Origin of the sequence: Acinetobacter sp. YH16056_T (genome assembly GCF_024605895.1) — a bacterium.
Taxonomy (GTDB): domain Bacteria; phylum Pseudomonadota; class Gammaproteobacteria; order Pseudomonadales; family Moraxellaceae; genus Acinetobacter; species Acinetobacter amyesii.
Map to the genome: position 1 here is coordinate 230686 of NZ_CP094545.1, position 230686 is coordinate 461371.

Consider the following 230686-nt stretch of genomic DNA (forward strand, 5'->3'; position numbering starts at 1 on the left):
TTTGGCAAAACTTGAAGAAATGGAAATGCGCCGTGAACAAGAAGAACTGGAAGCCAAAGCTGCCATTATTCGTGAACAATTGGCGAATCCTGAATCATTAAAAGCCTTGATCATTAATGAACTGAAAGAAGATGCGAAGAAATTTGGTGATGACCGCCGTTCTCCAATTGTGAAACGTGCAGAAGCCCATGCGATTAATGAACAAGATATGCTTCCTGCAGATCCTGTGACTGTGGTGTTGTCTGAAGCGGGTTGGATTCGCTCGGCGAAAGGTCATGAAGTCGACGCTGAGAACTTAAATTTCCGTGCAGGTGACCAATATCTCAGCCATGCACAAGGTAAATCAAATCAACGTGTTTATGTCTTAGATGATGCCGGTCGTAGCTATGCTTTGGGCATCAATACTTTACCATCCGCGCGTGGTTTAGGTGAGCCTCTGAGTTCTAAACTTGCACCTGCAAGTGGTGTTGGCTTTAAACAAGTATTTATTGCTGAAGATGAAACAGAAGTCTTGGCCATGAGTAGTAAAGGCTATGGCTTTAAAACCCAAGCGAAAAATCTAGATACCAATGCCAAAGCGGGTAAAGCCTTCCTTAGCTTGTCCGAAGGGGCGGCAGTTATGAATTTAACGGCGATTGAGAATGCAACACATCTTGCACTCCTCAGTTCTGCGGGGCGTTTGCTGTTGGTTGAACTTGATGAATTACCAGTCCTAAATAAGGGGAAAGGTAATAAATTGATACAACTTGAGGCAAAAGATCAAATTGTATCCATGACAACTTTGAATTTAGATGAAATAATTCAAGTGCTTGCAGGTAATCAACAATTAAAGCTTAAAGGCGACGATCTGCAAAAATATGTGGGCAAACGTGCATCGAAAGGCGTGTTGTTACCACGTGGATATCAAAAAGCAAATAAACTGTTCATTCAAAGATAATACTAGCATCCATGGAACGAAATACGTTATATATGCTGTTATTCGTGAAATGGATGCAATATTAAGCACAAACAAGTTAAATAATGACCGCTTAATATTGAAAAAAAACAGTTGGATTATTAAGGATTACGACAGGAGAATTGGGCGTTATGGAAAAGATTTGGTTCGCTGAATACCAAAAGACAGGGATTCCAGAAACTGTAGAATTACCCGCAGAAAATACCTCATTGGTCGATATTTTTGAGCGTAATTTCCAGAAGTTTGGCTCAAGAGATGCCTTTATCTTTATGGATAAAGTCTTAACTTTTAAAGAACTTGATGAAGCTAGTCGTAAATTTGCAACTTATTTGCAAAGTTTAGGTTTGGCCAAAGGTTCACGCGTTGCAGTCATGATGCCGAACGTTCTTCAATATCCTGTTGTCGCATTGGGTGTATTCCGTGCTGGCCTGGTATTGGTCAACGTGAATCCACTGTATACCTCTCGTGAACTTGAGCATCAATTGAATGACTCTGGAACAGAAGCTCTTGTCATCATTGAAAACTTTGCATCTGTTTACCAAGCGATTATTGGTAAAACCCCAGTAAAACATGTGATCGTGGCATCTGTGGGTGACATGCTTGGTACGCTGAAAGGCACATTGGTTAACTTTGTATTACGTTCAGTACGTAAACAAATTCCAGCTTGGAACATTCCAGGTCATATTCGCTTTAATGCAGCAATGTCTAAAGTGAGTGCAAACAATTACAAACGTCCAAACTTAACTCTAAGTGATACTGCAGTACTTCAATATACTGGTGGTACAACTGGCGTATCTAAAGGCGCAGAATTGACCCATCGTAACCTTGTGTCAAACATGTTGCAGTGTGATGGTATTTTCCAAAGTAAATTTGGTCAGCAAGATGGTCAGCCAGATGATCGTATCTTCTGTGCATTACCGCTGTATCACATCTTTGCATTTATGGTGTGTGCACTTTACGGTATGTACAAAGGTCAGGCGAACGTATTGATTCCTAACCCGCGTGATCTACCTGCGGTAATGAAAGAATTGCGTAAATACCAACCTTCATTCTTCCCAGCAGTGAACACATTGTTCAATGCTTTGGTGAACAATGAAGAGTTCAAGCAACTTGACCACAGCAAGCTAAAAATGGCGATGGGTGGTGGTATGGCAGTGCTTCCTTCGACTGCAGAAGCGTGGAAGAAAGTTACCGGTACCAATATCATCGAAGGTTATGGTTTATCAGAAACTTCACCTGTTGCAACCGCAAACCCTCCAGCATCAATGGAATTCAGCGGTACGATTGGTATTCCATTGCCACTGACTGAAGTTGCTATTTTAGATGATGATGGCAATGAAGTTGCTCAAGGTGAGCAAGGTGAAATTTCGATTCGTGGTCCTCAAGTCATGAAAGGCTATTGGAACCGTCCAGATGAAACTGCCAAAGTAATGACGGCGGACGGCTTCTTCCGTACAGGTGACATTGGTGTCATGGATCCACGCGGTTATGTGAAGATTGTAGACCGTAAAAAAGACATGATTTTGGTGTCTGGCTTCAACGTTTATCCTTCTGAAATTGAAGAAGTTGTTGCAAAACATCCAAAAGTACTAGAAGTTGCTGCGATTGGTGTTCCTGATGAAAAATCAGGTGAAGTACCTAAATTATTCGTTGTGAAAAAAGATCCATCTTTAACGACTGAAGAAGTTTTGGCATTCGCAAAAGAAAACTTAACTGGCTATAAACGCCCACGTTATGTTGAATTTATGGATGAATTACCAAAATCGAATGTTGGTAAGATTCTACGTAAAGATTTGCGTAAAACCGCATAATACGATGCATAAAAAAAGCGCCTTCGGGCGCTTTTTTTATCGCTTTAAATTTAGATCATTAAATTTTACCTTTATTCATCGACCAGCGATCAAAGTAGCGACGTCCTACACCAAAAACACCCAAGAAAATAAACATCGCGCCGAACTGACGACTAAAGCCGGATTGGTTATAGCTGCCATAGGTTAAAATATTGTCGACTAAGCAATATAGGGCAATGACAATGACCCAATGCCAAAGGGGAAGTTGCTTGATGGAAACTGCATAGAATGCAATCCACATGATGACAAAGCTGAAAACAGTCGACCAGACATTTAAGTTGGCGCAGATCACAGCAAGTAAAAATGCAGTCACTGGAATGACGATTTTTAAGACACGATCGACGCGAAGCTGATGGCGTTTTTGCTCTTCAAGAACTTCAAATAATTGATCTTGATCAGAAGTGCTCATAGAGGATCCTTTCATCTGCCGATTATAAAAACACTATATTTAACAAAAATTATTCACGAAATGCCATGGTATTATAGCAGCCATAAAATCTTCCTGAGAAAAAACACATGCACAGCATCAGTGGGATCATCTATCTCATTTTGGCCGCTTGTTTATTGCCATATGTATTTACATTTATTGCGAAGCGAGCTGCAGGTTTTAAGTCGAGTGATAATCAAAATCCACGTGAGGTTTTAGCGCGCTCTACAGGATTGGCGAGCCGCGCACATGCAGTGCAGCAAAATAGTTTTGAAAGTTTACCTTTATTTATTGCGGCTATTCTAATGGCTGAATACATGGTGATTCATCAACAATACATCATGACCTTTGGGATTGCCTATCTCGTTTTACGCGTTATTTATGGGCTATGTTATTTAGCCAATTGGGCAACTTTACGTTCAATTATTTGGACCTTGTCGATGTTATGCCCAATTTGTCTGATGTTATTGGTCATTAAATTAAGCTAAATGTTCTGCTTGATGATTAAATTATCAGCATGATCGCTAAAATCACAAAAAAAGCGATAAAACCGTTATAATTGTGCCGGATTAAAAGATTTAACTTTGTTTAAAGAGTGATGCTATGAGCTACAGCAATATCCCAGCGGGTAAAGATGCACCAAACGACATCTATGTCATTATTGAAATTCCTGCAAATGCAGCACCAATCAAATACGAAATCGATAAAGATTCTGATGCGTTATTTGTAGACCGTTTCATGGGTACTGCAATGTTCTACCCAGCGAACTATGGTTATGTTCCAAATACATTATCTTTGGATGGTGACCCACTAGACGTACTTGTGGTAACTCCACATCCAGTAGAGCCAGGTTCTGTAATTCGTTGCCGTCCTGTTGGTAAATTGAACATGGAAGATGACGGTGGTGTTGACGCAAAACTCGTTGCGGTTCCACACGACAAATTGACTCCGCTTTATAAAGATGTTCAAGAATATACAGATCTTCCTGCATTATTGATCAATCAAATTGAACATTTCTTCCAACACTACAAAGACTTAGAACCTGGTAAATGGGTTAAGTTAAGTGGTTGGGAAGGTGCTGATGTTGCGAAACAAGAAGTACTTAGCTCAATTGAAGCTTACAAAGCTGCGAACAAATAATATTTATTGTTTTAAGCTGAGCATCGTTTTTAGATGAAAACGATGCTCATAAAAAAACCTGCACAGTGTGCAGGTTTTTTTTCGCTATCTTAGAGTAGCTGTGAAATTAAAATAATTTCACAGGTATGTCTAACCAAATACGCCATTCATTGGTATCACCAATATAGTTGTTTTGGTAGTTATTACTAGCGCGGTAGTAAGAATGACGAAGGCGTAAGCTTGCATCTTTGGCAAAACCAGATTGAACGGTATATTTCACTTGGTTAAAGAATTCGCGTTCTTCTTCATTGTCGCTAATCATTGTGCCAGCATTATTAGTGGCTTTAATATCCCAACCGTAAACAAATGCTGAAGTCCAAGATAGGCCTGGAACATTTAATGCGCCAAAGTCATAGGTATATTGAAGTTGTACAGACTTTTCATCATTACCAATAAAGTCAGATAGATACGAGTTTGGCATGTAAATAGATTGTTTACCATCACCAACGTTTGTACCTAAGCCATAGTCGTAACCGGTATTACCAAAGTTTTGTTGGTAAGCAACCATGACATTGTGTGGACCACGATTATATGTTGTAGAAAGGGCAGCGATTGAGTTATCGAATGAGTCGTTGCTTTCACCAATTTGAGAATATAAGTATTGATTAGCATCTTTATCCCATTTTGTGTGATAAGCGCTTAAATCATAAGTCAATGAGCTTTTATCAGCTAAACCTTGAGTAAAATTGGCATTGATATAATGACGATCTAAACGATCTTTAATATCTGTACCATAGTAAGCAAGATTTAATTGATCATTTGCTTTATATTTTGCACCCCAAACAATTGCGCGGTCTAACTTAGCACCATCAGAATTAATTTGATTTGATAATTGATTTTCAGTGAATTTACCAGCGATCAGGTTAAGATTATTAATCTCATTACTTTCAACCAAAACACCTGTGTAGTATTCAGGTACTAGTCGTGCAGTATTACTTGCTAAAACAGGGATGTCGAGAAGTTGTGTACCGTAAGTTGCAGTCGTATTTGAAATACGTGCTTTTACATATGCACCGCCACGCGCCCAGTGATCATAAGCATCAACTTTACCATTCGCATCTTTGCTACCATGCGTTGGAATCATATCGTTACCGGTATGAGCATTTTCACCAAGTTTGATTGATGCATCGCCTATGATACCCGCTGCAAAACCAACAGTGCCTTTGGTAAAACCTGAATCAAGATTTACGATAGCAGTTTGCGCAAAAGAGCTAGTATCATCTACGCCATTTTTTTTATCACGATGTAAATAACCTGTACGGAACAATACAGAGCCTTCGGCATCTTCCACAAAGCCTTTAGATTCGCTTTGTTCGCTAGCAAAAGCAGTAGAAATAAGAGCAGCGTTTACTAATACTGCAAGTGTTAGTTGTTGAGCTTTAAGCATTGGGAGAGAGCCTCATGCAAATTTGGTTAATATGTAGTGCGATTGTATATTTTTTCTTAAAAAAATCACTATTTTTAATGCGCTTATTACACTAAAGTTAGAAAACATTCAGATCATCGGTCAATCTGTAATAAGCAAATGTTTCGTATGTTATTGTTGTTTAACAAATAGTTTATTTAAATTGAATATATATTAAGCTAAAGAGAAGTTTCTTCATTGCTTATCATAAAAAAATATAAAAAACGGTAAAAACTTTCATTTAACTTGCTGATTTATCATTACTCTTCGCGACAATTTGTGCTGAATTTAAATTGGTATTTTGATCAAAAAGTATAAAAACTGCTGAGGTGCATGGCATCAATGTTCAGGCTAAGTAAGTACTGTTGGCGTGTTTTTTTGTAAATAGAGAATGACTTTTAGCGAAGTCGTCAGAAATGTTTTCCTTAAAATCTAGCTCAATAAAAGATGATAATAATCGTGATAAATACATATAAATTAAAACATTAAATCATTGTTAAAGACTGGAACACGATAAAAGATATTTTATGAATCAAAAGCTTATTTTTTACTATTTTATATAATCTTACCTTTGTTTTTAAATGATTTAATTGATCAAAATAAGAAAAAAGGGGCTATACAGTGCCGTAAAATCGATTAAAATCGGCGCTAAATTTTACTCAACCCAATCCACGATCGATCCGATGTGGGGACTAAACATGATTCAATTTTATAAAAAAGCAATTTTAAGTATTTTAGTGACCCTAGGTACAGTCCCTGCATTTGCAGAACAAACTGAACAAGCCACAACTGCACAAGGGAATTGGTCTGGAAGTTTGGGCGTGGTAAACAAATATGTGTACCGTGCGAGTGAAGAAAATGATCAAGCGGCATTACAAGCCGGACTTGAATATGCACACAACAGTGGGCTGTTCGCGGGCTATTGGGGTTCTACACTCAACTATGACCCTACGAACGACAGTCAGTCACATGGTTTTGAACATGATTTCTATGTTGGATATGGACGTGAACTGAATGAAGATTGGAGCTATAAGTCACAAGTGATGGCCTATGTCTATCAAGGTGGCGGTTCAGTGTATAACGACGACCGATCTGAAAAGCGTCGCACAACGGGCGTCGAATTTATTCAGGACATAAGTTATAAAGATTTAACTGCAAGCATGGCTGTATTGTTGTCTGATGTTAATTATGGCAACGCAGGAGATGTATATCTGAATGCTACTTATAGCTATGCATTACCTTATGATGTTTCATTAAATTCATCGCTTGGTGTTTCTGTTTTTAATGACAGTCGTGATGACAGCCTATTAACAACCACAGAAGATGTGGTGTTCACTGAAGCACGTTTAGGCTTGAGTAAACCGATTGTAGATACTGGGTTTGAAATTGCTGCTGACTATGTATGGGGCGGTAAAGATCGTGAAGGTGAGCAATTAGACGATAACGTTGTGGTTGGATTAACCTATTCTTTCTAACATTAACGAGTTGACCTTATTCGGTCATATTCTTGAAAGTGCATAATGGTGATTGTGCACTTTTTTTATGCATTTTTGAGATCGGTGTTGAAAAAATATACTCAAAAAAGCGCATTTTAAAAATCCTGTTACATCTATCAACCTGAAGATTTAAATAATCTAAATAGATGAAAATCTGCATTCTAAAAAAAATCGTAGAGAAAAATAGTTAAATAGGATAATTAAAAAATAATTAATAAAAACAGTATCATATATGTTTTATGAAAGCCAAAATCGTGACCTTTATAAAAAAAATATGTGTATATTTTTAAACATGGCACAGCGCTTGCTAATACCTCATTGAGTTCAACGAAATAACCAAAAAATACGTCGTCGCACGATGTGGGGGAACAAACCATGAAATTTGCACTTAAAGCTTTATCAATCGCTGTACTTGGAGCAGCATCGACGTTTACATTTGCTGAAGCACCTGCTTCAGAGCATTCTGTATCTGGAAATATCGGCGTACTGTCTAGCTATAATTTACGTGGTATTACCAATGTGCCTGAAAATAAAGATGCGACAATCCAAGGTGGTTTGGATTATAGCCATGCATCAGGCTTCTATGCAGGTTGGTGGGGTTCAACATTAAACTATGGTGATGACCTACCGAATGGTTTTGAAAATGATTTTTATGCGGGCTATAACGGTTCAATTAATGATGATCTTGGTTACACAGCAGGCCTAACTTACTACTATTACTATGATATTGATACAAGTGATGCAAACGGTTTAGAAACAATGCTTGGGCTAAGCTATAAAGATTTTGGCTTAACAGCGCAAACTTTGCTTGAAGATGTTTCATGGGGTAATGCAGGTGATACTTATATCAAAGCATCATATAGCTATGCACTTCCTAAAGACTTCAGTCTAGATACCGCGCTTGGTTTATATGCATATCAAGATTCAGGTGATTTTGAAGATAATTTAGGAACAACAGAAAGCTTTGGTTTCCGTCACTTTGATATTGGTCTAAGCAAGCCTTTAGCAGATACAGGTGTTACCGCAAGCATGAATTACACAGTTGGTGGTTATGACCGTGCGGATGAAAAACAAAAGAATAAAGTCGTATTTGGTTTGAAATACGAATTCTAATGTTAAAAAGCATTAAAAATGGCGACCTAGGGTCGCCATTTTTTTAAGTATTGAGCTGGCTTCGATAGGACAGTGCTTCAGAAACGTGCTGAGCTTGAATGTGTTCACTTTGAGCCAAGTCGGCAATGGTTCTGGCAACACGTAACACCCGATGATAGGCACGCGCAGATAAATTCATTCTCTGCTGGGCTAACTGTAAAATATTCTGTGCAGTAGCATCCAAAACTGCTTGTTGCTCCAATTGCGTCGGCGTCAGTGCCATATTGGATTTTTGCTGGCGATCTATTTGTAACTCATAGGCACGAATGACACGATGCCTAACCGTACTTGAGCTTTCAACCTCTTGCGAACTTTGTAATTCATGCGCTGCCAGTGGCGGGACATCTATATGTAAGTCAATACGATCTAATAATGGACCTGAAATACGGTTTTGATAGCGTTTAATACTTTCAGCACTACATTGACAGCGGCTGTCTTGGTTGAAGGCATAGCCACATGGGCAAGGATTCATCGCCGCAATCAGTTGAAAATTTGCAGGGAAAGTGATTTGACGAGAAGCCCTTGAAATCACAATTTCTTTGGATTCGAGTGGTTGCCGTAATACCTCCAACACCTTTCGATCAAATTCAGGCAGCTCATCTAAAAATAAAACCCCTAAATGTGCCAAGGTGATTTCACCCGGTTTAGGATTTGATCCTCCACCGACGAGGGCAATCGCAGATGCCGTATGGTGTGGCGCACGAAATGGACGTTGCCCAAAATGATGATTTGCACCTGCAATGGAATAAATACTCGCGACTTGCAAATTTTCTTGCATATCTAAGGGGGGCAGAATACTAGCCAAACGCGAGGCGAGTAGAGTTTTGCCTGTGCCCGGAGGGCCACGAAATAGTAGGGAGTGACCGCCTGCAGCCGCAATTTCTAAAGCACGACGTGGTCTGAGTTGACCTTTCACATCAGATAAATCAAAGGGATAACTGTGTTGATTGGCTGACGATGTCGAGGGATGGCTACTGATTAAGGCTGAACGACTTAAATGTTCACACACATCCTTAAGATGCTGTGCAGGAAAGACTTGGAACTCCGGCAGTTGTGCCGCTTCATCGGCATTGAGTGCCGGTAGAATCAGATGATGCCCGATATGCTGACAGGCAATGGCTATACTTAAGATGCCACTGACAGGTCGTAAATAACCATCAAGTGCCAATTCTCCAATAAATTCAAAACCATCTGCTGCATTTTCAGGAAGTTGTCCCGACGCGATCAGAATCCCTAAAGCAATGGCGAGATCTAAACGTGAACCATCTTTGGGTAAATCTGCGGGTGCTAGATTAATGGTCAGACGTTTGGTCGGAAACTGAAAGCCGCTATTAATAATCGCAGAGCGGACACGGTCTTTACTTTCACGGACGGCGGCCTCAGGTAGGCCCACAATGGTCAATGACGGTAGGCCTTGGCTGACATGAACTTCAACTTCAATTTGGGGTGCATTTAAGCCGAGCAAACCCCGAGTATAGATTTTGGCAAAAGACATATTATTGTTCCGTTATGGTGCATTATTTTTAATCGTTATGCGTCTTTTGTTGCACTAAAAAGGTGCTTATTTTTTGTTCTGAATTTTTTGTTCGAGTTCTTCGACGTGTTTCAACAATTCATTTAAACGTAAATTGGCATTATTCAGTGCAGTACGTTGGCGTTCGATTTCTTCTTTAGATACGAGATCCATTTTGCTCACAGCTTCATTGAGTAAGCTGCGAAGATTATGTTCGACGTCTTTTTTCGGCTGATCGATTTGTTCTAATATCGCTTGTAATAAGGTTTCAATCATTGTTTTGACCATCCTCAGTGAATTGGTGGCAGCAGTTTAACATCGCCACATTCATGACCATAGTGCTTTTATTTAAATATGCGTTTAATCGATCAGTAAAATCGTAATTCTTCTAGTAAAAACGTCTATTTTTATAAGCATACGCAAGATTATCCGTATAAAATAGGTTATAAAGAAATCTCATGCTGGGCTGACTATTTTCCCCCGACTGTAGTCATATTGGCATGAAAATTGAACATAAAACCTTACAGGTGAAATAAGCCGAAGGAAAACAAAACATGAAGCTCGTAACTGCAATTGTAAAACCTTTTAAATTAGATGACGTGCGTGAAGCACTCTCTGAAAATGGTGTTCAAGGGATCACTGTCACTGAAGTTAAAGGCTTCGGTCGCCAGAAAGGTCATACTGAACTTTATCGTGGTGCTGAATACGTGGTTGATTTCTTACCAAAAGTAAAAATCGAAATCGCAATCAGTGATGAAATGGTCGATACCGTAATTGAATCAATTACTCGTGTTGCAAGCACAGGAAAAATTGGCGACGGTAAAATTTTTGTAAGCAATCTGGAACAAGTCATCCGTATCCGTACTGGTGAAACAGGTGCAGATGCCGTTTAAAAAATTGGCATGAAGTTTGCTGAGTAGCTAATAACTCAGAAAATCAGGTCGGGGGATACGAATGAAAAAAATGCTAATTGCACTCGGCTTGTCCAGTGCACTTTTAGGTGGTTCTGTTGCGTGGGCTGAAGAAAGCGCAACAGCACCTACAGAAGAAGTCACAGTAGTTGATACTGCAAATACAACAACGCTAAATACAACAGAAGCTGCAGTTCCAGTTGAAGCAGCGCCAGCACCTGCAGAACCAGCACCTACAGAAGAAGAACCTAAGCTCGATACAGGTGATACAGCATGGATTTTAGTATCCACTGCACTTGTGTTACTCATGACAATTCCCGGTTTAGCATTATTTTACGGCGGTATGGTCCGTAAGAAAAATGTACTCAGCACGATGGCACACAGTTTTGTTGCGGCAGGTGTCGTGAGCTTAACGTGGGTGATTGTGGGTTATACCTTAGCATTTGGTGAAGGTAATGCCTTTATCGGTAGCTTAGACAAATTTATGTTGTCGGGCATCACCACAGAAGCCTTGTCCGGTACGATTCCAGAGATTCTTTTTGTTATTTTCCAAATGACATTTGCCATCATTACCGTTGCCATTATTAGCGGTTCGATTGCAGAACGTATGAAATTCGGTGCTTTCGTTGCGTTCATCGCAATTTGGAGTGTCGTGGTTTATGCACCAATTACCCACTGGGTATGGGGCGGTGGTTGGTTAGGTAACGACGGTGCGCTTGATTTTGCGGGTGGTACGGTTGTTCACATCAACTCAGGTGTTGCGGGTCTCGTTGCAGCGTACATGCTTGGTAAACGTATGGGGCTTGGCCGTGAATCTATGGCGCCACATAACCTAACTTTAACCGTCATCGGTGCAAGCCTTGTATGGGTAGGTTGGTTTGGTTTCAACGGTGGTTCTGCACTGGGTGCAAATGGTTCCGCTGGTTATGCATTGGTGGTAACACAAGTTGCAGCAGCGGCAGCAGCAGTGGCATGGTTAATTACTGAAAAAGTGGTTCGTGGTAAAGCGTCTGTTTTGGGTGGTGCTTCTGGTGCAGTAGCAGGTCTTGTGGTGATTACACCTGCGGCAGGTTTCGTAACAGTTGGTGGTGCTTTAGCGATGGGTCTGATCGGTGGTGTGGTTTGCTTCTGGGGGATTACTGCGCTGAAACGTGCGTTGAAAGCGGATGACTCTTTGGATGCGTTTGGTCTACATGGTGTCGGTGGTATCGTGGGTGCGATCCTTACAGCATTCTTTGCCAGCGAATTCATCATGGGTGATAAAGCACCGAGCGACTTAATGCATCAATTATGGGTTCAAGTCGAAGGCGTACTAGCGACTATTGCTTACTCAGCAGTGATGACATTCATTATCTTGAAAGTGATTGATCTAGTGATTGGCATCCGTGTTGAAGCTGATGACGAACGTATGGGTCTAGACTTAAGTCAACATGGTGAACGTGTAGAATAATAAGATCACAGTAAATCAATATATTGTGTAAAACAGCCCGAAAGGGCTGTTTTTTTTCCATATCTAGCGTAAAGCTCTACAAATTTCAAAATTTTTGCTACACTCTAAATCCATTCGGATTTGTTCAATTTAACCGCTATGCATTGTCCATTTTGCAACGCTGAAGACAGTAAAGTGATTGACTCACGTCTTGCTGCTGAAGGCTGTCAGATACGCCGCCGCCGTGAATGTATTAGTTGCGGTGAACGTTTTACAACTTTTGAAAGCTATGAAGTGGTGATGCCGCGTGTCATCAAGTCTGACTCAAAGAGCGAACCTTTTGATGAAGCCAAGCTCCGCCGCTCGCTCATGCATGCCTTGCAAAAGCGTCCAGTAACGCAAGAGCAAATTGAAACGGTACTCAGTGATATTCAATTGCAAATTCGCCGTTTGGGTGAACGTGACGTGAAATCACGCACCATTGGTGAAATTGTCATGCAGTCTTTGTTTGCTTTAGATCATGTGGCTTATGTACGTTTTGCTTCTGTGTATCAAGACTTCCAAGATGTAGAAGCTTTTCGTCGTCAAATTGAACAAATGCAGCAGCGTGAGCACTAATGCACATCTGCTTCCATTTTTATCATGAGTGATTACATGTCTGAGTTAGATCAAGTGCCTTTGCAGCAGCATCAACAGTGGATGCGGCGTGCAATTGCATTGGCACAGCAGGGGCAATACAGCACTCGTCCCAATCCCAATGTGGGCTGTGTAATTGTCAAAGACGGTCAATTGGTTGGTGAAGGCTTTCATCCCAAAGCGGGTCAGCCGCATGCCGAAGTCTTTGCAATGCGTGATGCAGGTGAGGCCGCACGTGGCGCAACCGCTTATGTGACTTTAGAGCCTTGCGCACACTATGGACGTACGCCACCTTGTGCCAAAGGTTTGGTAGAAGCAGGTGTTGCTCAAGTCGTTGTAGCATGTCCCGATCCGAATCCATTGGTTGCGGGTAAAGGTGTACAAATCCTACGTGATGCTGGCATTGAAGTGATCACAGGTATTTGTGAAGCAGAAGCGCATCAATTGAACTTGGGCTTTTTAAAAGCCATGGCGACGGGCATGCCTTATGTCCGGCTCAAAGTCGCATCGAGCCTGGATGGGCGTACTGCCATGGCCTCGGGTGAGTCTAAATGGATTACCGGTGCAATGGCGCGACAAGATGTACAGCATTGGCGTGCGATATCAGGTGCTGTGATTACTGGGATGGAAACAGTATTAGCAGATGATTGCTTACTCAACGTACGTCAACTCGATGATGCTGTTGATATGCGAAGCGTGGTTCAGCCGAAACGTATCGTGCTAGATCGCCAAGGCCGCTTGCCATTAAGCGCAAAAATATTGCAGCAACCTGAAACCGTGATGGTCATGGGGCCATATCGTCAGGAACTTGCTGACTTGGGCGTGGTACAATTTGAAATTCAGCCTTTGGCCGATCTGTTAGCAGCATGCGTTCAACAGTTCCAAATTTATGATGTCCTTGTGGAAGCCGGTGCGACACTTTCGACCGCTTTCTTACAAGAACATTTGATCGATGAAATGATCAGTTATGTTGCACCGACCTTGTTGGGTCAGTCAGCACGTGCGATGTTTAATGCGGAATTTGACCGCATGGCAGAGCAGTTTCGATTTAAGCTGAAAGATGTCACTCAATTGGGTGATGACATTCGCTTAAGGTTAATCCCTTCTCAAGAGACGCTATGAATTCAGAGTCTACGGTTTATCACAAACGTCGTCATGCGGCTCGTACCACAGACGAATATCTTTTCCATCAGTTGGTTCCTTATTTGGGAAACAAACGCCGCCTATTACATCTGATTTTAGAAGCACTTGAGCAAACGGGAACCTTAAAACGCGAAGATGGTCGTGCGCCGATATTTGCAGACTTTTTTGCAGGTTCGGGTGTGGTATCACGGTTGGCTCGTCAAAACGGCTATCGTGTTATTGCCAATGACTGGGAACCCTACAGCCATGCCTTGAACAGCGCGATTCTCTCTTGCGTTGAAGCACCTGCTTTTAAAGAGTTGGGTGGCTATCAGAAAGCGATTGATTATCTGAACCGTTTGCCAGAAGTTAAAGGTTGGGTGACCCATAACTTGTGTCCACGTAATGATGAAATCTACGATCCGGCACGTGACCGTTTATTCTTTAAACGTCGTAATGGTATGCGTATCGATGCGATTCGTCAGCAAATTGCAACTTGGCAGGCTCAAGGCGCGATTGATGATGTGGAAATGAGTGCTTTGTTGGCACCGTTATTGTATTCAGCAAGTTTTGTCAGCAATACCAGCGGTGTATTTAAAAGCTTTCATCATGGTTGGGGTGGTAAAACCCAAGCAGCCTTAGATCGTATCGGTTCATTGTTATGGCTGACCCCAAGTCGTTTTTGTGAAATTGGTGATCCGAAAAAACCCGCCGCGGAAATGTGGTGTGTCGACGCACAGCATTTGGCCAATCAAATGAGCGGCTTTGAAGTAGATGTGGCTTATCTCGATCCACCATATAACCAACATGCTTATAGCAGTAACTACCATGTGTTGAATGCCTTAACGTTATGGGATCAGGTGGATTTACCAACGCCAGATACCAAAGGCTTTAAGAGCGGAATCGACCGTGCATGGCGTAAAGAACGTCCAAGTCCATATAATTCTTCGAAGCATGCGAAAGAAGCTTATGAAAAATTATTAGAAACCATCAATGCACGTTACATCCTGACGAGCTATTCAACCGATGGTAATATCAGCGCCACAGATTTGTTACAAGCCAATTTAAAACGTGGCAGAGTAAGCTTATTGACGCAAGATGTACCACGTTACCGCGTGAGTAAGCAGCGTCAGTCTGAACGTGCACGCGTACTAGAGTTTATTGTCATCACGGATACGCATGCCAAATCAGGTCCACCAATCCGTCAGTTGTTGAGTCAATTGCACCATTTTGCAGAATTAGGTGGTGTCGATACCTCTGGCGTGAGCACGCAACTTGATTTGTGGTAAAAATCATCGCCCCATATTTTTTAGGGATTGAACATGTTTACAGGCATTATTGAAAGTCTAGGTAAAGTTGAAAGCATTCAAAACGTGGGTGGCGATGTCCGCTTGCGTATCCAGACAGATTTAGACATGTCGGATGTGCATTTGGGAGATTCTATTGCCACCAATGGCATTTGCTTAACCGTGATTGACTTTGGTAGCAATTGGTATGCAGCTGATGTATCACGTGAAAGTTTAAATCGGACCACTTTGGAACACTGGAAAGCAGGGCAGGCAGTAAATGTGGAAAAAGCCATGTTGCCGACCACGCGTTTTGGTGGACATATTGTCAGTGGTCATGTCGATGCAGTGGGTGAAATCACTCAAGTTCGTTCAGATGCACGTTCAATTTATTTTGAAGTGACCGCACCGAAAGAAATTGCACGCTATTTAGCAGAAAAAGGCTCTGTGACCGTGGATGGTATTAGCCTGACGATTAACCATTTACGTGGCAATGTGCTGAGCTTAAATTTAATTCCGCACACGGCTGAACGAACCAATATCGGTACGTGGAAAGCTGGGGCTAAAGTGAACTTGGAAGTGGATGTTTTAGCACGTTATATTGAGCGTTTATTGCTCGGAGATAAAGCCGCTGAGACCACAGCGCAATCTAAAATTAGCTTAGATTTTCTCGCTGAAAATGGCTTCTTGAAATAAGTTGATACCGAAGAAAACCAAACAGTCTGATTGAAAAATTAGACTGTTTTTTTATTTTTGGTGATAATGCGTCGCGGAATGACATATATGATGAATAATCAGACAGGTGATAATGATTGATTTCTTACTGAATCTGGAACAGTGGTTACCCATGTTATTGGAAAATTATGGTGTGTGGATTTATGCCATTTTATTTCTGGTGATATTTTCAGAAACGGGTTCAGTATTTATGTTCTTCCTGCCGGGAGACAGCCTGTTGCTTGCCATCGGCGCATTATGTTCAACGACGGAAGTGGTGCATTTACACACCATGGGGCTGATGTTATTTGTCGCATCGGTCTTGGGCTACTGCGTCAATTACTATACGGGCAGCGTGCTAGGCATTAAGTACTTTAATAAGCACACACGTTACTTTAAGCCCGAATATATGGTCAAAACCAATAAATATTTTATGAAGCATGGCGGTAAAACGATTTTAGTCGCACGCTTTGTACCTTTTGTACGTTCTTTTGCGCCTTTTGCCGCTGGGTCTGCGCGCATGAGCCTCGGTACATTTATGTTTTATAATGTGCTAGGTGGTTTCATCTGGATTGGATTACTACTCGGTATCGGTTATTTCCTAGGACATACTGTTTCTGCAGTTGCAGATTTGGTCTAAGCTAAACTTAGACATAAAAAAAGCCCACAGTTGTGGGCTTTTTTTATGGAGTCGATGACAACTTAGTGTTTTGTAACGGTCACCACATCAAGGGTTTGAAAAATCGAGCTGTGGGGCGGTTGCTGAATGCTAAAACCACCTTTTTCTGATTCTCGGCTGAGATACACCGAAATACTGTGAAAGTCTGAATGACTCAGCCAAAGATCTTTGGCACGAATGTCCCATTGTTCTCCAGCAGATAGAGAGGATATTTTCTGGGTAATCTGGTGAATGATGTCCATATTGAATTCCCATCTGGATGCATGATTATATTTTTAGGATGCCTGAAGCATTGTATTTTGAGGGACAATGCTTCAGCCATATGAACATCATGTTGCAAATACATGTCAGTTTAATGACAGTGACCAGATTTCGATCGACAGCTTACGATGCTTGGGATGATGTAGATTCTGTCGAAAAATTGGAGTTTTCTAAGATATAGTCAATTTCTTCTTGTGCTGCAGCTTTCAATTTTGCACGGAAATCACTGACTGCCATTTCGATTTGCGTTTCTGCCTCAAGTTCCAAACGCACGCGTACACTTTCAAGTTCTGACAACATTTGTCCTTCGCTGACCGATAAGCTTTGGCTTAATCCTGCTAAACCCGTTTCAGGATTTTTATGATAGCGAGCGGCATAGTGTTGTACTTCACGATCAAGATTATGTTGCATCATGGTGAGCGCTTGCGTTTGTGCAGCAAAGCGTAACTCTTCGTCACGTTTCAGTTGTTCTGCATAGGCTTGTTCAGCTTCACGTTTTTCTTCTAAGGCTTTTTCTAAAGCCAATTGTTTACGAATGCGAGCATCTTCAATCAGCTGTGCTTTCAAATCTGCATAGGCAGACTCAATTTTGTCAAAAGACATTTGCTGTTGCTGTTGGTCATTGACTAGCCATTGTTGAATGTCTGTACTGGGATTGAGTACATCGCAAACGCGACCAAGGTCATCAATAAAGGTCTGACGAATAGCTTCAGGTACTTTTAACCAGCGCTGTTTAAAGTCTGGACCGACATTCAATGCCATGGTGCATCTCCTTGCAAATAGGGTAAAACCAATATCACGTTAAAGTTTATGGGTCTGTGGTTGAACGCCCAAACGTCGATATTGTTTATATTTTTCACGCCCGATAATTTTAGCGGGTTCGTTATTTTCAATAATTTCGATAATGTGACTAAAACTTGCGAACTGTTCAAGTGCTTGATCGTTAAAATTAAACACAATCCAGTCGGCTTGCTCAGGCAATTGGGCAGAAATACAGACCGTTGCCTCGGCTTGATCGATACCATGGGGAATGAAACCTGTGTGATCGAAACTCCACAGGCGTTCATCAAGTTGTTGCTGTAAGTCTGGGTCAGCACAATGTAGCCAAATACGTACAGGCTGACGCAGAATCTTACGGCATAAACGACAAGTGCTTTCGACTTGTCGTTCAGGACTTTTTTCAAATAAATAAAAGCTAACTTTAGCCATTCGCTTGAGCACGATTCGCTAAGAATTGCATTAATAATGGCACAGGACGACCTGTTGCGCCTTTATTTGCACCTGAGTTCCATGCAGTCCCAGCAATATCTAAATGCGCCCAACGATATTCACGCGTAAAGCGTTGAAGGAAACATGCAGCTGTTACAGAACCTGCTTTTGGACCACCAATGTTGGCAATATCTGCAAATGGAGAATCAAGTTGTTCTTGATAATCTTCAATCACGGGCATGCGCCATACGCGGTCAAAGCTATGTTGACCCGCAGCAGTCAATTCAGCCGCCAGTTCATCATCCGGAGTGAACATACCAGTAAGGACTGAACCCAGTGCTACGACACATGCACCTGTGAGGGTTGCAATATCAATTACCAGTGCAGGGTTAAAGCGTTTTACATAGGTCAAGGTATCGCACAGCACCAAACGACCTTCGGCATCGGTATTTAGAATTTCAACGGTTTGACCGCTCATGGTCGTCACGATATCACCTGGGCGAGTGGCATGACCAGACGGCATGTTTTCTGCAGCAGCAATTGCACCGACTACATGAATCGGTAATTTCGCTTCACACAGCGCACGGATGGTACCCAAAACTGATGCTGAACCACACATGTCGAATTTCATTTCGTCCATGCCTGCACCCGGTTTAAGTGAGATACCGCCAGTATCAAAAGTCACGCCTTTACCAACAAGCACCACTGGCGCTTCTTCACGATTTGAAAGGTATTCGATGGTAATAATACGGCCTGGACGGTCAGAACCTTTACTCACAGCAAGGAAAGCACCCATACCGAGATCAGCCATTTGCTGTTCATCGAGTACAGTCACTTTGAGTTGATCTGGGAATTCAGCTGCAAGTGCTTGAGCTTGTTCGGCTAAATATTCAGGAAAACAGATATTGCCCGGACGGTTACCTAAGTCACGAGTAAAACTTTGACCTGATTGCACTGCAGAAATTAATTCAAGCTGTGCAGTGGTTAATGGACTTTCAGTAGCGATTAAATGGATCTGCTCCAAAACAAATTCATTTTTCTTAGACTTGTATTCATCAAATGCATAAGCCGCTTGCGTCAGGCTAAGTGCAAATAAATAATGTTGTTCTTGTGGTAGGGCAGAGATATCGACACTGATCTGTTTGAATTTTTTTTGTGACGCTTTAATAATGGTTTGTGCAATTTTTGCAAATTTATTGACCTGTAATTCAGCAACTTTGCCGAGGCCTAAAAGTGTGCTGTTACGACAAGCGGCAATGTTCGCCACCAAAGGCAGGCTTTCATTGAGTGCTGCTTTAAATTGAGTCGCGTCAATTAAATTATCTAAATCATTGATTTGATATGAAGTAGCTGCATTTGTAACGTGCTCAGAATCTACTAATATCAACAAATATTGGCTGGACGCATTCGCTTGGAATGACGTATTAATAGAAAGTTTCATGTGCGGTATTTATGCCTTTTTAAATTTATAAACCATTAAACCATTGAAACATTTATATGAATAGAGTTTCAATGAGCAACAAGGGTATAGGTTTTATATTTTCTACATTCGGGTAAACTAACGCTAGTTTTTATTGGCCCTATTTTTGGAAGAATTAATTTGATTATTCGGCGTTATCTGGTCAAGCAAGTGGTGTCGACATCACTGGTTGTGATTGCCTTATTGACCTTGATCATGATGGGTGGTCGTTTGATCAAGTACTTTGGTGTGGCGGCGCAGGGTCGTTTAGATGCAAGTATTTTATTTAGCATCATTGGCTACCGTTTGCCTGAATTTTTAACCTTAATTCTTCCGCTCGGTTTCTTTATTGGTCTGATGTTGGTCTTTGGTCGTCTGTATGTCGATCATGAAATGGCTGTGCTCAATGGTAGCGGTGTCAGTCGTAATCAATTGTCACGTTTATTGGTGCCGATGACCGTGGTCTTTATGGCTGTTCAAGCATTTTTGATGCTGTGGGCGTCGCCTTGGGGCATCCGTCAGTTTGAAGCATTAACGACTTCGCAAGCGGTACGAACAGGCTTTGACTTGGTTCGACCGAAAGAGTTTATTTCCTCTGGGCCCTATACCATTTATGCAGGGGACTTGTCAGAAGACCGTAAAAACTTAAAAGATATTTTCTTCTATCAGCGTGCAGAAAAAGAGGGCAAGCCTGATGTCATTATTTTGGCAAAAGAAGCGACCCGCGTCGAAGTGCCCGATGACAATGCCAATGTGGTTGATTTAGTTGAAGGCCGCCGTTACGAAATCTATCCGGGGCAACCGCGTTATTCTCAAGCTGAATTCCAAAGTTATCGTTTACGTTTAGAAAATGATAAAGAAGCAAAATTTGAAAGTACCGAAGTAGAAGCTTTACCAACCTCGAAGTTATGGGATAACCGTCATGATCCTGTGGTTGCCAGTGAACTTGGTTGGCGAATCTTTGTGCCGTTCGCTATTTTGGTGGCGTTATTGCTTGCCACTGCTTTGTCTGAGGTCAGTCCTCGTCAAGGGCGTTACCTAAAACTGTTCCCAGCCTTACTTATTTTTGCCAGTTTAATCGTGGCTTTAATGGCGATCAAAACGCGGATCAGTAAAGAAGAAATGGGCATCTGGGCTTATCCACTTGTTTTGGTAATTTACGGCATTGCAGCGGCATTGTTCTCGCGTAAACAAAAATTAGCGCCCAAAATTAAGAAACAAATTCAGCGAGTGAGGTCTTAAAATGTTGGCACGTCGTATAGTTGCAAAACATGTGACCAAAACTACTGCTTTAGCCATGCTTGGTGCGACCGCGGTATTGGCTGGCTTACAAGTGCTTTTTACTTATTTAGGTGAATTGGGCTCGCTGAAAGAAGGCTATAACGCATGGAATGCTTTGCAGTATGTGTTATGGAGTTCACCGAATTATTTATATGAAATTTTGCCGATTTCAGCCTTGATTGGTGCAGTACTGGGTTTAGGGACTCTAGCTTCAAATAGTGAATTAATTGTGATGCGTTCGGTCGGCATCAGCCTTTGGCGGATTGTGGGCTGGGTGATTCGTTCGGCACTCATTTTGGTGGTTTTATCCTTTGCATTAAGCGAATGGGTCATTCCCTATACCAATGAACAAGCCAAAAGCGTCAAAAGTCACCGCACTGCGGCTGAACTGGGCGAAGTCAAAGGCTATTGGTCACGTGAAGGCCAGCGCTTTATTTATATTGACTATGCCAATTCACAAGGTCAAATTAAAGATGTTCAGGTTGTTGATTTTGATGAAAAATATCGTTTGCGAGGCACTTTAGATGCGGAGCAAGGGAATTTTGTCAAAAATGGGGCTTGGACACTGCAAAATTCAACCCAAGTCGACCTATTAGCGACGGGTGATGCTGTGGCTAAGCAAAATGCTGAACAGCCGCTTTCATTGGCCTTGCAACCTAAATATGTGCATATGGTTACCATTGACCCTGAAGACCTATCACCCAGTCAATTGGTGAGCTTTATGAGTTATATGCATGAATATAGCCAAGTCCCGAAAACTTACCAATTGGCGTTTTGGCAAAAGTTTGGTTCGCCCTTTGCTTTAATTGCCTTAGTGGTGATTGCGTGTTCATTTATTTTTGGACCTTTACGTCAACAGTCGATGGGTTTCCGCTTGGTGATTGCCTTATTTGCTGGACTGGGCTTTTACTACTTACAAGATTTCTTGGGTTATGCAAGTTTGGTGTACGCTCCATCGCCTGCATGGTTCGTCTTTATACCAATTATTTTGATGTTTGTAGCGGGTGGCTATCTGCTGCACCGCGCACGTTAAGTGCATGCAAGATTGAGTAAAACAATGTTGATGACCTAGATAAACCATGGTTGTCACATAGAGTCTTCACCGAAAATTCGGTAAGATAGTATGATTAATTTATAAACGAAAGAGTGTTCATTATGACGGATGCAACTGCTGGCAAAATCCCACACGTATTGGTAATTATGGATGGTGTGGGTCATCGCGAAGCGGTCGAGGACAATGCCTTTTTAGCAGCAAAACGACCTAACTTGACTGCAATGCAGGAAAAGCATCCGCATGGATTGATTTCAGGCTCTGGCGAAGACGTTGGTTTACCTGATGGTCAAATGGGTAACTCTGAAGTGGGTCACATGAACCTTGGTGCAGGACGTGTGCTGTATCAAGACTTTACTCGTATTACCAAAGATATTCGTACCGGTGCCTTCTTTGAACATGACGTATTAGTCGATGCGGTTGAAAAAGCCAAAGCTGCAAACCGTGCTGTACATATCATGGGCTTGTTGTCTGAAGGTGGTGTGCATTCACATGAAGATCACATTGTGGCGATGGCTGAATTGGCATTAAAACGTGGTGCAAAAGTTTATCTTCATGCATTCCTTGATGGTCGTGATACGCCACCAAAAAGCGCACAACCTTCGCTTGAAAAATTAGATGCGCTGTTTGCTCAGTATCCGGGTCAAGGTCGTATTGCTACCATGATTGGTCGTTACTTTGCGATGGACCGTGACAACCGTTGGGATCGTGTTGAGCAAGCCTATCGCCTATTAACTGAAGGTGAAGCAGTGCGCACTGCAGCGACTGCTGTTGAAGGTCTAGAGCAGGCTTATGCTGCTGAAGAATCAGATGAATTTGTGAAAGCGACGCGTATTGGTGATTTAGCACCGATTCAAGATGGTGATAGCGTTGTCTTTATGAACTTCCGTGCTGACCGTGCGCGTGAAATTACCAAAGCATTTGTGGAAAAAGATTTTGCAGGTTTTGAACGTAAAGTGGTTCCTGCTTTATCAAAATTTGTCATGTTGACACGTTACCAAGCAACAATTGATGCACCTGTGGCTTATATGCCAGAAGCGTTGCATAACTCGATTGGTGAATACCTGTCTAATTTGGGTAAAACACAACTGCGTATTGCTGAAACTGAAAAATATGCACACGTGACTTTCTTCTTCAGTGGTGGTCGTGAAGACGAATATCCGGGTGAAAAACGTATTTTGATTCCATCACCAAACGTTGCGACCTATGATTTAAAACCAGAAATGAGCGCTTATGAAGTCACTGATGAGTTGGTTGCCGCAATTAATTCAGGTGAGTACGACTTACTGGTTGTGAACTATGCCAATGGTGATATGGTCGGACATACTGGTGTATTTGATGCAGCAGTGAAAGCAGTTGAAGCTGTAGACACGTGCTTAGGTCGTGTGTATGAAGCTGTGATGGCAAATAAAGGTCACATGCTAGTGACTGCCGATCATGGTAACGTAGAGCAAATGCAGGATTACCAAAGTGGTCAGGTGCATACTCAACATACCACTGAACTTGTGCCATTTATCTATGTTGGTCCGACCAATGCAACAATTGCAGAAGGTGGTGTTTTGGCTGACGTAGCGCCGACACTGTTAACTCTTATGCACATTCCTGTACCAACAGAAATGCAAGGTCGTAACTTGATTACTCTTGAATCTTAAAATGTAAGGAAGCATGAATGACTAAAGCACACTGGACGTCAGTTGTAAGCCTTACAGCCTTGCTGCTGTGTTCTAGTCATTCGACATGGGGAGCCGACAAAGCAAAGTCGGCTTTCGATGAGTTTGATGGCAGCTATGAACAAAGTTATGCCGAAGTACCTGTCGAATCGATCCAACAATTTGTTCAAATCTATGGCATTGTCAAAGAAAATTATGTAGTTGAAAAAAATGACGATGCATTATTCCAACAAGCCATCAAAGGCATGGTCAGTGGTTTAGACCGTTATTCACGATATCTTTCACCTGAAGACTATAAGCAGCTTTTGCAATACACCGAAGGGGATATTGCGAGTGTCGATTTCAATTTGCGCTTTGATGTAGGTTTACAGCAATGGGTCATCACCAATTTAAAGCCTGATGCCGATTCAGCAAAGCTAGGTCTGAAAAATGGCACGGCGGTGTTTAAAATTGATGATCAAGAACTCAAAAAACTCAATCAAGATCAAGTGCGACACTTACTCACCGGCAGTATCGGCTCGACGCTGAATCTACAGCTGATAACTGCAAGTCAACCGATCAATTTGGTCAGAAACACTAAAGTTGAAACAGATATAGAATCTAAATTATTAAATAATCAGGTTTTAGTATTACACGTTAAAGTTTTTCAACAAGATACTGCCAATGAAATAAAGCGTTTAATTGAAAGTCACGGTTCACGTGTCAAAGCCGTATTGTTTGATTTAAGAAATAACCCCGGTGGGTTATTGTCCGCAGCTGTCGAGTCTGCCGATTTATTTTTGAATCAGGGCATTATTGTGTCGACACGAAGTCGATCTGAGGGTGACCAACAATTTCAGGCTTTACCAAGTTTTGAATTTCAAAATATGAAAGTCGGCATCTTAATCAACAATCGTTCTGCTTCTGCCGCAGAGGTCTTTACCGCAGCCTTAAAAGAGCATAAACGTGCATGGGTAGCGGGTGAGAAAAGTTATGGTAAAGGTGTGGTTCAAAAACTATTTCCATTGAGTAATGGTGCGGCTTTACAAATGACTGTGTCGCAATATCTGACACCGAATGGCAAAATGATTGAAGGAATTGGGGTGCAGCCAGACTATAACTATCCGCTGCAACATGATGCACGTGAAGATCACTATGTCGATCATGTTGCAGAGTTATTGCTGAATCAAAAATAAACAGCAATACGCTGGAAAGCTTTTACTCTTCGTCTTCGGTATCTAAGCCGAATTTTTTCAAACGATAGCGCAATGAGCGGAATGACATGCCTAATTTTTTTGCGGCAAGGGTTCGGTTCCAATGGGTAAGGTTTAACGCATTCATGAGCACTTCTTTTTCGATATTTTCTAAAAAGAGCTCTAAACCTTCTTCAGGTAGTTTGCGAGGGACCACACTCTGTTCGTTGCTGTTTGCACTCAGCTGAGCAGATTCATTCGTTGCTGTAGCGGAATTGAACTGAGCACTTGGTTGTCTTAATGGCGCACTTTGCAGATGTTGAAGATCAATCTGATCATCATCGCAGAGGGTCATAGCACGTTCGATAATATTGCGGAGTTCACGAACATTACCCGGATAATATTGGTTGAGTAGGAAATTTTTCGCTCGTTCAGTCAGAGGCTTAGTGGCAATTTCCCATTCATGGCTAATTTTTTGAATAAAATGTTGCGCCAATAAGAGGATATCGTCGCCACGTTCACGTAAGGCAGGCAACACTAAATCCATCACATGGATACGGAAAAATAAATCTTGGCGGAAGCGACCTTGTTGGACGAGAGCTTCTAAGTCCTGATGACTGGCACTGATCACACGGAAATCGACATCAATTTCACAGTCTGAACCCACAGGACGTATACGTTTTTCCTGTACTGCGCGTAGCAATTTAACTTGCATGGCTAAAGGTAATTCGGCAATTTCGTCCAAAAATAAGCTACCGCCATGTGCAGATTGAATCAGACCTTGTTTGTCTTGGGTGGCACCACTAAAGCTGCCTTTTTTATGACCAAAAAGTTCACTTTCCATTAACTCTGTGGGAATTGCCCCGCAGTTAATGGCAATAAAGGGTCCTTCATTACGGTTGCTTAAACGGTGAACCAAATTGGCCACGACCTCTTTACCTGTACCAGATTCACCCGTAATAAAAACAGGTGCTTGTGAACGTGCAATTTTCTTTAAGGTTCGACGCAATTGCTGGATTGGGAGCGATTCACCAATTAACATTTTATGCTCTAAAGCATCTTGCGAAGTAATGTCTTCGGCCAAAGGCTTATTCAGGGCTTTTTGTAGCAGTTGTTCAAGATGTTTGGGATTGATCGGTTTGCTGACAAAATCGAATGCTCCCGCCTTTAATGCGGCAATGGCAATGTCCATGTTGCCATAGGCAGTAAGCACAGCAACGGGTAGGGAAGGACAGTGTTCATTCATCCAATCTAAGAGCTGTAGACCATTACCATCCGGTAAGTTGAGATCGGTTAGGCAGGCATCGTAGCTATAGGTAGACAAGGCTTTTTTAGCTTCGTCGAGGCGATGCGCAACATGTGTTTTAACCCCCATCCTTGATAAAGACATCTGCATCAGCATACATAAGTCTTCTTCGTCATCAACTAACAATACCAGTGGTTGTGAATCCACAGTTTTCCCCTAAAAACAATTAAATAACAGCTTGTAAGCACTCAATCCTAAAGCAAGCTCCCTGTTTTTGTTCTACATAGGAAAGCTGTGCTTGATTCGCTTCACAGAAGCTATGAGCAAGATATAATCCTAAACCAGTTCCAGTAATTTCGGTACTAAAAAATGGTTGAAATAACTGTGCGCGATTTTGTAAAGCAACCCCATGACCGAAATCTCGGACATCGATCTGGACTTTTTTTTGATCTGTACGCGCCACCACTTCGATATACGACATGTCCGGATTGTTATGGCGAATCGCATTACGAATTAGGTTGATTAAAATTTGTCTGAACTGTGCCTCATCAAAATCGATCAAGGTTTTGGCTTGTACATTGAGTCGAATGTTCTGTTGAATGTCTGCCAGATCTTCTTGTAGGAACAACGGTAAAAATTGTTCTAGATTCAGACGAGTCGGATGGGTTTCCTTATTGCGCACCATATTTAGGGTGTCTTGAATAATTCGGTCAATCCGCACCGCTTGACGTGAAATCATATGATTCAACATGTGCTGTTGTTCGGTATCACTTTGCGGATATAAATCATTGGCATGCACAATCGCCGCTAAAGGATTACGAATTTCGTGAGCAATACTGGCGGAGAGTTGCCCTAAAGCGGCTAATTTTAGTTGTTGCACTTGCTGATTGAGTTTTTGTGCATCTTGTAAAATCAGCAAGGTCAGCATTTGATGCGGCACAACGAGTTTTTGTACGAGTACCTGAATGTGGTATTGGCTTTGTTGCGATTCAAATTGAAATTTTTCCCCGCTTTTTAAATCTTCAAACTTGAGTAATTCAAATAAGTCGGGCTGCGTGGTATACAGTGGATATTGATCATGATGATAAGAATTTGGCATGCCGAGTAAATGGCAAGCAGCAGGATTACTCAGCACCACATGACAGTTTTCATCCAAAACCAAATAGCCCGTATCAATCTGTTCTAAAATATAGCGGTTAATGTTTTGTAGTCGATGTAGCTCTAAAGATTGCGAAAAATTCAGATTTTCCAATAACTGAAAACGTTTCACGGCAATTTGCGCACTGCCATACACTACACAAAATAAAAAAGCCAAAATCGCACTGTTGGTTAAATTTTTAAGTGAGGTAAATTCAAGAATTGAACCTAAAAACAGTTGATATACCACACAGATCACAGCGATGAGGGTGATGACCAAGGCTTTTTGGGCATCTAATAACAGGGATGCTGCAAAAATCGTAATCACAAACAGCAAACTCAAATGTAAATTGGGTCCATCGATGGCTAAGGTCAGTAAGCTCAGCGAAATCACATCTACGATGAATAACAGCAGTAGCTGGTTTGGAATACGGACTTTGAAGCGTCCAAGCGACATGAATTGAATGCTGGTAAACAGCAAATAAATCGTCAATACATATAGGTATAAACGTGGGTATTCATAATCTGAACTGAATTGAGTGTAGGTCAGTAAAAAGACCAGTAACAGACAGGCACTGATGATAAAGCGATAAGCACTGTACCAAAGGCCCAAATGATACTGGTTCAATTCACTATGGATTGAACGCTGTGTCATAAGTAACAGGATGTACGTTGTGTTAAGGTTTGATTAACCCGTAGCGAATCGCCAAGTGAGTTAGTTTGACATCACTATCAATATTCAGTTTTTCAAAAATGCGGTAACGGTAGGTGTTCACTGTTTTAACGCTAACGAATAATTTATCGGAAATTTCTTGTGCGCTAATACAATTGACCACCATCATGGCAACTTGCATTTCACGCTCAGACAGGGCATCGAAAGGTGATTGTTGGGTATCAGACAAATATGAACTGGCCAGTTGTTCCGCAATGTCTGCACTGAAATATTTGCCACCTTGCATCACTTTATTAATCGCACGGACCATTTCAGTGACTGGTGCACCTTTGGTGATATAGCCTTTGGCACCTGCTTTTAACAATAAAGACGGGTAGGGTTCTTCAGCAAGTCCACTGACTGCGAGGACTTTTGTATCTGGCGCTGTTTGGAGTAGGCGACGTGTGGTTTCTACCCCCCCGATCCCCGGCATATTGACATCTAATAGAACGACATTCGGATGGTGCTGGCGAACAAGTGTAATCGCATCTTCACCAGATTCGGCTTGTCCAATGACTTGGACATCGGCATGGTCTTCGAGCATACGGCAAATACCAGTACGGACTAATTCATGGTCATCTACCACCAAAACTGTGATCACCTACACTCTCCCTCAAGTCAAAATCTGTTTTTTTTGTTACATAAAGCAAAATAAGCTTGCAATGAAACGACAAAATTAGCAATCCTATTCTTATATGAAATGAAAAACTTCATACACAATGTGTGAGCAAAAAATGTTCGTAGTTGTGACCAATGTACGGCATATTGCTGGTCTTGCGCAAATGTTTAGTATCCTGAGTTGAGTGAGCAATGGTGAAAAAATTAAATAAATCCTTCATGCACGTTTTGGGCATGTCAATTTTATTCAGTATGAGCAGTTTCAGTTCTGCTGAAATTGTGATGAATAGTGCTGCAAATCAGCAGTCAAATATTAGCTGGTCATCTGAAGATGCAAACCAGTTACTCAACGGTGACGTGTCTTATAGCGCTGAAGAGCCATCTCCTCAAGGGTCAACTAAAGTGACTACTTCTGTACGTAGTACAGGCGGTGTGGTACAGACAGCACCATCGAAAACGGTCCGTATCATTGATACCAATCAATACGCAGGTCAGCCTTCTGTAAATGCACGTGCGGCATTGGTTATGGATGGGCAAACCGGTGAGGTGCTGTATAGCAAAAATAGCAATACCGCTTTACCGATTGCATCGATTACCAAACTCATGACAGCAGTAGTGATTTCAGATGCCCGATTAAACATGTCTGAAAAGATTACCTTACAACAGTCTGATTTCTCATGTTCAGGCTGTAAAAGCTCAAGTTCAACACTTCGTGCTGGCGACAGTATGAACCGCGCAGAAGCATTGCTGTTTGCTTTAATGAAGTCTGAAAATCCAGCGGCTTCGGCATTAGCACGTACTTATCCAGGTGGTCGTTCTGCATTTATTTCAGCGATGAATGCGAAAGCACGCTCATTAGGAATGAACTCGACTCATTATATGGAATCGACTGGCTTGCACCCAGGCAATGTTGCTTCGGCACGTGACTTAGGTATTTTGGTGAATACCGCTTCGCAGTATGGTTTGATCCGCCAATTTTCAACCACACCAAGTTATGACTTTAATTTGGGCTACCGCGTGTTGAAATCAAACAATACCAATGCTTTAGTACGTAATGGTGGTTGGAATATTAATATTTCAAAAACTGGATTTATTAATGAAGCAGGGCGCTGTGTTGTGATGCATACCACACTGAATAACCGTCCAGCGGTGGTGGTGTTATTGGGTGCGGATTCTTCAGTTGCACGAACCAATGATGCGACACGTCTAATGAATTGGGCGAGCCAGTTACCAAAACGTATTTAATAAGATTTCAGATTTTTCATTCTTTCAGTATTTGGATTTACTCAACGTTTAAATGCTGAAGTGAATGCAAGATATAAAAAGCCCTGCAAGAGCAGGGCTTTTTTATTTAGTCAGCATATGAATTACATATTTGACAGAATTGAATCGCGAACTTGATCCATAGTTGCATCAATCGACAACATTACTGCATCTTGGCATTGCTTGATGGCAGTGTCAGGATCTTTTAAACCGTTACCTGTCACAGTACATACGATCACAGAACCTTCAGCAATTTTACCTGCTTTGATGTCACGAATCGCGCCACCGATAGACGCTGCAGAAGCAGGTTCTACGAATACACCTTCGTACATAGACAGTAGACGCTGTGCTTCTAAGATTTCAGCATCTTGAAGTTCATCGAACCAGCCTTCTGAATCGCGGACTACTGCTTTAGCATGGTTCCAGCTTTGTGGGTTACCGATACGGATTGCAGTTGCTACTGTTTCAGGGTTTTCTACAGGTGCGCCGCGAAGGAATGGTGCCGCGCCAGCAGCTTGGTAACCCACCATTGTTGGTAGACCCGCAGGTTTTGGACCTGTGAATTGATCAGTTTCAGGATCATAAACGACTTGTACAAATTCTTCTTTAGGCTGATTCGCCACAGCTTCGGTATAACCCATCCAGTGTGCTGTGATGTTACCTGCATTACCTACAGGTAGGCAGTGGTAGTCTGGTGCACGACCTAATTCGTCAACGATTTCGTAAGCAATGGTTTTTTGACCTTGCAGACGGTATGGGTTGATTGAGTTTACAATCGTAACTGGTGCTTGATCTGCAACTTCTTTTACAAGACGCATACCGTCATCGAAGTTACCGTGAATTTGCATTGTTACCGCGCCATACATCATCGCTTGTGCCATTTTACCCATGGCAATTTTGCCTTCTGGGATGAGCACAAATGCTTTAATGCCTGCACGTGCAGCATAAGCAGCCGCTGCAGCAGATGTATTACCTGTAGATGCACAGATAATTGCTTTAGAGCCTTCTTCAACTGCTTTTGTTACAGCCATGGTCATACCACGGTCTTTAAATGAACCAGTCGGGTTTAAGCCCTCGTACTTCACATAAATTTCAACATTTTTGCCAATAATGCGTGGAATGTTCTCAAGCTTAATCAGTGGCGTATTACCTTCGCCCAAAGAAATTGCGCGAGTAGTTGCAGATACGGGTAAACGGTCGCGATAGCGGTCAACTAAACCAGTATAACGATTGGCATTAGACATGATGATGTTCCAATTGTGTGTAGAGCTTGGCGAGAGGAACTGAAATATTCCCCTCGACCCGATTAATTATCAAGCGATTCTAAACGAATTCGTACAATTTCGCCATGAATGACAGGCAATGCTTGAATTTGTTGAAGGGCTTCATCCATTTTAGATTCTTTAACTGGATCAGTCAGAATCACGATAGGAATAAGGTCTTTTAAGCGCGGTTGTTGCATGATCGCATCGATGCTGATTCCCGCACGGCTTAAAATTGTAGTGACATCAGCAAGAACGCCAGTTTGATCTTCGGCATTAATACGGATGTAGTATCCTGTGGTCATTTCTTCACGCGGAAGAATCGGTAAATCGGTCAGTGCTTCAAAAGCAAGCTGTGGAATTGTACCTGCGCCATCTTCGGTATATGAGATGTCACGGACAATATCGACAACGTCAGCAACCACCGCTGATGCTGTCGGGCCTGCACCTGCGCCTGCGCCATAGTAAAGCGTTGGACCAACAGCATTGGCTTGAACCAATACAGCATTTTTAACGCCATTTACATTGGCAATCAGTTGGTCTTCAGGGATCAGCGTTGGATGAACACGAAGCTCAATACCCGTTGCAGCACGACGTGCAATACCTAAATGTTTAATACGGAAACCAAGGTCTTCTGCATATTTGACATCTTGCGCAGTGACTTTGCTGATGCCTTCAGTGAAGACTTTGTTAAACTGGAGTGGGATACCAAAAGCAATAGAAGCCAGCAATGTTAACTTGTGCGCTGCATCGATTCCTTCGACGTCGAAAGTTGGATCTGCTTCGGCATAACCGAGTTCTTGCGCTTCTTTGAGAACGTCTGCAAAGGCACGACCTTTTTCACGCATTTCAGTCAGGATAAAGTTACCTGTACCGTTAATAATACCTGCAAGCCAGTCAATTTTATTGGCTGCCAAACCTTCACGGAGGACTTTAATAATTGGGATACCGCCTGCGACAGCTGCTTCATAAGCAATCTGAACGTGATGATCATCGGCCAATTTAAATAATTCATTGCCGTGTTCAGCTAATAAAGCTTTGTTGGCTGTAACCACTTGTTTGCCATGAACGATTGCTTCACGAATTACTTCATACGCAGGGTGAATGCCGCCCATAACTTCAACCACAACGTCTACATCGGGTTGACGGACGATATCTAATAAATCAGCACTTTGCTTCACTGAAGCAGGTAGTTCTAAATCAGGACGAGGGCGACGCGTACCCACATGGGTAATTTCAATTTCACGACCGGTGCGACGTTTAATCTCAGCAGCATTTTCTTTTAGTAGTTTAAGGGCACCACCACCCACAGTACCAAGACCGAGGATTGCCAGACGAACTGGTTTCACGTCACACTCCATTTATTTCATCATTGCTTTAAGTGAGTTTAGATCATAGCTAAAAAAACGTTCGGACTCTAGGGTAGAAATCACTTTATTCCCACCCATAAAAAACATTCATTTAGCCTATAAAAATTAGTTATTTAAGCGCACTTTCAAGTTCGGAAGCCGACATGTAAGCACCGATGTGTTTGCCTTCTGCGTTATAGATCGCTGGCGTACCATTCACACCAATATTTAGACCCATTTCATACATGCTGCGCACTGGGTTTTTACATGATGCTGGCTCGATTTGCTCACCGGCAATGGCTTTATCAAATGCGGCACGACGGTCTTTGCTACACCAGATAGTTTCCATCATTGGCATGTGTTGTTCACCACGTGGCCAAGCGATGTAACGGACTTCAATGCCACGGGCATTAATATCATCCATTTGTTCATGTAACTTATGGCAATAAGGACAGCTGACATCGGTAAACACATAAACCACGTGTTTGGTTTTACCTTTGGCTTTATAGATTAGTAAGTCTTCGGTTTTTAATTGATCAAATAGTTTTTTGTTGGCGTCTGCTTGTAGCGTATCGCCTACATTAAAGAGTTGTTTTTCACCCAAACGAACCACGTCGCCTTGGAAAATGTATTTACCATCAGCTGTAGCATAGACTGCAGGCATGCCTTCAAAACTCACCCAAAACAAATTAGGAACTTCAGTCGCTTTCACCCCAGTGACTTTGGCATTGATATTGGCTTTTTGCAAATTGGATTGCAAAGTATCAATTAAACGCTGCTGAGCATTACGTTCAGATAAATTCGAAGCTTCACCAGTTGCAGGTGTACTTGCCGTTAATGTCGCGTCTTTCTTTTCGTCATTATTTGAATTAGAACAAGCCACTAACGCCATACTGGCAACAAGTGTCGATGCGAGAAAAATTTTTGAACGGGTAAATAACATAAACAACCCTTTTCTTTTAGCTTTATCAAACAGGTGAGTAAGCATAGCAAAAAATATCGGGCACGATAGAACTTCTTGGTCTGATATTTCCTGCCGTTAAGCTCTTGGATGATAGTCTGCATGTAATTTTTGCATACGAACTTGCGCGACATGGGTATAAATTTGCGTGGTAGACAAGTCACTGTGGCCGAGCAGCATCTGCACGACACGTAAGTCGGCACCGTGGTTGAGCAAATGCGTGGCAAAGGCATGACGCAAGGTATGTGGTGATAATTCGGCTTGAATACCTGCAATGAGCGCATAGCGTTTAATCGCGTACCAAAAGTTTTGGCGACTCATCATTCCACCGAGTTGAGTGAGAAATAAAGCATCGGTTGCGCTTTTGTATAAGACGGGACGTGCTTCAGCTAAATATTTCTCGATCCATTCCACCGCCATTTGACCTAAAGGAACTAAGCGCTCTTTATTGCCTTTACCGGTAATCCGTAAATAGCCTTGTTTCAGATTGATCAGTTCTAATCTTAAATTTAATAACTCAGAGACACGTAAACCACAGGCATACAGCACTTCGAGCATGGCACGATCACGTAGACCCAATGCGGTGTTGAGGTCTGGGGCATTAATCAGGGCTTCAACATCTGCTTCAGATAAATCCTTTGGTAGGGCACGACCCAATTTGGGTGTTTTGTGGATTGCAACTGGATTGTCGCTGCGTATTTTTTGTTCGCGTAAGAACTTGAAAAATGAACGCAGTGCAGAAAGTGAGCGGGCGATCGAGCGTGGACTTTTTCCTTGTTTCGTCAGGCTGAGCAAGACATCTGAAATGTCGTCACTGCTCCAATCAGTCATGACATGCGTATGACACTCACTGCATTGAATTAAATCAGATAAATATGCATTTCGAGTGTGTGGACTGACGGTTTGAGCTATTAAATCATCACGATATCCGTGTAAAAAACTGAGTGTTTCTGGAATTTGGACTGGGGTCGGGATTCGTGGTTTTTTATTTAACATGTGCCGCTCATTTTTGAAATTAAACCAAGAAATCACAATGGTTTAATGCAATGTAATTTAAAAAAATAGTCGTGTCGATGCTAGATTGTTAAATGAGAATTGAAATCGAATCCGATTTGTTAATTATTCTCATTTGTTTGTATAATATTCAAAATTTTTTAGGGTTAGTTGCGTGCGATTATCTGATTTGAAAGTGAAACAAAGCGCAGTCATTCATAAGGTACATCGTAACCAGAATGGCAACAATGCTCCGGCTGATTTAGTCGCTAGCCGTTTAGAGACTTTGGGTTTTGTTCCCGGAACAAAAGTACAGGTGATTACCAAAGGTATTTTTGGTGGTGACCCGATTTTAATTCAAGTTGGGTTTACTCGTTTCGCACTGCGAAAAATAGAAGCTGAAAAAGTGGAAATAGCAATGGAAGGGGCATCAGCATGAGTGATGCGTTACGTATTGCCCTCGTTGGTAATCCAAACTGTGGTAAAACTTCATTATTCAATCATTTAACTGGTACACGTCAGAAAGTTGCGAACTATGCTGGGGTAACGGTTGAGCGTAAAGTTGGTCAATTTACGTTGCCATCGGGTAAATCTGTTCGAGTTTTGGATTTGCCGGGGACGTATAGCCTAGAAGCGACGAGTCCTGATGAAGCCATTACGCGTGATGTCGTGCAAGGTAAAATTGCAGAAGAAGGGCATCAAGATGTCTTTTTATGTGTAGTTGATGCGACAAACTTAAAATTGCACCTCGGTTTGGTCATGGAAATGATCGATTTGGGTCGTCCAATTTTACTTGTCCTCAACATGATGGATGAAGCACGTCGTCGTGGCATGCAAATCAATACCCAAAAGCTGTCTCAGCGTTTGGGTGTGCCTGTCGTAGAAACCGTTGCTGTACGTAATGCGGGTATTGAAAACTTAATGGGTGCTTTGGATGCTGAAGGTTTCAGAAAACCAGATGCATCATTAAGTGATACCAATCTTTCTGGGACTAACCACGAAAAAATTGAACAAATTTTAAAAGACGTAGTGGTGTTTGTTGATCATGAAGATAAACGCTCAGACTTCCTCGATAAAATTTTTTTACATCCAGTCTTTGGTTTAATTACCTTAGCGGTGATGATGTTTATTATCTTCCAAGCGGTGTTTGCGTGGGCTGCGCCGTTTATGGAAGGTATTGAATGGGTGCAGGATTGGGTTGGTGAAGCCGCAGGTGGCATGATTTCCAATCCATTACTACAGAGCTTGGTTGTTAAAGGGATTATTGAAGGTGCGGGTGGCGTAATTGTCTTCCTCCCACAAATTATTATCTTATTCTTCTTTATTTTGGTTTTAGAAGAATCAGGCTATTTACCACGTGCAGCATTCTTGCTAGATAAGCTGATGTTTAAAGCGGGTTTGAGTGGACGTGCTTTTATTCCTTTGCTGTCGAGCTTTGCCTGTGCTGTACCGGGCATCATGGCAACCCGGAGTATTCAAGACCCCCGAGATCGTCTGGTAACGATTTTAGTTGCTCCATTGATGACCTGTTCGGCACGTTTACCGGTTTATGCTTTGTTGATCTCGGCATTTATTCCACAGCAAATGGTCTGGGGCGTCTTTAACTTACAAGGCTTGGTGCTATTTGCATTATATGCAGCAGGGATTGTGAGTGCCTTAATTGTGGCAACAGTGCTGAAATTCTTCCAAAAAGATAAATCACAGCATGCCTTATTGATGGAACTTCCAAGCTACCGTTTCCCAGATATTAAGAGTGTTTGGATTGGTTTACTGGACCGTGCCAAGATTTTCTTGAAACGTGTCGGTGGCATCATTTTCGCTTTATCGATTTTGTTATGGTTCTTGTGTACTTTCCCGCAACCGCCAGAAGGCGCAACCTTGCCGGATATTGATTATTCATTGGCAGGTATGCTTGGGCATGTATTACAACCGATTTTTGCACCATTAGGTTTTAACTGGCAGATCTGTATTGCCTTAATTCCAGCGATGGCTGCACGTGAAGTCGTTGTGGCGGCATTGGGTACGGTGTATGCCTTGTCTGCAACAGATGACGATGCTATGTCTCAAGGTCTGGCAAATTTAATTAGTAGCGATGGGTCATTGGGTTGGTCATTGGCAACCGGTCTATCATTATTGGTGTGGTTTATTTATGCGCCACATTGCTTGGCGACACTGGCGACAGTTAAACGTGAAACTGGCTCCTTGAAGACGGTGAGTTTCATGACTATCTATTTATTTGGTTTGGCTTATCTAATGGCATTCATCACGTATCAAATTGCAACACGCTATTTTGGATCGTGAATCTTGAATGGCAAAAGCTGAACAAAGGAGAGAGACATGCTTGAATCAATAATTATTGCGGTATTGGTGATTTGGAGTGCTGTCGTGGTGTTTAAGAAGGTATTTCCAAAAACATCGAACTCAGTCTTCACAACTTTATCTGAGCACTGTGCAAACCGTGGTTGGAACAGTCTAGCCAAATGGTTAAAGCCCAAAATGGTCGCAGGCTGTGCAGGCGGTTGTGGATGTTCAGCTTCGGATAATTCGTCTGCAAAAAAAGCTGAAGTACAAGCGGTGAAATGGAAATAAGCTCACCTTCAATTGCTTGAAGAAACCGCCCGAGATGGGCGGTTTTTTACGAGCGGACACAAAAAAACTGCGAGAAAGTGAAAACATAAAAAGCATTCAAAACAGCAAAGTGCTAACATTTTGTCAGATTTAAAAACCGACCAAAAAATGGGGCGAAAATGTTAATACAGCGTGGTGGATTGAAGGTTGTTGCCGGATTAGGGATTTCTGGTGTTTCCGCAGTGAATTTCTTACATAGCCATGGCTACCGCGTTGCAGTCACCGATTCACGAGCAGTCCCACCGGGTCATGATCAAATTCCAAGTGATGTACAAACCAGTTTTGGTCAGTTGGATCAAGATTTATTACTCCAAGCAGAAGAAATTATTATCAGCCCGGGGCTAGATCCAAAATTACCGCAAATTCAGGCGGCCATTGCAGCCAATATTCCTGTGGTTTCTGAAATTCAAATTTTACGTCGTGCGACAGATAAGCCAATTGTCGCGATTACAGGTTCGAATGCGAAAAGTACCGTAACAACTTTATTTGGTCTTATGGCAGCAGATGCAGGCAAAAAAGTGGCAGTGGGTGGTAACCTGGGTCGACCGGCTTTGGATCTCACCAAAGATGATCCTGAGCTTTATGTTTTAGAGCTTTCAAGTTTTCAATTAGAAACCACGTCGAACTTGGCAGCAGAGGTTGCTGTTGTGTTGAACATGAGCGAAGACCATTTGGACCGTCATGGCGATATGATGGGCTATCACACTGCGAAGCATCGTATTTTCCAAGCGGTGAAAAAAGTGGTGTATAACCGTGATGACTCATTAACACGTCCATTGGTTCCAGATGTCACCCCAATGCAAAGCTTTGGCTTAAATGCACCAGATATGAATCAGTTCGGTATTCTGCGCGATACTGATGGCACAATTTGGTTGGCGCGTGGTCGTGAGCGTTTACTGAAAAGTGCGGACATGTATATCCAAGGGACTCATAATGTGGCAAACGCCTTGGCATGTTTGGCTTTGGGTGAAGCGATTGGTTTGCCACTAGAAGGCATGTTGGAAACCTTGAAAACCTTTAAAGGCTTAGAACACCGTTGTGAATTTGTCAAAGAAGTGCATGGTGTTCGTTATTATAATGACTCTAAAGGCACCAATATTGGTGCGACTTTAGCTGCAATTGATGGTCTTGGTGCTGCGATTGAAGCCAAAGGCGGTAAAGTGGCGATTATTTTAGGTGGTCAAGGCAAAGGGCAGGACTTTACTGCGCTGCGTGATTCACTTTCAAAATATGCCAAAGTTGCGGTATTGATTGGTGAAGATCGTCCAATTATTGAAAAAGCGATTGAAGGGACAACCACGCTGATTCATGCTGAAAGTTTGAAACAAGCGGTTGAGCTGTGCCAACAAAATGCGGTAGCCAATGATGTGGTGTTATTGTCTCCAGCGTGCGCAAGTTTTGATATGTTTAAAGGTTACAGTGAGCGTGGACACCAATTTGTTGATTGTGTGAATGCACTCGTTTAAAAGAACGATAAGGAAAGTTGTATGGCTGGGTTAGCTCAGACGACCATAAATAGAATAAATGAAGTTGTAGAGCGTTGGATTCCTCGGTTACCTGCCGAGGTCAACGTGCGCAATGTTTTAATGTTCTGTGTTTTGGCATTGTTGTGTATTGGGTCGATCATGGTGGCATCTGCTTCGATGCCTTATGCAGAGCGCATGCATGAAAATGCCTTCCATTACATTTCACGACACGGGATTTCGATTGCCGCTGCCGCCATGGCTGCGTATATCGCCTATAAAGTGCCGTTAAATGTGTGGTTTAACAACACCTTCTTTTTATGGATTGTGACCATTGTCCTGTTAGCTGCCGTTTTGGCGGTAGGTACTGAAGTCAATGGTTCTAAGCGTTGGATTCGGATCGCAGGTTTTACCTTACAGGCTTCGGAAGTCGCCAAAGTCATGATGGCGATATTTACCGCAGACTATGTGGTACGGCGTGCCGAAGAAGTCCGCAATAACATCAAGGGCTTGGTACGTTTGGCAGTGATTATGGCTGCAACTGTCGGTTTGGTCATGGCTGAGCCCGATTTAGGGGCGACGGTGGTGATTGCCTTAACCATGCTAGGGGTATTCTTCCTCGCAGGTGCACCGTTGATTCAGTTCGCAATTGCCTTTGGTGCGATCATCATGGCCTTTGTGTTCTTGATTTTATTTGAACCTTATCGTTTAGAACGTTTGATGTCCTTCTCAAATCCATGGAATGATCCATTAGGCGCAGGCTACCAGTTGTCGAATGCATTAATGGCTTTTGGTCGCGGTGAATGGTTTGGTGTCGGCTTGGGTCATAGTATTCAAAAAATGTCGTATTTACCTGAGGCACATACCGACTTCATGTTGGCGGTTTTGGGCGAAGAATTTGGCTTCTTTGGGATTTTGACCGTATTGACGCTGTCATTTGTGATGTTGGTCTGCTGTATTCGCATTGGTCATCGTGCTTTACGTCATCAATACTTACGTGCAGGCTACTTGGCTTATGGCATTAGTATTATCTTCTTGCTGCAAATTTTGGTGAATGCCGGCATGAACATGGGCATGCTTCCTACCAAGGGTTTGACCTTACCGTTTATTAGTTATGGGGGGTCTTCTCTGATTATCTGTGCGGTTATGGTGAGTCTGATCTTAAAGATCGATGCGACGACCAAAGAAGTAAACCCAAGTAAAGAAGAATCAAGCTTCTAAATTGGTATCTCGTTGCGGATCGGGAGATGCATGGTGGAGGACACTGGCTGGCATCTCCGTTCCACAATGGAGACATTTGACCAAGCTCGCCTTGGCTTTAGAAAGGGGAATCAATGGGATAAAAAATAAAGAAAAATAATTACGTTGCTGTTTTAACTCATACTGAGTTCTGCTGCGGCAGACAGGGCAAGTAAATTGGCTCTTTTCAATGACTTTGGTTTTCGGACCAACTCCAAAAATAAAAAACATTAGGCTCTCCAATGGTCGATTGATCACTTTATTAAAGCATAATTCAATTGAAAATCGAGTGATTGGCTTAGATCAATATTTGGGTTTATTGATAGATTTGAGGCAATGCTGTGCCATGGGGAATATGTTGAATATCCCACTGCGCAATCGCCTGTTGCAGCATAATACGCGGCGTGTCTAAGTCGACTGGCGGTTGGTGTAGGGCCTGCAATGCTTGTTGTAATAACGGTGCCGCTTGGCTTAAATCAAGAGCTTGAGCCATATTCTGTTTTGACAGCTTTTGTCCCTGATTATTCATTGCCAATGGCAAGTGCATGTATTCAAGGCGCGGATAACCCAAAACCTGTCCGAGCCAAATTTGACGTTCGGTATTGTCCAAAAGATCAGCCCCACGTACAACATGGGTCATACCTTGTAGGTAGTCATCAACCACGACAGCAAGTTGATAATTGATAATGCCATCACGGCGTTTTAAGACAAAGTCACCCAAATCCTGTTGCAGATTCGAGCAATGCGTCCCTTGTAAGCGGTCGGTAAAACAAATCTTCTGTGCATCGACTTTGATTCGAATAGCCTGATCCTGAAGGGGAAGGCCAAGATTACGACATGTGCCTTGATAGATATGATTTGAACCGAGCATTTTTCGGGTGCATTGACAAGCATAGACCAAGTCTTGGGCATGCAAATGCGCAATGACTTGCTCATAGATTTCAAGGCGGTCTTTTTGGAAAATGATCTCGGTATCTGGTTCGAATTGAAATGCATCAATACAACGTAAGATATGTTCTTCGCTGCCGGGAAATATACGTGGAATGTCGGTATCTTCGATACGAACGACCCATTGCCCTTGATGGGCACGGGCATCGCAGTAGCTTGCGACTGCTGTAATTAAAGAGCCAAAATGCAAAGGGCCGGTTGGCGATGGCGCAAACCGACCCACGTAATGCTCTGCAGCTTTCCCTCCCTTATCTAAAGGGAGGGCTAGAGAGGAATTACTCAACACAGAATTAACCGTTATTTTGCTTCTCTTTGATCTCTGCAAGTGTTTTGCAGTCGATACATAAAGTTGCTGTTGGACGTGCTTCTAGGCGACGTAAACCAATTTCGATACCACACGTTTCACAGAAACCGTAGTCATCATTTTTAATCGCTTCAATTGATTGTTCAATTTTACGGATCAGTTTACGTTCACGGTCACGTGTACGAAGTTCAATCGCAAATTCTTCTTCTTGCGTTGCACGGTCGTTCACATCTGGAAGCGCAGTATTTTCGTCTTGCATGGTATTCAAAGTACGGTCTACTTCAGACATTAACTCAGCTTTCCACGCCAATAAGATGTGACGGAAATGCTCAAGTTGCCCTTCAGACATGTATTCTTCATTCTTTTTAGGCTGATAAGGTTCAATACCAAATAAGCTTGCAGTAGAACCACTTTCAGTCGCCTTTGGCTTTGATTTGCGCACGCGTTTGGTAGACTTTTCGTCTACTACATCAGTTTGTTCGTCTAAGACTTGATTTTGGTTGTCATTCGCCATGTAGGGCATTCCTCATCATATGCATATATCTATACGCAAAAAATATGGTGATATGCAAGTTTTTTATCCACCCAACACAGAGTTTCCTTCTGTGGGGGTCGTCATCATATAGACTTTTTCTGCTTATTGATAGTCTTTGATGTTTGGATTCTAACTATCACTTTTCCTTTAGAAGCCATAAAGTAAAGCAAAAAAATCAAATTGAAAAGTTAATAACCTGAAATTTCAACATTAATTTGAGGTTGTTTCAATTTGACCCGAACAACTTCAGTTTTAAATTCACCATTATCATTCAGATAGAGTGCACGATACCCTGGTAAAGCCTCATCTAAGGCAAAATTTTCACTATGTGGTTTGAACTGAACACTGGTCGAAGGCGTCGATAAAAACTGAATATTGCGCCATTGATTAGACGAGTCTTGATGTACGTGTCCGCATAGTACAATTTTGACATTGTCATGGCGTGAAAGCACATCTATGAGATGTTCAGCGTTCTTTAGTTTATGCTGATCTATCCAATGCGATTGCATGGCAAAAGGGTGGTGGTGGCATGCCACAATGATGTGTTGCTGTGGGTGTGCTGTGAGTAACTGATCTAATTGTTCCAACTGCTGTTGTGATACCCAACCATCCACTTTTCCTTTAACCGCACTGTTCAGTAAAATCAGACACCAATTGCCTAATGCGATGCAGTGAGCACGATCTTCCTGTTGATGAAATGGGAAGCAAGACGCTTCGTCATGGTTCCCCGGAATCTGATAAAACGGAAACGGCTGCTGTTGCATATATTCGAGATAACGCGCATAGGTACGCTCTACCGGCACTTGTGCAAGATCGCCAGTATGGACAAGCGTATCGATGTGATGATGGTTCAACTGAATTTGTTGAATCACATCGTGAAAACTCTGCTCTGGATTCATGCGGACAAATTCAAGATCTTCCTGATCCATTAAATGTGTGTCCGAGATCTGGATCAGTGTCCAGTCGTATTGTGGTGTATCCCTTAAAGTCATGTCCTTCCCCTTAGACATTCCTTGTAGTATGTATTTGTTGTTGTAACCATTGCAAGGCCATAATGACAGGTGCGTTTTTTAGCCGACCATTGGTTAATAATTCAGGAATATCAGCATAGTTTAAGATATGCAATTGAATATTTTCTCCTTCATCAGGCATGCCAAAGACTCCGCCATGTTCAGGAAGTTCAGCTTCAGCACTATAAAGGTGGAATAATTCCGCGCAGGCACCCGCAGAGGGATAAAAACTAAATAAATGTTGTAGTGCATCTAATTCACAGCCTGATTCTTCCAAACTTTCACGGCGGATGCAGCTTTCAGCAGATTCATCACCATCGAGCACGCCGGCAATAATCTCTAGTTGCCATGGCGAAGTTTCATCATCAATCGCCCCAATGCGGAATTGTTCAATTAAGGCAAATTTTTGTTGTTGATGACTATAGATCAGCACACCTGCTGCTTCAGGACGATGAATCAATTCACGCTGAATGGTTGGAATCATGCTGTCTTGATGGAATAAGCGGTGTCGAAGCTGAACTTTTTCAACTTGAATAAAGCCTTTATAAAGATGTTCACGCCCTTCAATGCTGTAATCTTTTTTGTTATATGTGGCCTGTTTAATAATATTCATAAGCGCTAATTAGGATGAAATCTTCCATTTCATCCTAACCGAGATTTTGTTGAATACAAAAGATTTTTTTTAAGCTTTACACTTTGTGGTACAACTTTTGACCATGTTCATGATAGGCCGCTTTCATGCTCTGTAAACCTGTTTCAATTTCAGGATTAGATTCTGAAGAAAGCTGCATATCTTGCTGATTTTTTGCATAATCTCTCACATTTTGTGTGATTTTCATCGAGCAAAATTTAGGTCCACACATCGAACAAAAATGGGCTGATTTATGTGCTTCTTTCGGCATAGTTTCATCATGCATGCTACGCGCTGTATCAGGGTCTAAGCTCAGATTAAATTGGTCTTCCCAGCGGAATTCAAAGCGTGCTTTCGACAATGCATTATCACGAGCCTGCGCACCAGGATGACCTTTGGCAAGGTCTGCGGCATGGGCTGCAATTTTGTAGGTGATAATGCCATCTTTGACGTCTTTTTTATCTGGTAGACCAAGGTGCTCTTTCGGGGTCACATAACACAGCATCGCGGTGCCGTACCAACCAATCATTGCCGCACCAATCGCAGAGGTAATGTGGTCATAGCCCGGGGCAATATCGGTGGTGAGCGGCCCAAGCGTATAGAAAGGCGCTTCTTTGCAAACCTCGAGTTGTAGATCCATATTTTCTTTGATCATGTGCATTGGGACATGGCCTGGGCCTTCAATCATGACTTGTACATCATGTTCCCATGCCCGGTGAGTCAATTCACCTAAGGTGCGTAATTCACTAAATTGAGCTTCATCGTTAGCATCTTGAATACACCCCGGACGTAAACCATCACCTAAACTGAATGACACATCATAGGCTTTCATGATTTCGCAGATTTCATCAAAATGCGTATACAGGAAGTTTTCTTCATGATGCGCTAAGCACCACTGCGCCATGATGGATCCGCCACGTGACACAATACCAGTTAAACGGTTGGCGGTGAGTGGAACATAACGAAGCAGCACGCCTGCGTGAATCGTAAAGTAATCGACACCTTGCTCGGCTTGTTCAATCAGTGTGTCTTTGAAAATTTCCCAGGTTAAGTCCTCTGCGACACCATCAACTTTTTCTAAAGCTTGGTAAATCGGTACGGTGCCAATGGGTACAGGTGAGTTGCGAATAATCCATTCTCGGGTTTCATGGATATTTTTACCTGTCGATAAATCCATAATGGTGTCAGCGCCCCAACGAGTTGCCCACGTCATTTTTGCCACTTCTTCATCGATGCTTGAACCAAGTGCTGAGTTACCAATGTTGGCATTGATTTTCACCAAGAAGTTACGACCAATAATCATCGGTTCACATTCAGGATGGTTAATGTTGGCAGGGATAATGGCACGACCTTCAGCCACTTCTTGACGTACAAATTCAGGTGTGATTTCAGTTAAATTACGGGCGCCAAAATTTTGACCGGCATGTTGGCGCATATCAACACCTTCACGCTGACGTTGATTTTCACGAATCGCAATGTATTCCATTTCAGGGGTGATGATGCCTTGTTTGGCATAGTGCATTTGAGAGACATTGTGTCCACGACGAGCACGACGCGGTTTTGAAATATGCGCAAAACGAATCTCTGCAGTACGAATATCTCGAAGACGTTCTTGCCCAAATTTTGAAGTTAAGGTATCGAGTATTTCCGTATCATTTCGAGACTCAATCCAAGATTCACGGACATTGGGTAGACCTTGATTCAGGTCAATTTGAATATTGGGGTCGGTATAAGCACCAGAGGTGTCATAGACCATAATGGGCAGATTTTTTTCTCCACCCAGACCTGTAGGCGTATCTGTAAGGCTAATCTCACGCATTGGTACGCGAATATCAGGACGTGAGCCTTGGATATAGACTTTCTTTGATGCAGGGAGAATACGAGTGAGATCTTTAGCATCTTGTTCATGTTGAGCAGCGCGATCTGAAGCGGTGAGATTCGTTAATTGGTTCATTGCAATGATCCTTATGAATGACATCAACGAATCAAGCACGACCAAAAACGTGGCGGTTTATCTGATGGATTCACCTGAAAATAAAGGCGTAACACCAAGAGATAAGAGGGGCTTAAGTTTTTAGATGGCTTGATTCCTACGCAGGTATTAACCTGATCAGGTTCAACGGTACTCATCCTTAAATTTAGCGAACTAAATTTAGATGATCTCAGCAGGAAATTACCTGCGCTCCGTCAAGCTTTGTGCGGATATTAGCATGAAGGCTGTTTTAAAACAGTGTTATTTTTCATCGATTTTGCAGTGCAGAATTTTGGCTAGGCCCGTGTGCAATTGAACTTGCATTGGCTAAGTAGAGGACTGATTTACACAGATGGCGTCACTAAAACAGTCTTTCTTATAATGCGGATCAGGATTGCGGACACCAATGAAATTCAACAGCTGCGCTTCAGATCGCTGAGTAGACGCGGCAGTATTTTGATCTAATAATTTTAAAAATAAACGCGCCTGATCTGCCAATCTGGAGTTTTTTAATTGGGCCAATCGTTCAATTTCTTCTAAAGAACTGGCTTGAATACTGAGGCGGTCTGAAAAATCATTAGAAACTGGGCTATGCGCTGAACCAATAAATAACAACTGGCTATATTGATATAGTAATTGTTGTGCATCTTTTTTGTAGGGGCTATCTGGATATTGTTTCAGATAGTCTTCCCAAAAAATGGCACGTGTCGCAATCTCTTGTGGCTCAATGGCTAAACTTTGTTGCAGCAAGGCAGGTTGTGCATTTTGTTCAGCCAGTTTTTCAATAAAGACTTGCTCAGATTCTTGCATATAAGGCGCAAAAATTTTGGCTAAATATTCAGGACTACGGCGATAGCGTAACTGTCCTTCACCTGCATCGAACAATTCCACATAGGCTTGGCCTTTATGTTTCAGTAAATACTGATCTCGGGCGGTGAGCTGCTCATAATGATTTTGTTGAATGGTGGGATGCTGAGCCATATCAAAGGCAAATTGTTCGAACGCCATTTGCTGTTGAGCCGTACGTTCAACATGTAAAAAGTTGCGATACATTTGATTGGACAAGCGCAGTAATTTTTTTTGTTCGTCCGCTTTTAACAGCGGTAAGCAGACTTTGAGATCTTGGTTGATTTGTTCTAAAGCGAAAGTTGTGCGTTGATCATCAATTTCCAGCATGTTTTTTTCCAGTTTTTTGCACAGCAAAGACAAATCGACTGCTTCTTTTTGAACAGTCTTATTGTTGGGAAACTCTGGTGCAGGTTGTGGTTCAGGCTGTTGTTGGCATCCATTCAACATACTGAAACATAAAAACATTGCACTAAACTTTGCAGGCAGCTGAAAAAATTTTGACACAGGAACTCGATGCGCTATAGAAGTGGTATTGTCCGATGGAATGTCGACTATTCTATAGATGAAACACGTGCAATATGTGTACTATTGTACAGTTCTTTGTTATAGCGTTGTGAGTAATGTCCGAAAACGACTGAAATTATCTGATTTTGTCGCATTTGATATAAAAAATTAATAAAAATCATACGGAAATTTGCAAGGATATGATTAGTATCTGCTTAGTTTTAGGCTTGAATATTCAATCTCGGGTATTTGAATATTAGGAATTTACAAAAAAAATGAACAAAAAAGTTGTGGTGAGTCTTTGTTTGCTTTTCACGAGTCAATGGGCGTGTGCGCTAGATCTTGTGCAAGCTTATGAACGCGCAAAACAAGAAGACCCCAATTGGCAAGCCAATAAACTACAATATGAAGCGGATAAATTGAATTTGGGGATTGCCAATGGGAACTTACTCCCGACGGTAACAATCTCCGGAAATGTGACCCGAAAAAATCAAAATTCCAACCAAAGCGGCGCTCAAGCCGGGCTGATCATGCCAGACAGCACCACAACAAGACAAATTGCGCTCACTGCCCGTCAGCCCATTTTTCGTTGGGATGCATGGGAAGGGCTGAAGCAAGTCAAGACCTCGATTAACTTAAGTGAAATTAATCTGCGGATTCAAAAACAAGATCATATTTTAAATGTTTCTGAAGCTTATTTTAATGTCCTACGTCAACAAGCTTTGACGGTTGCCAACCTACAAGAAGAACAGGCGCTATCTGAACAGTTGCGTATGATGAATGGCAAATTAAAAGAAGGCCTAGTGGCAAAAAGTGATGTCAGTGAAGCCAATGCACAATATCAAAATGCACGGGCAAACCGCATGGCAACCAATGTTCAATTGGTTTTGGCGCAGGAACAATTACAGCAATTGATTGGGCCATATCGAGAAAATCTGGCGGTGTTACGTGAAGATTTTCAGTTTGAAAAACCGATTCCAAACAATGTGCAAGCGTGGGAAGAACTGGCTCAGGGGCAGAATCTAGGTATTTTACAAGCGCGTATGCAACAACGTTATGCGGAAGATGGTAAACGCGTCGAAAAAGCTGCCTTATATCCTCAGATTGAAGCGGTAGGGACCTATGGGTATAACAAGCAAAGTCCACAATCCATCATGTCGCAAGATGGTCAATTTGATCAGGTGGGGATTGAAATGAACTGGAATGTGTTTAATGGTGGACGGACACAGAAATCCATTAAGCAAGCGGCGATCAATGTTGAAAAAAGCCAAGCACTGGTGGATGCAGCGATTCGAAAAGCACAAACCGATGTAAAAAAATCATATATGCAAGTCGAAACGGATCAAAGTAAATTACAGGCACGTAAAGCTGCAATGGATTCTTCCGCGCAAGTGTCTTTGGCCTCACAAGCCCAGTACCAAGAAGGTCTGAAAACTATGGTTGATGTGCTACTGGCACAGCGTAATGCCTTTTCAGCCCGTCAAGATTATTTAAATTCCAAGTACGATTATTTAATACATGTACTGCAACTCAAAGCCTCCGTTGGGAAATTAACGGAAGCTGATTTAGTGGAAATGAATGCGTGGTTGGTCGATCAGAAAAATCAGCCATCGATCCTACTAAAGAAATAATCCATGGTCATAAAAGTTTCACAATCAATATGCTTTAATATGGCACTAAAATCTGCCGATTCACGTTGTAGTGGAGACTCGCTTTGCCTAATAATCCTGTTTTAAACCATCATATTTCTTCGCAATTCAATGAAGAGTTGCAGGATGTGCATACCAAATTTATGACCATGGGTGGTTTGGTGGAGCAGCAGGTTGCAAATGCCATTCATGCCTTATTGGATACGGATGCAACAATGGCGATTGATGTTCAATTTCAAGACAATACGGTGAACCGTATGGAAACTGAAATTGATGAAGCGCTTACCCTAATTTTGGCGCGTCGTCATCCTGCTGCAATTGATCTACGCATGGTGATTGCGATGTCGAAAGCCAACACCGATTTAGAACGGATTGGTGATGAAGCGGCAAAAATTGCCCGTATTGCACAAAGCTTGTGTGAAGAGGGGGGTTCACCGCGTGGCTATATGGAAACACGTCATATTGGCAACCAAGTCCGCGTGATGATTCATGATGCGCTCGATGCCTTTGCACGTTTGGATGTAGATCAGGCTTTACGTGTCCTTTTGGCCGATGCTGATATTGACCGCGAGTATCAATCGGCAACCCGTACCCTCATGACGTATATGATAGAAGATCCACGCCACATTACTCGGGTGATGAATGTACTTTGGGTGCTGCGTTCACTTGAACGTATTGGTGACCATGCTCGAAATATCTCTGAACAAGTGATTTATATGGTGAAAGGTCTAGATGTCCGTCACACCAGTGTTGAAGAAATTGAGCAAAAAGTTCAGCGTTAATTGATTAACATCAAGATGAACGAAGCCCATCAAATGATGGGCTTTTTTCGGTCTAAATTAACTATGTGTTTCTTCGTCTTCTTCAAAAGTACGGGCAATTTTGTCAATATTTAAACTTTTCGCCATCGCATCGAAGATTTGCTTATAGGCACCTTCTTGATGGTACAAATCATGATGCTCCCCGTGTTCTACGATTTGTCCATCTTTCATGACGTAGGTGTAATCGGCATCGATAATTTGCGACAAACTATGCGAAATCATGATGACGGTACGACCTTGCTTAATTTGATCCAAACTATTTTTAATTTGTTCAGCAGCGATCGCATCTAAACTTGCAGTCGGTTCATCCAAGAAAATAATCGGCGGATTTTTTAGGAACATACGTGCCAAGGCAATGCGCTGTTGCTGTCCACCTGAGAGCAGTAAAGCATCGGCTTCATAGGCATGCGGAAGTTTTAAGATCTGATCATGGATCGAGGCTTTCCGTGCTGCATCGAAGACTTCTTGCTCTGTAGCTGTACTTTTGCCATAGCGAATATTTTCAAAAATTGAACCTGGGAAAATATGATTTTTTTGCAATACCAAACCAATATTTTCACGTAAATACTGTGTATCAATCTGTTCTAAATCGATGCCATCGAGTTTGATATTGCCCGCTTGAGGATGATAAAACTTATCCAGTAAGCTAATTAATGTCGATTTACCAGCGCCAGATAAACCAACCAAGGCGGTAATTTTATTTGGTTGGATGGTCATATTGATACGGTGTAATGCCTGAAAACCATTGGGATAACTAAATTCGACATTGCTCAATTCAAATTGACCTTGAATCGGAGGTTGGGCAGTACCACTGGTTTCAATTTCATGATCCGCTTCTAAGATGTTAAAGAAGCTTTCTGAATAAATCATCGCAGAGTTAATTTCATCATAGATACGATGCAGCGAGCGAATCGGGGCAGAGACATTATTAAATAACAACACGTGATACATAATCATCCCGATACTCATTTGCCCATCCAAAACAAAATAGGCCGTCAGAATGATGATCAGCACCACGCCGACTTGTTCGATAAAAGTTTTGAGACCGTCAAAGATATAACTGGTTTGCCGTGTCTGCATTTGGTTTTCAGTCAGCGACTTTTGCAGATTTAATTGCTTTTTCGATTCGACGGCTTCTTTGTTAAAGGATTTAATGACCGTTATCGAGTTGATAATACTTAGAATACCCTGATTTTTCTTTTCAAAATTATCGCGGAGGGCACGGCGTTTGCCTGCCAGTTTTTGTGATTGTTTGAAGGTCAACCAAAAATAAATCGGCACAATAATTGTGGCCACCACGCCAACCCAAACATTGGCATAATACATTAAGCCCAGTGCAATAATGGCACTGGTAAATAACGGTAAAATATCAATAAAAAAGATTTGAACCAGTCGTGTGAGCGAGCTGACACCCCGATCAATTCGAGTTTGGAGTTTGCCTGCTTGGTTGTCTTGTTGATCGAAGAATGCCAATCGATAGGTGATAAATTTTTCAATAATGCCTTGGGACAAATCCTGAGAAATTAAAATACGTAATTTTTCACCAAACGATTTTTGTCCAAATTGCACGATGGCATTGATGACTTCTTTTCCCAGTAAAACTACGGTGATGGTGATTAATATATGCCAACCATTGGCTAGACCGAGGCCTTGTTGTAAAAGCTGATTGATGCTGTCTACGGCATATTTGAGTGTCAGGGCATTCACCTGTGCCGTGAGTGAGCCAATTAAGGTCAAGATCAGCGTCACGACCACCAGCCAGCGGTATGGCTGTACAAATGGACGTAATTTTTGGAAAAGCTGCCAAAGGTTCATAAGCAATTATTTTTATTGTGAATATGAGCTTTAGTCTAAGACTGAAAATTCTATGCGACAAGTAATGACAATGTTTTGATTTGTGACGAGAGTTTTTCGGCTAAGATATTTTTTAAATGTGCTCACGACATCAGCATCACGCTGCTGTGCCAAACAGTGTTGAGTTGAACCGATGAATTTTGAATTATTTACGCCTGAACCGCATGCAAATCTGTTGCCCTATGATGGTGAAGTTGAAGATTATGGATTGATCTTCAACGCCGAAGAGAGTGAAAAATATTTACGCTATTTCCTCACGCAGTTGGCTTGGCAGCATGATGAAGTCATTTTGCATGGACAGTATTTTCAAACGGAACGAAAAGTGGTTTGGTATGGAGATGCTCATTATGAGTATCACTATTCAGGCATGCAAAAGCAGGCATTGATCTGGAATCCAGCTTTACTGCGCTTAAAGCAACATATTGAGCAACGGGTGGGTCAGACGTTTAATTCCTGTTTGGCCAATTTATACGAAAATGGTACGCAAGCGGTGGGGTGGCATAGTGATGATGAGCCATCTTTGCTTTCACCCACACAGCAGGTGGTGATCGCATCTTTGAGTTTTGGCGCAAGCCGAAAGTTTTGCTTTAAACATAAAAGCACTCAAGAGAAAGTACAGCTTTTACTGCAAAGTGGACAGTTGATTGTGATGCGTGGGCAAACCCAACGGTATTGGAAACATGCCCTAATGAAGTCGATGAAAGTGACCGAGCCGAGGGTGAATTTAACCTTTCGTTATTTCTATGATCAACAGCCGTAAAAAAAGCCCATATCTAGATGAGCTTTTTTCTTTCTCTGAGGAAGAGTATAGTGACAATCAACTGAAATCATGGAACACATGGTTGAGATGAATGCTAAAGAACAATAATCATATTATGATAATCTATCTGGAATTTATAATTAATAAATTCAATTAATAATATAAATTTATCAGATTAATTAAATATCATCTTTACAACATCGCATCAGTTGTGCGCAAACTGATCAGATTTAAATGGCGTCCGATTCTTCCATCATACTGCTGTATTTTTTCTCAATACGCGCTGTACAGTCTTGCATCATTTCTACGACTTTTTGAAAATTCATAAATTCAAAACGATTTTTAGACGCCAATAGGGTCAAAGCAAGTGGGGGTTCTTTACTGGAAAATTTAATCGGAATCGATAGGCTCGACATATTCGGGTCAACTTCACCATTGGAAAAATAATAACCCTGCTTTTTAATCTTTTTCATTTGCAGCATAAATTCTTCTTCATTATGCGCAAAACCAACTTGTGATAACTCGTCCGCAAAACGGTGGTAATAATCTAAAATCCGTTGCTTAGGTAACTGCGACAAAATCACTTTAGACGATGAGCCTTTGTACATCGGACGCGGGCTACCTCGACCATAAGCCAAAGCGGCATAGTCTTTATAAAGTTCATGATGTACATCAATACATGAGTCGATATTCAGATGCGTCAATAAGCAACAAGACTCTGTGCGTTCCACAATTTCTTTCATGAAGGGAATGCTAATTTGCACCAATGGATCAGTGGTGCGAGAAATAAAATCAAGCACAGCAATTTTTGAACCCAGTGTGTAATCGCCAGAAGTCCCACTGAGGCGCTGCAATAATTCAGCAGAAACCAGTTCTTTTAAATAGCGATAGCTCGTTGGTTTAGATAAGCCTAATTCTTCACTAATAATGTCGACATTGATGATGGGACGAGCAACTGAAAATAAGTCGAGTACGGTGAGAATTTTACCAAAACTGGAAAGCGCCATAAGAACCTGCTTGGTCACAATAAAAATGAATCGTTAAGTTACTTTATAACAAATTGCTCGGCCTGATGTTGCGCTTTTCTACATTGGAAATGAAACAAATCTGAAATATCACAGGGTTTCTTGGGTTATTCTGATAAAAGCATAATAAAAAATTGAAATATGCATTTAAAATATAGACTAATTATCAAAATAAGATATTAATATTGACTTTAATTTGTTTTTTAAGCAAAATTGTTGTGAAAATATCCTATATTGAATAAATATCGCTCATTCTTTCGATGCGCAGGCAATGTTGCACATTACTTTTTGTATTCAAATGGTTTGAAACACGATTTGAATCGCTTCTTTACTTATTGAAATTTCTAGTCATTCCTGTGCCGTGATACAGGTTGTGCTGTCGAATGTTTAAGCATTCGATACGAGGCCGTTTTCACTAAAAAGAAGCAAACTGACGAGATCAATCATGCTGCTGACGAAACAAATACTCGCTTTTCGGCCCAATAAAATGGACTGGATTTTTGCGACCAAAACGTTCATCGCGGGCATGTTGGCATTGTATGTAGCCTTTGTACTGAATTTGGCTTATCCGATTTGGGCAATTGGCACCGTTTTCGTGATCGCGAATCCATATTCAGGCATGACGTCTTCAAAAAGTTTGTATCGTGTATTAGGGACGTTCTTAGGGGCGGCTGTGTCAGTGGTGGCACTGCCACATCTCATCCACATGCCTGTACTGTTTACGGTGTTTTTAGCGGTTTGGGTTGGGTTTTGCTTGTATTTGTCACTGCTAGACCGTACGCCTCGTAGTTATGTTTCCATGTTGGCGGGTTATACCACGGTCATTATCTGTTTTAACGTGGTGTATTTTATTGATACCGCTTCGATCTTCGATATGGCCTTGGGGCGTTTTCTCGAAATTACGGTGGGTGTGGTATGTAGTGCCATCGTGACCACGACATTATTTCCAATGCATATTGGCCCTGCCGTCGAAACACGGGTGAGTAAAACCTTTGCCGATACCAAAGAAATTTTTGATCAGATTTTATTAGAGCCCGCCGAACTAGAAAATTATTCAAAAAACCTCGGCAATATTGCACGAGATATCGCGGATATACATGTCATGGCGGTGCATTTGTCTTATGAAAAATCTACCTTAAAAGGCATGACACGTCCATTGCAGGAAATCTTGCATCAGTTGAGTTTGTTGGTCAGTAACTTGGTGGCCATGTCTGAACGGATGAAACAATTAGATGGTCTGGACACACATTATCGGACGGCACTCAAGCAAGCCCATGAACATATTGCCGCGTTTTTATTAGATCAACATCAGATTGAGGAAAGTGAACTTAATCAATTGCCTGAACAGTTTGAGCAAGATTTTCAACACATTCATGCACAGGCATTGCCATCACAACAGGTGATTTTGGGCAGTCTAAAAATGGATATTCGCCATTTTATTCAGAATATTCGTGCGATTCGCTTGCTTTGGCAGCGGGTACAGCAAGGCGACTCCACTTTACCAGCTACACTGACCGCCTTGGGCAATAGTCATTATCCGACTTTGCACCGAGATGCGGGGGTTGCCATTCGTGGCGGGGTGTCTGCATGTTTGATTATTTTAATTTCTACGGGTTTTTGGATCGTTAGTGGTTGGAAAGCTGGATATATGATGGCCGAAATGGCTGCGATCAGTGCTTGTATTTTAACTGCAATGGATAACCCTGTTCCTGCATTGAAAAGGTTTATTCGCGCCAATATGTATGCGGCGTTCATGGTGTTCATCTACGCCTATGGCATTTTCCCGCATGTGACCGCCTTTTGGCAGTTGATCGTGGTGTTAGCACCGTTTGTGATGTTCTGTCTGATGCTATTTTTACATCCGCCTTTGATTGGGATCAGCTTGCCGCTTTTGATGGGCACCATCATGGGGCTGAATTTTCAAAACCGCTTTAGCCTCGATCAGGTGTTTTTCTTCGATGCATCGATTGGGACGGTTTTGGGACCCATTATCTCGGTATTTATTATTCATTTAGTACGTGCAATGTCACCAGATATGACGGCCCAACGCATACTTTCACAGCACTACAAAGCACTGCGTCAGGCTTTATATCTGCCGTACGGCTTACCGTTTCGGGTGCATTTACGCAGTATGTTGGACCGAATTGGCATCCTAAACAGCAAAATGGTGCAATCAGGGAATTTGAAACAACAGATCGAGTGGGCTTTGGTGGAAGCCAGTGCCGTGATTGATTTGACCCGCTTGCAAGAACTCATGAATAAACTCGATCCGAATGATGCACTGGTCAGTGAACTTGAAGAGTTACAACAAGATTTAGATGACTATTTCCGTGCCATGGAACAAGGGCAAAAGAATGTGTATATGAGTTTGAAACAGCAAATTGTAGAGCGAATTCAACGATTGAATCAGGCCGTTCAGGGTCTTGAAAACGACGATGTTATGCATCGAATTCAGTATTCACTGAACAATATTCAAAGCAGTTTGTGTCATGTCCTAACACAGCAGACTCCAAATAATTTACAGGTCGAGGCACAACATGGGTGAGCTAAATGTGTATGGCGTCTATGTGCCCATTCTATTGATTCAAGCGGTATTGGCCTATCTGTTATTGCGGGTCATCATGAGTTTGCTTGACCGATGGATGGCGCCAGATTGGGTGCCGATGCCCAATATTTTTTATTTGGGTGTATTTGTGATGTTGCTTTGGCTGGTGCATGAAATCTTTATTTTCTGCCAGTTCTAAGCCCCTAAAAAATGAAATGATTGAGGTAATCGTATGACCAATTTGAATGTCCGAAAATATGTTCGGCCTGTATTGTTGATAATCGTGCTATGTGGCGCATTACTTGCGCTGAAACATATTTGGGACTACTACAATTCGGAACCATGGACGCGTGATGGACGGGTACGTGGTGACGTGATTCAAGTGTCATCGGATGTTTCAGGTTTGGTCACAGACGTTTTAGTTCAAGACAACCAACAAGTGAAAAAAGGCCAAGTGCTGTTTCGTATAGATGTGGCACGTCAAGCTTTGGATGTTGAGCAAGCCAAATCTGACCTGGCGAAAGCCAACGCAGGACTGGCAGGGGCTGAAGCGCAGCTTGCTGAAGCCAAAGCCAATCTAGTGAAGTCACAAGCCAATATTAATCTTGCAGATAAAAATGCAAATCGTTATGCAAGTTTGATGGACGGTGCGATTTCAAAGCAAGAACAAGATCAAATGTTTGCAGTACGTGATCAATCCCATGCAGAGCATGAGCAAACTCAGGCAGCGATTGAGCAAGCCAAAGCCAGTGTGGTGCAGCAAAAAGCCCTGATTGAAGCGGCGAATAGCAGTTTGCATTTGGCTGAATTGAATTTAAACCGTTCGGAAGTGGTTGCACCGACTGATGGAACATTGTCTAACTTTGAACTCAAAGCAGGGAATTACGTCAAAGTAGGACAAGCCGTAGCGGCCTTAATTGACCGTCAACAATTGTATGTTGTGGGATATTTTGAAGAAACCAAACTGGATAAAATCTATGTTGGCGCACCTGCAACAGTCCAACTGATGGGAAGTTCTGAAGTTTATAAAGGCCATGTACAAGGCGTTGCAACAGGGATTGAAGACCGTGAACGTACATCGACTGATAGTTTACTGGCCAATGTCAATCCAACGTTTAGTTGGGTTCGTTTGGCACAGCGTGTACCAGTGAAAATTGTACTGGATGAAGTGCCGCATGATCAGTTGGCTTTTGTCGCGGGTCGAACCACCACGATTCATATTGTGGATAAAAACTAAGTTATCCCCAATCATTTCATTTGCGCAGCATTGAGTGATCAATCTTGCGCATAAAAAAGCATCCTCTTTTGGATGCTTTTTTATTTGCCTGTTTGTTGAAAGCGCTTAAGGTTTTAGCCCGACTGGATTTCGATACCAACTTTCAATAAACAATGCTGCAGCAAGGCTGTCGGCAGAAAGATTCTTCGCACGGCCTTGGGCTTGATAATGATCTAATTCATCACGCGCTTCACGTGTCGTTAAGCGTTCATCGACCATCAAGGTTTCAATATTGGTTTGGTGGCGAAGGCGTCGTGCAAATTTACGCGCACGTGTGGAGAGTTCAGACTCGCTATCATCCATATTGAGCGGTAGACCCACGATGAACAAATCCGGCTGATACTGTTTCACAATCTTGAGTAGATTATCCCAATTGGGAATGCCATCTTTCATGGGAAAGAGTGGCAGGGGATTTGCACTTTCAATCAAGGCTTGTCCCACAGCTATTCCTGTTTTTTGTGTGCCAAAGTCAAAGGCCATAATCATTTGATATTGTGGTAAATCAGGCATGTCCAATCTCAGATGATAACCACGCGCGGTCTACGCCCATTTTTTTATAGGCAGCGTCCCAGCGGTCGTCATAAGGTAAGTTAAATATTAAATCCATGTCTGAGTCACAAATGAGCCAATCACCCCGAGCAATTTCTTCTTCTAATTGGCTTTTACCCCAACTGGCATAGCCTAGAGCCACCTGATAACGACCCACACCTTCATTGTGTGCAATCGCATCTAAAATATCTTTAGACGTGGTAATACAGACATTTTCACCTACAGCAATAGACGAATGCCATGTTGGTTGACCGGTATGAAGAACAAAACCTGCCTCTGGGCGCAAAGGTCCACCTTGCAACACTTCATGAGGATGCACATTATCTGCCTCAATTTCCAAATCATTCAAGAGTTCTTTGATCTGTAAACCTGATGGACGATTAATAATGATGCCTTGAGCGCCATCTTCATCATGTCGCGCTAAATAAATCACCGTATTGGCAAAGAATTCATCGTTCATTTCGGGTGGAGCAATCAGGCAGCGGTGTGTGAGGTATTGTTTAGTCACCTAATGGCTTCTCCTTATTGGGGTAAGTTTCATTCTTGGGGGGAATTGCATTCGAATAACGTTGTATTTATCAACATACTAGACTCATAAGTTTTCAACAATGAGTTTTTCTGCAAATTTAATATTTGTCATGCTCGACCAGTGAGGGACATGCTAAAAATCTTCATCGTGCAGGCGGGTCTGCAATGTGGTGAATTGTGAAGCGATGATTGGTGATTTGAACAACAGCAGTACAAAAGTGAGGAGAAGATATACGTGATGGATGACTGAGATTGCTTAAAATAGCAGGATAAACTGAGGGTAAAACAATGACACATTATTCAAAAATAATAGGGATGGCACTCTGTGCAAGCCTACCTATTTCAGGCTTTGCAGGAAGCGCTGACTTACAAAAACATGAATCTCAGGTGATTAAAAAATATAAAAACTTAAATTTTTATGAGGTCAATGAAGCGATAGAACGTGAAATTGTGGATGTCATTGCGGCAGATCCGAGCGGTTTTCACTACGGATTTACGCAACTCGAAAAGCAAGGTTTTGTTCATGTGCAATATTCACCAGATAAAAAACTTAAATTTTATAGTTTTGATGTGTCTGGTGGAGGCACCATGGGGGAGTGGAGCAGCTATGTGCAATATGCAACGGGAAAAACGCAACATTTAGATCAATTTGACTCAGGCTATATCAATCAAATTTTGCCGGTCAACATCCAAAATAAAACCGTATATTTGGTGAAGAGTTATTATAAAGGTGATAATTGCAGTGGACTACATCATCTAAGAGCTGTTGAAGTTGGACCAAAACAGTTACTTAAATCTTATGTATTTCAAACTAAGCAAAAGAAACTAGATCAAATCTCGGTAGATTATGACTGCCATTATGAAACCGATCGTCGTAGCGGTAATGAATATCTCAAAATCAGTCCGAAACACGTGGATGTTATGTTACTCAATCAACAACATCAGCCGCAGTATAAATATTTACGCTATAGCTTAGGCTCGAAAGCCTTTGTGTATCAGGGGATTGTCAAATAGTGTATTTAAGAAAAAAGCCTGTGTACTTTGAATACACAGGCTTTTTTGAAAGCATCAAAAATTAACTATGTTGAAATTTTAATTGTCGCAACTGTTTTGCGTGTTGTAAGGTCGTTTGACTAATCTCCACACCACCAGTCATTCGAGCCAGCTCTTGGATCCGATCATCTTCTTCTAATTCGATAATGGTACTGCTTGCAGGATCCGTTTGACGTTTTTTCACCAGGAGATGTTGGTCAGATTGAGCAGCGACTTGGGCTTGGTGAGTAATACATAAAATTTGAACATGCTGTGCCAAATCAGCCAACAAACGTCCGACAATTTCTGCTGTTCCGCCACTGATCCCGACATCAATTTCATCAAAGACTAACACTTCGGATTCGGTTTTTTCAGCATTCATCACTTGCATGACTAATGCAATACGTGACAATTCACCCCCCGATGCCACGCGTGCTAAAGGCTGAGCAGGAATCCCTTTGTTTGCGGTGAACAGAAGTTGAATAAAGCTTAAACCTTCACTTGAAGCTTGTTCTAGAGGCTCAAATTTAAATTCAAAATGAGCCTCTGGGAGCGCGAGCTGCTTCACTTGTTCAGTCAACTGCTTCGCCAATGGGGTAGACGCTTCACGACGAATATCATCCAAATGCTGTGCTTTGACTAAAAAGTCTTGATGAGACACTTCTACTTGTTCAGCTAAGGTTTCAGGATCTTCAAGTTGATGTAATTGTTCTAGCTCAAGTTGCCACGCATCATAATCATTTTTTAAGTCTTCAGGCTGAGTACGATATTTACGCGCTAAGCGATGAAAAACTTCGAGTTTAGTGTTTAATTCGTCCATACGTTCAGGATCGAAACTTTGACGATCAATAAACTGACGTAAATTTGCTGTCGCATCTTCAATTTCACTTTGAGCGTTCAGCAGCGATGTATAAATTTCAGAAAGTTGTTCACTACGTCCTGCATGCGATTCAATCCGACGAATGATCGCGCCCATTTCTTGATTGATATTTTGCTCGGCGTCATCGAGGGCATTTAGACCATAGCTACAATCCTGCATGATATGTTCATGATGACTGAGACGGTCAAATTCTTGCTCAATTTCCTTGTAGTCCGTTTGCACAACGTCTTCAAGTTCTTCTAGTTGAAGTTCAAGCGTTTCTATCCGTTGCTTACGTGTGGCTTGCGCATCAAGTGCCGCTTGGTGCTGACGAATGTCCTTTTGCCATTTGCTATAGGCATCACGCACGGCTTGAGCAGGCTGATAAAAATTGTAATATCGATCTAGCCAATGTTTTGGGTAGGGCGGTTCTAAGAGCTGTTGTTGGCTGTGTTGACTATAGAGTTGTACCAATAAGCGGCCAATTTCTTTTAATTCGGATAAGCTGCTCGGACGTCCATTAATCCATGCTTTGCTGCGACCTGTTGCAAAAATCACGCGACGTAAATGGATTTCGCCTGACTCATCATCTAGTTCGTGTTCTTTGAGCCAAAGCGCTTCAGGGCTGTGCTCTTGATAGCTAAAGGTCGCTGTCACATCGGCTTTGTCTGATCCATAGCGCACATAGTTGGTGTCTGTACGTTCACCTAAGCAAGCTGATAATGCGTCTAGAAGTAAAGATTTACCTGCACCCGTTTCACCCGTCAGGACATTAAAGCCTTGTTCAATGTCGATGGCTAAATGGTCGGCTAATGCAAAATTGATCAGAGTTAAATGTGTCAGCATAAACGCATCCGAGCTGCGAAAAGTTCTAGTTAAAGATAATTAAGTTTTGTTTTAGTCACAAGACAAGTTTTATTTTAAGATGACGAAAAACCTCATAATTCTATCTTAAATTCAGTTTAACAAGAAATTAGTTTCTTATCCGCTGTATCCATGCAGTGTTGTGATGCAAAGAGTAGATGATCTTGCATAACGTGAGCTGAAACCATCCAACATCCTGCCAAGTCCTCACAAAACACGTTTGTGTATGTATTCTTGTATTTAATCTAGCGTGTTATTGCCATAAAACGTCATGATTTGGTCATTCAAATCCACCAATATGATTCATCACGCTGCTATTTTTTTGAAATGAGTTTGCAGCGTTTCGATCAACCCTAACTAGGACTTTAGTGGATGAAACAAAAAAGTATTTTGTACAACAGCACAGCTTGTTTTAGACTCTAAATGTTGAGGTGGTGGGATGAAATTGGGGCACATCCGGTACTCAGATTTTTGTAATTATCTATCGCACAGTTTTCAACACAGATTGATTAGTTTTTGCAGCACAATTAAACTACATCGATCAAAATATTATAAATATGCTTTATCTGGAGAAAACGCATGTCAGCACAGTTTGATCATGTATCGGTAATCAAAAAATCAAATGTTTATTTTGGCGGTCTATGCATCAGCCATACTGTGCAATTTGAAGATGGAACAAAGAAAACACTGGGTGTGTTGCTTCCAACTGAACAAGCGCTGACTTTTGAAACCCATGTACCTGAACGTATGGAAATTATTTCAGGTGAATGTCGTGTTCAAATTGCAGATAGCGAAGAAAGCGAATTATTCCGTGCGGGTCAATCATTCTACGTGCCAGGTAATAGCCGATTTAAAATTGAAACAGACGAAGTGTTGGATTATGTGTGCCACTTAGAAGGCTAACGATTCAATCAATTTAGGCACAGTTTTTTAACCTCAAATCGGTTAAACTATGTGTCATAGCATAAATCCTGTAAAGCTTGCTTTGCAGGATTTTTCTTTTTGGCAGCCTATGCTGTGCTCTAGGGGTGTCATACCCTGTTCAAAAGTTTATCGAAGTTTGCAATTTAGAGGTCGTTCATGGCGAAACCGGAATATTATTATGGCGTTCATTCAGTGGAGTCATTACTGGAACTTGAGCCAGAACGCGTTTTAACTTTATTTGCGTTAAAAGGACGTGATGATCAGCGTTTAAAACGTATTTTTGAGCTTGCAGAACCGTTTGGTGTCAGCATTCAAAAAGCTAGCCGTGATAGTTTGGAAAAACTTGCGGGACAACCGTTTCATCAAGGTGTGGTTGCTGCTGTACGTCCACATCCAGTTTTGAACGAAAAAGATTTAGAGGCTTTATTACAAGCCAATCCAAATGCGTTGCTATTGGCATTAGATCATATTACAGATCCACATAACCTTGGTGCATGCATTCGTACAGCGGCAGCCATGGGTGTTGAAGCTGTGATTGCACCGCGTGATCGTTCAGCGACGCTTACCCCAACAGCCCGTAAAGTTGCTGCAGGTGGTGCTGAAAAAGTGAAGTTTATTCAGGTGACGAACTTGGCACGTACCTTGGCTCAAATCAAAGAAGACTTTAATGTACGTGTGGTCGGCACTATGCTAGATGAAAAAGCATTGCCGATTCAAAATTTTGACTTCACAGGTACGGGTGTATGTGTGGTGATGGGCGCTGAAGATACAGGTTTACGTCCTATTACGCAGGCGCAATGTGATCAAACTGTTTACATTCCAATGGCTGGTAATTTGCAAAGCTTAAATGTCAGTGTCGCGACAGGTATGGCATTGTATGAAGCATGTCGTCAACGTAATAATAAATTGAAATAGCAGTGATGATGTCTCCTCAAAAGCAAGGTTATTTATATGTGTTCATTACCATGTGTATTTGGGGTGGATTTACCTTAACGGCGCGTTTAAGCGCCAATTGGGGAATCAGTGCTTGGGATATCACGGCGCTCAGGTTTGCTTTGGCATTTTGCATCTTAATGCCAATTTTGATTTATAAAAAAGATACGGCTTTTTTATGGAAAAAAGAGCCTTTTATCCTTGCTATGCTCGGTGGGGTGACCTATTGTTTAACGGCCTATAGCGCATTTCATTATGCTCCTGCGGCCCATGCTGCAATTTTCCTCAATGGTTGTATTCCTTTATGTACAGCCATAGCCGCGTTTTTGATCTTCAAGCAGCCGCTCGATAAGCATACCTGGATCAGTGTGGTCATTATGGTTTCGGCCATTAGCTTAATGAGCTATTTGATGTATGTGGAAACCGGTGTAGCATTTGGTCTCGGTGATTTGCTATTTTTTATCAGTGCCATTTGGTGGGGGATATTTACGGTATTGCTTAAGCAATGGAAGCTCTCTGCTTGGCATGCCATGGCGGGGGTTGCGATTTGGTCTGCTGTGATATTTGTGCCAATTTACTTACTATTTTTCCCAAAGCATTGGTCCGATCCTGAGCCGCTGCAGCTCGTTGGGCAAGTCTTCTTTCACGGTGTTTTTGTGGTGATTATTGCGACTTTAACGTATGTAGAGGCGATCAAGCGCTTAGGTGCATTTAAAGCCGGAAGCATCGTAACTTTGGCACCTTTTATTGCTGCGATTTTAGCGGTGCCGTTGCTAAATGAACCTTTAAGTTTTGCAATCGTGTGCGGATTAGTCGGGATGGGGATTGGAGCGATTCAACCGTGGAAATGGTTGGGGCGAAAGGACAGTCTAGAGCAGCAACTCGAACAACAAAAAAAGCAGTCTGAGTAAGACTGCTTTTTTATTTAGCTTTTTTCAGCGTGCGCTAAGTACTTGAGATGCAAGGGTCGAAGCTGCGCATATAGATGATCTAAATGACCATCATTCAGCACGATATCATCGGCGATTTTTTGCTTTTCCTGACGTGACATTTGAACTTGAATAATTTTTTGGATTTGCTCGATATTTTGACCATCGCGCTGTGATGCACGCTGAATTTGCAATTGTTCTGTGGCATCAATCAGCAAGGTGTGATTGGTCAATTCATGTTGATTGGTTTCAAATAATAGTGGTGAAACCAAGATGACATAGGGGCTAGTGACTTCGTTTAATTGTTGGATAATGGACTGGCGTATTGCAGGATGGGTAATGGCTTCAAGTGCTTGACGTGCTGTAGGATCTTTAAAGATATGCTTGCGTAATGCACGCCGATTTAACTCACCATTTGCAAGTAAAACCCAATCACCAAATTGTTGCTGAATTTGATTCAGTGCGGGTTGCCCCGGTTCGACAACTTCCCGTGCAACGATATCAGCATCGACGACTTGAATGCCTTGGAGTTCAAACCAATTGCTTGCAGCTGATTTACCGCTACCAATACCACCTGTTAAACCCAAGACAAATGTCATACAACGACCTTATTGACCCAAATAAATTTTCATAATTTGATCACCCCATAAAAAGGCGATCCATCCGGCGATGGCAATATAGGGACCAAATGCAAAAGGTTGGTTATCTTTACGAACTTTGAGCAAAATAATGCCAATGATTGCACCCACTAGTGAAGAGAGTAATACAATCAGTGGAAGCAGGAAAGGGCCCATCCATGCACCCAAGGCAGCTAAAAGCTTAAAGTCACCATAGCCCATGCCTTCTTTGCCAGTGATAATTTTAAATAAATAGTAAACGATCCATAGGCATAAGAAGCCGATGATATATCCCCAAATGGCTGAGGTTGCAGAGGTATAAATGGCAGTGCTATTCACGCCAAGTCCGAGTGCAGCCAAAGGAAGGGTATAACGGTCAGGTAAAAGTTGGGTGTCAAAGTCAATAAATGTTAAGGCAATCAAGACATAAGTCAGCACCAAACCAAACAGCATCTGGATGGTTGGACCAAAAACTGCAACAACAATCAGCGCACAGACCATGGTGAGTAGCTCGATCAGTGGATAACGGCTACTGATCGGGTTTTGGCAACTTCCACATTTTCCACGTAACACAATCCAACTGATGACAGGAATGTTTTGATACCAACGAATGGGCGTTTTACATTTTGGACAGGTTGAAGCAGGGGTACTCAGGGTAATCTTGGTTTCATCAATAATCGGTTGGTCTGGATGCAAAAATAGTTGGCAATCTGTGCGCCATTCTTGTTCCATCATCTTCGGCGTGCGGTAAATCACCACATTCAAAAAACTACCGATGCAAAGACTAAAAATCCCAACTGCGATATACATCGCAGTTGGGTTGTTGATTAAGTAGCTAAAATAATCAGTAAACAAAATATTTCCTTTTCTTGGTTTTAACCAACCACTGAACCCATTTGGAAGATTGGAAGGTACATTGCAATCACAAGACCACCAACGAGGACACCCAGTACCGCCATAATTAAGGGTTCCATCATCGAGGTTAAGCCATCTACGGCATTATCTACTTCATTCTCATAATGTGTCGCCACTTTATCTAGCATGGCATCTAAAGCACCAGACTCTTCACCAATAGCGACCATTTGGACTGCCATAGGTGGAAATTTATCGGTGACACGCATGGCGAATTGCAATTGCTGGCCGGTCGCCACATCTTCACGAATTTTTAACACAGCTGTTTCATATACCACGTTGTTGGTTGCACCTGCAGTTGATTCAAGCGCATCAATTAAGGGTACACCGGCTGCAAATGTGGTTGCCAAGGTACGGCTGTAGCGGGCAATAATTGCTTTATAAACCAAATCACCAAAAATCGGTGCTTTCAGTGCAGCTTTGTCCAAGAAGTCACGGAAAGCCTTGCTACGTTTTTTCGCTTCCATGAAACCAGCAATCACAGCTCCAATTCCAATGATGAGGAAGAACCAATATTTTTGCATCCATTCCGACATGTTGACCACCATTTTGGTAAAGGCAGGTAAGTCTGCACCAAATGATGAAAACAAGTCTTGGAATACGGGAACCACTTTTACCATCAAAATAATCGTCACAATAACAGCGACAACGATGACCGCTGCTGGGTATTTCATGGCTTTTTTGATTTTTTGCTTAAGCAATTCACTTTTTTCTTTGTAAATGGCAACACGGTCTAGCATGGTTTCCAATGCACCCGACTGTTCACCTGATTCAACCAAGGAGCAAAATAGGTTATCGAAATACTGCGGATATTTGCGCAGCGCACCAGCAAAGGTATTACCGCCTTCAACTTCACCTTTGATCCCCAAGACCACTTCACGCATGGCTGGGTTTTCTAGGCCTTCCGCCACGATTTCAAAACCCTGAACGAGCGGTACACCGGCTTTCATCATGGTTGCAAGTTGGCGCGTGAATACCGTGATATCCAAAGTGGATACTTTCTTTTTCATCAAGCCTTCGAGAATATTTTTGCGTTTTTCTCGAATGGTTTTAATGGTGATGCCTTGCTTACGTAAAGTGACTTTGGCTAAAGCCATATTACGCGAAGGCATTTCCCCTTTGATTTTCGCCCCTTTGCGATCCACGCCTTCATAACTGAAGGTTGGCATCATCTGCGCTTTTTTTACAGCCATGAATTTATCCTTATTTTTAAATACTAATTCACTTACTCACTGGTCACACGATTGACTTCTTGAAGTGAAGTCACCCCCTGCATGACCTTAATTAAGCCTGAACGGCGTAAATTGTTAAAACCTGCTTGATTTGAAGCTTCGGCAATTTGTAAGGCATTGCCATCTTCCATAATAATTCTTGAAATTTCAGGTGTCACTTTCATGACTTCATATATACCGACACGACCTTTATAGCCTTCGCGGCATTCGGAACAACCGACAGGTTGGTATATTTGAAATTCTGGTGTATTTAAATCGTCTTCAGTAAAACCAAGTTCCAGTAGACTTTGTTTTGGTACCTCTACTGTTTCTTTACATTGTGAACATAGGCGACGCGCAAGTCGCTGCGCAATGACAAGGTTCACGGATGTCGCAATGTTAAATGAGGGCACGCCCATATTGCGTAAGCGTGTCAATGTTTCAGGTGCACTATTGGTATGTAGTGTAGACATCACCATATGACCCGTTTGAGCTGCTTTAATGGCAATTTCAGCCGTTTCTAAATCTCGAATCTCACCGACCATCACAATATCAGGGTCTTGACGTAAGAATGACTTCAATGCTGCAGAGAAGGTGAGGCCGACTTTATTATTTACGTTGACCTGATTGATCCCTTCTAAGTTAATTTCCACAGGATCTTCGGCCGTTGAAATGTTGGTATCTTCACGGTTGAGAATGTTTAGACCTGTATATAAAGATACGGTTTTACCGGAACCCGTTGGACCGGTAATGAGCAACATGCCTTGCGGTTTTTCTAAAGCCTGCATGAACAGTTCTTTTTGATCCGGTTCATAACCCAACGCATCAATCCCTAACATCGCACTAGAAGGGTCAAGGATACGTAGAACAAGTTTTTCACCAAACAAGGTCGGTAAGGAGTTCACACGGAAGTCGATGGCTTTGTTCTTTGACAGCTTTAACTTAATACGACCGTCTTGAGGTATACGTTTTTCAGAGATGTCCATTTGTGACATGACTTTTAAACGCGAAGCAAGTCGAGTAGCGAGCTGCAAGGGCGGATTGGTAATTGTTCTTAATACGCCATCGACACGGTAGCGGACGCGGTAAGACTTTTCATAGGGTTCGAAATGTAAGTCGGATGCACCCATGCGAATGGCGTCGACTAGTAGTTTATTGATGTACTTAACAATCGGTGCTTCATCACCCGTTGCTTCATCTTCATCTTCTTGAGATGGATCGGGTGTTTCACTATCTAAATCAAGATCAAAGTCATCATCAAAGTCAAAAGTACTTTCTTCAGCGAAGTTCTGTTCAATTAACTTTTCAAGTTTGTCATGTTCAACAATAATGGTTTCGGTATTCAGCTTACTACCAAATCGGATAGCATCTACAGCTTCAATATTGGTGGGATTACTGATCGCAACGAATAACAAATTGCCATGTTTAAAAATGGGCAAAATACGATGCTTGGTAATTAACTTATCTTCAAACTCATCACGAATGATTAAAGACGTGTCATAAGTTGAAATATCAAAAACCGGTTCACCGAACTCTATCGAGATGGTTTCTGCAATCAGGCGTGCTGAAAGTTGATATTCCTGAATCAAATGCGGCACGATATCTTGATGAGCCTTTTTTGAATTTTGCAGCGCTGTTTGCATTTTTTCGGCAGACAGATGCCCTTCGTCAACTAAGCGACGAATAAACCCCGTAAATCTTGAAGAACCTTGAACTGCTGTCATGCTTTTACTTGCCTATGCTTCAGTCTGTTTATAATTGGTATAGCAAAATTATACTTTTGTTGCACAAAAATACCATATCTTAAAGTGTTGTCACTAGCTAAGAATTGGTAAAAAGCATGAACCAGTCCTTAAATCTGCTTAATTTTTTTACAGAAAAGTGAAGATCTTGGAATGACTAGAGTCATTCGAACACGCAAATGTGTTGAAATTTATCTTCAAAATTATGAATTACGTGTAGAATGTGCCCGATTTCATCTTTGTCATGTGGGATAAATATGTCGGGTTCGACGATTACGCCTTGGGTAGTGGGTAACTGGAAAATGAACCCATTGCAAGCCGATGCTGGCGCACTTCTTAAGAATTTTAAGCAATTATTAGATGAACAAAATATTGCTGAAGCGGCATGCCATATTGGGGTTGCACCAACAGCTATTGCTCTGACCACGGTGCAAAATGAATTAGCACAGGCTAGCCGTCATATTATGACTGTTGCACAAGATGTTTCTCGCGTCGCAGGTACAGGTGCATATACGGGTGAGCTCAGTGCTGAGCTATTAAAAGATTATGGTGTTGAATTTGTACTGATTGGTCATTCAGAACGCCGTGAAATTTTTGCTGATCAACCGCATATCATTAATGAAAAAGTAAAAAATGCATTAAACGCGGGTTTAACTGTGATTTATTGCGTGGGTGAAAGCTTAGAACAACGTGAAAGCGGCCAAGCAGAACAAGTTGTGTTACAACAAATATGTGATATTGCTGCTGTCGTACAAGCAGAGCAGTGGAAACAAATTGTGGTGGCTTATGAGCCAATTTGGGCCATTGGCACAGGGAAAACAGCGTCACCTGAAGATGCACAAGCGATGCATGCTAAAATTCGTGAAGGTTTAAGCCAAATCACCCCAATGGGACTTCATACTGCAATTCTTTATGGTGGTAGTGTAAAACCTGAAAATGCAGTAGAGTTGGCAGCCTGTCCAGATATCAATGGTGCGCTCGTCGGTGGTGCATCATTAAATGCAGAGTCGTTTTATAAAATTGCTCAAGCATTTGCAAATACAAAATAATTAGGAGTTCAGCATGCATACGTTTGTGCTGGTGGTACATATTATCTTAGCGATTTTAATGATCGTGCTGATTTTAGTTCAGCATGGTAAAGGCGCAGATGCGGGTGCATCTTTTGGTGGCGGCGGTGCTGCAACTGTATTTGGTGCATCTGGTTCGGGTAACTTTATGACCCGTTTGACTGCAATTTTAACGGCTTTGTTCTTTGTTACGAGCTTGACACTTGCTGTGTTTGCAAAGAAACAAACGACAGATGCTTATAGTCTGAATGCGATTTCTTCAGTACCGACTGCGCCAGCAAAATCGGCTGAAACTTCGCCAACTGCACCAAAAAGCGCTGAATAATTTATTTAGCGCTTTCTTTTTTGACGTGTTGCGACTAGAATGCGTCACAGCTGCGGTGGTGGTGGAATTGGTAGACACGCTACCTTGAGGTGGTAGTGCTTTCGGGCGTGGGGGTTCAAGTCCCCCCTTCCGCACCAACTTATAATCCAGAACATAAGTTGGTGTATGCAGCAAAACTCTGTTGATGCGGGATGGAGCAGTCTGGTAGCTCGTCGGGCTCATAACCCGAAGGTCGTTGGTTCAAATCCAGCTCCCGCTACCAATCAATTCTATTTTTAAGATGCAAACTTTTAAATGGACAGCTTTTAAAGCTGAGAGAACTATTTGCATATTGATGCGGGGTGGAGCAGTCTGGTAGCTCGTCGGGCTCATAACCCGAAGGTCGTTGGTTCAAATCCAGCCCCCGCTACCAATCTTATATAGCGCACAATCTATATAAGCAGTTTGTCTGAAAGTCATTGTGATGTTGATGCGGGATGGAGCAGTCTGGTAGCTCGTCGGGCTCATAACCCGAAGGTCGTTGGTTCAAATCCAGCTCCCGCTACCAATCCTCTGAGATGCAACTCAGTAGGGCAATTCTTCAGGTTGTTTTAGATTGAAAATGGCCAAGAAATTGTATATAATTTTTGCATGTTGATGCGGGATGGAGCAGTCTGGTAGCTCGTCGGGCTCATAACCCGAAGGTCGTTGGTTCAAATCCAGCTCCCGCTACCAAGTTTCTAAAAGAGGCTCACAACTAGGTGGGCCTTTTTGCACAGTGGACTATGGTTTTCTGTGTAATAATGGGGCGATTTACGCCCTTTTTTATTGGCTATCGTGTAGTGTCGACAGTATTTTGGTCAAACCGTCATGTTTCACTACTACTATAGTTTTGCATTGGTCTGTAGTGGTCATTTCGACCATCGAATCGCACAAATTTGACGAGAGTAAATGAAGCTATCAAATAAAACTCAAGCACTTCAGGACTTAATTGCCCCAGCGGTGCAAGCATGTGATGTAGAACTTTGGGGGATTGATTTCCAACCTCAAGGTAAGCGTTCACTGTTACGTATTTATATCGACCGTGAAGTTGATGAAAATGCAGAACCTGTCATCAATGAAGATGGCGAAGTTGAGCAAGGCCGTGGTATCGGCGTGCAGGACTGTGTTCGTGTCACTCAGCAAGTGGGTGCGATGTTGGATGTACATGATCCAATTTCAGGCGAATATGCATTGGAAGTGTCATCTCCAGGTTGGGATCGTCAGTTCTTTAAATTGGAACAAATGACGGCATACATTGGTCAGCAAGTCGCTTTGCGTTTGATCAGTGCTGTGGATAATCGTCGTAAATTCCAAGCCAAACTTGTAAGCGTAGACCTTGAAAGTGAAATGATTCAGGTTGAAGTTGAAAAGCAACAAGTATTGGATATTGACAGCCACAATATTGATAAAGCAAATCTGGTTTTCCAAGATTAATTTAATAAATAAGAATCTGAACGAATAGGTGACTTATGGCTCGTGAAATTCTTACCGTAGTAGAAACGGTTAGTAACGAAAAAGGTGTAAGTCGTGATGCAATTTTTGAAGCGCTTGAACAAGCTTTAGTTGCAGCGACTAAGAAGAAATTCTACGAGGGAACTCACTCGGAAGAAGCTCGTCTACGTGTAGAAATCGACCGTCGTACTGGTGATTACCGTACTTTCCGTCAATGGGAAGTGGTTGCCGACGAAGATCACGAAATGCCAGCATGCCAAGATGCGATCTCTGATGTAGATCCTGCAAAATGGGCAATTGGGGATATCCGTGAACTTGAAGTTGAATCGATTGATTTCGGTCGTATTGCGGCACAAATTGCGAAACAAGTGATTGTTCAAAAAATTCGTGAAGCAGAGCGAGCGCTAATTGCAGATGCTTACGAATCTAAAGTTGGTGAACTCATCTACGGTGAAGTGAAAAAACAAACCAAAGATGGCTTTATCATTGATTTAGGTGACAATGCAGAAGCATATCTTGCGCGTGAAGAAATGATCGCTAAAGAAATTCTACGTCCTAAACAACGTGTAAACGCGATTTTGTTTAACGTAAACCGTGAAGGCCGTGGTGCTCAGTTATTACTTTCTCGTTCTAAACCAGAAATGCTTATTGCATTGATGAAGAAAGAAATTCCTGAAATTGCTGAAGAAATCATTGAGATTAAGGCTGCTGCACGCCAACCTGGCGTTCGTGCTAAAATCGCTGTGAAAACAAACGATCACCGTATTGATCCTGTAGGTGCATGTATTGGTATGCGTGGTACACGTATCCAAGCAGTTCAATCAGAGTTAAATGGTGAGCGTATTGATGTAGTCGTTTGGTCTGATGACGCTGCACAATACATTGCAAGTGCTCTAGAGCCTGCTGATGTATCAGGTATCGTGATTGATGAAGAAGAACGTACTGCAGATATTATTTTTGCAACGAGTGATCAGTTAGCACGTGCAATTGGCTCTCAAGGTCAAAACGTACGCTTAGCATCTGAATTGACTGGTTACAAGCTCAATATGATGCTTGAAGAAGAATATCACGCACGCCAACAAAACGAAGCGCAACAATATTTAGATATGTTTGTTACACGTCTAGATATTGATGAAGACTTAGCGATGGCGTTAGTTGAAATGGGTTTCACATCATTAGAAGAAATCGCGTATGTTCCTGCGGAAACATTCGATGAGATCGAACTTGATGCTGAAACTGTTGAAATGCTACAAGGTCGTGCAAAAGAAATTGCATTGGCTGATGCATTGAAGCAACAAGAAAACATCCAAGAGCCAAGCGAAGAGCTTGCTGCAATGGAAGGCGTGACTAAAGAAATCGCATATGCGCTTGCCGCTCGCGGTGTGGTAACTGTAGATGATCTTGCAGATCAAGCCACTGACGATATCTCTGATATCGAAGGTTTAGGTGCTGAAAAAGCAGGTCAACTTATTATGAAAGCGCGCGAATCATGGTTTAACTAGGAGGTAATATATGACGGACAAGTCGATTAAGGAGTTAGCTCTCAGCGTGGGTCGTCCAGTTGAGAAGCTGCTGGAACAGGTTCGTGATGCGGGTTTACCACAAACTAAACCTGACGATATTATCTCCACTGAACAACAAAATGCCCTCGTTAACCATTTGAAAAAAGTTCATGGTCAGGATGCGGGCAATGCAGGACAAATCACGTTGAAACGTAAAACTACCAGTACTGCTAAAGTGGCGAGTACATCGGGCAAGGCAAAAACGATTAATGTAGAAGTTCGTAAGAAACATACATTTGTTAAACCGGATCCTGAGCAAATTAAAGCTGAAGCATTAGCGAAAGCACAAGCTGACCAACAAGCACGTAAACAGGAACCTAAGGTTGAAGCGAAAGCTGAAGAACCGAAGCAACAACCAGTATCTAAAGCGAAACAAGCTTTAGAAGCAATGCGTGCTGCTGCGAAGCAAGAACATGCGAAGCAAGAAACACCGAAAGCTGCGGTTGTTGTAAAACGTAAGTCAAACAACAAGCCAATTACAAAACCTGTTGAAACTCTAGAACAGAAAAAAGCACGTGAAGCTCAAGCAGCACAATTGAAAGCTGTAGAAGAAGCGGCGCGTCGTAAAGCCGCTGAAGAAGCGCAACAACGTACGCTTGAGCAAATGCGTCAAATGGCGTCTAAGTATTCTAACGAAGACACTACTGCGACCATTCGTGTTGTAGATGATTCTCCGCTTGCTGCCGGCCTTGTAGGTCAGGCATATGAAGATTCATTTGCGAAAGAAGACCGTGAAATTAAACGTGGTACCAATACCAACAATTCACGTTCACCTAAAAAAGGTGGTCGTCGTGGCGAAGAGCAATCTTTCCGTGATAACTCACATAAACGTGGTTTAAAAACAAGTCAAGCGAACAAGCATGGCTTTGAAAAACCAGTTAAAAAACAAGTTTATGATGTTGAAATTGGTGAAACAATTGTTGTTGCTGACTTGGCTGCGAAAATGGCGGTTAAAGTTCGCGAAGTTATCAAATCACTCATGAAAATGGGCGAATTGGTTACTCAAAACCAAGCGATTGATCAAGAAATTGCAGCACTTGTTGTTGAAGAAATGGGTCACAATCCAGTACTTGTTTCGGATACACAAGCAGAAGACAACTTACTTGAAGCAGCTGAAGAAGCGCGTGGTGTCCAAACCACTCGTCCGCCAGTTGTGACAATTATGGGTCACGTTGACCATGGTAAAACATCACTTCTTGACCGTATTCGTCGCTCTAAAGTGGCTGCAGGTGAAGCAGGTGGTATCACACAGCATATTGGTGCTTACCATGTGAAAACTGAAAAAGGTATTATTACTTTCTTAGATACACCGGGACACGCAGCATTTACTGCAATGCGTTCACGTGGTGCGAAATCTACAGATATCGTAGTGTTGGTTGTTGCAGCAGATGATGGTGTTATGCCACAAACTGCGGAAGCGATTGACCATGCACGTGCAGCAGGTACGCCAATTATTGTTGCTATCAACAAAATGGATAAAGAGTCTGCTGATCCAGATCGCGTATTGAATGAGTTGACGACGAAAGAAATCGTACCTGAGCAATGGGGCGGTGACGTTCCAGTGGCAATGGTTTCTGCGCACAGCGGTGCAGGTATCGACGAACTTCTTGACTTGATCTCAATTCAAGCCGAACTTCTTGAGCTTAAAGCATCTGAAGAGGGTGCGGCACAAGGTGTTGTAATTGAAGCACGTGTAGACAAAGGGCGTGGTGCGGTAACATCGATTCTTGTTCAAAACGGTACATTGAAAGTGGGTGATCTTGTTCTTGCAGGTTCGTCATACGGTCGTGTACGTGCAATGACAGATGAAAATGGTCAACGTATTAAATCTGCTGGTCCTTCGATTCCTGTGGAAATCTTGGGTCTTCCTGAAGCGCCAATGGCGGGTGACGAAGTTCTTGTTGTAAATGACGAGAAGAAAGCACGTGAAGTTGCTGATGCACGTATGGATCGTGAACGTCAAAAACGTCTTGAGCGTCAATCTGCGATGCGTCTTGAAAATATCATGGCGTCTATGGGCAAGAAAGATGTGCCTATTGTCAACGTGGTATTGAAAACAGACGTACGTGGTACTTTGGAAGCATTACACGTTGCACTTGCTGAACTTGCAACTGATGAAGTGAAAGTACGTATTATTGGTTCAGGTGTTGGTGCGATCACTGAGTCTGACGTAACACTTGCTGAATCATCAGAAGCGGTTCTTCTCGGCTTTAACGTACGTGCTGATAATACTGCACGTCAAAAAGCTGATGCTGATGGTATCGACATTCGTTACTACTCGATCATCTATCAATTAATTGATGATGTGAAAGATGCGATGAGCGGTAAATTGGCGCCTGAACACCGTGAAACAATTCTGGGTGTTGCTGAAGTACGTGAAGTGTTCCACTCAAGTAAATTCGGTGCTGCTGCAGGTTGTATGGTACTTGAAGGTACATTACACCGTAATAAACCGATTCGCGTATTACGTGATGACGTGGTGGTATTCCAAGGCGAGCTTGAATCTCTTCGTCGCTACAAAGATGTGGTTGAAGAAGTTCGTGCCGGTATGGAATGTGGTCTTGCGGTGAAAGGCTATAAAGACATCAAAGCACAAGATAAGATCGAAGTGTACGATGTTCAATTAATTAAACGGAGTCTTTAATGGCGGGTAGTCAACGTCTGAAGCGTATGGCGGATACAGTACAACGTGAGTTGTCAGAACTGATCCGTCAGGAGCTGAAAGATCCACGCTTAGGTGGTCTTGTGACCATCTCTGCCGTGAAGGTGAGCCCAGACTTAGGATATGCCGAAGTTTATGTGACTGTAATGGGGCGTGAGCTAGGCGATGAGCAAAGTGAAGCCGCAAATAAAGAGACTTTAGATGTCTTGAATAAAGCATCTGGTTTCTTGCGTCATGAACTAAGCCGTCGTATCAAAACACGTATTACGCCACGTTTGCGTTTCCATTACGACAAAACAAATGCTTATGGCAACTATATGTTTGGTCTAATTGCGGAAGCGGTCAAGGACTTACCTCCTACTGACGAAGCAAAAAAAGATGATGAATAATTCAGTTCGCTGAATGAAAAAAGCCACCTTCGGGTGGCTTTTTTATGTTTGAATAGCAGTAACTTAAAAACTCAATCACTTTAAAATTATAATGTGCTAATGAAAGACAGGTCGAACATGATATTCAATCCGCCTATCTGTAAAAACAATGAAATGAAAAAAAATCATGCTATTGAGCAGCATATTACTCATCACTATGCCAAGTTGGGCATGTTTAAATACCTATGTAGAAGATTTTTATACATCTGATTCATAAAAAGAAAATCAACTTGAAGAAGATCATGATGAGAAATTGAATAACTTTGTATCAAGGCATCCTAGCCCAATAGACTATCAAGCAGAAATTGATTTTGCCGTACATCAGATCCACGCAGGTCGTCACGATTTAGCCATTAAGGTTTTAAGTGAAATTGAAAAAGAGCATCCAGGTTTACCGAAGATGGCAGTGAATTTAGGCACAGCTTATGAGTTGATCGGCAATATTAAACTAGCCAAAAATTGGATTGCAGAAGGTATGAAGCATGATCCATCGATACATCTTAGCAGTGAATGGATTCATCTGAATATTTTAACAGCCAAAGAAAAAGTGTGACAGCAAAATATTTTCATGAATATCTATTGTTGAATGTATATTATGGAACAGGTTATGTACCCGATGCACACTGGAAGAATCAGCGAAAACTCACAACAGCAGAATATGATGCTATACGAGAGCAGGCTAGTTTACAGATTAATGAGCAGAAAAATTTTGTTTCAAGACAGGATGCCGTGATGGTACAGCTGTTTTATGAATTGGCGAATCTTGAGATGAGTCAATATCAGCCTAAATGGTCTGATCATTTTCAAAGTAGTTATGAAACAAATATGCTGATTGATTTAGCTGAAAAATATGGTTTGAAAACGACGCCATATAATCAAAAGCGTTTGCAATATATGGCTCAAAGTAGCGTATTTGAAAAAATGTGGATGCGAATCAAAGATTTTTTTAGCTCGAAGACATAAACAAAACTGGATCTGGAATTAATCCAGATCTTCCGGTTTTGAATGGACTTTAGAGTGAAAGGCACGGCGGCGAGTTCGTTGCCAAGGAAGAGGGCGATTGAGAGCTTCTGGTGCATCACCACTCATCGAGCGAAGTCGTAAATGTAATGCCGCTTGCGCCATAAGGTTTGCAGAAACCGGTGCTGTAATAAAGGCAAAGAGCGTGATCAAGATCTCTGCAAAACCAAAACGGCCTTGAAATGCCGCATAAATAATTGCAGCTATTAGAAAACTTCCTAAGCCTAAGGTGCTCGATTTGGTCGGTGCGTGCAGACGCATAAATAAGTCGGGTAGGCGAACCATGCCAATACCGCCGACCAACATGAAAAAAGCGCCAATAACCAAAAAAATCGAGACCAAAATTTCCATGACTAATTGCATATTAATGTACTCCTAGTCGATGACGTGGCCAGTGGTGAAATATCGTGCTAAAGCGGCTGTAGACACAAACCCCAGCATGGCAACCAATAAAGCCCCTTCAAACATCGATGTACTTGCCCAATAAATACCTAAAATGACAATTAAACAGGTAGCATTTAAAAATAAGGTATCTAAAGCAAGTAGCCGGTCTACGATTGAGGGTCCCATCACCAAGCGAATGAGACACAGTAACATCGAGATCGTCACAGCAACTAAACAGATGCCAAGCGCATACGGTAAAATTGTCATGCGGATTCTCCTGTATCAGCGCCAAAAATGAGGATGAGAGGGCGTTCATAGCGCTCTTTAATGGTTTGAATTTCCGCTTCAGGGTCATCCGTGCTCAGTGCATGGACCAAAATATCACCACGGTCTTGGTCAATCCCAGCAGACACCGTACCGGGTGTGGTGGTGATGATCATCGCAAGTAAAGAATTGACTTCCTCATGCTGTGTATCGAGAGGAACACGGAACCATTTCGGATGAAGTTTATGTGTTGGCCCAAGGACTAATTTTGCAACATGGATATTACTGACAATAATATCCCACAGCACCACAAAGAATAATTTACATGCCGCCAGCCAGTTGATATTCGGCGTTCGGTCAATAAAAGGGCGAACCAATCGCGGAATAACAATGGCTAAAACCAAGGCCATACAGAGTGTGGCCGCATCTAGACTGTGCGCCAACATAACCCAGCTCAGACCAACCATGACTGATACCAATGGATGCGGAAACCAGCGATTTAATACAGATGTTTTCGCCATGTTAAGGTGCCTCCATCGGTTTTAGTTGGGTATCTTCAGGTAGTTTTTCTTCTTGTTGCTGTCCCTGAATTTGGCGTTGCTTGTACTCAGAAATATGCTCGCCATGTAGAGTTTCAGGTGCGATCAATGCAGGAATGAGGTGTGCATTTGGATCGGCTGATTCACCACCATATTTGGTTTCAGGTAAATTTTCAGGATCATAAGGTTGAACACTGATGATTTGGCCTTCTTCATCCTTTTTCAGTAGCAACGATTCATATAATGGATTGTCTTGAATTTGCTGTGCAGTTTTGTAGGTATAGTCATAGATCGGCGCAGCAAAAACCATATATCCCACAAGCGCTGTTAACAGCAGATAAATGGTTTTGTCATTACGAAGCGGTGCCTTATTCGGCAAAGCCTGATAACGCTGATATTCTTCAGTATCAATATCATCTTCTGGGCGAGATGAACGCCAGAAAAGCACAAAACCAACTCGGGTGAATGCGATAATACTGAGTAAACTCACCAACAATACGATCAAAATAATCATGATTTGGTAAGGTGAGTTTGCCGTTGCTTGTAAGAGAAATACTTTACCTAAAAAGCCGCTAAAGGGCGGTAGACCAGCCATCATCAACGCAATGATGAAATAGCAGACAGCAACGGTATTATGCTGTTTCATATGGGGCGCAATTTTAAAATGATCTTTAAATTCGCCACGTTGTGAGGTAATCCAACCCGAGAGAATATAAAAAGCTGCACCAATGATGGTACTGTGAATCAGGTAGTAAAGCCCCGCAGCCCATGCATCCGTATTAAAGAGTGAAATCGCAACCAATATTGTCCCCATAGAAGACAAAATCATAAAACCGACAAAACGACGTAAACGATCGGTTCCGATAGCACCATAAGCACCATAGAGCGAGGTTACTAAGCCAATCGGTAACAGCCACTGTTGTAAGATTTCACGGCTAATCCCATCGTCAAACACAGTACCATTGACACGGAGAATGGCATAGATGCCGACCTTAGTCATGATGGTGAATAAGGCTGCGACAGGCGTGGTTGCCACAGCATAGGTCTTTGGTAACCAGAACCCTACAGGCAGCATTGCAGCTTTGATGCCAAAGACGGTAAACAGTAACAATGCACCAGCCACTGCGATACGATGTTGATCCGCTTCAAGCAAAGGCATAAGTCGTGCAACATCAGCCATATTTAAGCTACCTACACTGCCGTAAATCATCCCGAGTCCAATCAGGAAAAGGGCAGAGGCAAATAGGTTAATGGTGACGTAATGAATACCAAGCTGAAAACGTGCTTTGCCTTGACCATGTAAGAGCAAAACATATGATGCCATCAACAGGATTTCAAAGAACACAAACAGGTTAAATAAATCGCCTGTCAGGAACGCACCACACAAACCCATCAGTAAGAAATGGCACATGGCATGGAAATAACGACCACGTTCGTCCCATTCTTTGCTAGCAAACCACATCACTGGCACAGCAAGTCCATAGGTTAGCACCAACATGAAAGCAGAGAGTCGATCTAAGACTAAAACGATGCCGAATGGTGCGGTCCATTCACTCAAGTTATAAACCAAAACTTGACCAGAGCTGGCAATCATCAAATAACTGATGGATGTGATCAGTCCGAGGATACCAGAGACATAACTGATTCCGCGACGCCAAGGTTGTCGCCAGTCATGCGCCAACGAGCCAGAACCGGGGTTGCCCAGCAGGACTAAAATAAATGCAGTAATTGCAGGAATTAAAATACTGAAAATCGGGCTATGCGTAGTCCAAAATTGGATGAAGTCATGCATTATGGCTCATCCTCCCGCGGGTCAATTTGCGGTATTTCTTCTTTGGAGTCCACATGATCTGTTCCAGTTTCATAGCGGCTACGCAGAGCCAATTGTACGATAAAGGCAGTGGTCGCAAAGCCAATCACAATGGCTGTCAGGACCAAGGCTTGTGGTAAAGGATCGGTCGCTTTGGTGGTTTCAGTTAACACGGCAGGTGCGTTGACATGAATACGCCCCATGACAAATAAAAATAAGTTCACGGCATAGCCAATCATGGCTAAACCCAGTACGACAGGAAAGGTACGTGCCCGCAAAATCAGGTAGACCCCTGTTGCAGTCAGTAAGCCAATGGCTGAAGCGAGTAAAAATTCTAAACTAATCATCTTATTCGCCTCTTGGAACTGGACCAGACATACTCGAGTGACGCGAGTCGCCTAAGACGGAAATCATTAACATCGTCGCGCCCACAACGGTGATGTAGACACCTGTGTCGAAGAGGGCAGCGGAGGCAAGGTGCATTTCACCTAAAATGGGTGGCGATACATAGATATGAGCACTGGTCAGGAATGGACGCCCCCATAGCCAAGCCGCGATCCCTGTCAGCCCCGCAATGGTTAAACCAATACCAATCCAAACTTCATATAAGCGACCTGATTTTGCACCAATCAATTGTTCGGCACGGTCTTGACCGAGCGCGATATATTGAATCACTAAGGCTAAAGAGGTAATTAAGCCTGCAATAAAGCCACCGCCTGGTAAATTATGACCCCGTAGGAAAATATATAAGCTGATGACGAGTGCTAAAGGCAAAATCCATGATGATGTAATACGGAACATCAGTGGTGACGGATTAAAACGATAGGTCAGACCTTGCGTAATGGTGGTACCATGAGCACGCATACCATCCATCATGCACAGCGTACCAATTGCGGCAATTCCCAGTACGGTAATTTCACCAAAGGTATCGAAGCCACGGAAGTCGACCAAGATCACGTTGACCACATTGGTACCACCACCAAGTGGGATGGATTGCTGCATAAAGAACCATGAGATGGAATTATGATCGCGGGTCATGATCAGCCATGAAATCCATGCGATCCCTAGACCTACAATAATCGCAATTATTGCATCTCGCCAACGACGAGACACACTCGACTCATAAGGTGTGAGCTGTGGTAATAATGATAAGCTCATGAGTAAGAGCACGGTGGTCACCACGTCAACAGTAATCTGCGTGAGCGCCAAATCTGGAGCGGAGAAACAGATAAACACCATAGTCACAACCAGACCGACTGCACCACTGATGAGGACGGCTTTAATCCGTTCATGGTGGAACCAAAGCATCATCCAACATGCAGAGAATAATAATAGCCACAGAACGATTGCGATGATTGGTGCATGTATCAGTTCACGGCTGCCTGTGCCGATACCTTGCAGCCAAAATGGAACGATGACGATGGCCACACTAAAGATCAAAATCCATAATAAATAGCTTTGTAATTTGCCATTTTCAGTAAAGCGACGGAACTTTCTTGAGCTGAGTAATAGATGCTTTAAAAATAAGTCGAACAGCACTTTACCTTGTAATCGACCCAAAAGTGGATCTAAGTCGATCCGGCGTAATTTGCCGCCCTTCGCCAATGCGAAATAGAAAACTAAACCACCCAAGAGTGCAATCACGCTCATCAAAAGGGGGGCATTTAAGCCATGCCAAATCGCTAAATGTGTACCTTCAAACGCAGTATTTTGAATACTCGCACGCGCGGTACTATTGACAATATGCTCAACCAATAATGCAGGGAAGAGTCCAACTAAAATACATAAAGCAGCCAGTAAGGTTGCCGGTGCGCGCATGCCAAACGGTGGTTCATGTGCTTCTTTATTAGGAACATCTTTCCCTAATGGACCATCAAAAAACACCCCATGAACCAAACGCACCGAATACGCGACAGCAAAGATACCGGCAAAGGTGGCAATGATCGCTGACACGATCATCACTGGCCCAGTCAGGTTGGCTAAAAGTTCAGTAAAGAACATCTCTTTAGAAAGGAAACCATTGGTTAATGGGACACCTGCCATAGAGGCTGCAGTGATCATGGTCAGCGTTGCGGTAAACGGAAGTAATTGCCATAAACCAGAGAGTTTTCGTAAATCACGTGTACCTGATTCGTGGTCAATAATCCCCGCGATCATAAATAGGGCTGCTTTGAAGGTTGCATGGTTAATGATATGGAAAATGGCAGCTGCAACTGCGAGGGGAGAGCCGATCCCAAGTAAACAAACGATCAGACCTAAATGGCTGATGGTGGAATAGGCCAAAAGTCCTTTTAAATCTTCTTTGAAAATGGCAAAGAAGGCCGCCATACATAAGGTAAATAAGCCAATAAAGGTGACCAAGTTGTGATACAACGCAGCGCCTGCAAAGATCGGCAATAAGCGCGCAAGCAGGAAAATTCCGGCTTTCACCATCGTGGCAGAGTGTAGATAAGCCGAGACGGGGGTCGGTGCCGCCATGGCATTTGGCAACCAAAAATGGAAAGGGAACTGCGCACTTTTGGTAAATGCCCCCATTAAAATTAATAGCAGTGTGGGCACAAAAAGCGGATGCTGCTGAATTTGGCTACTCATCGTCAAGATTTGGTCAATTTGATAGGTGCCCGTGATTTGCGCCAACAGAACAAAACCACCCAACATACATAGACCACCCATGCCTGTAATGGTCAAAGCCATTCGAGAGCCACGCTGAGCTGCGTCGTAATTGCTCCAATAACCGACCAAAAGGAATGATGAAATACTGGTGAGTTCCCAGAAAATGAGTAATAAAATTAAATTATTAGACAATGAAATGCCGAGCATGGCAGCCATGAACAGCATCAATAAAACATACAGTTTACTGAGCGAGTTCTTTGGACTTAAATAATAGTAGGCATAGATATAAATTAAGGTGCCGATCCCGGTAATGAGCAGGGAAAACAATAAGCCCAGTGCATCGAGACGGAAACTGAAATCTATGCCAACTTGAGTGAGCCACGGCCAAGTTTGAATGATGGTTTTGCCATTAAAGACATCTTGAGCCTGACTCAATAATAAAACTAAACTGCTGAGGCTGACGCCAATCGCCCCTAAAGCTGTTACCCCGCGAGAGAATTGCTTCAACCACGAGACAAGTGTTGTGCCTAGTATTAACGGTAACAATATAATAATCGGTAGCACACTCGTATCCATTGTCATGATTAGGCGGTGAAACCTAGGTGTATTTCATCTTTCAAGGATTACAGGACAGCAAAGAGCAGTCCAAAAATTCAATCTTGAAAGCCATGTGTGTCAAAAAAATTAAAAACAAGCTGTGTTGCGCAACTCGTAAAGCGATAGCAATTTCCGATGTTACTATGAAAATTGCAAATAAAACCGATCATATTACATGCGTAAAACAACATCAATCTTTTTTATGAACCACTTACACATTATACGCCTGACGAAACTGTCTAGACATCTATTGCGGCCTTGTTGCTGAATATTTAAACATCGAGGCTATGGATTACGCTCACTTAATCAGCCTCAGTTTTTTTAACTTAGCGGTTGGATCGTAACGTCCTGATCACCCCGCTGTGATAAAGCCCTAACCAATTCTTGTTGCTGTTGCTCGGTCAGTTGCGTCTGGATTAATTGCAACATGTGCTGGATCGTATCTGGGCTGTTCAGTGGCTCATTTAATTCAGTCTCTTCAGTTTTGGCTGGAAGCGATACCTTTGATCCGAGTTGCAACTGCTGATAAATCTGATCATAAGTTTCTTGTAGTTTTTCAGGCTGAATCTCACTGAGCTTTTTATTCTGTAGTTGTAAGCACTGAAAACGAGAAGCCTGTTCCAGCAGTTCAGGACGGTTGCCGCTGGCAATGATTTGGAGTCGTGGAAACGCTTGATTTAAACGGGTCAAAATCACTTGAGTCATGTTTTGATCGAGTTGGTGGTCTATGGCGTCGATCAATAAAATACCGTCACCTTCTTGGCACGGATATAAGCTATGAGGATTGAGTAGGCAGAGGCGACGCACAATATCACCAATTAAGGCCACAAGGTTGCGCACACTATTCGACAACTGTTGAAACAACATGTCTTTGCCTTGATAGCAGACCATTAACTGTAATTTGGGGTGATATTGCAGATAAATATTGGTCACATCGGGCAACACGGTCTCTAAAGCTTGTTTTAATGATCTGAGTGACGGCGCGTGTAGATCGGCCTGAGCTTGCGCCAGTTTTTGTCCAAAAAGTGGCGTGTCAGATGTGTTGGATGCGTCAGTTGGGTTTTTTGGATGTAATAAATTTTGAATTAATTCGGCACTTTGTGCATTTTCGATGTCGGATATTTCACGAAACCACTCAAAAAAACGAATAAACGTGGTAAAGGGAATGGCCGAGATTTCATAGGCATGTGAAGGCTGAAAAATAGCAGGATTGTTTTTATTGAGAATATTTACGTCGTTGACGAAGCGTTCAGCAGGGTAATAGGCAATGAGTGGCAACCCTTGTAACGGATCAGCTTTGAGGGCTTTTTGATATAGTGCAACCATGGATTCTAATTGCTGTGTTTCGGCCTTACTGAGGCCGACACCTTGACTGTTTAAAGTTTTATACAATTGCCATGAACAACATTGCGGGTCTTGGTCTTGTTGATCACTTGAGAGCTGAAATGCGCCAATGTCTTCGGGAAAACTGACCTGAATATCAAGTTTCGACTGTAAGCGATTTAACATGATGTCTTGATCGAGCATCACCACGCCTGCAGTACGCAAATCTTTATAGCGTGCAGCAAACCAAGTGAGGGCCTGATAACTAAAGCGCAGTAGGGAGGTTTTTCCGGAGCTTTGATCACCCAAAATTAAGGTAATCGGTAGATCGTGATAATTAAAATTGAGGGTGATATCAGTAAAATGAAGGGTGTGCTTGAGTTGAATCGATTGTATTTTCATGGTGCACCTTTTACTGATTTATTGTTTATTCACCTTTGTCATCATACTAGCTGACCGCCTGTGCCAAAGATTTGGGCATTTGACGCTTTAAATGCTGCATCAAGTCATAAATATGATGGATATTTAAACTTACTTTAGCACGTGTGCAAGCCACGTAAAGTAACCGTAACTCTTCGTCACTAATTTTATAATCTTTATCGTTGAGTTTAAATTGGTAGTCATCTTCTATATGTACCCGATCCCATTCTAAACCTTTGGCTTTATGGGCTGTCGAGATGATGTAGTCGGCTTGATCAATCGGGGTGATTTTCGCCAGCGCCTTTTTCAGCGGGTCAGTGCCGTGATCATCGACCAACTTCACCAGCGGTTTAATATCGCTGCCGTCATTGGTTTCACAATATTCATGTACATCATGCCATGAGTTAAACCATGCAAGCTCTGGGACATCGACCACGCGTTTGCCTTGTTTGAGCATGGCTGCAGCATCGACAAAACGATTGAGTCGCGCATGATCTGCTTGCAGGCTAACTTTTTCACCTTTGACCAAACCCGCCAATAACAGTTCCATCGCGCGTGCATTGGTACGACATAAAATGGCATCCCGCATCTTGGTATGAGGCTTATTAACCACTTTAGAGTTGAGTTGTGGATTACCCAATAACGGTACGGTTTCATTCAATGCGCCCAGCAGAGCATTGGCGTTCAAGGCAATTTCTTCACCAAAACGGAACGACGTGGTTAAACGTGATTCAGGTAATGGGAGTTGCTGCATGGCATTGACTGCGCCACGCCATGCATAAATTTGTTGATGCGCATCGCCAACATAGATGACTTGGGTATTCCGCTGTTTCAGTAAAATCCCCAGCATTAGTGGGTCAGCATCTTGAGCTTCATCGAACAGCACATAATCCGCAGGAATATTTGGTTCAGACAAAGCCCAAAGTTTTAAATAAATATCGTGCCCAATCCCTGCTGCATGGTTCGGATCAATCGACTCTAACCAACGACGTTCAATCGCAGGATATAAATGCTTTTGTAAGCTTTCGATATCGTCAGGATGCAACCAACTCGGCGCTTGTAGATGTCGTGGGGCAGGGTACTGTGAACTGGTCGAACAGAAATAACTGACAGCGTTTGCTACCAGACTCGCCAAGCGCGAAGGCATGAGTACATATTTTTCATAACGACCGCCCATCATACGGCGTAGGGTGATCGGTTCTAGTCGATATTCTTTGGCAATAAAACTCGGACTTAAACGTGGTAGACGCAGTTTGTCAGTCACTCCACGTGGAACACTACGATAGGCCAATGAGTGAAAGGTTCGACAGTCGACATTTTGATGAAAACGATTCTGTGCTTCGGTGGCAATGGCTTTGTTAAATGCCAAGTACATGCCACGCCGCTGAGGCATGGCATCACTGATCATTTGGAGTGTAGTGGTTTTACCTGTGCCAGCATAGGCAATCACTTTAAATGATTTGCCAAGACGTGCGTTATCTATGGCAGTGGCCTGCTCATAGGTCGCGGTCGGTTTTTTAAGATCTGGCACGGTTGAGACTTTTAGTGCTGACGGTTGGCTTTTTCAACCAAACCCGAAAGGCCTTGACGACGAGCGAGTTCGTTGAGTACCAATTGAGGATCAATATCGAAATAACCTAGCATTACAATGGTATGGAACCAAAGATCTGCCACTTCGTAAATCAAATCGTTTTTGTTGTCTTCATTGGCTTCGATTTTAAAATCTTTAGCGGCAATGATGGTTTCAACGCTTTCTTCACCGATTTTTTCTAAAATTTTGTTCAGGCCTTTATGGTAAAGCTTCGCCACATAAGAGGACTCAGGATCAGCTTGTTTGCGTTCAGCCATCATTTTACCTAAGTAGTCGAGTACTTCGACTTGCTCAGATTGCGCATTGGATGCATTCATCGCAAGGGTATGCGGATTTGCTGATTTTACACCATAAATTGCAGCAGGATCTTTCAATTGCGCATCGACAATTTCCCAGCCATTGGCAGTAAGCTTGCGGTAGAAGCATGACTCACGGCCGGTATGGCAGGCAATGCCGCCATGTTGTTCAATTTGTAGCACAATCACGTCAGCATCACAGTCCAAACGGATTTCATGTACGGTTTGGAAATGGCCAGATTCTTCACCTTTATGCCATAGCTTATTGCGTGAACGTGAAAAGTACACCGCTTGATTTTTTTCTGCAGTTTGCGCCAACGCTTCACGGTTCATCCATGCCACCATCAATACGCGCCCGCTTTGATGATGCTGTGCAATAGCAGGCACTAAGCCTTGTTCGTTAAATTTTACTTCATCGAGCCATTGCAGGTTGTTCATGAGGATTTCACCAATTCAAAAATCAAAAAATAAATGCCGCAGCATTTGAGCAGCACTATAGTGTAAGCCATCAAGAGAATGATGGGGAGTTAATTCTTAATCAAATTTTAAATTGCGCAGTTCAGCCGCAGAATCATCTGCAGGTTTTCGGGCAATGTCGGCATAATTCATTTGTCCAAATGCACCTGTTTTTAAGCCAGAAATCGTGATGGCCATTTCTTTGCGGAAAAACGGCAGCTGATACATGGCACGAAATGAAATATCACGCAGCGGTGCTGTCCAGCGATGATGTGATTGATAAAACGGTGTCAGTAGGCGGCTAAAAAATTGGTAAAACCGCACGGACGGCAACCGCAGTTGATGATACTGCTGCCAGAGGTTTTGCAGTGAGGAATCCTGTTGATATTGGAGCAGGGCATGACTGATGGCCCATGCATCGAGCAGCGCCATATTGGCACCTTGTCCAAGTTGTGGACTCATGGCATGAGCCGCATCTCCTAAGATACCGATACGACCTTCACCGAGTTTGCTCAGCACCACATCACGATAGTTGGCAGACAGCCATTGCTGCGGATCATCTGGATGTGGAATCACATGTGCTAACCATTCTGCAACACTCGGCCAGCGTTTCGAAACTTCAAGCAACCATTGCTGCTGTGCGCTTTTGGTTTTTAAGAATCCTTCTAAATCTTCTGTAGGTAGACTCCAGAAAATGCTCGAAAGGCGCTGTTCAGGCTGCGTTGGAATTGCTCCCGTAGGCATTACACCCATCATGATGTTGGAGCAGTCATAGAACTGATGCAAGATCTGTGGATTCAGCACTTCGCATTCAGGCACGATGATCCACTTTGCCCCCCAAGGATAGGCTTGGTTGAGCTTTTCCCATGCTTTAGGGCGTAAATGGCTGCGTGCGCCATTGGCGATCAGCACGAGATCAAACTGACGTTGAAAGGATTGATCTGCGGACTGCCCAATCACGTTGATACCGTCACAGGATTCTTGAAGTTCATGTACCTCATGCGCCATGCACCACTCAACGTGTTGAGGATACTCACGGACTTTGGATGCGAGGACATGACAGAGCGTGGCACGGTGAATGCCGAGTCCATATGAACGTTCATCGGCTTGTCGATAATGACTGTTTATCAGCAAGTCGCCGCCAGCCAGTTGACCTTCAAGACCGGTTACCACAGCACCTAGGCTTAAGGCATGTTCCAAAATGCCTAAATGTTCGAAAACTGCCAGTCCGGCAGGTTGTAATAATAATCCTGCACCCACAGGTTCAAGTTGTAAGACTTTTTCATATAAGCAGATTTGATGGCCTTGAGCAGCAAGCATTGCAGCAGCAGCTAATCCTGCCGTACCTGCACCGATGATGGCAATGTTTTGAGTTTTCATTGTTTTGACATCCTCACCCCCTTAAAAGAGGGTGATTCCTACAGCTAGACGCTTATGCCCAAGCGCAAGAATGTTTAGAGCTGAGTTTATATCTCGATCATGAGCTGTACCACAGCTCATGCACTCCCATTCTCTTATTCCAAGATCTGTCTTACCTTTTGGACTACTTGAGGTGATCTCACCGCAGCACGAACAAATTTGGGTGGTATAGACTTCTTGGACTTCTTCAAACAATACGCCTGCGTTCTCGCATTTATACTTGAGCATTGTTTTTAGTGCAGAAAATCCTGTATCCAAAACAGATTTTGCCATTTTGGTTTTTACTAATTTTTTAGCACTCAAGTCACCTACAATAATCAATGCATTTTCATTCACAAGCTTGGTGCTTGCTTTATGCAAATGATCTTTTCGACTATTTGCAATCTTGGCGTGTAATGCACGAACACGCTTCTTATTCCTGGCTCTCTGAGCAATACCTAATTTCTGCTCATATTTTCGATAGAATTTTGGATTTGAAATTACTGTGCCATCAGAACAGGTGGCAATATCTTTTAAGCCTAGATCAATACCAATCGCTTTGGTTGCTGTCGATTTATCTTGCTTAGGCGATTCAACAACAAGACATACATACCAACGCCCACGGCTATCCTCTACAAATGAACCTGTTTTTAACGTGTATTTGCTTAAACCGTAGCTATCCCAAAGCTTAAATTGGTGTTTTCCATACTGGACATATCCATTGGCATATTTGATAGCCACCTTTTTAAAGGGAACCCATCCCAAAGAGCGCCTTGCTGATTTTTTATTGCTGACACGCCATTTCAGCTTTGCCTTTTTAAATTGCTTTCTTCGGGTGACTAATTCTTCAGTTACAGCCTGAATGGTTTGACTATGTAAATTACATTCTTTGGACGTGCCTTTCGTATATTTGGCAATATCAAAAGCAGAGAGAAATTCACCTTTCCGCTTCAAATGCCTAAACCCTAAATCATTGACATAATTCCAGACGAAGTTCACTTCTGATGCTAGTTGGTCTAACACCTTGCAATGTTTGTCTTTTATACGTAATTTAAGGGTTTTCATGTACTTATATTAACAATCAAAACTCAAGGAAAATAGTCCTTAGTTAAATCAAACGACACTTCATGTCGTGTTGCTTATATCTCTGACCTGAAGGACAGAGTTTTACGCTCCATTTGATAAAAGTTGATTTTATCTCAGCCCAATGTAGCAAAGTTGCTGCATAAAACCCAATAAAAAAGCCCTCAAAAGGGCTTTTTTAGGGGTGAGTCAAGTCTTACCAGTGTTCACCTGGGAATAGGCGAGCATATGCCTTTTGTACCCAATTGAGTTTTTCTTGCTTACCAATAGACGCTGAAGAGCTTGGGAACAAGTTATAACCAATCGACATGAGTTTGTTATTAATGTCAGGTGCAATGGAGTAGGTGATTGAAGCCAGACGGCCCAAATTGGTCGCCACTTTCTTCGGACGTTTCACGATGGCATAGGCAATCAAGTCAGTTGCTTGTTCTGGAGAAAGGGTTGGAACGTATTTATATATTTTGGTTGGGGCGATCATTGGCGTGCGCACCAATGGCATGTAGACCGACGTGATGGCAATATTATGCGAGTGAACTTCAGCGCTCAGGCAACGGCTAAAAGCATCTAATGCGGCTTTAGACGCAACATATGCAGAGAAGCGCGTTGCATTGGCCAATACACCAATCGAACTGATGTTGATGATATGACCTTCACGACGAATCATCATTTTAGGCAACAGGTTCATCACCAAACGTACCGCGCCAAAATAGTTCAACTGCATAGTACGTTCAAAATCATGGAAACGATCGGTTGATTCATGTACGGCACGACGAATAGAACGGCCAGCGTTATTAATTAAGATATCGATATGATCGACGGAAGCGAGGATTTGTTGTGCCACAGCATCAATGGAGTCCATATCATTGAGGTCACATGGGAAAACATCGGCTTTACCGCCAGTGGCTTCAATTTCAGCTTTTACGGCATCAAGAGTTTCTTTGGTACGTGCAACCAGTAGAACATGTGCGCCTGCGTTGGCAAGGCGATGCGCTGTGGTTAAACCGATACCACTTGATGCACCGGTGATTAAAATGGTCTTACCGTTGACACGGTCAACGAAACGTTTCTCAAGTCTTGAATTCACGATGAGGTTCCCTGTTAAATCAGTTTTATTGTATTCATTTATCGGCCCGACAATGCTATGTGCAGGGCTGTTTTAAGTCAGCGGTATGATAGCGTTTTATTAAAAAAAAGCCATATATAAGTAATTGATAATAAAATAATATTTAGAGTTTTTACTCTAAATTAAAATCCCTATTTACTCATTTTTTAACACATAAATATGTGAAAGAGAAGTGCTTTTATCCACATCGTTGCAACCTAAAAAAGTCGATTTTCAAGATAAATAAAATTGTAAATAAATATAGAAGCAGGGCCATAGATGCGCAAAATTGAAAGGCGGATAATGTGGGGGTGGTTATTTAAATGAAATGGAAATAAAAACAGGCCTTAAAAATAAGACCTGTGGATTGTGCACTTGTGGTTTAAACAGCAGCTAAGGCTTGCTCTAAGTCGGCAATCAAGTCATCTGCATGCTCGATCCCAATCGATAAACGAACCATATCAATGCTGACACCGGCTGCTTTGAGTTCATCTTCATTGAGCTGACGATGTGTCGTGGTCGCAGGATGGCAAGCTAAACTTTTGGCATCACCAATATTCACAAGGCGAGTAAATAACTGCAACGAATCGATGAAACGCGTGCCGCCTGCAAGGCCATCTTGAACCCCAAAGGAAAGAATCGCAGATGGTTTGCCTTTGACATATTTTTGCGCCAAAGCATGCTGAGGATGGTCTTTTAGGCCAGCGTAGTTGACCCATTTTACTTTTGGATGCGCTTGTAAATATTCCGCCACTTTTTGCGCATTTTCAGTATGACGCTCCATGCGTAGGCTTAAGGTTTCCAAACCTTGTAAGATCAAAAACACATTGTGCGGGCTGATCGCAGCGCCTGTATTACGCAGCGGGACCACGCGCGCACGGGCAATGTAGGCTGCGTCACCTAAGGCTTCGACATAATTGACCCCGTGGTAGCTTGGATCAGGGATGTTGAGTGATTTAAAGCGTTCAGGGTATTTGCCCCAAGGAAATTTGCCGCTATCGACGATGATGCCACCGATCGAATTACCATGACCGCCAATATATTTTGTGAGTGAGTGCACCACGATGTCGGCACCAAATTCAAATGATTTTTGCAGAACAGGTGTGGCAACAGTATTGTCTACGACTACAGGTATGCCAAATTCATGCGCAATTTTCGAAATTGCTTCGAGGTCAATAATATTGCCCAATGGGTTACCAATAGATTCGACAAAGACCAACTTGGTTTTGTCATCGATGAGGCTACGCAGCGCTTCAGGGTTTTGATAATCAAAGAAGCGAACTTCAATGCCTTGTTTCGGCAGGGTGTGGGCAAACAGGTTATATGTGCCGCCGTACAGGGTCGAAACTGAAGCGATATTGTCGCCTGCTTCAGCAATGGTTTGAATCGCATATGTAATGGCCGCCATACCAGAGGCTAAGGCCAAAGCGCCAATACCGCCTTCGAGCGCTGCAACACGCTGTTCAAGTACCGCCGTGGTTGGATTCATAATGCGGGTATAAATATTACCCTGAACTTTTAAGTCAAATAAATCAGCACCATGCTGCGTGTTATCAAAGGAATATGAGGTGGTTTGATAAATCGGCACCGCAACCGCTTTGGTGGTTGGCTCCGGTGTATACCCCGCGTGAATTGCTAAAGTTTCGTCTTTATAGGTCATGATTACTTCATCTAAGAGAGCTAGTTTTTAAACAGTCTATCACTTATATATATGAATAAAAGTGCTTTATTTATAAAATGAATATCATAATTATTCATATTATTGAAAAATTTTCAGCTAAAGATGAGCGAAATCATGCCTAAAACCGCATGTTTAAATTTTGTTCGCCATTAAACTTGTAACAATGCATTGAAGCCGTGTGCGAAACCTTATTTTTTCACGACTTTATGCGTATAATAGCCGATTATTTTTTCGCTCAATTGAGCAGGGGCAACTTTGTGTTGTTCCGTATATGTTTTGACTATTGAGGAGTCCTAAGTGGCCCAATATATTTACACGATGAACCGTGTGTCGAAGATGGTTCCGCCTAAGCGCGAAATCCTGAAAGACATCTCTTTATCATTTTTCCCAGGCGCAAAAATTGGTGTGCTTGGTCTAAACGGTGCAGGTAAATCTACCTTGCTTCGTATTATGGCGGGCGTAGATAAAGATTTCTCAGGTGAAGCACGTGCTCAACCGGGTATCAAAATTGGTTACCTTGAACAAGAGCCGCCATTGGATGAAAGCAAAGACGTTCGTGGTAACGTTGAAGACGGTTTACGTGAACCGTTGGATGCTTTGGCGCGTCTTGATGAAGTATTTGCAGAATATGCAGCAGAAGATGCTGACTTTGATGCACTTGCAAAAGAACAAGAGAAGTTAGAAGCAATTATCCATTCATGGGATGCACATAACATTGTCAACCAAATGGATCAGGCTGCTGCTGCGTTGAACCTTCCAGCTTGGGATGCAGATGTATCTAAGTTGTCTGGTGGTGAGCGCCGTCGTGTTGCACTTTGCCGTTTGTTATTGTCTAAACCAGACATGCTGCTTCTAGACGAACCGACGAACCATTTGGATGCTTCATCAGTCTCTTGGTTAGAACGTTTCTTGAAAGACTTCCCAGGCACCATCGTTGCGATTACCCATGACCGTTACTTCTTGGATAACGTGGCAGAGTGGATTCTTGAGCTTGACCGCGGCATGGGTATTCCATACCAAGGCAACTATTCTTCTTGGTTAGAGCAGAAAAATGCTCGTTTAGAGCAAGAACAGAAGCAAGAAGAATCTTTTGCTAAAGCATTGAAAAAAGAGCTTGAATGGGTTCGTTCAAATGCTAAAGGTCAGCAAAAGAAAAACAAAGCGCGTATGGAGCGTTTTGAAGAGCTTAACTCACGCGAATTCCAACAGCGTAATGAAACGTCTGAAATCTATATTCCACCTGGTCCACGTCTAGGTAATAAAGTTGTAGAAGTTGAAGGTATTAGTAAATCCTTTGGTGATCGTACGCTTTATAAAGACTTATCATTCGTTGTACCACCTTGTGCCATTGTGGGTATCGTGGGTGAGAACGGTGCGGGTAAAACCACATTGTTCCGTATGATGACAGGCGAGCAACAACCAGATACAGGTACTGTGGTACTGGGTGAATCGGTTAAAGTGGCTTATGTCGGCCAGATTCGTGACACCTTAGATGACAACAAAACTGTTTGGGAAGAAGTTTCTGGCGGTTTAGACATCTTGAAGATTGGTGAATACGAAATCGCATCTCGTGCGTATATCGGTCGCTTTAACTTCAAAGGTCAAGATCAGCAAAAACGTGTAGGTCAATTGTCAGGTGGTGAGCGTAACCGTTTACAACTTGCGAAAATCCTGCAAATGGGTGCCAACGTTATCCTGCTAGATGAACCATCAAACGACTTGGATATCGAAACTTTACGTGCGCTTGAAGATGCCATTCTGGTATTCCCAGGTACTGTAATGGTGATCTCGCATGACCGTTGGTTCCTCGACCGTATTGCTACGCACATCTTGTCATTTGAAGGTGAAACCCCTGAATTTTTCACGGGTAACTACCATGAATTTGAAGAATACCGTCGTAAACGTGATGGTGATGACCTTGTTGCAAAGCGTCAAAAATACCGCAAAATTGGCAACTAAGTTCCAGTTTTAAAATAAAAAAACCAGCCTGCGGGCTGGTTTTTTATTACTTAGGATGCAATGACTATACGATAATGTCTTCATAGGCATGATGTAAGACGTAGTCTGCTTGTTCATGGCCTTGTGCAGCCGCTTTACTGAGCCAAAGCTCTGCAAGTTCATAATTGCGGTCTAAGCCGAGTTCTCCACGTAAATAACCGAGACCTAAGCGATATTGGGCATCTTTATGACCTTTTAATGCGGCACTTAAAAAATTCCACATGGCATTGCGATAGTCGGTAGGGGATTGGTCTGCTGAATCCATAGTATGGTGACTGAGAAAGTCTTGATGGTGTTGAGCTGCAAGAATTTCAAAATAAGTCCCTTGGGCGTAATCACCTTCGGCTTCTGGAATCGAAAGGTGCATTCCTTGCAACTTTGGATTCATCTGTTGTGACAACAGTGCATAGATTTTTTTCAGAGCTTGTATCATCATTGTTAAACTCCTTGTTTCTAAATATAACTACTTGATTAATAAAAATATTAATTGCAGTCATTCGTGCGCTGCGATGAATGATTTAATTGTTTTAAACAGATCACACTTAAGATGAAAATTAGCATGCTTGTCATGATATGTGAATAGGTATTGAAAAATATTTATAAGTAATTTCAGTCATCTAGATCGCGAAAAATTATTTTTAATAAATTGAAAGTAGATGCTGAAAAAAGTAGTTTTAAAGTTTGAAGGTAAAACGTAGTACTGAAGGTTGAATCATGTAATTTTATTACGTTTACTGCACCTGTTAAGCTTCAAGACTGAAGAACATATAATTTATAAAGGTCAGAAAATAATGAGTGAGCATCATGGGCATGACCACAGCCATGCCGTTGTGACGGAAGGGAATGTCAAAAAATTAAGTTTTGCCTTAGCACTGACCACGATGTTTTTGATTATTGAAGTCATTGCTGGATTTGTGACACAAAGTTTGGCGCTATTGTCAGATGCGGCACATATGTTCACTGATGCCGCAGCCCTTGCTATAGCATTAGTCGCGATTAAAATTGGCAAGCTTCCTGCTGACAACAAACGCACCTTTGGCTATCAGCGTTTTGAGATTTTGGCTGCCTTGTTTAATGCCTTGATGTTATTTGTAGTTGCAATATATATTTTGTATGAGGCCTATCAGCGCTTTTCAACGCCGCCGGAAATTCAAAGTATGGGCATGATGATTGTCGCCGTTATTGGTTTGATCATTAACTTAATCTCGATGCGTATTTTATTTTCCAGTTCACAAGAAAGCTTGAATGTGAAGGGGGCGTATCTAGAAGTGTTGAGTGATGCCCTAGGTTCGGTTGGTGTAATTATTGGTGCAGCGATTATTTATTTTACGGGCTGGATGTGGGTCGATACACTAATTGCGGTGCTCATTGGCTTTTGGGTTTTACCAAGGACTTGGATTTTACTCAAACAAAGTATCAATATTTTATTAGAAGGCGTGCCTGAAGAAATTGACATAGAAAAGTTACGCAATGATTTATTGGCACTCAATGGGGTAGAGAGTATTCACCAGTTAAAGGTCTGGGCAATAACATCAAAGAATGTGCATTTGACAGTTCATCTCTTTGCACCTGAAGCCGATCGTAATGCCTTGTATTTTGAGGCGATTGAAATGTTGCAACATGAACATGGAATCACGGAGATGACATTACAAATCGAAGAAGATGAATGTGTGGTACACCAACATACCCAAAAGTCTGATCATGCACATGGGCATCATCAAGATGATCACGCGCATTCTCATGATGAATCACATCAGCACTAATGCTGATGTGATTTAAATGGCTTGCTTAGATTTCCCACTCATGATTACATTCGCGGCATTTCCATTTTTTCTGTGATTGCATAAAACCTTGCATTGAAATTTTGAAATCTGGCAGGTCGCGATAGAACATGAAGCCAGCAATCAAGCAGGCAATAAATACAACAACAGTCGCAGTTTGTAATGTAGTACCTGCACCGTCACCAAAAATCCACATTGCGATGCTGATAATCACCAACAGTAAAAGAATAAATACCGCAGGGATGAGGATAATCAGGCTTTTAGGCACGACAGGACGAGCAACAGGCTGGCCTGCTTGCGCAAGAGGCATAATTTTAGGGCTTTGACATTTAGGGCAACGGTATTGCATTGCAACTCCATAATTTTAATCTATGGTTTATTTTAATCAGAATGACGCAGAAAGCAAAAATACCTTAAATTTAAATCAGATAAAATTTAGGCAATAAAAAACCCAAGTCATAATGCTTGGGTTTTTTATAAGATGATTTGCATCACCTTGAATATGGCGTCCCTACGGGGATTCGAACCCCGGTTACCGCCGTGAAAGGGCGATGTCCTAGGCCTCTAGACGATAGGGACAATTTGAGGCAACTTAGAGTTGGTTGACACCATCTCTCGGTATGGGCGCTATATTAGGGGGATAACGCCCATCCGTCAACTAAAAAATCAATTAAGCTTCATCAACTGCATCATTTTTCGGCAGTTTTAGGCTTTCATTGAGTTTTTCCCATGCTTTTGTTTCTTTTTTACTCGGACCGCCCACAATTTCAAGCGCATGACGTAAGCGAGCAAAGGTTAAATCAGGACCAATGGTTACCATCGATTGCATAACCGGTGTCGAAGATGTCGAACCAGCAATAGCAATAAAGAAGGTTGGCATGAAGTCACGAAGTTTAATGTCCATTTGGTTCGCCAAATCCATAAGCGTTTGGCTGACAGTGTCATTGTTCCAAGTGAACATGCTTTCTAGACGCCAAATGGCAAATTGAAGGCTTTGACGAACTTGTTCTTCAGTCAATTTTTTGCTTTCAAACTGTTCTTTGCTGAGTGTTGGGAATTGGTTGAAATAAAAACCTGCCCAATTCACTGCTTCAGACAATAAATTAATACGTGGTTGAATCGCAGCAGCAATTTCTTCCAAGGTATTACGATCTGATTTCCAAGCCAGTAGGGTATCGAGCAATTGACCCGGTGTTAAACCTTTAATCCATTGACCATTTAACCAGTTTAGCTTTTCAACATCAAAGATTGGACCGCCTAGTGATACACGTTGAATGTCAAAGTGTTCAATCATTTCAGCCAAAGTGAATTTTTCACTTTCATCCGGCATTGACCAGCCCATGCGGCCTAAGTAGTTCAACAAGGCTTCTGGTAAAACGCCGATGTCTTTGTAGTAGTTAATTGATGTTGGGTTTTTACGTTTAGACAGTTTTGATTTATCTGGGTTACGTAACAGCGGCATGTGGCAAAGCACCGGCATGTCCCAACCAAAATATTTGTACAATAATTGGTGTTTAGGCGCAGAGGGAATCCATTCTTCACCACGAATCACGTGAGTGATTTCCATTAAATGGTCATCAACTACGTTTGCTAAGTGATACGTCGGTAAACCATCGGTTTTCAGTAGAATTTGCATGTCGACTTGCGCCCAAGGAATTTCGACTTCGCCACGCAGTAAATCGTTAAATTTACAAATCCCTTCTTCAGGCACTTTCATACGAATGACATGCGGTTCACCAGCAGCCAAACGCTGCGCCACTTCTTCCGCAGTGTGTTTTAAGCCACGTCCGTCGTAACGCGGTGATTCACCACGCGCTTGTTGTTCCGCACGCATTTGATCGAGTTCTTCTGCTGTTGCGAAGCAGTAGAATGCATGACCTTTTTCAACCAGTTCCAACGCATATTGTTTATAAATGTCCATACGTTCAGATTGGCGATATGGCGCATGAGGGCCACCCACATCTGGACCTTCTGACCAGTTCAAACCTAACCAACGCAATGAATCTAAAATCATTTTTTCAGATTCTGGGGTAGAGCGCAGTTGGTCTGTATCTTCAATACGAAGAATAAATTCACCGCCATGTTGCTTCGCAAAACATAAGTTAAACAATGCAATATAAGCAGTCCCAACATGCGGGAAACCAGTAGGAGAAGGTGCGATACGAGTACGAACAGTCATAATCAGCTTTTAATCAGAATGTAAATTGGGATCTATTATAACGAAAAAGCCTGATCACTTAATGCTTAATTCAACATTGAATGATCAGGCGTTTTTAGTGTTTTTTAGACGACAGTGGGGGAACTGGTCTAAAACAATAGCTTGGGCAGCATCAATATGCTGATGTCGTTATGAGTTGCTACCAGAGAAAATGGCTTGAACAAAACGAGAAAAACTTTGGTTTTGTGATGCAAAGAAACTTTGAGTCGGTGCAGCTTTAATAGACGTAAGTACTTTTAAATTATCGTCTGTACGGCCTTTGCCTTCAGATTTTTGCTGATTAATCGCTTTTTCGATCAATGATGTACGTTCAGCAGGCATCGTAAGTTTGTTATTCGATGCGGTGCTGGTTGCAGCACAAAAACCAGTCTGTGCAGTCACGATTAAACTTAAGCCTAGGCATAGTGCGTATGAAAATTTCATGTCCAAATCTCCCCCTAGTTTTGGTGATGGAACTTTTTATTTGCAAAATAGTTTTAATATTTAGACTACGATTTAACCATCTTTCGTAATTAAAAAGTAGAACTACGTCACAATTTTTACAAAAAAACTAAAAAAGTCTGTACTAGGATTACCTAAATAGACTGTTTTCTCCAGATTTTCGGATGTTTTAGCAAACAACTATGAAGATAGCATGGAGATCGCTTCTGATTGTTGCTGTATTAGCAGAATTAAAGCTTTAAATACGTTATTTTTAGATATCTTTAAAACAGAAATAGATTTGAATTTATATTATAGATAGCTGATTGTTAAAGTTATTTTTGATTTATATAGTGCTCTCAAGATCAATTTGAGTTTGAGCAGATGAAAAAAATAATAGCATCGGGTATTTTCGCTTTATTGGGTGGGGTAGCAGTACAGGTATATGCCGCAAAAGATTTCTTAAATGTCTCATATGATCCAACACGTGAGTTTTATCAGGAATATAACCAAGAATTTGGACAATATTGGAAAAAACGTACAGGACAAGAGATTAATTTTAAACAATCTCACGGTGGCTCTGGCAAACAAGCTCGTGCAGTAGCAACGGGTTTACAAGCGGATGTAGTCACTTTGGCATTGGCAAATGATATTGATGAAATTGTGGCGACCGGACAAATCAATAAGAACTGGCAAAAGCAATTTCCACATAATTCTGCACCGTATACATCAACCATCGTATTTTTGGTGCGCAAAGGTAACCCGAAAAAAATTAAAGATTGGAATGACCTGACCAAACCGGGTGTTGAAATTATTACACCAAATCCAAAAACAGGTGGGGCACCGCGTTGGATCTATTTATCAGCTTGGGGATATGCTTTAAAACAACCGGGTGGCAATGATGCCAAAGCCAAAGAATTGGTGAAAAAACTCTATAGCAATGTCAAAGTTTTGGATTCAGGCGCACGTGGTTCACTCACGACCTTTGCTGAGCGCGGCATTGGAGATGTGTTGCTGTCTTGGGAAAATGAGGCATTGTTGGCGACTCAGGGCTTAGGCAAAGATAAATATGACATTGTTTATCCGTCTATTTCGATTTTAGCTGAACCTTCGGTGGCTGTAGTAGATAAAACCGTCGACAAAAATGGTAATCGAAATTTGGCGAAGGGTTATTTAAACTATCTATATTCACCTAAGGGCCAAGAGCTGGCAGGTAAATATTTCTTCCGCCCTCGCGATGCAAAAGCCACAGCAAAATACGCTGTTCAATTCCCGAAAGTTCAAACCTTTACCATTGATAAAGTGTTTGGAGGTTGGGCAAAAGCGCAAAAGACACATTTTGTGAATGGTGCGATTTTCGATCAAATCTATAGTGAAAAGAATAAAGAGTAAGTCTGCAAATAAAGTTGATTGGTGTAAAAACGGATAATTGGGTTTATCCGTTTTTTTGCATATGTAATGCATAAAAATCTATATATAGGGAATAAGTAGATTGTTTTTGTGTATTTTAATATGAAAAACAAACAATTAAATTCGTAGCGTTAGCTGTATTCAGCAAAGGGTCTAAACACGCTGCAATTGCGATTTATGACTTTATTTCATATATTTAGCAGTATTGAATATAACTTTATGCTGGCTGTTATGAAAACTCAATTTAAGGCGTGGCTCAGTGCTGCGTTGCTTGCCACTGGTGTTGCTTTCTCAGCGTCTGCTCAGGCCGCTGATCGTGAATTTTTAAACGTTTCTTATGATGCAACGCGTGAATTTTATGACGAATTTAATAAGTCATTTGGTGCATATTGGAAAGAGCGTACCGGTAAAATGGTCGCATTTAAACAATCACATGGTGGTTCCGGCAAACAAGCCCGTTCTGTAGTAGACGGTTTAAAAGGTGATGTCGTGACTTTGGCCTTGGCCAATGACATCGAAGAAATTGTAAAGTCTGGTCAGATTCAGCCGGGTTGGCAAAAAGAGTTTCCACATAACTCAGCGCCATATACTTCAACGATTGTCTTCATGGTGCGTAAGGGCAACCCGAAACATATTAAAGATTGGTCTGATTTAACCAAACCGGGCGTACAAATTATTACCCCGAACCCGAAAACTGGCGGTCTACCACGTTGGGTTTACTTGTCAGCTTGGGGTTATGCTTTGAAACAGCCAGGTGGTAATGAAGCGAAAGCCAAAGATTTCGTGGGTAAAATGTACCATAACGTAAAAGTGATGGACTCTGCGGCACGTGCATCGATGACTACATTTGCAGAACGTGGTATTGGTGATGTGTTATTGACTTGGGAAAACGAAGCTTTAGTTACTCAAAAAACTTTGGGTAAAAATAAATTTGATATCGTATATCCATCGATGTCGATTTTGACTGAGCCTTCAGTGGCGATCGTGGACAAAACTGTCGAAAAAAATGGTAATAAATGGTTAGCTCAAGGCTATATCAATTATCTTTATTCTCCATTAGGTCAAGAGATGGCGGCTCGTCATTTCTATCGTCCACGTAATGCAGCAGTTTTAGCAAAATATAAAACTCAGTTCCCACCTTTAAAAACTTTTACTATTGATGAAGTCTTTGGTGGCTGGGCAAAAGCACAACAAACACATTTTGTGAATGGTGCGATCTTCGATCAGATCTACAATAACAAGCGCTAATACATCGAAATCTATGATTTGAGATGTACAAAGACCTCCTTCGGGAGGTTTTTTAATGGATGGCAAAAAATAAAAACGGTTTTCTCTATGGAAAGTAATATTTCTGTACAAAAAGACGTTTGGAGCTTTGCTAAAACAAGGTAATAATGTGCAGTTACATTTTTAGCTGTGTTGAACGAACCCTTATGTCGCATATTTCTGTATTACTTCATGAAACTGTTGATGCTTTACTGGCAGATCGCAATACAGGAATTTTCGTAGATGGCACATTTGGGCGTGGTGGTCATACGCGTTTATTACTGTCTAAATTAGATGAAAACGCACGTGTTTATGCCTTTGATAAAGACCCGCAAGCGTTGGCTGTTGCAGCAGAATTAGAACAAGAAGATGCGCGTTTTAAAATCATTCACGCTAGTTTTGCCGATTTAAAAGAGGAACTGCGTAGTCGTGGTATCGATTTGGTCGACGGTATTATGGCGGATTTAGGGGTGTCATCTCCGCAGCTAGACCAAGCAGAGCGTGGCTTTAGCTTTATGAAAGATGGCCCACTCGATATGCGTATGGACAATTCACAAGGTCCAACAGCCGCAGAGTGGTTGGTTGATATTGAAGAAGAAGATTTGGCCAATATTATTTTTAAATATGGTGAAGAGCGTTATAGCCGCCGTATTGCTAAAGCGATTAAAGCGGCAGGGTATATTGAAACCACAGCTCAATTGGCTGAAATCGTGAAAGTTGCCCACCCGAAATGGGAAAAAAATAAACATGCAGCGACACGAACTTTCCAAGCAATTCGTATTGCTATTAACAAAGAACTCGACGATATTGATATCTTCTTACCTCAAGCGGTGGAGATGCTGAAACCTGAAGGCACTCTGGCAGTGATCAGTTTCCACTCTTTAGAGGATCGTTTAATTAAACAATTTATTCAAAAAGAATCTACACTTGCAGAAGACACAGGCTGGGGTTTACCACAAAAACGCGAAGATACCCGCCGCTTAAAAAAAGTGTCACGAATTAAAGCAAGTGAAGAAGAAGTTAAAGCCAATCCACGATCTCGTAGTGCTTGGCTTCGTGTGGCAGAGCGTTTAGCTTAAAAGGCAAAGAATGAAAACCGAAGCAATCGAAAAAAACTCTGATCAATCGCAGTCAAAGAAAATCATTACATACGGCATTTTATTGCTCTTGGTTTTTGTGAGTGCGATTATGGTGGTGTTTCAAGTCTTTGAATATCGCCAAGATTATCGTCAATTGAGTACCTATATGCGTGAAAGGGATGACCTCAACGCAGAATGGGGACGTTTGCTGATCGAACAACAAACTTTTGGTGCAACAGCCCAAATTGGGACACGTGCAGTTACCCAATTACGGATGTATTCGCCTCCTATTGCACAAACCGTTGTTATTTCATTGCCACAAACTCCAGAACAGAAAAAATAGGCTGCCGGTCACATGGTTGAAAAGAGAAACAAACAAACTCCGCGTAAAAAACAGCAGTCTGTTACTGGTCGTACAGCCATTTCGGTGGAGATGTGGCGCTATCACTTGATGTGGGCGGTGGTTTTACTGTGCTTTATTGCATTGGTCGGGCGGGCTTTTTATGTACAAATCATCAATAAAGACTTTTTACAAAATAAAGCCAATGCCAAAATTTTAAGAACTGAAACCTTAAAAGCCATGCGCGGTGTAATCTATGACCGTCACGGCGTTCCTTTAGCCATTAGTACTCCGATCATGAAAATCGTGATCGATCCACGTGATTATTTTGACAATAAAAAACTCTTTGAAGAAATTACGGTGGAATTGGCTAAAGATCCAAACAACCGTAAGTTAAAACGTCAATTACCAGATAAAAATCTGAATTTAGATGAACTCGCTGATGCTGTAGGGATGGATCGTGCTGAACTGAGACGCAAAATGAATGAGCGTCCACGTTCACGTTATTTAGTTTTAAAGAAAGAAGTGCCACCACAACAAGCTGAATTGATCATGAAACGTGACTTTCAGGGGGTATATACCGAGAAAAACTATAAGCGCTACTATCCACAGCCTCAGCCAAACTCACAAATTATTGGTTTAACCAATAGTGAGGGTATGGGCATCGAAGGTTTAGAGATGCAATTGAATGAACGTCTTGCAGGCGTAGATGGTGCGCAGCAAATTGTCCGAGATAAAAAAGGCAACCGCGTTAAAGACCCTGAGATCGTGAAAGAGGTTGAGTCGGGTGAAAATATCACGCTGAGTATTGATTCACGTTTGCAATACATTATGTATCGTGAGTTGACTGCAGCCGGCGTAGCCAATAACGCACGTTCTGCCACAGCGATTGCCGTGGATGTCAAAACAGGTGAAATTTTAGCGATGACCTCTTGGCCGTCGTACAACCCGAATGATAAAAAAGGTGTCTTAAATAAAGATGCCATGCGTAACCGTGGTGCGATTGACTCTTTTGAGCCAGGTTCAACCATGAAGCCAATGACCGTGGCAATGGCATTGGAAAGCGGTAAATACACGGCAAATACGGTGGTAAATACTACACCGGGTTCTATGCGTGTAGGGAATCATACTATCCGAGATACGCATAACTATGGCCCTCTGACTTTGGGCGGCATTATTCAAAAATCGTCTAACGTCGGTGTGGCAAAAATCGCTTTATCTCTCCCTTATGAAACATTACCAACGTTCTATCAACGTCTTGGCTTTGGTCAACGTTCAGCGGTGAAATTCCCCGGTGAAAGTGCTGGTCTGATTTTGCCGAAGAGTAAATGGAATGTGTCTGAAGTAGCGACCATGGCTTATGGTTATGGTTTGAACGCTACAGTACTCCAACTGGCTGATGCTTATGCCATGATTGCCAATAAGGGCGTCAAAATGCCACTGAGCTTGTACAAGCTTGAGGAAAAGCCGAAAGGTGAGCAGATGGTTGACCCTAAAATTGCTGATCAAGTACTTTTAATGATGGAAGCAGTGACCTTGCCGGGTGGTACGGCACGTCAAGCCAATATTCCGGGTTATCGCGTGGCGGGTAAAACTGGTACAGCACATAAATTACGTGCAGACCGTAAAGGCTATTCGACTTCAGAATATCGAGCACTCTTTGCCGGTGTTGCACCAGTGAGTGATCCACGTTTGGCCATGATTGTTGTAGTGGAAAACCCGACAGGTCAGTATTACGGTGGTCTGGTGGCTGCACCAGTTTTCGCTCGTGTAATGCAAGAGTCTTTACGTTTAATGAACGTACCATTAGATAAACCTTTAGACACTCCTAAGATCCAGTAATAGGTGATGAATGAAAATTACGTTTCAAGATCTATACACCGTTGAACAGCCCGCTGAATGGATGTCGCAATCCTTTCAGGGCTTCAATCTGGATAGTCGCAAAGTTACAGCAGGGCAAATATTTATTGCCCTGACTTCGTTTTCGCAACCTGAAAAAACAGCACAATTTGCACGTACAGCGTTAGAGAATGGCGCGTTGGCTGTCATTTCAGAAACTGATTTGGGCTTGGATCAAAGTGTTGTGATTGCGGATGTGCGTCAATTGATGGGGCAGTGGCAAAAGCAATATTTACAGACGACTCAACCGGTTCAAGCTGCACGAATTTTGGCAGTGACGGGTACCAATGGTAAAACCACGATCTCTCGTTTAATCGCTGAATTACTCATGTTGCAAGGCAAAAAATGTGCAGTGATGGGAACCACTGGTAACGGAATTTTACCGAATTTAGAAGCCTCTTCTCACACCACTTTAGATGCGTTACATATGCAAAATGCATTGCATGCCTATGCGCTTGAGGGTGCAGAGTTTGCTGCCATTGAGGCAAGTTCGCATGGCTTAGAACAAGGTCGATTAAATGGCTGTGCAATTGAAATTGCCGCTTATAGCAATTTAAGTCGTGACCATTTGGATTATCATAAAACCCTTGAAGCCTATGCTGAAGCGAAATCACGTTTGTTTCAGTTTCCATCGCTCAAAGTTGCAGTCATCAATCTCGATGATGAACATGCAGAAGTGATGCTGAATGCCGCACGCCAAAACCCGGCTCAGCCTAAAATTTTGACTTATTCAACGCGTCAGGCTGCGGATTATCAAGTGACGGATATTCAATACAGCTTAACGGGCGCACAATTTAAATTGCGTACTGCTCAAGCTGAATTTGTGGTGCAAAGTCCATTATTGGGACACTTCAATATTGAAAATATTGTGGCGAGCTTAATTTCAGCGGAGCAAGCGGGTTTTGACTTATCTGCCTTGATCGCAACTGCGCCCAAGTTAAAAGGTGCACCGGGTCGTATGCAAGTGATCCGTGATGATGAGCGCCTGTTTGTGGTGGATTATGCACATACACCAGATGCTTTAGTTCAAGTGTTACAGACTTTAAAACGTCATGTATCGCAACAGCTATGGGCGGTGTTTGGCTGTGGTGGTGATCGTGACCGTGGTAAGCGTCCATTGATGACACAAGCGGCATTAAACCATGCAGATATTGCGTTGATTACCTCGGATAATCCACGTACTGAAAACCCAGAACAAATTTTTGCAGATATGAAGGCTGGTATTGATTTTACTGGAAAAACTGTCCATGAAATCCATGACCGCCGTGAAGCGATTAAATTCGCAGTCAACCATGCGCAAGCGGGTGATATTGTGGTGATTGCTGGTAAAGGCCATGAAAACTATCAAGAAATTGATGGTGTTCGACATTGGTTTGATGATGTGGTGGAAGTGAAATCAGCGATTGATTCCCAGCATCACAACACTGACTCGGCTTATCCAGCGCAATAGGAAACAGATATGCATACTTCAACGACCAGTACGGTTCCGTTAGAACCATGGACTGCCGAACAGTTGGTTCAAGCGACACAAGGTCACTGGCATAACAATCAAGCGCCGACAGGTTCTGTAAAACGAATTTTGACCGACTCACGTCATGCAGAGCAAGGTGACGCTTTTCTTGCCCTGAAAGGTGAACGCTTTGATGCGCATGACTTCCTTGCTCAAGTGGCTGAAAAGGGTTGTGAAATTGCCATTGTGAGTCATCCGGTCGATGTGGATATTTGTCAGTTGGTGGTTGCAGATACACGTTTGGCGCTTGGACATTTGGGTGCATTTCGTCGTGCCCAAAACCCAGCTTTAAAAGTGATTGCCTTGACAGGAAGCAGTGGTAAAACTACGACCAAAGAGATGCTCGGGAGTATCCTTTCTCGTCTTGCACCAACATTAATTACGCGCGGTAATTTAAATAATGACCTTGGCGTACCGATGATGTTACTTGAGTTGCGTCCAGAACATCAGTATGCCGTGATGGAGCTTGGTGCCAGTCATAAGGGTGAAATTGATTACACCTCAAATTTGGTACAGCCTCAGGTTGCCGGTATTTTAAATATTGGTACTGCTCATATGGGTGAATTTGGTGGGCGTGATGGCATTTGTCGTGCCAAGTCTGAAATTTATGCACATATAGCGAAAACAGGAACTTCGATTGTGCCTGCGGCAGATGATTTTACAGATGCCATTCGTCAAGCTGTGCAAACTGAGCAAGTAATGAGTTTTGGTCAGGGTGGGGATGTCTTTGCGACTGAGACGGAGCTTCAGGCTCAATCTTCACGTTTTATCTTAAATACGCCACAAGGTGCACGTCCTGTTCAACTGCCATTTGCTGGTGAACATAATGTGCAAAATGCCACTGCAGCCGCAGCTTTCGCGTTGTCGATTGGTGTGAGTTTAGATGATATCGTTGTGGGGCTTGAACATGCGACAGGTGCCAAAGGCCGTCTAAACTTTATTCAACATAAAGATTATTTGTTTATTGATGATACTTACAATGCAAATCCAACCTCAATGCGTGCTGCTGCTGATGTACTTGCGCAGCAAGATGGCATAAAAGTCATGGTCATTGGGGATATTGGTGAGTTAGGTTCATCTGCTGCACAGCAGCACTACATGTTGGGACGTGATCTTGTATCACACTCTGGTCTTCAATTTGTCGTTGCTGTCGGTGAGTTTTCACCTGCTGTGCAAGAAGGCGCGCGCAGTACACAATATGGTAAAAAATTACAGGCCTTTCTTACTCAAGAACAGGCTTTACCGTTATTAATTAGTCTAGTCAAAACACATCAGCCTCAGTCCATGAGTTTCCTGTTTAAAGGTTCTCGTTATACCCACATGGAAACTTTGATGGCTGAATTGATGGAGAAACTTTAATGCTGTTATGGTTATTTGAGCAGCTTGCGGGTTATCACAGCTCGTTTCAGGTTGTTCGTTATTTAACGCTTCGTTCGCTACTCAGTGTCTTAACGGCATTGGCCATTGGTCTGTTGCTTGGACCTGTGATGATCCGCAAATTGCAAGCTCTCAAATATGGTCAGGCAGTCAGTTCATTTGCACCTGAAAATCATGCAAAAAAAATGGGCACACCGACTATGGGCGGTGTGTTGATTTTACTGTCTATTGGGATTTCAACCTTACTTTGGGCCGATCTTTCAAACCCTTATGTATGGATTGTACTTGGCGTGATGGTGATCTTTGGTGCTGTTGGCTGGGCCGATGACTGGATTAAAATCCGTTATAAAGACAATGCCGGTCTACCTGCGAAGAAGAAATTCTTTTGGACTTCTGTGGCATCGTTAGGCGCCGGTATTGCACTTTATGTGATTGCGACACAGCAAGCAAACCCAGTACATACCTCAAATATGTTGGATCTGCTGATTCCATTCTTTAAAGAAATTAGCATTCCATTGTCTATTATTCCACTCGGTATTGGCTTTATTGTCTTTACTTATTTGGTGATTAACGGCGCATCTAATGCTGTGAACTTAACCGATGGTTTGGATGGTTTGGCGATTATGCCAATCGTTCTGGTTGCCGCAGGTTTAGGCGTATTTGCTTATCTGGCTGGTGATGTTCGTTTTGCCGATTATTTACATATTCCTTATGTGAAATACGCATCTGAACTTGTCGTGATCTGTGCAGCAATGATCGGTGCTGGCTTAGCATTCTTATGGTTTAATGCGCATCCTGCTCAAGTCTTTATGGGTGATGTTGGTGCTTTATCTCTAGGTGCGATGCTCGGTACGATCGCAGTCATGGTTCGTCAAGAAATCGTTTTTGCCATTATGGGCGGTGTCTTTGTGGTTGAAGCTATTTCTGTTTTCTTGCAAATTGGCTCACTGCGTATGCGGAACAAGCGTGTATTCTTAATGGCACCGCTGCACCATCACTATGAGAAAAAGGGATGGCGTGAAACTCAGGTGGTGATTCGTTTTTGGATTATCACAATTATGCTGGTAGTTTTGGGTCTAATGACTTTAAAATTACGTTAAGCAAATAAATAAACGAAACCGGCATTTGCTCCCACAGATGCCGGTTTTTTTATTTCAAAAATATAGTGGAGTAAATGATGAACCTGTTGATGTGTCCTGTATGCCGTGAAGCATTGAAACTCACAGAGCGGACATGGCGCTGTGAAAATAATCATAGCTATGATGTTGCAAAACAAGGCTATGTCAATTTACATGTGGTTCAACATAAACACAGTAAAAACCCGGGTGATACGCCTGAATCTGTACAGGCGCGTCGAGCATTTTTAAGTGCAGGTCACTATGCACCTTTGCAACAGGCAGTAGTGGCTTTGATTCAAAAGTTACGTGTTGAAAACTTGTTGGATATTGGCTGTGGTGAAGGCTATTACACCAATGCGATGCAAGCTGAAGTATTACAGTGTGTGGGTGTCGATATCGCTAAAAATGCAGTACAAGTGGCCGCTAAACTGAATAAAGAGGTGACTTGGGTGGTTGGGACAGGGGCAACCTTACCTGTATTAGATCATTCGATTGACTTGTGTACGAGTTTATTTAGTCCTATTCCTCAAGAAGAAATCCTTCGTGTGTTAAAGCCTGAGGGGCACTTGATGGTGGTTACACCTGCGCCAGAGCATCTTTATGCAATGCGTGAAGCCCTGTTTGAAGAAGTAAAACTACATGAACCGCATAAATTTGTGGAACAACTGGCGAATGATTTTGAATTGGAAAGTGAGCAAGTGGTACAAGCGAAAATGTCACTTTCTCAGCAGGATCTCAAAAACTTAATTGCAATGACGCCTTATGCCTATAAAGTGAAAGCTGAGCGTCGAGAAGCTCTAGAAAAAAATGAACAATTTGAGTTGCAAGCGCAGTATCAAATTTATCTCTTTAAAAAGAAATAATGCATTGGAAGTGATAAAAAAAGCCCTCGTTTGAGGGCTTTTTTTATGCAGCTTATTTACTGAACTTGATCGATGAGATGATCAAGTGCGTCAGTTTTATGCTCTGTACCTTGTGGTTTAGGCTGCATTGGTGGTGGCGCAGTTCGAGTCGGTGCAAGATTGGTTTCAGCAGCCCCTGGAAGATCTTCAAAATCATTTTGCGTAGCCTGTGGTTTTGGTACAACAGGAGCAGGACGATACAGCGGCTGAGCCATCGGCGGCGTTGCTGCACGATCTTGTTCAGGTTGACCTTGAGTCGCTTTAGCTGAATTGCGATTGATTGGATTTTTGGCATGAGTGTCTAAACGCACCCAAGCTTCAGGTGTGCCTTTGAGTGATTTCGCCATAAAATCTGACCAAATCGGCAGAGCTGCAACACCACCATATTCACGACGACCTAAGGTAGAGGGTTGGTCAAAACCGACCCAAGCCACAGTGACTAATTTTCCATTAAATCCAGCAAACCACGCGTCTTTTGCATCATTGGTTGTACCGGTTTTACCACCTAAATCACCGCGACCAATTTTTAATGCCGCACGACCTGTACCGTGTTGGATCACGTCACGCAAGATGTTCGCCATATCAAAGGCCGAACTTGACTTCAAAATTCGCTGAGCTTGTTTATAGTTTGCTGCTTCAGTATCTGAAATTTTCGATTCAACAGGTTTATTATCCTGATTAGTGACTTCAATCACTTCATCATCCGGCGTGGTCGGATCTGCTGATTCAACTTCGTCTTTTTGATTGATACATTGAATACATGCATATTCAGGATTGGCTTGATAAATCACTTTGCCATAAGCATCTTCAATACGGCTAATAAAGTGCGGTTGAATACGATATCCACCGTTGGCAAATGTCGCATAACCTGTCGCCATTTGAATCGGCAACACCTGTGGGGTACCTAAAGCAATGGTGTAGTTACGTGGAATTTGGTTTTCTTGTAAGCCAAAATCCATAAATAATTGGCGAGTACGTTCAATTCCGACGACTTGTAATAAGCGAACTGAAACTGTGTTACGTGATAAATAGAGGGCACGGCGTAGAGGTATCATCCCTAAATAGCGACCGTCAGAGTTTTTAGGCGTCCACTTGCCAATCGTAATTGGATTGTCATTGACCATGGAATACGGAGTCATGCCACGTTCAAGTGCTAAAGCATAAACAAAGGGTTTAATGGTTGAACCCGGCTGACGCCAGCCTTGTAAGGCACGGTTAAATTTAGATTGATAAAAATTATAACCACCGACAATGGCTTCAATACCACCATTGTTGGGATTAAGGGCAATCAATTGACCTTGTGCTTTTGGAATTTGTACCAAAGCCCATGAGCTTTTATCAGCATTTGGACGTAGGCGAATTATATCTTTTACTTTTACAATTTGTGAGGCTTTGCTTGGCGCATTGCCTACACTATTGGCATTGCGATAGGGGCGTGCCCAAGACAGACCTGACCATGGAACTGTCACACTACTGCCGTCTTGCATCAACACTTCGATACTGGTGTTGTTAACTTTAGTGACTTCGGCAGGGTATGTGTTGGCATATGGAATAAAGTTTTTTAATGGCTCATCATGTGCTTCTGCACCACGCCAACCATGTCGTCTATCGTAAGCTTCAAGACCATCTTGCACAGCTTGCTCAGCATAGGCTTGGCGTTGGCTGTTGATGGTGGTATAGACTTTATAGCCAGAATCTGTCGCTTGTTCGCCAAACTTTTCTACGAGCTCAGAGCGAACCATTTCCCCGACATAGGGGAATTTGTTGCTAACTCCGCGGTCAGGCATATCGAGATTAATTGGCTCAGCAATTGCTTTTTGATATTCCGATTGATTGATATAACCCAATTGCAACATACGTCCTAAAATCCAATTACGACGCTCTAAAGCACGTTTTGGATTGGCTACAGGATTATATTTTGATGGTGCTTTGGGTAGGCCTGAAATCATTGCCATTTGAGCCAAGCTCAAATCTTGCAAGCTCTTGTTATAATAAATTTTTGCAGCTGCTGCGATCCCGTATGCATTTTTGCCCAAAAAGATTTTGTTAACATACAGCGTTAAAATTTCTTCTTTACTTAGATTTTGTTCAATTTTTCGAGCAAGAAAAACTTCGGTTAGTTTACGTTTTAAAGTACGCTCTGGAGTGAGATAATAGTTTTTTGCAACCTGCATTGTAATGGTTGAACCACCCGTTTGCACATCTGAGCCCGTAATACTTTCACTGACGGCACGCCCCAATCCTTTGAAACTAATTCCGCTGTGTTCAAAGAACGAAGAATCTTCCGCAGCTAAAAAGCCATGAATGAAATGAGACGGGATTTGGTCGTACTCTACAGGAACCGAAAGTTTGCCACCATATTCTGCAATCAGCTCATTATCAGCACTATAAACTTGCAATGGTTTTAATAATGGAGCCTTTTTTAAGATGGACATTTCAGGCAAAGACGGGGCAATATAGAGATACATGCCATAGAAACCCATTGGAATTGCGACCAAAACAATAATAATGGCCAAAAAAAATGGATGAACAAGGCCTGAACAAGATAGCTTTTTCATAACAAGTAAGTTTTAATAAGAGCTAATGGCAAACTAATTGGTGGTCAGTATATCCTTTCGATATACGGATTGTTAGATGAGTTATTGTATCTGTATAAAATTATAGACCAATGCTAATTAGTGGGTTAATTTTTTTGGGGATAAAAAAATAATAGGAATTATATTGTGCTCAGGTTATATCGTAAGCCAAATAAGGGGTTAATAGGAGTAGATATTAGTTCGACTTCTGTTAAGGTTTTGGAACTTTCTGTAAAGAGTGGGCGGTATTGGGTAGAAAGCTATGCTTTGGTGCCATTACCAGAAGGAAGTGTTGTTGAAAAGAACATATTGAATCCGGAAGCTGTCGGTGACTGTTTAGAGCGCGCAATTAATTTGGCCAATACGCAGACCACTAATGCAGCTTTGGCGGTTCCAACGTCGATGGTGATTACAAAAATCATCGAAATGGACGCAGATATGAACGATGATGAACGTGAAATTCAGATTCGTGATGATGCTGAGCAATATATTCCGTTCCCACTTGATGAAGCGAGCCTTGATTTTGAGGTCTTGCCAGATCGTCTGTCCAACCCAAATCGTGTCAATGTTTTGCTTGTCGCTACGCGTATTGAAAATGTTGAAGCGCGTGCGGAAGTCATTCAGCTTGCTGGTCTTACACCAAAAATTGGTGATGTAGAAAGCTTTGCAATTGAAAATGCATTTAAAGTTTTCTCAGATACTTTGCCAATGGGTGTGAATACCGTGGGTATTTTAGATATTGGTCATAGTATGACGACCTTATCTGTCATGCAGAATAACAAAGTGATTTATACCCGTGAGCAAGTGTTTGGTGGCAAACAATTGACACAGGAAATTCAAAATCGCTATGCATTGTCTTTCGAAGAAGCAGGTCGAGCGAAAAAAACACGTGCCTTGCCAGATGATTATGATATCGAAGTCTTAGAACCCTTCTTAGAAGCTGTCGTTCAACAAGCAGCACGTTCTTTACAGTTCTTTTTCTCATCTTCACAGTTCAACGAAATTGACCATATTTTATTGGCAGGGGGGAATGCCAATATTCCGGGGCTTGCAAAATTACTTCAACAAAAATTGGGTTACCGCGTCACGATTGCCAATCCATTCTTACAAATGGGTTTTTCACCTCAAATTGATATTAAAAAAATTGAAAATGATGCCTCATCACTCATGGTGGCATGCGGTCTAGCATTGAGGAGTTTTGATTAATGGCAAAAATTAACTTGCTCCCTTGGCGTGATGAGCTAAGAGAGAAACGAAAAAAAGAATTTATTGCACTTTGTATTGGGGCTTTCTTAATTGGGGTAATTGGGGTGGGTTTAACATGGTTGTACTTTGATCACAAATTAAAAGATCAAGAACAAGCGAACCAATTGATTATCAGTCATAACCAAAACTTAGATGTTCAATTAAAGTCTTTGGATGGTTTACAGGAACAGCGTAATGCCATTATTGAACGAATGAAGTTGATTCAAGGCTTACAAGGTCAACGTCCAATCGCTGTACATCTTGTAGATGAATTGGTTCGTGTGACACCTGCCAATATGTACATCACAAAATTTGAACGTAATGGCGACAAATTTATGATCGAAGGGCGTGCGGAAAGTCCAAACACTGTTGCAGATCTACTGCGTAATTTGGAAGCATCACCTTGGTATCGTAATGCCTTCATGAGCTCATTCCTTGTGGCGGAAGAGAAAAAAGACAAAGCGCCGACGTCAGTGGTTCCTCGCGTAGAAGAATCTTATGGTGCATTTACTGTGACTGCTGATTTGGAGCAAATTGCGCAGCCGACCATTAATGATCCAGCAGCAAATGCAGGACAGTCAGCTTCATCGGCGCAAACATCTGACGCACAAACTGCAGCAGAACCAACTCCGGAGGCTGCAAAATGAGTCGTGATGAATTTGAACAATTGAATCAAGATGCTGTGGTTATTCCGAAAAAGAAAATGACTTTTGATAAGTTTGTACAGCAGTTCAATACGCTAGATCCGAATAACTATGGTAGTTGGCCAATTTCAGTCAAAATTACATGTTGGATTTTTATCATTATCCTTGTGGCAATTTTGGGCTATTTCTTGGCGATTAAAGGCAAGATTGAAGCTATTTCAAGTGCCAATGCACAAGAACAAAATTTGTTAAATGAGTTTCGTGAAAAAGATTCAAAACTACGTAATTTGCAACAATATCAATTGCAGTTGCAGGATATGGAAGCACGTTTTAATCAACAGTTAGAACAATTGCCGAAAGAAACTGAAATTCCAGGTTTGGTTGAAGATATCAACTTAACAGGCGTGAATTCTGGATTGAAATTTAAAATTATTCGTCTTGAGCCTGAAGTGAAGCAAGAGTTCTTTACGGAACAGCCGATTCATATTGAGGCAACAGGTGATTACCACGCCTTTGGTTCATTTGTAAGTGGTATTGCGGGGCTCTCACGGATTGTGACTTTGCATAATTTAACGATTACAGCAACTGAAAATAAAGAAAAGAACTCAGATATTCCAAAAATTGACTATGTGATTTCTGCAAAAACATATCGTTATGAAGGGAATACTGAAAGTGCTGCGAAAGCTGCAGATTCAGCAAGCACACAGGAGGCTCCAAAATGAAAATGAATAAATTGGCACTTTCTGTGATGGTTGGATTTGTATTGGCTGGTTGTGAATCACGTATTGATGTGGTCAATCAAGAGATGGCAAATATACGCAATCAAGCTCCACTAGCGATTGAACCTGCGCCAGATTTTGTACCTGTCGAAACTTTTAATTATGCGGCGCACTCTTTAAAAAGTCCGTTCTTGCCAAGTTCATTGGCAGCAGAACTTAAAATCATGGCAGGTAAGCGTGTTTATCCAAACTTGAGCCGTCAGCCTCAACCTTTGGAGAGTTATGCACTCGAAACCCTGAATATGAAGGGTAGTATGCGTAACCAATCTGGGCAAATATTAGCCTTGATTCAGACACCTGATGGTGAAGTTGAGCGTATTCAACGTGGAAGTTATATGGGGCTCAATCATGGTCGAGTGGTAAATATTACCCCGACTCAGATTGATTTGATTGAGATTATTCCGGATGGGCGAGAAGGATATGTAGAGCGTCCTAGAAGTCTCATATTAATTGGACCAGCACCTTAAGCTTAAAGGAATAAAAATGAAGAATAGTGTACAAGATTTTATTTTTGGGGATGGCAATACAATGAATCATGTGTTTCGTCAGTTTTCGATGGGGGCTGTTGCAATGGCGATGATGCAAGTTGCCAATGCTCAGGTGAGTGTAACCAATGTGGTACCAATGCAAATTCCAGGTCAAGGGACTGAAATTCGCGTGATGTTTAATGGCTTGCCGCCGCAACCACAAGCTTATCAACTCGATCAACCATCACGACTAGTTTTAGACTTTGATAAAGCACAGCAAAATTTAAAACAAAGTTCAATTCCTGTTGCAACGGCTGAAGCGAGCACTGTGGATGTGAGTTCGGATGCACAACGTGCGCGCTTAACTGTGAATTTAGCCAATGCTGGTGCTTTTACCACGCGTGTTGAAGGTAATACCTTTATTTTAAAAATCAACTCTGCACAAGCTGCAAATTATGTACAGCCTGTAGCACAACGTCAGCAACAGGGCATCTCAAATATTGGTTTCCACCGTGGTTCTAATGGTGAAGGTCAAGTTGTTGTTGATTTACTGGGTGGAAATACTCCCGTTGATGTTCAACAGCAAGGCAGTAAAGTGGTGATCCGTACTTTAGGCAATAAAGTACCTGCACATTTGACGCGCCGTTTAAATGTCAATGATTTTGCAACGCCAGTTGCTACGGTTGATGCACATAATGATGGCGGTAATGGGGTGATTACCATTCAGTCGACGGGTAGCTATGAATATATGGCGTATCAAACGGATAATAAATTAACGGTGAGTTTGAAACGTCCGGAAGATAAGAATCCATTACGTCCTAAAGCCGCAAATCATTACACCGGTAAGAAAATTTCATTAGACTTCCAAGATATTGAAGTACGTCGTGTGCTACAACTTTTGGCTGATTTCACCGAAATTAATATGGTTGCTGCTGATACCGTACAAGGGAATATTACACTTCGTTTGAAAGACGTGCCTTGGGATCAAGCGCTAGACATTGTTTTGAAAACCAAGAATTTGGATAAACGTCGTAATGGTAATGTGATTTGGATTGCGCCTGTATCTGAGTTGATTAAAGCGGAAGAAGAAGAAGCTAAAGCTATTGCACAAAGTGTTAAATTGGCACCGTTACAAACTGAGTATATTCAACTTAGCTATGCTAAAGCCGTAGATATAGAAAAGTTAATTACCGAAGGTCGTAATTCAAAAAACTCGAATTCTAATTCTAATTCTAATTCTAATTCTAACAATACAGACCCTTTAGGTGACAGTATTGGTTCTTTATTAAGCCCACGAGGAACAGTTTCTGTAGATCCTCGTACTAATATGCTGATTATTAATGACACATCACAAAAAATTGATCAAATACGTAAAATGATTGATTTATTGGATGTTTCCGTCAAGCAAGTCATGGTCGAGGCGCGTATTGTAAAAGCGTCTACCGACTTTACGAAAGAAATGGGAGTGAAATGGGGAATCCTGTCTCAAGGGATTAACCAAAATGACCACTTATTGGTAGGTGGTAGTGATACCACACTTTGGGACTTAAAAACGCCAGATGATGATGGGAAATATACCATTCAACGTCCAAGTAACTTAAACGTGGACTTAGGTGTAACTGCTGAGGGGGCGAGCCGAATTGCCTTTGGCTTGATTAGTCTTTCTGATTTTATGTTGGATTTAGAACTTTCTGCTTTACAAGCGGATGGTTATGGTGAAGTCATTTCTACACCAAAAGTACTGACAGCGGATAAACAACAGGCCAAAGTTGCATCAGGTCAAGAGATTCCGTATCAAACCACAACGGGTACCGGTTCAAATGCGACCTCTTCTACTGAGTTTAAAGAAGCTTTATTAAGTCTTGATGTCACGCCTAGCATTACTCCTGATGGTAAAGTTCAAATGAAGCTGAATATTAAGAGTGATTCACCAGCTGGTTATGCGCAAAATGGTGAAATTATCCTAAATAAAAATGAAATTAATACTGATGTCTTGGTCAACAATGGAGAGACTGTTGTTCTTGGTGGAATATTCGAACAAGAAAATTCTGTCAATCAAACGAAGGTTCCTTTCCTTGGAGATTTACCATATGTAGGAAGACTTTTCCGTAAAGATATGAAATCTGATAAAAAGAGAGAGTTGCTGATTTTTGTTACTCCGCGAATTGTTAATGACAGTGTTACGAGAAATCATTAATATATTTTCAATTTAACAAAAGAAATAGGTGACTCCTTGCCAAGCAAAGAGTTTGAAACCCTACCAAATATCTATTTGGTAGGGCCAATGGGGGCAGGAAAAACAACCGTAGGGCGACATTTAGCAGAATTGTTAGGACGTGAATTTCTAGACAGTGATCATGAAATTGAACGTAAAACAGGTGCGACCATTCCTTGGATTTTTGAAAAGGAAGGGGAAAAAGGCTTTAGAAGTCGTGAAACGAATGTCATTGATGAGTTAACTGCAAAGAAACAACTGGTCTTAGCGACTGGCGGTGGTGCTGTGACTCAGCCCCCAAATCGTGAATTTTTAAAACAACGTGGTATTGTTGTTTATCTATATACTCCGGTGGAAATTCAGTTACAACGAACCTACCGCGACAAAAATCGCCCACTTCTTCAAGTGGAAAATCCAGAGCAAAAGCTACGAGATTTATTGGCTGCCCGTGATCCGCTTTATCGTGAAGTCGCGCACTATATTATTGAAACCAATCAAGGTGCTGCGAGAGATCTTGCGCAAAAAATTTTTAATTTAATTGTTTCACAAAATATATCTCGTTAGAAAAGGTTAAATTCATGCAAACCTTACATGTTGAACTCGGTGATCGTCGCTACCCTATTTTTATTGGGAGTGACCTTAATCCACAAACTTTACTTGAGCCTTATATTCAGGGTAAACAAGTGATGATTGTCTCTAATACCACAGTGGCCCCGCTCTATTTAAAACATTATGTAGAAGCAATTGAGGCATTAGGGAAAACTGTTGCGACATGTATTTTGCCTGATGGTGAAAAGTATAAAAATTTAGACCATTTGAATTTAATTTTTGATGCCTTGCTCGAAGCAGGCTTTAACCGCGATTGTACGGTTTTGGCATTAGGTGGTGGTGTCATTGGAGATATGACCGGTTTTGCCTCTGCATGCTATCAACGCGGTGTGTATTTTATTCAAGTGCCGACGACTTTGCTGTCTCAAGTGGATTCAAGTGTCGGTGGAAAAACCGGGATTAACCATCCACTGGGTAAAAACATGATTGGTGCCTTTCAGCAACCCCAAGTGGTCCTTGCGGATATGGCGCAATTAAAAACTTTGCCAGCGCGTGAACTTTCTGCAGGTTTGGCCGAAGTGATCAAATATGCATTGTTAGGTGATGTTGAATTCTTAGCTTGGCTTGAACAGCATGTGGATGCTTTAGTTGCAGGTGATGCAACCTTGTTGGCTGAAGCGGTTTATCGTTCATGTGCTCATAAAGCGCGTATTGTGGCCAATGACGAAAAAGAACAAGGCGAACGTGCGTTATTAAACCTGGGTCATACCTTTGGTCATGCGATTGAATCGTACTTGGGATATGGTGAATGGTTACATGGTGAAGCCGTTGCAACAGGGATGGTAATGGCTGCAGATTTGTCCCAGCGTATGGGTTGGATCACTGCTGAAGATTTAGAACGTACAAAAAAAATCATTTTACGTGCACAATTACCGATAGTTTGCCCTAAAATTCCGCTAGAGGATTTTTTGGCGTATATGTCTCATGATAAAAAAGTATTGAATGGGCAATTACGACTTATTTTACTGAAATCATTAGGTCAGGCCATCATCACCAAAGAGTTTGATGTTGAGTTAATGAAACAGGCAATTTTGGCAAATCAGGCAGAGTAGGTACATCATGGCAGCGCGGCAGTCTCAATGGCAAAAAGTTCATCACTACGCATGGTTGGTGGGTGGAGCTGTGTGTCTGTTCGCTGCATTGGTTTTCTGGGCGATTACAGATACCAAAGAATTGGTTGAAGTTGAAAAACAAGCTGAAACTGAAGTGGATTTGCAAATTCAGCCCGAGAAAGTGGCGGCAATGTCCCATCTTGGTGCATTAAATGAAGAAGTGCGTCCGCTGGATATGACGACACGTGTGGTTGCTACAGCTCAACATGAGCCAGAATTTCGCGGCACTAAATTTATCAATGATTCTGCCAAACTTTATGGTGTTGAATTATTTCGGGTTTCTGAAGAAGATATTTTAAAAAGCTTCTTACGTAAGCAGCCTGAGCGTCACAAATTTATTTATCTACGTCTTTCTGGTGAAGACCATCCTGAGCAATACGTCATTTTAACAGGACCATATTCGTCGCAAAATGATGCCAAAGCTGCAATGTCGAGCCTCAACATCGCTTTGCCTGCTTCAATCAAACCTGAGGTTGTTGAATTTAAACAATATCAAGCATATGTGAATGACTTAGGCACGGAAGAAATGTCGTCGAGTCAAAAGTTATATGCTGTTAAATTAAAATCTGTACCTTTACCGAAAATTGATGAAGCTCAAATCGCCGCACGAAAAGCAGCGGCTGCAACGACGGTAACAACACCAACTAATGCAACGACAAGTACTACGGTGACACGTCGAGATGCTGAAGGAAATGTGATTGATGTGCAAAAATCACAAAGTAGTGTAGATGCACCACGTCCAAAACCTGCACCGGTAGAACAAGAAGTAACCGATCCTTTTAATTAGTTCTAAAATAGCGCAAGACGTCTTAGGAAAAGCTTAAACTGCACAGAAAAAGTGCATAAAATAAAAAAAGAACAATTTGAATTATTTGTTATAACTAAAAAATGCTTGTAATCAGCCATCTTAGGAGAAAATGCATCAAGTTGGCATATAAATTGCTTAATTGGTGCGTAAATTGAACTTTTCTCCCTGTTTTGGCGCGAAAATGATTCGATAAAAGTGCGAAGTCATTAATCCAGTCGTTATCCCTGATCTGAACTGCAAAAGCAGAAAATTTGACTTTTTATTCATGCATCAAAGATGAATTCGGTTTATCTTAAGGGTGTGAATAAGAAATAATTTTGCTCGACAGAACAATTCATGTGAGTAAGTTAAGACGAATCGCAACAAGAAATTAGTTTGTTAAGTGCTCGAAAGAGCTGTAAAGAAAAGAAGGGTACGCTATGCACATGCCATCGCCTAATACTGTAGCTCCCGCTCAAGGTTTATACCAACCGGATGAGTTTAAAGATAACTGTGGTTTCGGTTTAATCGCCCATATGCAGGGTGATGCAAGCCATGATCTCGTCAAAACCGCAATGCATAGTTTAAGTTGTATGACCCACCGTGGTGGTATTGCCGCAGATGGCAAAACCGGTGACGGTTGTGGTCTACTCCTTGCTATGCCCAAAGAATTTTTCCGTGAAGAAGCGAAAAAACTCAGTGACATTACATTGAGTGAAATCTTTGCTGTGGGTACGGTATTTCTAAATCTAGACCCTGCATTAGCCGCACATGCAAAACAAATTTTAACCAAAGAAATCGAAGACGAAGGCTGTAAAGTCATCGCTTGGCGTGTTGTGCCAACCAATAACGATGCATTGGGTTCAATCGCGATGCAGTCATTGCCTGCCTTTGAACAAATTATCGTGAATTGCCCAATGGGTGTTTCAGAGGTTGAATTCAACCGTAAGTTGGTGATGGCACGTCGTCGTGCAGAACAACAACTGACTGCTGACCCATACTTCTATGTAACCACTTTATGCTCAACTGTGATCAGCTATAAAGGTTTGATGATGCCAGCAGCGATTGCTGACTTCTATACCGATCTTGCTGATGAGCGTTTAAAGTCACACATCGTGGTATTCCATCAGCGCTTCTCAACCAATACATTGCCGCGTTGGCCTTTGGCACAGCCGTTCCGTTACTTGGCGCACAATGGTGAAATTAACACCATTACCGCAAACCGTAACTGGGCGATGGCGCGTACACCAAAATTTGAAAACCCATTATTGCCGGGTTTAACTGAGCTGAATCCAATTGTAAACCGTACAGGTTCGGATTCTTCAAGCTTAGACAATATGCTGGAAATCCTTGTTGGTGGCGGTATGGATTTGTTCCGTGCGCTGCGCATGTTGGTTCCACCAGCTTGGCAAAACGTTGAAACTTTAGATGCGGATTTACGTGCATTCTATGAATTCAACTCAAAACATATGGAAGCTTGGGATGGTCCAGCAGGTCTGGTAATTCAAGATGGTCGTCATGCGATTTGTATGCTTGACCGTAATGGTTTACGTCCAGCACGTTGGGTGATTACCAAAAATGGTTACATTACTTTGGCATCCGAAATTGGTGTTTGGGGTTATGAACCAGAAGACGTTGTGTCTAAAGGCCGTGTCGGTCCGGGTCAAATCTTGGTGATTGATACCTTTACCGGCAAAATGCTCGATACTCAAGATGTGAGTAATCACCTCAAACGTATGCGTCCGTACCGTCAGTGGTTACGTGAAAACTCAGTACGTGTACAAGGCAGTCCAGAGCTAGAAGAATATTTATGTGATCAAGGCTTAAAAGGTGATGACCTGAAAGCTTCACAAAAAATGTTCATGGTGACATTTGAAGAACGTGACCAATTGCTTCGTCCAATCGCTGAAAGTGGTCAGGAAGCCGTGGGCTCAATGGGTGATGATACGCCAATGGCAGTATTGTCTCGTCAGGTGCGCCATGTGTCTGACTACTTCCGTCAGCAGTTCGCTCAGGTTACGAATCCGCCAATCGATCCATTACGTGAATCGATCGTAATGTCGTTAGAGACATGCCTCGGCCGTGAACAAAATGTATTTGAACAAGGTCCAGAGCATGCAGATCGTCTGATCATTTCAAGCCCAGTATTGTCAAATTCGAAAATGCATCAAATCCGTACCCTTGGTCGTAAAGGTTACGAGATTGCAGATATCGACCTGAACTATGCAGAAGATGAAGGCTTAGAAGCTGCCATCGCACGTATTTGTGAAGAATCTGCGCAAGCGATTCGCGATGGAAAGACATTACTTGTATTGTCTGATAAGAAAATCCGTCAAGGTTTCTTACCTGCAAATGCATTGATGGCAACTGGCGCGGTTCACCACTATTTAATCAATGTGGGTCTACGTACCGATGCTAACATTATTGTCGAAACTGGTTTGGCGCGTGATGCACATCAGTTTGCGGTGATTCTTGGTTTCGGTGCGACTACGATCTATCCATACTTGGCTTATGACGTGATCAATGACTTGATCGCGAAAGGTGAGTTATTGGGTGATCCAATTCATGCGCAAGCTAACTTCCGTAAAGGTATTGAGAAAGGCTTATTGAAAGTCCTTTCTAAGATGGGTATTTCTACTGTTGCCTCTTACCGTGGCGGTCAGTTGTTTGAAGCGGTCGGCCTCTCTGATGAAGTGGTTGCAAAATGCTTCACTGGCGTACCGAGCCGTATTAAAGGCGCAACATTCTCTGATCTAGAAAATGACTTGAAAAAATTGGCAGATTTGGCGTGGAAATCACGTAAGCCAATCGATCAAGGCGGTATGCTGAAATTTGTATTCGGTAAGGAATATCACGCATTTAACCCAGACGTGATCAATGCGCTGCATAAATCTGTGCGTTCTGGTAATTATGCGGACTTTAAAGAATACGCAGAGCTAGTGAATAACCGTCCAATCGCGACGATTCGTGACTTATTCAAGCTGAAAACAGATCAATCGATTGCACTCGATCAAGTTGAATCCGTAGAAGAAATTCTGCCGCGTTTTGACTCGGCAGGGATGTCTTTAGGTGCTTTATCACCTGAAGCGCACGAAGCCATTGCAATCGCAATGAATACCATTGGCGGTCGCTCGAACTCGGGTGAGGGCGGCGAAGACCCAGCGCGTTACGGCACTATCCGTAACTCGAAAATCAAACAAATTGCATCTGGCCGTTTTGGTGTGACCCCTGCATACCTAACTTCTGCAGAAGTCCTTCAAATTAAAGTGGCACAAGGTGCAAAACCAGGTGAAGGTGGTCAGTTGCCGGGCGGTAAAGTGAATGGCTTAATTGCACGTTTACGTTACTCAGTACCGGGTGTGACATTAATTTCTCCACCGCCGCATCACGACATCTACTCAATCGAAGATTTATCACAGTTAATTTTCGATTTAAAACAGGTTAACCCACAGGCGATGGTGTCCGTTAAGCTGGTTTCTGAGCCGGGTGTTGGTACGATTGCGGCAGGTGTAGCAAAAGCATACGCAGACTTCATTACCATTTCTGGTTATGACGGCGGTACAGCGGCTTCTCCACTTTCTTCAATTCACCATGCAGGTTCACCATGGGAACTTGGTCTATCTGAGGCGCATCAGGCGCTTCGTGTGAATGACCTGCGTGGCAAGGTCCGTGTACAAACCGATGGCGGCTTGAAAACGGGTCTAGACGTTGTGAAAGCAGCGATTCTTGGGGCAGAAAGTTTCGGTTTCGGTTCTACACCGATGATCGCATTGGGTTGTAAATACCTGCGTATTTGCCACTTAAACAACTGTGCGACTGGTGTTGCAACTCAGCAAGACCATTTACGCCAGGAACACTATATCGGTGAGCCTGAAATGCTGATCAATTTCTTCCACTTTATTGCGGAAGAAACACGTGAATGGTTAGCAGCGCTAGGCGTTTCAAGTCTGAAAGATTTGATTGGTCGTACAGATTTACTGGAAATGCTTCCGGGTGAAACTGAAAAACATGCACACCTTGATTTGAGCGCATTGCTCCAATCGCATCCTGCGGCTGAAGGCAAAGCACAGTACTGTGAAGTACAAGGCAATGCACCATTCGATAAAGGCTTATTGGCTGAGAAAATGGTAGCTGAAATGCTGCCAGCGATTGAAGCAGGCACAGGCGGTGAATACGGTTTCACTATTGGTAACTGTGACCGTTCAATTGGCGCGCGTATTTCGGGTGAGATTGCAAAACGTTATGGCAACCTCAGCATGGAAGCGCATCCTGTTAAAGTTAAATTAACAGGGACTGCAGGTCAGTCATTGGGTGTTTGGAACGCAGGTGGTTTACACATCAGCCTAGAGGGCGATGCGAATGACTACGTGGGTAAAGGTATGGCGGGCGGTCGTATCTCAATCTTCCCACCGAAAGGTTCACCGTTCCAAACGCAAAATACTGCGATTATTGGTAACACCTGTTTGTATGGTGCAACAGGCGGTAAATTGTTTGCTGCAGGTACAGCAGGCGAGCGTTTTGCTGTACGTAACTCAGGTGCGTTTGCCGTGATTGAAGGTGCAGGCGACCACTGCTGTGAATACATGACGGGTGGTATCGTGACTGTATTGGGTAAAGTGGGTCATAACTTTGGTGCGGGTATGACAGGCGGTTTCGCTTATGTGCTCGACCTGGACAATGACTTTGTTGACCATTACAACCACGAACTGATTGAATTGAACCGTATCTCTACAGAATCGATGGAAGAACACAAAGAGTTCTTGTGCCGTATCTTAGATGAACATATTAAAGAAACAGGTAGTGCTTGGGCGTATAAGATCCGCAACGAGTTTGACTTCTATAGCCGCAAATTCTGGCTTGTGAAACCAAAAGCTGCTAATTTGCAGACTTTGTTGAAAACAACTCAAGCTGATCCACAATAATTCCACTACTGCAGATTTGATAGGCAGGTGTAAGTGCAAACATGCTTACACCTACCCACGGAGAGAGACATGGCAGAGCGCCTAAATAATGACTTTCAGTTCCTGGATGTAGCACGCCAAGATCCAGAGAAAAAAGATCTAGTTGTCCGCAAAGCAGAATTTGTGGAAATCTATAAACCGTTTACAGCTGAAGTTGCAAAAAACCAAACACACCGCTGCTTAGGTTGCGGTAACCCGTATTGTGAATGGAAATGTCCAGTACATAACTACATTCCAAACTGGCTAAAACTGATTGCAGAAGGTCGCATTTTCCAAGCGGCAGAATTGTGTCATCAAACCAACACATTGCCTGAAGTTTGTGGTCGTGTGTGCCCGCAAGACCGTTTATGTGAAGGCGCGTGTACGCTAAATGACGGCTTTGGTGCAGTCACCATTGGTAATGCTGAAAAATACATTAACGATACGGCTTTTGCATTGGGCTGGCGTCCAGATATGTCACACGTTAAGTGGACAGACAAAAAAGTTGCGATTATTGGTGCAGGTCCTGCTGGCCTTGGCTGTGCCGATATTCTTGTACGGAATGGTGTGAAGCCAGTCGTATTCGACAAACGCCCTGAAATTGGTGGTTTGCTGACATTTGGTATTCCAGAATTCAAAATGGAAAAAGATGTGATGAAACGTCGCCGTGAGATTTTCTCGGGCATGGGTGTTGAATTCCGTCTAAATACTGAAATTGGTACAGATGTGACCATTGATCAGCTATTGGCTGATTACGACGCTGTATTCATGGGTATGGGAACCTATACTTACATGAAGGGCGGTTTCGCGGGTGAAGACCTTGTTGGTGTGCATGATGCACTGGATTTCTTGATTGCCAATGTCAACCGTACGCAAGGTTGGGAAAAAGATCCATCTGAATACATCAGCATGGAAGGCAAAAAAGTAATTGTTCTGGGTGGTGGTGATACTGCGATGGACTGTAACCGTACCTCGATCCGTCAAGGTGCCGAATCTGTTGTCTGTGCCTACCGTCGTGACGAAGAAAACATGCCGGGTTCACGTCGTGAAGTGAAAAATGCGCGAGAAGAAGGCGTGGATTTCCAATTTAATCGTCAGCCGATTGAAATTGTGGGTGAAAATGGCAAAGTGACGGGTGTTAAAGTTGTGACTACACAGCTTGGCGCACCTGATAGTCGCGGTCGTCGTAGCCCTGAACCAGTACCGGGTTCGGAAGAAATTTTACCAGCAGATGCGGTATTGCTTGCCTTCGGTTTCCGTACCAGCCCTGCAGACTGGTTTACAACATCAAACATCAGTATGGATGGTTCAGGTCGCGTCATTGCTGCTGAACAGCAAGAATTTAAGTTCCAAACATCGAATCCGAAAATTTTTGCCGGCGGTGATATGGTACGTGGATCTGACCTTGTGGTAACCGCAATCTGGGAAGGTCGCCAAGCTGCCGAAGGTATTCTTGACTATTTAGATGTTTAAGTCATGACATGCCAGTGATTGAACTGGATTCATTCAAAAAACCCGCTTCGGCGGGTTTTTTATTTTTTGGAATTTACCTCAAATGACAAGTGAATGGATTTTGCAGATAAATACACTGCAAAGTTGTCAGACAGCGCTTTAGAATGGTGAATTATGCAAATGTGCTAGCACATTTTGCCATGTGTGAAAGGGCATCGGAATTACATACTGCGATCATGATCTAAATCTTAGGAAGCGACCATGACGCAAGTGACGACACAAAAAACATATCTAAATCGTCCTAAAGCTATTGGCATAACGGTACGTCGAGTACAATTCAATCCTAAAGCGATTCGCCGGCATTATTTTGCCAACTCACCGGTGATGTCGCATTTGTTGACGGCATTGTCATCGACCTTTCCCATTGGTGAGCAATTCTTTGTGCATAGCGTGCGCAATGTACGCGATAAAGTCAGTGATGAAAAATTGCAAGCTGAGATCGCTGCATTTATTGGACAAGAAGCGATGCATTCCAAAGCCCATGCTGAATTTAACGATGCTTGGCGCAGTGAAAGCTATAATTTAGATCGTTTCCAAGCATGGCTGGCACGTAAAGACAGCTATGTAAAAAATTTACATCCAAAAATACAGTTGGCAATTACCTGTGCATTTGAACATTTTACCGCTTTGCTTGGTGGCTATATTTTAAGACATCCTGAAGTGCTCAGTACTTTAGATGATGATGCAGTGAAACTTTGGGTGTGGCATGCGATTGAAGAGATTGAGCATCGTGCGGTAGCATTCGATGTATACCAGCATGTCTATGGTGATGACAAAATACGTCGCATGATTATGCGCAGTGTGACCACGGGTTTTGCAAGTCTTACGTTTTATTCTGCAACGAAGCTATTTATGCAGGATAAGAAAAAAAGTTTGCCAAAGCTGGGTGGAAATATTTTCGGCGCGTATTTGCTGGCAAAAATGTTTATTCAACTAGCGCCTGAATATTTGTCATATTACAAAGCAGAATTCCATCCGAGCGAAATTGATTACAGTCAGATCGTGAAATATTGGAAAGAACGTCTTGCTGATGAATATCAAATGGAAAGTTTTCAGACTGAAATTACACCGCAATTGTATAGTTAATTCAATATGATAAAAAAGCCCGAGTTGTGGGCTTTTTTTAATGCTGAATAATTTAGGAGTAGATGAATTTAATCACAAAGAAAATACATAATTCATTCGAAAAATAGGGTTAGAATAAATTTATTTAAACAATTACAAATAAATACTTGAGGTTAAGGGTTATGAATTCAATGAAAAAAAGCATGCTCGCAATCGCATTAGTCAGTACATTGACCCTGAGTGGTTGTGGCTATAACACATTACAAGTTAAAGACGAGGCCGTTACAGCAGCATGGTCTGAAGTACAAAACCAATATCAACGTCGTGCAGACTTGGTGCCTAATTTAGTGAATGTCGTAAAAGGCTATGCAAAACATGAAGAGCAAGTGCTAACGGAAGTAACGCAGGCACGTGCCAATGTAGCGGGTCTAAAAGTGGATAAAGAAGTATTGGAAGATCCAGCATTGTTCCAAAAATACCAAGAAGCACAGGCACAAATGACTAGCGCACTTTCACGTTTAATTGCTGTTTCGGAAAATTATCCAGACTTAAAAGCCAATGAGCAATTCCGTGATTTACAAGTTCAGTTAGAAGGCACTGAAAACCGTATCGCTGTCGCACGTAATCGCTACATTACTACGGTACAAGACTTTAACGGCTATGCACGCCAGTTCCCTCAAGTGATGACGGCTAAAGTCATTGGCATGGATACTAAACCTAACTTTAGCGCAGAGCAAAGTGCACAAACTGCACCGAAAGTTGATTTTAATTAATTGGCATCACTGCATTGTGAGGTGGGCTGATGGTGGATTTTGAGCTAAAACATACAGGTTTGTTATGGTTGCAGCGCATGGTTTTAGCATGCTTATTGTGTGTGGTGGGTTTCACACATGCAGAAACTGCCACCGCTACAGATGTAGATGCTGAAACAGTTGTTGTCGGTAAAATATTAAATGATCAGCAGTCAGCTACGCAAAAAGAAACAACAGCACAGCCTGAAATCAAAATTCAGCAGCCGAATATCGCCAATGATATGGCAGATGGCGAGTCGATTCGTGGCTTGCCGACCCTAAATGAACCTGTAGTTGATCAGGCAAATTTACTTTCTGCTGCTGAAAAGCAAGCCATTAGTCAGAAAATTCTACAGTTACACGAACAAGGTAAGGCACAAGTTGGTGTCGTGATTGTACCAACCACGGGTCAAGAAGATATTTTTGATTATGCTATGCGTGTTGCAGAAAAATGGCAACTCGGTTCAGCAAAACGTGACAATGGGATATTGATGGCGATCGCTGTAAATGATCATCGCATACAAATATTAACGGGTTATGGGTTAGAGGGAATCATGCCTGATATCATCGTTAGTCGAATTATCCGTAATCAAATCACGCCGTATTTTAAGCAAGCTCAGTATGCTCAAGGTATTAATGCTGGCTTAACAGAAATAACTCAAATTTTAAATCAAGACCCTGAAGTTGCCGCTCAAGCAGCCCAAGAGCTGAAAGAGCGTCAGGAACAAGCCTTACACGAGCAACAAGCCAAAGAGAAAACGTTTACAACGGTTCTCATCATTTTGGTGATTGGTATTTTTGCATCCTTTATTGTGGGTAAACGCTTAAGTGCGTCAACTGCAGCTGTTGCAGGTACCGTTGCGGGTTTGGTCAATGGTGCAGGTCTACTCACCAGTCTGTTGATGGGTGGGGCAATATTCTTTCTACTCATCACTGCTATTGCTCAAACCATTTTTCAAATGTTTCTTGCTGGTGGTGGGGGTGGTGGAGGTCGTGGCGGAGGCGGTGGCTTTGGTGGCGGAGGCTATAGCGGAGGCGGTGGTGGCTTTGGCGGTGGGGGAGCATCAGGTTCATGGTAACGAAAACAGAAACAACAGAAATTGTAACTTGTCCTAAAACACAGGAAATACAACAACCAAGTTTTAAACGCTGGTTGAAGCACTTCTTTTATATGCCTGCAGCAAACCGATTTTTTAATAAGCAAGATCAGCAGGCCATTGCTCAAGCGGTGACAGAAGCTGAACATGGCCATGTGGGCGAAATACAAGTGGTGATCGAAGGGCATATTCCTTCGAACCAAGCCTATTATCAAAATACCCGCGCACGTGCTGAACAGCTCTTTGCGGAACTGGGTGTGTGGGATACAGAATTTAATAGTGGTGTTTTACTTTATTTAAACTTATGTGAACGTCAGGTTGAAATTGTCATTGATCGTGGAATGAGACAGGCGACCGATGCCCAAGTGTGGCAGGATATTTGTGCGCGAATTATCCAAAGCATGCAAAATAAACAATACCGAACAGCTTTAACGGCAGGCGTAAAAGAGATTGGTGAAGTGATGGATCACTTTTATGCTGGAAAGTCTGTAGATAGAACGAATGAAATCGCAAATGAGCCAATAATTCTGCGCTAAAAAACGGTGATAAAGTGACACAAATCGTCACTTTTAAACACAAAAAGAGACGTAATGATTACAAAAAATAAAAATATTTTTTTAAAGTGCTGTTTTTTCTGTCGTTTTCACTATAATAATTCTTGGCACGCTCTGTGCTATTTATAAAACAAGCTACATAGCTTTATTAAATAATTAAATTAAAAAACATTTGTGGAGAATGTTATGAACGCTCAAAAAGGCTTTACGTTAATCGATACTCCATAAGTGTCCATATAAAATGAACAATCCATAAGTTAGTCGATATGGACATCATTAAAGTAGATCATAAATAATAAGCCAACTATGAAGCATAGATATTACTTCAGCCTTCTTTTGATACTCTCCTCGTTTAGCCATGCACAAGAATTAGACTTGATTCAATATTCAGATATTTCGACAGTTCCTCAAATTGCTTCTAATCAAAAAATCCAAACAGAACTTCAAGCATTGTTAAAACATGATTACCCAAAATTCCAAGCTAATTTTGAACATTATTCAGCGCCATATTTATTGAAAACAGACGAAGCTTTGTATTATGAAGGTAGGTCTGCATCTAGTTTAGATGCTTCATCGGCGATTGTTTTTAAAGATGGACGATTGTTTGCTGCAATTTATTTTGCTGAAACTAAGGTGCTAAAATATTTCAGTAATGACGCGAGTTGTTCAAAACAGTTACATCCTGCGATTCAAGTCTTTGCTCAGCAGCGTGAAATTCAAAGTATTGAGTATCAGACAGCTAGAGCGGATAGCGTTTTAAAATATCATCTTGGTTCGCCTGCTCAATGTGAGGCTTATATAGAAAAACTAAAGAAAGGAAACACAAGCTTTTTGAAAACTAAACCAAGATGAAAAATCTATAATGGCTCAATGGAAAGGTACGTGAGTCGTATAAAATAAATGGGGGAATATTTTTCCTTCAATAAGCTCAGGAAACTGTTGGCTGAGATTTCGGCGTGAGCTTAGTCGGATGCTTGTCGAAGCCATTGTGTGACAATATACTCCTATGGACTAATTTATACTCAACTTGCACAAATTATGTTGTGTTACGTATGTAACAAGTTGAAATTGTTAAAAAATAGGATAACTAAAAATGCAATCGACTGAATTAAAACAATTACCAGACTGGTTATTAGAACAGTTACCCCAAATGACTGAACCAGCAATTTTATCACTGCGGGATACGAAACTTGTTGTCACTTACCCTGATCGTACGGAAACAATTCACGATAGCTTAAAAGACGTACAACATCAGATCCATCATGTCAAATCGACAGATTTACAAATTCTACCAGAGATTTATCAATATTTTGGTGAAGATAAAGAAAATGGTGGCCTATTTTTTAAAACCTCTAAACATCTTTTTAGTCGTTTGTCTTCCTATACCGATCAAAATAAATTTGAGCATTTACGATCTGCTTTACAGACTGCCTTTGAAAATGAGCAAGCATATCTCGCAAATCCAACGGACTTTTTAACTGCCTATCATTTTATTGATACACACCCAGCCTTTTGGACGGTTACTGGCGATGTACCATCATGGTACTGGAATACATGGGGACATTGCCAAAATGTGTATCACGGTGTATATGAAGATGATGGGAAATTAGTGATTTATTTAGAGACTGGCTCACATCTCAATAAAGTAGAAGATGGTGGTAAATTATACCAAGAGCATTATCATGATTATCGTTTAGATGTTTGGGCAGATACGTTTGAACAGGCGTTTATCAAATTGGCGGCAATGGTGTATAAGTTTTTTGACCATCAAGGTTTTGAGCGTCCAGATGTGCCACATATAAAACCAGCATGGGTTCTGGAGCTTGATGAACAAATTGCAGAATTTAAAGAATGGAAAGATGAGGAGCTGTGAGTATTCACTCTTAGAGGAACGTCCACGAGTTGTTAAAATATGTCGTTTAAAACTTCTGTCAATGTTTGATTATTGTTACGATTGATCAATCTGGCAGACATGCCAAATGTTGTTGGCCCTGTAAAATATGCAAGTGATCCTAGACAGTATCGTGGACAACAAATCCCTCTAAATTCTTAAAATATTTCTGTTCAAAGGCTTCTGGGCTTAACCAGCCGTTTGAGGAAGGTGTAATCAATAGCTCTAGTCGTTTCCTCGGTGGTGCAGGAACCTATTTGCAGCTGCAAAAAGACCGCGAGCAATTACTCACAGTATTTTCGAATCGTGATGAAACCATCAAGCGTATGAAAAAAGGGGAAATTGCTTGCAAGACTAGCCTGTTTGGTGCTTGTACTAATCCTGATTCTTGCGAAAAAATTTCATTTACTGCAATTACGAGTTGTTTAAGTTGTGCTCATGCGGTGTTTGATACTAGCAGTGCAGAGAAGATGCAAAAAACAGTGCAACGACTGCAACGATTACGAGATACACAAGCACAAGGCAGTTTGCTATACGGGCAAATGGACAGCGATATTATGGCTCTAAATAAGACTATTCAAAAAATTAAAATGATCAATATTGAGGATTAAAACATGAGCGCTCTTAATGATTATTACGCTGCTTTAGAACGTTTAAAAGCCAACAAACCGACTATTTTACCAAAAGGTTCTGCCATTAATAATGACACTGTAGCATTAGAGGCAGGACGTAAGCGCGGTTCGATTAAAAAGAGCCGCCATGCTGCATTAATTGAGGCAATTGAGCAGGCTGGGCAGCAAGCAGGACAAAATGTACTTTCGCCTGCACAGCAGGTTGAACAAGCTAAAATCAAGACCAAAGCTGTGAAAAGTGATTATGAGCAGCTTAAAGAAGATTATGAAAAACTTTTAGAAAAATGCAATTCGTTGTTATTAGAAAATTTTGAGATAAAACAAAAAACGCATCTCTAGAGATGCGTTTTTAAAGTTAATTAACTAGCATCTACTTTACAGCTAATAATATCGCCAAGAGTACATACAGCTTTTCCTTTAGCAGTATCTTGTGGATTTTTAATAGTACCTACTAATTTGCCAGGAACTACAGTAGTAACATCCTTACCTCCAACCTGTTTAGTTTCAGTACTAGCAGCTGTATAAGTTAAATCCTTACAAGCACTTGTATAACCCTCTAATTCATCTTTATCCATTGGATTAGCACCTTCAGGGTCATTGATTCTAACGAATTGTTGACTCGCAAGACCTTTAGTTTCTGCAAGACAAGCAGTTTCAGAAGAACGCTTTGCATAATTTTGATAAGCAGGAATCGCAATTGCAGCAAGAATACCGATAATAGCGACTACAATCATGAGCTCGATAAGGGTGAAGCCCTGTTGATTTGATTTCATAACATTCTCCACAAATGTTTTGTTTAATTTAGTTATAAGCTTTGTAAGCTGATTTATAGTTTGCACAAAGTGTGCCAAAGTATATTATCTAACTAATCTACTAAAAATCAATACATTGTTGGGTGGATTAAAAAAAGTAAAAAAGCATAAAGTAAATTTATGTAACTAAGTGACAAAAATTGTTAGTTTTGTGAGATTTTGTTCTTTAAGTGGATCGTCACTATAAATTGCTGAATCATTGGGTGCTAAAAGTAGCTATAGCGTTTGGTCTAAATCATGATTCTTTGTGCAGGAATGAGAGTATTAAAAATCAAAAGTAATGTCCTATGCTGAATTTTTTATTGATGGTGGGGAGTAATAGAATGAAACGGCTCAAAGACTTCAAAATAACCGAACGAATATCTCGCCAAAATCTAGAAGTTTTGCCTATGCAATTGGGAGATGACGAAGCGACTCGTCGTATTGTAATGCATTATGTAAGAAGTGTAATCCGTAAGCATAGAGAAGAACTACAAAAGTTAGCTGATAAATGAGTTTGGTTTTTTCTATTCCATTTTTAGCTTTTCTACATTTTAAATTGTGTCATAACCATCCTGCTTTTTATAAAAATTCATCTTATCGTACTGAGTAAAAGCCATTTTCTGATATGGATAAAATGGAAAAATTTGTCCATTTAAAAGTATGTACATATGGACAAAATGAATAATGATATAAAACAAGATAATTCAATGGTTTGATGCGTGTCCATATAAAGTGACTTATGGATTGAATTGAATTAATGATCGTTGTTGCAATTATCGGTATTCTTGCTGCGATTGCGATTCCTGCTTATCAAAACTATACTAAGCGCTCAATTGATCAATCATGTTTAGCAACTGTTAAAAACTTTACCAACCAATTTATCTTGCATGAAAATGATCCAGATGGTGTAACAGCTATGCCAGCTATTGCTAACTTTAACATTACAGATAAATGCGAAATTGCTACTCAACCAGTGAAAGGCGATGAAACTATTGAAGCAGGTATTACGGGTGGTCAAAAGACTAAAGCTGTTTGTACAGTTGCATCAGGTAAATGCGAGCTACAATAAGTTGTAGTTTTACTCAAAAAAACGCATCTTAAGAGATGCGTTTTTTATTTTAACTCAAAATTTTCTAACAACAGTGAATTACACTTTTTCAGCAGTTTTTCATAATCTTCTTTAAGCTGCTCATAAGCACTTTATTTTTAAAATGTGTCATAAACTTTATCTACCATTAAGTAAAAGTTATGTTCTAGGTAGACAGAAATAAAAATTTTGAACATTCAAAAGTATGTCCATATAAAGTGACTTATGGAATGGATCTATGTCCGTAGAAGTAAGTTATAAAAATAAAAATACCCTACAAGTTGTGTCCAACTTATAGGGGTCAGTTCATTTGCAGGTTTTTTAATATTGATAGAAAAACTTTACATCTGACCCTGAATATAATTCTCTATACCTACAGTCTCGGTTAAATCGAGCTGTGTTGTTGCCCAATCCAGCCACTCTTCTTCTTTTTCTAAAATTTCTTGCACTAAGTCACGAGTCACATAATCCATTTCTTTTTCAGCTAAAGCCACAGCCTGTTGTATGGATTCAATATTCTCTTTAACCTTACGTACATCACAGTTCAACACTTCAACTGTATGTTGGCCGATATACAGCTTGCCCAAATGTTGTAAGTTTGGCAGACCTTCTAAAAACAGAATACGCTCAATAATTTTATCGGCATGCTTCATTTGACGAATTGATTCTTTATATTCCGCAGAGCCCAGTTGCTCAATGCCCCAATCGTTAAACATACGTGAATGAAGAAAATATTGGTTAATTGCAGTTAAATGATGATAAAGCACCTGATTTAACTGATTAATTACATCACGATTGCCTTTCATGTCTGACTCCTTAACTGCAATAAAGCTCGAACTAAGCAATATAAATTCGATATTAGAATAGAAATATCTTAAACAACAAAGTGCAAATTAGCGAGTGTTTTATAGAACAGCAAATGAAAATCACAATCAAAACAAGGCGCTAATTTTCAGAGCTTTAATAAATAAAAACCCGCTTAGAGTCAGAAGCGGGGGAGGAGGAATGGTCTGAGACCATTGGTTTTATAATTATGATTGTTAAGAAAATTTAAAAGCTTGGCTTATGCAGCAATTGCGATACGGGCTGCAATTTGTGCAACTTCATCACTAATAATCATACGTGCTTCAGGTGCACAGCGACCACAACAGGTGCCTAAATCAAGCATATCGCGTACTTCACGATAGCTTTCTGCACCATTGGCAATTGCATCTTTAATGTCTTGATCAGTAATACCACGGCACAAACAAACGTACATGAAATCAAACCAAGTGAATAAATGGGATAAGTAATATTATTGATAATTATTATCGTTTGTCAATAAAAATCATTTGAAAATGCTTTTAAAGTGATTGAGTTTTTGAATGAAAACTGTCATTTAAGCGGAAATCTGAGTAATGCTCAGATTTCCATGTGAGGTTTTTTGTTCTTTTGGAATGTGATACTTAGTGAATGGCTTAAGCAATGTTTACTAACTTATTGATTAATAATAACCACGCCATCCATTTCTACTAAAGCACCTTTTGGTAGGCTAGCTACACCGAGTGCTGCGCGTGCTGGGTAAGGCTGAGCAAAATATTCGCCCATAATTTGATTGACCAATTGGAAGTTAGAAAGGTCAGTGAGGAAAATATTCAGCTTAGCAATATCTGCTAGCGTACCACCTGCAGCTTCACATACCGCTTTTAAGTTGTCGAATACACGGCGAATTTGAGCTTCAATGCCTTCTACCAGCTCCATGCTATATGGATCTAAGCCAATTTGACCTGATAAATACAAAGTGTCGCCCACTAAAATGGCTTGTGAGTAAGTACCAATTGCAGCGGGTGCATTTTCAGTATGGATTACCTGGCGGGACATTTATTTCTCCTATTATCATCATGACACGGCACATATAAATATGCGGTGTCAGGTTAGCTGGCAACTTTCGCAGTTTCGTTGATGGCAACAGGTTGTGCCAAACGACTAATGCGTGGGAAGCCAAAATGCATTCTTAAATTACGGATAATTTCGGCAATTTGTTTACGGTTGTGTACAACAATATTCACATAGGTTTTTTCTTCATGTGCGCGGACAGTCTCTACACCCACTTTTTCTTTACGGCATAGATAGATCAGTTCTGAAATTTGCTCATCATTTAACAGCATGTTTAGGCATAAATAGGCTGTAAAACTAATATCTTCACTGTCTTCTGTAGTCCAGTGTAACGGCATGATATTTTCAGGATGTAAATGCTGTTCATGCAATAAATTATGACAACGAGAACGGTGCACAATCAAACCACGACGTGATAAATGCCCTTGAATTGGATCGCCTAAAACAGGGTTACAGCAGTGCGCATATTTAACGTCGACACCATCTGTGCCCAAGATCAAGCGTGCAGAGTTTGAAGTCTGAATGGTGTCTTGAGCATATAAGTGATTGGCAACTAATTGAGGCAGTAAATCACCCACGGCGATTTGTTCAAATAATTGTTCTTTATCATTTAAATGACGCCAATTCAGCACATTTTCCCAATCGGCTAATGTCAAATCACTCACAGAACGGTTAAAGAGTTTTAATGCGCGATTTAAAGCTTGCTGGCCAACTAAACGTTGTTCATCTTGGTCTTGGTCACGAAGGATATTTTGTAATGCACGACGGGCTTTTTGGGTGTTAATAAAGCTCAGCCAGTCAGGGTTTGGCGTTGCAAGAACATCGGTGATGATTTCAACGACTTGACCACTCAATAATGGCGTTGAAAGGGGTTTGGTTTCACCATTAATTTTCGCACCAACAGCATGGTTGCCCAAAAATAAGCTCGCTGAATAAGCAAAATCAACAGCTGTGGCACCCTGAGGTAGTTCATGCAAATGACCGTGTGGGGTATAAACCCAAATTTTTTCTTGATGTAGATAATCGAGTAATTCACTAAACGTGGTCTTGGCACATGCACCATCGACTAATACATTTAAATTTTGCATGGAGGCTTGGATCGCTGAACGACAAGCTTGTGGTGCATTTTCACCGAGGACCACACCAAAGCGTGCTGCTTTACGCATCAGTTCTGTTTGGATGGTCAGAGATAAAATAGTCTTTTCGCCTTTTAAGCGCATCATCAGTGACTGGTTGCCACCAGGGAGTGGGCGACGGATATGATCAGCGTAATTAAGAACTTTAAAGCTTTCTTTGAGGATGTCTGCAAGTCGGTCACAGTCTGCGATGCTTTGTAAAATAATTTCAAAGGCATGACTATGGGTGAGCTCTTGCAGATCGATATCGTTTTTTACAAAGTGGCGAAGTAATTCAATATTATTATTTTTCTTTTTAATTCGACCTGAAATATGGTGCTGTTCAAGTAGGGTAGTGAGGTTGTTTTCCCATTTGGTCTGGTATTCGCAGCGTTTCGGTTTGGTTTGTAATAAAGCTTCTTGAACATTGTTATACATATCTAAATCTAGATTTTGATAACACAAATGTTCAAGGTTGTCGGCCATTTCATTCATACCGACAAGGCGTGCCATTGGTACAAAAATTTCAAAGGTTTCTTGGGCAATACGAGCACGTTTGTCGGGGCGTAAAGCACCTAGTGTGGTCATATTGTGATAACGATCTGCCAGTTTAATAATAATGACACGTGGGTCTTGTAGGGTGGCTTGCAGAATTTTACGGAAGGATGCAGCTTTATTATATTCTTTATCACTAGAATGGCTGAGTTTGGTGACGCCATCGACGAGTTCAGCAACGGTCAGACCAAATTTTTCAGTAATATCTTGTTTGGTAAATTCGGTATCTTCGATGACATCATGCAGTAAAGCGGCCATTAAAGTTTCCGCATCAAGACGCATATGCGCCAAAATACAGCTCACCGCAATCGGGTGGAGGATGTAGGGTTCGCCACTTTTACGGGTAATACCATCATGGGCAATATCCGCATAGTCGCAAGCTTCAAGCACGCGTTCGACATCACTTACTGAAAGGTAAGCGTCGATTATCACATTTAACTGTTGCTTGGCTTGGCTGACCATTGGGCCTGGCATAGAACACCCTTTTACTACTGATTTACAAATGAAACGGTTAATACTTTAATGAAATGCATATTGCATGACTTGTCAATTTTTTAGTTTAAAAAATTGAAAATCTTTTTCGCCTGCTTTGCACTTCTTAAGCTTATGTTATAACTGTTCTGAGTAAAATATTAAAGAGAATCCATAAAAAAAGCCTAGTTAAAAACTAGGCTTTTAAGGTCAGGTTTATCTTATTGGAAAGAAAAACCGTCTAAGTTTAGGTTATTTGCAGAAAGAGCAAGGTCTAAACTTGAAGTTTGGTAGTCTTGTTCACGTTGTTTCAGGATGTCTTTAGAAACGTGACCAGCTGCAATTTCACGAAGTGCAACAACTGTAGGTTTGTCGTTGTCCCATTCAACAGTTGGTTCGATACCTTGACGTGCCAATTGACGCGCGCGTTTGCTTGCCACTAGTACAAGCTCAAAGCGGTTGTCTACATGGTCTAAACAATCTTCAACGGTTACGCGTGCCATAAGAATTCTCGTTTGAATATAAATTTTTAACAGACTGTGCAGTATAAGGTGCTTTGTCTATAGACTCAAGTTTTAATCACTGCTCAGTCGGCGTGATTAATTTTTCAATTAACTGCTGATGACGTGTCGCTTGCTGTTTTAAAACCAAGCGATTAGCAATAATCACAGACTCTAAATCATGTAAGGCTTTATTAAAATCATCATTAATAATGACGTAATCAAAATTTACATATTGCTGCATGTCTTCAACTGCGCAGCTTAAGCGATGTTCGATCACTTCAACTGAGTCAGTGCCACGGTTTGATAAGCGTTGGCGTAAGTCAAACTGACTTGGTGGGAGAATAAAAATTTGTCTAGATTCAGGAAAAAGTTTACGAACCTGTTCAGCACCTTGCCAGTCAATTTCAAGTAAAACGTCATGACCTTTGGCCAACTGTTCTTTTACTGTGCGCTGTGCAGTACCATAGTAGTTGCCAAAAACTTCAGCATATTCAATGAAACCACCTTCATTTACGAGCGCTAAAAAATCTTCTTTTTTTGCAAAATGGTAATGTACGCCGTCTAATTCGCCAGGACGCTGACCACGAGTCGTATGAGAAACAGAGACATGTAAATTGTTTACACGTTCAAGCAGGGCTTTAACGAGGGATGTTTTGCCCGTTCCCGATGCAGCAGAAACGACAAACAAGAGACCCGACATGATATTTTTCCTGATATGATAAAATATCTTCTCTATTTTAGAGTAGACGCGCGCCAAACTAAATAGTCAGACGTCTATTGTTTACATTTATTTCAAGTGATACCCGTAAAATTGAGTGGGCATTGAGGATTCTATGGAAATTGTTTTAGCTAATCCACGCGGTTTCTGTGCAGGTGTTGATCGCGCCATCGCGATTGTGAACCGTGCATTGGAATGCTTTAACCCACCCATTTATGTACGTCACGAAGTGGTACACAATAAATTTGTGGTGGACGACTTGCGTCAACGCGGTGCGATATTTGTGGATGAGCTGGATGAAGTGCCAGATGACAATATCGTGATCTTCAGTGCGCATGGTGTATCTAAAGCGGTACAACAAGAAGCTGAGCGCCGTGGGCTAAAAGTTTTTGATGCGACTTGCCCTTTGGTGACCAAGGTACATATAGAAGTGACCAAGTATGCCCGTGAAGGTGTGGAAGCAATTTTGATTGGTCATGAAGGTCATCCTGAGGTTGAAGGGACGATGGGCCAATATGACACCAAAAATGGTGGTTCGATTTATTTGGTTGAAGATGAACAAGATGTTGCTGATCTAAAAGTGGTGCATCCTGAAAAAGTAGCGTTTGTAACTCAGACAACGCTTTCTATAGATGACACAGCAAAAGTCATTGATGCCCTACGTCAGAAGTTCCCTGAAATTCAGGGGCCGCGTAAAGATGATATTTGTTATGCCACTCAAAACCGCCAAGATGCCGTACGTGATCTTGCCGAGCAATGTGATGTTGTACTGGTTGTGGGTTCACCGAACTCTTCGAACTCGAACCGATTACGTGAATTGGCTGAACGGATGGGTAAGCATGCGTATTTGGTAGATAATGCAGATCAGTTGCAACAAGAGTGGTTTGATGAACACACTAAAATTGGTGTAACTGCAGGAGCATCGGCACCTGAAATTTTAATTAAACAAGTAATTCAGCGCTTACAAGATTGGGGAGCAAAAGCGCCGCAAGAGTTGGATGGTCGTGAAGAAAATATTACATTTAGTTTGCCAAAAGAGTTACGTATTCCTGTAACACAGGCATAAAGTGTTAATGACTTAACATTCTGAATTTTTTTAAGAATTGACAGATAATTGCTTTTTGGCAATTATCTGTTTTTTTATGCCTTTTATCCTGATTTGTGTTTGTTTTGTAATTTAATTGGATATTATTTTTAATAGGGTAAAGTTTGGCGCGCCTTGGGGGGAGTATGCAGAAAAATAATGGATTTACGTTAATAGAGCTGATGGTGATTATAGCAATTTTGGCAATTGTGGCATCGGTAGCAGCACCTTCCTTTGTGGGTTTTTTGAAAGCGTATAAATTGAACCAAGCAAAAGAACAGGTAATTCAAGCCTTAAAAGATGGGCGAAGCAAAGCTGCAGCTAATAGAGCATTTGTTGTTGTTTGTCCATCAAAAGTAAAAGATGGTGATGTGATTTCTAAGGATAAATGTTTAGAAAATGCAAATGTTTCGGCTGCAGATAAGCAAACATTTCAAGATTCGAATCGAGTTGTTATTGCTAATCTAGCAACAGGGGTTGAAGTTAGTGGTGATACATACTTTGTTTTTGGGCCAACTGGAACTTCATTAGATAGTGTGAGCAATAAAGTTCCTAAAGCGAAAAAAATAGTAGTTTGTTCTGAATCTAAAACTAAAGAAATTGAGGTGACTGTACTTGGTAATGTGAATCTAAAAAATTCTGGAGTTTGTTCATGAATAAAAATAAATATCAATCGGGTGTTGGGTTGGTTGAAGTTTTAGTCGCACTCATTCTACTTGCAATAGGAGTGCTGGGTTATACAGCATTGCAATTACGTGCAGTAGATGCAACATCAGAAGCTCTTACACGTTCTCAAGCATCGTTAATTCTTAGAGGGTTAACTGAGAACATGAGAGCTAATCCTAGTGCTCAAGCTAGTTATCCAGCAGCCATAAAGAGTTATGAAAATTCAGTTGAACCAAAACCAGCACCAACATGTTTGGATAAACCTTGTTCATCTGCTGATTTTGCCAAATATGATGCATATTTGGCAGCACATGCTGCCAGCAATATTGGAATTAAAATTGTTATGGCTGAATGTCCTGGTGTTAATGCAATTAAAAGACAATGCTTATTTGCGGCATGGGATGAGACTGCAATAAATTTAAAAAGCACAAATTATAGTAACTGTATGAATGATAAGGGTATATATATTTATGGTGCAAGATGTTTGATGATGGAGGCTTATTAATATGTATTTAAATAAAATGAAGCTAACTCATCAAAAAGGATTCACCTTAGTCGAATTATTAATTGCAATTGTCATTGGACTGATTGTCGCTGCTGCTGCTCTGCAATTATTTTTAGGTGGAATTATATCTGCACGTATGCAAGAAGCGGGTGCAGACTTGCAAGATAGTGGTATTTTTGGGGTGGAATATATTGCTCGTGATGTGCGTTTAGCGAATTATGGAAATGAGAATAATCCAATTTTAACAAATATAACTCCTATGGGGGGAATTGTGCTTAGTAGTGGTGAAACCAATGCTAATTTGCTCTTAAAGGATGTTAGTGCTGATTTATTAACAAAATCTGGTGGTACTTCAAGTGTTGGCTCAAAAAGCGATCAGCTAACTATTCAATTTATAGCTCCCAATGACATGCTTAATTGCGAAGGTGTGAAAGTGAAAGCTAATGAATATGTAATTCAACGATACTTTTTACGAGCTGATGGATCTGCTTCAAATTTGGCATTAGCGTGTGATGCTAATTCTGCTGGCAGTAATGAAGTATCTATAGCAGGTTTAAACGATAAAAATAATGGTGAAATAGTAATGCCTCGAGTAGATCAATTGAGGTTTTATTTGGGAAGTAAAATTGGGGAAGAATTTGTTTATTACACAATTGATGAATACAAAAAGGTTGCAAAGGATGCGGTGCAACCTGATATTCCCCGCATTGTATCTATCCATGCCATGATGTTGGTACGTTCGAAAGATTCTGTGAGCAGTAAAGATCTAGACCCAAAAACTGATAGTTTTAAATTTTTAGATGGCGAAGTTATAGCTACAGATAAAACGACAAAATATGTACGACGCATGTATGCGACAACAATTGCTTTGCGAAATGGTTTGGGGGAAAAAGTCTATGAAAGCGCCCAATAATTTAAAGATTCAATCAGGCTCAACGATGATTGTTGTGATGCTAGTCCTTTTGTTGACCACTATAGTTGGTGTAATGTCAATAAGAACTGCAATGACTACTTTGAATATTTCTGCTAATGCGCAAGTAGGTCAATTATCTAGCCAAACTGCGGATACTCCAATTAATCAAATTTTTATTGAAGATATTATTAAGCAGACAAATTTGTCGAGCATCATAGGTAAGGCTCTAAAAGATAATGAAGTGGAGCCAGGTAATGAATATGTGTTTTGTTATAGACCTAAATCAACCATTAAGTTTGGGTCAGTAATGTCTATGGCAGTTCAGCATTTAGAAGGTGGCGGGACATTAAAACTCGTTGATGGCAGTGTTGATAATTATTGTGATTTGTCTGAAGACTATGGTAGCGCGCGTAAAGGTGTTGTAACCCAAATCGCGATTAAAATTCCTACAGACTCAACATCACTTCCGCCTTTGGCACTATTAGCAAGATCTACCAATGTGAGTGGTGGTCAAAACATGCCAGAAGGTGTTACTGAACAGAAGCGTATTCGCGTTACAACAACGGCTGTAATGCCTGCTTTTGCAAAAGATGTTTCAGTAGCTCAAAAATGCATGAGTGGTTTCATTAATGATGATACAGATACTGAAACTAAGGGCAAAGAAACAGTTGCTCAATGTCTAGTAAATTTAGGAATTCCAGTCAATACTCAAATGCAAGAATTTAACCTTCAAACATTTTTAAAAATGGTAAATGAGCCGACATAATTAAGAGGAATTAGGAAATGAAAATAGTAAAAAAGATTGCCTCACATAATTATGAAGGCAAAAGAAGTCAATTAAATTTAAGTTTAGTTGCAACGGGTGCTTTTTTTAGTACGCTTTTGATTACTTCATCTGTAGCACAAGCAACGGATTTGCAGATCTATATGGCACCAACGGCAGGTAAAAAAACCATTGTTATGATGCTTGATACATCAGGTTCTATGAATTATATAAAAGCTGATTATGAGGTTTGCTCTAATTCGACTTCTACTAGTGATAAAGTAATTACTGCCTTAAATTTGGCGAATGAAGATGGGAAAACATATATTGCACCTTCAGATACAAGCCCTTCTTATGACAGAAGATTTTGTTATGTTAGCAAATCTAAAACCAGTTCTATAAGTCAAGTTATCAAAGATGGTTGTGAAAGAGTCACTGATAAAACCTACCGTTGTTATGACCGCCTTACTCGCTTAAAAGATGGAATGTTCGCTTTTCTAAATAGTAATAATTCTACATTAAATGAAGTCAAGGTTGGGCTGGGTAACTACTCAGCTAGTGGTGATGGGCGGAGCGGGCAAATATTAGTACCTGCCGAAAAGTTAGACGGTGTTGGATCTACTCATCGGACAAGATTAAAAAATGCAATTAAGGATTTAACTGCAAAAAATGGTACACCGACAGCGCATGCATATGCTGAAGCAGCTGCATATTTAATGGGGACGAAAACAGGTTCAGTTGTTGCTTTAAGTGAAGCACCTGTATTTTTTACTTATGTTTCATACTGGGATAATTACTATAAGGTATGTGATACCTTTGATACTGCAGGTAAATTATGTACATCGTGGAGTAACGGTACTAGAGGTACTATCCCAAATTTTTATATTAATGGTCTTAATCAAAAAGACTGCAACGTGGATCGTATTTCTGGTAAATGTTATGTAAAAACTGGTAAACATACAGCCAATCTTGATAGTGGTTTTAATTTCTCAGACCGTACAACAAAAATTGCTGACTCAACTGCTTATAATTCACCACTACCTGCTGTTGACGACCGCCAAAGTTGTGATGGGCAGGGCGTATATGTTCTATCTGATGGTGCAGCTAACTCTACTAATGAATCTCGATCAATTAACCTAATGACAAATGCTTTAGGCGCAAAGGGAACTGATTTCGATTGTGAGGGTGGATTGAGTGAAGCTTTTGAGGGGTATAATCCAGGTGGATGGCGTTGTATAGGTGAGTTTGCAAAGAGGCTTTTTGATAAAAATAAGAACCCCGCTGGTATTTCGATACAAACTGCATTTGTCGGTTTTGGTAGTGATATGAGTGATTTAACAGAGCCTTATGTTTCTAATGCATGTAAATTAAGTTCAAGAACCCAGGCGGATAGAACATCCGACGATGCTTGCTCTCCAGGAAAAGCAACGTATGGTGTAGAAAATCCAGGCTATGGCAATGGTGGCTTCTTTATTGCAAATGACCCAGCAGAAGTGACTAGAAGTGTAGTTCAATTTATTGACAATATTGGTAAAAATCCGATTGATCCTCTGTCTACTGGAGCGATCTCTGTGCCAGTAGATGCTTTAAGTCCACATACTTTTCAGCCCTACGGTTATTTAAGAGCTTTAGAACCAAAGCCTGGGACTCTGAATATGATTTGGATGGGGAATTTGAAAAAATATCCTGTCAGTGGCGGAGCATTAAAATCTAAAGATGAGAGTAAATGGGTTTATGAGTCTGATGGTAGCTTTACTAAAGGTACTCAAGATATTTGGAATGACACGTCAAAAACTGATGACGCAGGTGTGGATATCGGTGGTGTTATATCTAAGTTGAAATTACCAACTGAGGCTGCACCAAATGGATATAGACCACTGTATAGTGATATTGGTAGCGTATCCTCTACAGGAGTAATTACTACTACAAGTAAAGGTAGTGGTTTATTTTATGTTTCTCAATCTACAACGACTCCAAATGATCTATTAAGTAATTTTGAAAATAACAGCAAATTAAAAAATTTAAGTACCGACATTAAATTAAAATTATTAAATTATTTTGGCTTTAATTTACCACTGACTCCTAGTGAAATGCCTAAAGAACTGAAAGCACCAGAATTAGCTACCAGTGCAATGGGAGCAAGTATTCATTCTTTTCCAGTTCAAATGACTTATTCTGGTGATTTAGATTCAAATGGTGATCTTGGTACGGTGAGAAAGCAGTCTGTACTTTATGGGAGTATGGAAGGAGCTTTAAGGATTGTGGATGGAACTTCGGGGATCGAACAAATGGTATTTGTTCCATCTGAAATTTTAAGTGACTCTACGGCATCCAAAGCCTTGGTTAAAGGGGAATCAGATCAAAATGGTGCAACTGCAGGTATTGGTGGTGCTTGGATTGTAGATTCAAAATATAATATTGTTAGTGAAACTGATGAGTCTGTCACAGTTAATGCAAGTAAGATGAACGTATACGGTGGTATGCGTATGGGGGGGAGGAGTTATTATGGTTTAGATGTTCTTAAGCCTACTGATCCTAAATTCTTATTTAAAGTTACTGGTGGTAGTGGTGAATATGCCAGAATGGGGCAAACTTGGTCTAAGCCTGTTTTAGCAAATATTCGCTACAAGGGTAAAATTACTCGTGTCATGATTGTTGGGGGTGGATATGATGCATGTTATGAAAATCCTCAATTTATTTTAGGGAAGGAAAACCCTGATGAGTTTCAAATAAAAAATCATGCAGGAACTGTTGTAGATAATTGTAAGAAATCAGAAGCACTTGGTAATGCAGTTTATATTATTCATGCTGAGACTGGTGAACGTATTTGGTGGGCAAGTAATACCGGAGCAAACACAAATAATACGGCTATGAAACATAGTGTTGTGAGTCGTATAAGTACTTTAGACCGGGATGGTGATGGTCTAATTGATAACTTATATTTTGGTGATTTGGGCGGGCAGGTTTTTCGAGTCGATTTGAATAATGCAGCTAATGCACAGCTTGGAAAGCGAGTTATACGTTTAGCAGATTTGAGTGTAGGTAAAGATGTCAATCAACATACACTTACAGCTGGAAATCAACCTCGTTTCTATCAGCCACCAACATTAACAATTCATGATGAAGGAAAAGATACTTTTTTATTGTTGGGTATTGCGTCTGGAGATCGAAGTACTCCGTTAGATGTTGCGCCAACGGAAGGTCGTGAAAAAATTAAACCATTTAACGCATTGACCAATAGACCAACAAATAAAGTATATGGCTTAATTGATCGAGATGTTGCGAATAGCTATTTGATTACTGGGAAATTGGATGGTACTGATATTGATCTTACAAAAGATATTACACTGGAAAAACTATATCCAAATCCTCAGACCATTTCTGGAAAGGTTGCGAGTCAATTTGCTATAGGTGGGAAGCTTGGATGGTATAGATCTTTATCGAGTGGGCCAGATGGAAAAGAAATTTTAACAGCTGTATTGAGTGATACAGATGGTAAAACAGTTTCAACAACAAGAACACCTGGTGGTTTAAAAGCCTTTGAGGAAGAACCAGCTGCAATTACAGGGCGTTTAATGGTTCCAGTATATGACCCGCAAGGAACAGGTATTGTTGATAGAAGTAATCCATGTCAACCTAGGGTGGTTGGGGAAACACATGTCCAGCAATTTTGTCTACCTTATGGGGCATGCTTGAACAGCACGGGAAATGTTGATACAACCAAGGATAAAGTAACAGGTTTCCAGATGTTGAATGGTAGAAACCAAAATGTATTGGGTGCAGGTATTCGTGGAATTTCTATGGGGCCAGATAATAATGCCGATGCAGAGCCTTTAAAAGGAGCTAATTGTGGCGCTCTAACGATCTTAGGTTTACAAAGTGGTAAGGGTAGATGGGAGTGTAATAAAATTTTAAATCCAACTCGATGGTATGAAAAATATGTCGAAGCTAAAAATAACTAAGGCAAACCCAGCAGCATATTTTATATGCCGCTGGGGAGCTAACTCGGGTTTTACATTGATTGAACTTATGATTGTTGTAGTCGTAATTTCAATTATCGCAGCAATTGCTATTCCTAGTTATCAAGATCAGGTACGTAAGGGAGTTGAGTCTCAAGCACAGCAAGAAGTGCAGAAAATTGCAGAACAACTTGAACGTTATAAATCAAAAAATTTTACTTATAAATATTTTGATCCTAATAGTATTTATCGTACTGATGCTAATTCTCCCGCTTTGGTAGAAATACCTGTTCCAGTAGGGGCTACTGGGGATAAAATAAAATATAAAATACTCGTAAAAGACCTTAATAGTCCCAAGAAAAATTTGGATGATGATGCTGTATGGGGGAATGGTTGGATGATACAGGCTTTAGTACAAAATGATCCAAAGAATTATAATATTCTTATGACAAGTGAAGGACTTCGTTGCAAAACTAGAGATACACTCAGTGAAACAGATATTACTTGCCCTGGCAGCAACGTAAAAGCTTGGTAATGTTAATATGAAGAAAACTGGATTTACGTTAATTGAAATATTAATTGTTATTGCTATTTTAGGTATTTTGGTAGCTATAGCTTTTCCATTGTATACAGGCTACGTAATAAAGGCGAACCGAGTAGGCGCACAAAGTGAATTACTCAAAATTGCAAGGAATTTATCAAATTATAAATTGGTAAAATATACTTATAAAGGCGTGGCCTTAAGTAACAATACTTTAAAAGAAAGCTATCCACTTACAGGGAAAGTTTTTTATGAAATTGAATTGTCTGTAGCGGCTGATAATATGTCTTGGAAATTGACTGCAACTCCACAGGGGCAGATGTTGAATACAGGCAATTTAACGTTAGATAGTACCGGCAAACAATGTTGGGAAAAAACTTCTGGCGCTTGTGAACCATGGGACGGCAAATAACCTCAAATTCAAAATTGTGGATAAACACTTTTTGATCTTTCATTCAGGGCAAATTTCACGTAAAATATTGCCCTCTATGAAAGGGGTTTGAAATGTATCGATGGTCGGTACAGGGATAATCCGTAAAAACTATAAGGTTCTATCATGGTTGTTATTCGTCTTGCACGCGGTGGTGCTAAAAAACGTCCGTTCTATCAAATCATTGTGACTGATAGCCGTAATGCACGTGACGGTCGTTTCATCGAACGTATCGGTTTCTTCAACCCTACAGCTCAAGGTAAAGCAGAAAAACTTCGTTTAGATGCTGACCGTTTTGCTCACTGGGTTTCACAAGGTGCTCAACCTTCAGAACGTGTTGCTTCTTTAGCTGCTGAAGCTAAGAAAGCTGCAGCTACTGCTTAATTAGTAGTAGGTTACCCATGACACCAACACAGAATGTTCCCGAAGATCGTATTCAGATTGGACAGCTACGTTCAGCATATGGATTAAATGGGTGGCTCTGGGTCTATTCCAATACAGAACCTATGAGCAATATTTTTGACTACCTCCCTTGGTACATTGAGACCAAAGCAGGTTGGCAAACAGTAGATGTAAAACGTTGGAAACCACATGGCAAAGGCTTGGTTGTTTCGCTAAAAGGTGTGAGTGATCGTACCGCGGCAGATAAGTTGGTTGGCGCAAATATCTGGATTTCTAAATCGCAACTGCCTCAAGCAGGCGTGGATGAGTACTACTGGTCAGATTTGAAGGGCTTAACAGTGTTAGGTCTTGGAGAAGATGAGCAAGAAGTCAACCTCGGTCAAATCCACGAATTGTTTGAAACAGGTGCTAACGACGTGATGGTAGTTCGCGCTACTGCTGACAGCGTCGATAGCGAAGAGCGAATGATTCCATGGCATAAAGATGTGGTACAGCGTGTTGATCTCGAAGCTGGTCGTATCTACGTAAATTGGGGCGTAGATTATTAATCCTTTAAGGATTGACGCAGCAGGAAAATAGAGGAGTCTGCGATGTTTTTTGCAGTCATTACGCTTTTTCCTGAAATGTTTGAAGCGATTACAGCCTACGGTATTAGCGGGCGCGCAGCAAAACGTGAGATTGTGCAAGTTCATTGTATCAATCCACGCGAATTTGCTGAGGGCAACTACAAAAGAGTGGATGAACGTCCATTTGGTGGTGGTCCAGGTATGGTGATGATGGCTGAGCCATTAGCGAAAGCAATTCATCGTGCCAAAGAGCTTGCCCAGCAAGCGGGTGCTGTTCATGTCCCTGTGGTGTATATGTCGCCGCAAGGAAAGACCTTAAATGAACATGCGGTACAAGATTTCGTCAAATATGATGGATTGATTGTATTGTGTGGTCGTTATGAAGGTGTGGATGAGCGTTTGATCCAACAATATGTTGATCAGGAATGGTCAATAGGCGATTACGTTTTATCTGGTGGTGAACTCCCTGCGATGGTTTTATTGGATAGTGTGATTCGGAGACTTCCGGGTGCAATGTCTGATGAACAATCACATGTGCAAGACTCATTTGTGGATGGTCTTTTAGATTGCCCACAATATACCAAGCCAGACCATTTTGAAGGTTTAGATGTTCCTGAAGTATTAAAATCAGGACATCATGCCAATATTGAGAAATGGCGGTTTTTGCAGCGATATCAACGCACTTTAGAACGCCGACCTGAGTTGGTTGAAAAAGTTGAATTGACCAAGCAGCAAAAGAAATGGCTAAAAGATTCCAAGGTTTAATTTTTTAAATCTTATATTAGGCTCTTTATGCATTGAAGCGGTCAAGCATAAAGGGAAAGTCAATCGGGTCTATGCGCTTTAGCCTCTAGCCCCAGCGATGATTAGACCTCTTCTAACTCGCATAATCGGAGATACCCCATGAGCGGTAAACATCCTTTAGTACAAGCTGTTGAAAATGCACAGTTGAAACAAGACATCCCTGCTTTTGCTCCTGGTGACACAGTAGTTGTTCAAGTTAAAGTAAAAGAAGGTGAGCGTGAACGTCTTCAGGCATTTGAAGGTGTTGTAATTGCTAAGAAAAATCGTGGTTTGAACTCTGCGTTCACAGTACGTAAAATTTCTAGCGGTTTCGGTGTTGAGCGTGTATTCCAAACTCACTCACCAATCGTTGCTGGTATCGAAGTGAAACGTCGAGGTGACGTTCGTCGTGCTAAACTTTACTACCTACGTGAATTGTCTGGTAAAGCTGCACGTATTCGTGAAAAATTACCAGCTCGTAAAGCAAAATAATTTGTTTTACAACGCTGTAAAAAATGCGCCTTTTGGCGCATTTTTTATGCGAGAAAGAAAATTATAAACCTTGAGATTTTAGGCGGTTTGCATGTTGACGATAGACATCGACAGGATCTGGTGCAAATAGCGCTTTGAGACCAAGCACTTGGTTGACTTCATCTAAATGGTTCCAGTTGTAGTTGTCACGAATGGTTTTACCAAATTTGGCACTACAGCGTGATACGAGGCCATCATTGTCTTTTCCGTCATCGATCAGTAATGCGGTCACTTTTAGGGCTGAGTCTAAATCTAAAATATTGGTGATTTGGCCCACACCTGTAAATGAATAGTTATAAATGCCTTTTTCCACGCTATTGCCATCAGCACAATTGGATTTAGGCAAGCCCAGAGGGAATGCGGCATTGTACTTTGCAGAACCCGCTAGCGTTAAACTTGAACCACCTGCCAATGCGTCATGAGGGTAAGTCTTTGGATCTAGACCTTGCGCCCAAACGATGGCTTTAGAGACAAAATTCACAGCTCCAACCAAGGGTGCTTCCACAGCGGTGCCTTCAGCTTTTAAAATTAAGTCTGCAACAGGGGAGCCTTGATGAGGTCCTGCAACACTGGTTAATGAAGCCACGACATCTGGGCGAACACCGGCAACATAACGAATCGTTGGTCCACCATGGCTATGTCCAATTAAATTCACTTTATCTGCACCAGTGAGTGCTCGGATTTCAAGGACTTGTTGTAGAAGCTGTTCGCCACGCACTTCGGTAGAGTTAAAAGGCGATACGCGAGTTGCCCAAACATTTGCACCATTTCGGGCAAGATCAGGAAGGATTTGATACCAATAGTCGAGTCCAAATGAGTCCGTACCAACGGTAATAAAACCACCCATACCATGGTTAAATACGATTGGATATTTGGTCTTTGCATAGCTAGAACTAGCTTTGGCGGTGACTTGGGTTGCTTGCGAGGCAGATACATTACCGATGAACGTAGCTGCAATTAAACCTGCTAAAAATGGTCCGTATTTCATGAGCGATCCTCAATGTATTATTGTTTTATGACAATACTTATTGTCACTTCTAATAAAGCAATAAAGATCACCTGTTGCAAATTGAAAAAGATTAACTGTGACGCTAAATGTAACAAAATAAAAGATCACGAATTTTCAGATTGATAAAAGCAAATAAGAGGGCCGAAGCCCCCTTATTGCATTTAAATTTCAACGATAAGAATTAAAGTCCTTGCAGTTTTAAACGGTTGGCATGTTGACGGTACAGCGCCACAGGATCTTGTGCAAATAGGCCTGTTAAGCCGAACATCATATTGGCTAAATCGGTATGGTTAAGTTTGTAACTGTCATTAATGACTTTACCGATATAAGCACTACAACGTGCAACCATACCGTCATTGTCTTTATTGCCGTAAGACAATGGTCCGAGTTGCATCAGGATCGTATCGATATCAAGTAGATTTGTGGTTTGTGCAACACCGGTCCATGAATAGTACTGAATGCCTTTGCTGTCGACTTGCTTTAAGTTTTTGCTGCAATTTTCTGAAGATGCCAAAACACCGTCAGCTACAGCAGATTTTGCAACCGTACTGTTAAATGCAGCAGAACCTGTTTGTGATAATGATTTCATAGAAGCATCGAAATCAATTTCAAGCTCAGGTTTTGCCTGACCTAAAGCAATCAGTGGGCCGACAATATAGTCACCTAAAATATTGAAGGCAGTGCGAGAAAGTGAGTTGCCTTGAATATCATCCGCTACTTTAGAGCCGTGATAGGTTCCTGCAACACCTGTAATAGACGCAATGTACTGTGGTTTTGTTTGAGCAACATACAATACAGTTGGGCCGCCATGAGAGTGACCGATTAAGTTAAGTTTTGGCTTCCCTGTAATAGCCAAAACATCTTCAACTTGTGCAATTAACTGCTCGCCACGATGTGCTGTGGTGTTTGCAGGAGATAATTGCGCCGCGAATACGGTTGAGCCATTTCGTGCCATATCTGGCAAGATTTGGTACCAATAATCTAGTCCGATGGTGTTGGTGCCGATACGTGACCAACCGAGCCAACCATGCACCATTAAAATTGGATATTTGGTTTTTGCGTAGTCAGATTTTGCCGTTTCCTTCACCTGGAGGACGCTAGGCGCAGCTTGAGTGCTTGCCGATATACTCATCGCTAAGCCTGCAACTGCAGCTACAGAGGCCATCTTGGCCGTGTTTACTAAAGATCGCATAAATGTTCCTTGATCTGATGTTGTTTTTATTACTTTTTAATAATGAAAATACTCTCTGTTTTTAAGCAACATCTTTGTGATTGGCTAGGCCATATCTTTGATTTTAGAGAGTTTGAATAGACAAAGATGCCTTGTCATTTTTTCATGCTCGGTTTGAAATTCCATGTCATTTTAGGACATGGGCTGCATTCAGATGACATGCATATTTATATACATTTGTCTTTTATTTTGATCGTTTATTTTAGTTGTTATTATTGAATAACTTATTGAATTAATTTGTTTAATACTTACAAATAAAAACATTGTAAACAAAAAAGGACGTCCAAAGACGTCCTGTTCAGTGCTTAAAGGGAACCAACTTTTGAGGTTACAGTCCCTGTAATTTTAAACGATTGGCATGTTGGCGGTAGAGCGCAACTGGGTCAGGTGAAAATAGGCTGCGTAGGCCAAAGACCATATTCACTTCATCTAAGTGGTTGTGATTGTAGTCGTCACGGATCACTTGTCCGATGTGGGTGCTACAGCGTCCAACCAAACCGTCATTGTCACGATTTCCATAGGCCAAAGGGGCAAGCCGACTAATCACTGTATCTAATACATCTAATACATTCGTGGCTTGCGCTGTACCCGTCCATGAGTAGTAATACACGCCATTGTCGACTTTGGCACCCGACTGATTGCAGTTCGCCGCTAGTGCTGCGGTTGGAAATTTTGCATTAAATTCAGCAGAACCTTTTTCACTGATTGCGGTGAGTGATGCATCGACACTATTAGGGAGACTCGAGTTGCCTTCAGCCCAAGTAATAATCGGTGCTAAAAGTTGATCGCCAAGTACACCAAAGACTGAATTAATGGTTTTGTTGGCTTGGATCTTATCTGCGACTAGAGAGCCGCGATAAGTGCCTGCAACCCCAGTTACCGAAGCTACATATTCAGGCTTGATCGCTGCAATATAACGTGTGGTTGGCCCACCATGTGAATGACCAATGAGGTTCACTTTAGGTTGTCCGGTCAGGGCAAGGACTTCTTCGACTTGAGAGAGCAATTGCTCACCGCGAACTTCTGTCGACTCTAGCGGAGAAACTTGGGCAGCAAAGGTATTGGCACCGTTGCGGGCTAAATCCGGCAAAATTTGATAAAAATAATCCATGCCAAAGCTGTCAAAGCCAATGCGAGTAAACCCGAACATGCCATGGGTAAATACAATCGGGTATTTGGTCTTAGCATAGCTTGCCGAGCTATTGGCGGTGACATGTTGAAGTCCAGCTGCAGCTTGGGACTGTGAGGTTGCGGCAGCTGCTGAGGCAGCGATGATTGCGCATAAAAGAGCTTGTGGTTTTTTCATCATTTCATCCTGAAATTGAAGTTATTTTTAAATTGTTATTTGTACTTATTCTGCAAAAGGTAATTTTCCACCTTGATCATGTACAGATTCAAAGGTATTAACGCGGAGCTGATCTTCCTTGGATTTAAAATGTTGATTACGGAGCTGCTGTACTGCTTGTTGTTTAGTACTGTCACTCATATTGCTTTTCACAATACTGTCACGCTCTGTGAGATATTGATTCACGCTAGATTTCCAAGAGCTGCGCTGGTTGTCTAGATTTTCAAGGCGCTGAGTGGCTTCTGGACCAACTAAATTTAACCGCATTTGATGGATTTCTTCGCTTGATCCACCACGGGCTTTAATGTCCGCTGTGAGTTTGCGTAAATCTTCAAGTTTATTGATTTGTTCCAGATTTTCTTTCCAATCTTCTGGGAGTTCATCAAACAGGGCTTTTAGTTTTTTTGCTTTTTCAGACTCAGACAGTTTTTTGTCATTCACCACTTCCATGCGTTTCAGCGTGTATTCGTGATAGGTATTTTCCTTGCCAAATAAACCTTCAATTTCATAATCAGAAAAGAACTGTTTTCTTAAATCCTGAGTACTGCTATAGATCGAGCGATAATATTGTGGTGATTCTTTGTCGTCACTTGGTGGCTGTAAATTACCTAATTGTTCACGATATTTCATATAGCGATCCCACAAATCATAAATTTGTGACAGCGCCGGTTCTTTATGACCTTGTGCAATGTAGGTTTTAAAATCCTTTTTGATTTGATCTATCGACTTTTCACCATATTGAGTGATGAAATATTCAAAACAATTCCGTGTTTGTTCGTTCACGATCAGACGGTTTGAACCATCCATACTGATTTGACAGTTAACTTCTGTGTCTTGTTGACTTGGACTGAGCAGTGAAGAACCGCTTGTGGCTTGTGCTGTAGCATTTTCGCCCTGAGCTAAAGGCGTATTTTGTTGTTGAATCGATTGATCTGAAGGATCATTTTGTGATGTTTTTGGTGCAAGCCAATACATGAATGCGGCTGCCGCAATAACCACAATGGCTAAAATCAGCCAGAGTTTATTTTTTTGCATATCCCAATGCACCTTTATTCCGTTTTAATTGTTTTATGAGTTCTAAATGTGAACTCAATATGACATAAAAGAATGATAAAAACATAGAAAAGTTGTAAACGCTTAGCATGGATTGATACCATGGCGCAGTTCTCTTTTTGCCCTATTTTAGTCATGAAAAAAGCTTCTCCTAAGATTCAGCGTCGTCCAGTACATGGTGTATTTTTATTAAATAAGCCTTTGGGCATTAGCTCGAATGCTGCATTACAAAAAGTGCGTTGGTTGTATCGAGCACAAAAAGCAGGACATACAGGTGCGCTAGATCCATTAGCCTCAGGTTTATTGCCGATTTGTTTGGGTGAAGCGACTAAGTTTTCACATTTCTTGCTCGACTCGACCAAGCGTTATCAAACCACGGTCTTTTTAGGACACAGCACCACGACGGGTGATGTGGAGGGTGAGGTACTGATGGAACAAGCCGTACCTGTTTTGACGGAAGCCACGATTCAGCAGGTGTTGGCACAGTTCGTGGGAGATATTCAACAAACTCCACCGATGTATTCTGCGCTGAAAAAAGAAGGTCGCCCGCTGTACGAGTTGGCGCGTAAAGGCATAGAAATTGAGCGTGAAGCACGTCCAATTTCGATTTATGCCATCGAGTTATTATCATTTAGTGAGAATAGTATTACACTCGACATCACCTGTTCCAAAGGCACATATATTCGTGTTTTAGGCGAAGATATTGCCAAAGCATTGGGTACTTTTGGACATTTGACCTATCTACACCGTACGCAAACAGGGCATTTTGATCTTAACCCAAGCTTTACCATTGAATATTTAGAGAGTCTGACCGAAGCTGAGCGTGAAGCATTATTGCTGCCGGTGTATTCGCCTGTCGATCATTTCTGCAAAGTGCAAGCGCCGGAAGGTCGAGCTGAATATTTTAGTCGTGGAATGGAAAGTAATATTGAGCATGCTGCGGAAGCGCAGGTTTTGGTATTTGATGGTGAGCGTTGTTTAGGGCTGGCTGAAATTACAGACCGTAAACGTTTGGTGCCTAAGCGTGTGTTAAATCTAGAGTAGCTGATACAGCATTGAAGACTTCTTATGGACTTTGAAATTATTTTAAGCCTCTTATTTTTTGCATTTTTTGCCGGTGCAATTGATGCAGCAGTGGGGGGCGGAGGATTAATTCAAATTCCAGCCATTATGAATGCCATGCCGCACTTATCTCCGGCGACGGTGTTTGGCACCAATAAGTTGTCTTCGATTTTTGGTACAGCGTCAGCTTCCTATTCTTTTTTACGCCAAGTCAAACTCCGTTGGAAATTACTTGCGGTCATTGCAAGCTGTGCATTTGTTGCCTCCTTTGTGGGAGCAGCCTGTGTATCAATGATTCCAAAAGAAGTCTTACGTCCTTTCGTTTTGGTCATGTTGATCGTGATTGCGATCTATACCTTTGCCAAAAAACAATTTGGTCAGGTGCATGTACGCCAAGAACTGACTCCTAAAATCCTAGGTTTTGCCGCTATTGGTAGTCTGGTGATTGGCTTTTATGATGGCATCTTTGGACCTGGCACTGGCAGTTTCTTTATTTTCTTTTTTATTCGTTATCTACAAGCAGACTTTTTACATGCCTCTGCTTTGTCAAAAGTCGCCAACTTAACCACCAACCTTGCAGCACTGAGTTTTTTTGCGCCCACTGGCCATGTGTTATTTGCGATAGGCTTGATGATGGCTATAGCAAATATTTTAGGCTCGATCGTTGGTGTACGTGCGGCGATTAAATACGGCAGTGGTTTTATTCGAATTCTATTTTTGATTTTGGTGAGTATTTTGATTATACGGTTGGGTTATCAAACCTTTACGGGACAAGCTTAAAACAAATCTTAACAGAGCGTTGCTGAATTCTGTCGCTGAAATGATTAGTATGAAAATAAGCGACTCGTTTGAGTTGTGGATAATAATTAAATTGCATAATACACAATTAGCTAAGCATCAGAGGTCATCACTACAATGAATATATTTGAAGCTTTACGCCAAAGTCATGAAAAGCAACGAGAACTTGCTGAAAAACTCATTCAAACATCAGGGGATACACCTGAGCGTCGAGATTTATTTGAGCTGCTCAAAAATGAGTTATTTGCTCATGCTGTCGGGGAAGACCGATATTTTTATATTCCTTTAATGATGACCGATTCGGGGCTAAATATTACCCGTCATGCCTTGGCTGAACATCATGAAATGGACGAACTTTTAGAGCAGTTGACTGAGACTGAATTTAGCAATCCGGGCTGGCTGGCCATTGCCAAAAAACTTTCAGAAACAGTGCATCATCATTTACAGGAAGAGGAACACGGTTTCTTTCAACAAGCCGGTAAAATATTGGATGATAAGCAAAAAGAAGCCTTGGCCAAACAATATTTAGCCGAGTATAAAAAATATAAAAAAGCGGATAAAGACAGTCTGACCGGTTAAGTCCTGTATAGAATCTAGACTTTTTCGAACCTTGTATTTAAAAGCTTAGATGTAAGAGCGCTTAGACAATTTGTTGAAAAATGGCGGCAATCCCGCCATTTTTATTTAACTATTTTGCCTTTAAAAATTTAGCTGGCTGTTTCCGATTTAGAGGAACGCATCGTCACCCCGACTGAGGCGAGCATAATGCACACCAGTGCGATCCATTGCCACATGCCGATACGTTCTCCCAATAAAACCATACCCGTAATAGCTGCCAGAGCAGGTGAGATACTCGACAATGTGCCATAACTCAGCTTGCTTAGAATCTTCAAGGCTTTGAGGTCTAGGGCATAGGGAATCGCTGTGGCTAAAATGGCAATCAATAGTGCTTTAGGCCAATATTGTGTATCCAATAAAGCTGCTGCGTTGTTATAGAGGCCGATGGGTAATAAGGTCAATGCCGATAAACTAATGGCAATGGTCAGTGCATGCATGCCAATATTTTGGTGTACCACTTTTTGCCCGAAATAAATATAAAAGGCCCAACAGAGTCCGGCAGCCAAGGCACACGCCGCACCAATCAGTGAGAAATTACCACTCTGGGCTTGTCCCCAAGGCACCATCAACGCAATCCCTAAGATCGCCAAAAACACCCAAATATAGTCACTACGATTTTTAATCGACAGCAATGCCAAACCTAGAGGCCCAATAAACTCCAGTCCTACAGCAATGCCTTGAGGGAGTTTGCCCAGTGACATATAGAACAAGACATTCATGAGGCACAGGGCTGCGCTATAGCAGAGTAAATCACGCCATTTTAAAAATGACAGCCGTTTTAAAATGTGCCAAGAGCGGAACATCAAACAAATAATAATCGAGGCAAAACACAGCCTTAAAATGGTCACGCTCAGTGGGTCTAGTACCAAAAACAGTTGTTTGGCAAAGGAAGCACTGATCTGATAGGAGATCATGGAGAGCACCATGAAAACAACAGCAAGAAGTTGTGAATTTGGCATGCGGCACACAGTTGTTGGGCGGCGTTGAGCCCTATTTTTGAATCAGTACAGTATAGCGGTTAATGCTGACAGTTGAGTGAATTTTAACATTTGATCAAATCATGATGGGTTCTAAATTTAATATTCTAAGGTTCGGCGGATGTAAGAGCAGGACTGAGCACATCATGATTCAATTTGAATTCAAAAAATTGAGTCTGAGATTCATGCAGTTCATCCATTGTCAGTGGGAACATATTTTGAATTTAAATGACTTTGGCTTTTTGCGTGGTATAGGTACACCCAATCGAGGCACAGATGATGACAGCAAGGGCTAACCACTGGGTCCAAAGTAATTGTTCATTTAAGAAAACAAAACCAGAGAGTGCTGCAATTGCAGGTTCTAGGCTCATAAGCGTTCCGAAACTGAGTGCCGTTAAATTGCGGAGCGCAATCATTTCTAAGCTAAAGGGGATGGCACTGGCTAAGGTGGCTAAAGCAAGAAAATAAAAGAGGCTCATCGGTTCAAAGGCATGTGCAGGAATCCCTACAAATAATGCAATTGGCATGAGCATACACATGCCGACAAACATACCTAAACAAACCGTATGGTTGCCTGAAACGCCAGAGGGTTTCTGACCTGCCACAATATAGAGTGCCCAACAGGCACCTGCGCCAAGGGCGAGGGCAATGCCAACAGGATCAAGTCGTTGTGCAGCTTGGTCAAAAGGAAAAAGTAGGATAAGGCCTAAAATAGCCAGTCCGACCCAAATAAAGTCAAATTTTCGGCGTGCAGCAAATAGTGCGACACTGAGCGGGCCCATAAATTCAAAAGAGACGGCAATGCCGAGCGGGAGACGATCAATCGACAAGTAAAATAATACATTCATCCCTGCTAAGGCACAGCCATAGCTCAGAATAGACGACCATTTCACTTGTTTAAAATTGATCTGCCAAACTTTAAAAATAATCGCCAAGATCAAAGCGCCCAGCATTAAACGCATGGCCGAAACGGTCAGTATGGGAAATTGACCGAAAAGATATTTGGCAAAGGAACCGCTGCTTTGCATGCTGATCATGGCAATAAGCAAGATCAGCGGTGCTTGGACAGCCGGTGCAACTTTAAAATTTGGCATAGACTAAATTTGTTTCGATGACTCGAATAGCGGGAGATTGGCAAAAGCCAGATTTTAAAAGTCTACTACAATAAAAAAACCACAGCCCGAAGGCTGTGGCTTCAGTGTCTAATTAATTTAGAACAATACGCGAACGCGGATGGTACCTTCCACTTCGTGAAGAGTATCCAAAGCTTCTTTAGATGCAGTTGCATCAACGTCCATCACAAGATAGCCCACATCGCCTTTAGTCATTAATGACTGACCAGAGATGTTGATACCGTGTTCAGCAAACAAGTTGTTGATTTTTGAAAGAACGCCTGGCACGTTTTTGTGGATATGAAGTAAACGGTGTTTGCCTTCAGTCAACGGTAACGCGATTTCTGGGAAGTTCACTGCAGATAAAGTCATACCTTTATCAGAGTAAGCAACGAATTTTTCAGCAACTTCAAGACCGATGTTCGCTTGCGCTTCCATCGTAGAACCACCAACGTGAGGGGTTAAAATCACGTTGTCTAGGCCACGAAGTGGAGAAACGAATTCTTCACCGTTTGCTTTAGGTTCTTTAGGGAATACGTCTACAGCCGCACCAGCAATATGACCAGATTTGATTGCATCAGCAAGATCTTCAATGATGACACATGTACCACGTGCAGCATTGAGGAAGATTGCGCCTTCTTTCATTTGAGCAAATTGGTCTTTGCCGAAGAAGTTGCGAGTTGATGGAACGTCTGGAACGTGTAGAGATACGACATCTGCATTGGCAAGAAGTTCACCCATAGAACCGACTTGACGTGCATTACCCATTGGAAGCTTAGTCACGGCATCGTAATAAATTACGTGCATACCTAAACTTTCAGCAAGTACAGAAAGTTGCGAGCCAATCGAACCGTAACCAACAATACCTAAAGTTTTACCACGAGTTTCAAATGAACCAACTGCAGACTTGTTCCAACCACCACGGTGAGTTGAAGCAGATTTTGCAGGAACACCACGAAGTAATAGAATCGCTTCAGCAAGTACTAGTTCAGCAACTGAACGCGTATTTGAGTATGGTGCGTTAAATACTGGAATACCGCGAATCATTGCAGCATTTAAGTTCACTTGGTTTGTACCGATACAGAAACAACCCACAGCAATCAGTTTGTTCGCCGCTTCAAAAACTTCTTCAGTTAATTGAGTACGTGAACGAATACCAATGAAGTGAGCATCTTTAACCGCTTCTTTCAACGCTTCACCCTCAAGCGCAGTTTTACGGTAGTCAATGTTGGTGTATCCAGCAGCATTTAGAGTGTCGATTGCGTTTTGGTGAACGCCTTCTAACAACAAGAAACGAATTTTATCTTTAGGTAAAGAAAGATGTTGGCTCATTACGGCTCCGCTACAAAGGCCAAATTTAGTGCGCATATAATAGCATAGGAAGTCGCCTGATATACATTTCCTTTATGACCGACGTCATGGCTATTTTGGCGAATGATGAGTCAATATTTTTTAGATTTGGTCTAATTAACTTGGCCATATTCCTCGTGACATTTTGAAATCACGTTTTTCTTTGGGTTTTGTCAAAAAAAGCCCAGTTATAGCTTATAATGGAGCCGCTCAAAATCATCATGACCAATTCCCTGACATTTTGATGCGCTCTGTTTCAGGCTTTTTCCCTTGAAATATGCGTTACCGCAGTTTTGACTGAATGAAGTCTGGACCTTTAAAAAAACTTGTTTACTTCTTGCAAGGTCTGAAAACGATGAATGCTCCAGTCGCTTTAACCCCAGAGTTATTGACCCAATTGACCGCTATTGTTGGCGAAAGCCGAATTAAAACCGATGCGGATAGTCTCCAAAATTGGGGTCGTGACCATACTAAGCACTTCGATCCAAACCCGTCGGTCGTCGTTTTCCCTTCAAGCACAGAACAAGTTCAACAGATTGTAAAACTTGCCAACCAATTTAATGTAGCGATCACACCAAGTGGCGGTCGTACAGGTTTATCTGCGGGTGCTGTGGCTGCCAACGGTGAAATCGTGGTAAGCATGGACAAGATGAACCAAATCTTGGAATTCTTCCCAGCTGACCGTATGGTTCGCGTACAAGCAGGTGTAGTGACTGAACAACTTCAGAACTATGCTGAAGAACAAGGCATGTACTACCCAGTTGATTTTGCATCTTCAGGTTCATCTCAAATTGGCGGTAACATTGGTACCAATGCCGGTGGTATTAAAGTCATCAAATACGGTATGACACGTAACTGGGTGTTGGGCATGACTGTGGTCACAGGTAAAGGTGACGTCCTGCGCTTGAACAAAGGCATGATCAAAAACGCGACTGGTTATGCACTTCAACACTTATTTATTGGTGGTGAAGGTACACTAGGTTTAGTGACTGAAGCTGAAATCAAACTTGAACGTCAACCCCATGACTTACAAGTGTTGGTTCTCGGTGTGCCTGATTTTGATGCGATTATGCCTGTTCTACATGCCTTCCAAAAGAAAATCGACCTGACTGCATTTGAGTTCTTTGGTGAGCTTGCGATGCAAAAAGTATTGGACAATGGTCATGTGCAACGTCCGTTTGAAACACCATGTCCGTTCTATGTATTACTTGAGTTTGAAGCACCATTTGAACCGATCATGGATGCGGCAATGGAAATTTTTGAACATTGCATGGAACAAGGTTGGGTACTGGATGGCGTGATGAGCCAAAGCTTAGACCAAGTACATAGCTTATGGCGTTTACGCGAAGACATTTCAGAGTCAATCGCACCGTTCACACCATACAAAAATGACATCTCAGTTCTGATTACACATGTGCCTGCATTTATTAAAGAAATTGATGCAATTGTGGAAGCGAATTACCCAGACTTTGAAATTTGCTGGTTCGGTCATATTGGTGACGGTAACTTGCACTTAAATATTTTGAAACCTGCGGATTTAAGTAAAGATGAATTCTTTGCAAAATGCCAAGTGGTAAATAAATACGTATTTGAAACTGTGAAAAAATATGACGGTTCAATTTCAGCAGAACATGGCGTGGGTATGACCAAAAAGCCTTACCTCGATTACACACGTTCAGCAGAAGAAATCGAATATATGAAAGCATTGAAAAAAGTATTCGATCCAAATGCGATTATGAACCCAGGTAAATTGTTCGATCTTTAATTTTTTAAAGACGTACTAGAACGCATCTTCAGATGCGTTTTTTTATGGTTATAGCACGACTTTGTAGCCGCCTATGGATGAGAAACAGCACATTGATTTTGTGGAATGGACTACTTCTTTTACATTGCTTAAATAGTGTTTTGGACAAATGTTCGGCATGATAGGTCTGAATAATAAATTTGAGTTGCTTCTATGTATCGTTTAATTGCTGTGTCTGCATTGTGTGTGGGGATGTTGGCGGGTTGTGCGACAACGCAGAAAATTGTGTCTAAAGTCGGTTCTTCTGCTACACCACTCGATCAGGTATTAAAAGAACGTCCTGATTTGCGTAAAGAGTTGTCGACTGTGGAAATTCGTCAGTACTTTAACCGTGTTGAGTCGCCAAATGCGGGGCAGGTGAAAGTGACTGAAACGGGTTTAATGGATGATTCGGTGAAATCAATTCGTACTATTTATAGTTTTAGATTGGTGGATGGTGACTGGCAGCGTGTAAATACGCAAAAGGAATATCAGTGCCAACGTGGTAAAAATACCAAGACTTTCCAATCGGCGAAGTGTCCTTAAATTATAAAAAGTTAAGGTCTAAATTTCTTATTAAATATTCAGCATGACGGGGTCCTTTCATTTTAAATTCGATGATTGGAGCTCGTATCTACTTTTGTTTCGGCAAAAGTAGCAAAACCATCTTTCATCCGCAAAACTCGTCAAATACCATCTTCAATTGTGTAGGTCGCAGAAACTTTACATATTGAATGTGTCCTGACTCGGACAGTTGCGGATGAGTTTCCGCGTATCTTAATTTTCATCCTAAACATAGAATATTCAATCCTAAAAATTTTCTCGTGAGTTCGTATAGTTTTTAATAATATTGAACCGAATTCAAATCATGATCAGATTTCAATTGTATGATGAAAACCCTCGCTTTTATTCACGTCAATGATTCAGGCACACCTGTCGGTGACTTTGCTCCAGTGACTTCAGTTTTTTCCCATTATGAATTGGGCAATACTGTTTCGCCATTTTTATTACTCGACCATTTAGGGCCTGGGGTGCTGAAACCAACCCAACTGAAAAAAGGTGTGCTGGAACACCCACATCGAGGCTTTGAAACCGTCACCTTGGTGTTTAAAGGTGAACTTGAACATCATGATACGACTGGCGGCGGTGGCGTCATTGGTGAGGGCGATGTGCAGTGGATGACTGCTGCTTCAGGAATACAACACGAAGAAGTTTTTAGCCAAGCCTTTGCACAGCGGGGCGGAGCATTTGAAATCTTGCAACTTTGGGTCAATCTGCCTGCCAAAGATAAAATGAATCCTGCACGCTATCAGAGCTTAGCCAAAGCCAGTATTCCTGTAGTGGATTTAGCAGATAATGCAGGTTATGTACGGGTGATTGCCGGGCAATATTTAACAGCCCACGGCCCTGCAGAAACACATACACCTATGCAAGTATTTGATGTCTTTGTCAGAGCAAATCAAAGCATCACACTGCCTGCACAAGAAGGGGATACCACGCTGGTATATTTACGCTCGGGCAAGCTGAAATTTACTGAAACAGATGAACCGTTAAATGCACAGCATATGGCAGTTATGTCGAGCCAAGGTGAAAATGTAGAATTGACGGCAGTCGAAGATAGCCACATGTTGTATTTATCGGCGCAGCCTTTAAATGAGCCCATTTATGGGCGAGGTTATTTTGTGATGAATCATTTTGCAGAAGTCATGCAAGCCTATGAGGACCTAAAACAAGGTCGCTTTATCCAAAAAGCAGACAATGAAAAACCATAAAAGCGGTAGTTTAAAAAGACCAATACAACGCCAGCAAACACTGTTAAAATAGTCGGACTCAAACCGACAGATCGGTTCGTTGAAGTTCATTTTATCTCTATCTAGCGTCTTGTGAATACGACGCACATATGGCGGATACGCCGCAAATTCATTTTTAAAATTAATATTACAGTGCTCGTCATTGGGCTGAAGAGTCTCTCCCTATTTGTCAATTCAAGCTCGACAGCACACATTTGATATGTAGATAACAATGCAAAACGTACAAACCACAAAATTAAGTCGTGCCACCTTAATGTTTCCCTTGGCACTGGTTTTATTTGAATTTTCTGTCTATATCGGCAACGACTTAGTCCAACCCGCCATGCTTGCGATTACCCAAGAGTTTGGCGTGAGTAGTGCATGGGCACCCTCGTCGATGTCATTTTACTTATTGGGAGGTGCCTGTGTCGCTGCGATATTAGGACCCTTGTCAGACCGATTAGGCCGTAAAAAAGTCCTGTTGGGTGGTGTAGCGTTCTTTAGCTTATGCTGTTTAGCGATATTGCTCACACATAATATCGAAAGCTTTTTAACTTTGCGTTTTTTACAAGGTTTTGGCTTGTCGGTTATTTCAGCCGTGGGCTATGCCGCTGTTCAGGAAACTTTTGAAGAGCGAGATGCCATCAAAGTCATGGCGATCATGGCCAATATTTCACTACTGGCGCCACTGATCGGACCCGTCCTCGGTGCCTTTATGATTGATCACGTGTCATGGCATTGGGGTTTTATAGGAATCGCATTTCTATCTTTTCTGAGTTGGTTTGGTTTAAAAGCCAAGATGCCGGCTCAGCACATCAGCATCCCAAAGCAACCGGTGGGTTATATTATCGATGACTTTAAACAGGTGTTAAAAAACAAACGCTTTTTGGCACTGACACTGGGCCTACCAATGGTGGCAATGCCTCTGATGCTGTGGATTGCGCTATCTCCGGTCATATTGGTGGAGCAGCTTGGGCTGAGTAGCATGCAATACGGCATGGCGCAGTTTCCTGTTTTGGGCGGTCTGATCCTCGGTAATATTGTCCTGATTAAAATCATCGACAAATTGCCTCTAGGTCAGTCTGTGATGATCGGGCTACCTTTGATGTTACTCGGAACGAGCCTCGTGGTGATTGGGACGATGACTGAAAGTTATTTTCTGACATTGCTCATTCTTGGTATGACTTTAGTCAGTTTTGGTGAAGGGATTAGCTTTTCTGTGCTCTATCGATTTGCCTTAATGTCGTCTGAAATGTCGAAGGGCACTGTGGCTGCGGCAGTGTCTGTGATCATGATGCTGACGTTCTTTGCCGTGATTGAAATCGTGCGCGTGCTGTATGAAAACTTTGGCCTTTGGGCCTATAGTTTGGCAGGATTTACCCTCATTATCTTGTGGTTCAGCCTACCACGCTTGGTGGTGCGAGATATTATGCGACAACGTAAATTGACGGGTGAGTTTTAAATTCGAGTTCATGCCATTATAGAAAAAGCCCAATGCTGTGTAGAACAACATTGGGCTTTTTTATTTGTTGTATACCGTCTTAATTTGATGTTGCAGGTTGTTCTGCATTTTTTAATTTACGATCGAAAATAAACGGGCCAAAAGGCAAAATTGATGCAATTAAGCCCATTAGAAATACGCTAAGCGACCATTTTTGCTTTTCACAGACCACAAATAGCACCACCAAGAAGGCAATAAACAAGACGCCATGTCCCATACCGACGTATTTGACCAATATTGGATTATCCATCAGGTACTTCATTGGCATAGCAATGAACAATAATAATAAAAAGGAGATGCCTTCGAGTAGGCCCACAAAGCGTAAGGTCTTGATATTCATGCGAAGTCTAAATTCAAAGTGATTTCAGTCTTGAGTGTACCTGAAAGCACAGCAGGAACGAAGCGTTCCTGTTGAAATAATTGATCCGTATATTGAGTCTAAGTAATTGTTTTTAAAGTTAATTCTGAGTCATCTGCTCGGATTAATCTTCTAGATCCGTTAAGGCATCTTCAATTGAACCCTGATCAAATTCATAGTTACAGCCGAATAAAATCATTGGGCTTTTTCCGGTCATTTCAGACAGGCTTAGTTTTTGATTGATTGCATGCAGATCATCCGTTTCAGCTTCCGTACGTAGGATTTTTTCACCACGGAAAAACGGCAAATTGGCAAACATCCGATGCTGCTCAATACCATATTTTTGGGCAAGTTTTTTCACATCGGCTTGGCGATAGATTGCGAATACTGCATTGGAAGACAGGCCAATTTCTTGGGTCGGCATGCCAAAAAACTCTACAGCCTGCTTATTTTTATAGATATAAATAAACGGCTGATGTGGGTCATCATGGCGTTTCCAACCCAATTGGCCCAGAGCCTTTTCATAGTCGAGTAAAGTGTCATGGTAGGTGTCGTAATCGGCCTGACATTCCAAAATACGTTTTAAATCTTGTGTTGTCGGTGCTGCAAAAACAGAAGACGCAGCTAAACATGAGGTCGCCACAATCATAGGCAATATGAGGCGTTTAAAACCTAAACTAAGCATTTTCATCATGAGTCTCAAATGATTTTATTTAATTTCCGCCTGAATCAGCTGTGTTCGAAGCTGAATCAGTTCGGCTAATGTTTCTAATAATAAACTGATTTGCTTGAGCACCAGTTGTAGGTGATTAGACCGCATTTCTTCAGTGCTGAGTGTTTGAATTTCGAAAAGTTTTTGCTGAATTTTCTCAGGGTTGAGCGGTTTTTGCTGAATTAAGACGTCGTCTAGGGTGCTTTGACACCATTGCAGCAGTTCAAGGACTTGTTGGTCTTGTACTTGTTCACGGTGGCTCCCCAGTGCCGAAATATAACTGAGCTGACTATGGCTATACACCAAATAGCGAAAGGCGTGTTGTATCAAGTTCTGGTCGGGTTCAGGCTCGGTACTTAAACTTGAAATCATGCTCGACAATTCAGTTTGAGCATTATGGGCTGAACGACGGGCACGCCGATAATCAATGCTATTAGTTTTCCCATGGAGATATTGCTCAACTACGGCATCAAAATAATGCAAGGTCGCAGCAGAGCTTTTTTGAATGGTCTTGGAAATATTGCGAAAGTCCCAATCTGGCCAGATGACATTCACTGCGAACCATGCAATAAAACAGCCGAGTAGGGTATCAACGATACGCGGTAAAATAACTGCATAACCAGCGCCTTTTAAATTAAAAATCAGCAAGACCATTAAGGTTGCCATGAGGGTCGCCATGGCATATTTTTTGGCACTCAGATAGAAAAAGCACACGCCAAAAATAATCGTCAGTAGTAATTGACCTTCGACACTAGGCACAAAATACAAAATAGGAATGCCAAGTAAGACCCCTAATATGGTTCCCAATGTCCGCATTTTTAAACGACTTTTGGTCGCAAAATAACGCATCTGACAGACAAATAAACTGGTCAATAATATCCAGTAGCCATTTTTAGCAAAGGGCAATAGCGAAATGGCATAGCCCATCGCAAAGACAAAAGCGATGCGAACGGCATGGCGAAATAAGGCAGATTCGGGACTCAAATGCTGTTTCAGTTTGAGCCATAAATCATGCCAGCCATGAATATCGTCATCAAGTAAATTGAGGTTATCAATATGCTGCTGATAAGCCTGTTGCTGTGAATGATCTAAATCCTGCACATGCGAAAAACGTTCTTGCACACTGTCCAAATTACTCAAGATCAGCTGTAGGTTTTTCACTTCTATGTTTTGCGGATTATTGGCCATCCACTCCTGCAAAGAGGCATGCAAATGTGCCAGTGCTTGTGCGGTAATGGGATCAGGCTGATAGGGCTGTCGATGCAAAATACAGTAGGCCAACTGTTGGCAAGCCTGCGCTTGTAATCGAATATTTTTTTGAAAACGGAAAATTAAATCAGTACGGCTAAAATTTTGATGAATTTGTTCGTAGTGTAAATAATTCGCACTGGCCTGTTCGTGAATATCTTGTGCCAAGAAATATAAATTCAGCCAGTAGATGGTGTTTTTATTGGCTCTTGATGCTTTTAAACGGGTGAGTAAAGAAGCTTTGGTCGTGTTTAAACTCGGGATGACATCACTGTTTTTGAGTGATAATTCATACAGTAAGTGTTCCACATTGTCGACATTATCTGGGTCAAATAAGCGTGCTTTTGCATTCAGTACTTCGGCGATTTGTAAAAAACAACGCGAGAGATTGTCCTGTACGGGTAGGGTGGGTTTAATCAGGTAAAAAAGAATTGAGGTGAAGCCATACCATAAAGCCCCTAGAACAAAGCAACTGGGTTGAAAATACCAGGTCTCATATTCGCCCAAGCCGAACATGGTATAAATCGATAGTAAAATCGTGCCAAAAGATATCGTGGCATAGCGTTGCCCCAAAGCCCCCAATAAAATAAATCCTGCACTGGAAAGTGAAAGATACAAGATAAACAGCAGCTTATAGGGATAGAGAAAATCTAAAATACTACTGACACTAAAGAAGAGTACGCAGACATAGAGCAAATTACGCAGTCGGATGCTGAGTCGGTCATCAAAGTCGGTGAGTGCAGTGGCAATCGCACCTAAGGTGACGGGCACAATAAAACTATGAAAACCGAGAAAATATAATCCGAGCGTGGTGCCACTCAAAACAATACAAATTTGCAGGCAATACATAATGATTGCACTGGATTGAAACTGTTGAAACCAAGAGAGTCGCGTGTTCACAGAGTTATGAAGTATTTAAATGATTTTGTAAATTAGACTGAGCTTTTTTCTGTGAACTGTCAATTTTTATTCAATAGAAAAGCGGACTTAAAGTCCGCTTATTCAAATCTATGTGCAAGGTCGATTATTGAATCACACCACAGGCAATACGGTCACCGCCACCGCCTAGAGGTTTAGGGTCATCTGAGTAATTATCACCACCAGCATGGACCATGATGGCTAAGCCTTGTACATCCGCCAATTTCAAACGCGGTGCAATTAAATTCACTTTTGCTGTTCCGTCCGTTTGAACTTGAAGGATCGGTAAGTCACCCATGTGACCGGTTAACGGTGTACCGTGGTGAGGTGCCGCTTTAGGGTTAAAGTGCCCACCCGCAGCGAGTGCAGCACCCGCTTTTCCATCTTTTTCAGCTGGGGCACAAGAGCCTTTTTCATGAATATGGAAACCGTGTGGACCCGGAGGAAGCTGGGTTAAATTGGTATGAATAACCAAGCCAGCAGGGCTATCAACCAAGTTAATTTGACCGATGCTTTGACCAATACCTTGAGCAGTCACGGCATTGACCGTCACGGTTTTTGCATTCAGACCTGTTGAAGTCGAGGTACTCGCACAGCCTGTAAACATCAGGGCACTGACCGCAGCAAGCGCACCGAATTTAAATAGTGAAGACATGTTTGGCATCCTGTCTGTTTTTATGGAGTCTCAACCATTGAAACAGATGCGAATACAGGATGACAGATAATTTAAGTATTTGATTGTAATATTTGTTTAATGAATTCAAGCCTGAATTAAGGTTGTTCAGGCTTATCATCTATATTGTCTAAGTTATGTGCCAACGTTGCTTTGGGCATCATGACGGCTTCAATTTGGGTTTCATGCAACCATTCACGCCAAATGGCTAACAATACAGCCAAGATCACTGGCCCGATAAATAAACCAACAAGACCGAAACTGGCGATACCACCTAAAACACCGAACATGATTAATAAGAATGGAATCTGCGTTGCCCCTGAAATTACTAAAGGACGAATCACGTTATCGGCCGTACTCACCACACAAACACCCCAAGCCATGACGCCAATGGCTTCGATGGTTTGACCTTGTGAAAATAACCACAACGACACAGCGGTATATGAAATCGGTGGGCCAAAAGGAATCAGTGCCAACATGAAGGTAATGATGGTTAATAACATTGGGTTAGGCACATCGGCGACAAAATAGCTAACACCGGCAAGTAAAGCTTGGGCAATGGCGGTGAGACCGATGCCATACACGACGGCACGTGTAGTATCCGAAATAGTGGCAAGATAATGATGAATACGTGGCCCAATGACCATTTCGAGGGCTTTACTGACCTGACTTAAAATGGTTTGACCATCACGATAGAAGAAAAATAAAGACATCACGGCAAAACACAGCTTAAAGATATTTTTACTGACTTCGCCGACCAAAACTTTACCGTAGTTCAAATGCCCCTGAATCCAAATTTGTACCGATTGAATAATACTGTTTGGGTCATTGTTTAGCTCATGCAGGGTACGACTGACTTCTTTACCAATAAACGGCAGTTGGCGAATAAAATCAGGCACATTGACATGACCAGAGAAAACTTGCTTTTGTAATTCAAAATACAAGTTACGGCCTTCATGTTGTAACAAGAAGATTGCAAAAATCACTGGCAGACCTACCACGAGCACCACCAGTAAGATCATCAGCGCCGCACTTAGATTTGCACGATTGCCACAAAAACGATGTACCGATTGATACAGCGGCCAAGTCATATAAGCAATAATCGCTGCCCAAACAACGGGCACAATAAAGTATTTGAGTACGCTAAAGCTCAAAAAAATCAGGATAAAAAATAATCCGAACAATAAGACTTTTTGTAATGTAGGTGCGAACGTTGGCAATGCGTGCTCTGATTTTTTCATCATGTTGTGTTCAATCTTAACCGAAAAAAAAGCTCCCGAAAACGAGAGCTTGTTAACTTATGGTGAATATCTTTCAGGCTAGATCCTTGCAAGATTGGCCTTTATATCAACAAAATGTGGAATGATGGGTTAAAACCACTCGGCTTCGTCTTCAATAATGGCATTGAGCACAGGTTGCCATTGTTGTTGCATACCGAGGTACAATTTTTGCGTTTTGTCAAAAACCGAAAGACCTTGCATGGCAAGTTGACCATAAGCGGTACGTTCAGAAATCCAAGCAACGGGCTGTTGTTCAACTTTATTGAAAAAATCTTGAATTTCTTTGGAATGAGCAGAATTGGGTTTGACGCGATTAGCCAGCAATAGGATTTGGACTTTACCTTTACGAATTCGTTTAATTTCTTGCAAATGCTTTAAAAAACGACGGGTCGAGTCGATGTCGAAGAAAGATGGTTGCAGTGGGGTAATGATGGCATGGGCTTCACTCACCAACTGATCTGCATGTTCACCCGATAACGCACCCGGTGCATCGATAATCAGATATTCAATCCCTTTCGGCACATCACCAATCGACTTTTCATGACGCCAATCTAGGCTCTGAATTGGGGCGGCAGTCTCTGGGCGCTGTTTGAGCCATTGACGTGCAGACTTTTGATTGTCAGCATCTGCCAAGGCCACTTTATAACCTTTTTGCGCAAGTGCAGAGGCTAAACTGATTGCTGTGATGGTTTTGCCACAACCACCTTTTTGATTGGCAATTAATATCGTTTTCATCGACCTAAATAGATTTTATTCTGCTCATCCCTAGCATATCATTGTTTAATGCGGGGAATATGACAAAGAACCAAAGTCTAAGTTTTTTCTATACGTTTCGCTGTAATATCTTAAAAAGATTAGGAATTTTAAATGTCTGTCTGGATGGCCATGCTCATTGGCGCGTGTATTGGGATTGTACTGACCACCTTAATTTTAAGTGGCAGTCGCAATGGAAGGATTAAGGCAGAATACGAGCAATATATTGCAGAACTAGAATTGGAACATCAGCAGGCCTTGGCCCATGCACAAAAACGCAGTGTAAATACCAGTCGTGCTGTTTTAAAAGGCAAAATGGCCGAACAAATGGCGCCGATCATGCCTGAATTTCAGTATTTACCTAGCGATGCAAAGTTTCTCGGTGACCCGATCGATTATGTGGTTTTTGATGGCTATACCGACTTTCGTGATGGCGATGGCCTCGCTGAAGACATCGAAGTGGTGCTGATTGATATTAAAAGTGGTGGCGCACGTTTGACCAAAGGGCAACAAGCGATTGCTCAAGCCATTGCCGAAGGGCGAGTGCGTTTTGAAACCATCCGAATTGATTTTGAGCATATTTAAGCTCGCGTGATTCAGGCTCAGAACCGTCGAAAAGTAATAAGGACAGAATATTCACATGGAAAAACTCTTAGCGACTGCAGCCGTTTTTGCGCTCATGCTGTGGATATGGTCTGAATATTTTCGTGCCATTCCACATTTAGAGCAGACTGGTGTGCTGAAAAATTTTCAGGTCACAGCGACTCAGGCATTTTCCGGTGAATATTTGCTGTTGGATAAACGCTACTACAGTGCCAGTAGTCGTACATTACATCCGGCAGCACCGACCGTGGTGGGTGGCTTTCAAGACTTGGCCTATGTTAGCAATATTGATCTGCTACTGAGTTCAGGCGCAAATGATTTCCAGTCTTTAAAATATCATCTTGAATGGTCGCAGCAGAACCGCTGTTTTAACGTACAAGCGAAAGACGTGCCCTCGACACAAATTGAACAGCTCAAGTCCGAATTGCAAAATGTCAGTGTGATTGCTCAATCCGAAGACGTCGCAAATCGTATTCGCCGTTTAAAATCAGGGGATCGTGTGGAGATTTTGGGTGAATGGGTGGATGTGCATTCCACCAAAACAGGGAAGTCGTATAGCACCTTTAATGTGTTGAATAAAAAGCCCTGTCATATCCTAAAAATTAATGCCATTCGACTAATCAAAGACTAGGTACTTTTAACTAGATTTGATTGTGCTTAAACATGGCCTTGGAAGCTTTAACTCAACTTCTGTGCGCGGGCGAGCAACATGCGCTGTCCAATTTTTGGAATGCCGTCTGCATCAAAATACTGCGTTTCAAAACATTCAAACTGGGCATCTTCAAGCAACTTTTGCATATGACGATCCAGATGACAGCCATCCGCGACTTTCTTTTGAATGGGCGTCAATAAGTGTTGTAACTGCTTAATTTTCCCATTTTCATTGTGTTGTACATGCTCAACCAAATGAAATGTTCCTGTTGGTTTAAGGACACGGTAGATTTCTTCAAGCGCAGTTTCAATATCGGCAATGCTGCATAAGGTCCATGTACTCACGACATGATCTAGACTTTCATCTGCAAAGGGTAATTTTTCAGCACCGGCTAAAATATGCTGTACCTCAAAGGGTGCCGCATGTACACGTTCAGCAGCTAAATGAAAAATATCAGGATTGGGCTCAAGGGCAAAAACCGTATCGACATTTTGATAAAAGGCTAAATTCAAACCTGTACCAAAGCCAATTTCGAGTACTTCACCAGACACGGCTAACAGGAGTTCGCGTCGTTTATCCATCAGGCTCGGTACTTGCATGACTTGATTTAAAAGGTGCGGAAAAATGTGTTGTTGATAAAATTTATAAATCATAGCGAGTATTTTTGTTGGCTTTTTTTAAAGTGTAAATCATGTCTTTTTAATTTTAAATCATGTGATAGGGCGTGGATATGGGCCAATTGACTGAATAACAGCATTTTGTTACCAAGTTCATAAGGTTTATGCAGACTGTGTGCGTAATATAGAGTTACAACTAGTGAAAACGACATTCATCAGGCTCAACCAACGCGATTTTAAGCTCATGTTCAGGTTGGGGCATTATGAATAGATGAAGTCGGCTCAATTGCAGAATTAAAATTGAGTATTGTGAAGTATTACAGGGTAAGAGGATAACGCGATGATCAAGCGAATTGCATTAAGTACTGTGCTTGCAGGCTTTTTATTGAATGTCGGTGTCCAAGCATCTTCAGATTATAATATTGCCAAAGGCTTAGCACCTGCTGCCAAAGGCCAGTCGATTTCTACCTTGAAAGAATTTAAAGGTGATTTCCGAATTTTAGGTTCAAAAACCTATCAAACAGATGAACAAGCAAAATTTTCTCCGATCGATTATGCGGTCAGTTGGGGCTTATTTGCAGAGCCAGAAATTGCTCGTACGATTTCAGTCAATCAATATGACCGTTTCTTAAATTGGAAAATGGATCGTGTTCCTGTACCGCAAAAGCAAGCCATGATGATGGTGTCGAATATGCACATCATTCCTGCAAACCCGCAAATTGCTAAACAAATTACTCAAGTAAAACGTGGCGATCTTGTGCGTTTAAAAGGGGATTTGGTTGAGGTGAAAGACAAAGATTTGGTTTGGACTTCATCTTTGACCCCAACAGATACGGGTGATGGGGCTTGTGAAGTTTTTCGTGTCAGTTCTATTCAGTGGATTGAAAAAGTTAAAGGCTAAACTTCGATTGCATCGAGATCGTATTTGAAATCGGTGTGCATTAGATTCAAGGTAAAATAATTTGATGATGAAAATGACGATAAAGAAAAAGTTTATTTTGAGTCTAATGTTGGCGAGTGGTTTAGCGCTTGGTGGATGTACCAGTATGAGTTCAACTGTAGATGGGAAAACCCATGTATTTACTGAACAGCAAAGTTGTCCGACCTTGCTTGAGATGGATCGTGGACAAACTTTAGAAGTACTGTTAAACGAAAATCCAAGTACCGGATATGTATGGTCTTTGGCTGAGCAACCGAAACTTTTTAAAGTTGAAGAAGTGTTTCAATCAGCTCAACAACAACAAGCTGCTGCTGCAGATGCGACACCAGTGCTTGGTGCAGGCGGTCAAAAAACTTATCGTTTTACCGCAACGACTGCAGGTGAAGAATTACTACATTTGAAGCATGCACGAGCTTGGGAAAAAACCGCGATGGCTGAATGGACTTGTAGAGTACGAGTGTCCTGATTTGAACTGATGATGAACGATAAAAAAAGCCAGTATTTGTACTGGCTTTTTTATTGCAGACGAACTGATTTAGAACGTCCATCTAAGCATTATTTCGCGCTGAGCGCTTGACCGTCAAATTGAATACCTTCCCAACCATTTTGCATAAATTGGCGAATGTTTTGGTGGTCAGTTGCGTCTGGTGTTGCCAATACAGCAGCATAATGTTCAGCAAAAAGACTTAATGTTTCAGCTTGGTTTAGACCATTCAATTGGGCAAAAGAAAACACTTTGGCACTGCCTTGGTTTTCAGTTGCTGCATTGGCTTGTTTGCCATTGGTAAAAGCGGTTGCTGTATGGTTATAACGCGCTTCAATAAATGCAATCACATCTGAAAATTTCGCAGTCCCTGCTTGAAGTTGATCTAATAATTCCTGAGCCATAATGTCCTCTTTCAATAAAAAATACCGCAAAGTGTTGCAGACTATAGCAAGCTTTGGCCCAAACATTTAACACTATTTGCGTAAATTAAATGCGTGTATATTGAAGGGCGACCTTAGGCAGTCTGTTGCCTAAATTGTAGATACCAATGATGTTGAAGTAGGACAATTATGAACTGGCTTTTGGTCGCATGTGGCGGCGCAATTGGGGCAACACTTCGCTATGCAGCAGGACTGTTATTGGCCAAGCCAACCGTGCTCTTTCCGTGGGCAACATGGTGGGTGAATATTTTAGGTTGCTTTTGTGCAGGTGTGTTCTTTGCATTTAGCCAAAAATATCCCGTTCTACAAAATGAAGCACGCTTATTGCTTATGGTCGGGATCTTAGGTGGCTTTACCACATTTTCCAGTTTCGGCTTAGAAACCTTTCAACTGCTCAGACAAGGGCAAAGTGGGCTGGCATTTAGTTATGCCATTTCTAGTGTGGTGATTGGTGTCATCGTATTGGGGCTGGGATATTACTTATTTCAGTCGATTTTAAAAATAGATGTTTAAAACAACGCTTGAAAACCACAAAATTTCAGACATAAAAAAAAGAAGCTCAGGCTGGAGGAGGGGAACCCTGAACTTCTTCAATGCTTTAATTTTAAAAGCAAAAACTTAATCGAAACTGAACTTATTGTGAGCGTTTGAAACGTGCAAAGCGTTTATTAAAGTTCGCAATACGTCCTTCATTATTTACTTGACGTTGTTCACCTGTATAAAAAGGATGTGATGCACTTGAGATATCGAGCGTCACATATGGATAAGTTTTGCCTTCAAACTCTTTGGTTTGATTGGTGCTTAAGGTACTGCCAATGACAAAAAAGGCATTTGCATTGGTGTCATGAAAGAGCACTTCACGGTATTCGGGATGGATGTTGGCACGCATTCTTCTGTTCCTTAAATTTATTGATTAAAGAAACGTTATAACATAACAATTAAAAATGCAAATATTGCCCGAAATTCGTCAGGCAATCAGCGCTTCATGTTCCCTTAAGCGCTAGGTGGGACCAACTCATCAAAAAGATCATTGAGATTGTCATTCACTTTCAAATGAATCAAATTCCAATAATGTCCTGAAACAGTCCGGTTCACCATCAAGGTATCCGGTGACGGTTTAAACACATCCCAGTATTTAAGAGATGGCTTAATTAATTCTACCCCGTCATGGTGCGCTGAATTTTCAGCAAAGTCGTATTGTGTGGTTAGCGGACGCATCAGCACTTCCAGCCATTGTTCATACAACTCCGCAGGGAATTTACCGAGTTCATTGAGTGAATGTAAGGCATCGAGTTGCTGTTCCATCAGCGGAATATCGTGCTTGCGTGCAGCATTGATCAATTGCTTAAAGTGCGACACGATTTCAGGAGACAGGGTTTTCACACCGCCGTAGTCATATACGATGACTGAACCATCTTCACGAAAGGCGAAGTTGCCCGGATGTGGGTCACAGTGGAAACGTTTAAGGAAGAAAATTTCACGGCCAATGGCACGGAATAACCGTCTTCCCAAGGCATTTCGTGTTTCTTGTGACCATGTGCTGGCAGTTTCTATACTGTCGCCAAGCTCTAGACTTAGAGTCAAAATATGACGTGAAGAATAATCTTTATAGACCTGTGGAATGATGATTTTGTCATCCAGCGCACTATGAAACGCACGGGCCACATCTAAGTTTTGCGCTTCAATTTCGTAGTTCAGTTCGTTGTCCAAACTGTCCTGAATTTCACGAAATAGCTTGTCTTGTAACTTCCGATCAATTTTCAATACGCCCATCAGACGAAGGGCAAGCCGAACTTGTTTTAAATCACTTTCACAGGCTTCTTCGACACCCGGATATTGCACTTTCACCACCACCTGCTGACCATTAGGTAACACGGCTTTATGCACCTGCCCAATGGATGCAGCGGCAAAAGGTTGTTCTTCAAAACTTTTAAAAATTTGCGCGAGGGGTTTGCCGAGTTCTTGTTCTACTTGAGCCTTAATTTCAGCAAAAGGCATGGCTGGCGCTTGGCGTTGTAATTTACTGATCGCTTTTGCGACTTCAGGTGGAAAAATGTCTTTGTACTGCGAGGCAATTTGTCCGACTTTCATCACCGCACCTTTCATTTCACCCAAAGTATCTGCAATTTGCAGACCGATGTCCTGAAAAAGTTTACTGCGAGATGCATTTTTCTGTTCTTCATCGGCAGTGATATTGCGGATGGAATTGGAAACGGTTTTAGTAGCAATGCTTGCCGTCATACTGGCAAGTTTCATAAAGCGACGACCCGGTGTGCTAGCCGTTTTTGCCATGTGATGTTCCTCAAGATCATCATTTATTATCTATTACCGATCATAGGCGACAAAACACAAACTGCCTACTTTAAATTGTTAAGACTTTATTTCTATTGATAAAATGATGGGCAAAAATGTAAATACTGAAAATAATTCAGGCAAATTTAAGCCACACGCTGAATGGTTTAAAATATCGCGTCGCTAGAAGAGAACTGAACGATGAAAGTGTATCGCTATTTAACTGGTAAAGATGATGTCAATTTCTGTGCCCGTGTGACCAAAGCTTTAAATGAAGGCTATGAATTGTATGGCTCGCCAACCATGAGTTTTAATGGGACAGATGTGATCGTCGGGCAGGCGATCGTGAAAGACGTAGAAGATGACAGCCAAGTGCCACAAGGTTTAAAAAATGCCATCGAGGCGCTTAATTAGTTGGCTTTTGCTGCTTCGCTAGATTCAGTTTTTTCCAGTTCTAAATGTGGACCGAGATATTTACTGCATTGGTTATGGTGTAAATTTTCATTCAATGTGATGAGGTTTTGCGTCACGATAAAATCCTGATCGTCCGCAGAGGCAAACTTTTGATTGGCCTTGATGAAGTCCTGATAGGTATACGCCATACCAGACTGCTGACAACTTAATTTTAAACGTGCGGTATATGAGTCCGCCTGTTGTTCATGATAAAAGCGAAAGGCTGTCCAAAGTGCTTGATTGATGTAATCAAATTCGGGTTGTGATTGGACTTTGATGGGTGCGTGATATAAAGGAAATTCATGTCGGTTGATCGTTTGTTCAGCTTGTAGTGACATGGAAAAGCCTAAGCTCAGACAGAGACTGATCGAGCGAAATACATGGGACATGTTTATTTTCCTCTTCTTCGTGCTTTTTATTTATGGCATTGCTATGCAGGGTGTTAATTTGCATTAATCTTCTGCATAGCGTAGCCGTATTTTTAAGTAACTTTTTAGATGATTTTTTAGGGCTTATCCCGCATGTGCTAAACGTTTATTCATCATAAATAAACGTGTAAGTAGCAGTATACATGCGACAGTCAGACCCACAATCAGGCCAATCCAAACGCCTGCAGCACCAGTCGTAGTGAAGCGTGCAAGATAGATCCCGACAGGGAAGGCAATGATCCAATACGCGATCATAGTGATCCACATCGGTCCTTTGGTGTCTTGCATACCGCGTAAGCACCCTGCGGCACTGACTTGCCATGCATCCATTAATTGATAGGCAATAGCGAACAAGACCAAGTACACGGCAAGCTGAGTCACATCATAGTCATTGGTATAGAGTGACACAATTTCATTACGTAAAAGCCAAAGCAGCAGCATGGTAATTAGGGCAAATACCGTCCCTGTCAACATACCGACTTTCTGGACTTTTCGCATAGCTAGCCAGTTTTTTTCCCCATAATAGGTACCGACCCGAATGGTCAGCGCAATCGCTAGTGACATTGGAATCATAAACAATTGCGAGGTAATCGAAATGGCGACTTGATGCGCGGCAATGGTAACTTCGCCTAAGGGACTCAACACAATAGCGGCTGTACTAAAAATACTGACTTCAAAGAAAATAGCTAAGCCAATGGGAAAGCCGAGTTTTAAAATACGTTTGATCCATTCACTGTTCATTTTTTCAAAAGCAGCGAAAGGTTGGGTTTTTTGATAGGCTGATCCTTTGAAAACGTACATCGCCAAAGCAAAGAACATCAACCATTGCAAAATCGCGGTGGCAAAACCACATCCTGCAGAACCTAATTCAGGGACTGGGCCTAAACCATACATAAAAATAAAGTTCAGTGGAATTAACACCAATAAGGCCAGCAGACTCAGCACAGTGACTGGACGTGGATGCCCCAATGCTTCTGAGTAACCACGTAAAGCTGCGTACATGGTGACAGCAGGCATACCTAAACTAATGGCGTGTAAGAATAAGCTCGCCTTCGGAAGTAATACTTCAGGGACACCCAATAACGGTAAAAGCAGCGGCATAGCTTGTAAGACTAATGCGGCAATGATCCCTAAAAATAATGCGACCCACACAGACTGACGGGCGATGGTGGCAATTTTTTCAGGCGTGCGAGCACCATTGGCTTCTGCCACTAATGGGGTGGTTGCAATCATAATGCCGCTGAACAGCAGCATGACCGGTATCCATAAACCGACCCCGACCGCAATGGCTGCAAGGTCATTGGCGGACATGTGTCCAGCCATGATGGTATCAATGAGACCAAATCCCGCTTGCGCAAACTGCGTGATCAATATCGGGATCATTAAATGAAACAGTTGTTTTAATTCATACTTGCTGCTTGTTACAGCCGTGACAGTAGACACAGAATGTACTCATTTCTTGTGAGGTGCTTAGGAATGAGGTCTTAGCGTTGGAAAGTGAGAAGCACACCAATAAAAATCACCACGCCACCCAATAAGCGTTGCCAGTTAATCGGGGTTTTTTCAGTGCCGAGCAAGCCAAAATGGTCAAATACCATCGACATTAAGATCTGTCCAAAAATAATCAGACCGGAGAGGGATAAAAAACCCAGTTTCGGTGCGGTATAAATACTGATACTGATGGCATAAACACCCAAACATCCCCCCAGCCATAAATACCAAGGGATTTGAGCAAAACTTGCAAAGTCCGGTTTTTCGGCCGATTGAAAAAACACCATAAAGGCGAGGACTATTGTACCAACCAAAAAAGAAAAAAGGGCAGCTTGCAGCGGTGAATATAAATATTCACGCAATTGGCTGTTGATCGCTGTTTGAATGGTCATAGCGATACCAACACCCATCGCGAGCGGCAGTAAGTACAATAAATGGCTGCTTATTTTCATCTTCTAATCATCTAATTCTTCTTTAATTTTATTAGTCTACTGTATTGTGGATGAGTTTTCATAAGCGCTCTGATGCAGTCATGTTAAAATGCGCTTACTTCTTTTGTTCCTTTTGAGCATTTTCCTTGGCTGAATTAAATCCTGCAGTTGTTCCGTTATCTTTATACATTCACATGCCGTGGTGTGTGCGCAAATGTCCATACTGTGACTTTAATTCGCATGCGGTGCCGAATGGTGAATTGTCTTTGGACTTAGAACAAGAATATTTACAGGCGTTGGTTGAAGACTTTAAAACCCAAGTCGATTTTGCTCAGGGTCGCCTGATCCATAGTGTATTTATTGGTGGTGGGACACCATCTTTGATTTCTGCCCAAGGCTATCAATGGTTATTTGCTCAGCTCAAAGCGTTGCTACCGTTTGAAGCAGGTTGTGAAATCACCTTGGAAGCCAATCCCGGTACGGTTGAGCACGATCCTTTTTCCGGTTATTTAGATGCAGGGATCAATCGTCTATCTATCGGTGTGCAAAGTTTTAATACCGACCAGCTGAAAAAGCTGGGGAGGATTCATTCGAATGATGATGCGATTTCTGCCATTCAGCATGCAAAAGAGGTGGGTTTTGAACGAGTAAATGTCGACTTGATGCATGGCCTGCCTGAACAAACCATTGAGCAAGCGCTTTTGGATTTAAAACTTGCTGTGGAAAATGGGGCAACCCATGTGTCGTGGTATCAATTGACCATTGAACCCAATACAGTTTTTTTCCGCACAAAACCAATTTTACCTGTCGATGATGTGCTTGAAGATATTCAAGAACAGGGCGAAGCCTATTTAACAGCGCAAGGCTTTATCAATTATGAAGTATCGGCATGGCGTAAAGAAAAGCCGTCGGCACATAATTTAAATTATTGGCAGTTTGGCGATTATTTGGCGATTGGCGCAGGCGCACATGGTAAAGTGACCATGCCAGACGGGGTGTATCGTTTCCAAAAAACCCGATTGCCGAAAGACTATTTAGCCAAAGTACCTGCTGAACATCTTCAGTTTAAGCGCATCGAAGCAGCCGATATGCCTTTTGAATTTATGATGAATGCACTTCGTTTAAATCATGGGGTGGAAGCCAAGCTATATAGTGAGCGTACAGGGGAAAGTTTAGAGCCAATTGCCGAGTTATTGAACTCATTACGTGAACGTAAATTGATGGTCAGTGATCCAACACTTTTGTCTTGTACCGAGCAGGGACATATCTTTTTAAATTCAGTATTGGAAGAATTCCTGTAATGAAAGCTATGTCAAACTTGTTTTAAAATTTGAGCGACAAGTAATTTTTCATATTTCGAATGTAATTTGCAGAATGTGTATGAAATTATTCAGTTGATAATTGAATTTACATGGCATAAAGGAACTTCAGAAAATGAAATATATTTTAACTACGACGTTATTAACTATAGCTTTGGTGGGTTGCACCGATAAAAAAGCACCATCAGAACAAAATGTTGCAACAGAGGCAACGATCGCAACTACACAAACAAACGATGTTGCAGTAGCTCAAGATGAGCAAGTGATTCACTTTACAGGGCCACAAGATCTAAGCCTTGAGTTAAAAACCAAAGATAATTTTGAAACCGCACAATTGACTGATAATTCTGATCGTGTGTATGAATTGAAACGAGCAGTTTCAGGAAGTGGTGTACGACTTGCCAACGACCAAGGTGTTTCAATTCACTTTAAGAACTTTAATGGTGTGAATGAAGGGACAGTTGAGTTGGTAAAAGATAAACCCATAGAGATTAAAGAATTTATTGCTGATAAAGCAAAGTAAATATTAAAAAAGACCGCATGAGCGGTCTTTTTTGAATTCAGCTTAACGATGTTTCGGTGGCATAGGCGGTAACTTATGATGCGGAACAGGCTTGGGTTGACTAGCTTTAAAAGCTACTGCTTTATGATTTTGTTTGGCAAATTTTGCATGAACTTTTTGATGCTCTTTTTTCACCATGTGGGGCCCAGCAGATTTGTGATGTATTGCTTTAGGCGGTACAGGTTTTTTATCAAAGTGTGGAGCAGGTGGTGGATTTTTATGATCGAATGCAGGCGCTGCCATTGCAGACATTGTCGCAGTTGTTGCAATCAGACCAATCATTAATGAAGACATCAATTTTTTCATGGTTACGCTCTTTATGAATCAATGAAGTCATCATAGGGGGAGGCTATGGAGAAGATATGAAGTTGTATGAGATACAAATGTAAAGCTAAAATTATGGAGTTAAATTTACTTTAAGTATTTAATATTTATTAAATAAAATTATGTTTAGCGATAAGGTGTTCTATTTTTGTTGAAAAATACAACAATATTTCTCCATATAAAGTTCATCTTTATACATTGTTATTACCTCATGAAGAAATTAAGAATACTACTCGTAATTCCTATAGATCAAAATTAAAAGAGAAGACAAAAAAGACCGCCGAAGCGGTCTTTTTATAGAGTCATTTAACTCGGTTTAAAGCTTAGTAGTCAAAGCTAAAGTGTTCAGGAGCCAAAGAAGTCATGGTCTTCGATGGGTTAACCATTGCTTCAGCGTGACCTTGTGAGCGTGGTAATAGACGTTCAAAGTAGAAGTCAGCCACTTTGATTTTTGCTTTATAGAACTCAGGAACTTCTGCACCATTGCCTTCTGCTAATTTTTCAGAAGCTACGGCAGCTTGTTGTGCCCAGAAATAAGCCATCATCACGTAGCCAGAGAACATTAAGAAATCGACAGAAGCAGAAGATACGATGTCACGGTCTTTACGTGCTGCAAGCATGATACGAACCGTTAATGCATTCCACTGTGCGCAAAGCTTCGTTAAGTCCCACGCAAAACGACGCATGTATTTGTTACGTGCATGTTGACCACAGAACTTCAAGATTTCAGCTGTGTAGTCACGAATCACTTTACCTTTAGAGGTCAACAGAACTTTACGACCAATCAAGTCTAGTGCTTGAACGCCTGTTGTGCCTTCGTAGAGAGTAGAGATACGTGAGTCACGAACAATTTGTTCCATGCCCCATTCTTTAATATAACCATGACCGCCGTATACTTGCATACCATGGTTTGCAGCTTCATAACCCATTTCGGTTAAGAAACCTTTGAGAATCGGGGTGTAGAAGCCTAAGTGGTCATCATGTGCTTCAAACGCTGCTGTATCACCGCGGGTTAAAGCATCAGTCATTTTGTCCGCAATTTGAGCTGCATAGTAAATCATTGAACGGCCGCCTTCAGCGATCGCTTTTTGAGTTAAAAGCATACGACGTACGTCTGCATGGTGAATAATCGCATCGGCTACTTTTTCAGGATCTTTTTTACCTGAAAGTGCGCGCATAGACATACGTTCTTTGGCGTATGGAAGTGCGCCTTGGAATGCCAATTCAGCATGTGCAATACCTTGAATTGCTGTACCAATACGTGCAGTGTTCATAAAGGTGAACATTGCATGTAGGCCTTTGTGTTTTTCACCGATCAAGTAACCAATGGCATTGTCAAAGTTCAGCACAGCTGTTGCTGAAGCACGGATCCCCATTTTGTGTTCAATCGAACCACACGTTACAGGATTGCGTTCGCCCACAGTACCATCTGCATTCACAAGGAATTTTGGAACGATGAATAATGAAATGCCTTTTGTACCTGCAGGTGCATCTGGAAGACGTGCAAGAACGATATGTACGATGTTCTCTGTTAAATCATGCTCACCCGCAGAGATGAAGATTTTTGTACCAGAAATTGCATAGCTACCATCAGCTTGAGGTTCCGCTTTGGTTTTTACCTGACCTAAGTCGGTACCGCATTGAGGTTCAGTTAAGCACATGGTGCCTGACCAAGTTCCAGCAACAAGGTTCGGTAAATATTGGTTTTTCTGTTCTTCTGAACCAAATTGTAGAATGGTGTTGATACAACCTACGCTGAGACCCGGATACATTTGGAATGACCAGTTTGCTGTACCCATCATTTCAGATTTGATGAGATTCAACGACTGTGGCAAGTTTTGACCGCCAAATTCTTCAGGGAAAGACAGACCTTGCCAGCCACCCTGTACAAATTGGTCATAGGCTTCTTTAAACCCTTTTGGTGTTTTCACATCACCATTTTCAAAATGACAGCCTTCTTCATCACCCGTTTGGTTCAAAGGCGAAAGGATATTTTCACAAAAATCTGCTGCACCTTCTAAAATCATGTCGACAGTGTCTGCATCAGCAGCTTCACCATTAGACAAAGTTTTGTAATGTGCTGGGTAATCGAGCACTTCATTCATTAAGAAACGAATATCGTGTAAAGGCGCTTTATATGCAGGCATAGTCTTAATCCTAATATCTAAATTTTTTTGGATTATCTGTATTGATGCTTTGATTATTCATAATTTCATCAAAAAAACATTGATGAATACGCCCTTAAAAAATGTCAGAAAGGCGAATTGTAATATTTAACCAACATGTGAAAAATAAACTTCTGATAGACTTGATGTTGATCTTTTGATCATTTTTTTCTTTTAATAAATCATAAAGAACTTAGGTCTTTCGTACAATTATGCGATTAAAATATATAACACTTTGTTTACTGGGTTTGAGTATTACTGGGTGTGCTCAACATGTCATAAAAACCAATTCAACGGATCAGTCTCTCGGGCAACAAGCCACTCAAGGCTTAAACGCAATGTTTGAAAATGCCAGTTATGACATGAAAGGGCAATTTTCAATTCAAACCGATATTCAGTTCGATGAAAAAAAGCTTAAAACCAAGTCAAAACCTGCAACTAGTACACAGCCAGAGCTGGATCCTAAACTTAAAAAACAACTTGATCAGTTGATTAAAACCCAAAATATTCCGTTTAGCCAAAAAGAAAAGAAACAGCTCTATCAAGCCATTGCCAATGAATCGATCCCACCATCAGCGCGTTATAGCGATGAAGAGGATGGCGTTTCTCCGCAATCTAAAATTGCTCAATCACTGCTGAATGTGTTGAATGATTTACAGTTTAGCTATAGCGGTTCAGTACATTTTAGAGAAAAACTTGCTGCCTTAACCTTGCAATTGAGTTATCAAAAACCGACTTTGCAGGTGAATGCACAGTTGCCGATGATCATTGATTTTAATCAACATAAATTTTATACCAACTACTTTGCGTTCATGCCGTTTATGGTAAATCGTGAAAGCCAAAGCAGCTTGGCTTATGTGGATTTTTCAAAACATAAAGAGACGATTGCTCAGTACGATTTGAAAAAATTTGCTGACTATTTAAAACAAATGAATGCTTTGCCCTATGTCTTGGCAGAGCCAAATCAAGTGCAAAATATTGCTTTAACACGTGATGAAAAAAATGCAGGGCTGACTAAAAAAATCCGCTATGTGGGTGATCTCGATGCGCTTTACACCCAGCTTGAACTTTTTGATTTTGTGAACGCCAACTATTACACCACGCAAATCAAAGGTCAGCGCAATAGTGACGCTGAGCAAGATGAATCTGTGGACGCTGCTGCGCATCTCAGTGCTTCCGAAGAGGCGATGGCTGCGGCTGAAGCGGCGGGAGGGACTGCAGTAGCGGCAGCAGCTGAGGATGAAGACTATGATGCGGCTTATGCATCTGTAGAACGTGTGAATGAGCTGCTCAATGCGAAAATGCATGGCCTGATGTATCACCAACATGAAACGGAAGAAGAACAAACGTCTTCTGCAGCTGAATCTGCTGAATACGCGATCGATACTGCAAGTGCATATGCGGAGGCGACCGCGGGTGATGATGAAGAAGCCTATAGTTCGGATACTGAAGTAACCGAAGCTTATGCGGCTTCCGAAGAAGATGACGAAACAGCGAACTTATCTGAGGAAGTCTGTCAGGCCTTGATGAACACCAAACAGGTGCCGATTGGTAAAGTCACGCTTTGTCAGGATTATCAAGATGTTCGGGTGATACCGCTGCAAGCAGATTCTGTACCATCGGCCTCTGCTGCTGACGCATCCAATACAGATTCAGAGATTTCGGATGCTGTTGAGCAATTAAAACCAGTATTCCAGCAATATCAAAGTGAACAACTTGTCGATGTAAAACAATTCCAGCAATTATGGCAAAAGCATCAAGCTGAAATTGCGCAGGTGCTGAATGCACAGGATAAATCATCTTCGAATGTCGTAATGGATGTAGGCTTAGATCATAAAGGCCGAGTCCAAGTAATGGACTATCAATTGGCCTTTAATGAGCCACGTTTAGGTCAATTAAAGCTGAAAAGTAGCAACCAAATTTTGAATTATGGCAATGCGACTAAAATTGATCGTCAAGCCATGAAACAGGCAAAATCCATTGAGGAAGTCAGTAAAGATTCACTCTTTGAAAATATGTTGAAAGGCCTGCTTGCGCCGATCACAGGAAATGATCCTCTGCTTGCTGAAGCAGAAACTGCATCGGTTGATGATGTCCGTGCTGCAAATGAAGAAATCGAACTTCCTGAATATCTCAGTACTGTGGCATTGCAAAGTTATAAACGTCATCAATCTGAAGTGAAAGCCTATCAAGCGGCATTTGTCGTGGCATTTGCTAACTATCGCGCTCAGTATGTGCGTTATTACTCAGCCAATGATTTGAATGAAATTGCAGAAGTTTATGCATATCGATTTGTTGATGGCTTAAAAGAGCCAACAGGCAATGCGCTGAAACGTTTAAATCAATTACGTGATAAGCATGCTTTGCATCGCTATCAAGACTTTGATGACTTAGGTTCTTCAGTCAATCATTATGTGCAGTCGGGGATTGGTGAGTACAAAGCTCAGGTTGAGTGGAAACAATTGCAAAAAACCTATAAGACTGATCAGGCGATTTTTGCACATTTATATCAACAAAACTTTTTAGCCAGCTATGAACTGGAAGGAACTGAAAAAGCGCATTTGGTGAAAGCATCAAAAATCTATGCGCAAGCCTTTGCTGATGATATCAAAGGAAAATTATCAGAAGCGTCATTGCAAGGCCTAGCAGCAGAACACGAAGAGTTGTTCAGCCAATCGGCTTATTATGAGACTTATAAGGCGATACAAAAACATAAGAAGTAAGTTGGATCAAAAAAAGAACCTCAATTGAGGTTCTTTTTTTAGGTGTTTAGCCTGCTCAGAAAGTGAATTGAGCAAATCATTTTGAATTATAGAAAGTCTTTTAGATCAGGTTTAATGCCATTCCAAATGGAAAAAGATTCGATTGCTTGACCAACCAACATGCCAAAACCTTCTGAGGTTGGAACATTGCGTGCTTTGGCTTGATCCAAAAATGTCGATGGTTTGCCATAGGCCATTTCATAGGCGTGGGTGAATTGTAAAGCTTCAGGCAAAATTAGAGCATCACCCGTTAAGCTTGCCGATGTGGCATTAATCACCAGATCAAATTGACCTGCTAAGTCGGCGAGGGCAATGGCTGCAAGTTCGGCATTGGGGACAGCAGTTTTTAAGTCAGCAACCAATTGTTCAGCACGCGCTAAAGTCCGGTTGGCAATCACGATTTTTTTGGCCCCAGCTTGTACCAGTGGGTAAATCACGCCACGTGTCGCACCGCCTGCACCAATAATTAAAATATCCGTTTGTTCTAAATTCCAATCTAAGGCACGGATGGCATCGACTAGGCCTTGTCCATCGGTATTATCGCCATGGAGTGTGCCATCTTGCATCCATAGTGTATTGACCGCACCTGCAATTTTGGCACGTTCAGTAAGGACGGCACATTGTGCATAGGCTTGTTCTTTAAACGGAACAGTGACATTCATACCGATGCCACCTTCGGCAAAGAAGGATTCGACACTGTGCTGAAAACCATCGAGTGGCGCAAGTCGTTTGCTGTACTGAATGTCGAGGCCTGTTTTTTCAGCGAAGGCATGATGAAGTTCAGGTGAGCGTGATTGTTCAATCGGGTTGCCAATCACGGCAAATTGTTTGCTCATTGCACAGCGTCCATGTAGATGTGAAAGAGCAGACAATATACGCCAAAACCGAGGATGGCTAAAGTTCGGGCAGTCTTAAAATCGTGAAATAAAGGCGGAAAATTAAGGATTACAAATATCTAGGACGCTTTGAATCAAGATGCTCGCTGCACTGATGACTAAACCAATCAAGGCAACCACCATGAAGCCAATAGCCAAATTATCATTCAAAGACGTTTCGGAAAAAATATTGGTACTGATAGCGCTAATCAGCACAACAGCAAAGCTCCAAAACACCAATGCAGTAAGACTGACTGCTTTTTTATTGAGTGTTTGATGTGTCATGTGCGTTGTACTCCGTACAAGAAAATTACAGCCATAAGTTTATTGACACATTGTGCAATGACATAGCTTAAAGCTGTTTAAAAGATGTGTCATTGTTGAGCAATCTGATTACAAAGTAAATGCTTAAAAAATTTATTTATGCATCAAGATATTACATACAAATGAATACTCTAATCATCAGGCAATAAAAAGCCCCTGACGGACAGGGGGTGAATACATGTTTATCCGTTTTATTTCAGCGTATTAAGCCAATCTTGCGGTTTTAAATAAAAGTCGGTGAGCTTTTTCTCGGCAGAATGTTCTTCCCATTCAGGACGATATGACCAGCCCGCCAAAGGTGGCATACTCACTAAAATCGACTCAATACGTCCACCAGTTTGCAAGCCAAATAAGGTGCCGCGGTCATAGACAAGGTTATATTCAACGTAACGACCACGACGGTAAAGTTGGAAGTCTCGTTGTGCTTCGGTATAGGCTTTGTCTTGGTTTCTTTGGAAGATCGGTAAAATCGCCTCTAAATAACCATTACCCACGGCCTGCATATATTTGAAACAGGTTTCAAAGTCCCATTGGTTGAGGTCGTCAAAGAATAAACCACCCACACCACGTTGTTCATCACGGTGTTTTAGATAGAAATAGTCATCACACCATTTTTTATGTTCATCATAGAGCGTATCGCTAAATGGGGCACAGAGATCATGGGCAGTTTGATGCCAAGACAAGACATCTTCATCATTTGGATAAAATGGAGTGAGGTCAAAACCACCGCCAAACCACCAAATCGGATCTTGGCCTTCTTTTTCGGCAACAAATAAACGCACATTGGCATGTGAGGTTGGGACGTTGGGGTTTTTCGGGTGAATTACCAATGACACGCCCATGGCTTGCGCTTTTGCACCTGCAATAGCGGGATGGCGTTCAGTCGCTGAGGCAGGTAATTTTGAAATGTTGATGTGCGAGAACATCACACCACCTTTTTCAATCACCGTCCCATTTTGTAGAACACGTGAGCGACCACCACCACCTTCAGGGCGCTCCCAGTCATCGATCGCAAATTCGGCACTTCCGCCACCAGCACGTTCTTGCTGTTCCAATGCGGCACAAATCCGTGCCTGTAAATCGCGAAGGAATTCATCTACACGTTGAATATCGGCTGAAGTTGGATTCTGCATGGTGACCTTTATTAAAATAATTTAAAGATAAGTGTCATCAAAGCATAAATTACGTGAAAACTTAAGGCATTTTTCCCGATACTCAGCATCGGCTCTTTGCTTTAAATCTAGAAATCTAGTGATTAAACCAAAAGTTCCTGCGTAGTGAGCAGAAGTACTCAGGCCAAAATTGGGGCTATTCCGACAAATTTGCTAGGTTGAATTCACTTCTGAAGCTCAGCACAATAATCATAAGGTAGATTTAAATTGAATCTCATTGATTGAAATGGTGCATCGATGTCTCAGCAGGCGAGTTCTTTAATTCAAAAATATAATGTACCAGGTCCACGCTATACCAGTTATCCAACCGTGCCGTATTGGGAGGAAGCTGAGTTTTCATTGCAACAGTGGACACAGGGCTTGAAGCGTTCATTTGATGAGAGCAATCACCTCGAAGGCATCAGTCTGTACATTCATCTGCCATTTTGTGAAAGCTTATGTACGTTTTGTGGCTGCCATAAAAAAGTCACGAAAAAACATGAGATGGAGCTGCCTTATATTCAGGCGGTGCTGAAAGAATGGGGCTTATATTGTCAGCTCTTGGTCGATCGGCCAATAATTAAAGAAATTCATTTGGGCGGGGGAACACCTACTTTCTTTTCTCCTGAGCATCTCACCCAGTTGATTCAAGGCATTCTAGCGCAGGCGGATATTGCCGATACCCATGAATTTAGCTTTGAAGGGCATCCGAACAATACCACACGTGAGCATTTACAAGCCTTGTACGATGTTGGATTTCGGCGCGTGAGCTATGGAGTGCAGGATTATAATGAAAAGGTGCAAAAAGCCATCCACCGTATTCAACCCTTTGCACATGTTGAACAAGTAACACAGTGGGCACGTGATATTGGCTATACCTCTATTTCGCATGACTTGGTTTTTGGTCTGCCATTTCAGGATTTAAACGATGTGTTGCATACCATTGAACAGACCACTCGTTTGATGCCAGATCGTCTAGCCTTTTATAGCTATGCACATGTACCATGGATTAAGGGCAATGGTCAGCGTGGTTTTAAAGATGCCGATGTCCCGAAAGATGATTTAAAGCGTCAATGCTATGAAGAAGGTAAAAAACAGCTACTAGCGCAGGGCTATCATGAAATTGGGATGGATCATTTTGCATTAACCCAAGATCCAATGTATCAAGCTTTTCAGCAGGGCAGTTTGCACCGTAATTTTATGGGCTATACCGCATCGAAAACCCAAGTAATGATTGGACTCGGCTTATCCTCGATCAGTGATAGTTGGTACAGCTTTGCGCAAAATGAAAAGAAAATTGAAGACTATTATGCACGTTTAGAAGCGAATGAAATTCCAGTCTATCGGGGGCATGTGCTGACAAATGAGGACTTAATCATCCGTAAGCATATTCTCAATTTGATGTGTACCTTCCAAACTTCTTGGGCAGGTCCAGAAATGCAATTTCCTGAGCTTGATGACGTATTAGCGCAATTGGCTGAAATGCAAGAAGATGGCTTGCTCGAAATTTTTGATCAGTACATTCAGGTGAGTGATGCAGGCAAGCCTTTTGTTCGCAATATCTGCATGGCGTTTGATTTACGATTAAAACGTCGTGTTCCTGAAAATCGTATTTTTTCGATGACGATTTGAATTTTCCCTAACTCCTCTTTAATAAAGAGGGGGAAGCCTCCCTTTTGTAAAGAGAGGTTTGGAGGGATTAATTTATGGAGAATTTAAAGGATTTTTAAAAATCATCCTTTTGATACATATGCGACATACGATCATGTTTGGTTTTTAAATATTGTTCGTTGAATGGATTTAGACCCACAGTCAGCGGAACACGATCAACGACATTCACGCCTTGTTCTTGTAGCGCTTCAATTTTTAACGGGTTATTGGTAATGAGACGCACTGCAGTAATGTTGAGATGATTCAATATGATAGGACACATATCATAACGACGTGCATCGGCAGGAAGATCCAATAATAAATTGGCATCCACTGTGTCATGACCTTGGTCTTGTAGGGCATAGGCACGGATTTTATTGGTTAAACCAATACCGCGACCTTCTTGGCGTAAATATAAAATCACCCCTTGACCCGCTTCATTAATTAATTTTTGGGTGGCTTGAAGTTGTGGGCCGCAGTCACATTTGAGTGAAGCAAAGGCATCACCAGTCAGGCATTCGGAGTGGATACGTACTAAAACAGGTTCAGTGGGAGCTTGTTCTAGTCCTTTAGAGAGTGCGACATGTTCTTCACCGGTTTCAGGATCCTGAAAAACCGTAATATTGAATTCACCAAAAGCGGTCGGTAATCTTGACGTTGCGACAAATTCTATAGGCACTGCTTAACCCGTTTATTCGATTATAAATTGGCTAAAGTATAGCGTAATGCTTGGACATTGGTAGAATTGCAACGACGAATTTATGCAGAACATTTTCTTTTTTGTATAAAGCGAACGATAATAGTTGATAAATAGGAAGATTATTCAGGATAATCTGACTCATTCAAAATCTCCCCAACGAGATCATTGCTAAAAATTACATCGCTACAAGTTTGGCTGATTGTAAGGTGATACAATTCGACGATATGATCGAGTTACCCATTTAGACCGAGCTTAGGAATTTGCCAGGCTTTAGAAGGCTTTGCCACATTATGCTGTATAAAGAAATACCATTTCAACGCCCTGTAACACCGTTGCTGGATACGATTAACCATCCTCAACAACTTCGTTTACTCGAGCGCAGCCAATTAGAGCAAGTGGCGGATGAGTTACGTCAATTTATTTTGTATGCGGCCGGACAAAGTGGTGGGCATTTTGGTGCCAATCTTGGGGTGATCGAATTAACCGTGGCATTACATTATTGTTTTGAAACGCCACGTGATCGTCTGATTTGGGATGTGGGTCATCAAGCCTATCCGCATAAAGCCTTAACTGGTCGTCGTGAACAATTAGTGACGATTCGTGCCAAAGATGGTTTGGCTGCGTTTCCTGCCCGTGAAGAATCTGAATTTGACACCTTTGGTGTAGGCCATTCATCAACAGCGATTTCTGCTGGTCTTGGGATGTCATTGGCACGTCGCTTCAAGCAAGATCCCTGTCATGTGGTTGCAATCGTGGGTGATGGCGCGATGACAGCGGGCATGGCTTTTGAAGCCATGAACGATGCGGTGGCACACAATGCTGACCTCATGGTGGTATTGAACGACAATGATATGTCGATCTCATGCAGTACCGGTGGTTTTGCCAAACATTTGGCTGCGATTTGGGAAAGTGGTCAATCGGTTAATATTTCTGAAAATGGCGAAGCCTATATTCAACCGCATCCTGAATGGGCGTATAACTCACGCCTACATTGTGCTGCGACCGATGCTGCAGATAACTTATTTAAAGCCATTGGCTTTAACTACTTTGGTCCTTTTGATGGGCACGATGTTGAACAATTAACACATGTGTTTGAAGCCTTAAAAAAACGCACAGGCCCACGTTTAGTGCATGTCTATACCAAAAAAGGTAAAGGCTTTGCACCTGCCGAAGCAGATCAAATCAAATACCATGCCATCAGTAAAGTGAATGCACCCGTTGCAGTGGCAACTGCACCGAAATATTCAGATGTTTTTGGTCAGTGGTTATGTGATGAAGCTGCACAGGATGATCGTTTATTGGCGATTACTCCAGCGATGTGTGAAGGCTCAGGCATGGTGCAATTTGCCAAGCAGTTCCCTGAGCGTTTCTTTGATGTTGCCATTGCAGAACAACATGCGGTGACTTTGGCTGCGGGTATGGCCTGTGAAGGGGTAAAACCGGTTGTTGCAATCTATTCAACCTTCTTACAACGTGGTTATGACCAGCTGATTCATGACGTCGCTTTGCAAAATCTTGATGTGACATTTGGTATCGACCGTGCAGGTTTGGTTGGTGAAGATGGCCCAACGCATGCCGGTGCATATGATTATGCCTTTATGCGTACCGTGCCAAACATGGTGATCATGGCGCCGAAAGACGAAAATGAATGTCGTCAAATGTTGCATACGGCTTATTTGTATAAAGGCCCAGCGGCGGTACGTTACCCACGTGGTAATGGACTGGGTGTTGAGATTCAGCAAGAGATGATTGAGCTTGAAATTGGCCGTGGTGAAATTGTTGCAAACTTCAATGATCAGCAAGATGACACCATTTCTATACTGGCTTTTGGTAGTCGTGTTCAAGCGGCACTAGAGGCAGGGCAGGCTTTAGCGACAAAGCTAGATGTGGCTGTACGTGTGATTAATATGCGCTTCGTGAAGCCATTAGATACACAGTTGATCGATCAAATCGCAGCAAGTACGCAACTATTTGTGACAGTTGAAGAGCATGCAGTCATGGCGGGTGCGGGCAGTGCAGTAAATGAATATTTAGCCCAAGCAGGCGTGGTTAAGCCTGTGCTGAATTTAGGTTTGGCTGACGAGTTCATGCATCAAGCAACACATGCTCAAATGTTGCATCAGGCTGGACTGGATGCTGAAGGCATTGGCGCTTCAGTGACACAGAGCTGGCTAAAACATAAGCAAACAGTGGTTTGTTGAATTTCTAATTTTTAGAAACATTTTTTCCCTAAAAGCCCTTATATTTGATAAGATATAAGGGCTTTTATGCATTATTCTTTATCAGTATCTTCAAATTTGTAGTGGGTGTTCAATGGAACCTATGGTGGTTATGGCTGCGCGTGCGGCTCAATTAGTTGGTCAAGAGCTTTTAAAAGCGCATCAAAATCGTCATAAACTCGATCTACAAGTCGAAGAAAAAGGAATTGATGGTCCAGTAACGCGTGTAGACCGTTATTTGGAACAATTGACTATCGATACCCTACGTAAAAGCTATAAAAATCACAGTTTCCTAGGCGAAGAGTTTGGTCTTCAAGAAGGCAAAGGTCACGACGCTGATTGGTGTTGGATCATCGACCCACTTGATGGCACATTAAACTTCGTTAATGGTGTTCCACATTTCTGTATCTCTATTGCAGTTCAACATAAAGGTGTAACTCAACACGGTGTTATTTATGACCCTGTGAAAGATGAGTTGTTCTCTGCAAGCCGTGGTCGCGGTGCGATGATGAATCAACGTCGTATTCGTGTAAATGTAAAAGACAGCTTAGAAAACACTTTCCTTTCAGTGGGTCATGCGTATCGTAAAATTCGTAATGGCGAAGTGGTTTCTTATGCGAAAAACCATTTCAACTCATTGTTAAATGTGACTGAAGCCGGTGCTCAATACCGTCGTTCAGGTTCTGCTGCTCTTGATCTAGCATATGTTGCTGCCGGTCGTTTCGATGGTTATTTCGAACTTGGTTTGAAACCTTGGGACATCGCTGCGGGTGAACTTATTGTGAAAGAAGCGGGTGGTACTGTGGTTGATGCTCGTGGTGGTAACGACTCAATGGACAATGGTCAAGTACTTGCATGTTCTATGAAAATGCTTAAACCGCTTATGCAAGCTGTTGTTCCAGCTTGGGGTGAAGCTGCTAAATAATAGAACGCTTAGTTCGAGTTTATTGACAGAATAATGAAATAAAGCCCTCTTTATGAGGGCTTTATTTTTGTCTAATCGGTCAAAAATAATGGCTTAAACACCTATAATTTAAAGCTTCTTACAAAAAATATTCTGAAGTTGACTAAAACAGGTGACATTTAAAAACTTTCTGCTATAATCCCCGCACGCACTAAATTTCGTTCATTACCTGAACATTCTCTTCTATCATTGTGTATGCGCGTTCCGGTCCAAAGAGAGGACGATATTTCGCGCCCCACCCAATCGCTAAGCGATTCCTTCAGGTTGCGGCTGTAATCATGTGTGCGTTATACGCATCGTCGTTCTCGGATCGCCGCTGATTCTATATTTTCAGCGTCTTTTGCTGTGCCGCTTTTTGCCGATGTCCATCTGAATTTATATTTTTAATGGAGCACCCATTTTTGGGGTGAAATACTCTATGAGCAAAACTTTTGCTGATTTTCCTTTACATGAGTCGTTACAACTAGCATTACAAGGTCTAGGTTTTACTACTCCGACTCCAGTGCAAGAACAATCAATTCCAGCTGCATTAGAAGGTAAAGACCTTCTTGTATCAAGCCAAACTGGTTCTGGTAAAACTGCTGCATTCTTACTCCCAACTGTGAATGCTTTGGCTGGTCAAGACACATTGATGTCTTTTAAAGAGCGCATGAAAGCGGTAACTGCACCGTCTATTCTTGTACTTTGCCCTACACGTGAATTGGCTCAACAGGTTAGCCAAGACGCAATTGCTTTAGTACGTCACATGAAAGGTGTTCGTATTGCTGCAATCATGGGTGGTATGCCTTTCGGTAAACAAATCCAACAGCTTAAAGGTGCACAAGTTGTCGTAGCGACTCCAGGTCGTTTACTTGACTTGGTGAACCGTCGTCAAATTAAATTAGACAACGTTGATGCGTTAATCGTTGACGAAGCTGACCGTATGCTTGACTTAGGTTTCTCTGAAGACCTAGAAGCGATCAGCGACTTGGCTGCTAACCGTAAACAAACATTAATGTTCTCTGCAACATTTGCGCCGCGTATCATTACACTTGCAGAACGCATGATGAATGATCCACAGCGTATTGCGATTGAAACTGGTCACTCTACAAATACTGACATTACTCAGACTCTTCATTGGACTGACGGTTTCGAACACAAGAAAAAACTTTTGACTCACTGGTTATCTGATGAGTCTGTAGATCAAGCAGTTGTATTCGCATCTACTCAAGAAGATACAGATATGTTGGCTGAAGAACTTGCAGAAGCAGGTCACTCAGTTGTCGCTCTTCACGGTGCAATGCCACAAACTGTACGTAACCGTCGTTTACGTAGCATTCGTGAAGGTCGTGCAAAAATCTTAGTTGCGACTGACGTTGCTGCACGTGGTCTAGACGTACCAACTATTTCTCACGTAATTAACTTCGGTCTTCCAATGAAGAACGAAGACTATGTACACCGTATTGGTCGTACAGGTCGTGCGGGCCGTACTGGTAACGCGATTACTTTAGCGACTTACCGTGAACGCGGTAAAATTCGTGCTTTAGAAGACTTCTTAGATGCACGTTTAAATGTATCTGAAATTGAAGGTCTTGAGCCATCTCCACCTCCTGCACGTGGTAGCCGTGATGGCGGTCGTGGTCGTCGTGATGGCGGTCGCGGTGGTCGTGGTGGTTTCGGTGGCGGTCGTCGTTTTGAAGGTGAGTCAAACTTCAAACGTCGTGAAGGCAACCGTGATGGCGAACGTCGTTCATTCGGTGGCGAAGATCGTCCACGTCGCGAATACAACAACGATCGTCCACGTCGTGAAGGCGGTTTCGAAGATCGTCCACGTCGCGAATTTAACAACGATCGTCCACGTCGTGAAGGCGGTTTCGAAGATCGTCCACGTCGCGAATTTAACAACGATCGTCCACGTCGTGAAGGCGGTTTTGAAGATCGTCCACGTCGCGAATTTAACAGCGATCGTCCACGTCGTGAAGGTGGTTTTGACCGTCGTTCTAACGATGACAACCGTGGTAACCGTGTAGATTACAAACCAGCTCGTGAAGGTTATGGCGATCGTCCAAAACGTTCATTTGGTGAAGATCGTCCACGTCGTGAATTCAACGGTGACCGTCCTCAACGTTCATTTGGTGAAGATCGTCCAAAACGTTTCGGCGATGACCGTCCAAAACGTTTCGGTGATGATAAACCACGTGGCGAACGCACTTTCGGTGAAGACCGTCCACGTCGTAAATTCAATGACTAATTGAATTTCGAAAGAAATATCGAAAAAACCGGTGGAAACACCGGTTTTTTTTATGGATTTAAATTAGCTTTTTAATCAGAAAAATGTATACTTGATCAAACTTTATGTGTTTAATGATAATTAATATGAACGGAAACGCGTTGGCAAATATGCGTACAGTGATGATCGAGGTACTTATGCCTTATATCGGTTTGACACTCTTATTGTGTAATATCGTTTACTATATATACAATTATTTTAACTAAATTCTTCTATTGGGTTGAAAACACCCTCTATAAAATCGCATTAATAATAAAAAACAATTTACCTGATGGAATGCAGGGATATGCGCTCATGCAATGGTAACATTTTAAACTTCAATCCTTTATAGTATGCATGCTGAAAAAAATGCAGGAAAATCCTCAGCTATGAATAATCAAACGTCTTCTCAGACTCAGGCACTGATCGAAGTGAAAAACCTGAGTTTTAAGCGAGGAGAGCGCGTCATTTATGACAATGTCAGTTTAAAAATTCGTCGTGGTCAGATCACTGCAATTATGGGTCCATCTGGTACAGGTAAAACGACTTTACTCCGTTTAATTGGTGGTCAATTGACTCCCGATAATGGAGAAGTGTTGCTTGATGGGCAGGACATTGCACAGATGTCACGTCAGGAACTCTTCGCTGCGCGTGCGCGTATGGGGATGCTGTTTCAGAGCGGCGCATTATTTACCGATATGTCGGTATATGAAAACGTAGCCTTTCCCATTCGTGCGCATACCAAGTTGCCAAAGCATTTGATCGCTGAAATTGTTGCGTTGAAATTAGAGTCTGTTGGTTTACGTGGTGCAGAAAAAATGATGCCCTCTGAACTTTCAGGTGGTATGAATCGTCGTGTGGCTTTGGCCCGTGCAATTGCACTCGATCCTGAGCTGATCATGTATGACGAACCCTTTGCAGGGCAAGACCCGATTGTGATGGGGGTTTTAACTCGCTTGATTCGTTCGCTACGTGAAGCTTTAGATCTAACCACGATTATTGTTTCGCATGATGTGGCTGAAACATTATCAATTGCAGATTACATCTATGTTGTGGCTGAAGGGAAAGTGCAGGGCGAGGGAACACCTGAGCAGTTAAAAGCACATGCTTCGCCTTTTGTGAAGCAGTTCTTGACGGGTTCGGTAGAAGGTCCGGTCGATTATCAATTCAGTCATCAGCCCTATTTAAATCATGAGGTTCGTTCATGAATGCTATTGCCGCATTAGGTAGACGCGTCATTGAACGTGTTCGAGGAATCGGCGTAGCAACCATTATGTTGCTGCAGATTCTTTTTTCCATGCCGACTTTACTTGGCGTGAAATTGTTTATTTATCAGATGTACCGTGTTGGTGTGCTTTCATTACTGATTATTGTGGTATCTGGCTTATTTATTGGCTCGGTACTGGGTTTGCAGATGTATAGCATTCTGTCGACCTTTGGTAGTGAAGCGATGCTCGGCACAGCCGTTGCACTGACTTTACTGCGTGAACTTGCACCTGTGGTTGCGGCTTTACTCTTTGCAGGTCGTGCAGGTTCTGCTTTGACGGCTGAAATTGGTTTGATGAAAGCCACTGAGCAGTTGTCGAGTATGGAAATGATCGGGGTCGATCCATTAAAACGAGTGATCTCGCCTCGACTTTGGGCTGGTATTTTTAGCTTGCCAATGTTGTCGGTGATTTTCGCTGCGGTCGGCATCATGGGCGGTAAATTGGTGGGTGTTGATTTTCTGGGTGCAGATGAAGGCTCTTATTGGAGTGGCATCGAGAACAGTGTGCAATTCTTTAAAGACGTCTTTAATGGCACCATCATCAAAAGTTTTGTTTTTGCATTAATTTGTACATGGATTGCGGTCTATCAGGGTTATGCCTGTGTCCCAACTTCAGAAGGTATTGCAACGTCGACCACACGTACAGTCGTGTATTCTTCGTTGTGTGTTTTAGGATCAGATTTCGTGTTGACTGCGGTCATGTTCGGAGGTATTTAATGAAATCACGTACGAGTGAACTGGCCGTCGGTTTTTTTGTCATTCTTTTTGCTATCGCTATTTTCTTCTTGGCGATGCGTGTGAGTGGTTTGGTCGGCAATAACATCGAAGACAGTTATGAATTGACCGCGACATTTGAAAATGTAAACGGGATTAAACCCCGTGCCAAAGTCACCTTAAGCGGTGTCAAAGTCGGTCAAGTGGAGTCGTTGAAACTCGATCCTGTGACGCGCTTAGTGACAGCACATCTGATTATGGATGGCTCATTAACCTCTTATAACGCAGAACAATTAAAAGAAGTGCAAAAGAATGCACTCGAAGAACTGCGTTACACATCAGATTATGAAGCAGCAACACCTGCGAAACAAAAAGAAATGGAACAGCAACTGATTGCTAACATGAAATCCATCACCAATATCGATGAAGATGCTTACATTATGGTGGCAACCAATGGTTTATTGGGCGAGAAATATTTGAAAATTGTACCGGGTGGTGGTGTCAACTTCTTAAAACGTGGTGACCAAATTGGTAATACCCAAGGTACGATGGAAATCGAAGATTTGGTGTCTAAATTTGTGACCGGTGGTGCAGGGAACAAATCTGACAGCACAGCAGAAGCTGAACAAAAAACAGAAGCTGCTGACACAACAACGGCAGAAGAACCTGCATTTGTTGAATAATTTTTAGGAGAAATTAAGTGAACACATTGTTAAAACATACGCTTACAGCAAGTATCTTATCAACTATGATGGCAGGTACAGCTTTTGCTGCTCCAAGCGAAGCACCACCTGCATTTGTAAAAAAAGTGGCTGATGGCCTCATTACACGTTTAAAAGCAGATCACGCAAAACTACAAAATAACCCTGCGGCTGTGAAAACGATTGTTCGTCAAAACTTAGACCCGTATATCGATTCACAAGCGTTCACACGTATCGTGATGGGTACGTATGCCACTAATCAATATAGCTCAGCGGCTCAACGTGCACAGTTTGAACGTAACTTCCGTGCAACGCTGATCGAAAATTATGGTTCAGCTTTTGCCAAGTTTAGTAACCAAACGTATAGCATGCGTCCATATAAAGCGTCGAACAGTAAGAACCCTGTTGTAACGATTGATTTCCATAACAACGGTGAAAAAATTCCAGTCTCTTTCCAGTTGGCGGATAAAGGTTCACAATGGAAAATCCGTAATATCAACGTTTCGGGTATCGACCTAGGCTTACAATTCCGTAATCAGTTTGCGGCAACTGTAAAACGTAATGGCGGTAACATTGATAAAGCAATTGCGAACTTCAAACCTGATGCTGACGCAGCATTGGACAAGAAAAAATAAGATAGGTGATGTGTGATTAAACTTCATCAACAAGAATTGATGGTTTCAGGCAAAATCGATTACAACAATGCCGAATTGTATTATCAAGACGGCTTGAAGTTGATTCAACAACAGCAAGCTTTTCCCTTAGTGGTCAATCTTGCTGAGCTTGAGCATGGCAGTACTTTGGCTTTAGCTGTTTTGGTCCGTTGGTTACGTCAAACGCCAAAAGCGCAAGGTTTGCAGTTTAAAGCAGTCCCTGAAAAAATGATGAAGATTATTCAAGCCTGTCATCTTGAGCATGACTTGCAATTGATCTAAATAAAAAAAGCACCGTAAGGTGCTTTTTTTATTGCAGTGCGATAAGAAGTTCTCGCAAGTCTACGCAATAGGAACGGATTAAATCCATTTCTTCCAGCGGAAGTACATCAATGGGCCAATAAAGAATGCCACGATGATTAAGCTGACCACGATAAAACTGGTTGTACCATGTGCGAAGGGCAGTACATCGGTGTTCATCCCATAGACGCTAGCCACTAACATCGGTGGCGCAAGCATACTTGGTAAAATCGAGAATCGACGAATCGTATCATTCTGTTCGGTGTTAATGAACCCAGAGGTGGTATCCAGTAAGAATCGAACCTTTTGGAACAAGAAAGCATCATGCTCAACAAGAGAGCGCACGTCTTCACTGAGTTCTCGGATGTCGGCATCATAAATATGACTGCCCAAGGCCCGAGGACGTGACAGGAAGGTGAGAACACGACGTAAGTCGATCAGACACAGCTGAGCTTTCCCGAGCATATCTTCTAAATGCGCAAGTCGGGTAATCATGTCATCTAAGTCTAAAATCATCTCACGATGACGGTTATTCAGCACTTCTGTGGAATACTTTTCTAAGTCCTTGTGGATATCTTCCAAGATATCCGCAAGCTCATCGAGTTTGGCTTCTAAAAGACCCAATAAAATCCAAGTTGGATCTTTATAGTCAATTTCATAGTCATTACGACGCGCACGGGCACGAAAGGCACGGAAAGCCACCAGCTTTTCACCCCGTAAAGTGAATAAGCGCTCTTTATGCAAAATAAAGGCAACTGTCTGCACGGTAGCTAAGGTGCTGGCATTTTCTTCGGGTTCGCCATCGACCTGAAAATTTTTATTTTTCGTTAAAAAATAGGTGCTGATGTGCAAAATACCATCGTCATCACGGTAGAATCGTGCACTCGACGAAATATCTTCTAATGATTTTAATGTAGGTAAATTCTGATCATAGGCATCCATAATCCATTGCTGCTCTTCCTGAGACGGGGCAATGAGATCGAGCCAGACTAAATCCTGATGTAAATCGAAGTCACCATTGATGGTGACATCTTCCAGGCTACCGCGCTCTGTGGCGTAAAAGGCTTCAAGCATGTTGTCTTTTCCCCTTACGCAGTAAGTTAAAAATGAATGGGTGTATTTTAGACAAGGATTTGCTGAAAAACACTGTTCTAATGCTTATTTTATGAAAAAATCTGTTTAAAGTTGATTTTTCCAGCATAGCGTTCCTGATCTGATGGTGATTATAAATGAAATCTATCGCAATTTTCTGTGGTTCCGCCCTTGGTAACAATCCTGCCTATTTACAGGTGGCTGAAAATGTCGGTCGTCATTTGGCGGCACAAGGCATCACACTGGTCTATGGTGGTGGTCGTTCAGGTTTGATGGGGGTTGTGGCAGATAGTGCTTTGCGTGCAGGCGGGCAAGTCATTGGGGTGATTCCAAAAGTCCTGGTCGATAAAGAATTGGCACATCCAGATTTAACCGAATTGCATGTGGTAGAAAATATGCAACAACGGAAAACCAAAATGTCTGAACTCTCGGATGGATTTGTAGCGATTCCAGGTGGAGCAGGGACTTTAGAGGAAATTTTTGAGCAGTGGACGTGGGCTCAATTGGGCATTCATTTAAAGCCATGTGCCTTTCTCAATGTAGATGGTTTTTATGACGATTTATTGAATTTTCTAAAAACAACTGCAGAAAAAGGCTTTACCCATCCGCGTTTTATCGAAGGCTTAATTGCAGAAGATAATATTGAAACGATTGTTGAGAAATTTCAACATTTCACTGCGCCAGAGCCGAAATGGGGCATGGTTGAACGTACAGCCTTTATCGCGGATTTGGAACAAGATTGATGAAAACCATAACCGTTGCCGCAGCCATTATTTTAAATGAACAGCATGAACTCTTAGTGGTTCGTAAAAAGCACACGGCATTCTTTATGCAAGTGGGTGGTAAATTAGAACCCAATGAAGCCCCTGAAATTACCATGCTACGTGAAATTCAGGAAGAAATAGGCTGCGCTGCACAGATTGAGCAATTCATTGGTCGTTTTGAAACGGCAGCTGCCAACGAAGCCGATCATCTATTGGTGAGTTATGTCTATCTTGTTCAGTTGCAAGGCGAACCGAAAATTGATGCGGAAATTGCAGCGATGCAATGGGTCAGCTTAGATGATAAACAAACAAAACTCGCACCTTTAACACGTGAGGTGGTGATTCCTTGGGTGAAGCAGCAGGCGCGATCTCTTGCTGAAAGCTAAACCGCTTAGCTTGCTCAGTTTCTTTATTAGTGGTTGATGTTAGAAACTAAGGCTGTGCCGCAGCAATGCATGCGACATATACCTGCGTGCAATGTAGCTGATGTAACAGCGTACTTAATGCATGGATTGAACTCCCCGTGGTCACCACATCATCAATGATGAGGACTTTACGGAAACGGCGTTTTTCGGTTGGGTTGATAATAAATTGTTGTTCGATATTTTCTAGGCGTTCTAGCCGACTTAAACCTTTTTGAGCGTGCTGTGCTTGACGAATCACCGGTTGCCAAACAGGGATGCGCAATTTCTTTGCCATCATCTGTGCAACGAGCAGCATTTGGTTATACCCACGGTCTTTAAGGCGTTCTACTGAAATAGGCATGGGGACGATGGCTTGAACCCTAGCTAAGCGCAAGCTTAAAAGGCTCTGTGCCAGTAAATTTTGATAGTGCAATTGTTGCTCATACTTATAGCTTTGAATGATGCGATCTATAGGGAAATCATAGTAAAAGGCACAAGAGATGCTGTGTTCATGGCGATCAACCGCTTGTTTAAACCAAGGCAGTTGTGCCCAGCAGTCGGTACAAAGCGAATGATGTTGTTGTCGATCGATACCGCAGAGCAGGCAAGGGGAAACGCTCTGTATTCCTTTTTGGATGAAGTGTTGGATAGATTGGAGCATGTTTTTATTCTAATCATTCTTTTTTGAGTATTTTGCACAGTTCGTGGTGAAGTGCAATCACAACACCACAGCAACCTGTTCGACAAGCTTATTGGTTCAAGCCAATCTGTATAATTAGGATGATCGATCTGTCATCCTAATAATTATTATACATAGGCGTATCGAGGAGCTTCCGGCAGCCATCGTTTTAAAAGCGCTTGAGCCTGTGCAGGATAGTCATTCAGGACTTGTTGAGCCACATAGTGAGCCTGATTGAGTAAATGGTCATCTCGCTCTAATTTTGCTACACGAAAGCCCATATCGCCCGTTTGTTTAGTGCCGAGGAGCTCACCGGGGCCGCGAATTTCCAAATCTTTTTCAGCAATAATAAAGCCGTCATTGGTCTCGCGCATAATGCGTAAACGCTCTTGCCCATTTTGCGACAAGGGATTTTTATACAGCAAGGCACAGAAACTGGCTTTGGCACCACGCCCTACACGACCACGTAGCTGATGTAGTTGTGAAAGCCCTAGGCGTTCTGCATTTTCAATCACCATGATTGAGGCGTTCGGGACGTCAACACCGACTTCAATGACGGTGGTTGCAATTAGTAATTGCAATTCATTATTTTTAAATTGCTGCATCACTGCTTGCTTTTCATCGGCCTTCATTTTGCCGTGAACCAGACCAATATTGAGGTCTGGGAAGCGTTCTTTAATTTCATTAAAAGTTGCTTCAGCGGCTTGAGCATCTAAGGTTTCGGATTGTTCCACTAGGGTACAGACCCAATAGGCTTGTTTGCCTTCAGCACAATTGCTGGCAATCCGCTGTAGCACTTCTTCACGACGATCCAGTGGAATGGTGACCGTTTGAATCGGTGTACGACCGGGTGGTAGTTCATCAATGACAGAGGTGTCTAAGTCGCCATAAGCCGACATCGCCAAGGTACGAGGAATAGGGGTTGCTGTCATCACCAGTTGATGTGGTGTCATGCCATTGAGACCTTTGTTCCGAAGTGCCAAACGCTGATCGACACCAAAACGGTGTTGCTCATCAATAATCACTAAACCCAATTTGGCAAATTGAACATTGTCTTGAAATAAAGCATGTGTGCCGACCACTAAATTAGCAGAACCATCTTGAATACTTTGTTCTGCTGCAGCTCGAGCTTTACCTTTTTGCTTGCCTGAAAGCCAGGACACGGTCAGTCCCATAGGCTCAAACCATTTTTTGAAATTTAGATAATGTTGTTCGGCCAAAATTTCTGTTGGCGCCATCATGGCCACTTGCCAACCTTCCTCAAGCGCATGACAGGCTGCAACGCCTGCAACCAAGGTTTTACCTGCACCTACATCGCCTTGTACGAGTCGCAGCATAGGTTTGTTCTTTTTCAGATCGACCGCAATTTCTTTGGACACGCGTTTTTGTGCGCCGGTCATTTCAAACGGTAGTGTACTTAAAAGCTGTTTGGTGAAGTTCTTACTTGCAGAGAATGACGGTGCTTCGATTTGTTGAATATAAGCACGGCGGCTGAGCAAACTGACCTGATGGGCAACCAATTCTTCGAAAATTAAACGTTGCTGTGCAGGATGAGAACCTTGGCTGAGTTGCAACATATTGGCATCGACAGGGGGGTGATGAATATAGTCCAGTGCTTGTTTTAGGGCATAGCCATTGGTGAATTTTTCTGGCAATAATTCAGGTAAGTCATCACTATATAACTGTAGTGCTTGTTTGACGTATTCACGCAGTTTGGGCTGTGTTAAGCCTTCAGTTGCAGGGTAAATCGCAGTGAGTTGGGTTTGAGGTAAAGGCGTGTGTTCAGTAATCACCTGTAGTTCAGGATGATACATTTCTAAGCCACGAGCACCAACACGGACTTCACCAAAAATCCGTAAACGATTTCCCGGTTTTACCCGATCAGTAATGCCTTTGTAGATATGGTAAAAACGTAAAGTGACTTTGCCACAATCGTCATCCAAAAGGGCGGCCATCGATTTACGCTTACCGGGTGGGAAGTCGATATTTTTGACCGTGCCTTCTAGTAAATAACTGCGGCCCACGGTTAATTGGTTCATGGGGATGATCGTGCTACGATCTTCATAGTCGCGTGGCAGATGAAACAAAAGATCATCTGTCGTGAAAATATTTAGTTTTTCAAGTAAAGCAGCGGCGGCATTGCCAACCCCTTGCAATTGATGGACGGCAGCCATGTCCCCTCAACTTCGGTTTATATGATCTAAATGGATCAGTTCTGAGAATAGGTCGTTTGATGCATATTCTATTTATCGGTTATGGTAAAACATCGCAACGTGTTGCTAAACAATTATTTCAGCAAGGTCACCAAATTACTACAGTGAGTCGTAGTGCGAAAGAGGATGATTTTGCAGAACATTTAATCCAAGATGTTCACCAACTGGATTTGTCGCAGGTTCAACCGATTGATGTAGTCTATGTTCTTTTGGCTCCTGCACGTCATGCTCAACTCAATGCTGTGGATGCTTACCGACACACTTATGTCGATTCTGTACAGCCGATTGTTCAAGCATTAGCACATCATCCAATACAACGTTTAATCGTGGTGTCTTCCACTCGTGTCTATGGTGAACATGCGGGGGAGCGGATTGATGATGACACTGTGCCACATCCGATCGATGAGCAGGGCATGTTGTTACTGGAAATGGAGCATCGCTACACACAAGCATTTCCTAACGAATGCGTGATCGTACGTCCCTCTGGGATTTATGGCACATCGACAACACGAATGCAGAAACTGGCAGAAACGACTCATCGCTATCCCAATATTCATTGGTCAAATCGAATACATATCGATGATTTGGCAAAATTTCTGTGTCATCTACTTCACGTGGAACATCCTGAAAAATCATATATTTGTACTAATAACCAACCTCAACCTTTGCATGAGCGAATCTTGGAATTGCAAAGAGCTATGCATTTACCCGAATTGGTTTTAGAGAGTGAAGTAGAAACAGGTAAAAAGATTTATGCAACGCGGATGATGGAGAGTGGTTTTAAGTTAGCGCACGATTGATTGTGATGTGTATGTAAAATTGGCGTGACGTATAAAATTCAGAGCAGCTTTGTGAGTATTAAAAGAAATTCTATAAATGAATAAGATAGGTCTTTTACAACATGTATTGTTCAAATTTTCGGATGGATCTCAAAGGATAAAAATTAAATAATGACAAAATCATTTGCTGAACTTACTTAGAATCTACCCCATAGACCGATTCTGGAAAAAGCTTTGAGTTATTTTGAAAATTTACCAAAGATCTCGATTGATTGTGGTTGTGGTGCAGGAAATGAATCATCATTTCTACTCCGTCATAATTTTAAAGTATATGCATTTGATCCAACTGTTGAAGCTAAAAATATCTGTCTAAGTAAATTTAAAGACAATAAGAATTTTTTATTTTCTAATCAGGCCTTTGAAGACTATAGCTTTCCTAAAGCTAGTTTAATTATTGCTTTATTCAGTTTATTTTTTTGTTCTACGGATTCGCTTGAAAGTGTTTTAAAGAAAATGCAGGAATCCTTAAGTGAGCAAGGCATTTTACTCATACAACTATTAGGGAAAGATGATGATTGGGTAAATAATTTTTCTGAAAAATTTATAGGTTTTGAACAGGAAGAGCTTAAACAATTGTTTGATGCGGACTTTGATATTATTTATATCGATGAATTTAAAGGCAATAAACCGCTAGCCAATGGAAATCCAAAATTTTGGAATGTACATACCTTAATTTTAAAAAAGAAAATATTAAATACTTTTGTATAGTCCAAAAAATAGAGACAAGCTTTTTACAACTTGTCCCTAATTTTGCTCAAATTCTTTTGCTTTTATAGTGAAAAAAATCAGAACCGTTTATTTTTTCTTACGTTTCAAGCGCTTTTTAGCTTGTTCCGCAGCAACTTTATCTAGTGCTTCTTTTAACTCTTCATCACTAAAGGTTGTAATGTGCTGCAACATTTGCAGGGTCACATCATCCAAAACGAGGTTGGCATACTGCGCAACATTTTGGAAATTTTCATCAAACACAATGGCGTTGTTTTCATTGGTGCTGATATAACCTTGTTGGGTTAAGACTTTAATAAAGCTTTGGAATAAGGCCTTATCAAAGAACTCAGGCGAGTTAAATTCATACAACACAGATAGACGTTGACCAACCAAGTGACTGAGTTCTTCAACCTGACGCGTAGAGATATTGCCCGAACCACGTTGTGTGATTAAGGCCAAAGTCATGTAGTAACGCTCAAGACTTTGCATCACGGGTGCAGCTAAGACCACTAACTGATTGTGCTGCTCTGAGTTAGGCGCAGGGGAGATCAGGTTGCCTTCTGCATCTTCAGAAATTAGCTTGGCTTTGATCAGTACTTCTGCATACGCACAGATCTGATCTTTAAGTTCTTCATCATTCCATTTAAGGAACAACTCAGCTTTTAAGAACGGATACAGTGTACGAATGACATTAATTAAATCACCACGGCGAATAGAACCATTATGTTCAACCAAAGCGGCAATGAGTGATGGCAAAATAAATGCGTGCAGGATGTTGTTGCGGAAGTAGGTTAACAGCACCGCTTGATTATCAGCAATGGCAATAATATCGCCAAGGACATGATGAACACGTTTAATCAGCTTGAGTTTTAAACCATAAGCAATGATTTCTTTACCTGACAGCGGTGTTACTTGCATGCGCTCATCGTAAGGTAAGGCAGTTAAAAGATCACGATAGGTATCTAACTGCTTAATGCAAATCTCTTCATCTAAAGTATGTTTAGATGTTGCCAATAAAATCAGTGAAAGCAATGAAACTGGGTTCACCACTGCTGCACGGTTAATATTTTCTAAAATCACGTGTGCAGAACTGTTAATGGCATCCGAAACTTCTGGCGGAATTGGGTCGTCATTTTTCTCGATTTTGATGTTGCTTGCATTATGCTGTTTCAACATATCATCAAGGAAAACCGGCTCACCAAAGTTCAAATGCACTTTACCGAAAATACGTTCGATCTTACGCAGAGTTTTCATAATCCCGATGATCGATTCGCCCTCTTTCGGCTTACCATTCATTTCGCCAACGTAGGTCGCACCTTCCATTAAACGCTCATAACCAATATAGGTCGGTAAGAACACGATCGGTTTGGCTGGATTACGTAAATGACCATGGACAGTCATGGCGAGCATGCCGGTCTTCGGTGGTAATAAACGACCAGTACGTGAACGACCCCCTTCGATGAAGTATTCAAGCGGCGTATTACGCGCCAAAATACTGTAGAGGTATTCTTTAAATACGGTGGTGTAGAGACCATTGCCACGGAATGAACGACGAATAAAGAACGCGCCGCCGCCACGTAAAATTTGCCCGACAAATGGCATGTTTAAGTTATCGCCCGCAGCAATGTACGGCACCATCAAGCCACGTTTATAGATCACATAAGACAATAATAAATAGTCGATATGACTACGATGACATGGGGTGTAAATGATCTCATAGTCTTTGGCTAGTTCACGAACGGTACTGAAGTTATGCACTTCGACGCCATCATAAAGCTGTGTCCATAGACGAGTCAGGGCTAAGTCAGCAAAACGAACCGTTGAGGCTGAATAGTCAGAAACGATTTCATTTAAATAACCAATCGCACGACGTTCAGCTTCAACCATACTGATTTTACTGCGAATGCTTTCACGACGAATCGCATCTTGCACATCCGTAGATTTGATCAGGCCGTGCATCACATTACGACGATCAGATAAATCCGGCCCCAAAACTACTTCACGCTGTGCATCTAAATAATCATTCAGTGTGCTGACAATATAAGTCGCAGGTGACAAGTTTGGATGTGTAGTTTTGGCATATTCAACCAAACGACGCAAAGACTGTGGCTCATGGAATTCAAGGTAGGATTGACGACCGTGCAAACCAATATTGACCAACTGCTTCACTTTGCTTGGTGTAGACCATGTATCGGTAAATAATAATTTAAACCAAGAATCTTCTTTATCGGGTTCACGGCCCCACAGCACGGTTACAGGAACGAGCTCAACATCCGCATCAGGATTTTTTTCCAAAACCTCAATTAAACGTAATAAACGAGGTGGAAAGGCATGTGGCGGTGGATTGAGTAAATTGTCTTCATCATGATGTTGTAAAAACACCACAGAGGCTTTTTCTGTTTGCGTACCCACTGTCATTGGGTCGAGTGCAGGGTGTAGCTTTAAACGACGGGTTTCACCATCGACAATTAAAGCATTACTCCGTGAATGATTTTGCAGAACGTAGCAGGTAATTTTCGTTGTCTGTACGCCGGTATCTGTATCGGTTTCAGTCACTACAGGTTCTACAGGGACTTCACCTAAAACATGCGGTGTTACCACAAGGTCAAGCAGTTTACTCGAAAGCTTTCGATACATCTGACCAAAGCCGCTCTTGGACATACAAACTCCTACTTTTCATGACCAAACCACAGAGATTCTGAGGGGAATCTATTCTGCGTAATTGTACTTAAAAACTGTATGTCATTTTCTGACAAATTGCATAGATATTGTAAGATTTTATCGTTAAAAAACGTATTTTTAGCAGTTATATTGCATCAGCAAGGTGACAGATCAGTCAGCGAATCTTTAGGGTTTTAGTCTGGATTTATGGCAAAATGGAAAATATATTTAAACATCTGTTGATGTTGCCTGCGTTAGCTTAATCCCGAATGATAGATAGGTTTGTTATGAATGCCTTAACACAAGAGTTGGTTGATTTACTCAGCCTTGAAAAATTAGAAGAAAATATTTTTCGTGGGCAAAGCCGAAATTTGGTCGGGAAACGTGTCTTTGGTGGACAGGTTTTAGGTCAGGCGCTACGTGCGGCATCTTATACCACAGATCGACCTGCTCATTCCTTGCATGCCTATTTCTTATTCGGTGGTGATATCAATGCACCGATCATTTATGAAGTGGATCGTATTCGCGATGGACGTAGTTTTGTGAGTCGTCAGGTTCGTGCGATTCAACATGGTAAAACCATTTTTATGTGTATGGTGTCATTTGCAGAGCAAGAAGAAGGGTTGAACTACCAAGTTGCAGAGCCAGAATATCCAGCCGTGGAAGATTTAAAATCTGAAGCTGAGCTGAAAAGAATGATGGTGGAATTTGTCCCTGAAAACGTCCGTGCATCTTTTATGCGCGACCGCCATGTGGAAATTCGCCCGATTGATCCGCAAAACCCGTACCAACCGCAGCCTGCTGCGCCATCGTATGCACACTATATTCGTACCCATGACACGATTGCTGCCGATGTTGATGACATCTCTTTACATCAGGCCATTGCAGCATTCTATTCAGACTTTACATTGATGACGACTGCACTACGTCCACATGGTTTAAGTTATTTATCACCAAGTTTACAGTGTGCGAGTATTGACCATGCCATGTATTTCCATAAGCCATTCCGTGTAGATGAGTGGATGCTTTATGACATGGATGCCACGGTCAGTGCCAGTTCACGTGGTCTAAATTTCGGTCGCATGTGGCAAAACGGTGAGTTGGTCTGTAGTACGACACAAGAAGGCTTGATTCGTTTACGTGAAATTGAAACCCAATAAGCTTTGAGCACTATGTGTTAAGTCGTGCATGTTGAAATACTGAAAAAACCGAATCTTCTGATTCGGTTTTTTATATCCGTCAATTTTTGATATGAAGCTACTTGCGGAATGGAGTTATCTAGTTAGGGGTACTGTACAAGTTGAATGGAGCTGAATTCATGCTTTGCAGAAATGCAGCAGTACATGTGACAAAAAATTCCTCGATTCCCAATGGGTCGCATGGCATAGTGCCTGAATAAAGGATGATAAATGCAAGGCACAATGAGCTTAAATACGCAGATTTTAATTGCCGCAATATTGGGTGTGGCATTTGGGTTTTTATTAATTCAGTTTCCAGAGACGCAGTTTTTATCCGCCAGCCTGTATGGCTTGGGGATTGCCAGTAGTATTTTTATTGGTTTGCTGAAAATGATCTTGGTTCCCCTGATCTTTAGTTCGATTGTGGTGGGGGTATCGAATTTACAAGCGGGTGGTCAGCTGAGTCGAACGTGGAAAATTACCTTAGCGTGCTGTGTCACTACCACAACTTTGGCACTGATCTTGGGTCTAGCATGCGCGCATATTTTTAAAGTCGGGCAGGGCGTGGACATCGTCATGTTCCAAGATGTAATGCAACAGCATCAGAGTCCTGACACCCTCACAGCAGGTTCATTCTTTACCAATTTTATTCAAAATACACTGATCAATCCGTTTAAAGCCTTTAGTGATGGCAATGTACTCGCTGTCGTGGTGTTTTCACTATTTCTCGGTGTGGCCTTGGTCAAAGGCGGTGAAAAGTTCCGAAGCGTGAGAAAGCTCAGTCAGCAATTTTTTGACATCATGATGATGATCATTGGCTGGGTGATGAAGCTTGCACCGATTGGTATTTTCGCATTATTGGCTAAATTGATTGCTACAGAAGATATTTCGGTGTTGAGTCGCCTCGCGGAGTTTGCTGCAGTGGTCACTGGGACGACGATTTTCCATGGGGCAGTGGTATTACCTCTGCTGCTATGGATTTTTGGGAAAATGAGTCCTCTGACATTTTTTAGAGGAACACGAGCTGCCTTAATCACTGCTTTTGCAACCAGTTCAAGTTCAGCAACGATGCCACTGTCGATGAAATGTGCGCAGGAAAATTTAGGTGTACGTCCTCAAACGGCAGGCTTTGTGATTCCTTTGGGCACGCAGTTGAATATGGATGGTACAGCGCTGTATGAAGCTGCCGCGGCATTATTTATTGCCAACTTGATGGGTTTAGATTTAACCTTGGGGCAGCAGTTAATTGTCTGTGCAACCGCCATGATTGCGTCACTCGGTGCGCCGGGTATTCCAAGTGCTGGAATGGTGACGATGATTATGGTTTTACAATCAGTCGGGCTCCCTGCAGAAGCCATTGCGATTTTACTGCCGATCGATCGACTATTAGATACGGTGCGAACTGTGGTGAACGTACAGGGCGATATGATGATTAGTGTGGTGGTGGATCGTCATACGCGAGATGTAGATGAACCAGCATTATCAAATTAAGCAGATAAAGCACTGAAATGCGGGTTGTAGACGATCTCCCACAGATGCCCATCTAAGTCTTGAAAATAGCCTGCATAACCATCGTAAAACGTGGGCTGTGCGGGCTTAATTGTTTTTGCACCTGCGCGTTGGGCTTGTTGCATGATTTGATCGACGGCTGCGGGACTGTTGACGTTATGTTCAAGAGACATTTGAGTTGGACAAAACGCTGATGTACTGATTCCGGTGTTATGACTAAGGCTATCTTGTGGCCAGAGTGCGAGCTTTAAACCGTGTTGTAAATCAAAAAATGCCACAGCGCCATGTTCAAATTCAGTCCCAATAATCCCTGCGCTATTTAGACCTAAACCCTCCTGATAAAACGCGAATGCAGCGTGTAAATCTTTCACAGCCAGTGTAATAACGGAGATGTGAGCGTGCATGGAGATGCTCCTGAACGGTGTATTTTTATTTTAGGATAAGGCTGAGTATAAATGCATTTTAAAGAGAATAGGGAACTTGGAATAACTGTACTTTAAACATCGAACTTATGAGCCTATCCATCTTGAGTGTGTTGATTGCTCAGTAAAAAAATGGAGCGTAATGGATGTGAGCACAAAAAAAGCAGGGCGAACCCTGCTTAATACAAATTTTAAATGGTGTTTAAGCAACTTTCAGTGCGGCGCGTTTTGCAGCAGGAGAGTTGTCGAGATAGGCAATCGCATCTTCAGTTTTTGCTTCATGTACAGGATCGTACCAAGGCATTAAATACCCCAATTGCTGCGACACCAACCAAAGCGGATGTGGCAATAAGCGATTGTCTTTTTGCGCGATACGCGCCCATTCACGCCAAATCCACGGTTTATATACGGCAGGTTTAATCGATGCATAGCGCGAGTCTTGCTGCATGATATGTGCTGCACCATCGACCCATAGACCAAGTACGGCAGCAATCACGATCACACTTTGATAATAGCGAGAAATATAGCCCCCACCGAGATGACGATACAAATCAAAAGCCACGGTACGATGTTCTATCTCTTCTGCACCATGCCATTTTACTAGATCGAGCATATTCGGATCGGCACCGAGGCGTTCCCACTCTTTGTTATATAAAGCATATTTGCCTAGTACGCAGGTCATGTGCTCAACTGTTGCAATCACCCCTAAACGAAAGAGATCCCATTGATGATCCAAAGCTTTAGGTACGTTGAGCCCTAAAGGTTGGTCCGCAAGCAGTTTGCCAAAGAGGAAGTCCATGATTTCAAGGTTGCGTTGAATACTGATATTGCGCTGAGACAGATATTCTTTATTGGCAGAGTTATGCGCCTGAGCATGCATGGCTTCTTGGCGGATAAATGCTTTAACGTCCTCTGCTAATTTTTCATCTCTAATTTGTGGCAATACTTTGTTATACAGACGGCAAAACCAAAACTCACCAGCCGGTAAGATCATATTAATTTCATTAATAAAATAGCTGACAAATGGTTGGTTGGGCACCCAGTCAACTTGAGTATCTTGCCACTCAAATTTCACTTTGCGTGGCTTAATTTTATATTCGATTGATGATCCAAGTTTTGTGTTTCTCAAGCGGGAGAGTAATTTCATGACCTATCCTTGTTTTTATGTGATCGAGTACACATCTGATGTATTCAGTATCCAAAAAAAATCCTGCATTGTGATTAGCAATACAGGACATTTCATTATCTTCAGATGATACTTTTTGTCAGACAATCATCCTTGCGCTGACTTTAAAATTACTGGATTAGTGGTCTGAATTTTTGCCTTCAGCTTGGGGTAAATCTTCAGATGTAGTGTCGACGTCATCGAATGCTTCCGCATCTGCATCGATTTCAATATCATCTTCCGATGCTTCAGGAATGCTATCAAGATCAAACTCTGTCGATTGTTCTAGAGTGAAGTTAAGACGACCCGCCATGACACTCGCTAACTCTTCTAAACCTTGTTTATTCAATGATGAGAACAATTGGATAGAGAAGTTCAGCTTCATTTTTTTCAATGCTGCTTTCACTTCTTGTAGTGCTTTAGAGGCTGGGCCACGGTTTAATTTATCTGATTTGGTGAGCAGTACGTGCACGAACAATTTACGAGAATGTGCCCATTCCAACATCATGACGTCAAAGTGTTGTAGTGGATGACGGATATCCATCAACAGCACAAGACCTTGTAAACTTTCACGGTGTATCAGGTAGTTTTCTAACTCTTTTTGCCACACGATTTTCATCGCTTCAGGTACAGCGGCATAGCCATAACCCGGTAAGTCGACCAAACGTTGATCAGGATTTCCTAAACTGAAAAAGTTGATCATTTGGGTCCGACCCGGTTTTTTCGACGCACGAGCCAATTGTTTTTGGTTAGTGAGCGCATTAATGGCACTTGACTTACCCGCATTGGAGCGGCCAGCAAAGGCAATTTCATAGCCGGTATCTTCAACGCAGAGGTTGAGTTTAGGCGCACTCATTAAGAACTCAGCTTTGCGTAGCCAGTTGAGCGAGCGCACAGCATATTCAGTAATCGCAGAGTCTACTTTTTTCTCATAAGTAATCTTTTGCTTCGGCGCATTGGCCGCTTTACTGTTTCGTGATTTTCCTCTGTGCTGATGCATAACCCAACTTCAATAACTGATTTAACAACACGCATTATAAAGGAAGTCGGGCAGGCAAGCGAATTTTGTCGCAGGCAAAGTGAAATTAGAGATTGATCATTTGAATCGGAGATTGTGTTGTAAATTTAGATGCGCTGCTTGGTTGCAAGACATCGGCAAGTTTGTACTGATCGAGACTTTGATAAAACTGTTCTAAAGCTTGGTCTAAAATGCTTTTTAAACCACACTGACTGCGCAGTACGCAGGGTGGGTCATTGCATTCAACAATCTGGTGATTACCTTGCAAAATCCGTACGATTTGACCGAGCTGAGCCTCAAGTGCTTCAGGGTTAAGGCGGATGCCGCCACCTTTGCCGCGGCTGGTGATTAACCAGTTTTGCTTTGCCATAAAATGCACAATTTTCACCAAGTGATTACGCGAAACGTGCAGGTCTTCTGCAATTTCAGCAATGTTATAAGGCACATCACGAGGACGTGCGATATAGAGCAAAATGCGTAATGCATAATCGGTGAATTTATTGAGTTGCATGATAATACTGTGAGTCTGAGAGAAATAAATAAGGGCTAGTCTAGCATAACTAAACTAACCCTTTGTATTTCAGGTGAATAGCTTAGTTAGTGTTTTACACCACCAGTGCCGAAAGCTTCGCTGTGAATATTGCTAGCAGGAATACCACGAGCAATTAAAGCTTTCTGTTGTTCAGCCATAAATGGCATTGGACCGCAAAGGTAATAATCCGCATTGATCGGTAACAGTGCAGTATCCATGCTGCCTAAGTCTAGACGACCAGCAGCATCATAATCTTCACCTAATTTATCATTAGCATGAGGGAACTCATACGCTGTAAAGGTGCTAAGACGTGGGTATTTTGCTTCCAAATCCTGAATGTGTTTATGCATTGCATGCACTTGTTTGCTACGGCAGGCATGGATAAATGTTACAGGTTGTGGCATGTCTAAAGTCACCAACTGATTTAGCATCGCAATCATTGGTGTTAGACCTACACCACCACTGATAAAGACATTGCGTTTTTGTGAATCAATCAGGAAGAAATTACCTGTTGGTGCAGACACTTCGATTTCTGAACCGATCTCCAAGCCATGCAGTGTATTTGATACCCAACCTGGAACCAAGTCACCTTTCTGATCTTCACGTTTTACAGAGATACGTAAGTAGTTGTCTTGTGGGTTGGTCGACAGTGTATATTGACGTGGTTGTTTTAGACCCAGCTCATCGACCAATACACGTACAGAGATGTACTGACCTGCTTCATATTTTGGTAAATCACCACCATCAGAAGGCTCAAGGTAGAATGAGGTGATTTCATCACTTTCAGCCACTTTTTTCGCGATTTTGAAATTACGCCAACCTAACCAACTGCCTTTAGTTTGCTGATGTTGCTCATAAATCGCTTTTTCAGTGCTGATAAACAAGTCTGCCAATTGTCCATATGCTGCTGCCCAAGCGGCAATCAGTGGATCTTCCATTGAAATGCTTAATACTTCACTGATCGAGTGCAGCAAATTTTCGCCGACAATATTATAGTCTGGCGCTTGAATGTTAAGACTCACATGTTTATGCGCAATTAATTCTACAACTGGTAAAAGTACAGATGGGTCCTCAATATTTTCAGCATAAGCCAATACAGCACCCGCCAAGGCTTGTGCCTGAGCACCGCTGCGCTGATGTCCCATGTTAAAGGTTTCTTTGAGGTCAGGGTTATTGCCCAACATACGATTATAGAAGTAACCAGTCAGCGCGACACCATTTTCACGTAGAACAGGAACAGTAGCTTTTACTAGGTCAATTTGCTGCGGAGTCATAGCTGATCTCTCATGGCTGTTATTTATAAGATGTATTTAAAATACATTTTTAAATACATCCGCGCAATACATGTTTTAGTAAAAACCATAAAAAAATTATGGAATATAAAAAGATTCCATAAATTTGTACTTTTTAATTGGGCTTTTAGATTATTTCTTGCCGAAGAGAGAACCTAAGAGGCCACGGATAATTTTCTGACCTGTCGACCCACCCAAGCTGCGTGCTGCACTTTTTGCAAAAGTTCCTACAGTGTCTTGAATCAGTTTTTCACGTTGTTTGGCTGAGCGCTCAGCGTCTTTTTGTTGTTCGCGTGCAAGGCGTTCTTGTTCACGCGCTTGCTGTTTAGCGAGTGCATCCGCTTCCTTGGCTTTTTGTTTGGCCAAGGCTTCTTGCTCTTTGGCTTCTATTTTATCTTGTTCCGCTTGGATGGTTTGTTGTTGGCGTTCGGCCACTTTGTTTTGCAAAAGTTCATAGGCACTTTCACGGTCTGCTTCGGTGTCATACACACCTGCGACAACGCTATTTGCCATGAGTGCTTTACGTTCATCTACAGCAATTGGATTAAATGAAGAGTAGGGTGGCATCACCCAAGCACGCTCAACGATTTGGGGTGTGCCTTGTTCATCTAGACAGCTAATCAGTGCTTCACCTACAGCTAGCTCCGTAATCACTTGATCGACTTGAAATGCAGGATTGGCTCGGAAAGTATCTGCTGCGGTTTTTACGGCTTTCTGATCTTTTGGGGTAAATGCACGTAGCGCATGCTGAACGCGGTTACCTAGTTGTCCTAAAACACTCTCGGGTAGGTCAAGTGGATTTTGCGTTACAAAGTAAATCCCGACGCCTTTAGAGCGAATTAGACGAACCACTTGTTCAATCTTTTCTTGTAAAGCAGGGCTGGCATTATCAAACAATAAATGCGCTTCATCGAAGAAGAACACCAGTTTGGGTTTATCCATATCTCCAACTTCAGGCAATTGTTCAAACAGTTCTGACAGCATCCAAAGTAAGAAGGTCGCATAGAGCTTAGGGGTATTCATTAACTTGTCAGCGGCAAGCAGGTTGATGTTGCCACGACCTTGTGCATCCGTTTGAATGAAATCCATGATATTGAGCGCAGGCTCACCAAAGAACTTGTCACCGCCTTGATCTGCCAAGGCAAGCAAATTACGTTGAATTGCACCTAAACTTGCAGGCGATAAATTGCCATATTCATTTTTAAATTCAGCTGCATGTTCACTGACGTAGCTAATCATGGCTTTTAAGTCTTTAAAGTCGATGAGCAATAAGCCCTGATCATCGGCAATACGAAAGACCGCAGATAACACGCCTTCTTGCGTGTCGTTTAAATTCAGAATTCTGGCAAGGAGAAGTGGACCAATTTCAGAAATGGTGGTGCGAATGGGATGTCCTTGTTCACCAAACAAATCCCAAAACACCACAGGGGAGGCAGCAAAAGGAATGCTCTCGATATTTAAACTTTTAATTCGTTCGTCAAACTTAGGATTGCTTTCACCTGCTTTGGCAAGGCTAGAAACATCCCCTTTGGCATCGGCTAAAAATACAGGTACACCCAGCCGAGAAAAACTTTCTGCCAACACCTTCAACGTCACCGTCTTACCAGTACCTGTGGCCCCAGCAATCAAACCATGGCGGTTTGCAAATTGTGAATGAAGCACCACATCTTGTGTGGTGTCTTGTGTTTTTTTGCCAATAATAATTGGTGTACCCATAGATGTTCCTGTATTTATTCGAGTTGCTGTTTATTTAAATGTTGTAGTGCGTTTTCTATATCTTGTATTAAATCTGCAGGATGTTCTAGTCCTATACAAAAGCGAACCAGTAAGCCGGCTTGAATATGTGAATGTTCGAGTACACGCATATCTTTTAAGTTATATAGCATCACTAAACTGACTGGGCCACCCCAGCTAAAACCGAGCTTAAATAGTTTAAGTGCATCACAAAAGCGGCGTACATCTTGCAGGCTATATTTTTCATTAAATACCACGCTGACCAAGCCGGCACTGTGTTGTTCTGTACAAATTTCTTTCCAATACTGATGTCCTGCGGAAGCTTCATCAGCAGGATGTAAAACCTGTACAAAGGCTGGTTGCTGTTTTAGCCAATTTAATAAAGTTAAAGCACTTTGTGACTGGTGTTCATAGCGAAGGCGCATAGAAGCCAGACTGCGTTGTACTTGCGCGGCGTCATCACCAGAGATACTAATGCCTTGAATGGCGTGCGCACGAAACAGTTTGTGATGAAGCTTTTTATCTCGTGTAATTATCGAACCCATCAAAATATCCCCGCCGCCACTTGGGTATTTGGTCAAGGCATGTACACTGATATCGACACTCAGATGCTCAGCACTGAAATCAAAAGCATTAAAGGCAAGTCCTGCTCCCCAAGTATTGTCCAGTGCAGTGAGAATGTTGTGGGCTTGGGCTTTTTTGACCAAGCCGACTAAATCTGGAAACTCTAAAGTGACAGAACCTGCCGCTTCTAACCAGATAAGCTTGGCTTGCGCTGAAGGTGTGAATGAGTTGACATCAATCGGGTTATAAACCTTGACCACGATACCGTAGTGGGTTTCTAGGTTGCGTAGATGTTCCATATTTGGGCCATAGATATTATCTGCGACCCAAACCTCATCCCCTTGACTTAAAAAACATGAATTGACCAAATTAATTGCAGACAAACCGCTTGGTGCAAGTAAGTGATACAAGCCTCCTTCAATCTGAGCAAGCTGATCGCCTAGGGTAAATGTCGTGGGGGTACCATGCGTGCCATAGCTATAGTCATAATCATCGGTCCAATGGCGATTAAATAGCGCATCTGTATTTTCGAAAATTATAGTGGATGCACGAAACAGGGGAGGTTGAACACTATTGATGTATTGCGGTGCCATTCTTGGTGCATGAATGAGTTCAGTTTGAGGATTCTTTTTCACGTGGCGCTCTGAAATGATCAAAATAATAATGAATGTTCAAAAGAATACGACTAAAACGCATGGATTTACGATGCTTTTGTATAGAAAATTAAGTGAAAAGCAAAGTTGGCTTCATTCTTGCAAAACCGATATCAGAGCAACAACAATAGGTTTAGCGCATGAAGTCGCATTTAAAAGTACATTATTTTCAGCATATTGCTGGCGAAGGGTTCGGCAGTTGTTATGAATTTTTAAAACAGCATCAGGCCAAAATTACGGCCACAGAATTCTTTGCATTACCTGTCGATCAAGCCCTAGATCTCGAGGCTTTGCCGCATGTTGAAGATGTCGATTTACTTATCATTATGGGTGGGACCATGAGTGTAAATGATGAAGCAAATTTCCCATGGTTAAAAATAGAAAAGCGTTGGCTGCGACGCTATTTGGCCCTCGGTAAAGCCGCAATCGGGCTTTGTTTAGGTGGGCAATTGATTGCTAATGCTTTGGGCGGTGCAGTGAGTCGAAATGCACAACAAGAATTGGGTTGGACGACCATCCGTAAGGTCGCTAACGTACCGCATGACTGTTTCAAACTACCTGAAGAGTTTAAAGTCATGCAGTGGCACAGTGAAACATTTGAAATTCCCAAAGGAGCGGTATTACTGGCGGAAAATGATGCATGTCGTAATCAAATGTATCAAATCGGGCAAAATGTTTTGGGCTTTCAATTTCATCCTGAAATTACCCCTGAAGTACTCGATTTATTTTTGGAAAATGATGAAGAGGTGGCATTTTTTTCAGGAACATCTGTACAGCCAGTACATGATCTACGGAAAAGCGCAAAAAACAAATTTATTGAGGGAAATCAAATACTAAACCAAGCAATAGAGTATGTATTAAGAAAAAATGCCTATTGATTAAAAGTTAAGCAATTGATCTTGCATAAAAAATGAAAAATATAAGAAAAACAGCAAAAGAGATTTGCTTATGCAGTAAACAATAGCTATAATGGGCGACCCTTTGATGAAGGGGGTTGGCTACGAAAAAAGTAGTTAACATCGTGACAGTCGCGGCATCGATCGTGACCTTAGTGATATTTCACTGCTCTTGACACTTGCCTCTTTTAAAGTGGGGTGAGATGCGTCAAGGGTGATTCTTTATATATTTGGCTTGGAGTTAACTGGTATGTCTAACCAGAGAATTCGTATCCGTCTTAAGTCTTTTGATCACCGTCTAATTGATCAATCAGCTCAAGAAATCGTAGAAACAGCAAAACGTACTGGCGCACAAGTTTGTGGTCCAATCCCGATGCCTACACGTATCGAACGTTTTAACGTTTTAACATCACCACACGTTAACAAAGATGCGCGTGACCAATACGAGATCCGCACTTACAAACGTTTGATCGACATCGTTCAACCTACAGATAAAACTGTTGATGCATTGATGAAGTTAGATCTTGCAGCTGGTGTTGATGTTCAGATCGCTTTGGGTTAAGGCTTTCGGTTAATTAACGCTCTAAGTTAATTAGGCCGCTTTTTTAGAGGTTTATGCACATGGCTATTGGTTTAGTCGGTCGCAAGTGCGGTATGACACGTATCTTTACAGATGCTGGTGTTTCTGTACCTGTAACAGTGATTGAGGTTGATCCTAACCGCATCACACAAATCAAAACGCTTGAAACTGATGGTTATCAAGCGATTCAAATCACTACTGGTGAACGTCGCGAATCTCGCGTAACTAACGCTCAGAAAGGTCACTTTGCGAAAGCTGGTGTAGCTGCTGGTCGTCTAGTTCAAGAATTCCGCGCTACAGAAGCTGATCTTGAAGGTCGTGAAGTTGGCGGAACTATCGGTGTGGATGTGTTTACAGTGGGTCAAATTGTTGACGTTACTGGTACATCTAAAGGTAAAGGTTTCCAAGGTGGTGTTAAGCGTTGGAACTTCCGTACTCAAGACGCTACACATGGTAACTCTGTATCTCACCGTGTTATCGGTTCTACAGGTCAAAACCAGACTCCTGGTCGCGTGTTCAAAGGCAAAAAAATGCCTGGTCACTTAGGTGCTGAACGTGTAACTACACAGGGTCTTGAAATCGTTGCTATCGACGCAGAACGTTCAGTTCTAGTTGTTAAAGGCGCGGTTCCTGGTGCTACTGGTGGCGACGTTACTGTTCGTCCTACTATCAAGGCCTGAGGGGAAATAACGTGAATTTAAATACTGTTTCCGGCTCTGCTGTTGAGTTATCTGAAGTTGCGTTTGGTCGTGATTTTAACGAAGCTCTTGTACACCAAGTTGTTACAGCTTACTTAGCTGGTGGTCGTCAAGGTTCTAAAGCGCAAAAATCACGTGCTGACGTTTCTGGCGGTGGTAAAAAACCTTTCCGTCAAAAAGGTACTGGCCGCGCTCGTGCTGGTTCTATTCGTAGCCCAATCTGGGTTGGCGGTGGTAAAACTTTTGCTGCTCGTCCACAAGACTGGTCTCAAAAAGTAAACCGTAAAATGTATCGCGGTGCTATGCAATGCATCCTGGCTGAGCTTGTTCGTCAAGATCGCCTTGTTTTAGTTGAAGAGATTGCTGTTGCAGCTCCAAAAACTAAAGAATTGCTTGCAAAACTTAACGACTTGAATGCACCTCGTGCATTAATCGTTACAGATGCTGTTGATGAGAACTTGTATCTTGCTGCTCGCAACATTCCACACGTTGATGTGGTTGATGCTGCTGCAATCGATCCTGTTAGCTTGATCGCGTTCGATAAAGTTGTTATGTCTGTTGCTGCTGCTAAGAAAATTGAGGTAGAACTCGGATGAACAACGAACGTATCTATCAAGTCCTACAAGGACCTGTATTCTCAGAAAAAGCACAAGTTTTAGGCGAAACTGCTGGTGTTCAAGTGTTCAAAGTTGCACTAGATGCAAACAAACTTGAAATCAAAAAAGCTGTTGAGCAACTATTTGGTGTTCAAGTTGTTAAAGTTAACACAACGATCACTAAAGGTAAGACTAAACGCTTTGGTAAAACATTAGGACGTCGTTCTGATGTTAAAAAAGCATACGTCACCCTGAAAGCTGGCCAAGATGTTGAAATGGCTGACTTGGGCGATACCGCTGAAAACGCAGCGGAATAAGGACGAAAATTATGCCGATTCAAAAATGTAAGCCAACGTCTCCAGGACGTCGCTTTGTAGAGAAAGTGGTTCATAACCACCTTCACAAAGGCGCGCCATATGCTCCGTTGGTTGAAGCTAAAAAACGTACTGGCGGTCGTAATAACAACGGTCACATTACAACTCGTCACGTTGGTGGTGGTCATAAACAGCACTACCGTATCGTAGACTTCAAACGTAACAAAGACAGCATCCCTGCTGTAGTTGAGCGTATTGAATACGATCCAAACCGTACAGCTCATATTGCTTTATTGAAATATGCTGACGGTGAACGTCGCTATATTATTGCACCTAAAGGCCTTCGCGCTGGTGATCAAGTTCAATCTGGTAACGATGCTCCAATCCGTCCAGGTAACTGCTTGCCACTTCGCAACATGCCTATCGGTTCTACTCTTCACAACATCGAGCTTAAAATCGGTAAAGGCGCACAATTAGTACGTTCTGCTGGTACATCTGCTCAATTGTTGGGTCGTGACGGTTCTTACGCTATCATTCGTCTTCGTTCAGGCGAAATGCGTAAAGTACACGTTGAATGCCGTGCTGTGTTAGGTGAAGTTTCTAACTCAGAAAGCAACCTTCGTTCACTTGGTAAAGCAGGTGCATCACGCTGGCGTGGCGTTCGTCCTACCGTACGTGGTATGGCGATGAACCCAGTAGACCATCCACATGGTGGTGGTGAAGGACGTAACAAAGGTATTCAACCTGTAAGTCCATGGGGTCAAAAAGCTAAAGGGTACAAAACACGTACCAACAAGCGTACGACTAAGATGATCATTCGCGACCGTCGCGTTAAGTAACAAGTAAAGGAATCTGACAATGCCTCGTTCTCTGAAAAAAGGCCCATTCGTCGATGCGCACTTGTTCGCTAAGGTTGAAGCGGCTATCGCGGCTAATAACCGTAAGCCGATCAAAACTTGGTCGCGTCGTTCGATGATCTTACCGGATTTTGTTGGTCTAACAATTTCTGTACACAATGGCCGTAACCATGTTCCAGTGATCGTATCTGAGCATATGGTTGGTCATAAATTAGGTGAATTCGCGCCAACTCGTACCTATCGTGGTCACGGTGTTGACAAGAAGTCTAAACGTTAATAGGTGCTATGATGGAAGTAACTGCTAAATTACGCGGTGCCGCTATCTCGGCACAAAAAGCACGTTTGGTTGCAGACCTAATTCGCGGCAAATCTGTTGCGCATGCTTTAAATATCTTAAACTTCAGCAACAAAAAAGCTGCAGTTTTAGTTAAAAAAGCATTGGAATCTGCGATTGCAAACGCTGAACACAATAACAGTTTAGATGTAGACGACCTTAAAGTTTCTACGATCTACGTTGATGAAGGCATGAGCCTGAAACGTATTTTGCCACGTGCTAAAGGCCGTGCAGATCGTATTACTAAGCGTACTTGTCACATTACCGTTAAGGTAGGGGTTTGATATGGGTCAGAAGGTTCATCCAATCGGTATCCGCCTAGGTGTTGTGAAACGTCATAACGCTAACTGGTATGCGAATCCGAAACAATATGCTGAATATTTGCTAAAAGATCTTCAAGTTCGTGAGTTTTTAACTAAAAAACTTAAGAATGCGATGGTAAGCAATATTCTTATCGAACGCCCTACAGGCGCAGCTAAAGTAACTATTAGCACTGCACGTCCTGGTATCGTGATCGGTAAAAAAGGCGAAGACATTGAGAAATTACAACGCGAATTAACAGCCATTATGGGTGTTCCTGCGCAAGTAAGTATCAACGAAATCGATCGCCCAGATTTAGACGCTCGTTTAGTTGCTGAAGCAATCGCTTCTCAATTAGAAAAACGTGTAATGTTCCGTCGTGCTATGAAGCGTGCGGTTCAAAACTCTATGCGTGCTGGTGCTAAAGGTATCAAAGTAGAAGTTTCAGGCCGTCTAGGTGGTGCTGAGATTGCTCGTACTGAATGGTATCGTGAAGGTCGTGTACCTCTTCATACTCTTCGTGCTGACATCGACTATGCTACTATGCGTGCTGAGACTACTTACGGTACGATCGGCGTTAAAGTATGGATCTTCCGTGGTGAGATCTTGGGCGGCATGAAACAAGTCATGAACCCAGCTCCAGCTGAAGAACGTCCAGCTAAACGTGGCCGTGGTCGTGGTGAAGGTCAAGAGCGTCGTGGTCGTCGCAATGATCGTTCTGCTGAAAAAGGAGAATAATCCATGTTACAACCTAAACGTACTAAATTCCGTAAAGTGCAAAAAGGCCGTAACACTGGTCTAGCACATCGCGGTAGCTCAGTATCTTTTGGTACTATTGCACTTAAATCAGTTGAACGTGGTCAAATGACCGCACGTCAAATTGAAGCAGCGCGTCGTACAATCAGCCGTCGTATTAAACGTGGTGGTAAGATCTTTATCCGTGTTTTCCCAGACAAACCAATTACTGAAAAACCATTAGAAGTTCGTATGGGTAAAGGTAAAGGTTCTGTGGAATACTGGGTTTGCCAAATCAAACCAGGTAAAGTCTTGTACGAAATTGATGGTGTTAACGAAGAACTTGCTCGCGAAGCGTTTACGCTTGCTGCTGCAAAACTTCCGTTTAAAACCACTATCGTGACTCGGACGGTAATGTAATGAAAACTAATGATCTACGTGAAAAGTCGGTAGAAGAGTTGACAGCTTTGCTTGATGAGCAACAGCTTAACCAATTCCGTCTTCGTATGGCGAAAGCAACTGGTCAATTGGGTAAATCGCACGAAGTTGCGCTTACTCGTAAGACAATTGCTCGTATTAAGACCCTCCTTACCGAAAAACAGGGGAACGGACAATGAGTGAACAAACAGTTCGCACGTTAACCGGTAAAGTAGTTAGCGACAAGATGGACAAGTCTATCGTTGTTCTTATCGAACGCCGCGTTCAACACCCGTTGTATGGCAAATCAATCCGCCGTTCAACTAAATTACACGCTCATGATGAAAATAATGTTGCTAAAGTTGGCGACGTAGTAAGCATCAAAGAAAGCCGCCCAATTTCTAAAACTAAGTCTTGGACTTTAGTTGAAGTTGTTGAAGCTGCTGCTGAGTAATTAAACGTTCTTGCATCATCGGTCAATTTCGAGTACTCTTTGAGCCTTTCGAAATTGCGACCGGTGATGCTCGGTTTTGGAGTAGGGCAATGATTCAAACCGAAAGTATGCTCGACGTAGCAGACAACAGTGGTGCTCGCCGCGTACAATGTATTAAAGTACTTGGTGGTTCACATCGTCGTTATGCTTCTGTTGGCGACATTATTAAAGTTACTGTAAAAGAAGCTATTCCACGTGCACGTGTTAAAAAAGGTGACGTGATGAATGCTGTAGTTGTACGTACAAAATTCGGCATCCGTCGTGCAGATGGTTCAGTTATTCGTTTCGACGATAACGCAGCTGTTATTTTGAACAACAACAAAGCGCCGATTGCAACTCGTATTTTCGGACCAGTGACTCGTGAACTTCGTACTGAACAGTTCATGAAAATTATTTCATTGGCTCCTGAAGTTCTATAAGAGGCACTCATGGCTAAGATTAAAAAGGGCGATCAAGTAATTGTGATCGCAGGTAAAGAAAAAGGCAAACAAGGTACTGTTTTGTCTGTTTCAAATGACCGTGTTAAGGTTGAAGGCCTTAACTTGGTAACGAAGCATCAAAAGCCTAACCGAGCTACTGGCGCTGAAGGCGGCATCGTAACTCAAGAAGCTGAGCTTCATATCTCTAACGTGGCAATTTTTAATGCTACAACCCAAAAGGCTGACCGTGTTGGTTACCAAGTGATTGAAGGCGTGAAAACTCGCGTATTCAAATCTAATGGTGAATCAGTGGCGGTAGCGAAGTAATAGGTTGACTAGGCAATGGCCAGACTTAAAACGCGTTACAACGACGAACTTAAGGCTCAATTAAAAGAAACATTGGGCGTTAAGAATGTGATGGATATTCCTCGCATTACAAAAATCACCATCAACATGGGTGTTGGTGCTGCATCAGCTGACAAGAAATTGTTAGATGGCGCTCTTTCTGATATGCAAGCAATTGCTGGTCAAAAACCAGTACTTACTTTAGCTCGTAAATCTATCGCTGGTTTCAAAATCCGTGATGGTTGGCCGATCGGCTGTAAAGTTACTTTACGCGGCGAACGTATGTACGAATTCTTAGACCGTTTGATCTCTATCGCGATCCCTCGTATCCGTGACTTCCGTGGTTTCTCTGCGAAATCATTCGATGGTCGTGGTAACTACTCAATGGGTCTTAAGGAACAAATCATGTTCCCTGAAATCGATTTTGATAAGATTGATCGTATTCGTGGTATGGACATTACCATCACTACGACTGCTCGCACCGATGACGAAGGCCGTGCGCTTATGCGTGCATTCGGCTTCCCGTTCAAATAAGAGGTCGATATGGCTAAGAAAGGTATGATTAATCGCGAATTGAAACGCGAAGCTACTGTTGCTAAATACGCTGCGAAACGTGCTGAATTAAAAGCAATTATCGCAAACGTTAATGCATCAGACGAAGAACGTTTCGAAGCGATGATGAAATTTCAAGCATTACCACGTAATGCGTCTCCAGTACGTCTACGTAACCGTTGTGGTTTAACTGGTCGTCCTCATGGTTACTTCCGTAAGTTCGGCTTAAGCCGTAACAAATTACGTGAAACAGTAATGCAAGGTGATGTACCGGGCGTTGTTAAGGCAAGCTGGTAAGGAGCACTATAAATGAGTATGCAAGATACCGTTGCCGACATGCTAACACGTGTTCGTAACGCACAAATGGCAAAGAAACAAACTGTTTCTATGCCAAACTCAAAGTTGAAAGTTGCGATTGCTAACGTACTTCAACAAGAAGGTTATATCGCTGATGTAGCTGTTGCTGACAATGAAGGCAAAGCGACTTTAACGATTACTTTAAAATATTTCGAAGGCAAACCAGTTATCGATACTGTGAAACGCGTAAGCCGTCCTGGTCTACGTCAATATCGCGGTAAAGATGCACTTCCTAGCGTTAAGCAAGGTTTAGGTATTGCAATTGTTTCTACAAGCAAAGGCATCATGACTGATCGCGCTGCACGTGCTGCAGGTATCGGTGGTGAAGTTATTGCTTTTGTTTCTTAATAGGTGATTCCTCATGTCTCGTGTGGCTAAAGCCCCAGTAACTGTACCTAACGGTGTTACAGTTACTCAGAACGGCCGGCAGGTCGAAGTGAAAGGCAGCAAAGGTACATTGTCTTTCAACCTGCATGCGCTGGTCGAGCTAAAACAGGAAGACGGTACTCTAGTTATTGCTCCTAAAGCTGAATCTAAAGATGCTTGGATGCAAGCTGGTACTGCTCGCGCTGTGCTTAACAACCTTGTAAAAGGTGTTAACGAAGGTTTCGAACGTAAGTTACAGCTTATCGGTGTTGGTTATAAAGCTGCGGTTAAAGGTAACATTGTTAACCTTAACCTTGGTTTCTCTCACCCGATCGACTACAACCTTCCTGAAGGTGTAACTGCAGAAACTCCTACTGCAACTGAAATTGTACTTAAATCTGCTGATAAAGCTAAATTAGGTCAAGTTGCTGCAGAAATCCGTGGTTACCGTCCGCCAGAGCCTTATAAAGGTAAAGGTGTTCGTTATTCTGACGAAGTTGTACTTCGTAAAGAAGCTAAGAAGAAATAAGGCGCGAGGTTCTTATGAACGAAAAGAAACAATCCCGTTTGCGTCGTGCGAAAAGCACACGCTTGCACATCCGTGCATTGGGTGCGACTCGTTTGTGTGTAAACCGCACTCCGCGTCACATCTATGCTCAAGTTATCTCTGCAGATGGTGGCAAAGTATTAGCGCAAGCTTCTACTTTAGACGCTACTCTACGTGCTGGTACTACTGGTAACGTTGAATCGGCTCAGAAAGTTGGTGCTTTAATTGCAGAACGTGCTAAAGCGGCTGGTGTAACTAAAGTTGCATTTGACCGTTCTGGTTTCAAATATCATGGTCGTATCAAAGCCTTGGCTGATGCTGCTCGTGAAAACGGCTTGGAGTTCTAATCATGGCTAAAGTTGAACAAAACGAAGGTCTTGTTGAAAAGCTGGTTGCCGTTGATCGTGTAGCCAAAGTTGTTAAGGGTGGTCGTATCTTCTCTTTCACAGCATTAACTGTTGTGGGTGATGGTAATGGTCGCGTAGGTTTTGGTCGTGGTAAAGCACGTGAAGTTCCAGCTGCTATTTCTAAAGCACTTGAAGCTGCTCGTCGCAACATGATTACTGTTGACCTTGTTGACGGTACTGTTCAGCACCCTATCAATGCTCGTCACGGTGCAAGCCGCGTTTACATGCAACCTGCTTCTGAAGGTACTGGTGTAATTGCTGGTGGCGCTATGCGTGCAGTTTTAGAAGCTGTAGGTGTACGTAACGTATTAACTAAGTGTTATGGTTCTACTAACGCTGCTAACGTAGTAAACGCAACTTTTAACGGTTTGCGTGATATGACTTCTCCTGAGAAAGTTGCTGCGAAACGTGGTTTATCAGTAGCACAAATTCAAGGGTAATCAATCATGAAAACGATTAAAGTTACCCAGACTAAATCTTCATCGCACCGCTTGAAAAATCACAAGCTTAGCCTTAAAGGTTTAGGTCTGCGTCGTATTGGTCATACAGTTGAAGTGCAAGATACGCCTTCTAACCGTGGTATGATCAACCAAGTTTACTATATGGTTAGTGTAGAGGAATAAGCCATGACTCTGCGTTTAAA

At 42.0% G+C, this 230686-nt stretch carries 227 protein-coding genes, 6 tRNA genes, 4 pseudogenes and 1 riboswitch (2 of these 238 running past the window's edge); of the genes and pseudogenes, 142 read left to right on the plus strand and 95 right to left on the minus strand.

Going from position 1 to position 230686, the window contains the following annotated elements; translation table 11 throughout:
* Together parC and MST17_RS01075 are read left to right on the plus strand one after the other, a co-directional pair.
* Window positions 1-937: the final stretch of a DNA topoisomerase IV subunit A gene (gene parC / locus MST17_RS01070; protein ID WP_180005204.1), read on the plus strand. Its footprint begins 1283 nt before the window's first position; the window shows 937 of its 2220 coding nt (coding positions 1284-2220); its start codon lies off the left edge, out of view; the stop codon is at window positions 935-937.
* Between the two features lie 149 nt (window positions 938-1086).
* Window positions 1087-2766, plus strand: coding sequence for a long-chain-fatty-acid--CoA ligase (locus MST17_RS01075; RefSeq protein WP_180008091.1), 1680 nt, complete (start codon window positions 1087-1089; stop codon window positions 2764-2766).
* Window positions 2767-2824: 58 nt separating this feature from the next.
* Here the strand turns inward: MST17_RS01075 and MST17_RS01080 are convergent, their stop codons facing one another.
* Complete coding sequence (locus MST17_RS01080) at window positions 2825-3214, minus strand: hypothetical protein (protein ID WP_180026516.1); 390 nt, start codon at window positions 3212-3214, stop codon at window positions 2825-2827.
* A 107-nt stretch (window positions 3215-3321) separates the two neighbouring features.
* Here MST17_RS01080 and MST17_RS01085 point away from each other — a divergent pair, with 107 nt between their 5' ends.
* Complete coding sequence (locus MST17_RS01085; RefSeq protein ID WP_078189470.1) at window positions 3322-3720, plus strand: MAPEG family protein; 399 nt, start codon at window positions 3322-3324, stop codon at window positions 3718-3720.
* A 115-nt stretch (window positions 3721-3835) separates the two neighbouring features.
* The gene (ppa, locus tag MST17_RS01090) at window positions 3836-4372 is read left to right on the plus strand and encodes an inorganic diphosphatase (RefSeq protein ID WP_078189469.1); all 537 of its coding nucleotides are present in this window, start codon (window positions 3836-3838) and stop codon (window positions 4370-4372) included.
* A gap of 106 nt (window positions 4373-4478) precedes the next feature.
* Here ppa and MST17_RS01095 read toward each other — a convergent pair whose 3' ends face one another.
* Window positions 4479-5798 (minus strand): OprD family outer membrane porin, encoded by a 1320-nt coding sequence (locus MST17_RS01095; protein WP_180026517.1) that lies wholly within the window; start codon window positions 5796-5798, stop codon window positions 4479-4481.
* 716 nt (window positions 5799-6514) lie between these two features.
* Here MST17_RS01095 and MST17_RS01100 point away from each other — a divergent pair.
* The gene (locus MST17_RS01100) at window positions 6515-7291 is read left to right on the plus strand and encodes a TorF family putative porin (protein ID WP_168378237.1); all 777 of its coding nucleotides are present in this window, start codon (window positions 6515-6517) and stop codon (window positions 7289-7291) included.
* A gap of 396 nt (window positions 7292-7687) precedes the next feature.
* On the plus strand, window positions 7688-8425 hold the full coding sequence (locus tag MST17_RS01105; protein WP_180008086.1) for a TorF family putative porin: 738 nt from the start codon (window positions 7688-7690) through the stop codon (window positions 8423-8425).
* 43 nt (window positions 8426-8468) lie between these two features.
* Here MST17_RS01105 and MST17_RS01110 read toward each other — a convergent pair whose 3' ends face one another.
* Both MST17_RS01110 and MST17_RS01115 read right to left on the minus strand, forming a co-directional pair.
* Complete coding sequence (locus MST17_RS01110; protein WP_180026518.1) at window positions 8469-9959, minus strand: YifB family Mg chelatase-like AAA ATPase; 1491 nt, start codon at window positions 9957-9959, stop codon at window positions 8469-8471.
* Window positions 9960-10025: 66 nt separating this feature from the next.
* Window positions 10026-10253: an accessory factor UbiK family protein gene (locus tag MST17_RS01115; protein ID WP_078189551.1), complete on the minus strand. Its 228-nt coding sequence runs from the start codon at window positions 10251-10253 to the stop codon at window positions 10026-10028.
* Window positions 10254-10531: 278 nt separating this feature from the next.
* Between MST17_RS01115 and glnK the strand changes: the two genes are divergently transcribed.
* From glnK to MST17_RS01150, 7 genes are all read left to right on the plus strand, one after another.
* On the plus strand, window positions 10532-10870 hold the full coding sequence (glnK, locus tag MST17_RS01120) for a P-II family nitrogen regulator (RefSeq protein ID WP_067763174.1): 339 nt from the start codon (window positions 10532-10534) through the stop codon (window positions 10868-10870).
* A gap of 61 nt (window positions 10871-10931) precedes the next feature.
* Complete coding sequence (locus MST17_RS01125; RefSeq protein WP_180026519.1) at window positions 10932-12338, plus strand: ammonium transporter; 1407 nt, start codon at window positions 10932-10934, stop codon at window positions 12336-12338.
* Between the two features lie 138 nt (window positions 12339-12476).
* Window positions 12477-12935: a transcriptional regulator NrdR gene (gene nrdR / locus MST17_RS01130; protein ID WP_067763170.1), complete on the plus strand. Its 459-nt coding sequence runs from the start codon at window positions 12477-12479 to the stop codon at window positions 12933-12935.
* Window positions 12936-12971: 36 nt separating this feature from the next.
* The gene (gene ribD, locus MST17_RS01135) at window positions 12972-14075 is read left to right on the plus strand and encodes a bifunctional diaminohydroxyphosphoribosylaminopyrimidine deaminase/5-amino-6-(5-phosphoribosylamino)uracil reductase RibD (protein ID WP_180026520.1); all 1104 of its coding nucleotides are present in this window, start codon (window positions 12972-12974) and stop codon (window positions 14073-14075) included.
* Window positions 14072-15364: a DNA adenine methylase gene (locus MST17_RS01140; protein WP_078189462.1), complete on the plus strand. Its 1293-nt coding sequence runs from the start codon at window positions 14072-14074 to the stop codon at window positions 15362-15364. The genes ribD and MST17_RS01140 overlap by 4 nt, the downstream gene beginning before the upstream one ends.
* 33 nt (window positions 15365-15397) lie before the next feature.
* Window positions 15398-16057, plus strand: coding sequence for a riboflavin synthase (locus tag MST17_RS01145; RefSeq protein ID WP_078192598.1), 660 nt, complete (start codon window positions 15398-15400; stop codon window positions 16055-16057).
* A gap of 112 nt (window positions 16058-16169) precedes the next feature.
* Window positions 16170-16715 (plus strand): VTT domain-containing protein, encoded by a 546-nt coding sequence (locus MST17_RS01150; protein WP_078189460.1) that lies wholly within the window; start codon window positions 16170-16172, stop codon window positions 16713-16715.
* A gap of 62 nt (window positions 16716-16777) precedes the next feature.
* Here the strand turns inward: MST17_RS01150 and MST17_RS01155 are convergent, their stop codons facing one another.
* The 4 genes from MST17_RS01155 to MST17_RS01170 form a co-directional block, all read right to left on the minus strand.
* Complete coding sequence (locus tag MST17_RS01155; protein ID WP_078192596.1) at window positions 16778-16996, minus strand: hypothetical protein; 219 nt, start codon at window positions 16994-16996, stop codon at window positions 16778-16780.
* A 142-nt stretch (window positions 16997-17138) separates the two neighbouring features.
* Window positions 17139-17777, minus strand: coding sequence for a hypothetical protein (locus MST17_RS01160; RefSeq protein WP_180026521.1), 639 nt, complete (start codon window positions 17775-17777; stop codon window positions 17139-17141).
* A 39-nt stretch (window positions 17778-17816) separates the two neighbouring features.
* A complete protein-coding gene (locus tag MST17_RS01165; RefSeq protein ID WP_078189457.1) occupies window positions 17817-18224 on the minus strand; it encodes a DNA polymerase III subunit chi in 408 nt (135 codons plus the stop codon).
* Complete coding sequence (locus MST17_RS01170; protein WP_180026522.1) at window positions 18217-19665, minus strand: leucyl aminopeptidase; 1449 nt, start codon at window positions 19663-19665, stop codon at window positions 18217-18219. The genes MST17_RS01165 and MST17_RS01170 overlap by 8 nt, the downstream gene beginning before the upstream one ends.
* A gap of 159 nt (window positions 19666-19824) precedes the next feature.
* Between MST17_RS01170 and lptF the strand changes: the two genes are divergently transcribed.
* The 4 genes from lptF to MST17_RS01190 all read left to right on the plus strand — a co-directional run bounded on the left by lptF (window position 19825) and on the right by MST17_RS01190 (window position 24860).
* Window positions 19825-20925: an LPS export ABC transporter permease LptF gene (gene lptF, locus MST17_RS01175; protein WP_180004700.1), complete on the plus strand. Its 1101-nt coding sequence runs from the start codon at window positions 19825-19827 to the stop codon at window positions 20923-20925.
* A 1-nt stretch (window position 20926) separates the two neighbouring features.
* A complete protein-coding gene (gene lptG, locus MST17_RS01180; RefSeq protein ID WP_078189454.1) occupies window positions 20927-21997 on the plus strand; it encodes an LPS export ABC transporter permease LptG in 1071 nt (356 codons plus the stop codon).
* 122 nt (window positions 21998-22119) lie between these two features.
* On the plus strand, window positions 22120-23667 hold the full coding sequence (gene gpmI / locus MST17_RS01185; RefSeq protein WP_180026523.1) for a 2,3-bisphosphoglycerate-independent phosphoglycerate mutase: 1548 nt from the start codon (window positions 22120-22122) through the stop codon (window positions 23665-23667).
* A gap of 17 nt (window positions 23668-23684) precedes the next feature.
* Window positions 23685-24860 carry a S41 family peptidase gene (locus MST17_RS01190; RefSeq protein WP_180026524.1) on the plus strand — a complete coding sequence of 392 codons (1176 nt, stop codon included), beginning with the start codon at window positions 23685-23687 and terminating at the stop codon, window positions 24858-24860.
* A 22-nt stretch (window positions 24861-24882) separates the two neighbouring features.
* Here MST17_RS01190 and MST17_RS01195 read toward each other — a convergent pair whose 3' ends face one another.
* The 3 genes from MST17_RS01195 to MST17_RS01205 all read right to left on the minus strand — a co-directional run bounded on the left by MST17_RS01195 (window position 24883) and on the right by MST17_RS01205 (window position 28553).
* On the minus strand, window positions 24883-26259 hold the full coding sequence (locus MST17_RS01195; RefSeq protein WP_218949186.1) for a sigma-54 dependent transcriptional regulator: 1377 nt from the start codon (window positions 26257-26259) through the stop codon (window positions 24883-24885).
* A 70-nt stretch (window positions 26260-26329) separates the two neighbouring features.
* A complete protein-coding gene (locus tag MST17_RS01200; RefSeq protein ID WP_180026526.1) occupies window positions 26330-27895 on the minus strand; it encodes a PAS domain-containing sensor histidine kinase in 1566 nt (521 codons plus the stop codon).
* 22 nt (window positions 27896-27917) lie between these two features.
* Window positions 27918-28553, minus strand: a complete 636-nt coding sequence (locus tag MST17_RS01205; protein ID WP_078189449.1) for a response regulator — start codon at window positions 28551-28553, stop codon at window positions 27918-27920.
* Between the two features lie 212 nt (window positions 28554-28765).
* Here MST17_RS01205 and MST17_RS01210 point away from each other — a divergent pair, with 212 nt between their 5' ends.
* Window positions 28766-29815, plus strand: a complete 1050-nt coding sequence (locus MST17_RS01210; RefSeq protein WP_180004717.1) for a serine hydrolase — start codon at window positions 28766-28768, stop codon at window positions 29813-29815.
* Between the two features lie 122 nt (window positions 29816-29937).
* Here MST17_RS01210 and thrC read toward each other — a convergent pair whose 3' ends face one another.
* The 4 genes from thrC to xerD form a co-directional block, all read right to left on the minus strand.
* Window positions 29938-31077 (minus strand): threonine synthase, encoded by a 1140-nt coding sequence (thrC, locus tag MST17_RS01215; RefSeq protein WP_078192584.1) that lies wholly within the window; start codon window positions 31075-31077, stop codon window positions 29938-29940.
* A gap of 62 nt (window positions 31078-31139) precedes the next feature.
* A complete protein-coding gene (locus tag MST17_RS01220) occupies window positions 31140-32444 on the minus strand; it encodes a homoserine dehydrogenase (RefSeq protein WP_180008061.1) in 1305 nt (434 codons plus the stop codon).
* Between the two features lie 130 nt (window positions 32445-32574).
* Window positions 32575-33387, minus strand: coding sequence for a DsbC family protein (locus tag MST17_RS01225; protein ID WP_180010679.1), 813 nt, complete (start codon window positions 33385-33387; stop codon window positions 32575-32577).
* 96 nt (window positions 33388-33483) lie between these two features.
* Window positions 33484-34401, minus strand: a complete 918-nt coding sequence (gene xerD / locus MST17_RS01230; RefSeq protein WP_180010677.1) for a site-specific tyrosine recombinase XerD — start codon at window positions 34399-34401, stop codon at window positions 33484-33486.
* A gap of 172 nt (window positions 34402-34573) precedes the next feature.
* Between xerD and MST17_RS01235 the strand changes: the two genes are divergently transcribed.
* From MST17_RS01235 to ftsW, 5 genes are all read left to right on the plus strand, one after another.
* A complete protein-coding gene (locus tag MST17_RS01235; RefSeq protein WP_111884859.1) occupies window positions 34574-34837 on the plus strand; it encodes a FeoA family protein in 264 nt (87 codons plus the stop codon).
* Window positions 34834-36699: a ferrous iron transporter B gene (locus MST17_RS01240; RefSeq protein ID WP_180010675.1), complete on the plus strand. Its 1866-nt coding sequence runs from the start codon at window positions 34834-34836 to the stop codon at window positions 36697-36699. Before MST17_RS01235 ends, MST17_RS01240 begins: the two co-directional genes overlap by 4 nt.
* Window positions 36700-36735: 36 nt before the next feature.
* Window positions 36736-36987, plus strand: coding sequence for a DUF6587 family protein (locus MST17_RS01245; protein ID WP_180026527.1), 252 nt, complete (start codon window positions 36736-36738; stop codon window positions 36985-36987).
* A 158-nt stretch (window positions 36988-37145) separates the two neighbouring features.
* Window positions 37146-38492, plus strand: a complete 1347-nt coding sequence (gene murD, locus MST17_RS01250; protein WP_078192580.1) for a UDP-N-acetylmuramoyl-L-alanine--D-glutamate ligase — start codon at window positions 37146-37148, stop codon at window positions 38490-38492.
* Between the two features lie 21 nt (window positions 38493-38513).
* Window positions 38514-39710, plus strand: a complete 1197-nt coding sequence (gene ftsW / locus MST17_RS01255; RefSeq protein ID WP_078189440.1) for a putative lipid II flippase FtsW — start codon at window positions 38514-38516, stop codon at window positions 39708-39710.
* Here ftsW and MST17_RS01260 read toward each other — a convergent pair.
* From MST17_RS01260 to MST17_RS01290, 7 genes are all read right to left on the minus strand, one after another.
* Window positions 39699-39959, minus strand: coding sequence for a zinc-ribbon domain-containing protein (locus MST17_RS01260; protein ID WP_078189439.1), 261 nt, complete (start codon window positions 39957-39959; stop codon window positions 39699-39701). The genes ftsW and MST17_RS01260 overlap by 12 nt on opposite strands.
* Before the next feature lie 85 nt (window positions 39960-40044).
* Window positions 40045-40962 (minus strand): tRNA glutamyl-Q(34) synthetase GluQRS, encoded by a 918-nt coding sequence (gene gluQRS / locus MST17_RS01265; protein WP_373685443.1) that lies wholly within the window; start codon window positions 40960-40962, stop codon window positions 40045-40047.
* A gap of 4 nt (window positions 40963-40966) precedes the next feature.
* A complete protein-coding gene (gene dksA, locus MST17_RS01270) occupies window positions 40967-41494 on the minus strand; it encodes an RNA polymerase-binding protein DksA (RefSeq protein WP_180004689.1) in 528 nt (175 codons plus the stop codon).
* Between the two features lie 209 nt (window positions 41495-41703).
* Window positions 41704-42507 (minus strand): 3',5'-cyclic-AMP phosphodiesterase, encoded by an 804-nt coding sequence (gene cpdA / locus MST17_RS01275; RefSeq protein WP_078192576.1) that lies wholly within the window; start codon window positions 42505-42507, stop codon window positions 41704-41706.
* Between the two features lie 10 nt (window positions 42508-42517).
* Window positions 42518-43138, minus strand: a complete 621-nt coding sequence (locus MST17_RS01280) for an NUDIX domain-containing protein (protein ID WP_111884865.1) — start codon at window positions 43136-43138, stop codon at window positions 42518-42520.
* A gap of 76 nt (window positions 43139-43214) precedes the next feature.
* The gene (thiC, locus tag MST17_RS01285) at window positions 43215-45110 is read right to left on the minus strand and encodes a phosphomethylpyrimidine synthase ThiC (protein ID WP_078189435.1); all 1896 of its coding nucleotides are present in this window, start codon (window positions 45108-45110) and stop codon (window positions 43215-43217) included.
* Window positions 45111-45226: 116 nt separating this feature from the next.
* Window positions 45227-45353: riboswitch (TPP riboswitch) on the minus strand.
* Between the two features lie 102 nt (window positions 45354-45455).
* A complete protein-coding gene (locus MST17_RS01290; protein WP_180026548.1) occupies window positions 45456-46442 on the minus strand; it encodes a hypothetical protein in 987 nt (328 codons plus the stop codon).
* Between the two features lie 314 nt (window positions 46443-46756).
* Between MST17_RS01290 and MST17_RS01295 the strand changes: the two genes are divergently transcribed.
* Window positions 46757-48112, plus strand: coding sequence for a TolC family outer membrane protein (locus MST17_RS01295; protein WP_180026529.1), 1356 nt, complete (start codon window positions 46757-46759; stop codon window positions 48110-48112).
* A gap of 83 nt (window positions 48113-48195) precedes the next feature.
* Entirely contained in the window at window positions 48196-48912 is a 717-nt protein-coding gene (gene phoU, locus MST17_RS01300) for a phosphate signaling complex protein PhoU (RefSeq protein ID WP_078189433.1), read from the plus strand.
* Window positions 48913-48969: 57 nt separating this feature from the next.
* On the opposite strand, the gene MST17_RS01305 is transcribed toward phoU, so the two are convergent.
* A complete protein-coding gene (locus tag MST17_RS01305; protein WP_180026530.1) occupies window positions 48970-50766 on the minus strand; it encodes an ABC transporter ATP-binding protein in 1797 nt (598 codons plus the stop codon).
* A gap of 172 nt (window positions 50767-50938) precedes the next feature.
* Here MST17_RS01305 and MST17_RS01310 point away from each other — a divergent pair, with 172 nt between their 5' ends.
* Window positions 50939-51565 carry an alpha-ketoglutarate-dependent dioxygenase AlkB gene (locus MST17_RS01310; protein WP_180026531.1) on the plus strand — a complete coding sequence of 209 codons (627 nt, stop codon included), beginning with the start codon at window positions 50939-50941 and terminating at the stop codon, window positions 51563-51565.
* Window positions 51566-51795: 230 nt separating this feature from the next.
* On the opposite strand, the gene MST17_RS01315 is transcribed toward MST17_RS01310, so the two are convergent.
* Entirely contained in the window at window positions 51796-52572 is a 777-nt protein-coding gene (locus MST17_RS01315) for an IclR family transcriptional regulator (protein ID WP_180026532.1), read from the minus strand.
* A gap of 463 nt (window positions 52573-53035) precedes the next feature.
* On the opposite strand from MST17_RS01315, the gene MST17_RS01320 reads away from it, so the two are divergent.
* Genes MST17_RS01320 through MST17_RS01330 form a run of 3 tightly spaced genes read left to right on the plus strand, consistent with a single transcriptional unit; the run spans window position 53036 to window position 56372 of the window.
* Complete coding sequence (locus tag MST17_RS01320) at window positions 53036-55135, plus strand: FUSC family protein (RefSeq protein WP_180026533.1); 2100 nt, start codon at window positions 53036-53038, stop codon at window positions 55133-55135.
* Window positions 55128-55334: a DUF1656 domain-containing protein gene (locus MST17_RS01325; RefSeq protein WP_180022052.1), complete on the plus strand. Its 207-nt coding sequence runs from the start codon at window positions 55128-55130 to the stop codon at window positions 55332-55334. The genes MST17_RS01320 and MST17_RS01325 overlap by 8 nt, the downstream gene beginning before the upstream one ends.
* Window positions 55335-55367: 33 nt before the next feature.
* The gene (locus tag MST17_RS01330) at window positions 55368-56372 is read left to right on the plus strand and encodes an HlyD family secretion protein (protein WP_180026534.1); all 1005 of its coding nucleotides are present in this window, start codon (window positions 55368-55370) and stop codon (window positions 56370-56372) included.
* A gap of 105 nt (window positions 56373-56477) precedes the next feature.
* Here MST17_RS01330 and ruvX read toward each other — a convergent pair whose 3' ends face one another.
* Entirely contained in the window at window positions 56478-56921 is a 444-nt protein-coding gene (ruvX, locus tag MST17_RS01335) for a Holliday junction resolvase RuvX (RefSeq protein ID WP_111884874.1), read from the minus strand.
* On the minus strand, window positions 56914-57468 hold the full coding sequence (locus tag MST17_RS01340) for a YqgE/AlgH family protein (RefSeq protein ID WP_111884875.1): 555 nt from the start codon (window positions 57466-57468) through the stop codon (window positions 56914-56916). Before MST17_RS01340 ends, ruvX begins: the two co-directional genes overlap by 8 nt.
* A 308-nt stretch (window positions 57469-57776) precedes the next feature.
* Here MST17_RS01340 and MST17_RS01345 point away from each other — a divergent pair, with 308 nt between their 5' ends.
* Window positions 57777-58502: a hypothetical protein gene (locus MST17_RS01345; protein ID WP_180026535.1), complete on the plus strand. Its 726-nt coding sequence runs from the start codon at window positions 57777-57779 to the stop codon at window positions 58500-58502.
* A 61-nt stretch (window positions 58503-58563) separates the two neighbouring features.
* Here MST17_RS01345 and recN read toward each other — a convergent pair whose 3' ends face one another.
* Window positions 58564-60225, minus strand: coding sequence for a DNA repair protein RecN (gene recN, locus MST17_RS01350; protein WP_180026536.1), 1662 nt, complete (start codon window positions 60223-60225; stop codon window positions 58564-58566).
* Window positions 60226-60822: 597 nt separating this feature from the next.
* Here recN and MST17_RS01355 point away from each other — a divergent pair.
* From MST17_RS01355 to MST17_RS01365, 3 genes are all read left to right on the plus strand, one after another.
* A complete protein-coding gene (locus MST17_RS01355; RefSeq protein ID WP_067763086.1) occupies window positions 60823-61146 on the plus strand; it encodes a pyrimidine/purine nucleoside phosphorylase in 324 nt (107 codons plus the stop codon).
* Between the two features lie 177 nt (window positions 61147-61323).
* Window positions 61324-62082: a 23S rRNA (guanosine(2251)-2'-O)-methyltransferase RlmB gene (gene rlmB / locus MST17_RS01360; RefSeq protein ID WP_180026537.1), complete on the plus strand. Its 759-nt coding sequence runs from the start codon at window positions 61324-61326 to the stop codon at window positions 62080-62082.
* Between the two features lie 8 nt (window positions 62083-62090).
* A complete protein-coding gene (locus tag MST17_RS01365; RefSeq protein WP_373685444.1) occupies window positions 62091-63011 on the plus strand; it encodes a DMT family transporter in 921 nt (306 codons plus the stop codon).
* 14 nt (window positions 63012-63025) lie between these two features.
* Here MST17_RS01365 and coaE read toward each other — a convergent pair whose 3' ends face one another.
* From coaE to pilB, 4 genes are all read right to left on the minus strand, one after another.
* Window positions 63026-63628 carry a dephospho-CoA kinase gene (coaE, locus tag MST17_RS01370; RefSeq protein WP_180026539.1) on the minus strand — a complete coding sequence of 201 codons (603 nt, stop codon included), beginning with the start codon at window positions 63626-63628 and terminating at the stop codon, window positions 63026-63028.
* A gap of 9 nt (window positions 63629-63637) precedes the next feature.
* A complete protein-coding gene (locus MST17_RS01375; protein ID WP_180026549.1) occupies window positions 63638-64456 on the minus strand; it encodes an A24 family peptidase in 819 nt (272 codons plus the stop codon).
* Between the two features lie 65 nt (window positions 64457-64521).
* Complete coding sequence (locus MST17_RS01380) at window positions 64522-65751, minus strand: type II secretion system F family protein (protein ID WP_180026540.1); 1230 nt, start codon at window positions 65749-65751, stop codon at window positions 64522-64524.
* Window positions 65752-65783: 32 nt separating this feature from the next.
* Window positions 65784-67493 carry a type IV-A pilus assembly ATPase PilB gene (gene pilB, locus MST17_RS01385; RefSeq protein WP_180026541.1) on the minus strand — a complete coding sequence of 570 codons (1710 nt, stop codon included), beginning with the start codon at window positions 67491-67493 and terminating at the stop codon, window positions 65784-65786.
* Window positions 67494-67768: 275 nt separating this feature from the next.
* Here pilB and tpiA point away from each other — a divergent pair, with 275 nt between their 5' ends.
* From tpiA to MST17_RS01450, 13 genes are all read left to right on the plus strand, one after another.
* Window positions 67769-68560 (plus strand): triose-phosphate isomerase, encoded by a 792-nt coding sequence (gene tpiA, locus MST17_RS01390; protein ID WP_180004673.1) that lies wholly within the window; start codon window positions 67769-67771, stop codon window positions 68558-68560.
* Between the two features lie 13 nt (window positions 68561-68573).
* Window positions 68574-68903 carry a preprotein translocase subunit SecG gene (gene secG, locus MST17_RS01395; protein ID WP_078192560.1) on the plus strand — a complete coding sequence of 110 codons (330 nt, stop codon included), beginning with the start codon at window positions 68574-68576 and terminating at the stop codon, window positions 68901-68903.
* A gap of 52 nt (window positions 68904-68955) precedes the next feature.
* Window positions 68956-69040: transfer RNA gene (locus MST17_RS01400), tRNA-Leu, on the plus strand.
* 48 nt (window positions 69041-69088) lie between these two features.
* Window positions 69089-69165 (plus strand) — tRNA-Met (locus MST17_RS01405).
* A gap of 73 nt (window positions 69166-69238) precedes the next feature.
* Window positions 69239-69315: transfer RNA gene (locus MST17_RS01410), tRNA-Met, on the plus strand.
* Window positions 69316-69373: 58 nt separating this feature from the next.
* A tRNA-Met gene (locus MST17_RS01415) sits at window positions 69374-69450 on the plus strand.
* 90 nt (window positions 69451-69540) lie between these two features.
* A tRNA-Met gene (locus tag MST17_RS01420) sits at window positions 69541-69617 on the plus strand.
* Window positions 69618-69833: 216 nt separating this feature from the next.
* A complete protein-coding gene (rimP, locus tag MST17_RS01425; protein WP_078189416.1) occupies window positions 69834-70358 on the plus strand; it encodes a ribosome maturation factor RimP in 525 nt (174 codons plus the stop codon).
* 35 nt (window positions 70359-70393) lie between these two features.
* On the plus strand, window positions 70394-71878 hold the full coding sequence (gene nusA / locus MST17_RS01430) for a transcription termination factor NusA (RefSeq protein ID WP_078192558.1): 1485 nt from the start codon (window positions 70394-70396) through the stop codon (window positions 71876-71878).
* Between the two features lie 10 nt (window positions 71879-71888).
* Window positions 71889-74582, plus strand: coding sequence for a translation initiation factor IF-2 (gene infB / locus MST17_RS01435; protein WP_111884116.1), 2694 nt, complete (start codon window positions 71889-71891; stop codon window positions 74580-74582).
* Window positions 74582-74989 (plus strand): ribosome-binding factor A, encoded by a 408-nt coding sequence (locus MST17_RS01440; protein WP_078189413.1) that lies wholly within the window; start codon window positions 74582-74584, stop codon window positions 74987-74989. Before infB ends, MST17_RS01440 begins: the two co-directional genes overlap by 1 nt.
* 292 nt (window positions 74990-75281) lie before the next feature.
* A complete protein-coding gene (locus tag MST17_RS01445) occupies window positions 75282-75581 on the plus strand; it encodes a tetratricopeptide repeat protein (RefSeq protein WP_180026542.1) in 300 nt (99 codons plus the stop codon).
* Complete coding sequence (locus tag MST17_RS01450; protein WP_180026543.1) at window positions 75578-75991, plus strand: hypothetical protein; 414 nt, start codon at window positions 75578-75580, stop codon at window positions 75989-75991. The genes MST17_RS01445 and MST17_RS01450 overlap by 4 nt, the downstream gene beginning before the upstream one ends.
* 18 nt (window positions 75992-76009) lie before the next feature.
* On the opposite strand, the gene MST17_RS01455 is transcribed toward MST17_RS01450, so the two are convergent.
* From MST17_RS01455 to MST17_RS01515, 13 genes are all read right to left on the minus strand, one after another.
* Complete coding sequence (locus MST17_RS01455; RefSeq protein WP_168378199.1) at window positions 76010-76411, minus strand: Na+/H+ antiporter subunit G; 402 nt, start codon at window positions 76409-76411, stop codon at window positions 76010-76012.
* Window positions 76412-76423: 12 nt separating this feature from the next.
* On the minus strand, window positions 76424-76699 hold the full coding sequence (locus MST17_RS01460; RefSeq protein WP_078189410.1) for a monovalent cation/H+ antiporter subunit F: 276 nt from the start codon (window positions 76697-76699) through the stop codon (window positions 76424-76426).
* Complete coding sequence (locus MST17_RS01465; RefSeq protein ID WP_168378198.1) at window positions 76696-77217, minus strand: Na+/H+ antiporter subunit E; 522 nt, start codon at window positions 77215-77217, stop codon at window positions 76696-76698. Before MST17_RS01465 ends, MST17_RS01460 begins: the two co-directional genes overlap by 4 nt.
* Window position 77218: 1 nt before the next feature.
* Window positions 77219-79027: a monovalent cation/H+ antiporter subunit D gene (locus MST17_RS01470; RefSeq protein WP_180026544.1), complete on the minus strand. Its 1809-nt coding sequence runs from the start codon at window positions 79025-79027 to the stop codon at window positions 77219-77221.
* Window positions 79027-79392: a Na+/H+ antiporter subunit C gene (locus MST17_RS01475; protein ID WP_078189407.1), complete on the minus strand. Its 366-nt coding sequence runs from the start codon at window positions 79390-79392 to the stop codon at window positions 79027-79029. Before MST17_RS01475 ends, MST17_RS01470 begins: the two co-directional genes overlap by 1 nt.
* A gap of 1 nt (window position 79393) precedes the next feature.
* A complete protein-coding gene (locus tag MST17_RS01480) occupies window positions 79394-82234 on the minus strand; it encodes a monovalent cation/H+ antiporter subunit A (protein ID WP_180026550.1) in 2841 nt (946 codons plus the stop codon).
* Window positions 82235-82576: 342 nt separating this feature from the next.
* The gene (locus MST17_RS01485; protein WP_180026545.1) at window positions 82577-83980 is read right to left on the minus strand and encodes an AAA family ATPase; all 1404 of its coding nucleotides are present in this window, start codon (window positions 83978-83980) and stop codon (window positions 82577-82579) included.
* A 46-nt stretch (window positions 83981-84026) separates the two neighbouring features.
* The gene (locus MST17_RS01490; RefSeq protein ID WP_111884125.1) at window positions 84027-85529 is read right to left on the minus strand and encodes a UvrD-helicase domain-containing protein; all 1503 of its coding nucleotides are present in this window, start codon (window positions 85527-85529) and stop codon (window positions 84027-84029) included.
* A gap of 11 nt (window positions 85530-85540) precedes the next feature.
* On the minus strand, window positions 85541-86323 hold the full coding sequence (gene hisIE, locus MST17_RS01495) for a bifunctional phosphoribosyl-AMP cyclohydrolase/phosphoribosyl-ATP diphosphatase HisIE (RefSeq protein WP_180026546.1): 783 nt from the start codon (window positions 86321-86323) through the stop codon (window positions 85541-85543).
* 96 nt (window positions 86324-86419) lie between these two features.
* On the minus strand, window positions 86420-87721 hold the full coding sequence (locus tag MST17_RS01500) for an NAD(P)/FAD-dependent oxidoreductase (RefSeq protein ID WP_180026547.1): 1302 nt from the start codon (window positions 87719-87721) through the stop codon (window positions 86420-86422).
* Between the two features lie 21 nt (window positions 87722-87742).
* Window positions 87743-88804, minus strand: coding sequence for a transposase (locus MST17_RS01505; RefSeq protein ID WP_257246879.1), 1062 nt, complete (start codon window positions 88802-88804; stop codon window positions 87743-87745).
* Window positions 88805-89018: 214 nt separating this feature from the next.
* A complete protein-coding gene (locus tag MST17_RS01510; RefSeq protein ID WP_078189400.1) occupies window positions 89019-89906 on the minus strand; it encodes an SDR family NAD(P)-dependent oxidoreductase in 888 nt (295 codons plus the stop codon).
* Between the two features lie 400 nt (window positions 89907-90306).
* Entirely contained in the window at window positions 90307-91584 is a 1278-nt protein-coding gene (locus MST17_RS01515; protein ID WP_180026119.1) for an O-acetylhomoserine aminocarboxypropyltransferase/cysteine synthase family protein, read from the minus strand.
* A gap of 318 nt (window positions 91585-91902) precedes the next feature.
* Between MST17_RS01515 and ettA the strand changes: the two genes are divergently transcribed.
* A complete protein-coding gene (gene ettA / locus MST17_RS01520) occupies window positions 91903-93564 on the plus strand; it encodes an energy-dependent translational throttle protein EttA (RefSeq protein WP_078189398.1) in 1662 nt (553 codons plus the stop codon).
* A 64-nt stretch (window positions 93565-93628) separates the two neighbouring features.
* Here ettA and MST17_RS01525 read toward each other — a convergent pair whose 3' ends face one another.
* Window positions 93629-94039: an SEL1-like repeat protein gene (locus tag MST17_RS01525; protein WP_180026118.1), complete on the minus strand. Its 411-nt coding sequence runs from the start codon at window positions 94037-94039 to the stop codon at window positions 93629-93631.
* Window positions 94040-94394: 355 nt separating this feature from the next.
* Between MST17_RS01525 and MST17_RS01530 the strand changes: the two genes are divergently transcribed.
* Window positions 94395-95366 (plus strand): zinc transporter, encoded by a 972-nt coding sequence (locus MST17_RS01530; RefSeq protein WP_180026117.1) that lies wholly within the window; start codon window positions 94395-94397, stop codon window positions 95364-95366.
* Window positions 95367-95391: 25 nt separating this feature from the next.
* Here MST17_RS01530 and MST17_RS01535 read toward each other — a convergent pair whose 3' ends face one another.
* The 4 genes from MST17_RS01535 to MST17_RS01550 all read right to left on the minus strand — a co-directional run bounded on the left by MST17_RS01535 (window position 95392) and on the right by MST17_RS01550 (window position 98025).
* A complete protein-coding gene (locus MST17_RS01535) occupies window positions 95392-95733 on the minus strand; it encodes a hypothetical protein (protein ID WP_078189395.1) in 342 nt (113 codons plus the stop codon).
* A gap of 154 nt (window positions 95734-95887) precedes the next feature.
* A tRNA-Glu gene (locus tag MST17_RS01540) sits at window positions 95888-95963 on the minus strand.
* Window positions 95964-96054: 91 nt separating this feature from the next.
* A complete protein-coding gene (gene gltX / locus MST17_RS01545) occupies window positions 96055-97563 on the minus strand; it encodes a glutamate--tRNA ligase (protein WP_168378189.1) in 1509 nt (502 codons plus the stop codon).
* Window positions 97564-97731: 168 nt separating this feature from the next.
* The gene (locus tag MST17_RS01550; RefSeq protein WP_180026116.1) at window positions 97732-98025 is read right to left on the minus strand and encodes a hypothetical protein; all 294 of its coding nucleotides are present in this window, start codon (window positions 98023-98025) and stop codon (window positions 97732-97734) included.
* A gap of 381 nt (window positions 98026-98406) precedes the next feature.
* Here MST17_RS01550 and MST17_RS01555 point away from each other — a divergent pair, with 381 nt between their 5' ends.
* The 9 genes from MST17_RS01555 (at window position 98407) to MST17_RS01595 (ending at window position 108884) form a co-directional block, all read left to right on the plus strand.
* Window positions 98407-99414 (plus strand): sulfate ABC transporter substrate-binding protein, encoded by a 1008-nt coding sequence (locus tag MST17_RS01555; protein WP_180026115.1) that lies wholly within the window; start codon window positions 98407-98409, stop codon window positions 99412-99414.
* Between the two features lie 249 nt (window positions 99415-99663).
* Window positions 99664-100680, plus strand: coding sequence for a sulfate ABC transporter substrate-binding protein (locus MST17_RS01560; RefSeq protein ID WP_180026114.1), 1017 nt, complete (start codon window positions 99664-99666; stop codon window positions 100678-100680).
* Window positions 100681-100865: 185 nt separating this feature from the next.
* On the plus strand, window positions 100866-101777 hold the full coding sequence (gene rsmH / locus MST17_RS01565; RefSeq protein WP_180011304.1) for a 16S rRNA (cytosine(1402)-N(4))-methyltransferase RsmH: 912 nt from the start codon (window positions 100866-100868) through the stop codon (window positions 101775-101777).
* A gap of 10 nt (window positions 101778-101787) precedes the next feature.
* Complete coding sequence (gene ftsL / locus MST17_RS01570) at window positions 101788-102120, plus strand: cell division protein FtsL (protein WP_078189390.1); 333 nt, start codon at window positions 101788-101790, stop codon at window positions 102118-102120.
* 12 nt (window positions 102121-102132) lie between these two features.
* Window positions 102133-103959: a penicillin-binding protein PBP3 gene (ftsI, locus tag MST17_RS01575; RefSeq protein ID WP_180026113.1), complete on the plus strand. Its 1827-nt coding sequence runs from the start codon at window positions 102133-102135 to the stop codon at window positions 103957-103959.
* A 10-nt stretch (window positions 103960-103969) separates the two neighbouring features.
* The gene (locus tag MST17_RS01580) at window positions 103970-105466 is read left to right on the plus strand and encodes a UDP-N-acetylmuramoyl-L-alanyl-D-glutamate--2,6-diaminopimelate ligase (protein ID WP_180026112.1); all 1497 of its coding nucleotides are present in this window, start codon (window positions 103970-103972) and stop codon (window positions 105464-105466) included.
* 9 nt (window positions 105467-105475) lie between these two features.
* Complete coding sequence (murF, locus tag MST17_RS01585) at window positions 105476-106885, plus strand: UDP-N-acetylmuramoyl-tripeptide--D-alanyl-D-alanine ligase (protein WP_078192536.1); 1410 nt, start codon at window positions 105476-105478, stop codon at window positions 106883-106885.
* Complete coding sequence (gene mraY, locus MST17_RS01590; RefSeq protein WP_078189386.1) at window positions 106885-108003, plus strand: phospho-N-acetylmuramoyl-pentapeptide-transferase; 1119 nt, start codon at window positions 106885-106887, stop codon at window positions 108001-108003. The genes murF and mraY overlap by 1 nt, the downstream gene beginning before the upstream one ends.
* Before the next feature lie 77 nt (window positions 108004-108080).
* A complete protein-coding gene (locus tag MST17_RS01595; protein WP_180021660.1) occupies window positions 108081-108884 on the plus strand; it encodes a putative RNA methyltransferase in 804 nt (267 codons plus the stop codon).
* 56 nt (window positions 108885-108940) lie between these two features.
* On the opposite strand, the gene ponA is transcribed toward MST17_RS01595, so the two are convergent.
* The gene (ponA, locus tag MST17_RS01600) at window positions 108941-111481 is read right to left on the minus strand and encodes a penicillin-binding protein PBP1a (RefSeq protein ID WP_180026111.1); all 2541 of its coding nucleotides are present in this window, start codon (window positions 111479-111481) and stop codon (window positions 108941-108943) included.
* A gap of 165 nt (window positions 111482-111646) precedes the next feature.
* On the opposite strand from ponA, the gene MST17_RS01605 reads away from it, so the two are divergent.
* The 16 genes from MST17_RS01605 (at window position 111647) to MST17_RS01680 (ending at window position 131189) form a co-directional block, all read left to right on the plus strand.
* On the plus strand, window positions 111647-112705 hold the full coding sequence (locus MST17_RS01605; RefSeq protein ID WP_078192532.1) for a pilus assembly protein PilM: 1059 nt from the start codon (window positions 111647-111649) through the stop codon (window positions 112703-112705).
* A complete protein-coding gene (locus MST17_RS01610; protein WP_180026110.1) occupies window positions 112705-113391 on the plus strand; it encodes a PilN domain-containing protein in 687 nt (228 codons plus the stop codon). Before MST17_RS01605 ends, MST17_RS01610 begins: the two co-directional genes overlap by 1 nt.
* Complete coding sequence (locus MST17_RS01615; protein WP_078189381.1) at window positions 113388-114110, plus strand: type 4a pilus biogenesis protein PilO; 723 nt, start codon at window positions 113388-113390, stop codon at window positions 114108-114110. Before MST17_RS01610 ends, MST17_RS01615 begins: the two co-directional genes overlap by 4 nt.
* Entirely contained in the window at window positions 114107-114634 is a 528-nt protein-coding gene (locus tag MST17_RS01620) for a pilus assembly protein PilP (RefSeq protein ID WP_078192530.1), read from the plus strand. The genes MST17_RS01615 and MST17_RS01620 overlap by 4 nt, the downstream gene beginning before the upstream one ends.
* Before the next feature lie 61 nt (window positions 114635-114695).
* Window positions 114696-116831, plus strand: coding sequence for a type IV pilus secretin PilQ (pilQ, locus tag MST17_RS01625; RefSeq protein ID WP_180026128.1), 2136 nt, complete (start codon window positions 114696-114698; stop codon window positions 116829-116831).
* 36 nt (window positions 116832-116867) lie between these two features.
* The gene (gene aroK / locus MST17_RS01630) at window positions 116868-117413 is read left to right on the plus strand and encodes a shikimate kinase AroK (protein WP_078189378.1); all 546 of its coding nucleotides are present in this window, start codon (window positions 116868-116870) and stop codon (window positions 117411-117413) included.
* 14 nt (window positions 117414-117427) lie between these two features.
* Window positions 117428-118510, plus strand: a complete 1083-nt coding sequence (gene aroB / locus MST17_RS01635) for a 3-dehydroquinate synthase (RefSeq protein ID WP_180026109.1) — start codon at window positions 117428-117430, stop codon at window positions 118508-118510.
* Between the two features lie 7 nt (window positions 118511-118517).
* Window positions 118518-119357, plus strand: a complete 840-nt coding sequence (locus tag MST17_RS01640) for a hypothetical protein (protein WP_180026108.1) — start codon at window positions 118518-118520, stop codon at window positions 119355-119357.
* Between the two features lie 446 nt (window positions 119358-119803).
* Window positions 119804-124279 (plus strand): glutamate synthase large subunit, encoded by a 4476-nt coding sequence (gene gltB / locus MST17_RS01645; protein WP_180026107.1) that lies wholly within the window; start codon window positions 119804-119806, stop codon window positions 124277-124279.
* Window positions 124280-124348: 69 nt separating this feature from the next.
* Entirely contained in the window at window positions 124349-125770 is a 1422-nt protein-coding gene (locus MST17_RS01650; protein WP_078189374.1) for an FAD-dependent oxidoreductase, read from the plus strand.
* Window positions 125771-126010: 240 nt separating this feature from the next.
* Window positions 126011-126895 (plus strand): metal-dependent hydrolase, encoded by an 885-nt coding sequence (locus tag MST17_RS01655; protein WP_180026106.1) that lies wholly within the window; start codon window positions 126011-126013, stop codon window positions 126893-126895.
* Window positions 126896-127056: 161 nt separating this feature from the next.
* A complete protein-coding gene (locus MST17_RS01660; protein ID WP_078189372.1) occupies window positions 127057-127647 on the plus strand; it encodes a LemA family protein in 591 nt (196 codons plus the stop codon).
* Between the two features lie 29 nt (window positions 127648-127676).
* Window positions 127677-128744, plus strand: coding sequence for a TPM domain-containing protein (locus tag MST17_RS01665; protein ID WP_180026105.1), 1068 nt, complete (start codon window positions 127677-127679; stop codon window positions 128742-128744).
* Entirely contained in the window at window positions 128738-129298 is a 561-nt protein-coding gene (locus tag MST17_RS01670) for a TPM domain-containing protein (RefSeq protein ID WP_180026104.1), read from the plus strand. Before MST17_RS01665 ends, MST17_RS01670 begins: the two co-directional genes overlap by 7 nt.
* Window positions 129299-129622: 324 nt before the next feature.
* Window positions 129623-130168, plus strand: a complete 546-nt coding sequence (locus tag MST17_RS01675; protein ID WP_180026103.1) for a hypothetical protein — start codon at window positions 129623-129625, stop codon at window positions 130166-130168.
* Between the two features lie 241 nt (window positions 130169-130409).
* Complete coding sequence (locus tag MST17_RS01680) at window positions 130410-131189, plus strand: hypothetical protein (RefSeq protein ID WP_179990414.1); 780 nt, start codon at window positions 130410-130412, stop codon at window positions 131187-131189.
* Window positions 131190-131221: 32 nt separating this feature from the next.
* Here MST17_RS01680 and MST17_RS01685 read toward each other — a convergent pair.
* Window positions 131222-131323, minus strand: a pseudogene (locus MST17_RS01685) (HAD family hydrolase); the annotation flags it as partial.
* Between the two features lie 84 nt (window positions 131324-131407).
* Here MST17_RS01685 and MST17_RS01690 point away from each other — a divergent pair.
* Window positions 131408-131818, plus strand: a pseudogene (locus MST17_RS01690) (hypothetical protein); the annotation flags it as partial.
* A gap of 3 nt (window positions 131819-131821) precedes the next feature.
* Window positions 131822-132178 carry a hypothetical protein gene (locus tag MST17_RS01695; protein WP_180026102.1) on the plus strand — a complete coding sequence of 119 codons (357 nt, stop codon included), beginning with the start codon at window positions 131822-131824 and terminating at the stop codon, window positions 132176-132178.
* Between the two features lie 325 nt (window positions 132179-132503).
* Here MST17_RS01695 and MST17_RS01700 read toward each other — a convergent pair.
* Window positions 132504-132612: pseudogene (locus MST17_RS01700) on the minus strand (prepilin-type N-terminal cleavage/methylation domain-containing protein); the annotation flags it as partial.
* Between the two features lie 362 nt (window positions 132613-132974).
* On the opposite strand from MST17_RS01700, the gene MST17_RS01705 reads away from it, so the two are divergent.
* Window positions 132975-133145, plus strand: a complete 171-nt coding sequence (locus tag MST17_RS01705) for a hypothetical protein (RefSeq protein WP_180026100.1) — start codon at window positions 132975-132977, stop codon at window positions 133143-133145.
* Between the two features lie 245 nt (window positions 133146-133390).
* Window positions 133391-133702 (plus strand): prepilin-type cleavage/methylation domain-containing protein, encoded by a 312-nt coding sequence (locus tag MST17_RS17175; protein WP_373685434.1) that lies wholly within the window; start codon window positions 133391-133393, stop codon window positions 133700-133702.
* A 359-nt stretch (window positions 133703-134061) separates the two neighbouring features.
* Here the strand turns inward: MST17_RS17175 and bfr are convergent, their stop codons facing one another.
* The 6 genes from bfr to gmk form a co-directional block, all read right to left on the minus strand.
* A complete protein-coding gene (gene bfr, locus MST17_RS01715) occupies window positions 134062-134526 on the minus strand; it encodes a bacterioferritin (protein ID WP_180026099.1) in 465 nt (154 codons plus the stop codon).
* A gap of 257 nt (window positions 134527-134783) precedes the next feature.
* Window positions 134784-134978 (minus strand): bacterioferritin-associated ferredoxin, encoded by a 195-nt coding sequence (locus MST17_RS01720; RefSeq protein ID WP_078192519.1) that lies wholly within the window; start codon window positions 134976-134978, stop codon window positions 134784-134786.
* Between the two features lie 218 nt (window positions 134979-135196).
* A complete protein-coding gene (locus MST17_RS01725) occupies window positions 135197-135580 on the minus strand; it encodes a RidA family protein (protein ID WP_078189365.1) in 384 nt (127 codons plus the stop codon).
* A gap of 53 nt (window positions 135581-135633) precedes the next feature.
* Window positions 135634-137739 (minus strand): bifunctional (p)ppGpp synthetase/guanosine-3',5'-bis(diphosphate) 3'-pyrophosphohydrolase, encoded by a 2106-nt coding sequence (locus MST17_RS01730; RefSeq protein ID WP_180026098.1) that lies wholly within the window; start codon window positions 137737-137739, stop codon window positions 135634-135636.
* Between the two features lie 218 nt (window positions 137740-137957).
* Window positions 137958-138239, minus strand: coding sequence for a DNA-directed RNA polymerase subunit omega (gene rpoZ, locus MST17_RS01735; protein ID WP_067762989.1), 282 nt, complete (start codon window positions 138237-138239; stop codon window positions 137958-137960).
* 76 nt (window positions 138240-138315) lie between these two features.
* Window positions 138316-138939: a guanylate kinase gene (gmk, locus tag MST17_RS01740; RefSeq protein WP_180026097.1), complete on the minus strand. Its 624-nt coding sequence runs from the start codon at window positions 138937-138939 to the stop codon at window positions 138316-138318.
* A 133-nt stretch (window positions 138940-139072) separates the two neighbouring features.
* On the opposite strand from gmk, the gene ispH reads away from it, so the two are divergent.
* The 12 genes from ispH to rplS all read left to right on the plus strand — a co-directional run bounded on the left by ispH (window position 139073) and on the right by rplS (window position 150061).
* Complete coding sequence (ispH, locus tag MST17_RS01745; RefSeq protein ID WP_168378169.1) at window positions 139073-140023, plus strand: 4-hydroxy-3-methylbut-2-enyl diphosphate reductase; 951 nt, start codon at window positions 139073-139075, stop codon at window positions 140021-140023.
* A gap of 164 nt (window positions 140024-140187) precedes the next feature.
* Entirely contained in the window at window positions 140188-140697 is a 510-nt protein-coding gene (locus tag MST17_RS01750; RefSeq protein WP_180026096.1) for a Tfp pilus assembly protein FimT/FimU, read from the plus strand.
* Window positions 140694-141212 carry a type IV pilus modification protein PilV gene (gene pilV, locus MST17_RS01755; RefSeq protein WP_180026095.1) on the plus strand — a complete coding sequence of 173 codons (519 nt, stop codon included), beginning with the start codon at window positions 140694-140696 and terminating at the stop codon, window positions 141210-141212. The genes MST17_RS01750 and pilV overlap by 4 nt, the downstream gene beginning before the upstream one ends.
* A gap of 1 nt (window position 141213) precedes the next feature.
* Entirely contained in the window at window positions 141214-142125 is a 912-nt protein-coding gene (locus MST17_RS01760; protein ID WP_257223987.1) for a PilW family protein, read from the plus strand.
* Complete coding sequence (locus MST17_RS01765; RefSeq protein WP_180026094.1) at window positions 142109-142891, plus strand: pilus assembly PilX N-terminal domain-containing protein; 783 nt, start codon at window positions 142109-142111, stop codon at window positions 142889-142891. The genes MST17_RS01760 and MST17_RS01765 overlap by 17 nt, the downstream gene beginning before the upstream one ends.
* 17 nt (window positions 142892-142908) lie before the next feature.
* On the plus strand, window positions 142909-146850 hold the full coding sequence (locus MST17_RS01770) for a PilC/PilY family type IV pilus protein (protein WP_180026093.1): 3942 nt from the start codon (window positions 142909-142911) through the stop codon (window positions 146848-146850).
* Window positions 146828-147382: a prepilin-type N-terminal cleavage/methylation domain-containing protein gene (locus MST17_RS01780; protein ID WP_180026092.1), complete on the plus strand. Its 555-nt coding sequence runs from the start codon at window positions 146828-146830 to the stop codon at window positions 147380-147382. The genes MST17_RS01770 and MST17_RS01780 overlap by 23 nt, the downstream gene beginning before the upstream one ends.
* 7 nt (window positions 147383-147389) lie before the next feature.
* Window positions 147390-147800, plus strand: a complete 411-nt coding sequence (locus MST17_RS01790; RefSeq protein ID WP_180026091.1) for a type IV pilin protein — start codon at window positions 147390-147392, stop codon at window positions 147798-147800.
* Between the two features lie 144 nt (window positions 147801-147944).
* On the plus strand, window positions 147945-148202 hold the full coding sequence (gene rpsP / locus MST17_RS01795) for a 30S ribosomal protein S16 (RefSeq protein ID WP_078189354.1): 258 nt from the start codon (window positions 147945-147947) through the stop codon (window positions 148200-148202).
* A 17-nt stretch (window positions 148203-148219) separates the two neighbouring features.
* Window positions 148220-148768 (plus strand): ribosome maturation factor RimM, encoded by a 549-nt coding sequence (gene rimM, locus MST17_RS01800; RefSeq protein WP_180026090.1) that lies wholly within the window; start codon window positions 148220-148222, stop codon window positions 148766-148768.
* Window positions 148769-148810: 42 nt separating this feature from the next.
* Window positions 148811-149551: a tRNA (guanosine(37)-N1)-methyltransferase TrmD gene (gene trmD, locus MST17_RS01805; RefSeq protein ID WP_180026089.1), complete on the plus strand. Its 741-nt coding sequence runs from the start codon at window positions 148811-148813 to the stop codon at window positions 149549-149551.
* Window positions 149552-149689: 138 nt separating this feature from the next.
* Window positions 149690-150061, plus strand: a complete 372-nt coding sequence (gene rplS / locus MST17_RS01810; protein ID WP_078189351.1) for a 50S ribosomal protein L19 — start codon at window positions 149690-149692, stop codon at window positions 150059-150061.
* 61 nt (window positions 150062-150122) lie between these two features.
* Here the strand turns inward: rplS and MST17_RS01815 are convergent, their stop codons facing one another.
* From MST17_RS01815 to MST17_RS01830, 4 genes are all read right to left on the minus strand, one after another.
* Window positions 150123-151088 carry a triacylglycerol lipase gene (locus MST17_RS01815; RefSeq protein ID WP_180026088.1) on the minus strand — a complete coding sequence of 322 codons (966 nt, stop codon included), beginning with the start codon at window positions 151086-151088 and terminating at the stop codon, window positions 150123-150125.
* Window positions 151089-151290: 202 nt separating this feature from the next.
* Window positions 151291-152301 (minus strand): triacylglycerol lipase, encoded by a 1011-nt coding sequence (locus MST17_RS01820; RefSeq protein WP_180026087.1) that lies wholly within the window; start codon window positions 152299-152301, stop codon window positions 151291-151293.
* A 367-nt stretch (window positions 152302-152668) separates the two neighbouring features.
* On the minus strand, window positions 152669-153646 hold the full coding sequence (locus tag MST17_RS01825) for a triacylglycerol lipase (RefSeq protein ID WP_257223986.1): 978 nt from the start codon (window positions 153644-153646) through the stop codon (window positions 152669-152671).
* Window positions 153647-153691: 45 nt separating this feature from the next.
* On the minus strand, window positions 153692-154720 hold the full coding sequence (locus MST17_RS01830) for a lipase secretion chaperone (protein ID WP_180026085.1): 1029 nt from the start codon (window positions 154718-154720) through the stop codon (window positions 153692-153694).
* Window positions 154721-154873: 153 nt separating this feature from the next.
* Here MST17_RS01830 and truB point away from each other — a divergent pair, with 153 nt between their 5' ends.
* The 3 genes from truB to MST17_RS01845 all read left to right on the plus strand — a co-directional run bounded on the left by truB (window position 154874) and on the right by MST17_RS01845 (window position 157177).
* Window positions 154874-155782 carry a tRNA pseudouridine(55) synthase TruB gene (truB, locus tag MST17_RS01835; protein WP_180026126.1) on the plus strand — a complete coding sequence of 303 codons (909 nt, stop codon included), beginning with the start codon at window positions 154874-154876 and terminating at the stop codon, window positions 155780-155782.
* 24 nt (window positions 155783-155806) lie between these two features.
* Complete coding sequence (locus tag MST17_RS01840) at window positions 155807-156580, plus strand: TSUP family transporter (protein WP_180026084.1); 774 nt, start codon at window positions 155807-155809, stop codon at window positions 156578-156580.
* A 135-nt stretch (window positions 156581-156715) separates the two neighbouring features.
* Window positions 156716-157177 carry a hemerythrin domain-containing protein gene (locus MST17_RS01845; protein ID WP_180026083.1) on the plus strand — a complete coding sequence of 154 codons (462 nt, stop codon included), beginning with the start codon at window positions 156716-156718 and terminating at the stop codon, window positions 157175-157177.
* 128 nt (window positions 157178-157305) lie between these two features.
* Here MST17_RS01845 and MST17_RS01850 read toward each other — a convergent pair whose 3' ends face one another.
* The 3 genes from MST17_RS01850 to serA all read right to left on the minus strand — a co-directional run bounded on the left by MST17_RS01850 (window position 157306) and on the right by serA (window position 160637).
* Window positions 157306-158175 (minus strand): DMT family transporter, encoded by an 870-nt coding sequence (locus MST17_RS01850; protein WP_180026082.1) that lies wholly within the window; start codon window positions 158173-158175, stop codon window positions 157306-157308.
* A 242-nt stretch (window positions 158176-158417) separates the two neighbouring features.
* A complete protein-coding gene (locus tag MST17_RS01855) occupies window positions 158418-159287 on the minus strand; it encodes an EamA family transporter (RefSeq protein WP_180026081.1) in 870 nt (289 codons plus the stop codon).
* 117 nt (window positions 159288-159404) lie between these two features.
* Complete coding sequence (gene serA / locus MST17_RS01860; protein ID WP_078192852.1) at window positions 159405-160637, minus strand: phosphoglycerate dehydrogenase; 1233 nt, start codon at window positions 160635-160637, stop codon at window positions 159405-159407.
* A 373-nt stretch (window positions 160638-161010) separates the two neighbouring features.
* On the opposite strand from serA, the gene MST17_RS01865 reads away from it, so the two are divergent.
* The 4 genes from MST17_RS01865 to MST17_RS01880 all read left to right on the plus strand — a co-directional run bounded on the left by MST17_RS01865 (window position 161011) and on the right by MST17_RS01880 (window position 165690).
* Complete coding sequence (locus tag MST17_RS01865; RefSeq protein WP_180026080.1) at window positions 161011-162420, plus strand: FAD-binding oxidoreductase; 1410 nt, start codon at window positions 161011-161013, stop codon at window positions 162418-162420.
* 192 nt (window positions 162421-162612) lie between these two features.
* Window positions 162613-162984: a hypothetical protein gene (locus MST17_RS01870; RefSeq protein WP_078192499.1), complete on the plus strand. Its 372-nt coding sequence runs from the start codon at window positions 162613-162615 to the stop codon at window positions 162982-162984.
* Between the two features lie 344 nt (window positions 162985-163328).
* Window positions 163329-164210, plus strand: a complete 882-nt coding sequence (locus tag MST17_RS01875) for a pirin family protein (protein WP_180026125.1) — start codon at window positions 163329-163331, stop codon at window positions 164208-164210.
* Window positions 164211-164460: 250 nt separating this feature from the next.
* A complete protein-coding gene (locus MST17_RS01880; RefSeq protein WP_180026079.1) occupies window positions 164461-165690 on the plus strand; it encodes an MFS transporter in 1230 nt (409 codons plus the stop codon).
* 79 nt (window positions 165691-165769) lie between these two features.
* Here MST17_RS01880 and MST17_RS01885 read toward each other — a convergent pair whose 3' ends face one another.
* From MST17_RS01885 to MST17_RS01910, 6 genes are all read right to left on the minus strand, one after another.
* The gene (locus tag MST17_RS01885) at window positions 165770-166069 is read right to left on the minus strand and encodes a DUF3817 domain-containing protein (protein ID WP_078189335.1); all 300 of its coding nucleotides are present in this window, start codon (window positions 166067-166069) and stop codon (window positions 165770-165772) included.
* A 142-nt stretch (window positions 166070-166211) separates the two neighbouring features.
* On the minus strand, window positions 166212-166781 hold the full coding sequence (locus tag MST17_RS01890; protein ID WP_180026078.1) for a hypothetical protein: 570 nt from the start codon (window positions 166779-166781) through the stop codon (window positions 166212-166214).
* A gap of 15 nt (window positions 166782-166796) precedes the next feature.
* A complete protein-coding gene (gene yccS, locus MST17_RS01895; protein WP_373685435.1) occupies window positions 166797-168947 on the minus strand; it encodes a YccS family putative transporter in 2151 nt (716 codons plus the stop codon).
* Window positions 168948-169071: 124 nt separating this feature from the next.
* Window positions 169072-169620 (minus strand): superoxide dismutase family protein, encoded by a 549-nt coding sequence (gene sodC, locus MST17_RS01900; protein ID WP_180026077.1) that lies wholly within the window; start codon window positions 169618-169620, stop codon window positions 169072-169074.
* 116 nt (window positions 169621-169736) lie between these two features.
* Window positions 169737-170858: an AI-2E family transporter gene (locus MST17_RS01905; RefSeq protein ID WP_180026123.1), complete on the minus strand. Its 1122-nt coding sequence runs from the start codon at window positions 170856-170858 to the stop codon at window positions 169737-169739.
* Between the two features lie 150 nt (window positions 170859-171008).
* Window positions 171009-171653, minus strand: a complete 645-nt coding sequence (locus tag MST17_RS01910; protein WP_078192493.1) for a ParA family protein — start codon at window positions 171651-171653, stop codon at window positions 171009-171011.
* 132 nt (window positions 171654-171785) lie between these two features.
* Between MST17_RS01910 and MST17_RS01915 the strand changes: the two genes are divergently transcribed.
* Both MST17_RS01915 and MST17_RS01920 read left to right on the plus strand, forming a co-directional pair.
* On the plus strand, window positions 171786-172256 hold the full coding sequence (locus MST17_RS01915; protein ID WP_078192492.1) for a Holliday junction resolvase-like protein: 471 nt from the start codon (window positions 171786-171788) through the stop codon (window positions 172254-172256).
* Window positions 172257-172311: 55 nt separating this feature from the next.
* Window positions 172312-172905, plus strand: a complete 594-nt coding sequence (locus MST17_RS01920; protein ID WP_180010496.1) for a hypothetical protein — start codon at window positions 172312-172314, stop codon at window positions 172903-172905.
* Between the two features lie 47 nt (window positions 172906-172952).
* On the opposite strand, the gene MST17_RS01925 is transcribed toward MST17_RS01920, so the two are convergent.
* Entirely contained in the window at window positions 172953-173579 is a 627-nt protein-coding gene (locus MST17_RS01925; RefSeq protein ID WP_180026076.1) for a class I SAM-dependent methyltransferase, read from the minus strand.
* A gap of 304 nt (window positions 173580-173883) precedes the next feature.
* Between MST17_RS01925 and MST17_RS01930 the strand changes: the two genes are divergently transcribed.
* A complete protein-coding gene (locus MST17_RS01930) occupies window positions 173884-174444 on the plus strand; it encodes a hypothetical protein (RefSeq protein WP_078189325.1) in 561 nt (186 codons plus the stop codon).
* Between the two features lie 73 nt (window positions 174445-174517).
* The gene (locus MST17_RS01935) at window positions 174518-174949 is read left to right on the plus strand and encodes a protease inhibitor I42 family protein (protein WP_257223984.1); all 432 of its coding nucleotides are present in this window, start codon (window positions 174518-174520) and stop codon (window positions 174947-174949) included.
* Between the two features lie 89 nt (window positions 174950-175038).
* Here the strand turns inward: MST17_RS01935 and MST17_RS01940 are convergent, their stop codons facing one another.
* Complete coding sequence (locus tag MST17_RS01940; RefSeq protein ID WP_078189323.1) at window positions 175039-175371, minus strand: HopJ type III effector protein; 333 nt, start codon at window positions 175369-175371, stop codon at window positions 175039-175041.
* A gap of 168 nt (window positions 175372-175539) precedes the next feature.
* On the opposite strand from MST17_RS01940, the gene crcB reads away from it, so the two are divergent.
* Window positions 175540-175923: a fluoride efflux transporter CrcB gene (gene crcB, locus MST17_RS01945; RefSeq protein ID WP_078189322.1), complete on the plus strand. Its 384-nt coding sequence runs from the start codon at window positions 175540-175542 to the stop codon at window positions 175921-175923.
* Window positions 175924-176044: 121 nt separating this feature from the next.
* Here crcB and MST17_RS01950 read toward each other — a convergent pair whose 3' ends face one another.
* Window positions 176045-176299 (minus strand): type B 50S ribosomal protein L31, encoded by a 255-nt coding sequence (locus MST17_RS01950; protein ID WP_078189321.1) that lies wholly within the window; start codon window positions 176297-176299, stop codon window positions 176045-176047.
* 104 nt (window positions 176300-176403) lie between these two features.
* The gene (locus MST17_RS01955) at window positions 176404-177702 is read right to left on the minus strand and encodes an AarF/ABC1/UbiB kinase family protein (RefSeq protein ID WP_111884186.1); all 1299 of its coding nucleotides are present in this window, start codon (window positions 177700-177702) and stop codon (window positions 176404-176406) included.
* 201 nt (window positions 177703-177903) lie between these two features.
* Here MST17_RS01955 and MST17_RS01960 point away from each other — a divergent pair, with 201 nt between their 5' ends.
* The gene (locus MST17_RS01960; RefSeq protein ID WP_078189319.1) at window positions 177904-178116 is read left to right on the plus strand and encodes a DUF1737 domain-containing protein; all 213 of its coding nucleotides are present in this window, start codon (window positions 177904-177906) and stop codon (window positions 178114-178116) included.
* On the opposite strand, the gene MST17_RS01965 is transcribed toward MST17_RS01960, so the two are convergent.
* The 3 genes from MST17_RS01965 to MST17_RS01975 form a co-directional block, all read right to left on the minus strand.
* Complete coding sequence (locus MST17_RS01965) at window positions 178113-178544, minus strand: hypothetical protein (RefSeq protein WP_180026075.1); 432 nt, start codon at window positions 178542-178544, stop codon at window positions 178113-178115. The genes MST17_RS01960 and MST17_RS01965 overlap by 4 nt on opposite strands.
* A 123-nt stretch (window positions 178545-178667) precedes the next feature.
* Window positions 178668-180026 carry an MATE family efflux transporter gene (locus tag MST17_RS01970; protein WP_306674443.1) on the minus strand — a complete coding sequence of 453 codons (1359 nt, stop codon included), beginning with the start codon at window positions 180024-180026 and terminating at the stop codon, window positions 178668-178670.
* A gap of 41 nt (window positions 180027-180067) precedes the next feature.
* The gene (locus tag MST17_RS01975) at window positions 180068-180526 is read right to left on the minus strand and encodes a DMT family transporter (protein WP_180003411.1); all 459 of its coding nucleotides are present in this window, start codon (window positions 180524-180526) and stop codon (window positions 180068-180070) included.
* A 125-nt stretch (window positions 180527-180651) separates the two neighbouring features.
* On the opposite strand from MST17_RS01975, the gene hemW reads away from it, so the two are divergent.
* Window positions 180652-181806 (plus strand): radical SAM family heme chaperone HemW, encoded by a 1155-nt coding sequence (hemW, locus tag MST17_RS01980; RefSeq protein WP_180026074.1) that lies wholly within the window; start codon window positions 180652-180654, stop codon window positions 181804-181806.
* A gap of 133 nt (window positions 181807-181939) precedes the next feature.
* Window positions 181940-182347, plus strand: coding sequence for a hypothetical protein (locus tag MST17_RS01985; protein ID WP_180026073.1), 408 nt, complete (start codon window positions 181940-181942; stop codon window positions 182345-182347).
* A gap of 42 nt (window positions 182348-182389) precedes the next feature.
* On the opposite strand, the gene MST17_RS01990 is transcribed toward MST17_RS01985, so the two are convergent.
* Together MST17_RS01990 and MST17_RS01995 are read right to left on the minus strand one after the other, a co-directional pair.
* Window positions 182390-182692 carry a hypothetical protein gene (locus MST17_RS01990; protein ID WP_180026072.1) on the minus strand — a complete coding sequence of 101 codons (303 nt, stop codon included), beginning with the start codon at window positions 182690-182692 and terminating at the stop codon, window positions 182390-182392.
* 341 nt (window positions 182693-183033) lie between these two features.
* Window positions 183034-184857 (minus strand): acyl-CoA dehydrogenase C-terminal domain-containing protein, encoded by a 1824-nt coding sequence (locus MST17_RS01995; protein WP_180003419.1) that lies wholly within the window; start codon window positions 184855-184857, stop codon window positions 183034-183036.
* Window positions 184858-185087: 230 nt separating this feature from the next.
* Here MST17_RS01995 and MST17_RS02000 point away from each other — a divergent pair, with 230 nt between their 5' ends.
* On the plus strand, window positions 185088-187598 hold the full coding sequence (locus MST17_RS02000) for a hypothetical protein (protein ID WP_180026071.1): 2511 nt from the start codon (window positions 185088-185090) through the stop codon (window positions 187596-187598).
* 86 nt (window positions 187599-187684) lie between these two features.
* Here MST17_RS02000 and aroE read toward each other — a convergent pair whose 3' ends face one another.
* The 3 genes from aroE to hemF all read right to left on the minus strand — a co-directional run bounded on the left by aroE (window position 187685) and on the right by hemF (window position 189969).
* Entirely contained in the window at window positions 187685-188473 is a 789-nt protein-coding gene (aroE, locus tag MST17_RS02005; protein ID WP_180026070.1) for a shikimate dehydrogenase, read from the minus strand.
* A 102-nt stretch (window positions 188474-188575) separates the two neighbouring features.
* Window positions 188576-188797 carry a hypothetical protein gene (locus MST17_RS02010; protein WP_078189308.1) on the minus strand — a complete coding sequence of 74 codons (222 nt, stop codon included), beginning with the start codon at window positions 188795-188797 and terminating at the stop codon, window positions 188576-188578.
* A 230-nt stretch (window positions 188798-189027) separates the two neighbouring features.
* The gene (gene hemF, locus MST17_RS02015) at window positions 189028-189969 is read right to left on the minus strand and encodes an oxygen-dependent coproporphyrinogen oxidase (RefSeq protein WP_180026069.1); all 942 of its coding nucleotides are present in this window, start codon (window positions 189967-189969) and stop codon (window positions 189028-189030) included.
* Between the two features lie 276 nt (window positions 189970-190245).
* Here hemF and hemN point away from each other — a divergent pair, with 276 nt between their 5' ends.
* Window positions 190246-191619, plus strand: a complete 1374-nt coding sequence (gene hemN / locus MST17_RS02020) for an oxygen-independent coproporphyrinogen III oxidase (protein WP_180026068.1) — start codon at window positions 190246-190248, stop codon at window positions 191617-191619.
* Between the two features lie 94 nt (window positions 191620-191713).
* Here the strand turns inward: hemN and ribA are convergent, their stop codons facing one another.
* A complete protein-coding gene (ribA, locus tag MST17_RS02025; RefSeq protein WP_180026067.1) occupies window positions 191714-192316 on the minus strand; it encodes a GTP cyclohydrolase II in 603 nt (200 codons plus the stop codon).
* Between the two features lie 311 nt (window positions 192317-192627).
* Here ribA and dxs point away from each other — a divergent pair, with 311 nt between their 5' ends.
* From dxs to MST17_RS02065, 8 genes are all read left to right on the plus strand, one after another.
* Window positions 192628-194538, plus strand: a complete 1911-nt coding sequence (gene dxs, locus MST17_RS02030) for a 1-deoxy-D-xylulose-5-phosphate synthase (RefSeq protein ID WP_180026066.1) — start codon at window positions 192628-192630, stop codon at window positions 194536-194538.
* A 112-nt stretch (window positions 194539-194650) separates the two neighbouring features.
* Window positions 194651-195481, plus strand: coding sequence for an inositol monophosphatase family protein (locus MST17_RS02035; RefSeq protein WP_078189303.1), 831 nt, complete (start codon window positions 194651-194653; stop codon window positions 195479-195481).
* Window positions 195482-195938: 457 nt separating this feature from the next.
* Window positions 195939-197750, plus strand: a complete 1812-nt coding sequence (locus tag MST17_RS02040) for a DEAD/DEAH box helicase (RefSeq protein ID WP_078189302.1) — start codon at window positions 195939-195941, stop codon at window positions 197748-197750.
* Window positions 197751-198157: 407 nt separating this feature from the next.
* On the plus strand, window positions 198158-198976 hold the full coding sequence (locus MST17_RS02045; RefSeq protein WP_218945413.1) for an ABC transporter ATP-binding protein: 819 nt from the start codon (window positions 198158-198160) through the stop codon (window positions 198974-198976).
* The gene (gene mlaE, locus MST17_RS02050; protein ID WP_078189301.1) at window positions 198973-199752 is read left to right on the plus strand and encodes a lipid asymmetry maintenance ABC transporter permease subunit MlaE; all 780 of its coding nucleotides are present in this window, start codon (window positions 198973-198975) and stop codon (window positions 199750-199752) included. The genes MST17_RS02045 and mlaE overlap by 4 nt, the downstream gene beginning before the upstream one ends.
* Entirely contained in the window at window positions 199752-200432 is a 681-nt protein-coding gene (locus tag MST17_RS02055) for an outer membrane lipid asymmetry maintenance protein MlaD (protein ID WP_078189300.1), read from the plus strand. The genes mlaE and MST17_RS02055 overlap by 1 nt, the downstream gene beginning before the upstream one ends.
* A 17-nt stretch (window positions 200433-200449) precedes the next feature.
* The gene (locus MST17_RS02060; protein WP_078189299.1) at window positions 200450-201085 is read left to right on the plus strand and encodes a phospholipid-binding protein MlaC; all 636 of its coding nucleotides are present in this window, start codon (window positions 200450-200452) and stop codon (window positions 201083-201085) included.
* Window positions 201086-201124: 39 nt separating this feature from the next.
* Window positions 201125-201385, plus strand: a complete 261-nt coding sequence (locus tag MST17_RS02065) for a lipid asymmetry maintenance protein MlaB (protein WP_218945760.1) — start codon at window positions 201125-201127, stop codon at window positions 201383-201385.
* Between the two features lie 78 nt (window positions 201386-201463).
* On the opposite strand, the gene MST17_RS02070 is transcribed toward MST17_RS02065, so the two are convergent.
* A complete protein-coding gene (locus tag MST17_RS02070) occupies window positions 201464-202477 on the minus strand; it encodes a CorA family divalent cation transporter (RefSeq protein ID WP_078189297.1) in 1014 nt (337 codons plus the stop codon).
* Window positions 202478-202632: 155 nt separating this feature from the next.
* Between MST17_RS02070 and MST17_RS02075 the strand changes: the two genes are divergently transcribed.
* Together MST17_RS02075 and MST17_RS02080 are read left to right on the plus strand one after the other, a co-directional pair.
* On the plus strand, window positions 202633-203238 hold the full coding sequence (locus tag MST17_RS02075) for a TIGR00730 family Rossman fold protein (protein ID WP_180026064.1): 606 nt from the start codon (window positions 202633-202635) through the stop codon (window positions 203236-203238).
* Complete coding sequence (locus tag MST17_RS02080) at window positions 203238-203645, plus strand: NUDIX domain-containing protein (protein WP_180026063.1); 408 nt, start codon at window positions 203238-203240, stop codon at window positions 203643-203645. Before MST17_RS02075 ends, MST17_RS02080 begins: the two co-directional genes overlap by 1 nt.
* Window positions 203646-203691: 46 nt before the next feature.
* On the opposite strand, the gene MST17_RS02085 is transcribed toward MST17_RS02080, so the two are convergent.
* Together MST17_RS02085 and recG are read right to left on the minus strand one after the other, a co-directional pair.
* On the minus strand, window positions 203692-204324 hold the full coding sequence (locus MST17_RS02085) for a ComF family protein (protein ID WP_180026062.1): 633 nt from the start codon (window positions 204322-204324) through the stop codon (window positions 203692-203694).
* Between the two features lie 146 nt (window positions 204325-204470).
* Entirely contained in the window at window positions 204471-206516 is a 2046-nt protein-coding gene (recG, locus tag MST17_RS02090) for an ATP-dependent DNA helicase RecG (RefSeq protein WP_180003443.1), read from the minus strand.
* Between the two features lie 59 nt (window positions 206517-206575).
* On the opposite strand from recG, the gene MST17_RS02095 reads away from it, so the two are divergent.
* Window positions 206576-207355: an NAD-dependent epimerase/dehydratase family protein gene (locus MST17_RS02095; protein WP_180021597.1), complete on the plus strand. Its 780-nt coding sequence runs from the start codon at window positions 206576-206578 to the stop codon at window positions 207353-207355.
* A gap of 198 nt (window positions 207356-207553) precedes the next feature.
* Window positions 207554-208102: a methyltransferase domain-containing protein gene (locus MST17_RS02100; protein WP_373685436.1), complete on the plus strand. Its 549-nt coding sequence runs from the start codon at window positions 207554-207556 to the stop codon at window positions 208100-208102.
* A gap of 87 nt (window positions 208103-208189) precedes the next feature.
* On the opposite strand, the gene plsB is transcribed toward MST17_RS02100, so the two are convergent.
* Window positions 208190-210763: a glycerol-3-phosphate 1-O-acyltransferase PlsB gene (gene plsB / locus MST17_RS02105; RefSeq protein WP_180010517.1), complete on the minus strand. Its 2574-nt coding sequence runs from the start codon at window positions 210761-210763 to the stop codon at window positions 208190-208192.
* A 287-nt stretch (window positions 210764-211050) separates the two neighbouring features.
* Between plsB and MST17_RS02110 the strand changes: the two genes are divergently transcribed.
* Window positions 211051-211923, plus strand: a complete 873-nt coding sequence (locus MST17_RS02110; protein ID WP_180026061.1) for an acyl-CoA thioesterase II — start codon at window positions 211051-211053, stop codon at window positions 211921-211923.
* A gap of 249 nt (window positions 211924-212172) precedes the next feature.
* Window positions 212173-213432: a dicarboxylate/amino acid:cation symporter gene (locus tag MST17_RS02115; RefSeq protein WP_180026060.1), complete on the plus strand. Its 1260-nt coding sequence runs from the start codon at window positions 212173-212175 to the stop codon at window positions 213430-213432.
* On the opposite strand, the gene MST17_RS02120 is transcribed toward MST17_RS02115, so the two are convergent.
* The 7 genes from MST17_RS02120 to MST17_RS02150 form a co-directional block, all read right to left on the minus strand.
* A complete protein-coding gene (locus MST17_RS02120; protein WP_180026059.1) occupies window positions 213429-213854 on the minus strand; it encodes a VOC family protein in 426 nt (141 codons plus the stop codon). The genes MST17_RS02115 and MST17_RS02120 overlap by 4 nt on opposite strands.
* A gap of 220 nt (window positions 213855-214074) precedes the next feature.
* Window positions 214075-215019, minus strand: coding sequence for a metal-dependent hydrolase (locus MST17_RS02125; protein ID WP_078189287.1), 945 nt, complete (start codon window positions 215017-215019; stop codon window positions 214075-214077).
* 157 nt (window positions 215020-215176) lie between these two features.
* The gene (yihA, locus tag MST17_RS02130) at window positions 215177-216037 is read right to left on the minus strand and encodes a ribosome biogenesis GTP-binding protein YihA/YsxC (RefSeq protein WP_180010522.1); all 861 of its coding nucleotides are present in this window, start codon (window positions 216035-216037) and stop codon (window positions 215177-215179) included.
* Between the two features lie 85 nt (window positions 216038-216122).
* The gene (locus MST17_RS02135) at window positions 216123-216566 is read right to left on the minus strand and encodes an Rrf2 family transcriptional regulator (protein ID WP_078192461.1); all 444 of its coding nucleotides are present in this window, start codon (window positions 216564-216566) and stop codon (window positions 216123-216125) included.
* A gap of 86 nt (window positions 216567-216652) precedes the next feature.
* Window positions 216653-217861, minus strand: a complete 1209-nt coding sequence (gene hmpA, locus MST17_RS02140; protein ID WP_180026058.1) for an NO-inducible flavohemoprotein — start codon at window positions 217859-217861, stop codon at window positions 216653-216655.
* 150 nt (window positions 217862-218011) lie between these two features.
* A complete protein-coding gene (locus MST17_RS02145) occupies window positions 218012-219595 on the minus strand; it encodes a helicase HerA-like domain-containing protein (protein ID WP_180026057.1) in 1584 nt (527 codons plus the stop codon).
* Between the two features lie 14 nt (window positions 219596-219609).
* Window positions 219610-220770, minus strand: a complete 1161-nt coding sequence (locus MST17_RS02150) for a PLP-dependent transferase (RefSeq protein ID WP_218949172.1) — start codon at window positions 220768-220770, stop codon at window positions 219610-219612.
* A 200-nt stretch (window positions 220771-220970) separates the two neighbouring features.
* On the opposite strand from MST17_RS02150, the gene MST17_RS02155 reads away from it, so the two are divergent.
* The 22 genes and pseudogenes from MST17_RS02155 to rplO all read left to right on the plus strand — a co-directional run.
* Window positions 220971-221708: a type 1 glutamine amidotransferase gene (locus MST17_RS02155; protein WP_180026055.1), complete on the plus strand. Its 738-nt coding sequence runs from the start codon at window positions 220971-220973 to the stop codon at window positions 221706-221708.
* Window positions 221709-221976: 268 nt separating this feature from the next.
* Window positions 221977-222288, plus strand: a complete 312-nt coding sequence (gene rpsJ / locus MST17_RS02160; RefSeq protein WP_000070912.1) for a 30S ribosomal protein S10 — start codon at window positions 221977-221979, stop codon at window positions 222286-222288.
* A 59-nt stretch (window positions 222289-222347) separates the two neighbouring features.
* The gene (gene rplC, locus MST17_RS02165) at window positions 222348-222986 is read left to right on the plus strand and encodes a 50S ribosomal protein L3 (RefSeq protein ID WP_078189280.1); all 639 of its coding nucleotides are present in this window, start codon (window positions 222348-222350) and stop codon (window positions 222984-222986) included.
* A gap of 11 nt (window positions 222987-222997) precedes the next feature.
* Window positions 222998-223600, plus strand: a complete 603-nt coding sequence (gene rplD, locus MST17_RS02170; RefSeq protein ID WP_078189279.1) for a 50S ribosomal protein L4 — start codon at window positions 222998-223000, stop codon at window positions 223598-223600.
* On the plus strand, window positions 223597-223917 hold the full coding sequence (rplW, locus tag MST17_RS02175; RefSeq protein WP_005012992.1) for a 50S ribosomal protein L23: 321 nt from the start codon (window positions 223597-223599) through the stop codon (window positions 223915-223917). Before rplD ends, rplW begins: the two co-directional genes overlap by 4 nt.
* A gap of 11 nt (window positions 223918-223928) precedes the next feature.
* Window positions 223929-224753 (plus strand): 50S ribosomal protein L2, encoded by an 825-nt coding sequence (gene rplB, locus MST17_RS02180; RefSeq protein ID WP_078189278.1) that lies wholly within the window; start codon window positions 223929-223931, stop codon window positions 224751-224753.
* Window positions 224754-224772: 19 nt separating this feature from the next.
* Window positions 224773-225048 carry a 30S ribosomal protein S19 gene (rpsS, locus tag MST17_RS02185; protein WP_004281508.1) on the plus strand — a complete coding sequence of 92 codons (276 nt, stop codon included), beginning with the start codon at window positions 224773-224775 and terminating at the stop codon, window positions 225046-225048.
* Between the two features lie 11 nt (window positions 225049-225059).
* Complete coding sequence (gene rplV, locus MST17_RS02190; protein ID WP_035265103.1) at window positions 225060-225389, plus strand: 50S ribosomal protein L22; 330 nt, start codon at window positions 225060-225062, stop codon at window positions 225387-225389.
* Between the two features lies 1 nt (window position 225390).
* Window positions 225391-226207 (plus strand): annotated as a pseudogene (gene rpsC / locus MST17_RS02195) (30S ribosomal protein S3).
* A complete protein-coding gene (gene rplP, locus MST17_RS02200) occupies window positions 226147-226560 on the plus strand; it encodes a 50S ribosomal protein L16 (RefSeq protein WP_068909575.1) in 414 nt (137 codons plus the stop codon). Before rpsC ends, rplP begins: the two are co-directional and overlap by 61 nt.
* Window positions 226560-226757 carry a 50S ribosomal protein L29 gene (rpmC, locus tag MST17_RS02205; protein WP_005012982.1) on the plus strand — a complete coding sequence of 66 codons (198 nt, stop codon included), beginning with the start codon at window positions 226560-226562 and terminating at the stop codon, window positions 226755-226757. Before rplP ends, rpmC begins: the two co-directional genes overlap by 1 nt.
* The gene (rpsQ, locus tag MST17_RS02210) at window positions 226754-227011 is read left to right on the plus strand and encodes a 30S ribosomal protein S17 (protein WP_078189275.1); all 258 of its coding nucleotides are present in this window, start codon (window positions 226754-226756) and stop codon (window positions 227009-227011) included. The genes rpmC and rpsQ overlap by 4 nt, the downstream gene beginning before the upstream one ends.
* 89 nt (window positions 227012-227100) lie before the next feature.
* Complete coding sequence (gene rplN / locus MST17_RS02215; protein WP_005012978.1) at window positions 227101-227469, plus strand: 50S ribosomal protein L14; 369 nt, start codon at window positions 227101-227103, stop codon at window positions 227467-227469.
* Window positions 227470-227478: 9 nt separating this feature from the next.
* Window positions 227479-227796 carry a 50S ribosomal protein L24 gene (rplX, locus tag MST17_RS02220; protein WP_078189274.1) on the plus strand — a complete coding sequence of 106 codons (318 nt, stop codon included), beginning with the start codon at window positions 227479-227481 and terminating at the stop codon, window positions 227794-227796.
* A gap of 15 nt (window positions 227797-227811) precedes the next feature.
* Window positions 227812-228348, plus strand: a complete 537-nt coding sequence (gene rplE, locus MST17_RS02225) for a 50S ribosomal protein L5 (RefSeq protein WP_067762907.1) — start codon at window positions 227812-227814, stop codon at window positions 228346-228348.
* A gap of 9 nt (window positions 228349-228357) precedes the next feature.
* Window positions 228358-228663, plus strand: a complete 306-nt coding sequence (rpsN, locus tag MST17_RS02230) for a 30S ribosomal protein S14 (protein ID WP_067762906.1) — start codon at window positions 228358-228360, stop codon at window positions 228661-228663.
* 12 nt (window positions 228664-228675) lie between these two features.
* Window positions 228676-229071, plus strand: coding sequence for a 30S ribosomal protein S8 (rpsH, locus tag MST17_RS02235; protein ID WP_078189273.1), 396 nt, complete (start codon window positions 228676-228678; stop codon window positions 229069-229071).
* A gap of 13 nt (window positions 229072-229084) precedes the next feature.
* Window positions 229085-229618, plus strand: a complete 534-nt coding sequence (gene rplF, locus MST17_RS02240) for a 50S ribosomal protein L6 (RefSeq protein ID WP_078189272.1) — start codon at window positions 229085-229087, stop codon at window positions 229616-229618.
* 14 nt (window positions 229619-229632) lie between these two features.
* Window positions 229633-229983 carry a 50S ribosomal protein L18 gene (rplR, locus tag MST17_RS02245; RefSeq protein WP_067762903.1) on the plus strand — a complete coding sequence of 117 codons (351 nt, stop codon included), beginning with the start codon at window positions 229633-229635 and terminating at the stop codon, window positions 229981-229983.
* 2 nt (window positions 229984-229985) lie between these two features.
* Window positions 229986-230483 (plus strand): 30S ribosomal protein S5, encoded by a 498-nt coding sequence (rpsE, locus tag MST17_RS02250; protein ID WP_067762902.1) that lies wholly within the window; start codon window positions 229986-229988, stop codon window positions 230481-230483.
* A 6-nt stretch (window positions 230484-230489) separates the two neighbouring features.
* Window positions 230490-230666: a 50S ribosomal protein L30 gene (gene rpmD, locus MST17_RS02255; RefSeq protein WP_005012961.1), complete on the plus strand. Its 177-nt coding sequence runs from the start codon at window positions 230490-230492 to the stop codon at window positions 230664-230666.
* A 3-nt stretch (window positions 230667-230669) separates the two neighbouring features.
* Window positions 230670-230686, plus strand: the start of a protein-coding gene (gene rplO, locus MST17_RS02260) for a 50S ribosomal protein L15 (protein WP_078189271.1). The gene runs 424 nt beyond the window's last position; 17 of the gene's 441 nt are visible here — the first part of the coding sequence; it begins with the start codon at window positions 230670-230672; the stop codon falls past the right edge of the window.

What these genes read in the sequence shown, in the direction of transcription:
- MST17_RS01075 (WP_180008091.1), top strand. Translation starts at nt 1,087, where the DNA reads ATGGAAAAGATTTGGTTCGCTGAATACCAAAAGACAGGGATTCCAGAA.
- MST17_RS01080 (WP_180026516.1), bottom strand. Translation starts at nt 3,214, where the DNA reads ATGAGCACTTCTGATCAAGATCAATTATTTGAAGTTCTTGAAGAGCAA.
- MST17_RS01085 (WP_078189470.1), top strand. Translation starts at nt 3,322, where the DNA reads ATGCACAGCATCAGTGGGATCATCTATCTCATTTTGGCCGCTTGTTTA.
- ppa (WP_078189469.1), top strand. Translation starts at nt 3,836, where the DNA reads ATGAGCTACAGCAATATCCCAGCGGGTAAAGATGCACCAAACGACATC.
- MST17_RS01095 (WP_180026517.1), bottom strand. Translation starts at nt 5,798, where the DNA reads ATGCTTAAAGCTCAACAACTAACACTTGCAGTATTAGTAAACGCTGCT.
- MST17_RS01100 (WP_168378237.1), top strand. Translation starts at nt 6,515, where the DNA reads ATGATTCAATTTTATAAAAAAGCAATTTTAAGTATTTTAGTGACCCTA.
- MST17_RS01105 (WP_180008086.1), top strand. Translation starts at nt 7,688, where the DNA reads ATGAAATTTGCACTTAAAGCTTTATCAATCGCTGTACTTGGAGCAGCA.
- MST17_RS01110 (WP_180026518.1), bottom strand. Translation starts at nt 9,959, where the DNA reads ATGTCTTTTGCCAAAATCTATACTCGGGGTTTGCTCGGCTTAAATGCA.
- MST17_RS01115 (WP_078189551.1), bottom strand. Translation starts at nt 10,253, where the DNA reads ATGATTGAAACCTTATTACAAGCGATATTAGAACAAATCGATCAGCCG.
- glnK (WP_067763174.1), top strand. Translation starts at nt 10,532, where the DNA reads ATGAAGCTCGTAACTGCAATTGTAAAACCTTTTAAATTAGATGACGTG.
- MST17_RS01125 (WP_180026519.1), top strand. Translation starts at nt 10,932, where the DNA reads ATGAAAAAAATGCTAATTGCACTCGGCTTGTCCAGTGCACTTTTAGGT.
- nrdR (WP_067763170.1), top strand. Translation starts at nt 12,477, where the DNA reads ATGCATTGTCCATTTTGCAACGCTGAAGACAGTAAAGTGATTGACTCA.
- ribD (WP_180026520.1), top strand. Translation starts at nt 12,972, where the DNA reads ATGTCTGAGTTAGATCAAGTGCCTTTGCAGCAGCATCAACAGTGGATG.
- MST17_RS01140 (WP_078189462.1), top strand. Translation starts at nt 14,072, where the DNA reads ATGAATTCAGAGTCTACGGTTTATCACAAACGTCGTCATGCGGCTCGT.
- MST17_RS01145 (WP_078192598.1), top strand. Translation starts at nt 15,398, where the DNA reads ATGTTTACAGGCATTATTGAAAGTCTAGGTAAAGTTGAAAGCATTCAA.
- MST17_RS01150 (WP_078189460.1), top strand. Translation starts at nt 16,170, where the DNA reads ATGATTGATTTCTTACTGAATCTGGAACAGTGGTTACCCATGTTATTG.
- MST17_RS01155 (WP_078192596.1), bottom strand. Translation starts at nt 16,996, where the DNA reads ATGGACATCATTCACCAGATTACCCAGAAAATATCCTCTCTATCTGCT.
- MST17_RS01160 (WP_180026521.1), bottom strand. Translation starts at nt 17,777, where the DNA reads ATGGCATTGAATGTCGGTCCAGACTTTAAACAGCGCTGGTTAAAAGTA.
- MST17_RS01165 (WP_078189457.1), bottom strand. Translation starts at nt 18,224, where the DNA reads ATGGCTAAAGTTAGCTTTTATTTATTTGAAAAAAGTCCTGAACGACAA.
- MST17_RS01170 (WP_180026522.1), bottom strand. Translation starts at nt 19,665, where the DNA reads ATGAAACTTTCTATTAATACGTCATTCCAAGCGAATGCGTCCAGCCAA.
- lptG (WP_078189454.1), top strand. Translation starts at nt 20,927, where the DNA reads ATGTTGGCACGTCGTATAGTTGCAAAACATGTGACCAAAACTACTGCT.
- gpmI (WP_180026523.1), top strand. Translation starts at nt 22,120, where the DNA reads ATGACGGATGCAACTGCTGGCAAAATCCCACACGTATTGGTAATTATG.
- MST17_RS01190 (WP_180026524.1), top strand. Translation starts at nt 23,685, where the DNA reads ATGACTAAAGCACACTGGACGTCAGTTGTAAGCCTTACAGCCTTGCTG.
- MST17_RS01195 (WP_218949186.1), bottom strand. Translation starts at nt 26,259, where the DNA reads ATGCTGATGCAGATGTCTTTATCAAGGATGGGGGTTAAAACACATGTT.
- MST17_RS01200 (WP_180026526.1), bottom strand. Translation starts at nt 27,895, where the DNA reads ATGACACAGCGTTCAATCCATAGTGAATTGAACCAGTATCATTTGGGC.
- thrC (WP_078192584.1), bottom strand. Translation starts at nt 31,077, where the DNA reads ATGTCTAATGCCAATCGTTATACTGGTTTAGTTGACCGCTATCGCGAC.
- MST17_RS01225 (WP_180010679.1), bottom strand. Translation starts at nt 33,387, where the DNA reads ATGTTATTTACCCGTTCAAAAATTTTTCTCGCATCGACACTTGTTGCC.
- xerD (WP_180010677.1), bottom strand. Translation starts at nt 34,401, where the DNA reads ATGTTAAATAAAAAACCACGAATCCCGACCCCAGTCCAAATTCCAGAA.
- MST17_RS01240 (WP_180010675.1), top strand. Translation starts at nt 34,834, where the DNA reads ATGAGTGATGCGTTACGTATTGCCCTCGTTGGTAATCCAAACTGTGGT.
- MST17_RS01245 (WP_180026527.1), top strand. Translation starts at nt 36,736, where the DNA reads ATGCTTGAATCAATAATTATTGCGGTATTGGTGATTTGGAGTGCTGTC.
- murD (WP_078192580.1), top strand. Translation starts at nt 37,146, where the DNA reads ATGTTAATACAGCGTGGTGGATTGAAGGTTGTTGCCGGATTAGGGATT.
- ftsW (WP_078189440.1), top strand. Translation starts at nt 38,514, where the DNA reads ATGGCTGGGTTAGCTCAGACGACCATAAATAGAATAAATGAAGTTGTA.
- MST17_RS01260 (WP_078189439.1), bottom strand. Translation starts at nt 39,959, where the DNA reads ATGTTTTTTATTTTTGGAGTTGGTCCGAAAACCAAAGTCATTGAAAAG.
- dksA (WP_180004689.1), bottom strand. Translation starts at nt 41,494, where the DNA reads ATGGCGAATGACAACCAAAATCAAGTCTTAGACGAACAAACTGATGTA.
- cpdA (WP_078192576.1), bottom strand. Translation starts at nt 42,507, where the DNA reads ATGACTTTAAGGGATACACCACAATACGACTGGACACTGATCCAGATC.
- MST17_RS01280 (WP_111884865.1), bottom strand. Translation starts at nt 43,138, where the DNA reads ATGAATATTATTAAACAGGCCACATATAACAAAAAAGATTACAGCATT.
- thiC (WP_078189435.1), bottom strand. Translation starts at nt 45,110, where the DNA reads ATGAACCAATTAACGAATCTCACCGCTTCAGATCGCGCTGCTCAACAT.
- MST17_RS01290 (WP_180026548.1), bottom strand. Translation starts at nt 46,442, where the DNA reads ATGTTTTTATGTTTCAGTATGTTGAATGGATGCCAACAACAGCCTGAA.
- MST17_RS01295 (WP_180026529.1), top strand. Translation starts at nt 46,757, where the DNA reads ATGAACAAAAAAGTTGTGGTGAGTCTTTGTTTGCTTTTCACGAGTCAA.
- MST17_RS01305 (WP_180026530.1), bottom strand. Translation starts at nt 50,766, where the DNA reads ATGAACCTTTGGCAGCTTTTCCAAAAATTACGTCCATTTGTACAGCCA.
- MST17_RS01310 (WP_180026531.1), top strand. Translation starts at nt 50,939, where the DNA reads ATGAATTTTGAATTATTTACGCCTGAACCGCATGCAAATCTGTTGCCC.
- MST17_RS01315 (WP_180026532.1), bottom strand. Translation starts at nt 52,572, where the DNA reads ATGGCGCTTTCCAGTTTTGGTAAAATTCTCACCGTACTCGACTTATTT.
- MST17_RS01320 (WP_180026533.1), top strand. Translation starts at nt 53,036, where the DNA reads ATGCTGCTGACGAAACAAATACTCGCTTTTCGGCCCAATAAAATGGAC.
- MST17_RS01325 (WP_180022052.1), top strand. Translation starts at nt 55,128, where the DNA reads ATGGGTGAGCTAAATGTGTATGGCGTCTATGTGCCCATTCTATTGATT.
- MST17_RS01330 (WP_180026534.1), top strand. Translation starts at nt 55,368, where the DNA reads ATGACCAATTTGAATGTCCGAAAATATGTTCGGCCTGTATTGTTGATA.
- ruvX (WP_111884874.1), bottom strand. Translation starts at nt 56,921, where the DNA reads ATGCCTGATTTACCACAATATCAAATGATTATGGCCTTTGACTTTGGC.
- MST17_RS01345 (WP_180026535.1), top strand. Translation starts at nt 57,777, where the DNA reads ATGACACATTATTCAAAAATAATAGGGATGGCACTCTGTGCAAGCCTA.
- recN (WP_180026536.1), bottom strand. Translation starts at nt 60,225, where the DNA reads ATGCTGACACATTTAACTCTGATCAATTTTGCATTAGCCGACCATTTA.
- MST17_RS01355 (WP_067763086.1), top strand. Translation starts at nt 60,823, where the DNA reads ATGTCAGCACAGTTTGATCATGTATCGGTAATCAAAAAATCAAATGTT.
- rlmB (WP_180026537.1), top strand. Translation starts at nt 61,324, where the DNA reads ATGGCGAAACCGGAATATTATTATGGCGTTCATTCAGTGGAGTCATTA.
- MST17_RS01365 (WP_373685444.1), top strand. Translation starts at nt 62,091, where the DNA reads ATGTCTCCTCAAAAGCAAGGTTATTTATATGTGTTCATTACCATGTGT.
- coaE (WP_180026539.1), bottom strand. Translation starts at nt 63,628, where the DNA reads ATGACATTTGTCTTGGGTTTAACAGGTGGTATTGGTAGCGGTAAATCA.
- MST17_RS01375 (WP_180026549.1), bottom strand. Translation starts at nt 64,456, where the DNA reads ATGTATATCGCAGTTGGGATTTTTAGTCTTTGCATCGGTAGTTTTTTG.
- MST17_RS01380 (WP_180026540.1), bottom strand. Translation starts at nt 65,751, where the DNA reads ATGGCTGTAAAAAAAGCGCAGATGATGCCAACCTTCAGTTATGAAGGC.
- pilB (WP_180026541.1), bottom strand. Translation starts at nt 67,493, where the DNA reads ATGACAGCAGTTCAAGGTTCTTCAAGATTTACGGGGTTTATTCGTCGC.
- tpiA (WP_180004673.1), top strand. Translation starts at nt 67,769, where the DNA reads ATGTCGGGTTCGACGATTACGCCTTGGGTAGTGGGTAACTGGAAAATG.
- secG (WP_078192560.1), top strand. Translation starts at nt 68,574, where the DNA reads ATGCATACGTTTGTGCTGGTGGTACATATTATCTTAGCGATTTTAATG.
- rimP (WP_078189416.1), top strand. Translation starts at nt 69,834, where the DNA reads ATGAAGCTATCAAATAAAACTCAAGCACTTCAGGACTTAATTGCCCCA.
- nusA (WP_078192558.1), top strand. Translation starts at nt 70,394, where the DNA reads ATGGCTCGTGAAATTCTTACCGTAGTAGAAACGGTTAGTAACGAAAAA.
- infB (WP_111884116.1), top strand. Translation starts at nt 71,889, where the DNA reads ATGACGGACAAGTCGATTAAGGAGTTAGCTCTCAGCGTGGGTCGTCCA.
- MST17_RS01440 (WP_078189413.1), top strand. Translation starts at nt 74,582, where the DNA reads ATGGCGGGTAGTCAACGTCTGAAGCGTATGGCGGATACAGTACAACGT.
- MST17_RS01455 (WP_168378199.1), bottom strand. Translation starts at nt 76,411, where the DNA reads ATGCAATTAGTCATGGAAATTTTGGTCTCGATTTTTTTGGTTATTGGC.
- MST17_RS01460 (WP_078189410.1), bottom strand. Translation starts at nt 76,699, where the DNA reads ATGACAATTTTACCGTATGCGCTTGGCATCTGTTTAGTTGCTGTGACG.
- MST17_RS01465 (WP_168378198.1), bottom strand. Translation starts at nt 77,217, where the DNA reads ATGGCGAAAACATCTGTATTAAATCGCTGGTTTCCGCATCCATTGGTA.
- MST17_RS01470 (WP_180026544.1), bottom strand. Translation starts at nt 79,027, where the DNA reads ATGCATGACTTCATCCAATTTTGGACTACGCATAGCCCGATTTTCAGT.
- MST17_RS01475 (WP_078189407.1), bottom strand. Translation starts at nt 79,392, where the DNA reads ATGATTAGTTTAGAATTTTTACTCGCTTCAGCCATTGGCTTACTGACT.
- MST17_RS01480 (WP_180026550.1), bottom strand. Translation starts at nt 82,234, where the DNA reads ATGGATACGAGTGTGCTACCGATTATTATATTGTTACCGTTAATACTA.
- MST17_RS01485 (WP_180026545.1), bottom strand. Translation starts at nt 83,980, where the DNA reads ATGAAAATACAATCGATTCAACTCAAGCACACCCTTCATTTTACTGAT.
- hisIE (WP_180026546.1), bottom strand. Translation starts at nt 86,323, where the DNA reads ATGAACAACCTGCAATGGCTCGATGAAGTAAAATTTAACGAACAAGGC.
- MST17_RS01500 (WP_180026547.1), bottom strand. Translation starts at nt 87,721, where the DNA reads ATGAAAACTCAAAACATTGCCATCATCGGTGCAGGTACGGCAGGATTA.
- MST17_RS01505 (WP_257246879.1), bottom strand. Translation starts at nt 88,804, where the DNA reads ATGAAAACCCTTAAATTACGTATAAAAGACAAACATTGCAAGGTGTTA.
- MST17_RS01515 (WP_180026119.1), bottom strand. Translation starts at nt 91,584, where the DNA reads ATGACCTATAAAGACGAAACTTTAGCAATTCACGCGGGGTATACACCG.
- MST17_RS01525 (WP_180026118.1), bottom strand. Translation starts at nt 94,039, where the DNA reads ATGATGATACAAGCTCTGAAAAAAATCTATGCACTGTTGTCACAACAG.
- MST17_RS01530 (WP_180026117.1), top strand. Translation starts at nt 94,395, where the DNA reads ATGAGTGAGCATCATGGGCATGACCACAGCCATGCCGTTGTGACGGAA.
- MST17_RS01535 (WP_078189395.1), bottom strand. Translation starts at nt 95,733, where the DNA reads ATGCAATACCGTTGCCCTAAATGTCAAAGCCCTAAAATTATGCCTCTT.
- gltX (WP_168378189.1), bottom strand. Translation starts at nt 97,563, where the DNA reads ATGACTGTTCGTACTCGTATCGCACCTTCTCCTACTGGTTTCCCGCAT.
- MST17_RS01550 (WP_180026116.1), bottom strand. Translation starts at nt 98,025, where the DNA reads ATGAAATTTTCATACGCACTATGCCTAGGCTTAAGTTTAATCGTGACT.
- MST17_RS01555 (WP_180026115.1), top strand. Translation starts at nt 98,407, where the DNA reads ATGAAAAAAATAATAGCATCGGGTATTTTCGCTTTATTGGGTGGGGTA.
- MST17_RS01560 (WP_180026114.1), top strand. Translation starts at nt 99,664, where the DNA reads ATGAAAACTCAATTTAAGGCGTGGCTCAGTGCTGCGTTGCTTGCCACT.
- rsmH (WP_180011304.1), top strand. Translation starts at nt 100,866, where the DNA reads ATGTCGCATATTTCTGTATTACTTCATGAAACTGTTGATGCTTTACTG.
- ftsL (WP_078189390.1), top strand. Translation starts at nt 101,788, where the DNA reads ATGAAAACCGAAGCAATCGAAAAAAACTCTGATCAATCGCAGTCAAAG.
- ftsI (WP_180026113.1), top strand. Translation starts at nt 102,133, where the DNA reads ATGGTTGAAAAGAGAAACAAACAAACTCCGCGTAAAAAACAGCAGTCT.
- MST17_RS01580 (WP_180026112.1), top strand. Translation starts at nt 103,970, where the DNA reads ATGAAAATTACGTTTCAAGATCTATACACCGTTGAACAGCCCGCTGAA.
- murF (WP_078192536.1), top strand. Translation starts at nt 105,476, where the DNA reads ATGCATACTTCAACGACCAGTACGGTTCCGTTAGAACCATGGACTGCC.
- mraY (WP_078189386.1), top strand. Translation starts at nt 106,885, where the DNA reads ATGCTGTTATGGTTATTTGAGCAGCTTGCGGGTTATCACAGCTCGTTT.
- MST17_RS01595 (WP_180021660.1), top strand. Translation starts at nt 108,081, where the DNA reads ATGAACCTGTTGATGTGTCCTGTATGCCGTGAAGCATTGAAACTCACA.
- ponA (WP_180026111.1), bottom strand. Translation starts at nt 111,481, where the DNA reads ATGAAAAAGCTATCTTGTTCAGGCCTTGTTCATCCATTTTTTTTGGCC.
- MST17_RS01610 (WP_180026110.1), top strand. Translation starts at nt 112,705, where the DNA reads ATGGCAAAAATTAACTTGCTCCCTTGGCGTGATGAGCTAAGAGAGAAA.
- MST17_RS01615 (WP_078189381.1), top strand. Translation starts at nt 113,388, where the DNA reads ATGAGTCGTGATGAATTTGAACAATTGAATCAAGATGCTGTGGTTATT.
- MST17_RS01620 (WP_078192530.1), top strand. Translation starts at nt 114,107, where the DNA reads ATGAAAATGAATAAATTGGCACTTTCTGTGATGGTTGGATTTGTATTG.
- pilQ (WP_180026128.1), top strand. Translation starts at nt 114,696, where the DNA reads ATGAATCATGTGTTTCGTCAGTTTTCGATGGGGGCTGTTGCAATGGCG.
- aroB (WP_180026109.1), top strand. Translation starts at nt 117,428, where the DNA reads ATGCAAACCTTACATGTTGAACTCGGTGATCGTCGCTACCCTATTTTT.
- MST17_RS01640 (WP_180026108.1), top strand. Translation starts at nt 118,518, where the DNA reads ATGGCAGCGCGGCAGTCTCAATGGCAAAAAGTTCATCACTACGCATGG.
- gltB (WP_180026107.1), top strand. Translation starts at nt 119,804, where the DNA reads ATGCCATCGCCTAATACTGTAGCTCCCGCTCAAGGTTTATACCAACCG.
- MST17_RS01650 (WP_078189374.1), top strand. Translation starts at nt 124,349, where the DNA reads ATGGCAGAGCGCCTAAATAATGACTTTCAGTTCCTGGATGTAGCACGC.
- MST17_RS01655 (WP_180026106.1), top strand. Translation starts at nt 126,011, where the DNA reads ATGACGCAAGTGACGACACAAAAAACATATCTAAATCGTCCTAAAGCT.
- MST17_RS01660 (WP_078189372.1), top strand. Translation starts at nt 127,057, where the DNA reads ATGAATTCAATGAAAAAAAGCATGCTCGCAATCGCATTAGTCAGTACA.
- MST17_RS01665 (WP_180026105.1), top strand. Translation starts at nt 127,677, where the DNA reads ATGGTGGATTTTGAGCTAAAACATACAGGTTTGTTATGGTTGCAGCGC.
- MST17_RS01670 (WP_180026104.1), top strand. Translation starts at nt 128,738, where the DNA reads ATGGTAACGAAAACAGAAACAACAGAAATTGTAACTTGTCCTAAAACA.
- MST17_RS01675 (WP_180026103.1), top strand. Translation starts at nt 129,623, where the DNA reads ATGAAGCATAGATATTACTTCAGCCTTCTTTTGATACTCTCCTCGTTT.
- MST17_RS01680 (WP_179990414.1), top strand. Translation starts at nt 130,410, where the DNA reads ATGCAATCGACTGAATTAAAACAATTACCAGACTGGTTATTAGAACAG.
- MST17_RS01695 (WP_180026102.1), top strand. Translation starts at nt 131,822, where the DNA reads ATGAGCGCTCTTAATGATTATTACGCTGCTTTAGAACGTTTAAAAGCC.
- MST17_RS01705 (WP_180026100.1), top strand. Translation starts at nt 132,975, where the DNA reads ATGAAACGGCTCAAAGACTTCAAAATAACCGAACGAATATCTCGCCAA.
- MST17_RS17175 (WP_373685434.1), top strand. Translation starts at nt 133,391, where the DNA reads ATGATCGTTGTTGCAATTATCGGTATTCTTGCTGCGATTGCGATTCCT.
- bfr (WP_180026099.1), bottom strand. Translation starts at nt 134,526, where the DNA reads ATGAAAGGCAATCGTGATGTAATTAATCAGTTAAATCAGGTGCTTTAT.
- MST17_RS01720 (WP_078192519.1), bottom strand. Translation starts at nt 134,978, where the DNA reads ATGTACGTTTGTTTGTGCCGTGGTATTACTGATCAAGACATTAAAGAT.
- MST17_RS01725 (WP_078189365.1), bottom strand. Translation starts at nt 135,580, where the DNA reads ATGTCCCGCCAGGTAATCCATACTGAAAATGCACCCGCTGCAATTGGT.
- MST17_RS01730 (WP_180026098.1), bottom strand. Translation starts at nt 137,739, where the DNA reads ATGCCAGGCCCAATGGTCAGCCAAGCCAAGCAACAGTTAAATGTGATA.
- rpoZ (WP_067762989.1), bottom strand. Translation starts at nt 138,239, where the DNA reads ATGGCACGCGTAACCGTTGAAGATTGTTTAGACCATGTAGACAACCGC.
- gmk (WP_180026097.1), bottom strand. Translation starts at nt 138,939, where the DNA reads ATGTCGGGTCTCTTGTTTGTCGTTTCTGCTGCATCGGGAACGGGCAAA.
- ispH (WP_168378169.1), top strand. Translation starts at nt 139,073, where the DNA reads ATGGAAATTGTTTTAGCTAATCCACGCGGTTTCTGTGCAGGTGTTGAT.
- MST17_RS01750 (WP_180026096.1), top strand. Translation starts at nt 140,188, where the DNA reads ATGCAGAAAAATAATGGATTTACGTTAATAGAGCTGATGGTGATTATA.
- pilV (WP_180026095.1), top strand. Translation starts at nt 140,694, where the DNA reads ATGAATAAAAATAAATATCAATCGGGTGTTGGGTTGGTTGAAGTTTTA.
- MST17_RS01760 (WP_257223987.1), top strand. Translation starts at nt 141,214, where the DNA reads ATGTATTTAAATAAAATGAAGCTAACTCATCAAAAAGGATTCACCTTA.
- MST17_RS01765 (WP_180026094.1), top strand. Translation starts at nt 142,109, where the DNA reads ATGAAAGCGCCCAATAATTTAAAGATTCAATCAGGCTCAACGATGATT.
- MST17_RS01770 (WP_180026093.1), top strand. Translation starts at nt 142,909, where the DNA reads ATGAAAATAGTAAAAAAGATTGCCTCACATAATTATGAAGGCAAAAGA.
- MST17_RS01780 (WP_180026092.1), top strand. Translation starts at nt 146,828, where the DNA reads ATGTCGAAGCTAAAAATAACTAAGGCAAACCCAGCAGCATATTTTATA.
- MST17_RS01790 (WP_180026091.1), top strand. Translation starts at nt 147,390, where the DNA reads ATGAAGAAAACTGGATTTACGTTAATTGAAATATTAATTGTTATTGCT.
- rpsP (WP_078189354.1), top strand. Translation starts at nt 147,945, where the DNA reads ATGGTTGTTATTCGTCTTGCACGCGGTGGTGCTAAAAAACGTCCGTTC.
- rimM (WP_180026090.1), top strand. Translation starts at nt 148,220, where the DNA reads ATGACACCAACACAGAATGTTCCCGAAGATCGTATTCAGATTGGACAG.
- trmD (WP_180026089.1), top strand. Translation starts at nt 148,811, where the DNA reads ATGTTTTTTGCAGTCATTACGCTTTTTCCTGAAATGTTTGAAGCGATT.
- rplS (WP_078189351.1), top strand. Translation starts at nt 149,690, where the DNA reads ATGAGCGGTAAACATCCTTTAGTACAAGCTGTTGAAAATGCACAGTTG.
- MST17_RS01815 (WP_180026088.1), bottom strand. Translation starts at nt 151,088, where the DNA reads ATGAAATACGGACCATTTTTAGCAGGTTTAATTGCAGCTACGTTCATC.
- MST17_RS01820 (WP_180026087.1), bottom strand. Translation starts at nt 152,301, where the DNA reads ATGCGATCTTTAGTAAACACGGCCAAGATGGCCTCTGTAGCTGCAGTT.
- MST17_RS01825 (WP_257223986.1), bottom strand. Translation starts at nt 153,646, where the DNA reads ATGAAAAAACCACAAGCTCTTTTATGCGCAATCATCGCTGCCTCAGCA.
- MST17_RS01830 (WP_180026085.1), bottom strand. Translation starts at nt 154,720, where the DNA reads ATGCAAAAAAATAAACTCTGGCTGATTTTAGCCATTGTGGTTATTGCG.
- truB (WP_180026126.1), top strand. Translation starts at nt 154,874, where the DNA reads ATGAAAAAAGCTTCTCCTAAGATTCAGCGTCGTCCAGTACATGGTGTA.
- MST17_RS01840 (WP_180026084.1), top strand. Translation starts at nt 155,807, where the DNA reads ATGGACTTTGAAATTATTTTAAGCCTCTTATTTTTTGCATTTTTTGCC.
- MST17_RS01845 (WP_180026083.1), top strand. Translation starts at nt 156,716, where the DNA reads ATGAATATATTTGAAGCTTTACGCCAAAGTCATGAAAAGCAACGAGAA.
- MST17_RS01850 (WP_180026082.1), bottom strand. Translation starts at nt 158,175, where the DNA reads ATGCCAAATTCACAACTTCTTGCTGTTGTTTTCATGGTGCTCTCCATG.
- MST17_RS01855 (WP_180026081.1), bottom strand. Translation starts at nt 159,287, where the DNA reads ATGCCAAATTTTAAAGTTGCACCGGCTGTCCAAGCACCGCTGATCTTG.
- serA (WP_078192852.1), bottom strand. Translation starts at nt 160,637, where the DNA reads ATGAGCCAACATCTTTCTTTACCTAAAGATAAAATTCGTTTCTTGTTG.
- MST17_RS01865 (WP_180026080.1), top strand. Translation starts at nt 161,011, where the DNA reads ATGAATGCTCCAGTCGCTTTAACCCCAGAGTTATTGACCCAATTGACC.
- MST17_RS01870 (WP_078192499.1), top strand. Translation starts at nt 162,613, where the DNA reads ATGTATCGTTTAATTGCTGTGTCTGCATTGTGTGTGGGGATGTTGGCG.
- MST17_RS01875 (WP_180026125.1), top strand. Translation starts at nt 163,329, where the DNA reads ATGAAAACCCTCGCTTTTATTCACGTCAATGATTCAGGCACACCTGTC.
- MST17_RS01880 (WP_180026079.1), top strand. Translation starts at nt 164,461, where the DNA reads ATGCAAAACGTACAAACCACAAAATTAAGTCGTGCCACCTTAATGTTT.
- MST17_RS01885 (WP_078189335.1), bottom strand. Translation starts at nt 166,069, where the DNA reads ATGAATATCAAGACCTTACGCTTTGTGGGCCTACTCGAAGGCATCTCC.
- MST17_RS01890 (WP_180026078.1), bottom strand. Translation starts at nt 166,781, where the DNA reads ATGATGAAAATGCTTAGTTTAGGTTTTAAACGCCTCATATTGCCTATG.
- sodC (WP_180026077.1), bottom strand. Translation starts at nt 169,620, where the DNA reads ATGTCTTCACTATTTAAATTCGGTGCGCTTGCTGCGGTCAGTGCCCTG.
- MST17_RS01910 (WP_078192493.1), bottom strand. Translation starts at nt 171,653, where the DNA reads ATGAAAACGATATTAATTGCCAATCAAAAAGGTGGTTGTGGCAAAACC.
- MST17_RS01915 (WP_078192492.1), top strand. Translation starts at nt 171,786, where the DNA reads ATGTCTGTCTGGATGGCCATGCTCATTGGCGCGTGTATTGGGATTGTA.
- MST17_RS01920 (WP_180010496.1), top strand. Translation starts at nt 172,312, where the DNA reads ATGGAAAAACTCTTAGCGACTGCAGCCGTTTTTGCGCTCATGCTGTGG.
- MST17_RS01925 (WP_180026076.1), bottom strand. Translation starts at nt 173,579, where the DNA reads ATGATTTATAAATTTTATCAACAACACATTTTTCCGCACCTTTTAAAT.
- MST17_RS01930 (WP_078189325.1), top strand. Translation starts at nt 173,884, where the DNA reads ATGATCAAGCGAATTGCATTAAGTACTGTGCTTGCAGGCTTTTTATTG.
- MST17_RS01935 (WP_257223984.1), top strand. Translation starts at nt 174,518, where the DNA reads ATGACGATAAAGAAAAAGTTTATTTTGAGTCTAATGTTGGCGAGTGGT.
- MST17_RS01940 (WP_078189323.1), bottom strand. Translation starts at nt 175,371, where the DNA reads ATGGCTCAGGAATTATTAGATCAACTTCAAGCAGGGACTGCGAAATTT.
- crcB (WP_078189322.1), top strand. Translation starts at nt 175,540, where the DNA reads ATGAACTGGCTTTTGGTCGCATGTGGCGGCGCAATTGGGGCAACACTT.
- MST17_RS01950 (WP_078189321.1), bottom strand. Translation starts at nt 176,299, where the DNA reads ATGCGTGCCAACATCCATCCCGAATACCGTGAAGTGCTCTTTCATGAC.
- MST17_RS01955 (WP_111884186.1), bottom strand. Translation starts at nt 177,702, where the DNA reads ATGGCAAAAACGGCTAGCACACCGGGTCGTCGCTTTATGAAACTTGCC.
- MST17_RS01960 (WP_078189319.1), top strand. Translation starts at nt 177,904, where the DNA reads ATGAAAGTGTATCGCTATTTAACTGGTAAAGATGATGTCAATTTCTGT.
- MST17_RS01965 (WP_180026075.1), bottom strand. Translation starts at nt 178,544, where the DNA reads ATGTCCCATGTATTTCGCTCGATCAGTCTCTGTCTGAGCTTAGGCTTT.
- MST17_RS01975 (WP_180003411.1), bottom strand. Translation starts at nt 180,526, where the DNA reads ATGAAAATAAGCAGCCATTTATTGTACTTACTGCCGCTCGCGATGGGT.
- MST17_RS01985 (WP_180026073.1), top strand. Translation starts at nt 181,940, where the DNA reads ATGAAATATATTTTAACTACGACGTTATTAACTATAGCTTTGGTGGGT.
- MST17_RS01990 (WP_180026072.1), bottom strand. Translation starts at nt 182,692, where the DNA reads ATGAAAAAATTGATGTCTTCATTAATGATTGGTCTGATTGCAACAACT.
- MST17_RS01995 (WP_180003419.1), bottom strand. Translation starts at nt 184,857, where the DNA reads ATGCCTGCATATAAAGCGCCTTTACACGATATTCGTTTCTTAATGAAT.
- MST17_RS02000 (WP_180026071.1), top strand. Translation starts at nt 185,088, where the DNA reads ATGCGATTAAAATATATAACACTTTGTTTACTGGGTTTGAGTATTACT.
- aroE (WP_180026070.1), bottom strand. Translation starts at nt 188,473, where the DNA reads ATGAGCAAACAATTTGCCGTGATTGGCAACCCGATTGAACAATCACGC.
- MST17_RS02010 (WP_078189308.1), bottom strand. Translation starts at nt 188,797, where the DNA reads ATGACACATCAAACACTCAATAAAAAAGCAGTCAGTCTTACTGCATTG.
- hemF (WP_180026069.1), bottom strand. Translation starts at nt 189,969, where the DNA reads ATGCAGAATCCAACTTCAGCCGATATTCAACGTGTAGATGAATTCCTT.
- hemN (WP_180026068.1), top strand. Translation starts at nt 190,246, where the DNA reads ATGTCTCAGCAGGCGAGTTCTTTAATTCAAAAATATAATGTACCAGGT.
- dxs (WP_180026066.1), top strand. Translation starts at nt 192,628, where the DNA reads ATGCTGTATAAAGAAATACCATTTCAACGCCCTGTAACACCGTTGCTG.
- MST17_RS02035 (WP_078189303.1), top strand. Translation starts at nt 194,651, where the DNA reads ATGGAACCTATGGTGGTTATGGCTGCGCGTGCGGCTCAATTAGTTGGT.
- MST17_RS02040 (WP_078189302.1), top strand. Translation starts at nt 195,939, where the DNA reads ATGAGCAAAACTTTTGCTGATTTTCCTTTACATGAGTCGTTACAACTA.
- MST17_RS02045 (WP_218945413.1), top strand. Translation starts at nt 198,158, where the DNA reads ATGAATAATCAAACGTCTTCTCAGACTCAGGCACTGATCGAAGTGAAA.
- mlaE (WP_078189301.1), top strand. Translation starts at nt 198,973, where the DNA reads ATGAATGCTATTGCCGCATTAGGTAGACGCGTCATTGAACGTGTTCGA.
- MST17_RS02055 (WP_078189300.1), top strand. Translation starts at nt 199,752, where the DNA reads ATGAAATCACGTACGAGTGAACTGGCCGTCGGTTTTTTTGTCATTCTT.
- MST17_RS02065 (WP_218945760.1), top strand. Translation starts at nt 201,125, where the DNA reads ATGGTTTCAGGCAAAATCGATTACAACAATGCCGAATTGTATTATCAA.
- MST17_RS02070 (WP_078189297.1), bottom strand. Translation starts at nt 202,477, where the DNA reads ATGCTTGAAGCCTTTTACGCCACAGAGCGCGGTAGCCTGGAAGATGTC.
- MST17_RS02075 (WP_180026064.1), top strand. Translation starts at nt 202,633, where the DNA reads ATGAAATCTATCGCAATTTTCTGTGGTTCCGCCCTTGGTAACAATCCT.
- MST17_RS02080 (WP_180026063.1), top strand. Translation starts at nt 203,238, where the DNA reads ATGAAAACCATAACCGTTGCCGCAGCCATTATTTTAAATGAACAGCAT.
- MST17_RS02085 (WP_180026062.1), bottom strand. Translation starts at nt 204,324, where the DNA reads ATGCTCCAATCTATCCAACACTTCATCCAAAAAGGAATACAGAGCGTT.
- recG (WP_180003443.1), bottom strand. Translation starts at nt 206,516, where the DNA reads ATGGCTGCCGTCCATCAATTGCAAGGGGTTGGCAATGCCGCCGCTGCT.
- MST17_RS02095 (WP_180021597.1), top strand. Translation starts at nt 206,576, where the DNA reads ATGCATATTCTATTTATCGGTTATGGTAAAACATCGCAACGTGTTGCT.
- plsB (WP_180010517.1), bottom strand. Translation starts at nt 210,763, where the DNA reads ATGTCCAAGAGCGGCTTTGGTCAGATGTATCGAAAGCTTTCGAGTAAA.
- MST17_RS02110 (WP_180026061.1), top strand. Translation starts at nt 211,051, where the DNA reads ATGAATGCCTTAACACAAGAGTTGGTTGATTTACTCAGCCTTGAAAAA.
- MST17_RS02115 (WP_180026060.1), top strand. Translation starts at nt 212,173, where the DNA reads ATGCAAGGCACAATGAGCTTAAATACGCAGATTTTAATTGCCGCAATA.
- MST17_RS02120 (WP_180026059.1), bottom strand. Translation starts at nt 213,854, where the DNA reads ATGCACGCTCACATCTCCGTTATTACACTGGCTGTGAAAGATTTACAC.
- MST17_RS02125 (WP_078189287.1), bottom strand. Translation starts at nt 215,019, where the DNA reads ATGAAATTACTCTCCCGCTTGAGAAACACAAAACTTGGATCATCAATC.
- yihA (WP_180010522.1), bottom strand. Translation starts at nt 216,037, where the DNA reads ATGCATCAGCACAGAGGAAAATCACGAAACAGTAAAGCGGCCAATGCG.
- MST17_RS02135 (WP_078192461.1), bottom strand. Translation starts at nt 216,566, where the DNA reads ATGCAACTCAATAAATTCACCGATTATGCATTACGCATTTTGCTCTAT.
- hmpA (WP_180026058.1), bottom strand. Translation starts at nt 217,861, where the DNA reads ATGACTCCGCAGCAAATTGACCTAGTAAAAGCTACTGTTCCTGTTCTA.
- MST17_RS02145 (WP_180026057.1), bottom strand. Translation starts at nt 219,595, where the DNA reads ATGGGTACACCAATTATTATTGGCAAAAAAACACAAGACACCACACAA.
- MST17_RS02150 (WP_218949172.1), bottom strand. Translation starts at nt 220,770, where the DNA reads ATGGCACCGCAATACATCAATAGTGTTCAACCTCCCCTGTTTCGTGCA.
- MST17_RS02155 (WP_180026055.1), top strand. Translation starts at nt 220,971, where the DNA reads ATGAAGTCGCATTTAAAAGTACATTATTTTCAGCATATTGCTGGCGAA.
- rpsJ (WP_000070912.1), top strand. Translation starts at nt 221,977, where the DNA reads ATGTCTAACCAGAGAATTCGTATCCGTCTTAAGTCTTTTGATCACCGT.
- rplC (WP_078189280.1), top strand. Translation starts at nt 222,348, where the DNA reads ATGGCTATTGGTTTAGTCGGTCGCAAGTGCGGTATGACACGTATCTTT.
- rplW (WP_005012992.1), top strand. Translation starts at nt 223,597, where the DNA reads ATGAACAACGAACGTATCTATCAAGTCCTACAAGGACCTGTATTCTCA.
- rplB (WP_078189278.1), top strand. Translation starts at nt 223,929, where the DNA reads ATGCCGATTCAAAAATGTAAGCCAACGTCTCCAGGACGTCGCTTTGTA.
- rpsS (WP_004281508.1), top strand. Translation starts at nt 224,773, where the DNA reads ATGCCTCGTTCTCTGAAAAAAGGCCCATTCGTCGATGCGCACTTGTTC.
- rplV (WP_035265103.1), top strand. Translation starts at nt 225,060, where the DNA reads ATGGAAGTAACTGCTAAATTACGCGGTGCCGCTATCTCGGCACAAAAA.
- rplP (WP_068909575.1), top strand. Translation starts at nt 226,147, where the DNA reads ATGTTACAACCTAAACGTACTAAATTCCGTAAAGTGCAAAAAGGCCGT.
- rpmC (WP_005012982.1), top strand. Translation starts at nt 226,560, where the DNA reads ATGAAAACTAATGATCTACGTGAAAAGTCGGTAGAAGAGTTGACAGCT.
- rpsQ (WP_078189275.1), top strand. Translation starts at nt 226,754, where the DNA reads ATGAGTGAACAAACAGTTCGCACGTTAACCGGTAAAGTAGTTAGCGAC.
- rplN (WP_005012978.1), top strand. Translation starts at nt 227,101, where the DNA reads ATGATTCAAACCGAAAGTATGCTCGACGTAGCAGACAACAGTGGTGCT.
- rplX (WP_078189274.1), top strand. Translation starts at nt 227,479, where the DNA reads ATGGCTAAGATTAAAAAGGGCGATCAAGTAATTGTGATCGCAGGTAAA.
- rplE (WP_067762907.1), top strand. Translation starts at nt 227,812, where the DNA reads ATGGCCAGACTTAAAACGCGTTACAACGACGAACTTAAGGCTCAATTA.
- rpsN (WP_067762906.1), top strand. Translation starts at nt 228,358, where the DNA reads ATGGCTAAGAAAGGTATGATTAATCGCGAATTGAAACGCGAAGCTACT.
- rpsH (WP_078189273.1), top strand. Translation starts at nt 228,676, where the DNA reads ATGAGTATGCAAGATACCGTTGCCGACATGCTAACACGTGTTCGTAAC.
- rplF (WP_078189272.1), top strand. Translation starts at nt 229,085, where the DNA reads ATGTCTCGTGTGGCTAAAGCCCCAGTAACTGTACCTAACGGTGTTACA.
- rplR (WP_067762903.1), top strand. Translation starts at nt 229,633, where the DNA reads ATGAACGAAAAGAAACAATCCCGTTTGCGTCGTGCGAAAAGCACACGC.
- rpsE (WP_067762902.1), top strand. Translation starts at nt 229,986, where the DNA reads ATGGCTAAAGTTGAACAAAACGAAGGTCTTGTTGAAAAGCTGGTTGCC.
- rpmD (WP_005012961.1), top strand. Translation starts at nt 230,490, where the DNA reads ATGAAAACGATTAAAGTTACCCAGACTAAATCTTCATCGCACCGCTTG.